The organism is Pseudoalteromonas sp. KG3 (genome assembly GCF_030436385.1).
Classification (GTDB): Bacteria; Pseudomonadota; Gammaproteobacteria; order Enterobacterales; family Alteromonadaceae; genus Pseudoalteromonas; species Pseudoalteromonas prydzensis.
In genome coordinates, this window is the sequence record NZ_CP098523.1 from 1407187 (window position 1) to 1637872 (window position 230686).

The 230686-nt window shown below is 41.6% G+C and carries 207 protein-coding genes, 5 tRNA genes, 3 rRNA genes, 4 pseudogenes and 1 riboswitch (2 of these 220 running past the window's edge); of the genes and pseudogenes, 81 read left to right on the forward strand and 138 right to left on the reverse strand.

Annotated elements, in window-relative coordinates; translation table 11 throughout:
- The 6 genes from csrA to NDQ71_RS06805 form a co-directional block, all read right to left on the reverse strand.
- Window positions 1-154 carry the 5' portion of a carbon storage regulator CsrA gene (gene csrA, locus NDQ71_RS06780; RefSeq protein WP_004587515.1) on the reverse strand. The gene continues 38 nt to the left of window position 1, outside the view, so 154 of the gene's 192 nt are visible here — the first part of the coding sequence; the start codon lies at window positions 152-154; the stop codon falls past the left edge of the window.
- A gap of 676 nt (window positions 155-830) precedes the next feature.
- On the reverse strand, window positions 831-3431 hold the full coding sequence (gene alaS, locus NDQ71_RS06785) for an alanine--tRNA ligase (protein ID WP_064666456.1): 2601 nt from the start codon (window positions 3429-3431) through the stop codon (window positions 831-833).
- A gap of 19 nt (window positions 3432-3450) precedes the next feature.
- Entirely contained in the window at window positions 3451-3903 is a 453-nt protein-coding gene (locus NDQ71_RS06790) for a regulatory protein RecX (RefSeq protein ID WP_301562658.1), read from the reverse strand.
- Between the two features lie 11 nt (window positions 3904-3914).
- On the reverse strand, window positions 3915-4703 hold the full coding sequence (locus NDQ71_RS06795) for a BPSS1780 family membrane protein (RefSeq protein WP_301562483.1): 789 nt from the start codon (window positions 4701-4703) through the stop codon (window positions 3915-3917).
- Window positions 4704-4781: 78 nt separating this feature from the next.
- Window positions 4782-5405, reverse strand: coding sequence for a GTP cyclohydrolase II (ribA, locus tag NDQ71_RS06800; RefSeq protein WP_064666454.1), 624 nt, complete (start codon window positions 5403-5405; stop codon window positions 4782-4784).
- Window positions 5406-5554: 149 nt separating this feature from the next.
- On the reverse strand, window positions 5555-5683 hold the full coding sequence (locus NDQ71_RS06805; protein WP_263973426.1) for a hypothetical protein: 129 nt from the start codon (window positions 5681-5683) through the stop codon (window positions 5555-5557).
- Window positions 5684-5808: 125 nt separating this feature from the next.
- Between NDQ71_RS06805 and yghU the strand changes: the two genes are divergently transcribed.
- The 3 genes from yghU to NDQ71_RS06820 all read left to right on the forward strand — a co-directional run bounded on the left by yghU (window position 5809) and on the right by NDQ71_RS06820 (window position 10636).
- Window positions 5809-6651 carry a glutathione-dependent disulfide-bond oxidoreductase gene (yghU, locus tag NDQ71_RS06810; RefSeq protein WP_301562484.1) on the forward strand — a complete coding sequence of 281 codons (843 nt, stop codon included), beginning with the start codon at window positions 5809-5811 and terminating at the stop codon, window positions 6649-6651.
- 210 nt (window positions 6652-6861) lie between these two features.
- On the forward strand, window positions 6862-9075 hold the full coding sequence (locus NDQ71_RS06815; protein WP_301562485.1) for a TonB-dependent siderophore receptor: 2214 nt from the start codon (window positions 6862-6864) through the stop codon (window positions 9073-9075).
- Window positions 9076-9256: 181 nt separating this feature from the next.
- Window positions 9257-10636: a VCBS repeat-containing protein gene (locus tag NDQ71_RS06820; protein ID WP_301562486.1), complete on the forward strand. Its 1380-nt coding sequence runs from the start codon at window positions 9257-9259 to the stop codon at window positions 10634-10636.
- A 61-nt stretch (window positions 10637-10697) separates the two neighbouring features.
- On the opposite strand, the gene NDQ71_RS06825 is transcribed toward NDQ71_RS06820, so the two are convergent.
- From NDQ71_RS06825 to NDQ71_RS06860, 8 genes are all read right to left on the reverse strand, one after another.
- A complete protein-coding gene (locus NDQ71_RS06825; protein ID WP_301562487.1) occupies window positions 10698-13331 on the reverse strand; it encodes a TonB-dependent receptor in 2634 nt (877 codons plus the stop codon).
- Between the two features lie 137 nt (window positions 13332-13468).
- Window positions 13469-13924 carry a hypothetical protein gene (locus tag NDQ71_RS06830; RefSeq protein WP_301562488.1) on the reverse strand — a complete coding sequence of 152 codons (456 nt, stop codon included), beginning with the start codon at window positions 13922-13924 and terminating at the stop codon, window positions 13469-13471.
- 9 nt (window positions 13925-13933) lie between these two features.
- Entirely contained in the window at window positions 13934-14215 is a 282-nt protein-coding gene (locus NDQ71_RS06835; RefSeq protein ID WP_301562489.1) for an EF-hand domain-containing protein, read from the reverse strand.
- A 91-nt stretch (window positions 14216-14306) separates the two neighbouring features.
- Window positions 14307-14984: a response regulator gene (locus NDQ71_RS06840; protein ID WP_301562490.1), complete on the reverse strand. Its 678-nt coding sequence runs from the start codon at window positions 14982-14984 to the stop codon at window positions 14307-14309.
- 1 nt (window position 14985) lies between these two features.
- Entirely contained in the window at window positions 14986-16434 is a 1449-nt protein-coding gene (locus NDQ71_RS06845) for an ATP-binding protein (protein WP_301562491.1), read from the reverse strand.
- Between the two features lie 43 nt (window positions 16435-16477).
- Complete coding sequence (locus NDQ71_RS06850; RefSeq protein WP_301562492.1) at window positions 16478-16987, reverse strand: hypothetical protein; 510 nt, start codon at window positions 16985-16987, stop codon at window positions 16478-16480.
- Window positions 16988-16995: 8 nt separating this feature from the next.
- The gene (locus NDQ71_RS06855; protein ID WP_301562493.1) at window positions 16996-18540 is read right to left on the reverse strand and encodes a YHYH protein; all 1545 of its coding nucleotides are present in this window, start codon (window positions 18538-18540) and stop codon (window positions 16996-16998) included.
- Window positions 18541-18618: 78 nt separating this feature from the next.
- Entirely contained in the window at window positions 18619-19236 is a 618-nt protein-coding gene (locus tag NDQ71_RS06860; protein WP_301562494.1) for a flavin reductase family protein, read from the reverse strand.
- A 115-nt stretch (window positions 19237-19351) separates the two neighbouring features.
- Here NDQ71_RS06860 and NDQ71_RS06865 point away from each other — a divergent pair, with 115 nt between their 5' ends.
- From NDQ71_RS06865 to NDQ71_RS06885, 5 genes are all read left to right on the forward strand, one after another.
- Complete coding sequence (locus NDQ71_RS06865; RefSeq protein ID WP_301562495.1) at window positions 19352-20668, forward strand: DASH family cryptochrome; 1317 nt, start codon at window positions 19352-19354, stop codon at window positions 20666-20668.
- Window positions 20668-22182, forward strand: coding sequence for a cryptochrome/deoxyribodipyrimidine photo-lyase family protein (locus NDQ71_RS06870; protein ID WP_192541583.1), 1515 nt, complete (start codon window positions 20668-20670; stop codon window positions 22180-22182). Before NDQ71_RS06865 ends, NDQ71_RS06870 begins: the two co-directional genes overlap by 1 nt.
- The gene (locus tag NDQ71_RS06875) at window positions 22172-22315 is read left to right on the forward strand and encodes a DUF2256 domain-containing protein (RefSeq protein WP_192541571.1); all 144 of its coding nucleotides are present in this window, start codon (window positions 22172-22174) and stop codon (window positions 22313-22315) included. Before NDQ71_RS06870 ends, NDQ71_RS06875 begins: the two co-directional genes overlap by 11 nt.
- Before the next feature lie 200 nt (window positions 22316-22515).
- Window positions 22516-23070, forward strand: coding sequence for a zf-TFIIB domain-containing protein (locus tag NDQ71_RS06880; RefSeq protein ID WP_192541572.1), 555 nt, complete (start codon window positions 22516-22518; stop codon window positions 23068-23070).
- Between the two features lie 376 nt (window positions 23071-23446).
- A complete protein-coding gene (locus NDQ71_RS06885; RefSeq protein ID WP_192541573.1) occupies window positions 23447-24589 on the forward strand; it encodes a N(5)-(carboxyethyl)ornithine synthase in 1143 nt (380 codons plus the stop codon).
- 80 nt (window positions 24590-24669) lie between these two features.
- On the opposite strand, the gene NDQ71_RS06890 is transcribed toward NDQ71_RS06885, so the two are convergent.
- The 4 genes from NDQ71_RS06890 to NDQ71_RS06905 form a co-directional block, all read right to left on the reverse strand.
- A complete protein-coding gene (locus tag NDQ71_RS06890) occupies window positions 24670-24882 on the reverse strand; it encodes a biotin/lipoyl-containing protein (RefSeq protein ID WP_301562496.1) in 213 nt (70 codons plus the stop codon).
- Between the two features lie 78 nt (window positions 24883-24960).
- Window positions 24961-30165, reverse strand: a complete 5205-nt coding sequence (locus tag NDQ71_RS06895) for a DNA repair ATPase (protein WP_301562497.1) — start codon at window positions 30163-30165, stop codon at window positions 24961-24963.
- Between the two features lie 69 nt (window positions 30166-30234).
- The gene (locus NDQ71_RS06900; protein WP_064666442.1) at window positions 30235-32337 is read right to left on the reverse strand and encodes an SPFH domain-containing protein; all 2103 of its coding nucleotides are present in this window, start codon (window positions 32335-32337) and stop codon (window positions 30235-30237) included.
- Window positions 32338-32399: 62 nt separating this feature from the next.
- Complete coding sequence (locus NDQ71_RS06905; RefSeq protein WP_225736576.1) at window positions 32400-33023, reverse strand: OB-fold-containig protein; 624 nt, start codon at window positions 33021-33023, stop codon at window positions 32400-32402.
- 276 nt (window positions 33024-33299) lie between these two features.
- Between NDQ71_RS06905 and NDQ71_RS06910 the strand changes: the two genes are divergently transcribed.
- Window positions 33300-34079 carry a putative porin gene (locus NDQ71_RS06910; RefSeq protein WP_301562498.1) on the forward strand — a complete coding sequence of 260 codons (780 nt, stop codon included), beginning with the start codon at window positions 33300-33302 and terminating at the stop codon, window positions 34077-34079.
- A gap of 63 nt (window positions 34080-34142) precedes the next feature.
- Here the strand turns inward: NDQ71_RS06910 and NDQ71_RS06915 are convergent, their stop codons facing one another.
- Window positions 34143-35633, reverse strand: a complete 1491-nt coding sequence (locus NDQ71_RS06915; RefSeq protein WP_301562499.1) for a dipeptidase — start codon at window positions 35631-35633, stop codon at window positions 34143-34145.
- Between the two features lie 192 nt (window positions 35634-35825).
- Between NDQ71_RS06915 and NDQ71_RS06920 the strand changes: the two genes are divergently transcribed.
- The gene (locus tag NDQ71_RS06920) at window positions 35826-35993 is read left to right on the forward strand and encodes a DUF2986 domain-containing protein (protein WP_192541578.1); all 168 of its coding nucleotides are present in this window, start codon (window positions 35826-35828) and stop codon (window positions 35991-35993) included.
- A gap of 27 nt (window positions 35994-36020) precedes the next feature.
- Here NDQ71_RS06920 and NDQ71_RS06925 read toward each other — a convergent pair whose 3' ends face one another.
- Both NDQ71_RS06925 and NDQ71_RS06930 read right to left on the reverse strand, forming a co-directional pair.
- Window positions 36021-36902, reverse strand: coding sequence for a DUF1444 family protein (locus tag NDQ71_RS06925; RefSeq protein WP_301562500.1), 882 nt, complete (start codon window positions 36900-36902; stop codon window positions 36021-36023).
- Window positions 36903-37038: 136 nt separating this feature from the next.
- Window positions 37039-39198: a TonB-dependent receptor gene (locus NDQ71_RS06930; protein WP_301562501.1), complete on the reverse strand. Its 2160-nt coding sequence runs from the start codon at window positions 39196-39198 to the stop codon at window positions 37039-37041.
- A 447-nt stretch (window positions 39199-39645) separates the two neighbouring features.
- On the opposite strand from NDQ71_RS06930, the gene NDQ71_RS06935 reads away from it, so the two are divergent.
- Entirely contained in the window at window positions 39646-40848 is a 1203-nt protein-coding gene (locus tag NDQ71_RS06935) for an MFS transporter (protein WP_064666436.1), read from the forward strand.
- 38 nt (window positions 40849-40886) lie between these two features.
- Here NDQ71_RS06935 and NDQ71_RS06940 read toward each other — a convergent pair whose 3' ends face one another.
- Window positions 40887-41084, reverse strand: a complete 198-nt coding sequence (locus NDQ71_RS06940) for a helix-turn-helix transcriptional regulator (protein ID WP_064666435.1) — start codon at window positions 41082-41084, stop codon at window positions 40887-40889.
- The gene (locus tag NDQ71_RS06945) at window positions 41081-41353 is read right to left on the reverse strand and encodes a hypothetical protein (RefSeq protein WP_225736791.1); all 273 of its coding nucleotides are present in this window, start codon (window positions 41351-41353) and stop codon (window positions 41081-41083) included. Before NDQ71_RS06945 ends, NDQ71_RS06940 begins: the two co-directional genes overlap by 4 nt.
- A gap of 206 nt (window positions 41354-41559) precedes the next feature.
- Between NDQ71_RS06945 and NDQ71_RS06950 the strand changes: the two genes are divergently transcribed.
- The 4 genes and pseudogenes from NDQ71_RS06950 (at window position 41560) to NDQ71_RS06965 (ending at window position 45783) form a co-directional block, all read left to right on the forward strand.
- Window positions 41560-42642 (forward strand): IS4 family transposase, encoded by a 1083-nt coding sequence (locus tag NDQ71_RS06950; RefSeq protein ID WP_301562502.1) that lies wholly within the window; start codon window positions 41560-41562, stop codon window positions 42640-42642.
- Window positions 42642-42794, forward strand: coding sequence for a hypothetical protein (locus NDQ71_RS06955; protein WP_301562503.1), 153 nt, complete (start codon window positions 42642-42644; stop codon window positions 42792-42794). The genes NDQ71_RS06950 and NDQ71_RS06955 overlap by 1 nt, the downstream gene beginning before the upstream one ends.
- Before the next feature lie 23 nt (window positions 42795-42817).
- Window positions 42818-43120: pseudogene (locus tag NDQ71_RS06960) on the forward strand (GGDEF domain-containing protein); the annotation flags it as partial.
- A gap of 144 nt (window positions 43121-43264) precedes the next feature.
- Window positions 43265-45783 (forward strand): annotated as a pseudogene (locus NDQ71_RS06965) (TonB-dependent receptor plug domain-containing protein).
- 38 nt (window positions 45784-45821) lie between these two features.
- Here the strand turns inward: NDQ71_RS06965 and NDQ71_RS06970 are convergent.
- From NDQ71_RS06970 to NDQ71_RS07045, 16 genes are all read right to left on the reverse strand, one after another.
- Window positions 45822-46736, reverse strand: a complete 915-nt coding sequence (locus NDQ71_RS06970; RefSeq protein WP_301562504.1) for a lipopolysaccharide assembly protein LapB — start codon at window positions 46734-46736, stop codon at window positions 45822-45824.
- 104 nt (window positions 46737-46840) lie between these two features.
- Window positions 46841-47113 (reverse strand): hypothetical protein, encoded by a 273-nt coding sequence (locus tag NDQ71_RS06975; protein WP_301562505.1) that lies wholly within the window; start codon window positions 47111-47113, stop codon window positions 46841-46843.
- 108 nt (window positions 47114-47221) lie between these two features.
- Complete coding sequence (locus tag NDQ71_RS06980; RefSeq protein WP_192542953.1) at window positions 47222-47428, reverse strand: hypothetical protein; 207 nt, start codon at window positions 47426-47428, stop codon at window positions 47222-47224.
- A 33-nt stretch (window positions 47429-47461) separates the two neighbouring features.
- Window positions 47462-48814: a magnesium transporter gene (locus NDQ71_RS06985; RefSeq protein WP_192542954.1), complete on the reverse strand. Its 1353-nt coding sequence runs from the start codon at window positions 48812-48814 to the stop codon at window positions 47462-47464.
- A 114-nt stretch (window positions 48815-48928) separates the two neighbouring features.
- Window positions 48929-52012 carry an efflux RND transporter permease subunit gene (locus NDQ71_RS06990; RefSeq protein ID WP_182761463.1) on the reverse strand — a complete coding sequence of 1028 codons (3084 nt, stop codon included), beginning with the start codon at window positions 52010-52012 and terminating at the stop codon, window positions 48929-48931.
- On the reverse strand, window positions 52009-53310 hold the full coding sequence (locus NDQ71_RS06995; RefSeq protein ID WP_301562506.1) for an efflux RND transporter periplasmic adaptor subunit: 1302 nt from the start codon (window positions 53308-53310) through the stop codon (window positions 52009-52011). Before NDQ71_RS06995 ends, NDQ71_RS06990 begins: the two co-directional genes overlap by 4 nt.
- Window positions 53311-53312: 2 nt before the next feature.
- Complete coding sequence (locus tag NDQ71_RS07000) at window positions 53313-54713, reverse strand: efflux transporter outer membrane subunit (protein WP_301562507.1); 1401 nt, start codon at window positions 54711-54713, stop codon at window positions 53313-53315.
- Between the two features lie 89 nt (window positions 54714-54802).
- The gene (locus NDQ71_RS07005) at window positions 54803-55204 is read right to left on the reverse strand and encodes a hypothetical protein (RefSeq protein ID WP_301562508.1); all 402 of its coding nucleotides are present in this window, start codon (window positions 55202-55204) and stop codon (window positions 54803-54805) included.
- A gap of 99 nt (window positions 55205-55303) precedes the next feature.
- Window positions 55304-55585, reverse strand: a complete 282-nt coding sequence (locus NDQ71_RS07010) for a hypothetical protein (protein ID WP_064666423.1) — start codon at window positions 55583-55585, stop codon at window positions 55304-55306.
- Between the two features lie 19 nt (window positions 55586-55604).
- A complete protein-coding gene (locus tag NDQ71_RS07015) occupies window positions 55605-55832 on the reverse strand; it encodes a hypothetical protein (protein WP_192542959.1) in 228 nt (75 codons plus the stop codon).
- A gap of 123 nt (window positions 55833-55955) precedes the next feature.
- Complete coding sequence (locus tag NDQ71_RS07020; protein ID WP_192542960.1) at window positions 55956-56141, reverse strand: hypothetical protein; 186 nt, start codon at window positions 56139-56141, stop codon at window positions 55956-55958.
- A gap of 334 nt (window positions 56142-56475) precedes the next feature.
- A tRNA-Phe gene (locus NDQ71_RS07025) sits at window positions 56476-56551 on the reverse strand.
- A 53-nt stretch (window positions 56552-56604) separates the two neighbouring features.
- Window positions 56605-56680, reverse strand: a tRNA-Thr gene (locus NDQ71_RS07030).
- A gap of 195 nt (window positions 56681-56875) precedes the next feature.
- Window positions 56876-56951: transfer RNA gene (locus tag NDQ71_RS07035), tRNA-Phe, on the reverse strand.
- A 49-nt stretch (window positions 56952-57000) separates the two neighbouring features.
- Window positions 57001-57076 (reverse strand) — tRNA-Thr (locus NDQ71_RS07040).
- A gap of 72 nt (window positions 57077-57148) precedes the next feature.
- Window positions 57149-57224: transfer RNA gene (locus NDQ71_RS07045), tRNA-Phe, on the reverse strand.
- 413 nt (window positions 57225-57637) lie between these two features.
- Between NDQ71_RS07045 and NDQ71_RS07050 the strand changes: the two genes are divergently transcribed.
- Window positions 57638-60406 carry an ATP-binding protein gene (locus NDQ71_RS07050; protein WP_301562509.1) on the forward strand — a complete coding sequence of 923 codons (2769 nt, stop codon included), beginning with the start codon at window positions 57638-57640 and terminating at the stop codon, window positions 60404-60406.
- A gap of 48 nt (window positions 60407-60454) precedes the next feature.
- On the opposite strand, the gene NDQ71_RS07055 is transcribed toward NDQ71_RS07050, so the two are convergent.
- Together NDQ71_RS07055 and mutY are read right to left on the reverse strand one after the other, a co-directional pair.
- Window positions 60455-60727, reverse strand: coding sequence for an oxidative damage protection protein (locus NDQ71_RS07055; protein WP_064666420.1), 273 nt, complete (start codon window positions 60725-60727; stop codon window positions 60455-60457).
- Between the two features lie 30 nt (window positions 60728-60757).
- Complete coding sequence (gene mutY, locus NDQ71_RS07060; protein WP_301562659.1) at window positions 60758-61828, reverse strand: A/G-specific adenine glycosylase; 1071 nt, start codon at window positions 61826-61828, stop codon at window positions 60758-60760.
- 139 nt (window positions 61829-61967) lie between these two features.
- Between mutY and trmB the strand changes: the two genes are divergently transcribed.
- From trmB to arcA, 5 genes are all read left to right on the forward strand, one after another.
- On the forward strand, window positions 61968-62693 hold the full coding sequence (trmB, locus tag NDQ71_RS07065; RefSeq protein WP_064666418.1) for a tRNA (guanosine(46)-N7)-methyltransferase TrmB: 726 nt from the start codon (window positions 61968-61970) through the stop codon (window positions 62691-62693).
- Between the two features lie 30 nt (window positions 62694-62723).
- On the forward strand, window positions 62724-63749 hold the full coding sequence (gene rsmC, locus NDQ71_RS07070; RefSeq protein WP_301562510.1) for a 16S rRNA (guanine(1207)-N(2))-methyltransferase RsmC: 1026 nt from the start codon (window positions 62724-62726) through the stop codon (window positions 63747-63749).
- Between the two features lie 161 nt (window positions 63750-63910).
- A complete protein-coding gene (locus NDQ71_RS07075; RefSeq protein ID WP_301562511.1) occupies window positions 63911-65536 on the forward strand; it encodes a sensor histidine kinase in 1626 nt (541 codons plus the stop codon).
- Window positions 65533-66057, forward strand: a complete 525-nt coding sequence (locus NDQ71_RS07080) for a YfiR family protein (RefSeq protein ID WP_192542829.1) — start codon at window positions 65533-65535, stop codon at window positions 66055-66057. Before NDQ71_RS07075 ends, NDQ71_RS07080 begins: the two co-directional genes overlap by 4 nt.
- Window positions 66058-66165: 108 nt before the next feature.
- Window positions 66166-66882 (forward strand): two-component system response regulator ArcA, encoded by a 717-nt coding sequence (arcA, locus tag NDQ71_RS07085; RefSeq protein WP_064666414.1) that lies wholly within the window; start codon window positions 66166-66168, stop codon window positions 66880-66882.
- Between the two features lie 27 nt (window positions 66883-66909).
- Here arcA and arcB read toward each other — a convergent pair whose 3' ends face one another.
- Window positions 66910-69234, reverse strand: coding sequence for an aerobic respiration two-component sensor histidine kinase ArcB (gene arcB, locus NDQ71_RS07090; RefSeq protein ID WP_301562512.1), 2325 nt, complete (start codon window positions 69232-69234; stop codon window positions 66910-66912).
- A 213-nt stretch (window positions 69235-69447) separates the two neighbouring features.
- On the opposite strand from arcB, the gene folE2 reads away from it, so the two are divergent.
- From folE2 to NDQ71_RS07110, 4 genes are all read left to right on the forward strand, one after another.
- On the forward strand, window positions 69448-70368 hold the full coding sequence (folE2, locus tag NDQ71_RS07095) for a GTP cyclohydrolase FolE2 (protein ID WP_301562513.1): 921 nt from the start codon (window positions 69448-69450) through the stop codon (window positions 70366-70368).
- A gap of 81 nt (window positions 70369-70449) precedes the next feature.
- The gene (locus NDQ71_RS07100) at window positions 70450-71043 is read left to right on the forward strand and encodes a DUF2726 domain-containing protein (RefSeq protein ID WP_301562514.1); all 594 of its coding nucleotides are present in this window, start codon (window positions 70450-70452) and stop codon (window positions 71041-71043) included.
- Window positions 71044-71147: 104 nt separating this feature from the next.
- Window positions 71148-71855, forward strand: coding sequence for a 5'-methylthioadenosine/S-adenosylhomocysteine nucleosidase (gene mtnN / locus NDQ71_RS07105; protein ID WP_301562515.1), 708 nt, complete (start codon window positions 71148-71150; stop codon window positions 71853-71855).
- A gap of 1 nt (window position 71856) precedes the next feature.
- A complete protein-coding gene (locus NDQ71_RS07110; RefSeq protein ID WP_301562516.1) occupies window positions 71857-72804 on the forward strand; it encodes a cobalamin biosynthesis protein in 948 nt (315 codons plus the stop codon).
- Window positions 72805-72880: 76 nt separating this feature from the next.
- On the opposite strand, the gene tyrS is transcribed toward NDQ71_RS07110, so the two are convergent.
- A complete protein-coding gene (gene tyrS, locus NDQ71_RS07115) occupies window positions 72881-74080 on the reverse strand; it encodes a tyrosine--tRNA ligase (protein WP_064666408.1) in 1200 nt (399 codons plus the stop codon).
- Between the two features lie 150 nt (window positions 74081-74230).
- Between tyrS and NDQ71_RS07120 the strand changes: the two genes are divergently transcribed.
- A complete protein-coding gene (locus NDQ71_RS07120; protein ID WP_192542835.1) occupies window positions 74231-75544 on the forward strand; it encodes a peptidoglycan DD-metalloendopeptidase family protein in 1314 nt (437 codons plus the stop codon).
- A 281-nt stretch (window positions 75545-75825) separates the two neighbouring features.
- On the opposite strand, the gene NDQ71_RS07125 is transcribed toward NDQ71_RS07120, so the two are convergent.
- From NDQ71_RS07125 to NDQ71_RS07150, 6 genes are all read right to left on the reverse strand, one after another.
- Complete coding sequence (locus tag NDQ71_RS07125; RefSeq protein ID WP_192541626.1) at window positions 75826-76095, reverse strand: Txe/YoeB family addiction module toxin; 270 nt, start codon at window positions 76093-76095, stop codon at window positions 75826-75828.
- The gene (locus tag NDQ71_RS07130; RefSeq protein ID WP_192541627.1) at window positions 76076-76348 is read right to left on the reverse strand and encodes a type II toxin-antitoxin system Phd/YefM family antitoxin; all 273 of its coding nucleotides are present in this window, start codon (window positions 76346-76348) and stop codon (window positions 76076-76078) included. Before NDQ71_RS07130 ends, NDQ71_RS07125 begins: the two co-directional genes overlap by 20 nt.
- 339 nt (window positions 76349-76687) lie before the next feature.
- Window positions 76688-76864 carry a hypothetical protein gene (locus NDQ71_RS07135; protein ID WP_167542971.1) on the reverse strand — a complete coding sequence of 59 codons (177 nt, stop codon included), beginning with the start codon at window positions 76862-76864 and terminating at the stop codon, window positions 76688-76690.
- A 142-nt stretch (window positions 76865-77006) separates the two neighbouring features.
- Window positions 77007-78137 carry a sodium ion-translocating decarboxylase subunit beta gene (locus tag NDQ71_RS07140; RefSeq protein ID WP_064666406.1) on the reverse strand — a complete coding sequence of 377 codons (1131 nt, stop codon included), beginning with the start codon at window positions 78135-78137 and terminating at the stop codon, window positions 77007-77009.
- An 11-nt stretch (window positions 78138-78148) separates the two neighbouring features.
- Window positions 78149-79933 carry a sodium-extruding oxaloacetate decarboxylase subunit alpha gene (gene oadA, locus NDQ71_RS07145; RefSeq protein WP_192541628.1) on the reverse strand — a complete coding sequence of 595 codons (1785 nt, stop codon included), beginning with the start codon at window positions 79931-79933 and terminating at the stop codon, window positions 78149-78151.
- A 10-nt stretch (window positions 79934-79943) separates the two neighbouring features.
- Entirely contained in the window at window positions 79944-80189 is a 246-nt protein-coding gene (locus NDQ71_RS07150) for an OadG family protein (RefSeq protein WP_064666404.1), read from the reverse strand.
- Between the two features lie 522 nt (window positions 80190-80711).
- On the opposite strand from NDQ71_RS07150, the gene NDQ71_RS07155 reads away from it, so the two are divergent.
- Both NDQ71_RS07155 and NDQ71_RS07160 read left to right on the forward strand, forming a co-directional pair.
- Window positions 80712-80885 carry a DUF1328 family protein gene (locus NDQ71_RS07155; RefSeq protein ID WP_016709848.1) on the forward strand — a complete coding sequence of 58 codons (174 nt, stop codon included), beginning with the start codon at window positions 80712-80714 and terminating at the stop codon, window positions 80883-80885.
- A 57-nt stretch (window positions 80886-80942) separates the two neighbouring features.
- Complete coding sequence (locus NDQ71_RS07160) at window positions 80943-81134, forward strand: hypothetical protein (protein ID WP_064666403.1); 192 nt, start codon at window positions 80943-80945, stop codon at window positions 81132-81134.
- Between the two features lie 62 nt (window positions 81135-81196).
- On the opposite strand, the gene pdxJ is transcribed toward NDQ71_RS07160, so the two are convergent.
- The 10 genes from pdxJ to rpoE form a co-directional block, all read right to left on the reverse strand.
- Complete coding sequence (gene pdxJ, locus NDQ71_RS07165) at window positions 81197-81928, reverse strand: pyridoxine 5'-phosphate synthase (RefSeq protein WP_064666402.1); 732 nt, start codon at window positions 81926-81928, stop codon at window positions 81197-81199.
- A gap of 58 nt (window positions 81929-81986) precedes the next feature.
- A complete protein-coding gene (gene recO / locus NDQ71_RS07170) occupies window positions 81987-82676 on the reverse strand; it encodes a DNA repair protein RecO (protein ID WP_192541629.1) in 690 nt (229 codons plus the stop codon).
- A gap of 17 nt (window positions 82677-82693) precedes the next feature.
- Window positions 82694-83626 (reverse strand): GTPase Era, encoded by a 933-nt coding sequence (gene era, locus NDQ71_RS07175; protein ID WP_064666400.1) that lies wholly within the window; start codon window positions 83624-83626, stop codon window positions 82694-82696.
- Window positions 83616-84293, reverse strand: a complete 678-nt coding sequence (gene rnc / locus NDQ71_RS07180; protein ID WP_064666399.1) for a ribonuclease III — start codon at window positions 84291-84293, stop codon at window positions 83616-83618. Before rnc ends, era begins: the two co-directional genes overlap by 11 nt.
- A gap of 2 nt (window positions 84294-84295) precedes the next feature.
- Window positions 84296-85231 carry a signal peptidase I gene (gene lepB / locus NDQ71_RS07185; RefSeq protein ID WP_064666398.1) on the reverse strand — a complete coding sequence of 312 codons (936 nt, stop codon included), beginning with the start codon at window positions 85229-85231 and terminating at the stop codon, window positions 84296-84298.
- Window positions 85232-85270: 39 nt separating this feature from the next.
- Window positions 85271-87058, reverse strand: a complete 1788-nt coding sequence (gene lepA, locus NDQ71_RS07190) for a translation elongation factor 4 (protein ID WP_064666397.1) — start codon at window positions 87056-87058, stop codon at window positions 85271-85273.
- Between the two features lie 69 nt (window positions 87059-87127).
- Complete coding sequence (locus NDQ71_RS07195) at window positions 87128-87577, reverse strand: SoxR reducing system RseC family protein (protein WP_192541630.1); 450 nt, start codon at window positions 87575-87577, stop codon at window positions 87128-87130.
- A 12-nt stretch (window positions 87578-87589) separates the two neighbouring features.
- The gene (locus NDQ71_RS07200; RefSeq protein WP_064666395.1) at window positions 87590-88546 is read right to left on the reverse strand and encodes a MucB/RseB C-terminal domain-containing protein; all 957 of its coding nucleotides are present in this window, start codon (window positions 88544-88546) and stop codon (window positions 87590-87592) included.
- A 4-nt stretch (window positions 88547-88550) separates the two neighbouring features.
- On the reverse strand, window positions 88551-89162 hold the full coding sequence (locus NDQ71_RS07205) for a sigma-E factor negative regulatory protein (RefSeq protein WP_192541631.1): 612 nt from the start codon (window positions 89160-89162) through the stop codon (window positions 88551-88553).
- Between the two features lies 1 nt (window position 89163).
- Window positions 89164-89745, reverse strand: a complete 582-nt coding sequence (rpoE, locus tag NDQ71_RS07210; protein WP_064666393.1) for an RNA polymerase sigma factor RpoE — start codon at window positions 89743-89745, stop codon at window positions 89164-89166.
- 259 nt (window positions 89746-90004) lie between these two features.
- Between rpoE and nadB the strand changes: the two genes are divergently transcribed.
- Entirely contained in the window at window positions 90005-91630 is a 1626-nt protein-coding gene (gene nadB / locus NDQ71_RS07215; RefSeq protein ID WP_064666392.1) for an L-aspartate oxidase, read from the forward strand.
- On the opposite strand, the gene NDQ71_RS07220 is transcribed toward nadB, so the two are convergent.
- Window positions 91590-92009 (reverse strand): hypothetical protein, encoded by a 420-nt coding sequence (locus NDQ71_RS07220; protein WP_301562517.1) that lies wholly within the window; start codon window positions 92007-92009, stop codon window positions 91590-91592. The genes nadB and NDQ71_RS07220 overlap by 41 nt on opposite strands.
- Window positions 92002-92253, reverse strand: a complete 252-nt coding sequence (locus NDQ71_RS07225; RefSeq protein WP_054205400.1) for a succinate dehydrogenase assembly factor 2 — start codon at window positions 92251-92253, stop codon at window positions 92002-92004. Before NDQ71_RS07225 ends, NDQ71_RS07220 begins: the two co-directional genes overlap by 8 nt.
- Before the next feature lie 130 nt (window positions 92254-92383).
- Between NDQ71_RS07225 and ygfZ the strand changes: the two genes are divergently transcribed.
- Window positions 92384-93295 carry a tRNA-modifying protein YgfZ gene (ygfZ, locus tag NDQ71_RS07230; RefSeq protein WP_192541632.1) on the forward strand — a complete coding sequence of 304 codons (912 nt, stop codon included), beginning with the start codon at window positions 92384-92386 and terminating at the stop codon, window positions 93293-93295.
- Between the two features lie 12 nt (window positions 93296-93307).
- Window positions 93308-93793 carry a peptidylprolyl isomerase gene (locus NDQ71_RS07235; RefSeq protein WP_064666390.1) on the forward strand — a complete coding sequence of 162 codons (486 nt, stop codon included), beginning with the start codon at window positions 93308-93310 and terminating at the stop codon, window positions 93791-93793.
- 55 nt (window positions 93794-93848) lie between these two features.
- Here NDQ71_RS07235 and NDQ71_RS07240 read toward each other — a convergent pair whose 3' ends face one another.
- From NDQ71_RS07240 to NDQ71_RS07270, 7 genes and pseudogenes are all read right to left on the reverse strand, one after another.
- A complete protein-coding gene (locus tag NDQ71_RS07240; RefSeq protein ID WP_064666389.1) occupies window positions 93849-94298 on the reverse strand; it encodes a hypothetical protein in 450 nt (149 codons plus the stop codon).
- A gap of 12 nt (window positions 94299-94310) precedes the next feature.
- On the reverse strand, window positions 94311-95126 hold the full coding sequence (locus tag NDQ71_RS07245) for a YdiY family protein (protein WP_064666388.1): 816 nt from the start codon (window positions 95124-95126) through the stop codon (window positions 94311-94313).
- A gap of 61 nt (window positions 95127-95187) precedes the next feature.
- Window positions 95188-95508, reverse strand: coding sequence for an HI1450 family dsDNA-mimic protein (locus NDQ71_RS07250; protein ID WP_064666387.1), 321 nt, complete (start codon window positions 95506-95508; stop codon window positions 95188-95190).
- Between the two features lie 107 nt (window positions 95509-95615).
- Window positions 95616-98718 (reverse strand): annotated as a pseudogene (locus tag NDQ71_RS07255) (efflux RND transporter permease subunit).
- Window positions 98719-98729: 11 nt separating this feature from the next.
- The gene (locus tag NDQ71_RS07260) at window positions 98730-99197 is read right to left on the reverse strand and encodes an efflux RND transporter periplasmic adaptor subunit (protein ID WP_301562518.1); all 468 of its coding nucleotides are present in this window, start codon (window positions 99195-99197) and stop codon (window positions 98730-98732) included.
- A 24-nt stretch (window positions 99198-99221) separates the two neighbouring features.
- A complete protein-coding gene (locus NDQ71_RS07265; RefSeq protein WP_225736582.1) occupies window positions 99222-99518 on the reverse strand; it encodes an efflux RND transporter periplasmic adaptor subunit in 297 nt (98 codons plus the stop codon).
- Window positions 99519-99532: 14 nt separating this feature from the next.
- Window positions 99533-99895 (reverse strand): biotin/lipoyl-binding protein, encoded by a 363-nt coding sequence (locus tag NDQ71_RS07270; protein WP_225736583.1) that lies wholly within the window; start codon window positions 99893-99895, stop codon window positions 99533-99535.
- 300 nt (window positions 99896-100195) lie between these two features.
- On the opposite strand from NDQ71_RS07270, the gene NDQ71_RS07275 reads away from it, so the two are divergent.
- The 4 genes from NDQ71_RS07275 to NDQ71_RS07290 all read left to right on the forward strand — a co-directional run bounded on the left by NDQ71_RS07275 (window position 100196) and on the right by NDQ71_RS07290 (window position 103057).
- Window positions 100196-100987, forward strand: coding sequence for a crotonase/enoyl-CoA hydratase family protein (locus NDQ71_RS07275; RefSeq protein ID WP_192541633.1), 792 nt, complete (start codon window positions 100196-100198; stop codon window positions 100985-100987).
- Between the two features lie 136 nt (window positions 100988-101123).
- The gene (locus tag NDQ71_RS07280; RefSeq protein WP_192541659.1) at window positions 101124-101480 is read left to right on the forward strand and encodes a CidA/LrgA family protein; all 357 of its coding nucleotides are present in this window, start codon (window positions 101124-101126) and stop codon (window positions 101478-101480) included.
- Window positions 101473-102180: an LrgB family protein gene (locus NDQ71_RS07285; protein ID WP_192541634.1), complete on the forward strand. Its 708-nt coding sequence runs from the start codon at window positions 101473-101475 to the stop codon at window positions 102178-102180. Before NDQ71_RS07280 ends, NDQ71_RS07285 begins: the two co-directional genes overlap by 8 nt.
- Window positions 102181-102220: 40 nt before the next feature.
- Complete coding sequence (locus NDQ71_RS07290; RefSeq protein WP_192541635.1) at window positions 102221-103057, forward strand: mechanosensitive ion channel family protein; 837 nt, start codon at window positions 102221-102223, stop codon at window positions 103055-103057.
- Window positions 103058-103119: 62 nt separating this feature from the next.
- Here NDQ71_RS07290 and NDQ71_RS07295 read toward each other — a convergent pair whose 3' ends face one another.
- Window positions 103120-105285, reverse strand: coding sequence for a TonB-dependent siderophore receptor (locus NDQ71_RS07295; RefSeq protein WP_192541636.1), 2166 nt, complete (start codon window positions 105283-105285; stop codon window positions 103120-103122).
- A gap of 101 nt (window positions 105286-105386) precedes the next feature.
- Between NDQ71_RS07295 and NDQ71_RS07300 the strand changes: the two genes are divergently transcribed.
- From NDQ71_RS07300 to NDQ71_RS07310, 3 genes are all read left to right on the forward strand, one after another.
- Entirely contained in the window at window positions 105387-106529 is a 1143-nt protein-coding gene (locus NDQ71_RS07300; RefSeq protein WP_192541637.1) for a PepSY domain-containing protein, read from the forward strand.
- Window positions 106529-106999 (forward strand): hypothetical protein, encoded by a 471-nt coding sequence (locus NDQ71_RS07305; RefSeq protein WP_064666380.1) that lies wholly within the window; start codon window positions 106529-106531, stop codon window positions 106997-106999. Before NDQ71_RS07300 ends, NDQ71_RS07305 begins: the two co-directional genes overlap by 1 nt.
- A 235-nt stretch (window positions 107000-107234) precedes the next feature.
- Entirely contained in the window at window positions 107235-108647 is a 1413-nt protein-coding gene (locus NDQ71_RS07310; RefSeq protein WP_192541638.1) for a family 43 glycosylhydrolase, read from the forward strand.
- 33 nt (window positions 108648-108680) lie between these two features.
- Here the strand turns inward: NDQ71_RS07310 and NDQ71_RS07315 are convergent, their stop codons facing one another.
- Both NDQ71_RS07315 and NDQ71_RS07320 read right to left on the reverse strand, forming a co-directional pair.
- Complete coding sequence (locus NDQ71_RS07315) at window positions 108681-109418, reverse strand: RIO1 family regulatory kinase/ATPase (protein ID WP_192541639.1); 738 nt, start codon at window positions 109416-109418, stop codon at window positions 108681-108683.
- 87 nt (window positions 109419-109505) lie between these two features.
- Entirely contained in the window at window positions 109506-109970 is a 465-nt protein-coding gene (locus tag NDQ71_RS07320; protein WP_192541640.1) for a MarR family winged helix-turn-helix transcriptional regulator, read from the reverse strand.
- A 130-nt stretch (window positions 109971-110100) separates the two neighbouring features.
- Here NDQ71_RS07320 and NDQ71_RS07325 point away from each other — a divergent pair, with 130 nt between their 5' ends.
- The 3 genes from NDQ71_RS07325 (at window position 110101) to NDQ71_RS07335 (ending at window position 113467) form a co-directional block, all read left to right on the forward strand.
- A complete protein-coding gene (locus NDQ71_RS07325) occupies window positions 110101-111267 on the forward strand; it encodes a hypothetical protein (protein ID WP_192541641.1) in 1167 nt (388 codons plus the stop codon).
- A gap of 229 nt (window positions 111268-111496) precedes the next feature.
- On the forward strand, window positions 111497-111670 hold the full coding sequence (locus NDQ71_RS07330) for a hypothetical protein (protein WP_225736584.1): 174 nt from the start codon (window positions 111497-111499) through the stop codon (window positions 111668-111670).
- Window positions 111671-111691: 21 nt separating this feature from the next.
- On the forward strand, window positions 111692-113467 hold the full coding sequence (locus tag NDQ71_RS07335) for a phytase (RefSeq protein WP_301562660.1): 1776 nt from the start codon (window positions 111692-111694) through the stop codon (window positions 113465-113467).
- 28 nt (window positions 113468-113495) lie between these two features.
- Here NDQ71_RS07335 and NDQ71_RS07340 read toward each other — a convergent pair whose 3' ends face one another.
- The 4 genes from NDQ71_RS07340 to NDQ71_RS07355 all read right to left on the reverse strand — a co-directional run bounded on the left by NDQ71_RS07340 (window position 113496) and on the right by NDQ71_RS07355 (window position 116626).
- Window positions 113496-114080 carry a YqaA family protein gene (locus tag NDQ71_RS07340; RefSeq protein WP_192541642.1) on the reverse strand — a complete coding sequence of 195 codons (585 nt, stop codon included), beginning with the start codon at window positions 114078-114080 and terminating at the stop codon, window positions 113496-113498.
- A gap of 192 nt (window positions 114081-114272) precedes the next feature.
- Window positions 114273-115166: a GGDEF domain-containing protein gene (locus tag NDQ71_RS07345; RefSeq protein WP_225736585.1), complete on the reverse strand. Its 894-nt coding sequence runs from the start codon at window positions 115164-115166 to the stop codon at window positions 114273-114275.
- A 145-nt stretch (window positions 115167-115311) separates the two neighbouring features.
- Entirely contained in the window at window positions 115312-115644 is a 333-nt protein-coding gene (locus NDQ71_RS07350) for a PBPRA1643 family SWIM/SEC-C metal-binding motif protein (protein WP_064666373.1), read from the reverse strand.
- Between the two features lie 118 nt (window positions 115645-115762).
- Window positions 115763-116626, reverse strand: coding sequence for a PA4780 family RIO1-like protein kinase (locus NDQ71_RS07355; RefSeq protein ID WP_064666372.1), 864 nt, complete (start codon window positions 116624-116626; stop codon window positions 115763-115765).
- Between the two features lie 211 nt (window positions 116627-116837).
- Here NDQ71_RS07355 and NDQ71_RS07360 point away from each other — a divergent pair, with 211 nt between their 5' ends.
- The 5 genes from NDQ71_RS07360 to NDQ71_RS07380 all read left to right on the forward strand — a co-directional run bounded on the left by NDQ71_RS07360 (window position 116838) and on the right by NDQ71_RS07380 (window position 119164).
- Window positions 116838-117056 (forward strand): hypothetical protein, encoded by a 219-nt coding sequence (locus NDQ71_RS07360; RefSeq protein ID WP_064666371.1) that lies wholly within the window; start codon window positions 116838-116840, stop codon window positions 117054-117056.
- A gap of 120 nt (window positions 117057-117176) precedes the next feature.
- Complete coding sequence (locus NDQ71_RS07365; RefSeq protein WP_192541643.1) at window positions 117177-118067, forward strand: dienelactone hydrolase family protein; 891 nt, start codon at window positions 117177-117179, stop codon at window positions 118065-118067.
- Between the two features lie 85 nt (window positions 118068-118152).
- Window positions 118153-118521: a hypothetical protein gene (locus NDQ71_RS07370; protein WP_192541644.1), complete on the forward strand. Its 369-nt coding sequence runs from the start codon at window positions 118153-118155 to the stop codon at window positions 118519-118521.
- Entirely contained in the window at window positions 118518-118898 is a 381-nt protein-coding gene (locus tag NDQ71_RS07375) for a hypothetical protein (RefSeq protein WP_283710236.1), read from the forward strand. Before NDQ71_RS07370 ends, NDQ71_RS07375 begins: the two co-directional genes overlap by 4 nt.
- A 14-nt stretch (window positions 118899-118912) precedes the next feature.
- Window positions 118913-119164, forward strand: coding sequence for a hypothetical protein (locus NDQ71_RS07380; RefSeq protein WP_301562519.1), 252 nt, complete (start codon window positions 118913-118915; stop codon window positions 119162-119164).
- Between the two features lie 134 nt (window positions 119165-119298).
- On the opposite strand, the gene NDQ71_RS07385 is transcribed toward NDQ71_RS07380, so the two are convergent.
- On the reverse strand, window positions 119299-120192 hold the full coding sequence (locus NDQ71_RS07385; protein WP_367318013.1) for a LysR family transcriptional regulator: 894 nt from the start codon (window positions 120190-120192) through the stop codon (window positions 119299-119301).
- A gap of 159 nt (window positions 120193-120351) precedes the next feature.
- Between NDQ71_RS07385 and NDQ71_RS07390 the strand changes: the two genes are divergently transcribed.
- The 6 genes and pseudogenes from NDQ71_RS07390 (at window position 120352) to NDQ71_RS07410 (ending at window position 124816) form a co-directional block, all read left to right on the forward strand.
- The gene (locus tag NDQ71_RS07390) at window positions 120352-121110 is read left to right on the forward strand and encodes an SDR family oxidoreductase (RefSeq protein ID WP_054489994.1); all 759 of its coding nucleotides are present in this window, start codon (window positions 120352-120354) and stop codon (window positions 121108-121110) included.
- 74 nt (window positions 121111-121184) lie between these two features.
- Window positions 121185-122192, forward strand: a complete 1008-nt coding sequence (locus tag NDQ71_RS07395; protein WP_367318008.1) for a zinc-dependent alcohol dehydrogenase family protein — start codon at window positions 121185-121187, stop codon at window positions 122190-122192.
- 22 nt (window positions 122193-122214) lie between these two features.
- Complete coding sequence (locus tag NDQ71_RS07400) at window positions 122215-123222, forward strand: zinc-dependent alcohol dehydrogenase family protein (protein ID WP_033102784.1); 1008 nt, start codon at window positions 122215-122217, stop codon at window positions 123220-123222.
- Between the two features lie 174 nt (window positions 123223-123396).
- A pseudogene (locus NDQ71_RS07405) lies at window positions 123397-123828 on the forward strand (IS5 family transposase); the annotation flags it as partial.
- Window positions 123829-124057: 229 nt separating this feature from the next.
- Window positions 124058-124333: a GNAT family N-acetyltransferase gene (locus tag NDQ71_RS24385; RefSeq protein WP_367318014.1), complete on the forward strand. Its 276-nt coding sequence runs from the start codon at window positions 124058-124060 to the stop codon at window positions 124331-124333.
- A gap of 27 nt (window positions 124334-124360) precedes the next feature.
- Entirely contained in the window at window positions 124361-124816 is a 456-nt protein-coding gene (locus NDQ71_RS07410) for a PaaI family thioesterase (protein WP_008464865.1), read from the forward strand.
- A gap of 187 nt (window positions 124817-125003) precedes the next feature.
- On the opposite strand, the gene ltrA is transcribed toward NDQ71_RS07410, so the two are convergent.
- Both ltrA and NDQ71_RS07420 read right to left on the reverse strand, forming a co-directional pair.
- Complete coding sequence (ltrA, locus tag NDQ71_RS07415) at window positions 125004-126359, reverse strand: group II intron reverse transcriptase/maturase (RefSeq protein WP_301561782.1); 1356 nt, start codon at window positions 126357-126359, stop codon at window positions 125004-125006.
- A 741-nt stretch (window positions 126360-127100) separates the two neighbouring features.
- Complete coding sequence (locus NDQ71_RS07420; RefSeq protein WP_283710231.1) at window positions 127101-127574, reverse strand: VOC family protein; 474 nt, start codon at window positions 127572-127574, stop codon at window positions 127101-127103.
- Between the two features lie 183 nt (window positions 127575-127757).
- Between NDQ71_RS07420 and NDQ71_RS07425 the strand changes: the two genes are divergently transcribed.
- A complete protein-coding gene (locus NDQ71_RS07425; protein ID WP_192542599.1) occupies window positions 127758-129638 on the forward strand; it encodes an AMP-binding protein in 1881 nt (626 codons plus the stop codon).
- 43 nt (window positions 129639-129681) lie between these two features.
- Here NDQ71_RS07425 and NDQ71_RS07430 read toward each other — a convergent pair whose 3' ends face one another.
- Window positions 129682-130380, reverse strand: coding sequence for a tRNA1(Val) (adenine(37)-N6)-methyltransferase (locus tag NDQ71_RS07430; RefSeq protein ID WP_283710230.1), 699 nt, complete (start codon window positions 130378-130380; stop codon window positions 129682-129684).
- A gap of 76 nt (window positions 130381-130456) precedes the next feature.
- On the opposite strand from NDQ71_RS07430, the gene srmB reads away from it, so the two are divergent.
- Both srmB and NDQ71_RS07440 read left to right on the forward strand, forming a co-directional pair.
- Complete coding sequence (gene srmB, locus NDQ71_RS07435; protein WP_064666361.1) at window positions 130457-131689, forward strand: ATP-dependent RNA helicase SrmB; 1233 nt, start codon at window positions 130457-130459, stop codon at window positions 131687-131689.
- A 355-nt stretch (window positions 131690-132044) separates the two neighbouring features.
- The gene (locus NDQ71_RS07440; protein WP_192542597.1) at window positions 132045-132368 is read left to right on the forward strand and encodes a BON domain-containing protein; all 324 of its coding nucleotides are present in this window, start codon (window positions 132045-132047) and stop codon (window positions 132366-132368) included.
- A 184-nt stretch (window positions 132369-132552) separates the two neighbouring features.
- Here the strand turns inward: NDQ71_RS07440 and NDQ71_RS07445 are convergent, their stop codons facing one another.
- The 5 genes from NDQ71_RS07445 to yaaA all read right to left on the reverse strand — a co-directional run bounded on the left by NDQ71_RS07445 (window position 132553) and on the right by yaaA (window position 137556).
- Window positions 132553-134562, reverse strand: a complete 2010-nt coding sequence (locus tag NDQ71_RS07445; RefSeq protein WP_301562521.1) for an alpha-amylase family protein — start codon at window positions 134560-134562, stop codon at window positions 132553-132555.
- Window positions 134563-134767: 205 nt separating this feature from the next.
- Entirely contained in the window at window positions 134768-134962 is a 195-nt protein-coding gene (locus NDQ71_RS07450; protein ID WP_192542595.1) for a DUF1289 domain-containing protein, read from the reverse strand.
- Window positions 134963-135063: 101 nt separating this feature from the next.
- Window positions 135064-135543, reverse strand: a complete 480-nt coding sequence (locus NDQ71_RS07455) for a DUF2059 domain-containing protein (protein WP_192542594.1) — start codon at window positions 135541-135543, stop codon at window positions 135064-135066.
- A 209-nt stretch (window positions 135544-135752) separates the two neighbouring features.
- Entirely contained in the window at window positions 135753-136667 is a 915-nt protein-coding gene (locus tag NDQ71_RS07460; protein ID WP_301562522.1) for a mechanosensitive ion channel family protein, read from the reverse strand.
- Window positions 136668-136776: 109 nt separating this feature from the next.
- On the reverse strand, window positions 136777-137556 hold the full coding sequence (gene yaaA / locus NDQ71_RS07465) for a peroxide stress protein YaaA (protein ID WP_192542592.1): 780 nt from the start codon (window positions 137554-137556) through the stop codon (window positions 136777-136779).
- A gap of 267 nt (window positions 137557-137823) precedes the next feature.
- Here yaaA and tal point away from each other — a divergent pair, with 267 nt between their 5' ends.
- Both tal and NDQ71_RS07475 read left to right on the forward strand, forming a co-directional pair.
- Window positions 137824-138774, forward strand: coding sequence for a transaldolase (tal, locus tag NDQ71_RS07470; protein ID WP_064666355.1), 951 nt, complete (start codon window positions 137824-137826; stop codon window positions 138772-138774).
- A gap of 176 nt (window positions 138775-138950) precedes the next feature.
- Window positions 138951-139139: a DUF3545 family protein gene (locus NDQ71_RS07475; RefSeq protein ID WP_064666354.1), complete on the forward strand. Its 189-nt coding sequence runs from the start codon at window positions 138951-138953 to the stop codon at window positions 139137-139139.
- A gap of 188 nt (window positions 139140-139327) precedes the next feature.
- On the opposite strand, the gene ung is transcribed toward NDQ71_RS07475, so the two are convergent.
- The 17 genes from ung to NDQ71_RS07560 all read right to left on the reverse strand — a co-directional run bounded on the left by ung (window position 139328) and on the right by NDQ71_RS07560 (window position 156946).
- On the reverse strand, window positions 139328-139990 hold the full coding sequence (ung, locus tag NDQ71_RS07480) for a uracil-DNA glycosylase (protein ID WP_064666353.1): 663 nt from the start codon (window positions 139988-139990) through the stop codon (window positions 139328-139330).
- Entirely contained in the window at window positions 139987-140844 is an 858-nt protein-coding gene (locus NDQ71_RS07485; protein WP_192542591.1) for a cobalamin-binding protein, read from the reverse strand. The genes ung and NDQ71_RS07485 overlap by 4 nt, the downstream gene beginning before the upstream one ends.
- A complete protein-coding gene (cobO, locus tag NDQ71_RS07490; protein WP_192542590.1) occupies window positions 140844-141443 on the reverse strand; it encodes a cob(I)yrinic acid a,c-diamide adenosyltransferase in 600 nt (199 codons plus the stop codon). Before cobO ends, NDQ71_RS07485 begins: the two co-directional genes overlap by 1 nt.
- The gene (locus tag NDQ71_RS07495; protein WP_192542605.1) at window positions 141433-142929 is read right to left on the reverse strand and encodes a cobyric acid synthase; all 1497 of its coding nucleotides are present in this window, start codon (window positions 142927-142929) and stop codon (window positions 141433-141435) included. The genes cobO and NDQ71_RS07495 overlap by 11 nt, the downstream gene beginning before the upstream one ends.
- Window positions 142929-143456 carry a bifunctional adenosylcobinamide kinase/adenosylcobinamide-phosphate guanylyltransferase gene (gene cobU, locus NDQ71_RS07500; RefSeq protein WP_192542589.1) on the reverse strand — a complete coding sequence of 176 codons (528 nt, stop codon included), beginning with the start codon at window positions 143454-143456 and terminating at the stop codon, window positions 142929-142931. Before cobU ends, NDQ71_RS07495 begins: the two co-directional genes overlap by 1 nt.
- Window positions 143453-144253: an adenosylcobinamide-GDP ribazoletransferase gene (locus tag NDQ71_RS07505; protein ID WP_301562523.1), complete on the reverse strand. Its 801-nt coding sequence runs from the start codon at window positions 144251-144253 to the stop codon at window positions 143453-143455. The genes cobU and NDQ71_RS07505 overlap by 4 nt, the downstream gene beginning before the upstream one ends.
- On the reverse strand, window positions 144253-145317 hold the full coding sequence (gene cobT, locus NDQ71_RS07510; protein WP_192542587.1) for a nicotinate-nucleotide--dimethylbenzimidazole phosphoribosyltransferase: 1065 nt from the start codon (window positions 145315-145317) through the stop codon (window positions 144253-144255). The genes NDQ71_RS07505 and cobT overlap by 1 nt, the downstream gene beginning before the upstream one ends.
- A 4-nt stretch (window positions 145318-145321) precedes the next feature.
- On the reverse strand, window positions 145322-146317 hold the full coding sequence (locus NDQ71_RS07515; protein WP_192542586.1) for an iron ABC transporter permease: 996 nt from the start codon (window positions 146315-146317) through the stop codon (window positions 145322-145324).
- Window positions 146307-147140 (reverse strand): ABC transporter ATP-binding protein, encoded by an 834-nt coding sequence (locus NDQ71_RS07520; RefSeq protein ID WP_192542585.1) that lies wholly within the window; start codon window positions 147138-147140, stop codon window positions 146307-146309. The genes NDQ71_RS07515 and NDQ71_RS07520 overlap by 11 nt, the downstream gene beginning before the upstream one ends.
- Before the next feature lie 83 nt (window positions 147141-147223).
- Window positions 147224-147349, reverse strand: a riboswitch (cobalamin riboswitch).
- 41 nt (window positions 147350-147390) lie between these two features.
- The gene (locus NDQ71_RS07525; protein ID WP_192542584.1) at window positions 147391-148005 is read right to left on the reverse strand and encodes a histidine phosphatase family protein; all 615 of its coding nucleotides are present in this window, start codon (window positions 148003-148005) and stop codon (window positions 147391-147393) included.
- Between the two features lie 105 nt (window positions 148006-148110).
- A complete protein-coding gene (locus tag NDQ71_RS07530; protein ID WP_301562524.1) occupies window positions 148111-148539 on the reverse strand; it encodes an FKBP-type peptidyl-prolyl cis-trans isomerase in 429 nt (142 codons plus the stop codon).
- Window positions 148540-148694: 155 nt separating this feature from the next.
- Window positions 148695-149228, reverse strand: coding sequence for an IS630 family transposase (locus tag NDQ71_RS07535; RefSeq protein WP_301561659.1), 534 nt, complete (start codon window positions 149226-149228; stop codon window positions 148695-148697).
- 25 nt (window positions 149229-149253) lie between these two features.
- Window positions 149254-149712 carry a winged helix-turn-helix domain-containing protein gene (locus tag NDQ71_RS07540; RefSeq protein WP_301561660.1) on the reverse strand — a complete coding sequence of 153 codons (459 nt, stop codon included), beginning with the start codon at window positions 149710-149712 and terminating at the stop codon, window positions 149254-149256.
- A gap of 415 nt (window positions 149713-150127) precedes the next feature.
- A 5S ribosomal RNA gene (gene rrf / locus NDQ71_RS07545) occupies window positions 150128-150242 on the reverse strand.
- Between the two features lie 204 nt (window positions 150243-150446).
- Window positions 150447-153435, reverse strand: a 23S ribosomal RNA gene (locus NDQ71_RS07550).
- Between the two features lie 442 nt (window positions 153436-153877).
- Window positions 153878-155419, reverse strand: a 16S ribosomal RNA gene (locus NDQ71_RS07555).
- The 16S, 23S and 5S rRNA genes sit together here, the layout of an rRNA operon.
- Before the next feature lie 669 nt (window positions 155420-156088).
- Window positions 156089-156946, reverse strand: a complete 858-nt coding sequence (locus NDQ71_RS07560) for a tetratricopeptide repeat protein (RefSeq protein WP_192542063.1) — start codon at window positions 156944-156946, stop codon at window positions 156089-156091.
- Between the two features lie 99 nt (window positions 156947-157045).
- Here NDQ71_RS07560 and NDQ71_RS07565 point away from each other — a divergent pair, with 99 nt between their 5' ends.
- Window positions 157046-158356 carry a M20 family metallopeptidase gene (locus NDQ71_RS07565; protein ID WP_192542062.1) on the forward strand — a complete coding sequence of 437 codons (1311 nt, stop codon included), beginning with the start codon at window positions 157046-157048 and terminating at the stop codon, window positions 158354-158356.
- An 18-nt stretch (window positions 158357-158374) separates the two neighbouring features.
- Here the strand turns inward: NDQ71_RS07565 and NDQ71_RS07570 are convergent, their stop codons facing one another.
- The 4 genes from NDQ71_RS07570 to pomA all read right to left on the reverse strand — a co-directional run bounded on the left by NDQ71_RS07570 (window position 158375) and on the right by pomA (window position 162670).
- On the reverse strand, window positions 158375-160279 hold the full coding sequence (locus NDQ71_RS07570) for a DNA topoisomerase III (RefSeq protein WP_192542061.1): 1905 nt from the start codon (window positions 160277-160279) through the stop codon (window positions 158375-158377).
- A gap of 63 nt (window positions 160280-160342) precedes the next feature.
- A complete protein-coding gene (locus NDQ71_RS07575) occupies window positions 160343-160828 on the reverse strand; it encodes a hypothetical protein (protein ID WP_192542060.1) in 486 nt (161 codons plus the stop codon).
- A gap of 151 nt (window positions 160829-160979) precedes the next feature.
- Window positions 160980-161900, reverse strand: coding sequence for a flagellar motor protein MotB (locus NDQ71_RS07580; RefSeq protein WP_192542059.1), 921 nt, complete (start codon window positions 161898-161900; stop codon window positions 160980-160982).
- 2 nt (window positions 161901-161902) lie between these two features.
- Window positions 161903-162670, reverse strand: a complete 768-nt coding sequence (gene pomA / locus NDQ71_RS07585) for a flagellar motor protein PomA (protein WP_064667296.1) — start codon at window positions 162668-162670, stop codon at window positions 161903-161905.
- A gap of 301 nt (window positions 162671-162971) precedes the next feature.
- On the opposite strand from pomA, the gene NDQ71_RS07590 reads away from it, so the two are divergent.
- From NDQ71_RS07590 to NDQ71_RS07605, 4 genes are all read left to right on the forward strand, one after another.
- Window positions 162972-163214, forward strand: coding sequence for an exodeoxyribonuclease VII small subunit (locus tag NDQ71_RS07590; RefSeq protein WP_064667295.1), 243 nt, complete (start codon window positions 162972-162974; stop codon window positions 163212-163214).
- 3 nt (window positions 163215-163217) lie between these two features.
- Window positions 163218-164105 carry a (2E,6E)-farnesyl diphosphate synthase gene (ispA, locus tag NDQ71_RS07595; RefSeq protein ID WP_301562525.1) on the forward strand — a complete coding sequence of 296 codons (888 nt, stop codon included), beginning with the start codon at window positions 163218-163220 and terminating at the stop codon, window positions 164103-164105.
- Between the two features lie 104 nt (window positions 164106-164209).
- Window positions 164210-166075 (forward strand): 1-deoxy-D-xylulose-5-phosphate synthase, encoded by a 1866-nt coding sequence (gene dxs / locus NDQ71_RS07600; RefSeq protein ID WP_192542058.1) that lies wholly within the window; start codon window positions 164210-164212, stop codon window positions 166073-166075.
- 480 nt (window positions 166076-166555) lie between these two features.
- Entirely contained in the window at window positions 166556-168667 is a 2112-nt protein-coding gene (locus tag NDQ71_RS07605; RefSeq protein WP_301562662.1) for a YncE family protein, read from the forward strand.
- Window positions 168668-168756: 89 nt separating this feature from the next.
- Here NDQ71_RS07605 and NDQ71_RS07610 read toward each other — a convergent pair whose 3' ends face one another.
- The 14 genes from NDQ71_RS07610 to NDQ71_RS07675 all read right to left on the reverse strand — a co-directional run bounded on the left by NDQ71_RS07610 (window position 168757) and on the right by NDQ71_RS07675 (window position 184701).
- Window positions 168757-171843, reverse strand: coding sequence for a ligand-binding sensor domain-containing diguanylate cyclase (locus NDQ71_RS07610; RefSeq protein WP_301562526.1), 3087 nt, complete (start codon window positions 171841-171843; stop codon window positions 168757-168759).
- A gap of 30 nt (window positions 171844-171873) precedes the next feature.
- Window positions 171874-172359 (reverse strand): phosphatidylglycerophosphatase A, encoded by a 486-nt coding sequence (locus NDQ71_RS07615; RefSeq protein WP_283710215.1) that lies wholly within the window; start codon window positions 172357-172359, stop codon window positions 171874-171876.
- Window positions 172356-173330, reverse strand: a complete 975-nt coding sequence (thiL, locus tag NDQ71_RS07620) for a thiamine-phosphate kinase (protein WP_301562527.1) — start codon at window positions 173328-173330, stop codon at window positions 172356-172358. Before thiL ends, NDQ71_RS07615 begins: the two co-directional genes overlap by 4 nt.
- Window positions 173331-173374: 44 nt before the next feature.
- Window positions 173375-173785 carry a transcription antitermination factor NusB gene (gene nusB, locus NDQ71_RS07625; protein ID WP_192542055.1) on the reverse strand — a complete coding sequence of 137 codons (411 nt, stop codon included), beginning with the start codon at window positions 173783-173785 and terminating at the stop codon, window positions 173375-173377.
- Window positions 173786-173800: 15 nt separating this feature from the next.
- Complete coding sequence (gene ribE, locus NDQ71_RS07630) at window positions 173801-174265, reverse strand: 6,7-dimethyl-8-ribityllumazine synthase (protein WP_064667290.1); 465 nt, start codon at window positions 174263-174265, stop codon at window positions 173801-173803.
- 101 nt (window positions 174266-174366) lie between these two features.
- Complete coding sequence (gene ribBA, locus NDQ71_RS07635; RefSeq protein WP_192542054.1) at window positions 174367-175479, reverse strand: bifunctional 3,4-dihydroxy-2-butanone-4-phosphate synthase/GTP cyclohydrolase II; 1113 nt, start codon at window positions 175477-175479, stop codon at window positions 174367-174369.
- A 29-nt stretch (window positions 175480-175508) separates the two neighbouring features.
- Window positions 175509-176162 (reverse strand): riboflavin synthase, encoded by a 654-nt coding sequence (locus NDQ71_RS07640; RefSeq protein WP_064667288.1) that lies wholly within the window; start codon window positions 176160-176162, stop codon window positions 175509-175511.
- A gap of 25 nt (window positions 176163-176187) precedes the next feature.
- Window positions 176188-177324: a bifunctional diaminohydroxyphosphoribosylaminopyrimidine deaminase/5-amino-6-(5-phosphoribosylamino)uracil reductase RibD gene (gene ribD, locus NDQ71_RS07645; protein ID WP_301562528.1), complete on the reverse strand. Its 1137-nt coding sequence runs from the start codon at window positions 177322-177324 to the stop codon at window positions 176188-176190.
- A 1-nt stretch (window position 177325) separates the two neighbouring features.
- Window positions 177326-177775 (reverse strand): transcriptional regulator NrdR, encoded by a 450-nt coding sequence (gene nrdR / locus NDQ71_RS07650; RefSeq protein ID WP_016708083.1) that lies wholly within the window; start codon window positions 177773-177775, stop codon window positions 177326-177328.
- Between the two features lie 103 nt (window positions 177776-177878).
- Entirely contained in the window at window positions 177879-179135 is a 1257-nt protein-coding gene (glyA, locus tag NDQ71_RS07655; RefSeq protein WP_064667286.1) for a serine hydroxymethyltransferase, read from the reverse strand.
- Between the two features lie 314 nt (window positions 179136-179449).
- A complete protein-coding gene (gene thrC / locus NDQ71_RS07660; protein ID WP_301562529.1) occupies window positions 179450-180733 on the reverse strand; it encodes a threonine synthase in 1284 nt (427 codons plus the stop codon).
- Between the two features lie 18 nt (window positions 180734-180751).
- The gene (gene thrB / locus NDQ71_RS07665) at window positions 180752-181678 is read right to left on the reverse strand and encodes a homoserine kinase (protein WP_064667284.1); all 927 of its coding nucleotides are present in this window, start codon (window positions 181676-181678) and stop codon (window positions 180752-180754) included.
- Between the two features lie 9 nt (window positions 181679-181687).
- Window positions 181688-184105: a bifunctional aspartate kinase/homoserine dehydrogenase I gene (gene thrA / locus NDQ71_RS07670; RefSeq protein WP_301562530.1), complete on the reverse strand. Its 2418-nt coding sequence runs from the start codon at window positions 184103-184105 to the stop codon at window positions 181688-181690.
- A gap of 230 nt (window positions 184106-184335) precedes the next feature.
- Window positions 184336-184701 (reverse strand): response regulator, encoded by a 366-nt coding sequence (locus NDQ71_RS07675; protein WP_192542050.1) that lies wholly within the window; start codon window positions 184699-184701, stop codon window positions 184336-184338.
- A gap of 279 nt (window positions 184702-184980) precedes the next feature.
- Between NDQ71_RS07675 and NDQ71_RS07680 the strand changes: the two genes are divergently transcribed.
- Complete coding sequence (locus NDQ71_RS07680) at window positions 184981-186744, forward strand: HAMP domain-containing sensor histidine kinase (RefSeq protein WP_192542049.1); 1764 nt, start codon at window positions 184981-184983, stop codon at window positions 186742-186744.
- A gap of 120 nt (window positions 186745-186864) precedes the next feature.
- Entirely contained in the window at window positions 186865-187776 is a 912-nt protein-coding gene (rdgC, locus tag NDQ71_RS07685) for a recombination-associated protein RdgC (RefSeq protein WP_192542048.1), read from the forward strand.
- A 65-nt stretch (window positions 187777-187841) separates the two neighbouring features.
- Here rdgC and NDQ71_RS07690 read toward each other — a convergent pair whose 3' ends face one another.
- Entirely contained in the window at window positions 187842-188681 is an 840-nt protein-coding gene (locus NDQ71_RS07690) for an HDOD domain-containing protein (protein WP_192542047.1), read from the reverse strand.
- 264 nt (window positions 188682-188945) lie between these two features.
- Between NDQ71_RS07690 and NDQ71_RS07695 the strand changes: the two genes are divergently transcribed.
- Complete coding sequence (locus NDQ71_RS07695; RefSeq protein WP_192542046.1) at window positions 188946-190646, forward strand: Zn-dependent hydrolase; 1701 nt, start codon at window positions 188946-188948, stop codon at window positions 190644-190646.
- 77 nt (window positions 190647-190723) lie between these two features.
- Here the strand turns inward: NDQ71_RS07695 and NDQ71_RS07700 are convergent, their stop codons facing one another.
- Window positions 190724-191254, reverse strand: coding sequence for a hypothetical protein (locus NDQ71_RS07700; RefSeq protein ID WP_192542045.1), 531 nt, complete (start codon window positions 191252-191254; stop codon window positions 190724-190726).
- A 31-nt stretch (window positions 191255-191285) separates the two neighbouring features.
- Window positions 191286-191681, reverse strand: coding sequence for an HIT domain-containing protein (locus NDQ71_RS07705; RefSeq protein ID WP_192542044.1), 396 nt, complete (start codon window positions 191679-191681; stop codon window positions 191286-191288).
- A 110-nt stretch (window positions 191682-191791) separates the two neighbouring features.
- On the opposite strand from NDQ71_RS07705, the gene NDQ71_RS07710 reads away from it, so the two are divergent.
- Both NDQ71_RS07710 and NDQ71_RS07715 read left to right on the forward strand, forming a co-directional pair.
- Window positions 191792-194017: a S9 family peptidase gene (locus tag NDQ71_RS07710; protein WP_192542043.1), complete on the forward strand. Its 2226-nt coding sequence runs from the start codon at window positions 191792-191794 to the stop codon at window positions 194015-194017.
- Window positions 194018-194201: 184 nt separating this feature from the next.
- Entirely contained in the window at window positions 194202-195839 is a 1638-nt protein-coding gene (locus NDQ71_RS07715) for a methyl-accepting chemotaxis protein (protein ID WP_192542042.1), read from the forward strand.
- A gap of 77 nt (window positions 195840-195916) precedes the next feature.
- Here the strand turns inward: NDQ71_RS07715 and NDQ71_RS07720 are convergent, their stop codons facing one another.
- The 4 genes from NDQ71_RS07720 to NDQ71_RS07735 all read right to left on the reverse strand — a co-directional run bounded on the left by NDQ71_RS07720 (window position 195917) and on the right by NDQ71_RS07735 (window position 200654).
- Window positions 195917-197440 (reverse strand): leucyl aminopeptidase family protein, encoded by a 1524-nt coding sequence (locus NDQ71_RS07720; RefSeq protein WP_064667273.1) that lies wholly within the window; start codon window positions 197438-197440, stop codon window positions 195917-195919.
- Window positions 197441-197565: 125 nt separating this feature from the next.
- On the reverse strand, window positions 197566-199248 hold the full coding sequence (locus tag NDQ71_RS07725; RefSeq protein ID WP_192542041.1) for a carbon starvation protein A: 1683 nt from the start codon (window positions 199246-199248) through the stop codon (window positions 197566-197568).
- 82 nt (window positions 199249-199330) lie between these two features.
- Window positions 199331-200383 carry a DNA polymerase IV gene (gene dinB / locus NDQ71_RS07730; RefSeq protein ID WP_192542040.1) on the reverse strand — a complete coding sequence of 351 codons (1053 nt, stop codon included), beginning with the start codon at window positions 200381-200383 and terminating at the stop codon, window positions 199331-199333.
- Between the two features lie 67 nt (window positions 200384-200450).
- Complete coding sequence (locus NDQ71_RS07735) at window positions 200451-200654, reverse strand: hypothetical protein (RefSeq protein WP_192542039.1); 204 nt, start codon at window positions 200652-200654, stop codon at window positions 200451-200453.
- A gap of 152 nt (window positions 200655-200806) precedes the next feature.
- On the opposite strand from NDQ71_RS07735, the gene NDQ71_RS07740 reads away from it, so the two are divergent.
- From NDQ71_RS07740 to NDQ71_RS07750, 3 genes are all read left to right on the forward strand, one after another.
- Window positions 200807-201235: a thioesterase family protein gene (locus NDQ71_RS07740; RefSeq protein ID WP_064667269.1), complete on the forward strand. Its 429-nt coding sequence runs from the start codon at window positions 200807-200809 to the stop codon at window positions 201233-201235.
- A gap of 13 nt (window positions 201236-201248) precedes the next feature.
- Complete coding sequence (locus tag NDQ71_RS07745; protein ID WP_301562531.1) at window positions 201249-202301, forward strand: aldo/keto reductase; 1053 nt, start codon at window positions 201249-201251, stop codon at window positions 202299-202301.
- 210 nt (window positions 202302-202511) lie between these two features.
- Window positions 202512-203453, forward strand: coding sequence for an ABC transporter substrate-binding protein (locus NDQ71_RS07750; RefSeq protein WP_192542035.1), 942 nt, complete (start codon window positions 202512-202514; stop codon window positions 203451-203453).
- On the opposite strand, the gene NDQ71_RS07755 is transcribed toward NDQ71_RS07750, so the two are convergent.
- The gene (locus NDQ71_RS07755; RefSeq protein ID WP_192542034.1) at window positions 203392-204006 is read right to left on the reverse strand and encodes a fumarylacetoacetate hydrolase family protein; all 615 of its coding nucleotides are present in this window, start codon (window positions 204004-204006) and stop codon (window positions 203392-203394) included. The two genes, NDQ71_RS07750 and NDQ71_RS07755, sit on opposite strands and share 62 nt — an antisense overlap.
- Before the next feature lie 340 nt (window positions 204007-204346).
- On the opposite strand from NDQ71_RS07755, the gene NDQ71_RS07760 reads away from it, so the two are divergent.
- The 4 genes from NDQ71_RS07760 to NDQ71_RS07775 all read left to right on the forward strand — a co-directional run bounded on the left by NDQ71_RS07760 (window position 204347) and on the right by NDQ71_RS07775 (window position 210753).
- Complete coding sequence (locus NDQ71_RS07760) at window positions 204347-207292, forward strand: TonB-dependent receptor (RefSeq protein ID WP_301562532.1); 2946 nt, start codon at window positions 204347-204349, stop codon at window positions 207290-207292.
- 100 nt (window positions 207293-207392) lie between these two features.
- Window positions 207393-208946 carry a tryptophan halogenase family protein gene (locus NDQ71_RS07765; RefSeq protein WP_301562533.1) on the forward strand — a complete coding sequence of 518 codons (1554 nt, stop codon included), beginning with the start codon at window positions 207393-207395 and terminating at the stop codon, window positions 208944-208946.
- Window positions 208947-209002: 56 nt separating this feature from the next.
- Window positions 209003-209728 (forward strand): SapC family protein, encoded by a 726-nt coding sequence (locus tag NDQ71_RS07770; protein WP_064667256.1) that lies wholly within the window; start codon window positions 209003-209005, stop codon window positions 209726-209728.
- A complete protein-coding gene (locus NDQ71_RS07775; protein WP_176359651.1) occupies window positions 209728-210753 on the forward strand; it encodes a cupin-like domain-containing protein in 1026 nt (341 codons plus the stop codon). Before NDQ71_RS07770 ends, NDQ71_RS07775 begins: the two co-directional genes overlap by 1 nt.
- A 79-nt stretch (window positions 210754-210832) precedes the next feature.
- Here NDQ71_RS07775 and NDQ71_RS07780 read toward each other — a convergent pair whose 3' ends face one another.
- From NDQ71_RS07780 to NDQ71_RS07790, 3 genes are read right to left on the reverse strand one after another with little or no spacing between them, the layout of a single operon-like run.
- Window positions 210833-211870 (reverse strand): family 16 glycosylhydrolase, encoded by a 1038-nt coding sequence (locus NDQ71_RS07780; RefSeq protein WP_086993212.1) that lies wholly within the window; start codon window positions 211868-211870, stop codon window positions 210833-210835.
- On the reverse strand, window positions 211861-214380 hold the full coding sequence (locus NDQ71_RS07785) for an exo 1,3/1,4-beta-D-glucan glucohydrolase (RefSeq protein WP_301562534.1): 2520 nt from the start codon (window positions 214378-214380) through the stop codon (window positions 211861-211863). The genes NDQ71_RS07780 and NDQ71_RS07785 overlap by 10 nt, the downstream gene beginning before the upstream one ends.
- Before the next feature lie 16 nt (window positions 214381-214396).
- On the reverse strand, window positions 214397-215659 hold the full coding sequence (locus NDQ71_RS07790) for a sugar MFS transporter (RefSeq protein ID WP_064667253.1): 1263 nt from the start codon (window positions 215657-215659) through the stop codon (window positions 214397-214399).
- Between the two features lie 281 nt (window positions 215660-215940).
- On the opposite strand from NDQ71_RS07790, the gene NDQ71_RS07795 reads away from it, so the two are divergent.
- The 3 genes from NDQ71_RS07795 to NDQ71_RS07805 are packed head-to-tail and all read left to right on the forward strand — an operon-like array spanning window position 215941 to window position 219608.
- Window positions 215941-217239, forward strand: a complete 1299-nt coding sequence (locus NDQ71_RS07795) for a GH1 family beta-glucosidase (protein WP_192542037.1) — start codon at window positions 215941-215943, stop codon at window positions 217237-217239.
- Window positions 217240-217260: 21 nt separating this feature from the next.
- Entirely contained in the window at window positions 217261-218592 is a 1332-nt protein-coding gene (locus NDQ71_RS07800; RefSeq protein ID WP_301562535.1) for a glycoside-pentoside-hexuronide (GPH):cation symporter, read from the forward strand.
- Between the two features lie 11 nt (window positions 218593-218603).
- Entirely contained in the window at window positions 218604-219608 is a 1005-nt protein-coding gene (locus NDQ71_RS07805; protein WP_064667251.1) for a LacI family DNA-binding transcriptional regulator, read from the forward strand.
- Here the strand turns inward: NDQ71_RS07805 and NDQ71_RS07810 are convergent.
- The 5 genes from NDQ71_RS07810 to NDQ71_RS07830 are packed head-to-tail and all read right to left on the reverse strand — an operon-like array spanning window position 219592 to window position 225119.
- Window positions 219592-221559: a response regulator gene (locus tag NDQ71_RS07810; protein ID WP_301562536.1), complete on the reverse strand. Its 1968-nt coding sequence runs from the start codon at window positions 221557-221559 to the stop codon at window positions 219592-219594. The genes NDQ71_RS07805 and NDQ71_RS07810 overlap by 17 nt on opposite strands.
- Before the next feature lie 21 nt (window positions 221560-221580).
- A complete protein-coding gene (locus NDQ71_RS07815; protein WP_192542028.1) occupies window positions 221581-222042 on the reverse strand; it encodes a response regulator in 462 nt (153 codons plus the stop codon).
- Window positions 222043-223527, reverse strand: coding sequence for an ATP-binding protein (locus NDQ71_RS07820; protein WP_192542027.1), 1485 nt, complete (start codon window positions 223525-223527; stop codon window positions 222043-222045).
- Window positions 223528-223548: 21 nt separating this feature from the next.
- Window positions 223549-223758 carry a hypothetical protein gene (locus NDQ71_RS07825; RefSeq protein ID WP_064667247.1) on the reverse strand — a complete coding sequence of 70 codons (210 nt, stop codon included), beginning with the start codon at window positions 223756-223758 and terminating at the stop codon, window positions 223549-223551.
- Between the two features lie 20 nt (window positions 223759-223778).
- Window positions 223779-225119, reverse strand: coding sequence for a sigma-54 dependent transcriptional regulator (locus NDQ71_RS07830; protein ID WP_301562537.1), 1341 nt, complete (start codon window positions 225117-225119; stop codon window positions 223779-223781).
- Between the two features lie 154 nt (window positions 225120-225273).
- On the opposite strand from NDQ71_RS07830, the gene NDQ71_RS07835 reads away from it, so the two are divergent.
- Window positions 225274-225786 carry an NUDIX hydrolase gene (locus NDQ71_RS07835; protein ID WP_064667245.1) on the forward strand — a complete coding sequence of 171 codons (513 nt, stop codon included), beginning with the start codon at window positions 225274-225276 and terminating at the stop codon, window positions 225784-225786.
- Window positions 225787-225815: 29 nt separating this feature from the next.
- Here the strand turns inward: NDQ71_RS07835 and NDQ71_RS07840 are convergent, their stop codons facing one another.
- Both NDQ71_RS07840 and NDQ71_RS07845 read right to left on the reverse strand, forming a co-directional pair.
- Window positions 225816-226055: a YgjV family protein gene (locus tag NDQ71_RS07840; RefSeq protein WP_283710189.1), complete on the reverse strand. Its 240-nt coding sequence runs from the start codon at window positions 226053-226055 to the stop codon at window positions 225816-225818.
- Window positions 226056-226087: 32 nt separating this feature from the next.
- Window positions 226088-227125 (reverse strand): nitronate monooxygenase family protein, encoded by a 1038-nt coding sequence (locus NDQ71_RS07845; protein WP_064667242.1) that lies wholly within the window; start codon window positions 227123-227125, stop codon window positions 226088-226090.
- 202 nt (window positions 227126-227327) lie between these two features.
- Between NDQ71_RS07845 and NDQ71_RS07850 the strand changes: the two genes are divergently transcribed.
- Window positions 227328-228704: an NAD-dependent succinate-semialdehyde dehydrogenase gene (locus NDQ71_RS07850; protein ID WP_064667241.1), complete on the forward strand. Its 1377-nt coding sequence runs from the start codon at window positions 227328-227330 to the stop codon at window positions 228702-228704.
- Here the strand turns inward: NDQ71_RS07850 and NDQ71_RS07855 are convergent.
- The gene (locus NDQ71_RS07855; RefSeq protein WP_192542025.1) at window positions 228701-229816 is read right to left on the reverse strand and encodes an endonuclease/exonuclease/phosphatase family protein; all 1116 of its coding nucleotides are present in this window, start codon (window positions 229814-229816) and stop codon (window positions 228701-228703) included. The genes NDQ71_RS07850 and NDQ71_RS07855 overlap by 4 nt on opposite strands.
- A 255-nt stretch (window positions 229817-230071) precedes the next feature.
- On the opposite strand from NDQ71_RS07855, the gene NDQ71_RS07860 reads away from it, so the two are divergent.
- Window positions 230072-230374 (forward strand): Tfp pilus assembly protein FimT/FimU, encoded by a 303-nt coding sequence (locus NDQ71_RS07860; RefSeq protein WP_192542024.1) that lies wholly within the window; start codon window positions 230072-230074, stop codon window positions 230372-230374.
- Window positions 230374-230686, forward strand: the 5' portion of a protein-coding gene (locus NDQ71_RS07865) for a PilX N-terminal domain-containing pilus assembly protein (RefSeq protein ID WP_301562538.1). Its footprint extends 926 nt past the window's final position; 313 of the gene's 1239 nt are visible here — the first part of the coding sequence; its start codon is at window positions 230374-230376; its stop codon lies off the right edge, out of view. The genes NDQ71_RS07860 and NDQ71_RS07865 overlap by 1 nt, the downstream gene beginning before the upstream one ends.

A 230686-nucleotide genomic window follows, 5' to 3' on the forward strand; every position in this document is an offset into this window, starting at 1 on the left:
GAATACGCATGTAAATTTCTTCACGGTGTACTGAAACGTCTTTAGGTGCGTTAACACCAATACGTACTTGATTTCCTTTAACACCTAGTACAGTGACAGTTACTTCGTCACCAATCATTAGGGTTTCACCTACTCGACGAGTTAGTATTAGCATTCTCTTGCTCCCGTATTCCAATAAATTAAAAGATTCCGCGTTTGTATCTTAAAGAAAATAAAGCTTAAAAGTAAGTAAAAACTCTAAATCGATTCATTTTCTGTTAAAAAAACTCTTTATAATGCGCCCATTGCCAATTTTAAGTCTGTTTCATCTATTCAAATGAACAATTTAATATCAAATATTAATTCAATAGCTGTTTACGTTAATCTATAAAACCTACTTGCAGCGCTAAGTTGTGATCTCGTACTCACTGCTATAATAAATTTTAGCCTGCTGAGTAACCACCAGAAATCTTTCTACACTTAATATAATGGTGATTTACCCTCAATACTTCAAGTCGCTGCTAAAAATCTTTATAGGTACTATAAAGCATAGTCTATTTTTCAAAGTTATGATTAATCTTAACTACTTGGACGCTATGATCAGCAAAAAGTTTCAATATAAATAGCAGTGATGCGCCCCTAAAGGATAATTCATAACCTAGGGCAAGTTTTTCGTATTGTAGGAAAGGTCAATTGGCAATAAAAGGTGCGGTAATGTGTATTTAGAAAGGTATGCCGTTTTAGCTATAAATTTAGGATGTGACTTAGCTGTTAAAGCAGATTTAGGATAAACCCCTTAGGGGCTCAATTGAGCCTCCCAAGGTGTTAAATCAACTTTACGTACTGAGCTCTTAAGTACGCTCAGTTAACCAAGCTGTTACACTATCAAGCGCAGCGCTTAAGTTTTGCGGCTCTGAGCCACCGGCTTGGGCCATATCTGGGCGACCACCGCCTTTACCGCCAACTTGCGATGCCATAAAGTTAACCAGCTCACCCGCTTTAACTTTACCAGTTAAGTCTTTAGTTACACCGGCAATTAGGCTTACTTTATCGCCATCGGCTACGCCTAGAGCAATCACACCTGAGCCAATCTTGTTTTTAAGATCATCAACCATACCACGTAAGGCTTTTGATTCTGTACCTTCAACATTAGCAACCAATAGTTTAACACCATTGATTTCAACCACTGAATCAAGCAATGAAGCGCCCGCAGCACTTGCTAGTTTATCGTTAAGTTGTGCGATTTGCTTTTCAAGTCCTTTAGACTTTTCAAGTAATGCAGTTACTTTTTCAAGTACTGATGCGCTGTCACCTTTAACAAGTGCTGCAACGTCATTTAGGTGTTGTTCTTGCTCGCTAACGTAGGCAATTGCATCTGCGCCTGTTACGGCTTCAATACGGCGTACACCGGCTGCAATACCGCTCTCTGATACGATTTTAAATAAACCAATATCACCAGCACGATTTACGTGAGTACCACCACATAACTCAATAGAGTAATCACCAATGGTCACTACGCGTACTTCGTCATCGTATTTCTCACCAAATAATGCCATAGCGCCTTTTTCTTTGGCGGCATCGATTGCCATCAGTTCAGTATTTAGTGCAAAGTTACGACGAATTTCGTCATTAACCACGCGCTCAATTTCACGTAGTTCAGCCTTAGTTACGGCTTCAAAGTGTGAAAAATCAAAACGTAAACGTTCAGGGTCTACGAGTGAACCTTTTTGCGACACATGCTCGCCCAATAATTGGCGCAGTGCTTCGTGAAGAATATGCGTTGCTGTGTGATTCTTTTTAACGCGGTCACGACGCGCGTCATCAATACTCGCTTCCACTTTATCATTTACACCAATGCGGCCCATTACTGTTCCGTGGTGCGCGAATGCATTACCAAGTTTAGTGGTGTTAGTAACTGTAAACTCACCACCTGCTACGGTTAATGTGCCAGTGTCGCCAACTTGACCACCTGATTCGGCATAAAATGGCGTACGGTCAAGTACAACAATACCTTGCTGGCCATCTTCTAGTACTGATACAGCTTCGCCTTGGGCAAACATTTCAATCACAGTGCCGCTATAATGTGTTGCGTCATAACCTTTAAAATCAGTGTGTTTCTCAGATTTTAATTGTTGATTGTAATCTGCACCGAATTTACCCGCTTGCTGTGCTGTTTTACGCTGCACAGCCATGCATTGTTGGAAACCCTCTTCATCAATGCTCATAAAGCGTTCACGCGCAACATCTGCGGTTAAATCAGCCGGGAAACCATAGGTGTCATAAAGCTTAAATACCAATTCCCCTGGGATCACATCGCCAGTTAAATCCGTTAAACTTTCTTCCAAGATAGCTAAGCCGCGTTCAAGAGTTTTGCCAAACTGCTCCTCTTCAATGCGAAGTACTTTTTCAATGATTTCTTGCTGTTTGGCAAGCTCTGGATACGCTTGACCCATTTGCTCTATTAATGCAGCCACTAACTTATAGAAGAACGAGCCTTTTGCGCCCAGTTTATTACCGTGGCGTACAGCACGACGAATAATACGACGTAGCACATAGCCACGACCTTCATTTGATGGCATTACCCCATCAGAGATTAAAAACGCACATGAACGAATATGATCCGCCACTACGCGCAATGACTTATCATCCATATCTTGAGCATGGGTAATTTCTGCTGCCGCTTTAATTAAGCCTTGGAATAAATCGATTTCGTAGTTTGAATGCACGCCTTGTAAAATAGCGGCAATACGCTCAAGACCCATTCCCGTATCAACGGACTGCTTAGGAAGCGGCTCCATTGTACCGTCGCTTTGACGGTTGTATTGCATAAATACCAGATTCCAGATTTCAATGAAACGGTCGCCATCTTCTTCCGGTGAGCCTGGAGGACCACCCCAAATATGTTCGCCATGGTCATAAAAGATTTCAGAACACGGGCCACACGGGCCAGTATCACCCATAGACCAAAAGTTATCAGAGGTAGCAATACGGATAATACGCTCTTCAGGCAAACCAATGTCGTTAGCCCAATAACCAAAGGCTTCTTCATCATCATGGTAAATCGTCACTAAAAGCTTTTCTTTAGGCAGCTTTACTACGTCAGTTAAGAACTCCCACGCAAACTTAATCGCATCTTGCTTAAAGTAATCACCAAAGCTGAAGTTACCTAACATTTCAAAAAATGTATGGTGACGCGCCGTATAGCCCACGTTTTCTAAATCGTTATGCTTACCACCGGCACGCACACAACGTTGTGAGCTAGTTGCGCGGTTATAAGGGCGACTTTCTGCGCCTAAAAATACATCTTTAAATTGCACCATGCCGGCGTTATTAAATAATAACGTCGCATCGTTACCCGGAATAAGCGAGCTTGATGGAACAATTTGGTGTTGTTTAGAGGCAAAAAAGTCTAAAAACTGTTGCCTGATCTGTGCGGTAGTCATGTGCTGCATGTGAACGTCTCACCCATTTTTACTGTGCTTGCATTGCAAAATCAATTTGTTCGTAACTGAACCCTCGATACATTAAGTAGCGCACGCGCTTAGCTTTTTCTTTGTGATCGAAGTCGTCCTGTGAATTTGAATATTTCTTTAAATACGCATCCTGCGCTAATTGAAACCAATCTATTGCAAATGATTCAATGACACTTTCTAATAGTGTTCGGTCAATCCTTTTCGCCATAGCTTCACTTTGTATACGTTTTAAGCCATGTTTTTTAGCAATATGACGACGTACAAACCCTTCAATATAGCGCTGCTCATTAATAAAATTGTGCTCTTCGCACCAATCTAATAGAACCTCTATAAATTCCGGCGTCGCCTCTTTTTGCTGTAATTTTTGCGTTAACTCTCGGCGCGAATACTCTTGTCGACCAAGTAACCAAAGCACATAATTTTTTAACTTTTTTTGTAATGCTTCATCCATTTCATCAGCCATTATGCGTCAAAACGACCGCTATCATCATTATGCTGCGGCGATACAGGCTTAGTATCAGCAGGCGGCACAACCGGCATAAAAATAGCTTGGTAAGAAACAAAAAAGCTAATGTAACAAATCGGCATTAAAACCAACAGTGGTAAGAATGATAAGAACATTGAAAACATCATCAATACAGCTGCAATAGCGCCATATACACTCAGTGGTGCCATATTATGATAAAACACCATGAATGAGCTTTTTAGCACCTCAAAAATACGTTTTTGTTGATTAAAGTAAACTAACGGCACAGCATAAGAGAAAGCGGTTAAATACAGCGATAATGCAATTAAAAACAGTGCCACGTTTGCCATTGAAATACTATCAACCACTCGCTGTAAAGCAATGTTAGGGTCAACATTTGGATTACTCATTATCTCAATCGCTTCGGAAAATAAGCCTCCGGCCAATAACGCCATTAACACACCTGCCGCCATTTGATACAGAGCTAAGCGCAACAACCCTAGGCGATTTCCCTTAGCCGTAAACGGCTTTAAGATATCCGCCAGCATAATTTTGCCACCTTGCTGCTTAGTGATCACCGCTTGATAAAACCCTGCGGTTAAAAACGGGGTGGCTAAGGCGGCTATAATTTGTAAAAAAGGTAGAAATAGCGACAGCAAACCAATTATGCCGATAAATAAATGCATAAAAATAAAGGTAAAAGGCTGAGTTTTAAAAATAAGCCACCCAGCTTTAAACCACTTCAGCCCAGCATCGGCCTTAAATACTCGTAATTCAATTGACATACTTGCTCTTAAATTAACAACAAAACACGCCGAGTATAACTCGGCGTTGGATCGGATTACATAGACGACCGCGTAAAATTAAGGTTTTTTAATCTTCTTTATATCTAACATATGCGCACCATGCTTAATTTTCGTCTCTAGGTACGCTTTATTACCCGCTAATCCGGCTTTGATATGTGCATGCGTGCCAATAACTGAATCAACTTCAATACCCGCATCTTTTAGGGCATTTAGTTTTTTAGGATTGTTAGTCATAAGTTTTACATGAGTGAGCCCCATCGCTTCTAGCATCAATACGGCGTCAGAAAAATCACGCAAGTCATCAGCAAAACCTAAATGATTATTTGCTTCGTAGGTATTCATACCTTGTGACTGCAATACATAGGCATCAATTTTGTTATACAAGCCAATACCACGCCCTTCTTGGCGTAAATAAAGTAAAATACCACCTTGTTCATGCATCATCTCAATGCATTCGTTAAGTTGTTCACCACAATCACACCGTGATGAGTGAAAAACATCGCCGGTTAAACACTCTGAATGCATGCGAATAAGCGGCACAGACTGCTCGCTATCCGCATTATTAAATACCAAAGCTACATGCTCTTGGCCATCTTTTAAACCGCTGAATGACACGATCTCTGCGGGTATATCACTGTTTTTGCCAACATTAAGCTGGACTCTAGCTCTTACTTGCGCCACGACAAATCCAAATTTTAAAAATAATGCGATACTGAAAATGTGATAATATCACAAAACAAACTTACATTGAAAATAATACAACACCGCAATGAGTAGTAACTATATTGAGGCAGTTGCTAGCAATTCAAGCATTATATACCCAAACCATCTCAAGATGCAGTGTTGATCAGCGGTAAACGTTGATAGTCTTGATGGGTGAATGTTCTTTGCATTTTAAGGGTTAGATAAATGTCGTTATCGCTTCGCTCTAAGCCAATTGCCAAGCCATGTTTATTCATTGTGCCAGCCTATGCGTGAATTGAAATTTAACTTTGCTTCCCTTGGCCTTAATGATCAATTAGGATGGATTATTCGTAATAACACCTATACCTTGATTTAAGTAACCAACGTTTGAGGAGTTTTGATGAGTAACAGCGAAAACTATACCCCACCAGCCGTGTGGCAGTGGGATGCAGAAAATGGCGGTGAATGGGCTAAAACAAACAGGCCTATTTCAGGTGCTACCCACCAACAAGATTTACCTGTTGGTAAACATCCTCTTCAGCTTTATTCTTTAGCGACCCCAAATGGCCAAAAAGTCACAATCATGCTGGAAGAGCTATTAGAGCTCGGCATTACCGAAGCTGAGTATGACGCATTTTTAATTAAAATTGCTGATGGCGACCAGTTTGGTTCAGGCTTTGTCGGCGTTAATCCTAATTCAAAAATTCCAGCATTAATGGATCACAGTACTAACCCAGTTACGCGCGTGTTTGAATCGGGTGCCATTTTACAGTACTTAGCTGAAAAGTTTGCAGCTCTGGTACCAAGCGATCACACCAGTAAAACTGAATGCCGTAACTGGTTATTTTGGCAAATGGGTTCTGCTCCGTATTTAGGCGGTGGCTTTGGTCATTTTTATGCTTACGCTCCTTATAAAATGCAATACCCTATTGACCGTTTCACCATGGAAGTGAAGCGTCAACTAGATGTATTAAATCGCCATTTAAGCGACCATGACTATATGGCAGGCAGTGAGTATTCAATAGCAGATATTGCGATTTGGCCTTGGTATGGCTCACTGGTACTTGGGGATATTTATGATGCAGCAGAATTTTTAGATGTTGAGTCTTATACCCATGTGGTTCGCTGGGCTAAACAAGTTGAACGCCGCCCTGCAGTAAAACGCGGCAAAAAGGTTAATCGCGTCTGGGGTCCTGAAGAGGAACAGTTGGCAGAACGCCATAGTAAAGCAGATTTAGATTAATTCAAATACAGCTCGTTGCGATTTTCACAACGAGCTTCAACCAAGGGTTAAAGCAAGCATTATATAAAAACCTTAATTAGGGACTTGAATGTTACAAAACATTAATTGATAATGACTTGCATTTTCAACAACTACAATTAAGGACGCTTTGTGTACACTCATAAAAAACTTCAATCCTGCCTCCACTTTAAACTATCAATATGTTTAGTAATGATTTTAGCCACATTTAATAGTGTTGCTGCTCAACAGAGTTTAAACAAATCTAATAACTCACCTCAAGAACTTGATAAACATCGCGTTCAAGAACTTGAACATATCTACGTTACTGGCACCAGTATCAATGATTACTCTGAATCAGCTAATAAAGCAGCCTTAAAGATGATTCTTTCACAACGAGAAACTCCACAAGCGGTTACCGTGATCACTAATCAAATGATGCAGGATTGGCAGACTGTAAACATAGACGAAATTCTTGAGCACGCAACAGGGTTTTACGCACGTCGATCAGCAAGCTTAGATAGACCGCGGCTTTCTGTGCGAGGTGGTAATGTAAATTTAATCCAAATTGATGGTGTACAGCAATTTCCTGGTGGCAGAAGGCCAAATGTAAGTGGTGATTCTGCGGCATACGAACGTGTTGAAATTGTCCGAGGTGCAAATGGTTTACTGACCGGAGCAGGTGATCCCACAGCAACAGTAAACTTAGTTCGCAAACGAGCTACAAACACTGATTTTAAAGCTAATTTGGGGTTTTCTGCAGGACGTTGGGATAATTACCGCGGTGATATTGACCTATCTGGTGCACTAGTAGATGACGGTACGATTCGAGCTCGGTTTATAGCAGCCCATTATGATAAAGACTCATATATTGAACGTTACGGGCAGCAGAAAAGCTCCATTTATACCACTGTTGAAACCGATTTAACCGATTACACTTTACTTCGTTTAGGTGTTGAGTATGCAGATACAGCATCGCAAGGGGCAATAAATTCACATTCTCAGCCTTATTTTTTCTCTGATGGGAGTCGCTACAATGGTAAGCGTGGTGATACTGGCATGACGGCTAAATGGAGTGGTTGGCCGTTAGAAGAATACACTTATTTTGTAGGCATAGATCACGCTTTTGACAATGATTGGCAGCTAAATGCAATTGCTACGTATAACACCATTGAAATGCAAGGTGGCGAGCTATTTTTCGTGTATCCACAAAGTCCCATAAACCCCGACGGAACGAGTGATTTGGGTTTTGATTATAGCGCTGTGATCAGCAGTTCAAAAGATCAACAAACAACATTTGATATTTCTTTACAAGGTCCAATATCATTATTTGACCGCACCCATGAAGTAATTGTGAGCTATAACCAGTTTAGTCGTGAACGAACTGCTTATGGCAAAGATGCCGACCAAACAACAATTTCATTACAAAACCTCAACTTTCACGAATGGACAGGCGATGTACCTCGTTACCCATTCAAAGATCTTGCTCAGCAGAATGTTAGTATCACTAAATCAAACGGCGGTTTTGCCGCAGTACGCATCAACCCACATGATTTAGTAAAAGTTATCGTGGGGGCTCGAATTAGCAGCTGGGATTACCATAGTGATCGTTATGATGCCATCACAGGTGAGTTTCAAAAATTGCAGTACCAAGAAAGTGTTACAGATGAAGTAACGCCTTATGCTGGGCTGGTTGTTGATATAAATGAACACTATAGCCTATATACCAGCTACACCGAGGCATTTAGACCTCAAGCCTATTTTGATGCCAATGATAAAATGCTGGATCCAAGCACTGGCGAAAGTTACGAAATAGGCGTAAAAGGTGAATTGCTCCAAGACACCCTTAATTTTGCTACTGCCATTTATAAAAATGTAGAAAATGGACTTGCTGAGCCTGATCCTAATTTTTCTGAAAAATACCTCACCCCTAATGGTAACCGTCCATACGTTCAAAGAGGCGAAGGCGACACAACAAAAGGCTTTGAAGTAGAATTTACCGGCTCTATAAGCCAGGACTGGAATTTGAGTGCGGGTTATTCTCAGCATAAAACCCAGTCTAAAGAAGGTGAGCAACTAGATACGGATGAACCGAACAAATTATTAAATATTTATACAACATACGACTTTAATAATTATTTAGCTGGCTTTACTGCTGGGGTTGGAGTTAATTGGCAAAATAGCTTCTACGCGACACCACAAAGACCATTACCAAATGGACAAAGTGAAGCACATAGAATTGAGCAATCATCTGTTACGCTTATTAATCTTATGGCTCGTTATGAAGTAAATGATAAAATCAGTATTTCCTTAAATATTAATAACTTACTAGATAAGCATTATTACAATAGCATTTCGTCTTGGGATGGCTACGTTTTACATGGAGAACCTGTAAGTTGGCAGCTAGGCCTACGTTACAGTTTGTAATTAAACATCTAATCGCTTCAATCAAAAGCGCGTTTAATACTTAACGCGCTATCACTTATTATTTATTTTTCAAATGATTTAAAATTACACTTGCTTACAAAACTAAGATTGTAAAACCATTCATTTTGTTAATAATGTATTTACAAATATTATCGACTATTAAGATTAAATGGAACTTATTATGCTTAAGTCACTGTTCGCCTCATCAGTATTACTTTTATCACCCCTTGCGATAGCAAGTCAGCAACTAGCTATAAAAACCACTAAAGAGTTGATCACCACAGACTCAGCTATAGTATTTGCTTATAATGATGAAATCCCTCAACTCGCTAGAATAGACTTAGCTAAAAACCAAAACCATATACTGACATTACCATCTAATTTAATTGGTTTTGATACCGCGACACTTGCAAATACTTTAAACCCTCAAGCGCTTATTTTAGCCACTGATGGCGTCTATCTGAGCGAGCAGAGTAAAAGTACACTGCTGTTTAGTTTTGAGTCTGTTTTAAATCAATTGGAGGTCGACAAATTTACTAAAGTTAACTTTGTCATTGACGCGAACAATGATGGCCTGAGCGATATATTATTGCCTGATATTGAAACAAACACGCTGTATCTTCAGGATCAACAAGGTAAGTTCCACCCTCACGTATTTACCAAGCAAGCGCAATTTCAAGGTGACTTTAGATCTAAACAATTTAAGTTAGATATCGATATTAGTATTGCCCCCCAAGTGATAGATATAAATCAAGATGGCCACACTGACTTAGTATTTAGCAATGATAAACAAGCCAACGTATTACTAACTAAAGGCGCAACCTTTGCAGATAAAGTGACTGACATTACCTTTCCTGTAAAGTTTGGTAAAACAGAAAACGACAATTATCACTATATAGACTTAATACGTGATATCAATAATGATGGTTTTGTAGATCTGATCAGCAAAATTATGCCTGATGCTGATGGCATGGATGCCATGAGTGCGACAGTGCATCGCAACCTTTATATGGGCCTTGCAGGCGGGGGATTTTCTACACAAGCGCGTACATTGCCACAAACAAGTATGATAGGTAACTTAAAGTTTGACGAAGACTTTAATAACGATGGCTTAATGGAGTTACAACGATTCAATATCGACTTTGGCTTTGGCACATTGGCTTCTATGGCCATGGGAGGCGGTGATACCGATGTTGATGTTGAATTTTCTGTTCATAAACAACTTGCAGATGGCACATTTAGCGAAGAACCTAATGCCGACTTTGAAGTTGAAATGCCACTTTCTATGTCAAATAACTCGTCATTAAAGCCTTTGCTTTTAGCTGATATTAATGGTGATGGTAAACTCGACGCTATTTATAAAAGCGGCAGTAAAACACTGTCGCTCTACTATGGTGATGATGATTTACTCAGCACTAAACGCAAAAAAATCAAGCATAAACTCCCTGATAACAATAGCGATATACTGTTAGTCGATATAAACAATGACGACAAGAAAGACTTTGTTTTTAAATTCACTGAAGAAGACGGCAGTAGTACCATAAAAACCGTTATCAATTAACAAAAAGCCAGATGCACACAACTGCATCTGGCTGTAATTGTTTAATGCTGTAGCACTTTTATTAAAAGTTAATATTGAGCTTTAAATAGCCACGACGACCTAGTAAGTCATAGGTCATGACATCGGTATTAGCGTCATTCCATGATGTTAAAAACGGCGCTTTTTTGTCGAATATATTATCAATCCCTAAAGATAACGACGTACTTTGCGTAATAAAATAGCTGCCTTGAATATCATTATAAATAATACTCGGTACTGAACGCCCAATTGGACCGCCACCATTGACATCATCAGCGGTGCCAATATAGCGCATTGCATAATAGGCTGACCATGACTGCGCTTTTACACTCAAGCCTAAATTTGCTCGCCATTTGGTATAACTGCCCTGATCTTCGGTGATATAACCTAATAGACTTTGCGTATCTTGCCCTGCAAACGGCGTATTTTCATGTTTAAGTAAGCGTGTCGCATCAAGTTCAAACTGGCTAGTTAAACCAAAAAGCTCTGTATTGTAGCGTGTATTAAAATCAATCCCACTGACTTTTTCAAATGCCGCATTGACAGGACGTTGACTCAATGAGTTAACTTGCCCTGTTACTGGGTGACGCGTAAATGTGTCGCAATATGCACTGTAAAGCTCAGGATCGGTATAACATAACTTTAAAGTATCTGAACCATTAACGGAGGTAATTGCGTCCTCCACTTCTATATCAAAGTAATCAACGGTTGTAGAGAACCCTTCAACAAAATTTGGCTGCCAAACCATGCCAAATGTAAAGGTATCTGCTGATTCAGGGTTTACATCGGGGTTGCCGCCAACTGAGGTGCGTATTGTGGTGCCATCTTGCACAAAATCAGCAGGTAGCCCTGCTGCTAAACAGTTTGCTGCAATAGTACCGGTGGCGCCTTCACAGGGGTCTATCGTACGCAGGTTTTCAGCATTTGTGCCGCCAAATAGCTCCGTGATCATCGGTGTTCTAAACGCCGTAGATTTAACCCCACGTAACATCAAACTATCAACCACTTGCCAAGTCAGTCCGAGTTTATAAGTCATCTTACTGCCAAACGTACTGTAATCTGAATAACGTGTAGCCACTTGTGCTTCTAAGCTTTCCAGTACTGGAATTGCTAATTCAATAAAACCTTCTGTAACGGAGTAACTGCCATCAATGGCATCTTCACCACCGTTTGCAAGTACAGTTGAATCCGGGTTACGCCAGCCTTTTTCATCACGCTTTTCAACCCCCGCAGCAAAAGCTAAAGCCCCTGCTGGTAATTCAATAATATCGCCTGATAGATTGAAAGTAAGCGACCTTAATTCATTGCCACCATTGCCTTCTCGGCGATATTTTACATAATCAATCACCTCTGGCGTTAGTTCGTCGACACCAAACCAATCACCACACGGAATTGCTGCGCCGTTTTCGTAGCTACAAACATTTTCATCTAACGTATTAGCAACTTTGGCTATGTCTTGATCGAAAGTCCAACCATCAGTGCCAGTATTGCGGCCATAGTTGTAAGCTAACTGCCAATTCCAATCATTACTTAATGTGCCATCGAGTCCAACAACAATGCGGGCTGTATTGGTTTCTTGAAAAAAATACGGCGCACCAAGCTCAACATTGCGACGTCGTGTTATTTCTAAGTCTTGCCCTGTTGGGTTATATAGAAAGTCTTTTGACACCATGATGCCGCTGATACTACGCGGCGTTACAATCTGTTCCGATTGACGATTGCTATATTGTGCTTCAGTAAATAGATTTATGTTACTAGTAAGCTGATAGGTAAAATTAGTCGATAAGTTAATACGTTCGCTTGGGTTAACGGCATTTAAGTAACCGATGTAATTAAAGCCGTGTTTAGCTGAGTCATATGCTTCATAACTATTGCCATCACCGTTTGGATCTTGATTAAACTGCACACTGCTACCATCAGCTAATAATGCCCGTCCACCAGCGGTTGTCGCACTACCAAAACACTCTAACTGGCTGCTGCCATCAGCATTTACAGTTTCGCTTTTAGCACAATCAATACGGTCAGATTGCCTTACCGCTTCGGTATTTATGTAACTTGCGCTAAAAACAAAGTGTCCTCGGTCAAACTCTCCACCGACATTAAAACTCAGCTCTTGGCTTTGCCCTTCACCATCATCGGCAGCGCCTATTTGAGCACTAAACTCGGCGCCATCTAGCTGTGTTTTGGTAATGATGTTAACCACCCCCGCAACGGCATCAGCGCCATAAATAGCCGATGCACCGTCTTTAAGTACTTCGACTCGTTCAATAATTGAAGTAGGTATCATATTTAAATCAACTGAACTATTTGCCCCTGTACCGCCATTAACTATACGTCGCCCATTGAGTAGCACTAAGGTACGTTTGATCCCCATGCCACGAAGGTTAACTTGAGCCGTGCCATAACCACCGCTGGTCCAATAGGCATTAGTAGCATTACCTGCAACCCCAGCAGAAAATGACATTCGCTGTAATAAGTCTTCAACATTAACGATACCTGTTTGCGCTATTTGCGCAGCATCTATTACGGTTACTGGGCTGGCATTTTCAAAATCAGTACGTTTAATGTGCGATCCAGTAACATTTATGCGTTCAATATTATCGTTTTGTTTATTAGCAAATACGTTAAAGTTTATCAGTGCAAGTGAAATGGCAGAAAGTGCCATGAGGTTATTCATAAATATGACCTATTAAAATTTTTATTTTAAAAATAGGCGCTTATGATAAAGATTTTAGGAATATTGAGAATGTGACAAATTGTCGCAGTATGAAGTGAACCTGTGAATGAAAGCCATCCACAGGTAATTTAAGATGCTTAAACTTTTAAAGAAAGCAGAGAGTCGCTTTGTGATAAGCCAAACTTTTCTTGTACAGATGCTAGGATAGATTCTTTATCTTCGTCATTTAGTTGCTCAGAATAGTTTTCAAGTAGTTCATCTAAATAACTAACAACATCTTCAGTATTAACTTGCTCTACACCACCTTGAGGCGGTGGACCAGGTGGCCGGCCGCCTTCAGGACGCCCCATTTCACCCACTTGAGCCGCATCAAACCCAGCATCAGCCATCAGCTCTTGCATTTCTTGACCTGGCTGGATCCCCGCTTCCTGAAAAGCTGTAACGATAGACTGTGCATCAGCTGAAGATAGGTTCTCAGGGTCAAACTGAGCTAACGTTTCGTTTAGTAACTTTGTTTGTTCACTTGTAAGTGGCTCAGCTTTTTGGCGTTGCATTGGCTCAAAATTAGCGCCTGATGAAATACTATTGATCATGGTTATTCCTTATCTTTGACGACGTGGTGGTTTATGGTTTTGAAGTTCTTGCTCTGAAATCTCACCATTTTTATCAGTGTCTATCTCATCAAAGATAAGTTGGATATCGTCAACACCGGGAGGTAATTCTTGTTCACTAAATTCGGCAAAACTAATCACGCCATCTGAGTCACTATCAATGCTTGAAAAGTCAGGACGTGGTGGCTTGTTCTCACGGCCTTTGGCATCTACATGTGCTGTAAACCCAACACATAATGCTGTTAGTAAAGCGATTGCTGTTAACGATTTCATATCTCAACCTCTTGTAAAATAGAGTTAGTGAAGTAACTAATTACAAGAGTATTCTTAAAAAGCGCAAACAATGTGCAAGAAATAAGGAAGTTTAGGGTTTTACAAAACGATAACCAACACCATAAACAGATTGAATAACGCTATCTTGCTCGCACACTTCATCCAATTTTTTACGTAATTTTTTAATATGGCTATCAATGGTGCGAAAGCTAACAATGCGCTGATCGTCGTACATATTATTCATTAAGCTCTCACGATTAAATATACGATTTGGCTTTTCAAATAACGGCTTAAAAAGCTGAAACTCAACACTGGTGAGTTCAACCGAACGCCCCTTAAAATGAACACTATAGGTCGTTTCATCTAAATGCATATCTGAATTTTGTTCCGGTTGAGCAAGTTCACTTCGCCTCAGTAAAGACTTAACTCGGGCAACCACTTCTGCATAACTAAATGGTTTACAAACATAATCATCAGCACCTAACTCTAATCCAAGTAACCGATCTATTTCTTCTACTTTGGCCGAGACTATCATAATAGGCACAGTTGAAAACTGTCTTATTGCTTTACAAAGCTCGATTCCACTTACACCAGGCAGCATGACATCAAGTAAAATTACACTCGGGTGGTTTTCTTTAAGCCAAGGGAGTACTTCATCCCCTCGGTGAATTTGGTGAGTCTCAAAGTGTTGGCTTAACAAAAAATCACTCATTAAATTAGCCAATTTCAGTTCATCTTCTACAATCAGGACTTTAGCGGGTGCTGACATTTTAATGCTCCACAGGTATGTTAATGAGTATTGCTAAACCACCTAATTTAGATTTCTGCGCGGTAATGTCACCTTTGTGCGCATGCACTATATGCTGACACAGTGATAAGCCTAACCCTGACCCGCCCTGTTGGCGGTTTCGCGCATCATCAACTCGGTATAAATATTCAAACAGGTGTGGCAAATGCGTGTCTTCAACGCCGATGCCATTATCTTCGATGCGAATATGTATAAAACTTTCTTCAGAAACAGTGAGTAACTTAACTAGTAACGCTAACCTTGAGCACTGAGCATAGTGAATCGCGTTCATTAAAATATTGCCAAATAGCTGCATCAAGCGAGTTTTATCTGCATTTAATTCAATCTCAGTCGATAATTGTAATACAGAAAACTCAATATTATGTTGTTCAAATACCGGCATATACTTTTGCTGCACGGCCGTTAATAACTCATTTATTATCAGTGGTTGCTTGGTAAAGTGCATACCTCCTAACTGAGCACTATTAAGCATATGTAAGTCATCAATCAATCGCTTTAAATGGTTTGCTTCATCATGGGCTGAGCGAATATTATCGATTGTAAGAGGTCTTACGCCTAATTGCATCGCTTCCAGCTCCCCCATCAAAATTGCAATCGGCGTACGCAGTTCGTGTGATGTATTAGCAAGCCAGCGCTTTCGGGCTTGTTCATTGTGAGCCAAGGTTAATGCTAATTTATTAAAGTCTTCACTTAATTGGCCCAACTCATCTTGGCGCTCGAGCTTTAACTTATACTCAAAGTTACCTTGGCTGAGTTGCTGCATCCCCTTGGCAATTTGTTTTACAGGGCCAACCAAATTGCGTGCTAAAAAGAACGAAGTAAGCAGCGTAAATAACACCGCTGCTATGCCAATCAGCCATAAATAGCTGGTTTGTTGCTCTAAAAAATCCAGTTCATAGCCATCTATTAAACCATGACGCTTTGATACTGCTAAATACCCTATAACGACTTTATTTAACTCAATAGGTATATTTGTATAATCAAGATCACCTTTGTAACGCCCTGCGACTAAAGCCTTTTTACTATCGAGCAGTGCGTAATCCGCTTCATGCCCAGGTGGAAGTCTATGCTCTGGTGGTTTGGGTTCGTGCATACGTTGATCTTGATCGTCAAATGCACGCGGCGCTCTTTCTCGCATAGGTCTGCTAGGTACAAATTGACTATCTCGTAGTTGCTTTTGTACTAGCCTAAAAAACTGCCGATTATCTCCTCGGATAGATTGCCATGATGCCTCAGCCTCATATTGTTGCGAAAAACTAGCTATAAGGGGCTGTAGTGCTTTAACTTCTTTTGCATTTACATAATTAATCATGCCTTGGCCAATACTCCATTGCATTAGCAGTATTAGGCCTGCGATCAGTACAAAGCTGAAACTAAATAAAATAAAGAATAACTTGTTATGTATTTTCATCGGTCACTTATAAAAGAAAAAAATATCCATACTTTTTTAATATTTAGCCATCAATTGGAAAACTTTCAAAACGGTAAGTCACTAATGTATCGACTTGGTCGTTAATATACAAAGTAGCCACTATTTTTTTATTATTTGCTGTCCAATACATGTGTCCATGGTTATTTAATGTGATAGAAATGGTATTCAAACCTGCACTAAACAAATCAGCAGGTAAATGTACGTACTTGCCGTACACTCGCTGAATTTTAACCCCATTGATGTATAAATGGGCATGCCCTTTTAACTGGTGGGTCGATTCGTCAAGGTCTGCGGACATTAACTGCATCATATTTAGCCCAGTTGGTGGTGGCATAAATATATAACCTTTAGTATTTATACTTAAGTTATAACCTGACATTACATCAGCCTCAAGTGTTAAACTAAGTGCAGGCACCGTGGCATTATCTGGCACAGCGATCGGCAAATGAGAATGATCCATTTGCATTTGTGCCATGCCTGTAGTTAGCTTAAATAGTAATACCAAGCAGATACTCAAAAGCGTTATTTTCATATTACCCCCTAAGAGCGCGGCGGCGGGCCCATAACATTACCTGTGCTGCAACTGCCGATTGAATTTTCAGGTAACTGACCTTTAAACCGTGGCCCTATTTGATAAGGGAATGAGGGCTGTAATTTACCATCACCGTCTTGCACTAACGTTATATGGTAATGGTAGCCTTTACCATCATTGGTATCATGGCCGTTATGCTCATCTAACTGTGCCCCAGTCACTTCTTTTTGCGCGTAATAGTAATCTTCAAAGTAATAGCCATCATCGGCAGCCAAAGTATTTCCTGATAAAGTAGAAACTGATTCGCCAATAGCAGGTCCAGCTTGCGTGGTTTCAACCCCTTTGCTGACATCATATTGATCCACTAAAATACAGCTGCGCTGACCTTCTGTTGCACACCCACCTTCACTTGTTGGTGCACTATAATCCCGCATTTCCCAGCCACTTAATGCGAGTTGTTCTTTACTTTCATAAGGTCCATACAGTGGATATCCATCTGCCGCGAAACCATAAATAGGTGAATGGTCCGAGCCGTCATCATTAAGCATAGTTGCTAAACAGCTTGTATAAAAATGATGATGATACTCACCATTAGCAGCATGACCACCGCAAACATCTACATCATATTGTTCTGCTATCGGGGCTAAGTTGTACCATACTCCTTGACCATAACTCATACCATCACCCCAGTTAAATATGCTGGTGCCATTAACCATTAAACCAATTGTGCCAAGCCCTGTTTCACACTCGGTTTCGTTCTCTGTCGGTTCAAGGGTGAAATATGCATCAACACTTTGTTCAGTTGGGCAACCTGGACCTGGCGGCCAATAGCCACTACCTCCAGTATCAGTACAATTTTCAGTACTACTGTTATAACCAATATCTTCGCCAAAAAGCACCGTTTGACCAGCCTCTGCGGTGGTTACGCCGTTTGCAAAATCAGTGGCTGCACGAGGGCGATTATTCAGCCAATCAACTTGCTCTTGGCTAAGTGTTACATCATAGCGAGGGACACCTGCGGTATTAACATGCATATACTCTACATCTAATAAACTAACAACTTCAGCAAGCTGTACATTTTCGGTGACCCCGGTACTGCCATTATTGATGTAGGTTGATGCGCTATTATTGTTAATTATCCAACTTGAGATTAAATCAGTATCACTGTTTTGAGACACCGTTATTGTAATTTCTACGCTATCACTAACAGCATCATTTACACCGTCATCAACCGTTAAAGTAAATACTAAGGTTTCAGTTTCTGACAACGTGGGAATTATTATTTGTGTAGCGATATCAATGGGCTCGTTAATTGTGACCGCAGTACCTGATTGCTGTGACCATAAAATAGTGACATAGGCATCATCATCGTCATAACTGCCTTGTAAATAAACGCTATCGCTATTGTTTACTAACTGATCAACACCAGCATTAACAATTGGCACTGCATTTATAGTTTCATCATCAACCTCGGAGCTACTATTGCATGCGGCTAAACTTGTGCATAACACGCTCAAAGCAAACATTTTCGAAATAGGTTTTAATAAAGACATAGCACACCTCTGTATTGATATTATCAACCAGAGTACACACACAAAGTGTAAACATTGTGCAAAATGCTGACAAAGTATTTACTTATTTATGAGTGGCCGCTTTAAACTAAAAAGTTCAGTTGTTTTGGTAAAGTGATCACCGCCCATTTTACCAATGGTATTTAAAGCATTCGGGTCGATATAGCCATCAATAAGCACGCTGTCATCAATAAAAACCCCTACGACATCAAGCAACATCATTTTACCACCAGCTGATTGTTCACTAATGGTAATCACCTCGCGAAGGGTGCACTCATAACGAACTTTTGATGACGCGACACTTAAAGGTTTTACTGTTTGGCTTGCTGTAGACTCGATATTTGCAGCTATAAATTCACTGACTTCAGGTGAGTAGTTTGCACAGCTTTGGTTCATTTTCTCAACTTGCTGCTCACTGACAATATTAACCACGCACTCTTTATTTGTGATTAAATTAGTTAGTGTATCTTTGTTTTGTTTATCTCGTGGGTTTACCTGAGTAACACTTAATACAGGAGGGTTAACACTGGCCACAGTAAAAAATGAATAAGGCGCAATATTTGCCACGCCACCAGCACTAAGCGTACTTACCCACGCAATTGGGCGAGGAGTAATACCGCCTACTAGTAGGTTATAAATACTTGGTTTTTCGTGATGCTGGGTTAAATCTAAAAACACGTATCGCTCGCTTTAGTAATGAAGAAATAAAAAGTCACACGTATTAAACGTGTTCAGTGTTTGTCACGTATTGAAACACAATGGATTAGTAAAACCCTAATGGCAAGTTTATTATATGACACACTCTGTATATTGGTTCACCAATGACTTACGGTTATCAGACAACAGGCTTTTAAGGCGTGCATGCGAACAAAGCTCATCAATCAGCTTTATTTATTGCATTAACCCTGAGTGGTTTAAAAGCAACCGTTTTAACTGTCAAACATTAGGCGCACAGCGATGGGCGTTTTTGGTTAAATCGCTGCACCAATTAAACAGCCAGCTGAACGCGCGTGGTCAACACTTGGTGGTTTATTTTAAAGCGCCGCTGGAAGTGATTGATCATTATTACTCTCATCATAATACCCGAGTAATTTACTGCAGCGACCAAATTGGCTTATACGAACGGCAATCTCTCACTGCTATCACCAATAAATACAGCGAGATTACACTTAAACAAAGTAATACATTTACCTTGTATGACATGCATCAACTGCCGTTTGTAGTTAATGAGCTACCGGCAACCTTCAGCCAATTCCGCAAAAAAATTGAATCTTCTAACCTACTTATAAAGCCAGCTACCGATTTACCACATAATTTTCCTGTGCCATTGATCGCACCGGTTTGTTGGTCTAAATTACTGCCTAAAGTTAACGCTGTCAGTACTGTATTTGATGCAGGCGAAGCTGCCGCTCACCGCCACTTAGAGCAGTACTTTTCAAGCACCGCACCAAGCAAATATAAGCTCACCCGCAATGCCCTTGATGGCATGATAAATTCAACCAAATTTTCGCCCTGGCTTGCCAATGGTAATTTATCAGTGCGGCAAATTATGACTGCCTTACAGCAATACGAACAAACACATGGAGCTAACGAATCCACTTATTGGATTTACTTTGAGCTACTTTGGCGCGAATATTTTCAACTTTATAGCTTGCGCTATGATAGTCAGTTATTTGCATTTCAAGGGATTACACACCGTAAACCTTTAACTAGTTTTTACCCTGAGCGTTTTGCAAATTGGTGCGAAGGCACAACCCCCTATCCAATTGTTAATGCCTGCATGAAGCAGCTTAATCAAACTGGTTATATGTCTAACCGTGGTCGTCAATTAGTCGCTAGCTGCTTTGTTAATGAATTAAACCTAGATTGGCGTTTTGGTGCAGCTTACTTTGAACAGCAACTGATTGACTATGATGTAGCCGCCAATTGGGGTAATTGGCAATATCTAGCGGGTGTTGGCGCCGATCCGCGTTCTGGTAGACGATTTAATTTATCAAAGCAAACGCAAATGTATGATCCAAATAATAGCTTTATTAATCACTGGCACGGCAATGCAGTTCGCCCGTTAGATACAAACGATGCCGCTGATTGGCCACTAAGCAAGCTATGATGCGTAAAAAAATAAATATTGTCTGGTTTAAGCGTGATTTGCGCCTATCAGATCATCAGCCACTGCAACACGCTTTTGCAAGCCCCTACCCAAGCTTGCTTATTTATAATTTTGAGCCGATATTACTCAATGATGCTCACTATAATGAGCGTCATTGGCGCTTTGTGTATCAGTCGCTGGTTGAAATGAATACCCAACTTGCCCGCTTTAATGCCAGCGTTTACCTGTTCAACAGCCCAATGGATGAGCTACTCAATTTATTACATAGCCAGTTTGAAATCGTCAACTTACTTAGCCATCAAGAAATTGGTCTTAATAATACCTTTGAGCGCGATAAAGTAATCAAAACATGGTGTAAAAGCCAGACCATAAACTGGCTTGAATTTCCAACTGGCGGGGTCATACGAGGGGCTAAAAATCGTAACGACTGGAACGAACATTGGCATCAATTTATGCACAGTCCTATCGCGATTCCAAACTGGAAAAACGTCAATGCAGTGACATTAAATAATTACCAAGCACCTGCTTTGCCTACTTCCTTCACCGAGCAAAACCCGCATTTTCAAATAGGCGGAGCATTGGCGGCGCAGCAAGTCATGCAAAGCTTTTTTGAAAGTAGAGGCAAAGGTTATCAAAAAGGCATATCCAGCCCAAGTTTAAGCCGCACGCATTGCTCTAGGCTATCGCCCTATTTAGCATGGGGTAATATAAGCCTTCGGCAAGTGTACCAAAAAGCAATAACCACGTATGACTCGAAGCTCCTAGATAGAAGAGGCTGGAAGCGACCACTCGCGGCGTTTATCTCCCGTTTGCATTGGCATTGTCATTTTATGCAAAAATTTGAAAGTCAGTGCACTATGGAATTTAAAGCGCTTAACCCAGGCTACCACACATTTCCTTATCGTGATGACGCACAGGTTACTAGCGATATTCAACGCTGGGCACAGGGTAAAACCGGTATTCCTATTATTGATGCCTGCATGCGCTGCTTAAAAGCCACCGGTTATATTAATTTTAGAATGCGCGCTATGTTAGTTAGTTTTGTTACGCATCATTTAAACATCAGCTGGCAACATGCAAGCCTGCCGTTGGCTAACTATTTTTTAGACTTTGAACCGGGGATCCACTACCCGCAAATACAAATGCAAGCATCGGTTACGGGCATTAATACTATTCGCCATTACAACCCAATTAAACAATCTGAGGAGCAAGACCCGAGCGGTGAATTTATAAAAAAATGGTGCCCAGAGCTTGAAAAGCTGCCTGTAGAATACTTGCATAAACCTTGGGAGCAAACGCCAATGGAAGCGCTGTTTAACGACTTTAAACTAGGTGACGATTACCCTGCACCGATGATTGATTTAACCAAAGCGTCTAAAGAAGCGAGAGAACGGCTTTGGGAATATCGCGAACGTATTGAGGTTAAGCGCGCTATTCCTGCGATTTTAAAAAAGCATGTAAGCATCGCCCCTAGATCAAAAAATACCAAGGCAAACCATCACAATGGCTCATAAAAAACTAACTTTACCGCAAAAAACCTGCCCCACTTGCAAACGTGATTTTGCTTGGCGTAAAAAATGGCAGCGCGACTGGGATAACGTTATTTACTGCTCAGAGCGCTGTAAAAACAATAAGCAGGCTATTTAAAATTCGACTAGTTGACTAAACAGAACAAAGCTTTGTTATTGATTCTAAAAATACGGTAACATTACAATTTCTTACTGCGGCCATTGTCGTAATCAAACTTGAACGCAAATAAAAACTAAATTATAAGATGCTTTTTTAGCGGCTTGTAATAACTTTAAGAATATAAGCTCTTCAAGTTACTATATAAATTAAGGGATACTATGAATTGTACAAGTTGTGGTAAAGGGTTACTTAAACCTAGTTTTATTGAAGGTCAATTTCGTTCACACACATGCACGCACTGTAATGGCCACTGGATACTAATCGAAGACTTTGCAGCTTGGAAAGAGCGTAACCCAAACTTTGCATTTGCTGACAATATCTCATTCGAAGCCGACGCTACAGACACTAAAAAAGCGTTAATTTGCCCAGTATCGGGGGTCATTATGCGTAAGTTTCGTATTTCTTCATCAACTGACCACCGTATAGATTACAGCGCACCAGTAGGTGGGATCTGGTTAGATGCAGGTGAATGGGAATTACTAAAAGAAGAAGGCCTAGCTGGTACATTGAATGCAGTAGTAACACAGCAATGGCAAAACCAAATTAGAGAGCAAAGTACCAAGCAAAACTTTAGTGACATATATGCTGATAAATTCGGCGCAGACACTTATACAAAAGTGAAAGAACTCAGAACATGGCTTAATGCACAACCGCAAAAAGCAGATTTGAGAGCCTACCTAATGGCTGAAGACCCATATTCTGCAGAAAAGTAAGCTGCTAAAAAAGTGGGACTCGCTGTATCGAGTCCTTTTATCACACAATACCCCTGTGTCTTTGTAGTTGTTTAATTTTCTTATTGCTGTGTTAAGCGCATACGCCACTGTTTTACTGTTATACTCAACCGCTAATACGCAAAAGCCAATCGCGGCTATGCCATATTTACTTTCAACTTGTCATTCTATGCAAGTTAACCACCTGATTTAAAACTGCTTTATATTAAAAACACTAATTTAGTAAATAACAAAACCCTTTACTGAGCACCATTGTTTACAGTCAAATGTTGCGCTTGCCTGTAAAACAGCCCACAGCTTGTTGGCGAAGTAGCATCATTCGTTTATGAACTCAGCATACTTTAAACAAGGCGATAGCATGAGTGAATTAACTATTGGCGTAATTGGTACGTCACGTAAGACAGATGAGCGACGTTACCCCATCCACCCAGACCACCTTAAGCGCATTCCAGAACAACTTAGAAAACAACTGACCTTTGAGCAAGGCTACGGCAAAGCTTTTAATGTGAGCGATGCGCAAATAGCCGCATTAACCGGTGGTGTTGCAAGTCGCAGTGATATTTTAACCAAAATAGGCAGCGTGATCATCGCCAAACCGGTGCTTGCTGATTTACAAGAACTACGTGAAGGTGGCACCCTTTGGGGCTACGTACATTGCGTACAACAACGCGAAATAACCCAAGCTGCAGTTGATAGAAAACTCACTCTCATTGCGTTTGAAGATATGTTTGTATGGTCGCCACAAGGCAATGTTGGCCGTCATACTTTTTATAAAAATAACGAAATGGCCGGCTACTGTGCGGTGTTACACGCACTGCAGCTCAAAGGTATTGATGGACATTATGGTGATCAGCGTAAAACCATCATCTTTAGTTTTGGTGCTGTTAGTCGCGGTGCAATTTATGCACTCAAAGCCCATGGTTTTAGAGATATTACGATTTGCATCCAGCGCCCCGATCACGAAGTACGCGAAGAGATCCTCGACTGCCATTACGTTAAAGTTCGCCAAGGTATTGAAGGCGAAGCCCGCATGATGGTGGTTGAACACGATGGTACACAACGGCCACTAACTGAGCTCATCAGCGAAGCCGATATTATCGTTAATGGTACTTTTCAAGAAACTGCAAACCCAGTTAATTTTGTTATTGGATCTGAAGCGGACTGCCTAAAAGCAAACAGTTTAATTATTGATGTAAGCTGTGACGAAGGTATGGGGTTCTTTTTTGCTAAACCCACTACATTTGCAAATCCGATGTTTCGCCATGCAACCACGGATTACTACGCGGTTGATCATACACCGAGTTATTTATGGGAAAGTGCAACACGTTCAATCTCTGCCGCCATGATTGTATACTTACCAACAGTATTAGCAGGCAAGGCACAATGGCAACAAGATGAAACCATCCGCCGCGCGATTAATATTGAAGACGGTATAATCAAAAATACTGCGATTCTAGCGTTTCAAAAACGCCAATTAAACCCGCCTTATAATGCACTTTAGTTATTAAAGGCGGTTGATTTTACAAACATCAATGATCAAGCCGAGCAGTTAATCCTGCTCGACGAATTCATCTGCAAGAGTCATTGCTCTGATGTTGTTTGCTCAGCAACGGCTATTTCTCTTAGTTGTATTACCACTTGCTCGGATATAGCTAAATCTCCTTGCTTGGCACTAAAGCTATGAACAACCCCGGCAGAGGCAGCAATCACTTCCAACACCACTTTGTCAAAATCAACATCAAATAAAGTTTGGTTTCGTACTACGGCATCCCCCTCATTAACATAAATTGCCAAATCGTAGCCTTACCCATCACTCCTTTTAGTTCAGGTACTTTGATATCCATATTGCTTCCTTGGTGATTAATTAAAATGCTACTTCGCGCCCCATGCAGCAATCAATTTTTCGAACTGAGCTTGCACATTGTTACTGTTGATACCTTGAGTTTGTTGATTAATTGCATTAACAAGCTGCGCAAATGATACTTGGTTATTATTACTAGTAACCGCTGCGGTTAACGCATTCATAGCCTCTTTATTATCAAGTGATTGCGCAATACTATTAATTGCTTGTTTATTATCTAAGCTTTGCAAATTCACACCAAGGCTTTGTAGTAGCTGGCTGTAATCGTGGCTTAGGTTGTTTTTACTGAGTTTACTGGCAATCTCCTCCAGTGACTGATGTAAATACCCCATTTGCTCCACCGCCATCATCACCGGACTGCCGGCACCATCAAGTTTATTTAAGCGTACAAAGTCAGCTTTAATTTGGCTAAAGCGCTGCTGTTGTTCTGTGCTTAATGTGTCACGTAGTTCACCGAGTTTAAGAAGGTTCTCTTCGGACCCTTTGCTGAGCGTTTGCGCTTCACCGCGATAATGGTCGCAAATCAGGTTTTCTAGTTCTTCATCGTTCATGGCAGCGACTACTTTTTCTGCCATTTTATTCATATTACGATAGCTGCCTTGCAGTTTAAATGGCGGCTCTGTACGGTAATTATTATCTTGCGCGGCTGAGGCAATATACTGGGCGTTCACTTTTAGCACGGTATTACGAATAGTGATTAATCGGCTGAGTACCGCTTTAATTTCGTTAACTTCCGCTTGTGAATAGCCGTGCTCAAGCTCATTTAATGAAATATCTTCGCCTTGGCACATCCGCACTAACTTATACAAATCTTCCATGTTGCGGTTAGCCAATGGCGCTAATACTGCATTAGAGGTTAGCGCATTTTCTATAAAGCTCATGGCGAACTCTTGCTCACACCCGGCTAAGGTATCGCCAAGATTATAAATATCGGCGCGGTTTGCCAACATATCAGGGATTTTAAAGCTCTCGCCAGATTCCGTGTACGGGTTACCTGCCATCACTACAGCAAACTTTTTACCGCGTAAATCATAGGTTTTACTTTTACCATTCCACACCCCATCAATCCGTCTTGAACCATCGCACAGGGAAATGAACTTTTGTAAAAACTCAGGATTAGTATGCTGAATATCATCTAAATACAGCATCACGTTATTGCCCATTTCAAAGCTCTGATTGATTTTTGCAATCTCTTTTTCAGCAGTGGCGTTAATGGCTTGAGCAGGATCGAGTGACACCTGATCGTGCCCTATCGACGGGCAATTTACTTTTACAAAAGTCAGCCCTAAACGGTTAGCAACGTATTCCACTAAGGTGGTTTTACCGTAACCTGGCGGCGAGATCAGTAATAGCATGCCCATTAAATCAGTGCGTTTGTTTTTACCTGCTGAGCCAATTTGCTTTGCTAAGTTATCGCCAATAATTGGGAAGTACACTTTATTGATCAGCTGATTACGTACAAACGAACTAAGCGGCCTGGCTTTAAATTCATCAAGCTGCAGGCGCTCTTTTTGCTCAGCTAAAATATCACTGCGCAATGCATGATATTGCTCAAAAGCCGGCACTTGCTCAGTAATATACTTACGCGTGCGGGCATAAAACTCAGCGTAATCTAAATTTAAAACTTGCTCTTGCACTCGCTTATGCTGCCCCATTAAGTGTTCAACTTGCGTGCTCGGCGTGGCATCCAGTACGGTATACTGCAATGCTGTAGTGGCACTGAGGTGTAAGTAGTTAGCCGCTTCCGCTTGCACCATTGCCGACACTTTAGGGCTTTGCAAGCAATACGCATTAAGCCAACTTAAAAATAATAATGCCCGCTCATCAGTTTGCTTGACGTTTTCACAAGCCTGAGCAAGCTCGTTACTATAACCTTTAGCTTTAGCATCACTACTAAACTGTTCAGCCAAATTTTTAGCTTGCTGAGAGACGATAAACAACTGTTGATCCGCGGTTTTTTGTTGCGCTAATTGCTGCACTAAATAAGCGGCGGCTAAGTCAGTGGATAAATCAGCAAAGCGTGCTGATAATTTGCTAACTTGAGTTAAAAAGTCGTTGATCTGTTCACTTAATTGCGCGGTTAAGGCGCCGATAAAACTAGTCGCGGTAAAGTGTTTATCCATCAAAATAGCATTGCTTGCTTGATGGAAATACTCACTCTGCTGTGCGGCAGATAATTGCGCACTAAACAGCTGCGCAACAATGCGGCAACTAGCCGGATAAATAAGTAAATCCAAACTATTTTTTTGCGTTAATAAGGTATCAATAATCGCAGATGCGTCGTGATCATGAATGCCTTTTTCGTAACCTTCTTGGTAACGCGGTTCGGCAAATTTTTGCACCAACTGCAATAACTGTTTATCTCTTTGTGCCTGCTCTAGCTGCGCAAAAGTCAGCGAGTGCTCACTGTTCTCACATGCCAATATAATTTGAGCTGCTAAGTACTCACCACGATAAACGCTATCGTTTTCTGATACCAAAGTTTGCTGCCACAAGTGACGGCTTTGTTGCAAGGTTTCAAGGCTTTGCTTGTCAGTTATTGGTTCAAAATAATCTGTGCCGGTTAAATGCAACATTAGCTGCTCGTCACGCGGCAATAAGGTTAAATCGAGTAATTGCTTATTGACGCTAAAAGCATGCTTACCAATACTGACGGTATTGCCGCCGTCAGTAAAAATATCTTGTTTATCACGTAATGAACGAATGCCCTGATCTTTACTGGCTTTGAGTTTTGATTGAATATCATCGGCACGAATTTCATCGCCTAATTCTTTAAGCTCACTAGTCAATGCACGAAGCTTGCTGATCATAGGATCGGCGGCAAAATAAGTGTTTAATACATCAAGCTCAGTAAAACTTTGCGCACGACGGTTTACGCCTTGCAATATACGCTCAGCAGCATTCGCTAAATTCAGAGCGCGGCGCTGGCGGGTATCAATTAAGCTTTGTTTATGTGCCTCAAAGCTTTCGTATACGTCATCACGTTTGGCAATGATCTCTGTCAGGTATTCGTCAAAATCACTAAATTGTGATTCCAGCTCTTCAAGTTGAATAAGCAAACGTGAAAGCTGGTCGTCACATGCTTCGGGGGTTTTTGCGTTATTTAGCGCATTAGTAATGCTTTGCGAAAACAGCTTAAACCGAGCAGCAAATTCAGCTTTCGCTTCAACACTGCCAAGGCTCTTTTGGCGAATTTCGATACTCGCTTTAGCACGATTAACCAACGCATAAACAGCGCTGATATCTTCAAGAATTTTTGTTCGTACACGGCTGTCGTCAATATCTAAATCAAGCATCGTGTGATTCAGTAAATCCAGCTCAACACTTTGCGCATCTAACTGGGCAATATAGGTTTTAAGCTCGCTGACACTTTCACTTTTACTGCTGAGCTCTTCAAGCTGTTTAAGTTTTTCGTGGTACGGCGCCAAGGCGCTGTCTTGTTGTAAAAACGCAGCGGTTGCTTGGCTTACTTCCACCAGCCGCTCATCAATTTCACTTTGTAAGCTATTAAGTGCTGCAATATCTATATATTTAATGTCTTCAAGGCTTATTACTTGGCCTTTGAGTACTTTTAAAGCATCAATACCTTGCACAAATTGTGGGGCGGTTTTAAAGTTATCTGGGCGCACTTCACGGGTTACGTCCGTGTAGCGCTTATTTATATCGACCAGAGCTTGCTTGGCTTTGTTTTGAATTTCGGTGACTTTTTCAAACTCATCAAGCACTTGCTCGGCAGTTTCAAAAATACTATGCAGATTTTTCGCGATTTCTGCAAATTCGCTTTCGTTAAGCCAATGATAACGGTCAAAAATATTTCGGCTTAAAGCAATCAAATCTTCATAATGAAATAAGGTCGGGCTTTGCTCGCTAATAGCTTTGCAGACACTGTATAAATCAGAAATACCGCGAACTAAATCTGGGTTGCCGATTTTGCCAAAAAAGCTAGTAAGTGGCGGCGCATTGGCTGCAAACTCGGCGGATACAAATGGGCTTTGCCAAATTTGAATTGGGTGTACTCTCTCCGCTTGGTCTTTATCAGCCTTAAAGGTGAGTGTTATACCATCGTTGTAAATAGCATAGCCGTGACAATAAATCGGATTTTGCAGGTTTTTATCAATAATATTATAGGCAAATAGCGCGTAACGGCCTTCACTTGGCTCGTAAAACACGTATAAAACATCTTCGCCATTGGGTGACTTTATATGTCGGTGAAACTCTAAATCTTCTATTTGCTCTTCAAACGAGCGTGCTTGTCCTGATTGTAAGTAGTAACCGCCTGGGAAAATAATGCCGTGATCTTCAGGTAAAGTAACGCATGCACTGCCGATTGCATCTTGGCGCATTACCTGCTGAGTACGGGTATTATAAATAAAATAGCGCCATATTTTTTCACGGTACGGCAGAATTTTTAGCAGCACTAAATCGCCTACCAACGCGTATTCTACTTCGCTATCAGCAAGGGATTGATTTTTATCATCAACAGGCTCTTGATAAATCCCTTCACCGGTGTCAGTGCTGTTTTCTATTTTAATCGTTAGTGAGCCGCCAATCGTTTCAACAAACACTTCATCGGCGATGTTGATATGAGCGTGGCGCCCTTCTATGTGGTTACTTCGGTCAGTTTTGAGCCATTCAAAATCATAGTCATGTGCGTGTTGAATATCACGCTCACCACGGTTATCGATATAATTAATGGTGTTGTCTGGATGAATTTCCCAGCGAAAAACTCGTACATCCGATAACTTGTCACCGATTTGGAATAGCGCAAACAGCTTGCCATTTTGCTGGTATAAATGCTGTAGGCTAGTTTGTTTGTAGTAGGTATACAGTTCTTCAAAATCACGAATAAAACGGCTATCGGTTAAAAAACGTGTCGTATCAGGGTAAGGTTCAATTTCGTAATGGTCGTCTTGCTGCACCAGTTTTTGTACACTAAATACGTCGCTGATTGAGGTTTCTTTTTTTAAGCCCAAAAATACGTTGTAAGCAAAAATAACTTTATCGCCAATAATCACGATATCGCGCGGAGTACAGTTTTGCTCAGTGCGAACGCGAACACGTCCTTTCACTTGTAGTTCTGTGCTGCCAAATTCGTTAATACGCTGTGTATTTACATCGTCTATTTGCGTTTTTAAATCAGCACCAAAATTATTTAAGCGGCGTTTAATTAAGTCGTACGAGCCTTGCTCTAGCGCGTGTTGAGTTGCGTCCGTCATGAAACCTATCCTGAAATTTAATAGAAGTTAGCCGTAACAACCGCTGTTACGGCTAATAAACTTAGCGCACTAGTCTTTTGGATCTAGCTTAATTTTGTCATCTAAGCCACCACCTAAATTACCGCCTAACATGCTTAGTAATTGGCTTTTTTCAGCCGCAGAGGTATTACTCAACTGCTTTAATAACTTACTCATGTTAAAGTTTTTCAGTGTTTCTGCTGAACCATTCGCCCCAGCTAACACCCCTTTTAGGTCTTCAATTAAATTACGATCACCGTTTAAGTGATCTTTAAATACGGTTTGTACGGTTTTACTTTCATCAACTAAGCCATCAATTGATTTACCCAAACTGATTGCACTCATAAATTGATTAAAGAACTGACCATCGCCGCCCATAATGTTGATATCAGCATCACCTAAGGCTTTAGCCATAATGTGTGCTTGATGCTCGGCAATGTCTTTACTGGCTGAAATTTTTGCCAATACCAGCTCTTTTTGCTGGTTAAGCTGCAGCGTAAAGCTTTCATAATCGCGAGCGTCTTGATCCATCGCGTTAAGGGCTTGTAGCTTCTCTTCTAGGCCTTTTGCTTCGGCGCGCATCTTGCGCTCAAGGTTAATCGCTTCCACTTCCCCCTGTTTCTCATTCGCATCAGCCATGGCTGTTTGTACTTGCGCCTGAGATAAACCAATTTCACGGTTACCTTGTGCTTCAGCTTCAAGTTTTTGACGCATTACTTTAGCATCAGTTTCACCTTGAATTGCATTTGCTTGTGCTTTAGCTTTAATAACATCCGCTTCAGCAAGGCCTTTGGCTGCGGTTTCAACTTGTTGCGCATGCGCCAGAATCTTTTTCGATTCAGCTTGTTGATTGGCAATTCTAAGCTCTGCATTGGCCATTGTTTCAAGCTCACGGGCTTTATATTCCGCCGCTTGCTCTTGCGCTTTTGCAGCTTCGATGTCTTTTACTAATGACTCTTCAGCTTCGGCTTTAGCACGAATGATAATTGCATTTTTCTCACGCTCAGCGCCTGCGAGTACTTTCACATCTTTAATGCGCTCTTCTTCTTCGGCTACTGACTTTTCAACAATCACGCGATCACGCACTACATCGGCAATTTCTTTACGTTCTACTTCCAGCGCTTTTTCTTTATTGATGCGCAGGATTTCAGTTTCTCTTTCGCGCTCGATCACTTCTATTTCACGTGAGCGGGCAACTTTCTCTTCTTCAATACCCAAAACGCGTAATCGGTTTTGCTCGGCAATATCAAGCTCACGTTGCTTATTTTGCTCGCTAATGCCAATGGCTTCTTCGGTTTGAATGCGGGCTTGCTCTGATTTTAAGCGCTCTTCTTGACGTACTTTTTCAGCTTCGGCGTATTCACGAGCTTTTACAGTTTCAATTTCGCGCACTTGACGTGACATGGCATCTTGTTTTTGACGCTCAATTTCCAGCGTTTTCTCGGTGGCTTCTTGATTTTGGATCTCAATCTTAGCCCGTTCATCACACTTTAATTGATTGGTAGATACATTTTGCACTGCAGTCATTTCAGTGATGCGGCGAATACCTTCAGCATCCAAAATATTTTGCGGATCGAGCTTATCAATTGACGTTTGTTCAAGGTAATCAATAGCCACATCTTCAAGTGTATAACCCGACAAATCTTGGCCAATCACTTCTTTGATGTTATCGCGAAATTCATTTCGGTGAGTAAATAACTCAACAAAATCCATACGCTTACCAACGGTTTTAAGCGCCTCTGAAAACTTCGCTTCAAACAGCTCTTGTAGTGTGTCGAGCTCTGATGCTCGGGCGCAACCAACTTGCTTAGCAACGCGCAGAATATCTTCTTTGTTTTCGTTAACACGAATATAAAAAGTAATGGCGATATCGGCGCGAATATTATCTTTACAGATCAAACCGCCCTTATCTTTACGTTCAAGCACCATGCGCTTGGTTGAAATGTCCATCACTTCCATTTTATGGATCACAGGGTATACAATGCCCCCCGTGGTGGTGACATCCGGCTCGTTTTTCATTTTATTAATGATCAGCGCTTGGCCTTGTTCTACCTTGCGATAAAACTTACCAATGATCAGCAAAATAGCAAAAATAACAGCGATTGCTATACCTACAAATGTCAATATAGGTATGAGGTTATCTAAAAATTCCATGTTATGTCCTAACGTGATTATCGATTTTATTATTTGTCACTTATCCCTAAAAAATTAAGGTATTACCAAGGCTTGGCGGTAATAATGTAACAATGTTGCTCTTTGAGGTGTTCAAGTAACACCGCAGTGTCGCCTGATGTAAATTGCTCGTCATTTTCAGCTCTAACTTCAATTAGCTGTTCAGTGCCTTGAAATTTAACCCGTGCTTGGCCAAATGTGTTGGTTACTTTGCCAGTGGCAATAACACACTCTAAACCGAGTAAATCAGAGCTTTTTGAGGTTTCTGCGCTGCTAAAAAAGCGCTGTAAGGGGCGTGAAATAATAGCCGCAATTGGTATAGCAATTAGCAAACAAACGCCCAGCATGAGCACGCCAGAAATATAAAACCAGATACCATCCCCTAACAAGTAAGCAAAAAACTTGTGGGCATAAATGCTGATCAACCAACTGCTCATCACTACGAGACTAATAGATACGGTAATTGGAATACCACCAAAACCCATGCTAAACCATGAGCTCAATCCTGAGCTTTGCGACGCGTCGGCTTCAATTTCCAGATCTGACTCAAACAGATCAATGTCAGCGAAGCCAATAAGGGTTATTAGCCAAAACAACATCACAACTAACAACAGGGCTGAAAAAATAACGGTGGGGAAAGTAAGCGCTAAGTTTAAAAATTCCATCATTACAACTATCCATTTATTTTAAACGCATTAGGCGATAAAACTTTTTATCATTTAGTCGCGTAAATGTTAAGTGTTTTATAACGAATTAACGCTTTTAATATAAATGAAAGTAAACAACTACTACTTTTTGATGTAAATCTAACTTAATTAACGACTTAGATATTACGCTGCTTATAAAATATGCTCGCAATTGATTACAAAAAAATATAGGATCCGCGCTCTCGTATTTGCATTCTATGCAAATAGCTTTATTTAAACCGTTAAGAAAGGACACTTATGCGTTATTTACTACCAATTTCATTACTTGCATTATCTTGCTCAGCTACTGTTAGTGCACAGCAATCAGAAACCCGTCAATGGTTTAATAGTATTGAATATAACACCTTAGAAAATACAGATTTAGATTACGATTCAACCCAACTTTCGAGCCATTATTATTTTGCACCACAACAAAATACCGGCGTGTGGGATGATTATGGCTACCTAGATACTGATTCTAACATTGCTCTTCATTACTACGAGAGTAATGGCCATGATAACTTTTCCTTTAACGGTGAAGGCTTTTATGGCAACTGGTTTGTTAGTGCTGAATTATCTGATTTAAGTAATTTAGACAACTACTCTGTTGGTGCAGGGTACTTATTTAACGATTCACTTAAAGCCTCAGTACGGATGCAAGAGTTTGAATATGGAGATGAAATATTCTGGTTTAAAGCACAGTATAATCATCAATTGAATGACACTGACTATATCGGTTTTACTATAGAAACTGATGATGACCTAGATAACTGGAATACATCTTCGCGTTACTTTAGCCACCTTGGTAACGACCGCTATTTTAGCCTAGATGTAGATTACCAAGACTCTACCAATGCTTTATCAGCAATGGCTAATTACTACTTTAATCGTAATGTCGCGATTGGTGCTGGCGCTACTGACTCAGACCTACAACTTGAAGCTAAATACTTTATTAATAGCCAATATTACTTTACCGCAAATTTCACTGATTATGACAGTGGTGATTTATACACTGTGAAATTTGTAGCTCAGTTTTAATGAGTGAAAAATCAAAACGCCGCTATTTAGCGGCGCTTTACTTTGTGGCTATGACAACCTAAGTTACATATTACCCAGCGTTATCATCATTGCTGTATACATTTTAAGGTTGAGCTTAAGTTGCTCAACTGTAATAAACTCATGCTCTGAGTGGCCGGTGTAGCGCTTACCTGGCATTGATGGCCCAAACGATACGGCATTATCAAATAACTTAGCATTAGTGCCGCCGCCAATAGACACGAAGCTCGCCTCTTGATCACCGGTAAAGTGTTTAAAAATATCGAGTAATGCTTGAGCATGAGGTGCGCTGTCGAGCAACATTGGCGTGCCAATAATCACTTGCGTATCTTTTAAAGTGACCTGATTACTCGCCTGCCAATTTGCCAGTGCTGCGTCGATTTGTTGTTTTAGCACAGCTCCATCTTTACCAACTGGACGGCGTAAATTCACAGATAAAGTGATCGCGTTACCATCACGTTTTAATACGGTTGGCGAGACTGTCATAGGTCCCATAAAGTCATGTTCATAAGCAATATCACCAAACTGTTTGCCATGTATATCAAGACCAATTAGCTGATTTATAAACTCAATTGCTTGACCATCACTGTTATTTTCAAGCTCAATACCTTTAAACGCTTCCGCTAAATGAGCAATTGCGTTGTGCCCTGACTCTGGTTCGGAAGAGTGTGCAGACATGCCTTTTACTGAAACTTTAATGCCCTGCTTAACCTCAGTAACGGCAACTTTCACATCCTTGAGTGTGGCAATATTAGTATTAAGCGTTTCAAGATTAGCATCTGTCGCATTATGTAACACAACGCTGGCGTCCTCAGGAATTTGGCTTACAAATGCCCCGCCTGTTAAATCGCTAACATAGGTCGTGGTTTGTGCTGATGTGCTTGCAAACGTCGGCGCTATTAAGCTCCAGCCCTTCTCAGCAACCACAACGGGGTACGAGGCATCAATCGTCACTGCATATTTGGGTTGTTGATAAGTTTTCATAAACTCTTCAAGCGGCCCCCAATCAGACTCTTCCGCTAAATAAATCATCAATTCGATGCGGTTATCAAGCGTAATGCCCTGATCTTTTATGGCTTTCATTGCATATAAAGCCGTCGCGATAGCGCCTTTATCGTCTTCGGTACCACGAGCTATTAATTTACCTGGCTCAGAGGTTTTATCCATCTCAAACGGGCTATTCTGCCATTTACTGGCATCCGCTGGTTGCACATCACCATGGGTCACTATGGTTACTTTATCTGTTTGCTGACCCATCCCTATAAGTACGGTATAACCTAAGTCTTGGAAATCAAAACCAAGCTCAGCAGCTTTCATTTTTAGCAAGGTTTTAAAGCCAATAAAATCCAGATTATCGGGCGTATTGATACCGTCTTTATTAACAGTCGGGTAAGAAACTAAGTTAGCTAAGGTATGAATTTGCGCATCTTGATATGTATTGACCGCATATTGCGCCGCAGCATCGCTGCGCGTATCAAGGTTAGCATGTGCATTGGCGGTCAAAAGTGCCAAACTGGCTAAAATAAACTGTTTCAAAACAAATTCCTATTTTTTAAAAGACCAAGAATTGGATAAACCAAACGACTCTACAATTGTAACGTTGTTAACCTTTATTAAGCCAGCACTGTACCTATAGCTACAGGATTTTATAGTTGAATATTTAAATAGCTAATAGCTTTAATAACACTGTATACTATGCCACCAATTTTAAGCGCGTGAAGATAAACCATGAACCGCAGAAAAAAGATCGTTACTAAATTTAATCAAAGAGATAAGCGCGCTAACGCTAAATTACACAAAAGTAATAAGCCAGCTTACGTTTCTAAAGCTGAACGTGAAAGATTGGCTTTGCTTGTTGAGGAACAACCAGTTCCTTTAGTAAATGATGAAGCGTGAAAGTGAACACGCTTCTCTCGTAAGCCTCTAAAGGTCAATTTGCTGCCAGCTATCGTCTTTGAGTGTATAAATAAAGGGTGATATTGAATAAGCAAGCTCAGGGTATTGACTGTAAGTGATCCCTGCTACAGACATTACTGCCTTACTGTCACTTTTACTGGCGATAAGTAAAATATTACGGCTAGGTATGCCAATAATAACCTCCCCAGGAATTTTTTGTTTAAGTAACTTTTTGAATGATGGCGTAAGAATAGCTGTTGCTTCATAATTTTCATCTGCAACTAACATATAAACATCGCCACTATCTTGGATATCCAATTTTTCTATTTTAATGTTAATAGCACTTAGATAATCATCTAAATTAGCGATTGCTTTACTTCTTAAATTACGACTTGATAACCCTAAGCTTTGAAAGTCTTGTTGAGTAAGAAAGCGTAAACTATCAGGTGAATCTATTGCATAAAACACCAATAGCTCACCTGTTAACTTTTCATAATAAGGCAGCTGTATTTCGTCCACTCCCGCAGCTGCTAGCTGACTTTTCACTCCATCTAAATAACTTTGTGATTTTATCACTGGCCGTAACTGGCTAATATTAAGTACATCTGATTCATCTAAATTTTGGTATTCAACTTGACTGGCGATAAAGTCTGCTAACGCTTCATCCATACTTGCTTGCCCTGAAATATAACGTGCATAGCTATTTGCTAGATAACTCGTTACTTTTAAACCATTTTCAAACTCGATTTCAATGACAAGATTATCTATATGATTGAAGGTTGCTTGCTTAAGTGCCAATTTCGCACGTTCAGTATACTGACGTGTAAATTCTTGTTCCGAAGTACTAACGGCAAATCCGGGGATGCTAAATATGCTTATTAACACAAATAAAAGAGGGTAAAACTTCATAGCTTAGGTCCTTTAACTATTCATTTTTTTTAATGAGCTAATAGTATGTTTTAAAAATAACATTAACAATGTTTCTTAAGTACGAAAAAGGCCAAATTATTTGGCCTTTAAAAGAACTTAACTAATTTTCTATTTATTAAAATGCGTAGCTGATACCGGCATTAAGTGAGCGACCTTGTCCTGCTAATTGGCTGAATCCTTGGCTTTGATCCACGTTAAACTGGGCAATACTGACCCCACCTAAAGGCTGCTGGTAGTATTCGTCAAGTAAGTTAGTAATTACCAACCTAACGGTTAACTTATCCCATGTCGCCTTAGTTGCTAAATTCACTAAGCTATAACTGTCGGTTTGGTTTTCTAAACGACGTGGATCAACGCGGGTTTTACTATCGACCCACTGCCAACTTAATGAGTTTTGCCATTTACCGAGTTGTTGCTCAAGAGCTACTTTGCTGTGCAGTGGCATTATTTGATATAACGGATCATCACTGTCATCACGCTCACCACGGGTGCTAATAAGCGCGGCTGTTAGATCCCATGTACCTGCATTTTTACTATCAACAACACGGATAATACCTTCAAGCTTAGCACCATAAAGTGTGGCGTCTAAATTGGTAAATTGTAAGGTGTTACGTTGTGTTGCTGGCATATCATCAGTGCGGTTAGTGCTGCCAACAACAGTAACATCAATATAATCATTGACTTGGGTATACCAAGCGTTAGCTGTTATCTGCCACTGACCATCTTTTGCCGATTTAGTGTAACTGGTGCTGATGGTATGCGCGGTTTCAGGGTCTAAATCAGGGTTACCGATATAACCATTACCATCACCAAACCAGCCGATCATACTGGTCGACATGCTGCTGACACCCCAGCTATAACGTTCATATAAATTAGGCGCGCGATTTTTACGTGCTAAGCCAAATTGTAGTTCATCTTCGTTACTAATTTGGTAGCGTAACAATAGGCTGGCATCCACCAGCGTGTTACTGCGCGCGCGATCCATGACATTAAATTCTTTTGCCGCATCTTGGTTTGGATCTGTCACATTCATTGCTGGCATATTACCCATACCTGACATGCCATTCATGCCATCGCCTATGGTCATGTCTGAATATGGCTGCACTTCGCCTGCATTAGTTTGCACATATTCAATACGCGTACCAGCAGAGACCCACCAGTTGTTATTTAGCTGCTTTTGCAGCTCAACAAAACCGGTGTAGCGGTCGCGTTCACCGTCATTAATATTTACATAGTCGTTAGGCCCCATCATCATTGAGCCTTCGATAGCCGGCCACCAGTCATCAATACGATAGCCATAGTATTCTTGGCCGAGCAGTAATGTCGTGTCAGCATCAAGGTTTAAACGCCAATTTAATTGATAACTGAAATCTTGTGCATCAGTATTCATTGGCATCATGCCGGTTTTTTCATCAGTGAAAAAACCCATTTCGTGCTTTACATCGTTATAGTTAACTTGGGCTTGAAACTCTCCACTGTCGACTGTGCGTTTATATTGGGCGATCAAACCGTAACTGGTGTTATCAGTCATATCCATATATTGATTAGGAAAGCCCTGAAACGGTATTTTTTGACGGGTTAATTTAACCACTAGCTGCTGTTTATCATCTCGCAGTGCAGCCGTTAGTGCATGATTTTGTAAGCGATAAAGTGTATCTAGCACTAAATCACCGTTACCATCTTCATAGCTATCCGCATCTTCAAATGAACCTTGATAATTTAAGCTAAACGTATCACTGGCTAAACGCGCCCCAACACCTACCGCTTGGGCATTATTGGTACTGCGATATTGTGCTGATAGGTAGCCTGAATGCCAGCTAAGCGTATCATTTTCACCATATTGCGGAGCAATAGTATTTACTTGAATGACGCCTGCAATGTTATCGCCACCAGCGCTTACTGGTGAAACTCCTGCAACCACTTGATAAGAGGATACCTGATTAGCTGAAATATACGACAAAGGCGGATTCATCTGATTGCCACAGGCCGCGGTAATATCTGCACCATCGACCAGTACTTTAACTCTATCGCCCATCATGCCATTTAATATAGGTAAACTAGAGACGCCACCTGCCGCAGAAAAATCGACCCCCAACTCAGTTAAAAGCTGTTCAGCAGAACCTAAATTTGCATGACTGTTAACGTTTTGGCCTTGAACTTCAATCACTTCAATTGAATCATCAGCAAGTACATAAGGAGAGACTAAACTCGCTATGCAAAGTGCTAACGGAGAAAGTGCATAACGTGAATTGATAACTGAATTGTGGTTGCTCATTTTATTCTTTAATTACAACAGGTTTAAGATGAGCAAAGTATATAACTTGACGACAGCACTGAACACGCGACAAATTGTCGCACCCCAAGCCCTTACTCGATGTTTATTGCCCTTATCTTAAATACGCTTATAACTTTTAAGAGGCTGTTAAAACACTAAAAACACAAAATAGCCACGACCACTGCAAATTTATTTTTCATCAGCATATCGCTTAATAACCAAAGTGTTCATATCAAGTCATTGAAAATTAGAACGTTCCTATTCAGCCAAAAACGCTGCAAGCTAAAATTGTATTTTCTGCCCTAAATACACTGCTTTTAGTGCAAGACGCTGACTTATTTTTATCATATAATTGCGGTTTAATTCATTCTTCAAAATTGCAGTTTCCTGCTTTTTATTAAATAAATCATTCATATTTTGTCGTCAGTCTTTTTACAAGGGTTATCTATGTCACCTGAACCTAGCGTCGTGAACAATACGCTAAGCACTACCGCTATTTTGTTAGTACTTGCACTGGGTACTTTTATTTTAGGATTATCGGAGTTTTCGATGATGCCAATGCTGCCATTGTTCAGCGAAACATTTGCCTCAACACCAGCACAAAGCGGTTATACCATTAGCGCCTATGCGATTGGCGTGGTGATCGGTGCACCGTTTTTTATGATCACCACAGCAAACATGCGCAAGCGTAATGCTTTGCTATTATTTGTGTCGATGATGTTTATATTTAACGGCTTAAGCGCCTTTGCTAATTCGTTAGAGCAGCTTATATTATTTCGCTTTTTAAGTGGTTTACCCCACGGCGCTTATTTTGCTGTTGCCATTTTATTAGCTGCAGATATAGCACCTGCCAATAAACGCGCCAGCTTTATGTCTAAAGTATTTATGGGACTTACCATAGCAACGATTGTTGGTGTGCCTATGGTCACCTTAATAGGACAAAACTTTAGTTGGCGTTATTGTTTAGCAGGCACCGCAGTGCTAGCACTGGTTGCACTAATTCTCATTGTGAAATATATCCCTAATACAAAAAATGCAGCTACCTCGTCGTTATTAAGTGAATTAAGCGTATTAAAAAATAAGCTGGTTTGGTCAATCTTAGGCATCATTATTGTTGGCTTTGGTGGCGTGTTTTGTATTTATACCTATATTGCCGATACCATTTTAGTGATCACCCACACACCGGCTTATACCATCTCAATTGCGATGGTTATGTTCGGCATTGGTTGTACGCTAGGAAACTACGTTTTAGGTAAAGCTGCCGATCATGCACCACTTAAAACCACGGGTATAGCACTTATTGGCGCAGTGATTTTTGCTGCAACTTATGTAATGGCAAGCCATAACATTTGGCTACTTTATGCGGTTATATTTTTTATCGGCTTTAGTGTCGGACTTGGCACCGTTATCCAAACTATGTTGATGGACGTATCTCCACATGGCCATGCAATGATTGGCGCACTTGTGCAATGCGCATTCAATACTGCAAATGCAATAGGCCCTTGGGTTGGTGGCTTAGCGATTGCACAAGGCGCGCAACCGAATCAAACCGGCTATGTCGCCGCAATCTTATTTGCTGGTGGATTTATTATGTGGTTACTGAGTGCATTGCAAATGGGTAAACAAAAAGCGCAACTAGTTGCCCCATAAACAGCACTATACTCTGCGTACTTTAAGCACGCAGAGTATTATAGCTCTTCATCTTGAAAGATATCTTCAATTTTTAATTTAAATAACCGAGCGGCTTTAAACGCTAAAGGTAAGCTAGGATCAAACTTGCCTTTTTCAATGGCATTCACCGTTTGCCTTGATACATCAAGTAGCTCCGCTAATTTTGCCTGAGTTAGGTTATGCTCCGCACGCAGTACTTTAAGGCGGTTTTTCATTCTTCGTCCTCAGCGCCAAGTTGTTTATTCATCACTACGACAGACACTAAATAAGTTATCCCCATAAACATCACTAAATGGGAAATCCCTTGTCGAAACGAAATGATGCCGCTGGTTTGCAATACTGAATAGGCTAAACCAAATACTAAACTCCCTCCTAAGGTAATTGCCATTGCATTTAAATGTAACCGTTGCTGCAATTCATCTAAGCCAGCTAAATGGCGTTTATTTGCCATAATCATCATAATACCTGCGCAAACATTGACCATAATTGCCACTATACTAAGTAGCGTATTCTGCTCGCCCCACAGCAATAATGGCCCGAATGACGCAAGCGCCAGAGTTAAAACCCATGCCAGAGTCCATTTTGCTAAATAAACTGTGTTTAGTTTGTTACCTAAAATATCCCCAAAATTAGCCTTTATATATCAATGAATTAATAGTCTTAAAAAATGTGGGAAGCGAGGGAACATTCATGGTGTTTTGTGATCTTATGAATCGCTTAAAAACAACAGAACTAAACACCATGAATGCGTCTACTATTTTGCACAATATGCTCCACGCTGTCACCCCTAACTCAATTCATAAAGCCAGATTTAATACTTTAGTCGCTGCCGTTAAATCTCTATTGCACTGTCAGCAATGTACCTTGACTTCTATCGGCCGCAACTTGAATTCAAAAACAACTGAAAAACATGATATTAAACGTATTGATCGACTACTCAGTAACCACGAGCTTTTGCGTGAGTCGACATCGGTTTATGTTCGCTTAAGCCGTTTTGTGGTCACTGAAAAGCATCCCGTCATTTTGGTTGATTGGAGTCATGCAGATACACAAACCAAATACTGTATTCTGCGTGCCAGCATTGCCAGTGAAGGTCGTTCTTTGACCCTGTATCAGGAAAGTGCATTCAGTTTTCAGTATCATTGCCCAAAAGTTCAAAAACGGTTCTTAAAGATGCTCAAACTGATTTTGCCGGGTGACTGCCGGCCCGTAATTGTGACGGATGCGGGCTTTAAAGTTCCTTGGCTCAAAGCCGTGCGAAACAATGGCTGGCATTATATTAGCCGTGTTCGAGGTACGGCACATTTGAAAACGCAGGGCAGCGATGAGTTTGTTCCATGCCAGTCACTATTCAAGAGCAATCAACGTAAGAGCCAGTATCTTGGCGCGACCGAGTTGACCAAAAGTGCAAAATATCAAACTCATGCAGTGCTGGTTGGCAAGGGACATAAGTTATTAAAAAGAGATAAAAAACGTGGTTATAAGGAGCCTTGGCTACTCGTTTCTTCTCTTCCAAAGAGGCACCACTTTCTCGAAAAAGTACTCAAATTATATGGTATGAGAATGCAGATAGAAGCAGGATTTCGAGATCAAAAAAGTGTTAGGTTCGGCTTAGGCTCAGATCTGCACAGGACAAACAAACTCTATCGATTAGACATACTGTTGCTGCTTGCCACACTGGCTCATTGGTTCTCAATGATGCTGGGGGCAGTGATAGACAAAGCAGGAAAGACAGGCGCTTTTCAAGCTAATTCAACCAAAAAAGACGAGTAGTGTCATGGGCATTTGTTGGGCTGCGATACTTCAAAAAACAGTCCATTAAACTGCGACGGCGAGATTATTTGGCAGGACTAGCCTATTTCGTACAGGTGGTAGTGCAACTCGATTGGAAAAATATGGATGTGAGTGATGTAATTGAAATTTAATAATTATTTTTGGGGATCCCTTAGAATGTATACCCTCAAGAGATTGTTTATCCGCTCGCTATGGCGGTGAAGAATTTGCGGTTATATTACCGCGTTGTAACCGTGACAGTGCCAGCGTTGTTGCTAAACATATTCAACAACAAATTAATGCCATGACATTTACAGATATTGGCTTACCGCCAGAAGTTAAGATTAGTGTTAGCCAAGGTATTGCCTGTGAATTTAATAATCAATATCGTACTTGTGAAGCACTTATATGCGCAGCCGATACGGCGCTATACAGAGCAAAAACTGATGGCAGAAATAAAATCAGTGTAAGCGCATAAGTACAAACAAACACTTTACTAACAAGGCTCCACCAATATTAACAAATACCTTTAATTACACATATACTATACTTTAATGTTATTTGTTTGTTCCCATTACGCTTTATACACTGTGCAGCGTATGACAACAACACGGGATCAACAATGAAACTATTTAACAAACTACCCTTGCAACTTGCTATCGCAAGTACATTGGCTACCTCAGTGACTGCAATCGCTGTTGAGAAAAATGCTGTAAATACAGCAAAAGACATCGAAGTAATTTCCGTTACCGGAACCAGACGCAGTTTACGTAGTATCGCCCAAAGCACAGTCCCTGTTGATTTATTAACAAGCGCGACTTAGCCACCACTGGCCAGCTTGAAATAAGCCAAGTGCTTGCGGCGCAATTACCCAGCTTTAACTACCCAAGTGCCACGCTTGCTGATGGAACAGATCATGCTAAGCCTGCGGTATTGAGAGGCCTAGCACCCGATCACACCTTAGTACTGGTAAACGGTAAGCGCCGTCACTCTGGTGCATTATTAAATTTAGGCGGCACAGTGGGCCGCGGCTCTACCGCCGTTGATTTAAATAATATTCCTACCTCTGCAATTAAACGTGTTGAAGTACTGCGTGACGGTGCAGCTGCACAATATGGCTCTGACGCTATTGCTGGAGTGATCAACATCATCCTTAAAGATGCCGATGACGGTGGTACAGTTAGCTACACCTATGGTGAGTACCAAACACAAATGGCCGGCTCGCCGCAATTACTCAGCACCACAGCTGATGACTCTGGTAATCTAAGCTTTGCTAAAGGCAGTGACCGTAAATTAAACGACGGTATTTCACGCACAGCCAGCGCGAATGCCGGCTTTTCGTTTGCTGATAACGGCTTTTTAAATATTTCGATTGAATCACGTAATAATGAACCAACCAATCGCTCAGGTATTGATGAACGCGAACAATATAACCGCGATGTGAATGGCGCGTTAGACTCACGCGAGTTTGACTTTGACCGTTACAATCACCGCTTTGGTAAAGCAGATATTGAAGACATTGCAGTGTTTTATAACCTAGGTTATGACTTTAATGACACGCTAGCACTTTACTCATTTGCCAGCTATTCAAATCGTAAAGGTAACTCTGGCGGCTTTTATCGTCGTGCTAAAGATTCGCGTAATTTAACCGAAGTTTACCCCGATGGCTTTTTGCCACAAATAGACACGGATGTAGATGACTACTCGTTTGCACTTGGCCTCAATGGCGAAACTAACGACTGGACATGGGATATCAGCACAAACTACGGGCTGAATGATTTTGGTCTAGGTGTTAGTAATAGCTTAAACACCTCTATGGGTATAGACAGCCCGACTGAGTTTGATAACGGTTCACTCGTTTACGAACAATACCTAGTAAACATGGATGCAAGCAATAGTTTTGACTTTGGCTTACCTGATGATGTGTTTGTGACTGTTGGCGCTGAATATCGCCATGAGAACTATCAAATCAAAGCCGGTGAAGAAGCTTCTTACATCACTGTACTTGATGAAAATGGTGTTCCTGTTGCAGCAGGCGGCGCACAAGTATTAGCGGGATTTTCACCGGACAGTGCGACCGATAAAAGCCGCCACAATGTAGCGTTATTTGCTGAGTTTGACACGTATTTAACTGAAGATTGGAATGTGGTTCTTGCTGGGCGTTTTGAAGATTACAGTGACTTTGGCAGCACTTTTACCGCAAAACTTGCGTCTCGCTTGAGTATTAACGAGTCATTATCGTTACGCGGCGCTATTAGCAGCGGTTTTAGAGCCCCTTCGCTTGCGCAAACTTCATATAAATCAGTCAGTACAGTATTTGAAAACGGCGTTCCGAGTGAAGTTGGCTTATTCCCTGTGGATGAACCTGCAGCACAAGCGTTGGGCGCTCGTGAGCTTGATGCGGAAGAGTCAGTAAATATGACGGCAGGCTTTATCTTTACTAAAGGTAACTTTAGCCTAACGCTTGATGCCTATCGTATTGAAATTGATGACCGCATTGTATTATCTGAAAACCTGCAAGGGCCCGAAGTTGAGGCTATTTTAGTTCAAGCTGGCGAGCTTAATACACAAAGTGTGCGTTACTTTACCAATGCCATTGATTCTCGTACTCAAGGTGTCGATATCGTTGCGACCTATTCATTAGGCTTACAAAGCTATGGTGATTTACGCTTAAGCGCTGCCGTTAATTTTAACGACACTAAAGTTACTAATGTCAAAGAAAACCCGCCAGAGCTTGAAGCGCTAGGTGGTGATTACCAGTATTTTGCGCGCCGTGAAATCACCCGTTTTGAAAAAGGCACACCAAATGATAAGTGGAATTTGTCAGCAACATGGGATATTGATAAATTTCAAACTACCCTACGTGCGACTCGCTATGGTGAAGTGGTTGATACCTCAAGCACACCTGAGGGTGATGAAGTTATTGCGGCTAAATGGATCACCGATTTAGAAGTGGCGTATCTCCCATCACAGCAGTGGAAGTTTGCTCTCGGTGCTAATAACTTGTTTGATCAATACCCACAAGATACCGTGAGTAACATAGGTTATAGCGATTTTAATCAGATATTTACCTACAGTTCCTTTACACCATATAGCCTAGATGGCCGTTTTATCTATGGCAATATAACCTATAATTTTTAATTAAATACGGCGGTGAGGGCAAGACTTTCACCGCTGATTTATAGCGCTGCTTTTAATTGCGTATAAAGCGCTTTATGACTGCTTGATAATAAATGCTTTTCATCTACTTTTTGCAACCATAGCCGGGCTTGTTGTAGATCTTTTGCTTGCCAGCTAATTTCTGCCAATCTTAATTTATAGGTTGCTTTGATTAAATCATCGCTAGGAGTGACCATATTACCTAATGCGGCAACGTAGTATTTATTAGCCTGTTTATACTCAGCGAGTAGCTGATAAGTGCGCGCTAAATTACCTTGCGCAATAATAATTTTGTTTTGATGTTGCGTCGGTATAATCCAGTCGAGTGCTTTCTTTCGGCTCGTTTTGGCATTTTCTAGATCACCAAGACCATGATAAACATTTGCTTTATTTGAATGTAATTCAAAGTTAAAAATGGGATCTTTACTTTTACCAAACTTTCGCTCTGCTTTTAAAAGCATTTGAAATGCGGTTTCTTTATTACCAAATACATACTGTAAATTTGCCAACTCTAGTATCCGCATTGGATCAGAAAATGACTCATACATTTGCTGTATATTATCAAATGCCTTCGTTGCGTATATTTTTGCCTGCTTGTCATTGTTGTAATAACGTAACGCTTTGGCGTAATAAAAGTAAGTTTGCACTTTAAATACTTTAGGTAAATCATCACGATCTGCAAAAGGCTCAACAATCGCTTTCAAGGTTTCAAAGTCATTCTTATCATAGTAATAATCAAATAAATAAGACTGCCCCTTATACCATTGTGTTGAATTTAGCTCCGAATCCGCTATATGTTCATTAATATAGGCTAAGCATTGCTTATCTGGTTGTTGCAGGCAAAACTGTTCGTGATCACTAAAGTGCTCAGATGCAAATACACTAGCGGGACAAGCCCATGTAAAAATAGTGAGTATACAAAAAGTTTTTATCATAGAGTCTAAGAAAGCGCTTAATGCAGCTAAATATAAACATAGATTAAAACATATTTGCATAAAAAAATTAACAAATATTACTAAATCAAATAGCTTAAACGTTTTTATTTATAACAATAGCAGTATTTGAGAATGAAATAGGCAGCTGCGGTGATCAGTGTCCAATCCCCAGCCAGTGGCTTTAAGGCAAACGCGCCTAAATAGCCGCCATTAGTTGCATTTGGTACCAGCACCCAGCCATCGGTTGATGGCATATCAATAATTGGACATGCGTTACTATCAAGCTCACAGGCTATATCACCCTCGGTATGGCTGTAACCACCCATAGCAAAAATTTGCCAGCCCATAGGAGCAATATCAAAATAGCTCAACGGCATAAATGTGCCTACGCTATAACTGGTTTTTTCTGCTCCACGATCGAACGATTGTTTACCAAAATTAAAATTAACGATACCGATATCAAACAGCCAAGAACCACCAAATCGTCACTCTTCACTTTCAAGGCTAATGCTTGCATTTAATTTTCTGACTGCATCTAAGCTCAGTGAACCACTGACTTTAATTTCATCGGAATAACTTGCCCCAAGCTGAGTAACTACTTTGGTGGGATCTTCAGAAAGTTTATTATCCTTTGCTACAGCGCTGTAACTTGCTATTACTACTATCAGTCCTGCCGTTAATTTTATAGTCATCCTGTTTCCCTTTATTTAAAATAAACCAATTGATTAAAGTAATAATAGACTACCTAATCCTAAGAAAGTCACAAAGCCAATAATATCAGTCACTGTGGTTAAAATTACTGAGCCAGATAACGCAGGATCGATTTTCATTTTATCTAAAATCGATGGGATCACCACCCCCGATAAAGACGCTGCTATCAAATTAAGTAAAATAGCCACGGTGATAGTTATACTGAGCATCACATCACTAAACCACACATAAGTGAGCACACCTATAACCATAGCCCATACACAACCATTTACAGCACCAACTCTAAGCTCTTTTTTGAGTAGTGCTTTGCGGTTTGAATCTGTTACCTGACCAAGTGCTAACCCCCGCACGATAACGGTAAGTGTTTGACTACCGGCAATCCCGCCCATGGAAGCCACCACTGGCATCAATACCGCCAATGCCACAACTTGTTCAATGGTGGCGCCAAACAAACCAATAAACCATGACGCTAAAAAAGCGGTCGCTAAATTAATTCCTAGCCAAATTCCACGGTTCTTAGCACTTTTACGAACGCTGGCAAATAGGTCTTCGTCTTCTCGTAAACCACCCGCTTTAGCTGCGGCTTCATCGGTTACTTCTTGGCGCAACTCGTAGGCTGAAGTGACTTTTAAACGCCCTAGCAGCTTGTTATCTGCATTGACCACTGGCATCGCCATTCTTTCACTGTGGATCACCACTTCTGCCGCTTCATATAAGTCATCATCGGCATGTAAAGAGGCAACATCATGCACTGCAAAGCTCAGCAAAGTATCAGAGTCATTAGCTTTAAATAATGCATTAACTGGCACTTCACCAATTAAAGTGCCTTTACGGCTGACTAAATAAATTACTTCAGTGTACTGAGGTAAACCTTTTTGCAATATTTTGCGAGCACCCGCAACGGTTAGCTTTTCAGATACTTTAATAGCGTCAAAATCCAACCAGTGACCTAATTGCTCCTGATTATATTGCTGTGCGAGTTCATACTGCTTAGTTTGTACTTCATCTAACTGGCGCCGTGCATATTCAACAAAACGCTCAGGGATGATCTCTTCGAGCTCAAGTAACTCTTCAACACTCACTTCATCAAGTAGCTTAAAGCCATCCGCTTCATCAAGTGATTGTAATAACCAACGACAGCTATCCGCGCCTAAATTAATAAATATTTCGTGTTGGGTGTCTTCATCTAACAGCTGCCAAATATCTAAACGTTGCTCTTTTGGCAATGCTTCAAATAATAGCGACAAATGCTCAGTTGAGAGAGTTTCTTTAGCGTCGGCTAACAGCTTGTTTTTACGTTCTGTGGTATCGCATTGCAGAAGCTCATCGATAAGCTGTGGGAGTTGATCAATCGGGTATTCAATCATGTTGAAGCCTTTGAATTTAACTACTTTGTGATTAGTTTACCTCAGCTTGAAAAAATAGTTTGAGAAATTTTGCCTGTATTCCCCACAACCTAATAGATTGTGGGGAATAACTTTTTATTTAAACCAGCCTTGCAGGCGCTCCATCAACAAGTAGTTAACTGGCACTAGCAACAAGGTAATAAAGGTCGCAAAAATAATTCCAAAACCAAGACTCACCGCCATCGGGATCAAAAATTGCGCTTGTGTTGCCTTCTCAAACAGTAGCGGCATTAAGCCTATAAAGGTCGTTAAGCTGGTTAACATCACAGGACGAAAACGTGATGCGCCCGCCATTTTTACCGCCTCCAGTAAATCCCCCCCTTCACTGCGTTTTTTATTAATAAAATCAACCAAAACGAGTGAATCGTTCACCACTACACCAATTAAGGCTAGCATGCCGAGTAAGCTCATAATGGTCAGTTCCATGCCCATGATCCAATGCCCTATTACCGCGCCTATCATGCCAAATGGGATCACACTCATAACGATCAATGGCTGCAAGTAGGATTTAAATGGGATTGCTAATAAGCCGTAGATAATAAAAAACACAAAAACCAATGCCCATGCAAGTGAACCAAATGACTCTCGCTGCTCTTTAGCTTCGCCTTCGAGTGAGTGACTTACACCAGGGTATTGCTGTACAAGCTCATCTAGGTAAATTTTTAAGTCAGCTTGGAGCACCGTCATATTGGTGTTTTCTTTTTCAATATCAGCGGTAACATTCAAAGTACGGTAGCGATCAATGCGATTTATCGACGAAGGACTTTGCCCTGGCACCAGCTTAGCTACATGCGATAAAGGCACAGTGCCGCCATCGGGTAGATTGATTAAAATATCTTTTAGATCCGCCACTGAGCGGCGCTCTTCGATTGGTAAACGCACCATTACTCGCACATCATCGCGGCCACGTTGAATACGCTGAGCTTGCGCTCCAAAAAATGAATTACGCACTTGTTGCGATACATCAACACGATTCAACCCCAGTGCTAGGCCTTGCTCTGTTAGCTCTATTTGTAGCTCTTCTTTGCCATCAGACATACTATCAGCAATATCAAATACCGTTGGGTATGTCGCTAACCGCGCTTTGACATGATCAGCCACTTCTTGCAATGTTGTCAGTGAGGTTGCCGTTAACTGTACGTCAATCGGATCGGAACTACGGCCAATTTCGGCTCTAAAAGTTAAGCTTTCAGCGCCAGGTATAATACCAATTAAATCGCGCCATTCGCTGGCAAGCTCGCGCGAGCCAATATCTGAGTCGCGGCTTTCAGCGGGTGTTATTTCAAAACGAACACTGCCAGAGTTAGACGCGCCACCGCGCCCGCCGGTAGTAGCAAGTATATTTAAAATAACACTTTCACCCGTCTCTTCATCGCGGTACTTATCTTGTAATTGGCGAGCTTTATCCGACATATCAATGACATATTTATTAGTCACTTCAAACGGCGTACCCGTTGGTAAGGTTAAGTTAACCCGCACTGTTTCACTTGGAATACGTGGGAAGAAAATAAACTTAGTCCAGCCACTGGTGATCATAGTTAAAATGATCAAGAAAATACCAACAAACAAACTCACCGTTGCAAGTTTATGGCGTAAAGCGAGGTTTAAAATGGGCTGATAGTATTTTAAGATTGCATGCTCAAAACCATCGGCAAAACGTTGTTGGAACTTATCAAATTTTGAGGGCTCGCCTTTTTGATGACGTAATTTTATGTATTTTAAATGCGCGGGTAACACGAACTTAGACTCAATTAACGAGAATAATAGCACGGGGATCACCACCACTGGAATTTGCGCAAATAACGCGCCACGGCCACCTTCAATAAACGCCAAAGGTAAAAAGGCCGCAACTGTCGTTAATACGCCAAACGTTACCGGCGTTGCCACTTCTTGAGTACCGCGAATAGCCGCTTGTTCACCTGATTCCGCCGTTTTTAAATGGGTATAAACATTTTCACCAGTAACAATGGCATCATCAACAACAATTCCCAGAACTAAAATAAAACCAAATAAACTCATAATGTTCAGTGTTACACCAAACAATGGCATGGCTAAAAAAGCGCCCATAAACGATACTGGAATACCAATGAACACCCAGAATGCGATGGCCGGTCGTAAAAATAACGTCAGTAAAGCCAACACTAAAATGCCGCCTTGTAAGGCATTAGTGGTAAGCGTGGCAATACGACTTTTAACCAGTTCTGAATCATCATCCCAGTAACTCAGCTCAAACCCCATCGGCAGATTTGTTTGCTGGTTTTCAATGAACTCTTTAACTTCATCTGCCACAGTAATAGCGCTTTGCGGGCCAATTCGGTATACGTCAATAAACGCAGCTTGCTTACCGTTAAAGCGGGTACGCACTGGCGTTTCTTCAAAGTCATCGCTGATTTTAGCAATATCGCCTAAACGAATAATAGTGCCATCGCTTTGATGCTTTACCACTACTTGGGCAAATTCGTCTTTGCGATAAGCTTGCCCTTTAGAGCGAATGAGTACGTCGCCGCCTTCGGTTTTTAAATTCCCTGCGGAGATGTCAGAGCTAGAATTGCTAATGGCCCGCGAAATATCACTTAAACTTAAACTATATTGGCGTAACGTATCTTGGCTGACTTCAATGGCTAATTCGTAATCGCGCACGCCACTTAACTCAACCTGCGTAACACTTGGTAAACGCAGTAATTGGTCTCGAACTTGTTCGGCGTATTCACGGGTTTCTTTTTCACCATAATCACTAGCAACGGTGACCGCGATGACTTCACGTTTGCGCTCTGCAAGGGCTACAACGGGCTTTTCGGCATCAACTGGAAAAGTATTGATAGCATCGACCCGGCTTTTTATATCAGCTAATAACTCTCGCGGATCATAGCCACTTTCAACTTCAATACTAACCGAGGCGGAGCCTTCAGAGGAGCGACTTGAGATCTGTTTGATCCCTTCTAAATCTTGCACTGATTCTTCAATACGGATGGTCACCCCTTGCTCCACATCTTCAGGTGTTGAGCCACGTAATGATACGCTAACGCTAATGCGATCGGTTTCAAATGAAGGAAATACTTCAAGCGGTATTTGCGTGGTTAAACTAAATAAACCCGCAAATACAATGCTGATCAGCAATAAATTAGCTGCAACATGATTTTTGGTAAACCAAGCTATCATGGTTTATCTCCTTGCGATCTTGCTGCACGGCGTTTTTCAACTAACTGCTCAACAGTAATACCTTGTTTTTTAGCCATCTCTTCGAGCTGCTCACGACTTGGGCGCTGTTTTTTCACAGGTTCTGTCGAGGTTGCAGGTTCACCCATTACTTTAACTCGCGTACCTGAGCTCACCTGACCAAGCGGTGTGAGTACCAACTGTTCACCAGCCGTTAAACCACTGGCAATAATTCCTTGCGTCGCGTTTTGCCATGCTAAGCGAATCTCTTTACGCTTAAGTACGCCTTGCTCAACAACATACACATAGCTGCCTTGATAAATGGTGCTGTTAGGAATAACCAATACATCGTTTACCTGTTTGCCGCTGATCTGCGCTTTAATATATTGCCCTATCTTAATTGGATATTGGTTTTGCGCCGTTGCTTTGTATGGATCATTAATTTGTGCCACCACGTACAGTTGTTGGGCGCTTTCATCAATAGCTCCTTCGGTACGCGAAATTTGCCCAAGCCAACTTTGCTTGCCGACTAAGTCTGAAGTGAAATGCACCGCAGATCCGAGTGCATTTTTTTGCCCATCACGATATTGCTCTGGTAAGTTTATAAATGGCAAATCTTTATTTTTGATTGGCAGACGAATTTCCACACTATCAATGGCATAAATCGTTGCAAGCTGAGTATTATTAGACACTACTTGGCCTAGATCAACACTGCGACTGAGTACACGACCGGCATAAGGAGCTATAATTTTAGTACGCTCTAAATCAAGTTCAGCTTTTTCAAGTTGCGCTTGAGCTGACAACACTTGTGCTTGCGCTGCAGCTAATTGTGGTTCGCGCAACACTAAGTTACTCGCTTGTGCACCATTACCTAAACGCTGCCAGTCAACCAAAGCTTGACGTCCACGCGCTTGCTCTTCTTGTAAGCCCTGTTGCGCAGTTAATAAGTTTGCTTGTGCGGCTTTTACTTCAGCGCGGTGATCCCTATCATCAAGTTGCAGTAACACATCCCCTTTTTCAAAAAAGCCCCCTTCGCGAAACTGCTCACTAACCGCAATGATTTGCCCCGATGCTTGAGCAACTAAGCCACTTTGCGTGCGTGGTTTTACGGTGCCAAAACTATCAATCATCACTTGGTATGATTGCGGTGTTAGTAACTGCACTGCCACACTAATTTGTGCTTTAGTTGGCGCTGCAAAACGATTAGCTTGCGGCGGGTTACCTTGAATAAACATAACGATTGCTGCGGTTGCTGCAATCACTACGGCTGGGATCAATATTTTTCTGGTTTTTAAGTTCATAGTTATTGCTCTGTTGATGCGTTGGTTGGCTGTGAAAAATCGCCACCAAGGGCAATATGAAGATTTATACGGTTAATAATAAGTTGGTTTTTAATTTCGATGACAGAGCTTTGTGCATCAAAAGAGCGGTCTTGTGCATCTAATACGGTGGTGTAAGTGACTAAACCACTTTGATATTGCTCAAATGATAATTGCTCTGCTGCAATAGCATTTTCTTGCGCTTTAAGCGTAGCCTGGTAGCGCTGTTGTAATGACTGCTCTTGCGAAATAGCTTGTTCAACATCATTAAATGCATCATACAAACTCGCTAAATAATTTTGCTCTTGGCTTAGCACTGCTAACCGCGCAGCTTCCTCGTTTGCTTTTAGTCTACCGGCATCAAACAGCGGCATAGAAATGCTACCAACCAACGACCATGCCAGGCTCGACGGAGAAAACAAGTCGCTTACTCGATCCGTGCTATCACCTAACGTTGCTGATAAATCTAAGCTGGGAAAACGTTGTTTATGGGCATAGGCCAAATTAGCATCGGTACTTAACAGTTGATACCAACTGGCCATTAAACTTGGTTTACGGGTGATCAATTCTGACGGTAAACCTAATGGAATAGGTTTATCTAATAATGGTAGCTCGGCCTCGACAGTTAAGGCGCCTTTTGGATAATCTCCAGTTAGCCGTTCAAGTGTTCGAATAGCTTGATTTAATGTCGCTTTTTGTCCTGCAATGCGCGAACGTTCAGTATTTAGTTCATTACGCGTTAAATACACATCTAACGCAGCATTTAAACCTTGGCGATAACCCGATTCAATAATTGCCAAATTTTGCTCAGCGTTTTTTTCACGCTGTTGATACAGTGCCAATAGCTTTTGCGCACTGATGACATTAAACCAGCCGCTGACTACATCGCCTACTAAGCGCTGTTTACTTTGCTCAAAATTGGCTTGCTCTGCTAAAAATTCAAGGTTAGCTTGACGCTCTGCATCAGATAGCTTACCCCATAGGTCAATTTCGTAGCTGAGGGTTAAATTTGCCGAACTGGCATTATTGTAACTAACTGGGCGATTATCTTTGCTGCGATTCGTCCGTGCAGATAAATCCAAGCTCGGCCACAACGCCGCGCCAGTGGCAATTAGCTGCTGCTGTTTAATAGCAACATCATAACCGGACTGCAAAATTTGCTGGTTATTTGCTAATGCCTGTTCAACAAGAAAAAAAACTTGTGGGTTTTCTAGCTGCTGCAGCCAATTATCTTCAACCTTTAATGCTGACGTAGTCGCTTGTTGCCAAAGCTCTGGGGTATTTGCGATATCTTGCGCACGTTCAGTAGGATTGAGCTGATTGCTGCATGCACTGAGCAGCAACACACTCACCGCCACTAAACTCGGCTTAAGTTGCCAAATCATATAAAAACCTGAATTACTGCTATTTATGAGTGTAATTCAAGCACCAGCACAGCAATAGCTCAACTGACTTTACATAACATTACACATGCTTAAGGGAAACAGCGATGAAGCGTAGGTTTTGTGGGATTAAAGGTAAAAGGTAAAAGGTAAAAGGTAAAAGGTGAAAGGTGAAAGGTGAAAGGTGAAAGGTGAAAGGTGAAAGGTGAAAGGTGAAAGGTGAAAGGTGAATTAGAAAACTCAACCGAGTACATGGCAAGCTTTACTTGTGCTAATTTTCTCTTAAAACAAAAAAGCCCCGCATTTTCATGCAGGGCTTTAATATAAATGGTGTACTGAGGCGGCAAAAAATTGTCTGGAACAATTTTTAACATCCGAAGGATGGCCCGAAGGGCAAAATACAGGGACGTATTTTGTAATCGAACCACGGACACGAGGATTTTCAACCCACACGCCAAAACAGTACCAAAGCGCTCGAAGTCAATTTCACTCACACAACAAAATACATGCTCACTCACCATTAAAGGTGATTTCAAAAATTATAGGTTTTATCTCTAATTTAAGACTTTTCATTTACTGGTATAACTAAGTCGCTACTTAATTACTTTTAAGTTTTCACGTTTACGTAATTCTTCAGCTTTTTCCATTGCCTCATTCTCAGCATCTATTTCATCATCTGTTTGAGACAAAAAATCCCAAGAACCACATAGAAACTGAGTATTTTCAGCTAAATCTGGTACATCTCTGCTTTCATCAAAATAAAACTTCGCACGCGCTTTTGACCTTGCCTCTATCCAGGCATCAAACTCAGGAGTCCCCTCTGGAGGTCTAACTTTAGATTTATTTACGTAAACTAATTTAGCTTTAGAAGTCATAATAAACACCTCCTGTCAGTTAAAGATATTTCCACAGATGTTCTGGTTCACTACCCTTACTTTTTTGATAAATAAATCCGTAAGAACGATAAAAATTGATTAACCTGTCATTTAAAGGACGCATTATTTTAATTTTATCTGCTCCAATCAAGTCTGCGAACTCTTCAAAAGCAACTATGTTTATCGCAAAAATACTTTTATCTAAAGGATAATTACAAGGGTTTTTCTCGATAACATCCAGTCTCATAGACTTCCCTGTTTTTGTGGGAAAGCCAATTGATAAACTACATAAATTATTTTCATACCAAACAGCTAGATCCAAGCGATTTGGGTGTCTAAACGCCCATTTTTTAAAGCCCTGTGCAAATGACTAGGGAAGCTCTTTTCTTAATGGTGAAGATTCCCATACCTTAGCTATTAGCAGTGCTTCATTGTCAATATTTCTGAATTTAACCTTATCCCTTATCTGTATTGGTAAATTCCTACGTGCCTGCTCTAAGGCTCTATCTCTGTATTGTTGATATTTATTTTCAGCAACATCATGCTTTAAATTCATGCAATTTTTCTTCCTTGATTTCTGTAGCTTTATGTTCCCATTTTTACTTTAAGACTGCAAATATTTATATTTATTTAACCTATTATTTAAAGCCACCATCAATTTAACTGCCAAATACACTACTTTAAATAACTATAGCACTGATAAAGTAACTGACCATAAAAGTCACTTCTGATTTAAATCTTGCCTTTAACTCATAGGTGTTTCTTTATCGCGGTTTCTGGCGTTCACAAAGTCGCCTCCGTCTGTTATGACGAAAACTAGGTGTTTTTGTAGGGGAACTATGATTTAGTAGGAAAAGGCATTTCAGATATTAGCGCTAGGCTAGAATAAATGGTGCCTCGACGCGGAATCGAACCACGGACACGAGGATTTTCAATCCTCTGCTCTACCGACTGAGCTATCGAGGCACATCAACTGTGCTGTAAAACGTACTATAAACTCGACATTTTACTTTAATAAATGGTGCCGACTAACCGAGTCGAACGGTTGACCTACTGATTACAAGTCAGTTGCTCTACCAGCTGAGCTAAGTCGGCACACTAAACTGTGTGCTAAGGCACGTTTCAATTTTAAAGATTGATAACTTTTAATAAATGGTGCACTGAGGCGGTAAAAAATTGTCAGGAACAATTTTTAACATCCGAAGGATGGCCCGCAGGGCAAAATACATGGATGTATTTTGTAATCGAACGTAGTTCGATGACGCATACAACTTAGTATCAAACAATAAATGGTGCCTCGACGCGGAATCGAACCACGGACACGAGGATTTTCAATCCTCTGCTCTACCGACTGAGCTATCGAGGCACTTAAACAGTGCTAATTAAATGTTTTTAAAACATTTAATCTAAATAAATGGTGCCGACTAACCGAGTCGAACGGTTGACCTACTGATTACAAGTCAGTTGCTCTACCAGCTGAGCTAAGTCGGCACACTAAACTGTGTGCTAAGGCACGCATAATAATGTTTTAATCATTTGATTTAAACATCATTACTTTAATAATGGTGCCCAGACGCGGAATCGAACCACGGACACGAGGATTTTCAATCCTCTGCTCTACCGACTGAGCTATCTGGGCATTTCAGTTTTAATTAAAAATCACAAAGGATTTTCAATACAATTCCCACTTAGCTCTACTAACTGAGCTATCTGGGCATTTCAGTTTTAATCTATACACTTCCCACTTAGCTCTACTGACTTAGCTATCTGGGCGTGCGGCGTATTAAACTGGTTTTGCCCTTTCAAGTCAACTTTTTTTTTATTCTTTATAACTGTTTGCACAGTTTTTCAACAAAGAGATTAATAAATGTAAAGTACGCTGTTTTTTACAGCAAGTACTCTTTAATTTATCTATCGGATAGGTATTTTAACTGTTTTGTGTACAACAGTCCTAAAAACGTAGTGAATTATTTCTGGTAAATGATAGGATTGATTCCCAGTACACAAGCGACTGTTTAGATTGCGGTTGATAATAGATAAGTTGGATAATAAATGCAGAGTAAATTTTCTTCTCCTGTAAAAGGCCTATTGCCCCTTTTTATAATTATAAACCTAGCCATAACAGCACTCGTTGTAGTTGCATATTCTTTTTACCCTACGCAAAACTCTAAAGTAAAACAAAACTCACTAAGTTTAACGCAATTAGCAGAGCAATTAGATCTGCCATTAGTAAATGCATTAACTCGCTCAGGACAAGATAATGCCAACAAATTACTCGATTTAAGTGTCGCACTGAATAATCAGTTTGATTACTACTTATATAGGTATCCAACAACTGCTCCGGCACAGTTAGTCTTTGCCAGCAATAAGCCTGTAATTGAAGCTAATAAACTTGACCAGCATTTAGCCGAGCAAGGTGTTATTCATCATCAGTTAAAATTAAATGATCAACCCGTTGGTGAATTGATCATCAAACAAAAATTCAATTCTGCAGCCTTGTTACCACAACATTCACTAGTACTTGCAATAGCCATGGCTGGATTTGCTGTTGTATGCTTATTTTTGCTGGCAATGTTTTTTAACGTCTACCTAAATACTCGATTACGTAAAAGCAGTGACATTCTTGCCCACGAGCTAGAAAGCATCACTAAATCGAACAGTTATAATACTCAAGTTAATGAGAACCTCGATATTGGTCTTGGCGTTGTTGCTAAAAATATCAACCAACTATTGCTGCAAATACAAAATGCAATCAGCAATAATGCTATCGCCCAACAAGACTTACAGAACCTACAAAGTAGCCTTGAAACAGAAGTACAAAACCGTACTTTAGCGCTTGAAAAAGCGAGCCAAAGAGCTGAACAAGCAAGCGAAGCAAAAACAACTTTTTTAGCGACTATGAGTCATGAAATACGCACGCCAATGAATGGCGTTATTGGCACGATAGATTTATTGAGACAAACCGAGCTCAATGGCGCCCAGCATCGCTTAAGTACTATTATTCGTGAATCAGCCTTTTCATTATTGGGGATTTTGGATGATATTTTGGATTTCTCAAAAATTGAAGCCGGTAAACTCAATATAGATACAATTCCTTTTTCAGTTTCAGATACCATAGAGGAAGTTGCCAGAGTCTTGTCATCGGTAGCTAAAAAACGCCAATTAGAGTTAGAACTTGCCATAGCTCCTGATATCCCGATTAACTTAATTGGTGATACTGTTCGTGTACGCCAAGTGTTGTATAACTTATGTAGTAACGCGATTAAATTTACCAGCAGTAATGACGACCGTGTAGGCTATGTGAGAATTTCGGTAGAAGTGGCACAAAACACCACTGATCATTTCACTTTGCGCTTTACCGTAAGTGATAACGGTAAAGGCATGAACCCAGCCCAGCTTCGAGAAATATTTAATCCATTTATCCAAGCCGAGGGCTCTATTACCCGAGAATACGGCGGAACCGGTTTAGGTTTATCAATTTGTAAAAGTTTAACTGAGCTAATGCTGGGCTCAATTAATGTCACTAGTAATGTAGGAATTGGTAGTGACTTTGTCGTGGAGCTGCCATTTAGCACCGAAAACAGTATTAAGTACGCGCATAAAAATGCATTAAAAGATCACCGTGTTGTGCTTGTTACAGAGCACCCAACCAGAAAGCAAACCCTAAATCGTTACCTATCATTTATGGGTGCTAAAACAATTACGGTACAAACCGTTGAAGAAGTTGAACAACATCAAGATACGCCCGGTATTATCTGGGTACTTGATGGTGTTGATGCAATGGATAATATTAATTATTTATTACGCCGTTTATTGTACACCCTTGAAGATAATAACCAGCAAGTCGTGGTACTGAGTAAATTAGACGAAACGGCAATCAATCATCAGAACATTTTTTACCTAAATGCAGCGCCGTTGTGTAAGTCAAACTTTATGATGTCGTTATTAGTTGCAGCTGGGCTGCACACACCAAAGCAAGTTAAGCCGGTTAAAACCCTTAATAATTATTTAAGTGTTGAGCAAGCTCGCGATGAGAACAAATTGGTATTACTCGTTGAGGACAATATTTTGAATCAGCAAGTGCTCACCGATCAATTGCACTTATTAGGCTTTGGTGTAGAGGTTGCTGAAAACGGTGAAGAAGGTTTAAAAATGTGGCAAAGCGGTCATTACCCATTAATTTTAACCGATTTGCACATGCCTAAAATGTCTGGTTATGACATGGTTGAAAAAATCCGTGACGAAGCCTCACAGCTTGAGGATATTAACGCCCAACCTTATATTATCGCAGTAACCGCAAATGCGCTTAAAGGTGAAAAAGAGCGCTGTTTAAACGCGGGTATTAATGACTTCATTACTAAACCGGTTGAATTAAACACGCTAGAGGCAACCCTCAATAGATGGAGTGATATAAGCAAGCAAGGGCCTATCGCCGCTAAACCAACTAAACCTACAACGCCCATAAACTTGGAGATGCTTGCCAAGTACATCAATAATGATGAAGCAAAGCAATTGCGCTTCTTTAAAATGTATTTAGAGCAAAGTCATACTTTAACTAAAGAAATAAATACCGGCGTAATGACCGCAGATAAGGAAATAATCATCTCGGCGTGTCATCAATTAAAATCAATATCAAAAACTATCGGTGCAGAGAAAGTAGCAGAGCTTGCCGCTGATTTTGAAAGTCAGTGCAAAGAGCAAGATTTAACCAGTGATCAGTTGATTGAACTGCGTGATAATTTAGAAATTGAATATTCACGTGTTGCGCAATATTTAAAAGAGCAAGTACGTAATGCTCAAGTGCAAGATGATACGATTTAATTTAAGCAATAAAAAAGGGCTTTAACAGCCCTTTTTTACTATAGAAAATCATTTTTCTGGTGGACGATAGCCTTCGATTTCTACCTCTTTACCTTCAAATAGAAATCCGACCATCTGCTGCTCTAAAAAAGTGCGATGCTCAGGATCCATCATATTTAAATGCTTTTCATTAATTAGCATAGTCTGCTTGTGTTGCCACTGACCCCACGCTTCTTTAGAAATATTATTGAAGATCTTTTCACCAAGCTCACCTGGGTAAAGTTGAAATCCTAACCCTTCTGCTTCTTTTTGTAACTTTTGACAAAATACTGTACGTGCCATGATAGACCTCTTATTCACTTAAAATCGATATTAGCTAGTGTAAACTATTGAAGCGATTTGTTTAACTAGCTTTTTAGTTGGTGCGGCTAAACCGACTTCTATTGACTGATCTAGTGGGTACCAAACCAGCTGCCGCTCATTAACTACATCTGGTATTTTAGCTAGCTTTAACACATGAGGATTAATCGTTAATTCAAAATGCGAAAATACATGAGTGAAAGGCTCCAGAGCATCAGTTGTCAGTGCAAGACCTTGTTGAGCCAAAAATGTATCTAACTGGGCTTTTTGCTCAAACTCAAAAAAGCTAAATAATCCACCCCAAATACCTGAGTTAGGCCTTTTTTCCATCAAAACTTGCTCATCACATCGCACTATCAATTGATGGCACACCTTTTTGGGTACTGTTTTTTTAGGTTTCGAGTGAGGAAACTGTTTCACCAGATCGCTATTAAATGCCTCGCAACGCGCGTTTAATGGGCAAGCTTGGCAGTCAAATTTACTTCGTGAACACAGGCTTGCGCCTAAATCCATCATCGCTTGATTAAACTCAGTAACATTCTCTTTTGGGGTGAGTTGCTCAGTTAATTGCCACAGTTGGTTTTCAACTTTTTTAACCCCATACCAACCCTCAACCATAAAATAGCGTGCCAATACCCGCTTTACATTACCGTCTAAGATTGGGTGATGTTGCCCAAGTGATAACGATAATACAGCGCCAGCAGTTGAGCGCCCTATTCCAGGTAACGCAACAACTTCATCGAGTGTTGTGGGAAAGACCCCGTTGTATTTATCACGAATAATTTTTGCTGTTTTATGTAAATTTCGTGCACGCGCGTAATAACCCAGCCCAGTCCAATGATGCAGTACCTGATCTTCATCTGCATTTGCTAAAGCAATAATATCTGGAAAACTTGCCATAAACTTTTCAAAATATGGAATAACAGTCACAACTTGAGTTTGTTGCAACATGACTTCTGATACCCAGACTTTGTATGGTGTTTTATTTAGCTGCCAAGGTAACGTTTTACGTCCATGTAGGTGATACCAATCGACAACTTGCTGAGAAAACCAGTTTGCTTCACTGTTATTTAACTTCAAAATTACTACTTTTATGACTCGACCCTTGATGGCGCTCAGTCTATTGCAGTTAATAAAAAGGTCAAGTACTTGTGATCAACGCCTTGGTCAGGGATAATACGCCACCATTTTAAGACATGTTGTTTTCATCAGGCCAAAATATATGAGTGATTCAAGTAACGATAACCTTGAGCAAGCAAAGCAAGAAGGTAAATATATTCGTACAATTCGCAGCTTTGTTAAACGCGAAGGTCGTTTAACCAAAGGACAAGCTGCAGCAATTGAAAAATGCTGGCCAACAATGGGCCTTGAGCACAAAAATGGCATGCTTGATTTAGCGCAAGTATTTGGCAATGACAACGATGTTGTATTAGAAATTGGTTTTGGTATGGGTAAGTCATTAGTTGAAATGGCTAAAAACGCTCCACACCTAAACTTTATTGGTATTGAAGTTCACCGCCCAGGTGTTGGCGCATGTTTAATGGATGCCGACGAAGCAGGCATCACCAATTTACGTATTTTTGAACATGACGCTGTTGAGGTATTTGCTGACTGTATAGCCGAAGGTAGCATTACCACGGTGCAATTATTCTTCCCTGATCCGTGGCATAAAAAGCGTCATCATAAACGCCGTATTGTGCAACCAGCATTTGTTGAAAGTCTACGCAGTAAGTTAAAAATTGGTGGTGTGTTTCATATGGCCACTGATTGGGAAAACTACGCAGAGCATATGCTTGAAGTAATGCAAACTGCCAAGCATTTTACTAACCAATCACAAACGAACGATTATGTTCCACGCCCTGACTTACGTCCGTTGACTAAATTTGAACAACGCGGCCATCGTTTAGGTCACGGTGTTTGGGATTTAATGTTTGAACGCATTAGCTAATTAAATTAATTAATCAAAGGCAAGCCATTTATGAGCGCATTAACCAATCCTAGTTCGTTGTTACTTCGTAATAGCGAAAACCTCAAGGCAGACTCTATTTTGGTGGTTAATTTTGTCCAAGATGGCTTTTTGTCACAGTTGCAACAGCTAAATCCAAACAGCAAAATTAGCGCTTTTAGCTACAACCATGCTAATGGTGAATTTGCAAAAAACATCAAAGGCATTGATGTTTGCGTAAGCCACGAAATAACTGCAAAACATTTTGATTTAGTTATCTATTATTATCCTAAAGCCAAGCCCGAAGCACTAATGACGCTGGATAACATCCGTGCTGTTATTAATCCTGATGCCGAGTTACTGGTGGTTGGCGAAAATAAAAGTGGCGTAAAATCAATTGAAAAGCAATTTAGTAGCCACTGCGAATACAGTAATAAAATAGACAGTGCCCGCCATTGTGCTCTGTATTTATTTACAGAAATAGCTAAACTCTCTGAGTTTGTTATCACTCGCTACCACAAACAATTTAGTGTAGATGTAGCAGGTATGAGTTTTAGCGCGATCAGCATACCTGGGGTCTTTAATCATGGTGAACTTGATGGCGGTACTAAAATACTGCTTGAGAATGCGCCTACTATAAAATCTGGTAATGTGTTGGATTTTGGTTGTGGTGCTGGTTTAATTGCAACTTTTTTAGGCTTAAAAAACCCTGCACTGAACTTTACTTGCACAGATGTAAGTGCCCTTGCCGCCTATGCAACCGAGCAAACTTTAGCGCTTAACAATGTCAGCGGTAAAGCCTTATTAAGTGATGGATTAGCAAATGTAACAGGTAAATTTGAATTAATTATTTCAAATCCACCGTTTCATACTGGTATTGCTACTGATTACACTGTTGCCGAACAATTTTTAAGTGGCGCTAAACAGCACTTAACCAAGCAAGGTAAATTAACCATTGTTGCAAACTGTTTCTTAAAATACCCACCTATTTTAGAGGCCCAGTTTGGCACTTACCAAACAGTTCATAAAACCAATAAGTTTTCGGTATATAGCAGCTAACTGCGACCCCAATTCGATACTGTAACACTTCAATAAAGCTGCCAAAAAATAAAATAGGCAGCTTTTCAACAAACTTAGGATATTTTTTAGTTACTTTGATAGCTCTTTGCTAGACTTACGGTAATTCTATCAAAATTATATATTCGGCCTTCATCACAATAATGCCTAAATCAACGTCGCAAACAAGTATTCGTAAAGCTCTGATCAGCGCAGTAATGTTTGTTACGGCCTTGTGTTTATCATTATCTATTTCTATATCTACATACCTTGATGTTAAAGAGCAAAAGCATCTAATAGTCGATAAACTCAATATTCTCGCAGAAATCATAGCGTTTAATGCACAGGTAACTGTACTGTTTGATGATAGAAAAACCGAAGAGCAACGACTTAAATCGTTCGAGGGTATTCCGCTAGTTAAAAACATCCATATTTACGCCATTGATGAAATATCTAATAAGCCCGTATTTTTTACCAGTTTTAATGCAAAAAAAACCCCACCAGTGCCACTGCGCGTGGATAGTATAGAGCAACTAAAACAACCTAGGATCACTGAAGATTACATAGAATTAATCAAGCCAATCATGTATGAAGGTAATGTGAAAGGCTATGTCTATATTCGTGGCGGATTAGAGCGCCTAAACGCTTATATAAACAAAAAAATTCTTATCGATATTCTTTTAACGTTATTCGTTTTAGTACTGGTTTATTTTGTGGCAAAGCGCATTCAAAAACGTATTGCCGATCCAATCGACCAATTAAGTACTTTACTGCAAGATGTCTCAAAAAATCACAATTACAACGCCCGAGCCGAAAAAACAAGTATCACCGAAATAAATATGCTTGCCAATAGTTTAAACATCATGCTGACACGCACGCAAAATCAAATCGAGCGACATAAAAATGATAAGCAAGAAATTAAACAGCTAAACCAAAGTTTAGAAGAAAAAGTAAATCAACGTACTATCGCACTTAGAGAAGCCAACCAAGAATTACTAACAACACTGGAACGAATGCATCAATACCAAAACCAAATTGTTGAAAGTGAAAAAATGGCCTCGTTAGGGCAAATGGTTGCAGGTGTTGCGCATGAGGTAAATACACCGATAGGTTTAGGGATCACCGGCTCTACCCTACTGCGCGATAAACTGGCAGAAATAAGCCAAGGATTTGAGCAAAAAACCTTGACCTCAAGTCAACTGAAACGCTTTATCGATAATGGCATAGAAAATTTAGACCTTATCTATCGAAATTTAAATCGCGCTGCTGAGCTGGTTTCCAGTTTTAAGAGAGTAGCAGTTAACCAAGATGGTGAACTAAACTCACTGGTTAATATGCATGAACTGATCACCAATGTAATGTTATCAATGCGTGCTGATTTACTTGTCAAAGCTCCTAACGTTGTTATTCATTGTTCACCTCAATTGATGTTTGAAACTAAAGTTGGTCCGCTACAGCAAGTATTGCAGCAATTATTGAGTAACTCTGTAATTCATGGCTTTCGAGATAATCAAAATAATGAAATCGAAATCACTGTTGAACGTAACGAGAGTAGTCTGATCATTGACTACTATGATAATGGTATTGGCGTTGATAAAAGTATTAAGAAACGTATTTTTGATCCCTTTGTTACCACTAAACGTGGCGAAGGAGGCAGTGGCTTAGGTATGCATTTAGTTTACAATTTAGTTACACAAGCCTTAGGCGGCAGTGTTTATTTTGATGATCAAAGCTCAAAAGGAACCCGTTTTATTATTACCTTGCCGTTGACTCAGGCTAGTAAACCATGAAACTAAGCAGTTTATTATTTACTCTGATAATCATTTTTCCTGGGATTTTACAGGCTAAGTCACCGGAACAAGTTAAGTCAGCATTTTTATTTCAGATTGCAAAGTTCATCGAATTCCCGCAAGTTAACAATAATCAGGCCGTGACTTTTTGTTTTTATGACACTAAACATGGCATTGGTAAGTTATTGAATGATAATTCTAGCCTTAAAATTAACAATATGCCGATTGAAACTGTGTTAATTGATAAAAATCAGCAAATTTCTGAACTTTCTCGCATTTGTGATATCACATACATTGATGAAACAATGGAAGATGATATAATTCCACTTTGGATCGATACCATTTCATTAAATACCTTAACAGTTGGTGAGAGTATTAATTTTTTAGAAAAAGGTGGCGTTATTTCTTTGGTCCAAGAAGGGAATAAAATCCGACTGTATATCAATAGACAGCAGTTGTTGCGCTGTAGTTTTAAAGTGCAATCTCGGTTATTAGCTGTTTCTAAATTTCATCCGAATTGATTTTACTTGTTAACAATTGGATATACTCCTATAATCACTAGTATTCGGTTTTATAATACAATACCGAATTAATTGTAAATAAAATATTCCGAAAAAGGTTAATTAATAATGCAAACGCCAGTCATTCTGATTGTAGAGGATGAAGACGTAACTCGACTAAACCTCGTTAGTTTATTTGAAGCTGAAGGTTACAAAGTTATTGAAGCCATTGATGGCGATGACATGCATGACAAGCTTACAAATAATGATGATGTGAACCTTGTAGTTATGGACATCAACCTACCAGGCAAAAACGGGCTAATTTTAGCGCGTGAATTACGTCAAAAGCGTAACGTTGGACTTATTTTCCTAACCGGTCGTGATAACGATGTAGACCGTATTTTAGGCCTAGAAATTGGTGCGGACGATTATATTACTAAACCGTTCAACCCTCGTGAATTAACTATTCGTGCTCGTAACTTGCTTTCTCGTACTGCTCTCGGCGGTGAAGAAACAAGCCTTGAAACAAATGGTGTGATCACATTCAATGGCTGGGAACTTGACGAAAATAGCCGCTGTTTAACTTCACCAAATGGTGATGCTAAACGTTTACCGAAAGGTGAATACAGAGCACTACGTTTAATGCTTGACTCTCCGGGCCGTATTTTCAGCCGTGAGCAACTGATCAAGCATATGACTGGTCGTGAACTTCGTGCAAATGACCGTACTGTTGACGTAACGATCCGTCGTATTAGAAAGCATTTTGAAAGTGATAACAGTACATCTGAGCTTATCAGCACCATCCATGGTGAAGGTTATCGTTTCATTGGTAAGATTGATAGTTAATATCTTTTTTATCAAACACCTGCAGCATTAACGTGCTAATTGCTGTAAGAATAAATGAAGGGCCTGTTGCCCTTCATTTATTTTATCTGCCAATATTGTTAACCAGTTCTGTAGTTCCTCATCACTTTCTTCAAGCGCGCCATGCTCCATCTTTTTCGCATGTAACTGCACATCATTTAAACCAACAGATCCTGCTGCCCCTTTAAGCTTGTGCGCCACTGATTTATATTCTTCACGATCGCCATCCGCTAATGAAATCGCCAATTCTTGTTGGTATTGCGGGTTAAGTTTTTCAAATAAACTGCTACTGCGTTTAAATATTACGATACCCATCGAGTTGACAAAATCTTCTATGGTTTCAACATCCAATAACCCTACATTGATATTTTCACTGGCTTCTTTACTAACTGTCAAACGAGTTTCATCGCATTGTTGTTGCTGCTTAATATCAAACAGTTCTGCCAACATTTTATCAAGCTTAGTGGTATTAATTGGCTTAGCTAACGCTCCTTGAATTGAGATCCCTTGCAGTTCTTCTTCAGCGCTACGCACATTGGCCGTCAGTGCAACAATAGGTAACTTGTCGAAATGACTATCTGCACGGATCTGACGCGCAACTTCATCACCATTAATATCTGGCAATTGCATATCAAGTAATACAAGGTCTAGATCATCTTCAGTTTCAACAAACGACAACGCATCTTCTCCGGTTTCAGCCCAGATAACTTCGTGACCACGCTGTTCAAGTAAGTTTGTCGCGATTTCAGCATTTAGCGGCACATCTTCAACCAGCAAAATATTTAAACTACGGCCAACATAGCTGTGCTCAGCTGGTGCAATACAAAGCGCCAGCGGTATTTCCACCACAAAACAACTGCCTTCACCTTCTGTACTACTGACATGTAATTGCCCTTTCATGGCAGTGACCAACGCTTTTGTAACGGCTAAACCAATACCAGAGCCAATAGCGTTAGTACCGTTTAAATCGGGGGCTTTATAATACATGTCAAAAATACGGTGTAATTGCTCTTGTGGAATGCCCTGACCGGTATCGGTAACTTTCATAACTAACCACGCACCATCCGCCCGGTTTTCGCGACGACATGCTAATTGCACTTTGCCTTGTTGGGTAAATTTAACGGCATTGTTAATTAAATTCCATACCACTTGACGTAATCGTGTTGGATCTAATTGTGCGTAAATATCCAACATACCTTTGCGTTTAATTTCAAACTCTAAGCCTTTTTGTTCAGCAATCAATCCGGCGAAGTTAACCACATCATTTATAAAGTCAGATACATTGATTGAGTCAGTGACTATATCAAGTTGTTCACGGTCAATTTTATCTAAGTCGATTATATCGTTAAATATATTGCCTAATGTCTCGGCACTGGAGAACACGGTGTTACACCAGCTTCGTTGCTGCTTATCAAGATCGGTATCAAGTAGCATTCGGGTTAAACCAACGATACCGTTTAGTGGAGTGCGTAATTCATGACTCAAGGTGGCAATAAATTTCCCTTTATCTTTATAAGCGGTTTCAAGTGCTTGGGCTGCTTCTTTACGACTGGTGATATCACGGCCAAACGCCAGTAAACCAATGTATTCGCCATCATCATTAATAAACGGCAGTTTACGCATTTCAAACCAACGGTTTTCATTACCCACCGGGTATTCAACATCAAGTGTTAATGCTGCATGAGTTTTTTCGACCTTGTTATCCGTTAACAACACTTCTGGTAAGTATTGCGTTGGATAAATTTCTTCTGCAGTTTTACCGATTAACTCACTACTTGGCTTACCAATGACTTCTTCAAACATTTTATTACAACCGGCAAATACGCCGTTATTATCACGGTAATAAAATAAATCTGGTGATGAATCGACAATCGAGCGCAGTAACATACCTTGCTGTGCGAGTTCTTGTTGGGTTTTCTTACGCTCAACAATTTCTCGTCTGAGTTCTTCAATTGCACGATGTTTGGCATGAAAAGCCATTTTACGTTCATCAATTTCAACATTTAATCGATTGATATTATCTTTTAATGTTTGGTTTAATAGCTTTTCTTGCTTGGTGGCGCTGTCTAAATAGGCGTAGGAAGCATCTAGTTGACGTATTGAGTTGATCAGTACGCTGATAATGATAGGTGACACAACCGCAGTAAAAAACATCACGGCAAGCACATCTACAAGCGTCACTGTGCCCACAGCAACATAATAAAACATGCATGATAATATCAATGCCAGCACTAATAGTAATGCATAACAAATAGTTGCGGTTTTAAATTCACCGAATCGAGTAATTAAACTAGAAAGTATTCGAGCCCACGGACTCAAAGAGGAATCGACCATATATAAATCTGTCTCTTAACGATACATTTAAGTATATAAAAAATCAGCTGATGTCACAGCTACAAAAAAACGACTAGTGCTATGATTTTAGCATTTTTGTATTAACTATTTTCATGTTCCGCGACGAAAACAGAAAATTTTCATCTACCACGTATTTTTAAATTATTTCGTGTAAAATACCGCGCTTTACAATTGCCAATTACGAGATTTTTCATGCAAAGCAACATGCCCGATATAGCAGATACAGCTCCCGCCTTACAAACAGGTAAATTAGACTGGGTTGGTATGGCTGATATTGAACTGCCTTTTATATTCGAATCTCGTGATCTTGCACCTATTCATGTCAATGCTAAAGCCCGTGCTTTTGTGAACTTACATAAAGAAGACGCCAAGGGCATTCATATGTCACGGTTGTTTTTAGCCCTTGATACTTTATCAACCGAGCAGCAAGTTAACCCGCAAACGATTGCCCAAGCGCTAGACACTTTTATTTCAAGTCATGAAGGATTATCTGATCAAGCTAAAATAGAGTTCAAATTTGAGTTACCACTGCGTAGGAAGTCACTTTTAAGCGGCAAAGCAGGATGGAAAAGCTATCCGTTAACGATAGAGGCAAAAATTGACCGCGGTGTACTGAGTTTTGAATTAAGCCTTGATGTGACTTATTCATCGACTTGCCCTTGTTCAGCGGCTTTAGCCCGTCAGCTTATTCAACAAGCCTTTGTTGAAAAGTTTAATGAGCAAGTACTTAATCATGAACAAGTACTCAACTGGCTTGGCAGCACTGATGGTATTGTTGCGACTCCTCACTCACAACGCTCTATCGCTAATGTAAAAGTTAAGCTCGATAGTAATATCACCGAATTTGATATTTTAAGTTTGATCGACACATTGGAAAACGAGCTTAAAACCCCAGTTCAAGCTGCGGTTAAGCGCGAAGATGAGCAAGAGTTTGCGCGTTTAAATGGCCAAAACTTAATGTTCTGCGAAGACGCGGCGCGTAAAATCAAAGCCATCTTAGAAAAAGCTCAATACGCTGATTACTGGTTGCAAATAAACCATTATGAATCACTGCATGCCCATGATGCCGTGGCGATTGCCGTTAAAGGAATTGACGACGGATACCAGCCTTAAATAAAGTGTAACTCCACAAAAACTGGGCACGTAAATTGCTATCTAATTTAAAGTGTCAATTTGTTGTTGTGGAGTTACCGTATGGAATTCGCTTTATTATCAATTTTAGTATTAGTAGTTGGGGCATCTGTTGTTGCGTCAAAGTTTACCGACGATGGCGGAAATCCTTACCCATTCACGCGTAAAAGCAGTGTTTTTACGCAAGTTGAAAGTTCTTTCCTTAATCTTTTAGAGCGTGCTGTAGGCGACCAGTATAAAATTGTTAGCCGCGTGAAGTTAATCGATGTCATTGATTGCAAAAAAGGTTTATCTCCTAAAGCGAAACGCGCAGCAATCGCAAAAGCCAAAAACAAACAGCTTGATTATGTATTAATCGACAAAGAAAAAATGACCATTGTCGCAGCCGTTGATTTAGTTAATAACGCCAACAAAGATGGCCATAAAGCACAACGTGATTGGTTTGTTAATGGCGCATTAGAAGCTGCTGGCATCCCGCATATCCGTATGAAAGTGAAGTCAGGTTATCGTCCATCAGAAGTACGTGATGCGATTATGTTTAAACTTGGTAAACCTGCGGCGGCAAGTATGCGCCCTACCCGCAACCGAGTTACAAAACCGGCAGTACTGTCACCTTCTCAAGCTAAAGCACATTCCACAGCCTTAGCTGAAATATAAGTTTTCTTAAACGATAAAATGCGAGCTTTATAGGCTCGCATTTTTTGTTTTTTATCGCTAACTTCACGTATAATCTAAACATCTAATTCGAGGAATTTAAAATTATGAATGTTGGTATTATTGGCGCTATGGAGCCAGAAGTTAAAATTTTGCGTGAAGCAATGCAAAATCCACAAGTTCTAACTAAAGCTGGTTTCACTTTTTATACCGGTGAGTTAGCTGGTAACACAGTGACTTTAGTGCAATCAGGTATCGGTAAAGTAGCCTCGAGTATTGCCACAACCTTATTGATTGATAATTTTCAGCCAGATTGCGTGATCAACACAGGCTCTGCCGGTGGTTTTGCTCCATCACTGAGCGTAGGCGACGTGGTAATTTCATCAGAAGTACGTCATCACGATGTTGATGTAACCGCATTTGGTTATGAGATTGGTCAGGTGCCACAAATGCCAGCTGGTTTTGCCGCGCACCCTAAATTAATTGACGCCGCAGAACAAAGTATTGCCCAAATCGGCGATGTTAAAACCTTAGTCGGTTTAATTTGTACCGGTGATTCATTTATGTGTGACCCAGTGCGTATTGATAAAGCCCGTTCTGACTTTCCCACTATGTTAGCTGTAGAAATGGAAGGCGCAGCTATTGCACAAGCTTGCTTTACTTTAGAGACACCGTTTGTAGTGATCCGCTCAATGTCTGATATTGCAGGTAAAGAATCACCACAGTCGTTTGAAGAATACCTAGAAACCGCCTCAGTTAATTCATCAAAAATGGTGGTCGCATTACTAGAAAAGCTGACAACGGTAACGCTATAAGGTGTTACCCAATTTAGTTCAGCAACATGTGGACTTTATTGTATTTATATTAGCGCTCCTTGCTGAGCGCTTTTTGCCTTTGGTAAGCTGGTATCACCCAAATACATTTTTAACTGCAGTATTTAGAGCACTTGGCAAACGCGTTTTTCGCAAGAGTGAACATGCCAGTTACCAGTATTTATCCTCTTCGCTGTGTTTCAGCTTAGTCATTTTAGTGATCATGACCTTAGTGATTTTACTGCTTGAATTTGCCTATTACCCAGAACTGTTAGCCGGATTAATCCTTTATTTAAGCCTTGAATGGCGAAGTGTAGAAAGCAAAGCACTGCGCATTGCACGACTCGTTAAACAAAATCAAAAGTCTACAGCCCGAGAGTTATTAAAACCGCTACTTGCTCGCCAAGTCGATAAATTATCAAGCCCTGGGATTTGTAAAGCCATTATGGAAACGCTGATCTTAAGAGTTGCCCGTCATTACTTTAGCGTGATTTTCTTTTATCTACTCTTTGGTCCTATGGCTGCACTGGCTTATCGCTTACTGACTTTGATCCACCAAGCTTGGCGCAAAGATATGTTGCCTAATAGCCCATTTTTAAAATCACTTAGTTGGCTATTATATATTCTTGAATGGTTCCCTACGCGGATATTGGCGCTAACTGTTGCAGCAAGTAAAGCCAGTAAATTGAGCATTCATTATATCAAGCATTATGGACGGCACTTTTATCAAACAAATAGCGGCTGGTTATTAAGTTGTTGTTCCGCCTCTGTTGGTGTGCAATTAGGCGGCCCTGCGATATACCAAGGTACTCGATTTGATAAAATGCGTATTGGTACTGAGCGTTTACCACAGGCTGATGATATTGCTGTATTGATAAATCGGCTCAATCAAGCGCGTGGTTTTTGGTTATTAGTGATCTTGGGGGTTGAGCTGGTTAAAATAATTGTCTGAATCACAGATAGAAAAAAACCAGCCGAAGCTGGTTTTTATTACTTAACTACCTAACTGAATTTTCATTCTTTACCTATTAAGCACAGGTAATATTTGCAAACTTACGCTTACCGACTTGATAAATAGCCGTCGTGCCCTTTGCAATTTCAAGCTTAGTATCAGTGACCTTTTCTTCGCCATTGATTTTAACTGCGCCTTGTTTGATCATTCGCATCGCTTCTGAAGTACTTGCCACTAACCCTGCTTCTTTAAGCAAGTTAGTAATAAATACGGTATCTTCATCAATCGTTACTGTCATATCTGGAATATCATCAGGTAAGGCATTTTTTTGAAAACGTTTAATAAAATCTTCATGCGCACCCGCCGCCGCTTCATCGCTGTGAAAACGAGCAATCATTTCTTTTGCTAAATCGATTTTAATATCACGCGGATTAGTACCTTGTGCTACTTTATCTTTCAGCGCAGCAATTTCGTCAATTGATAAGCTGCTTAATAAATCATAATAACGCCACATTAATTCATCACTAATAGACATGATTTTGCCAAACATATCGTTCGGTGCATCAGTAATACCAATGTAGTTACCTAATGACTTAGACATTTTTTGCACACCGTCTGTACCTTCTAATAAAGGCATCATTAATACGGTTTGTGGTTTTTGTCCTTCGTCTTTTTGCAGCTCACGACCCATTAATAGGTTAAAACGTTGATCAGTACCACCGAGCTCAACATCAGCTTCAAGCGCCACTGAGTCCCAGCCTTGCACTAATGGATACAAAAACTCATGAATCGCTATTGATTGCCCGCCAGCATAACGCTTTTTAAAATCATCACGTTCTAGCATACGAGCAACAGTTTGTCGTGCTGCTAACTTGATCATACCTGCAGCGCCTAAATTCTCCATCCATGTGGAATTAAAGGCAACTGTGGTCTTAGCCGGATCAAGAATTTTAAATACTTGTTCTTTATATGTTTCAGCGTTAGCTAATACATCATCACGGGTAAGTGGTTTACGGGTTACATTTTTGCCCGTTGGGTCACCTATCATGCCGGTGAAATCACCAATTAAGAAAATCACTTCATGACCTAAGTCTTGGAAGGTTTTCATTTTATTAATTAACACTGTATGGCCTAAGTGCAAATCTGGCGCAGTTGGATCAAAACCCGCCTTGATCTTTAGCTTTTTACCAGACTTTAGTTTCTCAACTAGCTCGTCTTCAATTAGTATTTCTTCGGCACCGCGTTTTATCTCTGCTAGAGCGGTTTGTAAATCCACTGTGTATTACTCCAAAAAATTCAGTCAATCTGGTGATTCTAGCGTAAATCAGCGCCAGTTTAAATCTACAAAACACTGGTATTAACGCTTTATTAAGTATATCCTGCAATATTAGTGATTAATTATCTTGACAGCAGGAAAAGGCACGTTATGGTTCGCGTTGTGCATAAACTCCCAAAAAAACACAAATTGCTTATTCTAGGCTTAGTTTCTGCGATTGCTGCTTTAACACTCATCCCTTCAGAAAAAGCAACGGCCTCTAGAGACAATAGTGCAGATGCGCTAGAAATTGGCAAACGTTACGAATTACAAATTAAAGTTGATGACGTTGAGAAATTAACTGAATTAAATTCGCAACAAGACGCAGCAAAATTACCAGAATATGATCTAGTCGATTTTGAAGTAAAGAACGGTGACAATTTAGCACTTATCTTCAAGCGCGCTGGTTTTGACGCGCAAACCGTTCATAAATTACTTAACACCAATGCAGAAACCCGCAAACTAACTAAAATTCACCCTGGTGAAATACTTAGTTTTGCCACAGCTGAAGATGGCTCTTTGGCGCAGTTACGTTATGTAATTTCAAAAACAGATACCTTGTTTGTAACCTTAAATGACGAAGGTAACTACGATACATCAATCGATAGCAAAGAAATCGAAACCCTCACTAAATCCACAGGTGGCGAAATCAGCAACAGCTTTTGGACCTCAGGTATTGCTGCAGGCTTAACCGAGCGGCAAATAATGAACTTTGCTGATATTTTTGGTTGGGATGTGGATTTTGCTAACGATATTCGTAAAGGCGATCAGTTTGGCTTAATTTACGAATCTCATTATGTTGATGGTGAATTTATTGGCACGGGTAAAATTATTGCCGCCGAGTTTATAAATCAGGGCCAACGTTATGCGGCAATACGCCACAGCGATGATACCTTTTATACACCTGAAGGGCGCAGCATGAAAAAAGCATTCTTACGTGCTCCGGTTAACTTTAAGTATATTAGCTCAAGCTTTAACCCACGTCGCTTGCACCCAGTAACTAAAACCGTAAAACCACATAACGGTATTGATTACGCGGCGCGCACAGGAACGCCCGTTGTTGCATCGGGGAATGGTAAAGTAATTAAATCAGGTTACAGTAAGTATAACGGTAACTACGTATTTATTAGCCATGGCACTCAGTACGTAACTAAGTACCTACACTTAAATAAACGTGCGGTTAAAACTGGTCAAAAAGTTAAACAAGGCCAAAAGATTGGTACTGTAGGCGCTACAGGCCGAGTAACTGGTGCTCACTTACACTATGAGTTTTTGGTTAACGGCGTGCATCGTAATCCTAAAACAGTTCAGTTACCAAAGTCAGAGCCGTTACCACGTGACGAACTTGCTAAGTTTAAACCAATCGCAGATAACTTCTTAGCCCAGCTAGAGCGTAATCGAGAACTACAGCTAGCGCTTAAATAAAGCGGTCAGCGGTCAGCGGTCAGCGGTCAGAAAATATAAAACCGTTGCTATGCAAATAGCAACGGTTTTTGTTAAGCCATCAGCCATTAGGTTGTGACCGAATTTACAGAACTTTCTCACCCAATAATACATGCCAGAGCAGGCTTCCAGACCAATAATACACAGCGATAATTTAGCTATATCTGCTAACAGATTGTTTAAATGAGAGAAAACACGATTAGCTTTACTCCTTCGTCGCTGATTTTGGCTAGCAATTTTTGCCTCTTAATAAGATTATTTTTCTAATGGTCGTCGTAATGCCCACCAATGGCAAAAATATATATGCACTGATCATCAAACTTATAAATTAACCGATCTTTTTGCGATATACGCTTTGACCATAATCCTGATAAATTGTGCTTTAAAGGCTCTGGTTTACCTAAGCCTTTACTTGGATCTGAGCGCATCATTTCTTTTAGTATTTTGCATAATGCTGTATGCAACTTTTTATCTTTCTCTCGTAGTTGCTCATAGGTGAACCAAGTTTGACCCTCAAAGGTTAATGATCTCATCTAGCTGCTCTTGTGTGGGTTTATAACCTGACCTAGTTGTGTGAGTTTTCATGGAGTCAGCGATTTGTTGCATTAAACTACTACTCTGTAAAACATGTAAAGTTTCCTGCTCTCGTTCCCAGTCATCGGCACTCATAACTATAAATGCATCTCCTGAACGCCGTGTAACCTTTATTGGCTCATGGTCACTAACAGTTTGCTCTACGTATGTTTTTAAGTTTTCTCTAAATTGATTTACGCTGATGCTATCCATAATTAAACCTCAATAATGTACGGTAATGTCGTACATTATAATTAAAAAAATATATCAAGTCACTTTAAAGGACAAATAACAGTCAATAAAGAACGAGTAAATTGACTTTATTAATAATCCATTTAAAAGGCTTTGCCCAAAGTGCAGAAATAAAAATATCCGATAATGCTGTGCCTTGATGTTGTCTGAAAGGGTATTTTTCGTTGGATTTCTCGGTGTTCAACCACTACCCATGTAGCCAATTTTAACGCCGGGCAGCTTAACACTTACAACTTACCGCTCCTAGCTGCCCTTAACCTTAAAACTGACGGCTGACGGCTGACGGCTGACGGCTATGCTCTACCGCACCAACACATAAATCAACTGTACAACCAATGAAATCATCACCAACGGCCAGATGTATTTGGCGTATTTAGTCGCGCCATCTAGGCCCATTTTAGACTGGTACTTTTCAAGTAATGGCACCAGAATTATAAGTGCGACAAACAATGAAATTAAAATCACGAAGATATTCATACCATTCCTTATTTGTTGAATATCTACTGAGTATACCTAAAAAGCGGGCAAAAAAAAGCGCAGTAAATACTGCGCCAATCGGTTGGAAGTAAAAAGTTACCTCGCCATACCCAAGCTCGTTGATTATGGTTTTATGCTTTGCTTACCCTACTAGTGCTAACAAAATACCCGCAGCAACAGCGCTACCAAGTACACCTGCAACGTTTGGTCCCATTGCATGCATTAACAAGAAGTTATGCGGGTTACTTTCAAGACCCACTTTGTTAACTACTCGTGCAGCCATTGGTACAGCTGATACACCTGCAGCACCTACTAACGGGTTGATAGGGGATTTAGAGAACTTGTTCATACCTTTTGCCATAAATACGCCTGAAGCCGTACCGATTGCAAAAGCCAAAGCCCCGAGTACCAAAATACCAAGCGTCTCTACCGTTAAGAACTTATCAGCAGCCAGCTTTGAGCCAACAGCAAGTCCTAAAAAGATAGTAGTGATATTAATGATCTCGTTTTGCGCACTGTTACTTAAGCGATCAACCACTCCCGATTCACGCATTAAGTTGCCTAAGCAAAACATGCCTACTAACGGTGTCGCTGCGGGTAAAAATAGCATCGTTAATGTAAGTACCATTAGCGGGAAAATGATTTTTTCCTTTTTAGATACTGTACGTAACTGTGGCATTTGAATTTTACGTTCTTCTGGTGTGGTTAACGCACGCATGATCGGTGGTTGAATAATTGGCACCAACGCCATGTATGAGTATGCAGCTACGGCGATGGCACCCAATAAATCAGGGGCTAGTTTAGATGCTAAGAATATTGCTGTTGGGCCATCTGCACCACCTATAATCGCAATTGCTGACGCGTCTTGCAGGGTAAATTCAAACCCAGGTACATAGTTGAGTAAAATTGCGCCAAACAAGGTTGCAAAAATACCAAATTGCGCCGCCGCACCCAATAATAACATCCGAGGGTTTGCTATTAAGGCGCTAAAATCTGTGAGTGCACCAACGCCCATAAATATCAGCAGCGGAAACACTCCAGTATCGATACCGATATGATAAACGTAATACAGCAAACCACCAGGGTCTGATAAGCCCGCTACGGGGATATTAGTTAAGATTGCACCAAAGCCAATCGGTAATAATAATAATGGCTCAAAGCTACGCGCAATTGCGAGATATAACAATAAACAGCCCACTGCGATCATAATGAGCGCAGGAAATGTAAAATTAGCAATACCCGTTGCTTGCCAGAGGTTTAATAATGCATCCATCCTCTGCTCTCCTAAGCTATTGCAATCATAGCGTCACCCGTTGCCACTGAATCACCTTCAGCAACCAGGATTTCAGCGATGGAACCTGTGTGAGTGGCGCGGATTTCAGTTTCCATTTTCATCGCTTCCATGATGATCACAACATCGCCTTCATTGACAGTTTGCCCTGCTTTGACCTTAATTTTAAAGATGTTACCTGCAAGTGGGGCGTTGAGGGTTTCACCCGATGCAACCGACGCAGATTGCGGAATAAGTTCGCTATCTTTAAGTGTTACTTCTTTAAGCTCTCCCCCTTGTGCTACAACAACGTCATAAACTTTACCGTCAACTTTTACGCTGTATTGCTCTGCTTTAACAGTTTTGTTGTTACTTGGCTTATTGCTAACAGGCTGCTCTTTCTTAGCTGACTCGGTACTTGGTGCAGCTTCGAAAGCATCCGGATTATTACGGTTTTTAATGAACTTCAAACCTATTTGTGGGAATAGCGCATAGGTTAAAACATCATCAATTTGTTCGTCAGCAAGCTCTAGACCTTGCTCTTGCGCTTCTTTTAACAACTCAGCTTGTAACGATTCAAGTTCTGGTTTTAATAGATCTGCAGGACGACAAGTGATCACCTCTGCGCCGTCAAGTACTCGTTCTTGCAATTCTTTGTTCATTGGCGCTGGTGTTAGGCCATATTCGCCTTTTAGTACGCCAGCTGTTTCTTTAGTTATTGTTTTATAGCGTTCTCCAGTTAATACATTAAGTACAGCCTGAGTGCCGACAATTTGTGATGTTGGTGTAACTAAAGGTAGAAAGCCTAGGTCTTCACGAACACGTGGGATCTCAAGCAGTACTTCATTCAACTTATCCGCAGCGCCTTGCTCTTTTAGCTGGTTTTCCATATTTGTTAGCATGCCACCTGGCACTTGCGCTAATAAAATACGGCCATCAACACCTTTTAGGCTGCCTTCAAAAGCGGCATATTTTTTACGAACATCACGAAAATATGCAGCAATTTCTTCAAGCTGATTTAAATCAAGTTCGGTATCACGCTCTGTACCTTCAACAATCGAGACAATTGTTTCCGTGGCACTGTGCCCATACGTCATACTCATTGATGAAATTGCGGTATCAAGCATATCAATGCCCGCGTCAATTGCTTTTTGATATGTCGCGGTGCTTAAACCTGTAGTTGCATGGCACTGCATCGCAATTGGAATAGAGACAGTTTCTTTTAATGCCTTGATCAATTCTTCTGCATCATAGGGTTTTAATAAACCGGCCATGTCCTTGATACAAATGGAGTGGCAACCTAGTTGTTCAAGTTGTTTAGCAAGCGTTAACCACATATCAAGTGTATGCACTGGGCTTACTGTATATGAAATTGTTCCTTGGGCGTGTGCGCCCACTTTAATTGCCGCTTTAATGGCAGTTTCAAGATTGCGAACATCATTCATCGCATCAAAAATACGAAATACATCAACACCGTTTTTATGGGCACGCTCAACAAATTTTTCCACCACGTCATCAGCATAATGACGATAGCCTAGTAAGTTTTGACCACGCAGTAGCATTTGTTGTTTAGTATTTGGCATGGCTTTTTTAAGAGCGCGAATACGCTCCCAAGGATCTTCGCCTAAATAACGAATACATGAATCAAATGTCGCTCCACCCCATGACTCAATAGACCAGTAGCCCGCATCATCTAGTTTTTCTGCAATTGGCAGCATGTCATCTAAACGCATACGCGTTGCTAATAATGATTGATGCGCGTCTCTAAGTACTAATTCGGTTAATTTTAATTTAGCCACAAGTCACCCCTTATAGTTTTTGTTTATTTTTGTACTGAGCGATAGCTGCACTGATCGCCGCAATGTGCGCACTTGGCACACCTGGTGCTTTGATTGACGGTGTGCGCGCAGGCGCTATAACCGGCTGTTCAAAACGGCTCGCTAATTTAGACATGATGGTAATTGCTGATATCAACAACGAAAGAAAAACGAAAACGCCTACCATACCGGTGATCATTAAGTTTGCTGCTGTAGCGAGTAACTGACCTATATCCATGCTGCTCCCCTTGATTCTCTTTACCCAACCTCATTGCTAGGTAAAAAACCACTTTATTTAAATAATTATGCACCAATCATAACAAAGAAACAGACCAAGTCCAACACCTTGTAAATTGGTAAAACCAATTAATATAAATCTAACATACCCTCAGCAAAGTTAACACACTACATTTTGCTATAATTTTACGAGACATAGACGATAAAAATAGTGAATATAGCTATAGATTATAAGTACAGGTTTACTAAACTAGGTAATAGCTACTTATTATAAGCAGCTATCCATCATTTTGCTGGCCTTCGAACGACAAAGGTTAAAATGGTCTTACCAAGAATTTAATTGCTCAATGTTGATTTTTATAGTGGCAGGAATAACTTACATGTAAAGCAGTAAAAAATTCCCACACCTAAAAAAGAGAAACACTCACAAAAAACCTAACACACTGATATTAATGAAATTAATATTCTGGCACGCAACTGGCATTACTTACTTCGAACAATTTGAAAAACCAAGGAGACGACAATGTTACGCTGGACAATTACATTTTTAGTTATTGCACTTATTGCTGCAGTGTTAGGTTTTGGTGGCATCGCAGGTGCCGCAGCAGGAATTGCTAAGATTATCTTTTTTATCTTTATAGTATTGTTAGTTATTTCACTTATTTCAGGCGCATTGCGTGGCAACGTCCCTAAGTGATCCTAATTAAGGTCTAACAAAATTAATAAAACATTACATTTTACAAGGAATTACATTATGAAATCGACTACAGTAAAAACAGCCGTTATCGCCCTTTTCGCTAGTTTTTTTATCATGGGTTGTGAAGACAATCACGCAGAAGAAGCAGGCGAACGCATTGATGAAGCAGTGACTGATGTGCAAAACAAAGTAGAAGACGCCTGTGAAGAAGTTAAAGAAGGCGTGAACGCTGAAGAAACTAACTGTTAATATTTATATTTCCAGTAATAAAAAACGACTCGATTGAGTCGTTTTTCTATTACTACTACGGCCTATGCTCTGGCTTCAAGCATTAAGCGCTTCATGTCACGTACGGCTTTATCTAAACCATCAATCGCAGCGCGCGCTATAATTGCGTGGCCAATATTAAGTTCATAAATCTCTTCCATCGCCGCAATCGGTTTAACATTATGATAATGCAGACCGTGCCCTGCGTTTACTATTAAACCTAAGCTGGCTGCATACTTTACACCTTGACGGATATGCTCAAGTTGTTTTTCAAGTTCGGCATCGGTTTCTGCGTCAGCATACGCGCCAGTGTGTATTTCAACATAAGGGGCATTACAGGCTTTTGCGGCATCGAGTTGTGCTTTGTCTGCATCGATAAATAACGACACTTTAATCCCGGCGTCAGTTAATTTTGCTGTCGCGGCTTTTATCTTATCTAGATTACCTACCACATCTAAACCGCCCTCGGTAGTCAACTCTTCACGTTTCTCAGGTACTAAACAAACGTAAGCAGGCTTTACATCTAATGCAATATCGATCATTTCATCAGTAACCGCTATTTCTAGGTTCATCCGTGTTTGGATTGTTTTCGCCATCACATATACATCACGATCTTGAATATGACGACGATCTTCGCGTAAATGAATGGTGATGCCATCCGCACCAGCATGCTCGGCAACGCTTGCTGCATGTGCTGGATCTGGGTAGCTGGTGCCACGAGCTTGGCGTAACGTGGCAATATGGTCAACATTTATACCCAAAAGAATATCTTTCATTTTTTTACCTATAAAATAACGGTTTGAAACCGCACTAAAGTTAGGGTGAATATCCAAACTATTTGGATATAAAAAGCTCGCGACTTTTTAATGCTTTTTTGCCTAGTAAAGGCTTCATTAAATGACGACTTAATTGTTTTGCCATATATAACACATCCGGCGCGCTAAAGTCATGGGCTGCAATTGCATTTAACTGGGCACCAGAAAAACCACTACCGATTTGCTCCTGAGCAACAAAACCATATTCAGCAAAATAGCTGTAGGTTTGCTGTTGGACAATTGGATCGCCTGCGGCATCAAAACTAAAATCAACGCCGTAACCTAATAGTTCCAATAATTGAAATTCATATGAGCGTAATACAGCTTGTAAATTAGGGTGCTGGTTAAGTTGTTGCAGATGAGTTTTATACAATTGATAAGCATGATCAATCGGCTCATTGATTGGCACGATACGATTGGTTAGCTCATTGAGATAAAAGCCACAATAAAGCTGATCTCCCACTAAAGGCGATTGTGTACCATGCAGTTCAAAACGCTGAATGTATTTAAGATCATGCTTACCGGTGTAATTAACCAGTAGCTTTTGGAAAGGTTGTAACTGGGCTTTATGCTTGGTTGCTTGACGGCCACTAATGCGGGCTAACATACGTAACTGGCCAACGCCCTCTACTAGCATATCAAGCATTACTTGTGAGTCACTAAAAGGACGTCGGTGTAATAAATATGCTGTGTAGAAGTCGCTATCCATAAATATTGCTTAAGCTATTAATCTTCACCATAGCCTAAGCTGCGTAGTGCTCGCTCGTCGTCAGCCCAACCAGATTTAACCTTCACCCAAAGCTCTAAGAATACTTTGTTATCAAGCATTTCTTCGAGATCTTTACGGGCTTCTCGGCCTATCACTTTAAGCTTTTCGCCTTTGTTACCAATCACCATGCGTTTTTGCGTTTCGCGCTCAACTAAAATCAGGCCATTGATATGCCAAATCCCATTGTCTTGCCATTTGAACTGCTCAATTTCAACAGTTACAGAATATGGTAGCTCTTCACCCATAAAGCGCATTAGCTTTTCACGAATAACTTCAGCCGCCATAAAGCGCATTGAACGGTCAGTAACATAGTCTTCAGGGAAGTAAAACTCACACGGTGGTAAGCGTTTTGTCACTTCATCTTTGATAAGATCGATATTTTTACCTTGTGTAGCCGAGACTGGCATAATACCCACAAAGTCAAACTTCTCGCCTAACCACTTCATATGTGGCAATACTAAATCACGGTCTTTTACTTGATCAATTTTATTGATCACTAATAAAACGGGCTTACCATTTTGCTTTACTTTATTGAGCACCATTTCATCATCGGCATTCCAGTGAGTGCCTTCAACGACAAAAATAACCAGCTCAACATCACCCAATGAACTAGACGCTGCACGGTTCATTAAACGGTTAATGGCGCGCTTTTCTTCAACATGCAAACCAGGAGTATCCACATATACTGCTTGGTGTTTGCCGACCGTATGAATACCCATAATACGGTGCCGCGTTGTTTGTGGCTTACGTGAAGTAATACTAACTTTCTGCTCAATAATTTCATTAAGCAGAGTAGATTTACCAACATTTGGGCGGCCAACAATAGCGATCATGCCGCAAAAGGTATCAACATCACCGTTGTGAGGTTGGATCAATGTATCAAGATTCATTTTTAAGTATCTTTAATGCTTTTTCAGCAGCTTTTTGTTCAGCTTTACGACGAGAGCTGCCCACTGAGATAATGCTATCCATACCTTCAACAATACATTCTACCGTGAACGTTTGATTGTGCGCCTGACCTTTGGTATCTACTACAGTATAACCTGGCAAAGGTAATTTGCGGGCTTGTAGGTACTCTTGCAATAGTGTTTTAGGATCTTTTTGATTCAGCCCAGGTGAAATGGCGTCTAAACGCGTTTCATACCAAGCTAAAATTAACTCTCCACACACATCGATACCTGCATCTAAAAATACGGCACCTATGATTGCTTCAACTGCATCAGCTAAAGTTGACTCACGTCTGAAACCACCACTTTTAAGCTCACCTGGCCCTAAGCGCAAGTAATCACCTAAACCAAATTCCAAGCCAAACTCAGCTAAGGTCTGCCCACGCACAAGTGTAGAGCGCATCCGGCTCAAATCACCTTCACGCGCTTTAGGGAATTTGCTGTATAAAGCATTCGCTATCACGAAACTTAAAATTGAATCACCTAAAAACTCTAAGCGCTCATTGTGTTGGCCTTTATGACTGCGATGCGTCATCGCCTGCTCAAGCAATACTTGATCAGTAAAGGTATACCCTATTTTGCTATATAACTCTGTTACATTCTTTTTCATTGTTACTGAATATTACCTAGGCGTTCAAAACGAACACCAGTTGGAACCCAGCCTGGTAAAATGTCATCTGGGCCATTCTCAAATTCAAAACTCATCCATATAAAGACAGCTTTACCCACCAAGTTTTCTTTTGGCACAAAGCCCCATACGCGACTATCTTGGCTGTTATCGCGGTTGTCACCCATCATAAAATAATGATCAGCCGGTACTACCCATTCATCAGAACGTGTACCCGGTTGTTGATAGTAACGCCCTTTCATTTCCAGCGCTTCTGGGTTTATTAAAATATCATGCTTTAGCGTAGTTAAATTTTCATTTAAACGCACTAAATCCATAGAGCCTTGTTTAAATTCATCACGATTGATGATCTCCATATCAATTTTATTAAATTCATTACATAGTAAATCACCTTGTTGTGCTTCTCCTTCTGCACAATTTGGTTGGATATATAAACGCTTGTCACGGTAAACAATTTTATCACCAGGTAAACCGATAGCACGCTTAATGTAATCTACTCGCTCGTCTAAAGGGTATTTAAATACCACAATATCGCCACGCTCAGGCTCTGCAACATCGATTAATTGTGAGCGCCAAACGGGGTCTTTGACACCGTATGAATATTTTTGTACTAAGATAAAGTCACCGACTAATAGGGTCGGCATCATTGAACCTGACGGGATCTGAAACGGTTCAAATAAAAATGATCTAAAAATAGTAATCGCCGCTATCATCGGAAAAATAGATTTAGCCGTTTCCGTGATAGCCGGCTCAGGTGCGATCAATGCAGCAGTTTCTTCATCTAGCTCACCGCCTGCAGAACTCTGCGCCAGTGCTAAGCGTTGCTGCCTTTTTGGCGCAAACATAAAATGGTCAATTAACCAAATTAAGCCTGAGCCAAGCGTTAGCAACACTAAAAATATTGAAAAATAACCTGCCATGCATTACATCCTTTATCTTACGTAATTGGATTACGAAATTTATTTACCAACTTTAAGAATTGCTAAAAATGCTTCTTGAGGCACTTCAACGTTTCCGAGTTGTTTCATTCGTTTTTTACCATCTTTTTGCTTTTGAAGAAGCTTTTTCTTACGACTCACATCACCACCGTAACACTTAGCGATTACATTTTTACGTAGCTGTTTTACTGTCGTACGGGCAATAACATGCTGGCCAATTGCAGCTTGAATCGCAATATCGAACATTTGACGAGGAATTAATTCCTTCAATGCATCGGCTAATTGACGACCACGTGATTGCGCACTGTCTCTGTGAACAATAATCGCAAGTGCATCAACACGTTCACCATTAATTAAAATGTCTACGCGAACCATGTCAGATGTTTGGAAGTGCTTAAAGTTATAATCAAGTGATGCAAAACCACGACTAGTTGATTTTAACTTATCAAAGAAATCCATTACCACTTCAGCCATCGGTAGTTCGTAAGTCACTGCGACTTGCTTACCGTGGTAACTCATTTTGGTTTGCATGCCACGTTTTTCAATGCACAAGGTAATAACACTGCCCAAATACTCTTGTGGCACAAGAATATTAGCTTCTACAACAGGCTCACGAATTTCTAGAATATCGTTTACTGGCGGTAAATCAGACGGGTTATCAATTTGTGTCGTGCCCGCTTTAGTCACTACTTCGTAAATTACCGTTGGTGCGGTGGTAATTAAGTCAATATCGTATTCACGCTCTAAACGTTCTTGAATGATTTCCATGTGTAGCATGCCTAAGAAACCACAACGGAAACCAAAACCTAGCGCTGTTGAATTCTCTGGCTCAAAGAATAACGACGCATCGTTTAGGCTTAATTTATTCAGTGCATCACGGAATGATTCATACTCATCCGAGGCGATTGGGAACATACCCGCATAAACCTGTGGCTTAATTTTTTGAAAGCCTGGTAAGCGCTCTGGTGCTGAGTTTTTCTGATGGGTGATAGTGTCTCCTACTGGAGCACCATGGATTTCTTTAATACCCGCAATCACAAACCCTACTTCACCGGTTCTTAAGATACCAGTGTTGGTTTGTTTTGGCGTGAAAATACCCACCTGATCAGCAGTGTGAATATGCTCGTTCGACATAATTTTTATTTTATCGCCAGAGCGAAGTTCACCATGCTTAATACGCACAAGTGATACAACGCCTTGATACGGGTCAAACCAAGAGTCAATGATCAGTGCTTGTAAAGGTTGATCTTTCTCACCTACCGGTGGTGGCACGTCCTTAACAATCATTTCCAGCACTTCTGCAATACCGACACCAGTTTTAGCACTACATTGCACTGCATCTAAGGCATCAATACCAATAATGTCTTCGATTTCTTCGGCTACACGAAGTGGATCTGCTTGCGGTAAATCGATTTTATTCAGTACCGGGATAACTTCTAAATCCATTTCAATTGCGGTGTAGCAGTTTGCTAATGTCTGCGCTTCAACACCTTGGCCTGCATCAACTACTAATAAAGCACCTTCACAAGCTGCTAATGAACGCGAAACTTCATAGGTAAAGTCAACGTGTCCTGGTGTGTCGATAAAGTTTAGTTGGTAGGTTTCACCATCGTTAGCTTTATAATTTAGGGTTACACTTTGCGCTTTAATGGTGATACCACGCTCACGCTCAATATCCATTGAATCCAATACTTGCTTTTGCATTTCGCGGTCGGTTAAACCACCACAAACTTGGATCAAACGATCTGAAAGGGTCGATTTACCGTGGTCAATATGGGCGATGATCGAAAAATTACGGATATGCTTCATAAACTGGATTCTAAACTTCTATTTTAATGGACTAAGTGTATAAAGCCGCAATTTTACATTTAATTGGCTTCAATCACCATCTATTTGAGTTAAAGGAAGGCTAATTGGGTGAATTTTTATTACTTTTACATCATGCCGAAGGCTTTTTACTCGGCTCTTAGCAATCGCGAAGCCAGCAAAACCACCGCCTATAGCGACAATGATTTGCAACCACTCGGGCGCAGAAAAAACCTCCGCAGCCGTTAACGCAAAGGCTAAACTTAACACCAGAGGCAACATATACACAGCAAAAGCATGCTTAACCATATGACTGTCATCAAGCGATAAGGTCACTTTTTGCCCTACAACCACAGGAACTTCAAATCGATAGGGGAAAGTTTTTTTAGCCGTGCCGAATAGCTTGCTAAAAACTTGTGAACCACAACGACCATTACAACCTGCACAAGCTTGTTTTTGTTGGGCTTCTAAATGCGCAGTGGCGCCTTCAATTGACACCACTGTAAGAGTTTGTTCTATCATTATTAGCTTATATTACAAAGGTCTTGCAACCGATTCAGCAATCGCTTTCGCTGTCGTTGCAGGGATATTCCCGACTACAGACACATCAAAACTACCACTATTATGCACATACACTGTCGTTGCACCTGATGACAAAGCACCACTAGGTCTACGACCTGGCAATGGACGTTGTACAAAAATAGAGACTTCTACAAAGCCGTCTGAATAAAGGTAATAATCAGTAAGCTCATTGTTCAAATCTAGTTTATGTCGGTCTGATTTTAACAGGCTAAAACCACTCGGTAACCAGCCGATTTGCCAATTATTGCTACTTGTATTTGCTTCACTTTGAGAAGTCGCCGCTGCCGGTAATGGCGTTGGAAATTCACGATTAAGCATTTCAAGTAACAATGCGGCAGGCTCTTCAGTAACACTAATATGAGTAAGTTGTAACTGCTCTAGCATCTCACCGGCTTGATTAACATATGCGGATTTAAGTAATAGTGATGATTCCGCATCTAGCCATAGCCAGTAATTAAATTTATATTCGTCTTTTGATTCGATACGAACAAGTTGTGCAGCTCGCCCTGCGATACGACCTTTGCCACCTAAGACAAAATCATAATGCTGGCTTAACCTTTCAATATCTTTAAACAATACTTCTGGGATTGGGCCTGCAATAGAATCAGTATCAATTGAATAAGGCTCAGACTGAGGTTCAAAATAGGTGACTTGGCTATCGATACGTACCATTTCAAGACCTGCACCATTGAGTAAACTCAAATGTTCAAGTTCGGTATTACCTTGTTTGGCATGCAACCAACGGTATGGTTCCATTGATTTTCCTTTGACGACCACAAAGGATGCGTCAAAGTTACGGTTATGTACGGCGTCAGCCATTTTAAGTAATAGCTGTTTTGCAGGGTTTTCGTCGTTAGCAAAGGCAGGAGCCATTAATACCAACGACAAAATAAAAGTAATTACTTTCATTTAATTAGTTTTTTTCCTCTTCGGCTTGCGCCTTAGTGTGAGCTTTTTCTAATGAATATGCAACACGTGCTTGACGTTGATGCTCTAAAACTAATGCGCCAATACGCTGTTGCTGTAATTCACGCAAACCTTGCTCTGCATTTTGTAAAGCAGGTTCTGATGAGTAACTAACCGGTGAAGCCATGCCTGTTACAGGTGTTGTTTGTAACATTGGAATTTCATTATTCGGCGAATTTTCACCTTGTGGCAAGGTCTGAATACCAACGATGGCAAACATTGCTACACTTGCTGCAATTGCTAGTTGCGCCACTGGTTTACGCCAATTAAATGCTACGACGTTGTCGGTTCCAGTTGCCGCGATGGCTGCAGTCTGTGACTCTTTTTGCGTAAAATCAGCGTAAACAGGCTCACTTTCGAGTGCTTTTGCTACGCTATCACTAATATCAAAGACGAAGGCATCTTCAGACTCAGCACGCATTACATCACCGATTAGCGCATAACGTCCTAAGGTTGCTGCATCTTGCTGCGCAATAACCTCGTCAGTTAATGATTGTTCGCCGTCAAGTAATGCGGATAGATGCTGATTATCCAACTTGTTAACGTGTGCTTTTGTCATATTAAGACTCGCCTATTAATGGGTTTAATTTGTTATCAATTGCTTCACGGGCACGGAAAATACGCGAACGCACCGTCCCGACTGGGCAATCCATCACCACGGCTATTTCTTCATAGCTCATCCCTTCGATTTCTCGCAGGGTGATCGCAGTTTTAAGATCTTCAGGCAAACTATCAATGGTGTTAAAAATCACTGCGCGAACTTCTTCGCTTAATAACAGGTTCTCAGGTGATGCATTTGAACGCATTGCATCCGCGCCATCATAAAACTCGGCGTCGTCAGCATCTATATCATTTGCTGGCGGTTTGCGGCCCTGAGCCACTAAGTAATTTTTAGCACAATTAACGGCGATACGGTATAACCAAGTATAAAAGGCACTGTCCCCTCTAAAGTTTGGAAGTGCGCGGTACGCTTTAATAAAAGCTTCTTGTGCAACATCAGCAATATCGCCTTGATTTGAAACATAACGTGAAATCAAACCGGCTATTTTATTCTGATACTTCTTTACTAAAAGATTAAAGGCATTTTTATCGCCTTGCTGGACCCTTTTTACTAGCGCTAAATCCAAATCCTGCTCGCTCATTCGAGCCGGTACTCCTCTGTCTGATTATTGCTTGTCATTCATATCCTGCCATTGTTTACAAATACTCTGACTGCTGTATGAGTGAAAAGTTCTGTTTAATATTATTTTTTTATAGAATAGACCATAAATAAGCGCGTGAACGACGAAAATCACTAATAGTGTCGCGCCAAATATGATACATATACGCCTAACATAATATTATTTGCTCATTACTATTTATAAACGAGTAGTGGGCATTGTAACCGCAAAGACCACGGACATGAACCAAAATAAACACCACATCGCGGATGTCGCTATAATTGGTAGCGGCGCTGCCGGCCTCTCATTAGCACTTTCTTTAGCTAATCACTGCAACGTTACCGTGATAAGTAAAGGTGAATTAACGGAAGGTTCCACATTGTATGCACAAGGTGGTATTGCTGCCGTTTTCGATAAAAAGAATGACAGCATTGAATCACATGTGCAAGACACCTTAGATGCAGGCGGTGGTTTATGTGATCGCGATGCCGTTCATTATACCGCAAGTAATGCCCCAGATTGCCTACAATGGCTAATCGAGCAAGGCGTGCCTTTTGATATGGAGTTTGATAGTAAAGGTAAAGAGCGCTTTCATTTGACCCGTGAAGGTGGTCATAGTCATCGTCGTATTTTGCATGCAGCTGATGCTACCGGCCGTGCGGTACAAACAACCTTGATCAGCCAAGTACAAGCGCATGCCAATATCACCTTACTTGAGCAATATAATGCCATTGATTTAATTGGTGATAAAAAATTAGCGCAAACAGGTAAACATATTCATGGTATCTACATGTGGAACCGCTGTGCTAAACGGGTTGAAACTATTTCGGCCAAGTTTTTCGCATTGGCCACCGGTGGTGCCAGTAAAGTTTATTTATATACTTCAAACCCAGATGTATCCAGTGGTGATGGCATTGCTATGGCTTGGCGTGCGGGCTGTCGCGTGGCGAATATGGAATTTAATCAATTTCATCCAACCAGTTTATACCACCCTGAATTACAGAACTTCTTAATTACGGAAGCAATGCGTGGCGAAGGTGCGTATTTAAAGCGCCCAGATGGCACACGCTTTATGAAAGACTTTGATGAGCGTGAAGAACTCGCCCCACGAGATATTGTTGCACGCGCAATCGATTTTGAAATGAAGCGCTTAGGTGCAAATTGTGTGTATTTAGACATAAGCCACAAAGATAAAGACTTTATAATTGAGCACTTTCCTACCATTTATGCAAAATGCTTAAGTGTCGGCCTTGATATAACAAAAGATCCCATTCCAGTGGTTCCTGCTGCGCACTATACCTGTGGCGGAGTAATGACTGACTTTAATGGTAAAACCGATTTAGATAACTTATATGCCATTGGTGAAGTTGCCTACACAGGCCTACATGGCGCAAACCGTATGGCCAGTAATTCCTTGCTTGAATGCATCGTATTTGCACATGCAGCGGCAAAAGATATTTTAGCTAAAATACAACACAGCCCAGCATTAAAAGAGTTACCAGTATGGGATGAAAGCCGCGTGACTAACTCAGATGAGGAAGTGGTGATCACCCATAACTGGCACGAGCTACGGCTGTTTATGTGGGATTATGTTGGTATTGTCCGTTCAACTAAACGCTTAGAGCGCGCACTACACCGAGTGGAATTACTGCAGCAAGAAATTCGCGACTATTATGCTAATTTCCGAGTTAGCAATAATTTACTTGAGCTACGCAATTTAGTGCAAGTCGCTGAACTTATCATTCGCAGTGCAATGGAGCGTAAAGAAAGCCGAGGTTTACATTACACCATTGATTACCCGCAGCTAAATGACAACCCAACGCCCACTATTTTGACTCCTTTTGCTCACGACGAGCAGCCAAAGTAGCACGTTTTAACCTAATAAAGCTTTGTTCATCAACCCCGCTGGCGTTAATTATCAGCCAGTGGGAGTTTGTAAACCCCTCAATATAAAGCCAAACACTGCGCTGATAAACGCGGCTTCGATTGCTAATATGACCATTTATTTTTAAGGTATTGTTTTCAAAACGACATTGCGGGGGCGCTAATATAAATACGCCTTGCTGAGGGTGGGATTTTTTATACCATTGCCAACTTATAAAACCGCAAATTGCACAACTAAACAAACAAATAATTTGCGCAGTAAGGGTCGTTAAAAAGAGGCTGTAACACACCGCAAACAAGCTAAAGTAGACCACAAAAGGCTTGTGGTCTGCAATATTATTGTCAATGGTAAACCTATACACGAACTCGATCTAAAATAAGCTGCACCATTTGCTTAAGCTCTGGATCTTTACACTCTTGGTGACCCATAAACCATGCAAATAGATCGGGATCATCAGCTTCTAACAAACGTTGTAGTACCGCTTGCTGCTGTACAGATAACGAATCAAATGCCTCATCTACAAATGGCATAAATAACACATCTAGTTCTAACATGCCGCGACGACAAGCCCAGCGAATACGCGCTTTATTGTGAATTTCAGTCATTTTCTACCTCGAACTTAGTTGCTTTGCAGTTTAACAAATTGCACCTGAATAAACAGCTATTTATGCACCTATACCAGCAGCGCTAACTACGGTATTATATGCGCCTACATTTCTTGTCACGCAGGTTTTTATGTCAACAGTACACGCATGCCCTTTATCACATCAGCTGATCCGCATAAGCGGTGTTGATAAACTCGCCTACCTTCATGGCCAAATTACCCAAGATATTAATAAGCTCAGTCAAACAAATTTTTTGTGGGCGGGACACTGTAATGCCAAAGGTAAACTATGGAGCGTTGCCAAGCTATTTGCTTATCAAGATAGTTACTATTTAGTCGCATCAGCCGTTGAAGTGGCACAGTCTCTCACTGAATTAAAAAAATATGCTGTGTTTTCAAAAGTTGAAATTGACACTGATAGCAGCAAGTTAATCGGCCTAATTGGTGATGATTTAACATCAACATTATCTGCATTAAATATTCAATTTAATGAGCAAGATAACGCATGTAATTTTAATGGTGGCAAAGCGCTTAAGTTAGCAGATAACCGCATTTTATTAATGGTGAATGCTGACTTCTCTCTGCCGGATGATGTTATTGTCCTTGAAAATGATGCACTGTGGCACCAACATAGTATTTTAGCCGGTGAGCCTGAGCTCAATCAAGCCGCGCTAGGTGAATATGTACCACAAATGGTTAATCTGCAAGCAATTGGCGGAATAAGCTTCCGCAAAGGCTGTTACACAGGCCAAGAAACAGTTGCTCGCATGAAGTACCTTGGTAAAAACAAACGCGCCATGTATATCGTATCAGGACACAGTGATGGAGAGCTTGCAGAGCCAGAGCTTGAAACCCAAATGGGTGAAAACTGGCGTCGCGCTGGAAAATTAATCAGCCAAGCCTACAATCAACAAAGTAAAACCTTATTTGGCCTTGTTGTGTTGCCAAACGACAGTGAACCTAGTCAGTTGCTGCGTGCAAAACATGCCCCAACGGTAGAGCTATCAATTCTTCCTCTACCCTACTCTCTCGAAGACGAATAAACAGGAGTGACAATGATCATTGCAGCAAATAAAGTGGTAAAAATGCATTATTCAGTAATGGATAATGACAAAAACTCTATCGATAACTCATTTGATGGTGAGCCACTCATCTTTATCGTTGGTACCGGTTACTTAATTCAAGGCCTAGAAGATGCTCTACAAGGCAAAGAAGCTGGCGACACATTAAGTGTAACTGTGCCACCAGAGCAAGGTTATGGCGAACGTCATGATGAGTTAATGCAAGCAGTGCCAAAATCTATGTTTGAAGGAATGGAAATTGAAGTCGGCATGCAATTTCGAGCTTCAACCGATGACGGTGACCAATCAGTTATGATCATTGATATTCAAGAAGATGAAGTAATTGTTGATGGTAATAACCCACTTGCAGGTATAACCTTAAACTTTGATGTAGAAATACTTGAAGTGCGTGATGCAACGCCTGACGAATTAGCGCACGGCCATGTTCATGGTGCTGGCGGTTGTGGTCACGATCATTAATTGCGACTTACATTGAAAATAAAAAAAGCGCTATTGCGCTTTTTTTATGTCCAAATTATAGCGTTTCTGTTGCCTTGGGCTGACTAATCTTATCAGCTAACGCTGCGAGTAAACCAGCTTGATCATTAGTTCCTAAACGATATTGGCTGCCATCTTTTAAAGTTAGCTGCACAGCACTAAACCCTGACACTGTGTAAATCCAGCCATCATGGGTAATGCGCAGCCCTATACCATGGCGAAAAGAGTTTTCTACGGCTTTCGCTTCAATAATATCCGCTAGTTGTAACTTATCGCCAAATACCCCTGGTCCAAAACCCCAACTGATCTGGCTGTTATCCACTTTAATTGTTAAACCATGGAATAAAAAGCCCACCAGCAGTAAAATCGCAGCAAACACCATTAATGGCATATCTGCACCAATCAAGTACCAGGCTAAACCAACAAAGCTGGCAATCCAGCTTAAAATAACAAAAATGAACAGTGCAAATTGCTTGTGTTGATACATAACACTCTCTTATTAAAAACTATAAACTAATGTCGCACTTAGTTCTGAATCAAACTTTAACTTGTCGTCTTCCGGCTTGGAATTATAGCGATACAAATAGGCAAATTTTAGTGATACTGAGCCCATAACTTGGCTTATCAATGAAGTTTCTGACTTTAACCGAGAGTTTAACCCTGATAAAGATTGCTCAATACTTACATCTTGATTAAAGCGAGTGCGTGTCGATACCGTGCGCTCCCATTGTAGCGCTAACCGTAACAAATAACCGGTTTTAGTTTTATCTTCATCCTCTTCAAGCTCGACATCATGTTCGGCCACTGAGCGATATAAACCAGGTCCGATATCAAAATCGACTTGGTTTTTCACTCCTTGATATAAACGGTTACCATAACCTGCTGCGAGTGTACTTTTGAAATCAAGGCCACTGAACTCATCTTCTTCGTAATCGCCATACATAAAAAACGACGCATTTTTTACCCCAACCTTATAATTGCCCTGCGCTGAGAGAAAAATACGGTTAGCTGATACTTCATCATTACCTGTGGTTTCATTTCGGTCACGTTTATATAAGCTATCGATTTTGAATTGATTGCGCCACTTCTCGAGATCTTGATATAAATTACCTTTGAACTTCAAACTGGTCGAGTTAGTATTACCGCGGCTCACAATAAAACCAAATTCCGTATCACCGTATAAAAGTTCACCCTGATGGATTTTATGGATCTCTTCATCGGAGAGTTGTCCATACTCATGAAAATCTTCAAAAGGGTCAACAGCCCAAACGTTTAAACTCAGCAAACAGCTCAATAACAGTAATATTCTGATCACTGTACGCTCACTTTACTGAGGTTAAAAATACGGCGACTTTCACACAAGTACGACATCGATATTATTCGCTATCTTTCCACAGAATATGGCAAAACGGGGCATCTTTATCACGGCTAATCAAAATCTTAGCAAATAAAATATCTTGATTATCGAATTCAAGACCCACCAAAACCTGAATAAATAATTCCGGTTCTATTTCCAAGGCAACAAAGTCATGCCATTGCTCATCCGGTTCACCTTCTTCAATGAAACCAAGTTCTTCACGGTGTTGATTAAAGTCTGCAACATCTTGCTCACTGAGGTTGTCTGGGGCTAACTCTAAAAAGATATCGTAAGCTTGATGTGTTACTTCTTCTTCGCTGTATAAACGGGGTCCTGTCATCGCCATAAACCTTTCATGATGCTAATGCGGGATATAGTATCAAACCTCAGCAAATTTTTGCCAAAAAAAAGCCAGGTTTCCCTGACTTTTTTTATACGCGCCTTATTTTACTGTTGCGTCGTCGCTGTGCCTTTTACTTTTTCACGCATTGCTTGCACCAAACTATAAAATAGCGGTACCAGTAAGGTGCCAAATATCGTCGCAGCTAACATCCCCGCAAGTACTGTGACACCCAGTGATACACGGCTTCCAGCTCCAGCGCCAGTTGCAAATACTAATGGCAAAACACCAAGTACAAATGACAGTGCCGTCATTAACACTGCACGAAACCTCATTTTAGCTGCACTCAATGCCGCATCGAATATGCTTTTTCCCGCAAGGCGTTCTTCCATAGCAAATTCAACAATCAAAATAGCGGTCTTGGTCGACATACCAATTAGCAGTACTAAACCAACCTGCGCATAAATATTATTTTCCATACCTAACACGTAAAGCGCTAACATAGCACCAAACATTGCCAGTGGAATTGCCGCAATGACAGAAAACGGAATAGTCCAACTTTCATATTGCGCCACTAAGAATAAGTAAACAAAGATAACAGCTAAAGCAAATAAGATTGGTGCCATATTCCCCGCTTCAATCTCTTGCTTAGATTGCCCTGCCCACTCAAAGATATAACCACTGGGCAATTGTTCGGCAAGCTGTTGCATTGCTGCAATTGCATCACCACTTGAAAAACCAGCGGTAGCTTGACCGCTGATACTAGCACTGCGGTACAAGTTAAAGTGATTTAAAGTTGTAGGACCCAGAATTGGCTCCAGTTTAGCAAGCGTGGTCAGTGGTACCATGTCACCTTCGTCATTACGAACAAAATAATGCTGTAAATCGGCTGGGTTTTTACGGAACTCGCTCTCTGCTTGCATGATGACTTTATAAGTTCGGCTAAACTGATTGAAGTCATTAATATACAGTGAACCTAACTGAGCTTGCAGGGTTAAAAATATATCACTTAACGCAACCCCTTGAGCTTTTGCTTTATTTCGGTCTATCTCTAAAAAGTACTGCGGCACATTCGCCCTAAAGGTACTGTATACATTACTTAAGCTTGGGTGTTGGTTCGCTTCATATACTAAGCCATTAAGTACTTGTGCCAGCTCAGTCGGATCGCGACCTTCGCTGTCTTGTAAGCGAAATTCAAACCCTGCACTTGCAATAGGCTGTGGGTTGAACACCATAATCTGTGCATCAGGCATCGCCCACAATTGCCCCATCAAACGCCCTATTACTGACTTTAAGCCAAGCTCTGGTGCGGTTCGTTCTTCCCAATCTTTTAAAATAACGATTCCGAGCGCATTATTCGAACCTGCACCACCTAATAATGAAAACCCCGATACCGCAATAAAATCAGTTGCCGCTGGCTCTTGTTTTACAATTTCACCTATTTTATTCATCACATCCTGCGTACGCCCTGCAGCCGCAGCATCAGGTAATTGTACATCTACAAATACAAAGGCTTGGTCTTCTGCTGGTACAAAGCCCGTTGGCACGCTTTTAGCGAGCCAACCAGCCGCAACAAAAATAACTAATGCAAATATGGCCATCCGTGCTGAACGCTTTAAAATAAAGTGAATTATTTTACTGTAAATTGACGTTGATTTAGTGATACCACTTTCAATAGGTGCCAACCACTTAATTGGTTTCATGGCTTTTTCATTTAGCAATAACGCACATAAAGCAGGGCTTAAAGTTAATGCATTAACCGACGAGATAAGTACCGCAAACGAGATAGTTACCGAAAACTGCTTATAAAGCTCTCCGGTTATGCCGGGCATAAAACCGACCGGTACAAATACAGCCAACAACACTAGTGTGGTTGCAATAATGGGTCCTGTCACTTGCTCCATCGCTTTCGTTACCGCTTCTTTAATTGGCAACTTTTCTTCTTTGAGGATCCGTTCAACATTCTCTATGACAATAATCGCGTCATCAACCACGATACCAATCGCCAGCACTAGACCAAATAAGGTGATTAAGTTAATGGAATAACCCATTGCCATCATAAACGCAAACGTACCGACAAGTGATACAGGGATTGCAATGGTTGGAATAAGGGTCGCTCGCCAGTTTTGTAAGAACAAAAATACCACTAACACAACCAAACCAACCGCTTGAAATAGCGTTATAACAACCTCTTCAATAGAGCGATTGATAAACTCTGTCGTATCGTAAGGAATTGAATACTCGACACCATCGGGAAGCTGTTTTGCAAGCTCAGCCATGGTTGCTTTAACGTCAGTTGCGACTTGCGTTGCATTAGCATCAGTTAATTGATAAATAACGATAAAGGCCGTGTCTTGTTGATTTAACTTGGCAGTAGTACTGTAATCGGCAGAGCCAAGTTCAATCCGGGCAATATCATTTAAACGTACAAAGTTACCGTCTTTATTCGCGCGAATAATGGTTTCACCAAACTCTTCAGGAGTTTTTAAGCGCCCTTTTGCTTGAATTGAATACTCAAACTGCTGGCTAGGTAAACTTGGTGCGGCACCGAGTTTACCCGCAGCCACTATCGTATTTTGCTCTTGTAACGCAGCTTGGACTTCGCCTACAGTCAGCCCTAGCAGCCATTTTGTCTGGCCGTAACCATAACCGCATGGAATAGGTTTTCTCACCCATTACTTCAGCAGAAGCAACACCGGCTATGCGCCCAAGCGGCTCCGTAAGATAGTTGGTTGCGTAGTTGCTTAAAAATATTGCATCGATATTCTCTTGATTCGAGTACAAGTTGATACCGAGTAACATTGAGCTGGACTTTTTCTTAACCGAAACGCCTTGACGTGTTACCTCATTAGGTAACCCTGGCTCAGCAAGGGCGACTCGATTTTATACATTCACTTGTGCAATGTCAGTATCAGTACCGACTTTAAAATAGACAGTGATATTCGCAGTGCCATTATTGGTAGAGCTGGATTCGATATACATCATATCTTCAACGCCATTAACTTGCTCTTCAATGGGTCGAATCACTGATTCTTCTACAATTTGTGCACTAGCACCAGGGTAACTGGCAGTAATTTGTACTTGTGGGGGCGTTATTTCCGGGTACATATTCACCGGAAGTAGTGCCATTGAGATCAGGCCCGCAAGGGTGATCACAATGGAAATCACCAAGGCAAACTTTGGCCGCGCGATAAACGTTTTGCTGATCATGTGCGTTCCCTTTAGCTCGCTGCGTCTGTTTTGTTAGAGATTGTTCCAGTGCTGTGATCAACCTGTTTTTCGACAGGTTTGACTTCAGCGCCCTGACGCACTTTTTGCAGGCCTTCAACAATCACTTGCTCATCTTGCTCAAGGCCTGATTCAACGACCCACATTGCGTTGATCCGGCGCCCTAGCTTAACAATACGTGTTGCAACTTTATTATCTGCACCTACAACTAAGACAAATTTACCTTGCTGGTTTTCTTGTACGGCTGCTTGTGGGATCAGTGCTTGTAATTGTTTGTCTTTGCTTTCAACAATTAAGGTCACAAACAAACCAGGCATAATGATATTTTTTGGATTTGCAAATGTCGCTCTTAGTTCGACTGTCCCCGTACTGCGATCAATCTTAGTATCCGCAAAATCTAATCGCCCTTTAGAGTCAAAAGCTGAGTTATTTGGTAAACGTAGTGATAAATCGATTGGCACATTTTGTGGATTATTAGCATTACCTTAATGTTTCTGACGATAATTAATGAAGTCTGCTTCTTCAACTTGGAAGCTCACATAAATTGGATCTACATCTGTTAATTCAGCAAGCTCATTTGATGACGGGCTCACTATATTACCCACATCATAGTTCACTTTACCTATGCGCCCTGCAAACGGCGCTTTTATTTCGGTATAGCTCAAATTCAGTTTGGCTTTTTCAAGGCTTGCTCTTGCTGATGTCACCGCTGCTGCAGCTTGATCATACTTAGTGGTTAATTTATCTAAATCAGATTGTGAAATAAAACCTTGTGAGGCCACTTCTTTACCACGTTTTAAATCCCGGGATGCACCATCTTGTCCAGCAAGTTTACTTTTAAGTCCGCTTCGATTTCTGCGACAGTCGATTGGTACTCACTTGGATCAATTTTTAGTAACAACTGGCCTTTTTCAACAAATGAACCTTCATTAAAATGGCGCTCTATTAGCTCGCCCTCAACACGGGCACGAATTTTAACCTCCTGATGAGCTTCTGTTCGTGCAACAAACTCACGGTAATTACCGACTTCCTGAGTCACCACATTAAATACAGAAACCGCCGGAGCAGGAACTACTTGTTTCGTCGCGTTGTCATCTGAACAACCAGCTAACGATGCAATCAATGTTGTACCCACAACGCCTTTAATCGCGAGTGACATGTAAGATCCTAAAATGCTAGGCGTGAACGTTTTAGCATGGTTTTTCTCCTTGGTAGATTGCGCATACTACCTTTATGGTTATTTGCAAAATGTGCTTTAAACGCAACGTTGCGCTCAGTGGCTATATTGATCGATAAGATAACAATTAGTTCAGCTAAAAATATACACCACTTTGTAATCATTTGTGCGCCAAATTAACAATAATCAGCACTTATACAGCTTATTTTTCAACTAAAAGCCATGCTTTACATCAATTCAATTAACTCGTAAGCTGAACTGAAACAGGTCAGAGGAGTTGACATGATAAACTTTGAAAAACAACAATCTATAGCCTTCGTGACATTATCCCGAAAAGATAAACAAAACGCGTTAAACTTTGTCATGTTCAAACAACTAACAACAATTATTAAGCAAATAAAAAAAGATGCCAGTATCCGTGCCGTTATTATTCAAGGTGAGGGGGAGCACTTTTGTGCTGGGTTAGATGTTACTGCGGTGATGAAAAACCCGATTAATATAATAAAACTACTATTTAAATGGTTGCCTGGAAACTGTAATTTAGCTCAGCAAGTTGTGCTTGGCTGGCAATCTTTAAGTGTGCCAGTGTTTGCGGTGATCCAAGGTAATTGCTTTGGTGGCGGGCTACAAATAGCCCTTGGCGCTGATTACCGTATTGTTCATCCTGATGCCAAACTCGCTATTATGGAAGCACGCTGGGGACTGTGTCCGGATATGGGGGCGAACGTTATTTTGCCTAGCTTAATAAAACGTGATGATGCAATGTGGCTTGCCAGTCATGCCGAGCCCATCAGTGCCGATAAAGCGTTGCAATTGGGATTAATAACGCAAGTAAGTGACGATCCTAAACAGCACTGTTTAGCTATGATAGACACTTTGTTAGCTCGTTCGCCAGATACATTGGCGGCAATTAAGCGTGTGACGCAACAAAGTTTTAACTCTCCAAGAAGACAAATTTTAGCCAAGGAAACAATCAGCCAAATTCGTCTACTTGTTAATAGTAATACCAAAAAAGCCATCGCTAGAGCCAAGGGCGCCGATAACATTGAGTATCAAAACAGTAAACGCTGGTAACATAATTGCGCAGTCACTTTGTGCAGTGACTGGTTAGCAATAAGTCGCATAGCGTAAAATCACGATACATGATAAAGTTTAGTACGACCCAGTAAGTAAATTATCAATGGATACGTAAACCACTGTGCTAAAAAAACTGTTCCCCTATTTGCTTAGTAGCTCGTTAATTTTGGGCTGTTTAGCAGTAGCAAAAATAATTATGCATTGGCTACAAGGCAGTTTTCCTGCCCCTTTATTAGCCATGCTGATACTGCTTATTTTATTGTTAACTAAGGTTGTTAAAGAACATCATTTGGCACCTTGTGCTAGACCTTTATTAAATTTTATGCCGTTATTTTTCATTCCCGCAGGGGTCGGCTTTATTGAGCATCTTGGCATCATTGCTCAACAATGGCAGTTTTTAGCTGCCGTGATCATTTTAGTGCCATTGACCAGCTTGTTACTGATTGCCACACTGATCTGTGCTTTTAAAGGTCGGGTTGAACATGATTGAGCTTTGGTGGTTAAGTGTTCCTGTGATTATTTCGCTATTTCTAGGACTAAAAAAACTCAATTCATCGCTCACTAATCCTTTATATAAAGCATTAACTAACCCTGTTTTTATTACCATTACACTGATTGGCATTTTATTAGTCAGTTTAAAACTGCCCTACACACAGTTTGCTTCGCATAGTCAGTTGTTAAGTAGCTTGTTAGAGCCTGCGATTGTTGCTTTGGCGCTGCCGTTGTATCAACAGTTTGTGCATGTACGAAAAAACTTTTTACTCATCGTCAGCAGTTGCACTTTAGGCATTATCAATGCCACTTTTATTGCCACACTACTTAGCTGGGCATTTTCAGTAGAGTCACAATTAGCCGCTTCGGTTGCTGCGTTATCAGTCACCACGCCTATTACACTACTCGTTACAGATTCGCTTGGTGGTATTGCTTCATTAGCAGCAGCGATGGTGATTTTTATCGGCTTACTCGGCGCTTTATTCGCCTTACTAATTTTACGCTTGCTGGGAGTTCATAATCATCAGGCACAAGGCGTCGCAATTGGCACGGCGTTTCATGCTATTGGCACTGCTGCTGCACTTATCGAGCACCCACGCATTGGCGCATTTGCGTCTGTGGCGATGGCATTAAGCGCATTACTAACCGCGTTAATCGTGCCGTTACTTTATCCATTTTTAAGTCAAGCTCTGCTATGATACGCAGTAATACTTCAAGCAAATTATTTATGGCCATGTGATGATCAGTTCAGAAATACAGCAAGTCGAAAAATACTACACCATGATCAGCGAGTATCTTGTTAAATACAGTATGCAGCTAGTTGGTGCATTACTCATTTTGATTTTTGGTTTATGGGTAGCACAAAAAATATCGAAGATGGTCGCCGTATTAATGGCACGCAATAATATCGATATCACTCTCACTAATTTTGTCAGTAATGTAGTCAAAGTATTATTGATCATCATGTTTGTTATTATCGCGTTGGGTAAAATAGGTATTAGTGTCACCCCATTTGTTGCTGCAATTGGCGCAGCATCTTTAGGCGCAGGTTTAGCATTACAAGGCATGTTATCAAATTATGGTGCGGGCTTAGCGATTATCGCGACACGTCCCTTTGTTGTTGGTGACACGATTGAAGTTAAAAATGTCAGCGGTCAAGTAAAAACCATTGAGTTAGGTTACACCATTTTGATCAACGAAGAAAAAGTCGAAATTACTATTCCTAACAAACACATCGTTGGCGAAATACTGCATAACTCCTTTAATTATTCATTAGTAAAAGGTGAAATTGATATTGCCTATAATGCCAGTGCTGAGCATGCTATAGAGCTTATAGAAAACGTATTAAAAGACCATGAGTTAGTCGCAAGTGAACCGCTTTCACAAGTTGGTATTGAACGTTTTGCTGACAGCGGCGTAACTATTAGCTATCGCTACTGGGTGCCAACGACGAAAATAATTGAAACCAAGCTGGCCGTAAACGGTGGCGTATATAGTGCGATTCAAGGTGCCGATATTGAAATTCCATTCCCACAACGCATTGTTACTATTAATAAACACGATCTTGATAGTTAAATGCAGTATATAAAAAGGGAGCCGCTGACGGCTCCCTTTTTACGGCTAGTTATAGTACAGCTTTAAAACTTATAGCGCACATTCGCAGTTACAGTTCTGCGTTGACCATAGAAGCAATCTCCACGCGCTAAACATGATGTAATCACTGTTTTATCCGTTAAGTTTTGCGCTTGTAAACTAAAACTATAGTCATCAAAATCATAACCAACCATAGCATCAAATAAAGTATAGTTATCTGTTTTAATGGGGTCATTTAAAACCATATTATTCATTTCAACATAGGCACTTCCATCTGATGTTTCACCAACGTAACGTGCTCCAAAGCCCATTTTAAAGCCGTTCAGTGACTCTGGTCGCCAAGTACTCCAAATAGACGCTTGCTGATCTGGTAATGCACTTAACTCTGCACCATCTTCACCAAGAGTATTACTTTGACTTACATAGCCGTCGGTATATGCATAAGATGTGTAAACATCGACTGTATCCCACGCTAATTGTGCTTCTAATTCAATACCTTTAACTGTTACCTCTCCTTGCTGAATTTTTCCATTAGGGTCAATAAGATTTGCATTACCCACCTGGTCAGCTGGTAAGCTGGTAGTGCGGTTTTGCTCAACAATGTGATACACCGCAGCCGTTAATAAATGCTCTGTGCCTGCGGGTTGATATTTTAAGCCCGCTTCAACTTGCTCACCCGTTTTTGGTTCGAATGCATTACCGTAAGCATCTTGACCTATTAATGGTTCAAATGATTCACTATAACTTGCATACGGTGAAACCCCTGAGTCAAATAAATACATCAAGCCTAAACGACCGGTGGTCGCATACTGTGACTCACTTTTGCCGTTTTCAGGGTTTGTTGTTGCTTTATCGCGACGTAATGCTGTTGAGACTATCCACTTATCAGCAATTTTCATACTGTCTTGAATATATAAGCCAGTTTGATAAACCTTTGACGAGTCATAATCAACGATATCATCTACCGTTGGTAAATTAGCGACTTGGCCATATTGCGGATCAAATAAGTCTAACGTGCCAGCAAGCCCTGAGTATGAATCGTTATCGGTATACGCATTTTGATAATCAAACCCCATCACTATTGTGTGCTCAATATTACCGGTTATTATATTGCCATGAAACTGGGCATCACTGGCAATAGCCCGCGAATCAGCGGAGCTAAGATAAGACACTCGCTTGACGCTGCGCCCATCTTCTAAAAATTTAGGTGGCCAACCATAAATCGTATGATAATCAGCATGACTATCGGTGTAACGCGCAGCAAGTTTAAACTGCCAATCAGCATTAATATTTTGCTCTAAAATCGCAGTGATTGACGCTTGCTCAGTATCATAACGATCAAAACTCGGCTCAGAAACAAAACGGTTTGATGGAATTTTGCCGTTTTCGTTTTCTAAAATAGTGCCTGAGTGAGGTAAGAACGAGGTACTCGTGCCTGATTCATTCTTTTGCCAATTAGTTAATAGCGTTATTTTTGTATCATCAGTGGCATACCAGGTTAATGATGGAGAAAGCACAATACTGTTATCTGGCACATAATCAGTTTGCGTGTCACTTTCACGCCATAAACCAACAACACGGCCAAGTACTGACTCATCGTCATTTAAAGCACCAGTAATATCTCCCGCAACTTGTTTACGCGAATAATTACCAACTTGCCCCCAAAGCTGCCCTGATGTTTCAGCTTCTGGTTTTTTACTGACTAAGTTAACAATTCCGCCAATTGACCCCTGTCCATAAAGTACTGAGCTCGGCCCTTTTAATATTTCAATTTGCGACAATCCATAAGGGTTAGTACGAACATTATTATAACTACCATACAACGATTTTAAGCCATCTAAGTATTGTACGGGCGACACACCACGAATAACCGACCAATCGCCACGGGTATCAACACCGTATGGACCGTTATATAAACCAGACACATAACCAATTGCATCTTGAATAGTTAATGCGCCTAAATCTTCAATTCGCTCTTGCGTTAAAACAGAAACAGATAATGGAGTTTCAATAATTGGCACATCTGATTTAGCCCCAGATGCACTCATGTATGAAATCAAACCTCGTTGACTTTTGATGGTGATAACTTCTAAATCTTGATCTTTTTTTATTTCGTTCACGTCATTTGCAAACACTACAGAAGAATTAAAAAGTGTATACAAAGCCAATGAAACCGCACTGAATCGTGTATTTATCCCGCTTAACTGCATTTTTATCCCTACCGATAAATTGAAATTTGCCATAGTTTAATAGTACAATTACTCAAACACAACACAAACAATAATAAATATCATTTAGATAAAGGTTGATAATGGCAAAACTAAGTAAGCGATTTTGGTTTCAATTACATGGCTGGTTCTCGCTACCAGTGTGGGTTTTATTCTGTTTTATTTGTGTAACAGGCACTATTTCGGTGATCAGCCACGAATTAACCTGGTTAACAAATTCACAAGCACGTGCGAGTAACCCTGATAACTTACCTGAACAATCCAAGCAAGCGCTTATTGACAGCTTAATAAAAGAGCACCCAACAGCTGATGTTATGAGTGTGCTTAGTTACGAGCCTTATTTGGTCAATGCAATTATTTTTACTGATACCGATAAGCCATACGCCACAGCCTATGTAAATCAATACACTGGTGAAGTACAAGCGGTCTATCAAACAACTTCATTCATCGAGTTTATGCGCACTTTACACAGCTGGTTATATTTTCCATGGCAAGAAGGCTATAGCGTTGGCTACTACCTTGTCAGTGCCATGGCATTTGTGACTTTGGGTGCTTTAGTAACTGGCTTAATAATTTATAAAAGCTTTTGGCGTGCTTTCATTCAACCTAAAATCCGCTTTAATCAAGGCAGTAAAACGTTATTAAAAGATTTACACACAATGGGCGGTGTTTGGTCTATTTGGTTTATGGCGATTATGAGTTTAACTGGGCTGTGGTATTTAGCTCAAGCTATTATGTGGCATAACGAAATTGATATTGAAGAGCATGCACCGATTGTAAGCGAAGCTCAATTACCAAGTGCAAGTACTGCAAAAGCAATTGATTTAGACAGTGCAATTTCGATTACTAAAAACCAGTTTAGTGAGTTTACTCCTACATACATCATGCTTCCTGAGCATAACCGCGGTATGTATAGCATCATGGGTGCCGGTGATACTATTTTTTATGATGGCTATGCATATTCTACAGCAATCAATCCGTGGACTGGTGAAATCGCTTCAAGTAAAAGCCCGGAAACCATGAGTACATTGCAAACCCTGTCACACATAGCAGATCCATTACATTACGGCACAATTGGTGGTATCTGGACCAAAATAATTTGGTTCCTATTTGGCGTAATTTTAAGTGGTATGTCAATTACCGGCTTTATGATGTATTCAAAAAAACTTGTTAAAGCGAAGCTGCCGAGCCCTGTAACTATTAACGATACTGCGGAGGCTAACTAATGGCACGCTTACAAACAACCTGGTGGCAACGTAACAAGTATTTATTTAATGCACTGATTTTAGTGCTGCCTTGCATCTATATTTATCAGGCTTTGAACCCAACCTTTCCTGATCTATGGCAAGAACAAACAGTAGGTGAATTTAAAATAGCGCCGATGCCGCTAAATATGAAGCAACCGTATTCACACCATAACGAATATGTAAAAGATTTCTTTTTAGCGTTTAACCAAGGCGACATCAGTAACATTCGCCAAGCTTATTTAAATATAGGCCCACAACCTTTGCCACTGAGTGAGTTTGCAAAGGGAGATGAAGGCATTATGCACGGTACCAATCACGGGCAACACGCCCATGCAATTGCATCTGCAACTATTAGTAAAGGTGACAAACTGTGGGTAACTATTCAAACTTGGCAAGGTAAAGAACTCGTTCAACACTGGACAATCCCAAGTCAGTTAATACAACAGTAATCAGCTAGCTTAGGGTGCCTTGCCCTAAGCTGCCCCCCTCTTCCCCTTAACGTTACTCGTAGTCAATTCTCGTCTATAAAAATCAGCCTAAATCACTATTTTTTTAACCTTTATTAAACATTGCAAAAACAAACCCCTTACAAATGCATTAATATAATAAAGTATTATAAATAGCGAGGTGGTAATTATATCCTTCGCTAACACTACAATTCACACACAATAATTTGGAGACACAATGATATTTTCCAATAAAGGAATAGCCGCCGCATGTATAGCCGTTGGTTTTTGTGCTAATGGTGCTTATGCAATTGATAACGGTGTTTACACTATTCAATCAAAATACAGCGCCAAACTTGTCGAAGTTAGTAGCGCGCAAAGCAATGATGGCGCAAATATAAGCCAATGGGCTGCAAATCAACATAATACTCAACGCTGGATCATTACCAACGTTGGCGGCAATAACTACTCGGTGATCAACCTAAACAGTGGTAAAGCCATGGAAGTATATGACTGGTCAACGGCTGATGGCGCGAATGTCGCACAATATGAGTACTCAGGTGTTGCCACTCAGCATTGGCAAATCAATGACAATGGCAGTGGTTATGTTAGCTTTATCAATGCCAATAGTGGCAAAGCGCTCGATTTATTTGAATTTAACGGCAACGATGGCGCTAATATCAGCCAATGGGCCTATAACGGTAGTGATGCACAGCTTTGGCAGCTTAACAAGCTCGCTAACGTCGAGTCTGCGCCTTTCGATCCTTCAACTACCAATGGCGCAGCAGATCATTGGCCATTAACAGGCAGTTTAGTGACCCACGATCCAACTATAAGTTACGAAAATGGCACGTGGTGGGTATTTCAAACTGGCCCTGGCATCGCCGGAAAGTGGTCAAATGATGGAGTTGCCTGGAATGACGCAGCAGCAATTTTCCCCAATGGTTTAAACTGGTGGGCTAACTATGTGCCAGAGCATGACGGTATTGATGTTTGGGCTCCGGAGCTTAAAAGCTACAATGGTCGTAGTTGGCTTTATTATTCAATATCAACTTTCGGCTCTCGGGAGTCAGCAATAGGCTTAACCTCTGCCACTAGCGTGTCAGCAGGTAGCTGGCGAGATGATGGTTTAGTGATTAATACCACTAACAGCAATAACTACAATGCCATTGACCCTGACTTAGTCGTCGCAAAAGATGGTGCACCATGGTTAGTTTTCGGCTCATGGAATTCAGGCATCAAATTAATGCGTATAAACCCGATGACCATGAAACCATTTGGCCAGCTCTACTCATTAGCAAGTCGTTCTGGTGGTATTGAGGCGCCGACTATTGTATATCGCCAAGGTTATTACTATTTATTTGTCTCTGTGGGCAAATGTTGTGCGGGCACCGATAGTACATACCGTATCGCATATGGCCGTGCCAGCGATATTCGTGGCCCTTATTTAGACAAAAACGGCAACAATATGCTCTCAGGTGGTGGCAGTATTTTAGATGCAGACAACAGTCAGTGGGTAGGCCCAGGTGGTCAAGATATCTTGAATACTGATGTGATGGTTCGCCATGCCTATGACGCAGGTGACAACGGTGTGCCAAAGCTGCTGATCAGTACATTAAATTGGGACTCAAACGGTTGGCCAAGATTTTAAAGCAACCAAGTTTATAAAGCGCGTTTACGCGCTTTATAAAAAACGCTCCATAATAGCAGAGGCAATTTGCGTAGCCACCCCACAGCCCCACATATACGCGCGATGAAGCGGATAACCTCTGAAAATCCAACGTTTCCTAACATGATTAAAATTACTTAAATAATTTGCTTTAGCATCCGGTAGCGGTTGCTCAGATAGTTTAGCCCATGCTTTATAAACACCAGTCATATCAGCACCGCGCATAAATCGCTGCAGCCAACGGGGAAAGCGTCCATATCGTATCGCTGACTGAAAATCGATAATATACGGTTTACCATCACAGCTACACAATACATTGCCTAAATTACGTAAATCCAGATGCACCACCCCGCGACGATGCATTAACGCAACCAGTCGTTCAAAGTCTTTAAAAAAGCTTACAGGTAAGACTTTATTTTGCTGTACTAACTGCTTAAGTGGCGTGCCTTCTATATAATCATAGGCAACAGCAATCGGCGATAATCGCAAAAATCGACCGCTCACTCCAGTTATACCCGCTAAACGAGCCAGCCCTTTATACTCTTGATTCACCGACAAAGGTGCAAAGGTTTTTCTCACCCACCAAGGACTGTGTTGAAAATCTTTGATCACTAAATCAAGTTGCAAGTCGGTATAACGGTACACAATGGCATTAGCAAAACGACCCCTGTGCATTACTTTTAAGTTATTAACTGTAAATTGATGATCAGGAAATTGCTGTTGTAGCTGATGTAATAAAGTCGCTTCGATCATAACGTCCTGAGATTTGTTAAATATAAATGCCTAGGCAACTATATTATCAAACCTCAGAATTCACAGCAATCTAACCGTTAGATCAATTTACGATTTTAAATTATGAATTGCTCTAAACAACAAACTTGCTAACTGTGCCTTTTCATCGTCAGAAAAGTCGCTTAAAGCTGTGCGGTAAATATTATTTACGATAGGCAAAATTTCAGGGTAAAGCTGTTGACCTTTTTCGGTCAAACAGAGTAACGTAGAGCGGCGATCTTCCGCAGATTGTTGCTTTGCAACTAAGCCCTTTTCCTCTAAACGTGACAGCAAACGGCTCATTGCACCACGGTCATACACCATGTGTTCGCACAACTGAGCTAAGGTATTCACCTTACCGCGAGCAAGTAATACCACCACAATGTACTGCGCTGACGTTAAATCCATTGGCATCAACTCGGTATCCAGGTGCGTCACTAAATTCGATCGTAAATAAGACACTAATCGACCAAGATCTTGAACAGGATCAAGATCATCTATACAACATTGTCCAAGTGAAGCGGGTTCTTTCATACATTCTCAACAGAGCATTTAAAGTCATTGATAGACAGTAAATTACTAAAATAATTCAATCTTACACAATTGCTTAATTGCACTTAACTAGTGTAGCGTAAGCAAGCGGACCGACGTTAACGAGGAATACATGCAACGCAAACAACGAGATATTATCAAGTATATTGCCATACTTATACTACTAGTGCTTTGCTGGTTAGAGCAATTTAACGGCTACATAATGGCGTTTCTTGATCAAGCCTTAGTACAATCTTCACTCGTGTACGCCTCTGCTCGCAGCGTGAATGGGATTATTTCATTATTGCAATCTGCTGAAGTTGGCATCGGCATAGCCAGTATTGCACCTGCACAACTACTTGACCCCGTTAACGATTTAGCGGAATACATTGCCGATGCCATGCGCATGTCATTAGGCTCACTCTTTATCCAACGAATATTATTTACGATTTCATCAGGCGTCTTTTTTAGTAGTTTGTTTACCGCCAGCGCTATTGGCTATGTGATTTGCAATCATTTTGGCTATTTCAAACAGCTAACGGGTAAATTACTGGCCAGTCTTATTTTAGTCCGCTTTTTAATTCCACTGGTCGTGCTTGCAACCGGTCTTGCCAGTCAAGCTTTTTTAGATGAAGAGATTAATTCTCAAAATCAATATGTTGAAAACACCGTCGACACTCTCAGCGCGAAAGCAAACACAACCTCTACGCTATCAGCGCAATTAAGCGCAAAAATAAATAGTCAAAAACAAACTAGTCTAGATGAGCTTGAGCTCATTGCTGTCCAACAACAGCAATTAAAAGCTGTTATTACAGATAATAAGCAACAGCTTGATGAATTAGATAAGCAAATTGAGGCAATTCAAACAACCCGCAGTTTAACCGAAAAACTTACCTTAACAGAGCTGCCACAAGCCAAGCCTCTACTCAAAAAGCAGCGAGATTTAAGGCAACAACAAACGTCTATCAACAATCAGCTGGCCGCACTACATCAACAAAAAAATCAGCAACAGCAATTACTGCGTGATTATAATGACCAACTCACCGGTAATTCAGGTAACTTAATTAGCAAAGTTGTGGATACCGTTAGCAGCGGTATAGCTGAGATGGCCGATTCTTTGGAAGGATTATTTATTGAGTTTTTAAACTTAGTATCGCTACTGATCATCAAACTATTTTTAATGCCTTTACTGTTTTTATATTTATTTTGTAAAGCGTTTAAAGTTATTTGGCAACGCTCTGTACAGCAAGCTTTCACACAACTTAAATCACAAATAAGCACCACGATCACAGAGCAATAATAGCTTAGGGTCAAATCAGCTCAGCCTGTAGCCTCGTAATAAAAGAGCGCTTATCGCGTTAACAATTTAAATATAAAAACAATTAAAACAAAGCGTTACTAAAAAACCGAACACAATAAGGCAAAATTAAACCCCTTAATGTCCATGGTAGCAGTCTTTATTTTGTCACGGCGTTGTCATAAAAGTTATTTAGCTTGCATCGCATACCAAGTTAACTAGGACTTTATTCATGCCAACACTCAAACCACTTGCTTATGCATTAAGCATACTTACATTCACAGCAACATTAGGCGCTTGCAGCAGCCAAGATGCTCACTCCTCACTCGCAGAGCAAACTACGCTCAAGCTTAGCAGCACGCCATTTTGGCAACAAAATAATATTCAAGGTTCACAAGCCGCTTAGCTTGTTGACAATACCTGGTTACTGGCAAGTGAAAGCCAAGGCCTTATTGTCGTTTCAAAAAATGGCCAACACAGTGAGGTTGTTAAAGCGGGTAATTTTGAAACCTTGTCAGTACGCTCTATTGCCGAGAATACTTTTTTAGTAGCTAGTATTGATAACGAGCATGATCAGGTTGCGATGTTTACGCTTGCTAAAAATAACGGCCATTGGCAACTAACAGAGCACCCCGCCATTGTCGTCCCACAAGCAAAACCAGACGCAGTGTGCCTATTTAACAACCTCGATACTGGCAGTATTTCAGCTTTTGTTGCTGATGTGCGTGGCTTAATGACAGAAACCATAGTGTATAATCTTGCCAGCGGAAAAACCGCTAACATTGCAGTAAGAGAGTTTGCAGCGGTCAATGAAGCATCTGGCTGTGCGGTTAATGATGTAAGCCAACAACTCTTTATCAGTGAAGAAGAGCTGGGCATTTGGCAAATGAATGCCAATGCAGAGTCAACCGCAGCTAAACACCCTGTCGCCATGGTTACGCCATTTGGCGAGCTTGCCAGTGGTATTGGCGCATTAACCACCAGCACAGATGGCAGTTTATGGTTTACCACTAGCAGCGATAATAGCCTTTACAGATACAATACCGAGCACAACTTACAGCAAAAATGGCAGTTAGCTGGCGAACAGAGCATAGCTGCTGTAGCCGTGACGGATAACCCAGCCGATACGCAAGCCATTATCTATGATGATGAAACTGGCGCGTACTTCAGTAGTCAACTTAGCCTAGCTCCACTGAGTAGCCACACAACTAACACTGTGGCAAAAACAGCACACGTATATGCAAATATGCAAACTACACCGGTTGCTGCCTTTGGCGATGCCGCAGATGACCCAGCCATCTGGGTGCACCCAACAGATGCCAGCAAGAGCTTAGTGTTAGGCACCGATAAACGCCGCGGTCTGATGGTATACAACTTAGCTGGAGAGCAGACTCAAGCGCTGGAAGTTGGCAGAGTTAACAATGTTGATGTTCGCCAAAATAGTAACATAGATAACCCCACTCAGACCTTGATAGCAGCCAGTAATCGCAGTGAAAATAGCATTAGCTTATTCACCGTCGATCTGCAAAATAACGTACAACTGCTAGGCAGCGTGGCGACAAATCTAAGTGAAATTTATGGCTTATGTATGTACTCATCGCACTCCGGTAATTATGTCTTTGTAAATGATAAGTCAGGGCTATATCAGCAATACAAAATTACCAACCAACAGCAAAAAGTCGCAGCTGAACTGGTACGCGAATTTAAGCTACCGAGCCAACCTGAAGGCTGTAGTAGTGACGATAATAACGGCGAGCTTTTCGCCGGTGAAGAAGATGCGGGTATTTGGTTTATCGATGCCGAGCCCGACGCAAAACAAGCGCCGATTTTATTGCAGTCAATTAATGAGCTGTTGATTGATGATGTAGAAGGCATGGAAATTTATCAAGGTGAAAATGAGCGCTTCTTAGTGGTATCAAGCCAAGGTGATAATAGCTATGTAGTGTATCGGATAAACAAGGGGGAAAATCACCCTACCCTTGAATTTACCAGCAAATTTAATATTATCGCCAATTTAGCGCAAGGCATTGATGGTGTATCAGAAACCGATGGCTTAACAGTGACCGCCAAATCGCTGCCGGGTTACCCGCTTGGCGTATTAATAGTGCAAGACGGATACAACCGCATGCCACAACAACCACAAAACTTTAAACTGGTTGATTGGCGCCAAGTGCATGATCTCATACATGGCTCAAGCCAATAAACTGACTGCTTTAGCCGCTACTTAGCGGCTAAAGCAGAGTTGTTAACCACCAAATGAGTAATACTAATATTGTTAAGCCAAGCATCGCTTTGGTTTTATGTTTTTTAATAATTCGCTCAGCTTGATTACCCGCAAAATACACCACCAGCGCTAAACCAAAATAGCGGATTGAACGGGCAATTGTGGTGGCAATTAAAAACATCAGTAGCGAATATTTAGTCGCACCGGCAGCTAGCATCGCAATTTGAAATGGAATGGGCACAATGCCAAGGGTTATTACAAACCAAAAGCCCTGTTGCTGCATTTGCTCTGTTACTTGTTCAAACTGCGCTGGTGATGAAAAACTATTGATCACCCAATCACCTACCGCATCAAACAAATAGTACCCTAACGCATAACCAAATAACGCACCAATTACACAGCCTATGGTAGCCATTAGGGCTATCAGCCAAAGCTTATCACGACGAGCTTGCATCAAAGGCACTAGCACAGCCTCAAGAGGGATAGGAACGATTGTTGATTCTAAAAATGAGGCCGCAGTTATGCTGGTTAGCATGTGTTTTGAATCTATCAATTGTCGCGTTTTTTGCTTTAAACGTTGCATAACAGCCATCGTATTACCTTGGGGAAAAGTTGATCTTATCGATACTTTGCAAACTCAGTACCAGTTCTACCTGTTAGATTAACGCATTGTTTCATAAAGCTTATTCTTTATAAAAGACAATTAACAGCAGAGCTAATATGGCTGAGGCTGTAAAAACCCCAGTCAAAATTGTAAATTTTACTATAATCAATCACTTAGATATTAAGCTAGGCTATATTGGTTGCGCCCGTTGTTTTTAGCTTTATACAACGCTAGGTCGGCACGCTTAAGTACTGCAGCAAGTGATTCATCAGCAGCCTTAAAGGACACCCCAATACTCACAGTAACATTGCGCTGTTTAGTCAATTCAATGGTCCGCGCAATTGATAATAATTGCTGACTGAGGTCGATAGCATATTGCTGATTATCATCAGGCACATACACGGCAAATTCTTCACCGCCAAGGCGCGCAAATACGCAGTCTTGACTCAGTGTTTTTGCATATAACGCTGCCAACTCAGTTAGCACTTTGTCGCCAACGTCATGACCAAATTCATCATTGATCGATTTAAAAAAGTCGATATCTATAATAATCAGAGTAAACCGCTGGTCTGTTAGCTGTTGTATATGTTGATAAAAAAAGCGTCGATTTGCTATTTTCGTTAAGTAATCAGTGGTCAACTCTTTTGATAAACATTGCTGAATGCGCTTTAAATCAGCCATTGTTAACTTTAGCCCGTAGCAGGTAAGTAGCATTCCCGCAGTACGTAGAATATCTTCAACATAAATACCGATAAATAACGGCTGAGTTAAAATTTCATCAAGTAGGTCAAACGTTAATCCTGCAGTCCAAAACGTCAAGCCGATGCTTAAGTAGGCATAAGCTGTCGTCGACAGATTGGCTTTTTGCACGATCACAAAAATAGCGACAACAATTAAAAAGTTTATAGCATCGGTGAGTACGCCGTTTAAAAATATATGCTCATCAAGATCAGGTAAAAAAGTGTAATACAAAACAACAATCAGCAGTAATGACAGTATAAACACCGACGAAAATGCCCGTTGTATCCACTTTCTTTCTACTTGTTGATTAAACTCATTTTCACAGTATGCCATATGCAATTATCAGTGCTTAAATTATCATCTTTAATGGCAAACCTTAGCACAAATATATGAACATATGCTGCAAGGCGGGATAAATAGTAAACACTATTGTTGCGAGAAAAATACATAATGGGGTGCAGTCATAGCGTTAAATTAGTTAACCACAACATTTTTTGTATTTTTTATTGCTACCACATAGACAAGGATCGTTACGTTGTGGCGTTTTTGCAAAAACTTGGGTAACGGGTTTATTCAACACTATCTCTAATGGCGCGATGTTTTCAGCAAGCTCACTATCAATAGTGATCTCTGCGAACAGCTCATTGGCAGTTAAGATAGCGATAATTTCACTTTCACGCTCATGGCTTGGTACGCACAATTGCAGTGGGTTTTCTTCACTGCCTGGCTTTACTTTTGGTTTAGGTTGATACGTACCTTGATTGTGCTTGCCCATGATATCGGGCTTACCACGATAGAAAAATTTTGACACCGGCGTTCCTAACTGTCGTTTAAAGCAACTCACTGCGAGTCGCTAAAGGCTGCGCAGTCTAACAGAGTTTTAAGCTGTTAGCGCGCCCACTTTAATATCTCACGACTACAGTGTAGGTCTAATCTTCGTCAGGCGCTTGTGCGGCCTTTATTCGCTCTTGATTCTCCTGCATTTGTTCAAACGCAGCTTTAATTTCATCAAGTACTGAATCTACATCAGCTGCAGCATGATCATCGGCAATCTCACCGTAAAGCACCGTTTCAGGCGTTAATTCACCCGCTTGGTACAAAGCCCACATCTCTTCACCAAAACGGGTGTCGAGTATTTCTGGAGCATACTGCCCGTAATACAAGCGCATATTGCGTACGTCGCGTAAAAACATTTCTTGGGCATTATTATTCGCCGCAGCGTTCACCGCTTGAGGTAAATCAATAACAACAGGGCCGTAGCTGTCAACTAACACATTAAATTCAGATAAATCGCCATGCACAATCCCCGCACATAACATTAAACGAATGTAATGCACCATAGTGGCGTGATCTTCAATCGCCTGCTCAGCGGTTAAACTAACATCGTTTAAACGCGGCGCAACATCGCCGTCATTATCAGTGACTAAATCCATGATCAGCACACCATCGTAACAACCATGAGGCTGTGGTACTTTTACACCAACCCGAGACAGCGTAAAAAGTGCGTCAACTTCTGCATTTTGCCACACGTTTTCTTGTTCTTTACGGCCAAACTTCGACCCTTTCTCCATCGCGCGACCACGACGACTATTACGTACTTTGCGTCCTTCTTGGTATTTTACAGCTTGTTTAAAACTTCGGTGTTGCACATCTTTATAGACTTTCGCACAACGAATATCATTGCCACAACGAACAACATAAACCGAAGCTTCTTTTCCACTCATTAACTGGCTGATGACTTCATCAACGATACCGTCTTCGATCAACGGTAAAATCTGTTTTGGCGTTTTCATAACACGTTTATACCGTACTTAGGCATACCTTTTAATCTTCTCGCAAACTATTTTATTTGACAGGCCCTTACGTTAAAGCAAAAGCACACGAAAACCAATGCTAATAACCGCACAATCGAGTTATTCAAACAGCAAAACGCACAAAAAACTTGACTAAATCAGCTAAATCCACAAACTGCGAGGTTAATTATCTAAATTATACTTACTTTATATGAATTCAGAAATACGCTATCACTTTCAATCCGCTCAAATAGCGAATCGTTTTTTAAACGAATTAAAGCATTGGCCTATCGCTCGCGTAAAAACAAAACTGCTCAATGGTGGTTTTGATGTAAAAGTAAGTTATCAATTTGATGGTGAAGGATTTGACTACACTTGTGCCGAACTTGATGAACTAGCCGCAAAGCATCAAGGCCAAGAAGTGAGCTAATTATTTTTTGCAAAATAAATTGTCCGCGCTCATTATTGGTTACTAAGCAGACAATAATATACATTTTAAATTCTCTCAGCTATGTTATGAACAGTTTCTCATAAACATATAGGCGCTGGCATGCAAAACCCACACTCAGATCACATTCCTCAAGAAGCGTTTGATTGGTACGACGAATACGCTCATGGCAAAATGGACCGACGTACCTTTATGAAAAAACTCGGTGGCTTAGTCGCGCTTGGTTATTCAATGGCTTTTTTAACATCAGCATTATTACCAAATTATGCCCTCGCCGAGCAAGTTTCGTTTAATGACGAAGCAATCAAAGCCACTTACCAAACCTTTGATTCACCCGATGGCCACAGTAAAGGCCAAGGTTATTTGGTCGTTCCAACAGGGTTAACTGGCACAGGCCCAGTGGTCTTAGTGATCCATGAAAACCGTGGCTTAAATCCATATATTAAAGATGTTGCCCGTCGCTTAGCAAAAGCTGGTTTTATTGCTTTTGCACCCGATGCGCTATTTCCACTTGGCGGCTACCCAGGCAATGATGACGAGGGACGAGCAATGCAGCGCTCTATGGATCAAGAAAAAATCCAAAACGATTTTGTCGCTGCGGCTAGATTCTTAAAATCGCACCCGCAAAGTAACGGTAAACTTGGCGCTGTCGGCTTTTGTTTTGGCGGCTACATTGTTAATTATTTAGCAGCTGTTGACTCAACATTGTTAAATGCTGGCGTACCCTTTTACGGCACTCCTGCCAGCGAAGCACTGCGTAAAAATATTAAAGCCCCCTTAGTTATCCAACTTGCCGAGCTTGATGAGCGCGTCAATGCAACATGGCCCGATTATGAGCGTGACTTAAAAAGCCTCGATGTTGACTATAAAATGCATATGTATCCGAAAACCAATCATGGCTTTCATAACGATTCAACCGGACGCTATGATAAAGAAAATGCTGAGCTTGCTTGGCAACGCACGGTCGCATTTTTTAACGAAAAACTCGTATAACTTCAGCGCAGTGTTTAGTAACATAACATAGCTAAGCACTGCCACACCCTCAATTACTAAACTCATTAAAGAAACCGTTGCCCTCATGAGCAAATTTTTTCTCCTAAAGTACGTCACATTTTTTATCGGTTGTATGAGTTGTTTTATTTTGCATACTCAATTTGCCATTCCCGCTGTTATCGCGTCATGTATCACCGGACTGGTGGGTAGTTTTATTCCTTTTCCAAAGCAGTATGAAAACCATCCTTACGCTGCTATTTATGCTGGCAGTTTTGCCGGTATGTGCTCACAAGGTTTGATCACTAGTTATTGGGAACTTGCCATTATTTCTTTAATTGGCGCTATGTTATATGTGCTGACTGCGAAGATGTTTACTGGTTTTGGCGGGAAATTAGGCAGTATTGCCTTCATCAGCGTGGCTTTATTTGTCTTAGCGAAAGGGATCGTATTATGAATTTAGCAGCAATCCTATTAGCATTACTTGGCGCATTCTCGACCTTTTATTTGGCTAAGCACCATCGTCTTGATGCGATTCGGGCCTCTGCCATTTTATCTATCGTCGCTTACCTTATTCTACTCCCCACTGAATTTAACGCAGAGCTATACAGCAGCATTTTTTTTGGTGGCTCCTTTATTGGCATGAGTGCGCCAAAACGCTTTGGTATCTATACGCTATTTTCATCCAGTATTATATTTGCAGTCATGTTTGAAAATTTAATCCCTTACTTTAATAATTTTGGGGGCGCCTTGGGCGTGAGTGCATTCTTATCGGTATGTATTTGCCAAGTGGCGATTATACTTGGCGCTCCGCGCAGTACAAAGCACCACTAGTTAAGATGCGCTCTGTGGCAATTAAACTTAATGAAGGACAAATCCAACAACGTCGCATAGCAGTTGATAACCGTTTAACCGAGCTAAAACAACAACTCTCTGAAATTAATCAGCAGTTAAACAGCAATAACATCACGCAAACGCAGCGCAAAGAGTTAAATACACAGCAACGCCAATTAGAACGTGAGTTAAAAGACTTAAGACGCGAAAAATCCTTATTACCACTATTGAATAAAGCCTCAACAGTTGAAATTACCTTTCCTTAATTATCTTCTGCCCAGCCTGTAATCATAGGGCTGGGTTAATGCAAAAAGCTAAAGCAAAATTCATGTGAATAAGTCTTAACTTGAACTATCAAATTAGTAGGATTCAATCAAATCTGACCGTCGCATATGTGCCATTAGCGGACACTCAATCTTGACACCAAGTGATCAAAAACCAATCGAATACGTTGTGGTACTGGACCACGTTGAGGGCGATAAATATATAAATCCCAAGGCACAGGCTCGACCTCTTCTAACACTCTAACAAGTTTCTCTTGGCGTAATAAGTCTTGGGCCAAAAAGTCAGGAATTTGAGCAAACCCCAGTCCATTTTGTACACCCATTAATTCAGCTTCGGCGTCGGCACTTCGAAAACGTGTTATGGATGGCGTCCACTGTCTGTCCATGGAAAAAACCCATGGCCAAAGCTTTCCCGTATTGCGATCTACTAACCCTGTAACCGGCAAGTGGTTTAGTTCTTCAATAGACGCAGGCCTTCCCACTCTATCTATTAAGTCAGGCGAAGCCACGACATACAGATTAATTTTGGCGAGCTGGCGGGCAATAAATCGACTATCCCTCATGAAGCCGATACGAATCCCAATATCTATTTTTTCGTCAACTACATCCACGCGCTCGTCACTGAGTGTCAGGTCTATATCAAGTTGAGGATGTACTGTTGAGAGTTCCATTAATGCTGGCATCAAGCATTTATGACCAAAACCAACAGGCGCTGCGATACGAACCCGCCCTTGTAATTCATTACCCGAGTCAGGGGCGCTTGTTTGAAACAATTCATCTACAGCGCGCAGGCGTTCTTTTGCTATCACAGCAAATTTTTCTCCAACTAGGGTCACTTGTATGTGTCGAGTATTTCGATGAAATAAAAGCTCCCCTTGCAATCGCTCTAACTCCTTCACTGCTCGCGTCACTGCCTGAGGAGAAATTCCCAGACGGTTAGCCGCTTCTTTAAAGCTGCGAGACTCAGCAGCAGTACAAAATATCCGGAGCATTTCCAATCTGTTAAGCATCACAGTCACACTCAGGTTTGATATGAATACACAAATATTATTCCAAATTCTGGAATTGTCAAATAAAAACGTTTCCATTTATTGGTTTTTGAAGGTAAGGGATAATTTGCTTGTTAGTTAGACATAGTCGTTCATTCAACTGATTTGAGGATATTAACTATGAGTAGTGTTTTAGCAAACAACATCAGCGGTAAGGTCGTTGTGATCACTGGTGGTAGCAGCGGTTTAGGCGAGACCACGGCAAGACATTTAGCCAGCCTTGGCGCATCTGTTGTTTTAGGTGCCCGACGCATCGACAAGCTTGAAGCTATTGCTGCTGACATACGCGCAGCGGGCGGAGAAGTTGCGGTTCAAGCGACAGATGTGACTAGCCCGGACGAAGTGAAGGCCCTTGTAAATCTTGCACAAGAGCGCTTCGGTAAAGTTGATGTGGTTATCAATAATGCAGGGTTAATGGCGATTGCACCGTTAGCTGAGACTCGAGTTGACGAATGGGATCGCATGATTGACATCAACGTTAAAGGTCTGCTGTATGGAGTAGCCGCAGCGCTTCCGATCTTTCAGGCTCAGGGAACAGGCCACTTTATCAATATTTCTTCCGTAGCGGGTATCAAAGTATTCAGTCCCGGCGGCACGGTTTATAGCGGAACCAAATTCGCTGTTCGCGCTATTGCCGAAGGCTTACGCCATGAAGTTGGGGGTAAAATTCGTTCAACAATCATTTCACCGGGGGCAATCGAATCTGATTTAAAACATGGAAGTTCAGATACTCAGGGTGCAGCCTTTGTAAAAGATTTTTATCAGCAAAATGAAATTCCATCTGACTCTGTTGCTCGTGCTATCGCATACGCAATTGAGCAGCCTGCGGATGTGGATATCAACGAGATTGTTCTGCGCCCAACTGTTCAAGAATTTTAATTCGTTTAATAAAAGACCTATTAACCAGCGGGTGATTTAACCACCCGCTGAATATTCATTTTGTGAGGTTATTGATGACAACGTTAAACAGACAAATGCGTGCTTTGGTATTAGATAGCTATGAAGAGGGTACAGTATTCCGGGATGCCCTGATTAACTTACCCTCTCCATCAGCAGGTCAGGTGCAAGTAAAAATATTTGCAAGTGGAGTCAATCCTATTGATTACAAGATCCGCCAAGGTATCGCTCCTTATGCCATGCCGGAATTACCCGCAGTACTTGGCACCGATTTAGCTGGAGAAATTGTTGCTATCGGCGACGGCGTCTCCGACTTTGCAATAGGCGATGCCGTTTATGGTCTGACTGGCGGAGTGCGAGGATTGCAAGGCTCATTGGCTGAATATGCCAACGTAGATGCTGAGTTACTTGCTCCCAAACCGAAAAATTTGTCCATGCGTGAAGCTGCGGCTTTACCTCTGGTTGCACTTACTGCTTGGGAAGGTTTGGTTGACAAGGCGAATGTTAAAGCGGGCCAGAAAATCCTTATCCAAGGTGGAGCTGGCGGAGTTGGGCATTTAGCCGTGCAAATTGCTAAGGCTTTAGGTGCCGACGTTTATGCCACTGCATCGACTGGAAAACAACAACTGCTCAAGGCGCTTGGTGCCACGCCAATTGATTATCACACTGCAAGCCCTGCTGACTACATGGACGCATACACCCAAGGCAAAGGATTCGATATCATTTACGACACTGTCGGTGGCTCTGCACTCGATGCCTCATTAGGTATCATTGCACATTACGGCCATATTTTAAGCTGTGCTGCATTCAGCTCACATAACCTCGCACCGTCGTCAATACGTTCTGCAACATTGTCAGGAATTTTTGTGTTACACCCACAGCTCAGCGGAGAGGGACGCAAACATCATGGTGACATTCTGCGGCAAATTACGGCTCTTGTTGAAGCTGGACAAATTAAGCCACTACTCGATCCGTTACGCTTTTCCCTAGACACGGCAATGGATGCACATAATGCCGTAGAGTTGGGGTCCATGGGTAAAGTCGTTATTGATGTAATTGCTTAAAAAGTCATTGTTGAGGATGCATATGAGCCCAAGAAAACTAATTCGAACTGTTCGTTTCCATGAATTAGGTGGCCCCGAGGTATTAACTATTGACTCGCTGGCGAGTCCAAGTTTGCAGGCCACTGATGTACGTATTGCGGTCAAAGTTGTTGGGCTCAATCGTGCTGATGCCATGTTTAGGCGAGGCCGCTATATAGAAAAGGCTGACTTCCCTTCGCGAATCGGCTATGAAGCATCCGGGATAGTCATTGAAGTCGGGGAAGAGGTAAATCATTTACGCCTTGGAGAAGAGGTTTGTATTGTCCCTCAGATGGGGCTTTCTCAGAATGGCTGCTACGCAGAAGAGATTGTCGTACCAAGTGAATATGTGGCACTCAAACCAGCAGGGCTAACCTTTGCTGAAGGCGCAGCAGCTTGGATGCAGTACCTGACAGCTTATGGCGCTTTGGTCGAAATTGCTAACGTGCAAAAAGGCGATGCAGTACTGATAACAGCCGCATCGAGCAGTGTTGGATTGGCTGCGATTCAAATTGTGAATTCTCTAGGGGGTATCCCTATCGCTACAACTCAAACACGAGCTAAAAAGGCTGCTGTGCTCATGGCAGGCGCGGCCCATGTGATTGCAACTCAAGAAGAGCCGCTGCTGGATAGCTTGAGAAGCATCTTGGGAGAAAACAATTTAAAAATCGCATTTGATGCTGTCTGTGGGCCGCAGATAGCTGAAATTGCTGAAGCAATGAGCCCTGAAGGAACAATAATAGTACACGGAGCATTAAGTCCCGAAACAACTCCTTTTCCCTTAAAAATAGCACTTCGTAAAAGTCTGACAGTTAGGGGGTATGTGTTTACTGAAGTTGTAAAAGACATCGAGCGCTTTCGCAGAGCAAAGCAATTTATCCACTCGGGTTTATCCGAAGGAACACTCAAGCCTGTCATTGATCGAAGCTTTAAATTTGAAGAGATAGTGGCAGCGCACCACTATCTGGAGTCAAATCAGCAGATTGGTAAAATAGTGGTCGAACTTGATTAACAGTTCGTGGCTTCCGCTAGTCTCTCAACTCAGTCAGTGACTGATAATAATTAGCGTGGGCTTTGTTGCGGAAATCGAATGAACTAAATCAGAATCTTACGATCAGATCAGGGACATTCATTCACTGACTTTGATTACATGCCGAAGCCTCGCTACAAAACCACTAACTGGCGCAAGTACAATATTTCAGGCGTGACAGATGCGGAAGTACTCCCAAATTTACTCAAACAAACACGCCGATCCATCAAGGAAATTTCGAGAGATGGCGCATACGATACAAGGGAGTGCCACAGGGCGATTAGGGTTAAGAAAGCGATACCTCTAATCCCTCCACGTGAAGGAGCCGCCTTCTGGGAAAAAGGTCATCCACGTAATCTGGCGGTTGGTTGCCAAAAGCTCTATGGTTCGAACAAAAAGTGGAAACGAAAATATGGTTACCACAGGCGTTCATTGTCGGAGACCGCTAAGTATCGCGCAAAACAACTACTAGGCGCTTCACTCACGCTTCGAAATTACAATGCACAAGTTGGGGAGACATACGCCATGATCAAAGCACTCAACAAGCTAACAGGGATAGGTATGCCCGAAACTCAGTATATCGTTTAAAATGCAAACGATTTTGCTAGTATTCGCTCTCAAGTTGAATTCCGCAACAAAGCCGGTTGATTGCACGTGTTACGGAGATGCATGCCCATTATTACACGACAGTGGCTGATTTTGGTCGGGAATTTGCATGTTCAGTGGCGAGTAGCATGGCGGAATTTATTGGAAGGCTAGATAACCCAAGCAATGAGATTTGGACGATCAAACGGGACGATAAAATCCATCTGTTGCCATTGATGGTGAAGATCTTGGGCATAATCGAGCACATTTACGATGGTTCATTGCGGACGACTCTTTGAGAGGTTTCGGACTAGGTAAACAGCTTCTCAATTCTGCATTAGCTTTTGCCGATGCTCAGGGTTTCGTCCAAATCAACTTATGGACTTTCTCAGGGCTTAATGCAGCTCGATATCTTTACGAAAGTCAGGGCTTTGCATTGGTGGAAGAGAAACTAGGCTCAAAATGGGGTATAGAAGTCTTGGAGCAACGCTTCACCAGGTGCATATAAACGTGAATAAATATTTAAGGAGTCTCAATGACAGCTACAAAAGAAGAAGTTATCGCTTTCATGAAATCGGAGTTTCCACAAAGTAAATGCGTTGTGGAAGCAGTGAGCAACGGTAGAGCGACTGTATCTCATCATGTAGGTCAGGATGAATTACGTCCTGGCGGAACGGTTTCGGGGCCTGTTTTAATGAGTGTGGCTGATGTGGCACTTTATGTGGCGATACTTGGTAAAATTGGCATCGTGCCATTGGCAGTAACAACTAGCCTTAACATCAACTTCTTACGTAAGCCATCGGCAAATGAGCGAATCATTGCGGAATGTTCTCTGATAAAAGTCGGCCGTACTCTCGTGGTTGGGGAGGTTTCTCTGTACTCTGAGGGGGTGAGTGATTTAGTAGCACATGTTGTGGGTACATACTCTATACCGCCCTATACATCGAAACGAAGTGAGAATATTAAAACAATTAACTCTCTGAAAGCTTGACTCCGTTTAAAAGAAAAAAGGCAGTTATTTGAGGGGAAGATTAGTGGTTACCAATTGCAATCTTATATAAACGCCTACTTCAGGCCTGCAGCGGAGGCATTGAAGCAATTCGAGGCTAATCGGGTAGCCGGAGGTCTCTAACCTCCAGCCCCCACACCACCCATCATGCGGGTCCGCAATGGGCGGTTCATCTCCCGTAATGAATGTTGATCCAAATATCCCTCAATGACACTAAACCTTGTGAAGCTAAGTAGTTATTGCCTAGCGCAATGTTAATACCTTTTGTTTTTGAGCTTCTACAAGGGCCTTTACTGGTGATACCACAGGCTATGGCGAGTCGTTCGCTAACACCCAATTTCATTAAACTGCGTACTTTGGTGCGAGGTTTACGCCATTGCCGCCAGTAGCACATTCTTATCCTACGTCGGATCCAATGATCTAAATCCACCGTTAGCTGATAAGCGTTGGCTATCAGGTAGTAGTGTCCCCAGCCGCGCAAATACTGCGTGAGTTTATGAATTTGTAGGGTCATTGAGATCCCCCAGTTGCGGTTAGTGAGTTCCCTGACATTTGCTTTGAATTTCTTTAGCGCCTGTTCGTGGATCTGCACTTGACCGTAACGGAATGTGAACCCGAGAAATTTTGAGCCTGATACTGGACCCACTCGACTTTTCGATTCGTTCACTTTGAGCTTTAATCGCTTAGTGATGAACGCAGTAATTTCCCGCTGGATTATTAATCCTTCGCTTTTCGTTTTTACTAAAATGATTATGTCATCAGCGTAACGTGCAAACTTAAGGTGTTTGTAGGTTAGCTTCTTATCTAATTCATCGAGTAAGATGTTGGAAAGCAAAGGGGATAATGGCCCACCTTGAGGGACTCCTTTGGTTGACTCAAACCACAGACCTGTTTCGCGCTCTGCGATCCCCGCTCGTAAGTATTTACCGAGTAGGCGCATGAGTGCTTTGTCTTTGATTTTACGGCTAACACGATTCATCAGCATGTCATGATCTACTTCATCAAAGAACTTAGACAAGTCGATATCAACCGCTGTTTTATAACCTTGTTTAACACAAGACTGAACATGGTTCACTGCTTGACTGGCTCTTTTATGAGGGCGATAACCATAACTATGTGGTGAAAATTGAGGCTCAAAGTAAGGGCTGATCACTTGAGCAATGGCTTGTTGGATCACTCTGTCGATAACAGCAGGGATCCCAAGCATTCGCTCACCGCCATCAGGTTTGGGTATCATCACGCGTTTGACTGGCAAGGGTTGATAAGTGCCGTTAAGTAATTGTTGTTTAATACCCAGCCAATGTAACTTAGCGAAGTCATTAAATTCCTCAATACTCATATTATCAATACCCGCAGCCCCTTTATTGCGCTTAACATGTTGCCATGCTGCGCTAATATTGTGGTTGCTTAGTACCTTTGCCATAAGGTCATGATCTATTTGGTTATATTCATTCGAGGTATTATTCACAGTCGAACGCTGTTCATCACTATCACAACACGGTGATCTATGTGAATTCAAGTTCATTTGTAGTGTCTCCTCTGGTTAAGATGTTCAGGCCTTCACCGTGTCCCCTCCATTACGATGGGCGTTTGGCTACTATGCCGTCTGCTGACTTCTGATAAATCACTCTAGCGATTACTCGATAAAGCGCGTCTAAAACTAACGCTTGTTTACTGCTATTTCGCTCGCTGTAGGTCGCAGCAACCAAAGCGCCAAGGGTTGAACAACCAGTCCCTAACTGGTAATCTCCAAGCGTTAGCGCGGATGCGTGTTTATCAGATCTCCCCGAATAAGATGCATCGACTTTCTCTGCACAACTGCATCATTTACGGTGGCCGTTAGATCACATGACTTCGCTATCTTGTGCTAGCTCGTCTCCAGCCTACGCCTCATATGATGTTTTTGTTCATCAGCTCACAGATTTGCTAGCGGCTTCCTTCAGACTATCTCTCGCGATTTAGCCCTTGCCATTCGCTAGTAGTTATCGTTTAATAACAGTATGTTATTTAAACGGTGATCTTCCTACAGAGGACTTTCACCTCATAAGTCAATGCCCATGTCGGGCGTACACAAACAAAGTCAGTCGGACAGCTAACGCTGTCGCTGCTTTGGGCGTAGAACGTTCGCCCCTTGTCTGAAGCGGACTTGCGCAAAAGTTATGTCCAACGTCCGCTAATCGCTCATAGCTGTCTGTCAGATGAAATATAAACCTATTTTAAACTGTAAGATCAGATATGAGCCCCATAATTTATGCGTGTTAATAATTTATGCGTCTTCTTCTTTGCTTATTAAATCGGCCATACGTTGACTAATTTCATCATCGTTGAGATCTTCCTTATGAGTGCCGATTGTCCAAACATGGCCGAATGGGTCTTGTAAAGTACCTGCTCGATCACCGTAAAATTGGTCGTGCACTGGGCGAACTTCTGTTGCACCTTCTGCAATTGCTTGAGCAAATACAGCATCCACATCCGCAACGTACAGCATTAAACTAACCGGTGTGCCGCCCAGCTCATCGGGGCTTTTAAAATGCACTTCGGGGCACATATCTGAAAGTATAATATGCGAATCACCAATTTTAATCTCCGCATGGGCAATACCACCATCAGGTAAAGGCATTTGCATAATAAGCTGCGCGTTAAATACCTTGCAGTAATAGTCTATTGCTTTTGCTGCACCGTTAATTATCAAGTAAGGAGTAATTGCATGATACCCCTTTGGAATTGCTGAAACTGTCATTATTGTTCTCCTAATATATAGCTGCTTTAAAAGCGTAGTATAAAGCCTGAGAATGTCAGCTAACGGCAGTAGTATTTAACCCTGTGAATATTACAGCTAACAGACTATGGTCGCATATCGGGTTTATAGAAAAGGGCTTACATTTTATAGGGTCTCTCACACATTTATACACAGGATCCTGCTATGCAAGGCAACTATCAACAACAATATCAGTCGTTTATTCACGATCCAGGCGAATTTTGGTTAACACAAGCAAAACGCATCCCTTGGTTCAAAGCCCCGCAACACGCTTACACACAAGATAATGACGGCCTTTATCATTGGTATGCAGATAGCCAGCTCAATAGCTGTTATCTGGCATTAGACCAACATGTTGCAGCTGGGTTTGGTGAGCAAACAGCGCTAATTTATGACTCCCCTGTCACAGACAGTAAGTGCACATATAGCTATTTACAACTCCAACAAGAAGTCGCTAAATTTGCCGGTGTAATGCAATCATTAGGTGTTGTAAAAGGGGATCGTGTCGTCATTTATATGCCAATGATCCCGCAGGCTGTTATTGGTATGTTGGCATGCGCTCGCTTAGGAGCGATTCATTCTGTGGTATTTGGTGGATTTGCCGCCCATGAATTAGCGGTACGCATTGATGATGCTAAACCCAAATTAATCCTCAGTGCCTCATGTGGGGTTGAGGTGAATTCAGTCATTGCTTACAAACCACTTATTGATAATGCAAAAAAGCTTGCCGAGCATAAAGTTGCGCACAGTATTATTTATCAACGCAAACATAGTACAGCAAAGCTCAATGCTACGGACATCGATTGGGAGCAGGCTATGCAAACAGCTGAACCCGCCGATGTAGTTCCCGTTGCAGGTGATCACCCGCTTTATATTCTATATACATCAGGCACAACCGGCACGCCAAAAGGCGTAATACGCGAAAACGCAGGCCATGCTGTTGCTATGCATTACAGTATGGAAACAGTCTATGGCATGCAACCTGGAGAAGTATTTTGGGCTGCGTCTGATATTGGCTGGGTGGTGGGCCATTCTTATATTGTCTATGCGCCATTAATGTTTCGATGCACCACAGTACTTTATGAAGGAAAACCCGTACGCACACCTGATGCCAGCGCATTTTGGCGAGTAGTTGAAGAGTATCAAGTAAACGCTTTATTCAGTGCGCCAACCGCTTTTAGAGCGATCAAAAAAGAAGATCCCACCGCTGAGGGCTTTAAAAAGTACGATACCACGAGTTTAAAACGATTATTTTTAGCTGGTGAGCGGTTAGATCCCGCAACCTATGCATGGTTAACCGAACACACTCAGTTACCTGTTCTTGACCATTGGTGGCAAACAGAAACAGGCTGGGCAATTGCATGCAACCCTATCGGCATTGAGCAACTAAATACAAAGCCCGGTAGTGCAACTGTCCCCACTCCAGGTTTTGATGTACAAATTCTAAATGTCGATGGCAGCCAATGTGCAGCAAACGAACAAGGCGCGGTAGTGATCAAATTGCCATTACCACCTGGGTGTTTACCAACTATTTGGCAAAACACAAAACGCTATAAAGCAGGCTATTTAAGCGAGTATCCTGGGTATTATTTAACGGGTGACGGCGGTTACTTAGATGACGACGGTTACCTGTTTATTATGGGTAGAACCGACGATGTGATCAATGTGGCAGGTCATCGGCTTTCAACCGGTGAAATGGAAGAGATTGTGGCCGCCCATCCCGCAGTAGCAGAGTGTGCTGTATTTGGCGTAAATGACTCACTCAAAGGGCAATTGCCAATGGCGATGATCGTATTAAAAAACGATTTTATTGGTAACCCCACTGACGTTGAGCAACAATTGATCCTCGCCGTTCGTAATCAAATTGGTGCTATCGCCTGTTTAAAAAATATCGTCAGTGTTGAACGTTTACCAAAAACACGCTCAGGTAAGATTTTACGTAAAAACCTCCGTCAGCTCATTGATGGGGATGAACTGCAGATCCCATCAACCATTGATGATGCCAGTATTTTTAACGAAATAAGCCAACAGTTAAACGATCGTTAATCGCATCAAAACAAGGCTGTAACCCAACGTTATAGCCTAGTAACTACATCTTTAAATAAAAATCCTTACATAGGGCAATATACTCATCGCTATATTGCCCACCTTCAGCATGAATCGTTAAACTAGTTTGCTCGCATGACTCTGCCTGATAGGCAAAACACATTAAGCTGCGACTCGGCACTTTTGCTTTCGTCGTGTTCACCAAACAATGGCGCACTAAATACAGCCCTTGTCGTTGTGCTTGAGCGATAAATAACTGCGCCTCAGGACACGGCAAAATAACGTTCAAAAAACTATTTCGATGACTCAAATTTTTAAATGCGCTGAGTAACTCACTAAAACTTAAGCTATCTGTATGACGTGCGGTATTACGGGCTAAGTCCTCCCCTTTTAAACTGGCGTTAAAATACGGTGGGTTGCTGATCAGCACATCAAATTTAATCTCACTGGTTACTTGCTGAATAGCTTTTTGCATCAACCTAATATCTGGCCATGGGCTATTAGCAAAATTTTGCTGTGCATCAGCACATGCATTGGCATCAATTTCAACGGCGCTAACGGCCATACTGGACTTACGTTGCTTGCACATTAGTGCCAACAAGCCAGTTCCCGTACCAATATCAAGCAACCGCTGTGCGGTGGCTAAGTCAGCCCATGCCCCCAGTAAAATCCCATCCGTTGAGACTTTCATCGCGCTGCGGGTTTGCGCTACTTTAAATTGTTTAAACACAAAGCCTGACATTTTTTCACCTTTTCATTCACCAACTGGCGGATAGCGCGTATAATTAACGGCAATTGTCCTCTATTTTTGACACTCTATGCAATTTTCTGATTTTGATATTGATAACAAGCTACTACAAGCCGTCGCTAAAATGGGTTATGAAACCCCTACCAGCATTCAACAACAAGCAATTCCTGAAGCGCTACAAGGGCGTGACATTTTAGCCTCTGCACCAACAGGTACTGGTAAAACAGCGGCATTTTTGATCCCAGCGATTCAATACTTACTTGATTTTCCGCGTCGTGAACCTGGTTTTGCCCGCGTGTTAATAATGACACCAACGCGCGAGTTAGCTTATCAAATTCATGAACAGTGTGAACTACTTGCCAAAGGCACTCACCTTAAAATAGGCGTAGTAACTGGCGGTATTAACTACGGTACGCACAAAGAAATTTTTGAAAAAAATAACGACATTTTAATTGCCACGCCAGGGCGATTAATGGAATACCTAGAAACCGAAAACTTCCACGCTGAAAATGTCGAAATGCTTATTTTAGACGAAGCCGACCGCATGCTAGACATGGGCTTTCGTAAAGAGATGATGCGCATTTGTGAAGAAGCTAAAAACCGTCGTCAGTGCTTTTTGTTCTCAGCCACTCTTGAAGGCGACAGTGTTGAACGTTTTGCAGAGCAAATATTAAATGACCCTGCACTGCTTGAAGCGGAGTCATCACGTAAAGAAAAAGCCAAAATTCACCAGTGGATCCATTTAGCCGATGACTATCATCATAAACTGGAGTTACTCGTTAATACCCTGAATGGCCCAGATGTTAGCAAAGCGATTGTGTTTGTAAAAACCCGTGAGCGCCTTGAAACCTTAATTGGTGAGTTAACTAACAACGGTGTTAAAGCGGCATGGCTGCGTGGTGAAATGCCGCAAGACAAGCGCATGAAAGCGATGGAAAACTTCCATTCTGGTCGTACTAAAATTTTAGTCGCAACCGATGTTGCCGCCCGTGGTATTGATGTTGCAGACATCAGCCATGTAATTAACTTTGATATGCCGCGCACCGCAGATGTGTATGTGCATCGTATTGGCCGTACTGGCCGCGCCGGTAAAAAAGGCATCGCGATTTCATTAGTGGAAGCCCACGATATTGCAATTGTTGCCAAAGTTGAGCGTTACACTGAGCAAAAGCTGAAACGTCGTGTTATCAAAGGTCTTGAGCCACAACATAAAGAAGCTAAATTACCGATCAAAAAGCTTAAAGATCCGGCTAAAATAAAAGCCCGTAAAAAAGCAAAAACGAAAGTCAAAAAGAAAAAATAACAGTAATTAACCTAAATTTTGGATAATTAACAAAGCCGAGCAACTACCTAAGCTCGGCTTTTTAGTTTTTGTGCTGCCTTATACTAATAACTTTTAAACCTTTCATACCAGCCAATTCATTGAGATACCTCTGATAAGCTTCACAACAGCCCCAATCTTAGTAATCGACTGTGACTCCGAAGCAGCAGATTACATAGCACCTTACTTTTTTACCCAGTGGAATGTAAAAAATTCTCAGCTGCATGTTTTTATAAAATTAATAACTTTTAATTTCAATAAGTTGTTATTGGAACAGTTTTTGAGAGAGTAGGATTACTATTTACTAAGCAAATACAATAAACGTTGTGAGGGAAACATGAACCGCTTTAAATTAACCATATCTTTGGTATCACTTTGCTGTGTATTTTTACTCGCCTGTGCAACACAAGTCAGTGCAGCCACCAGCACAATTATGATCAGTAGCGTTTCCCCTCAACCAACGCTACAGCAAACACTTGTTAATAAACTGCGCAGCAATCCAAACCTCAACTTATCACAACTGCAAGTCCACGTTGATGGCAACAAAGTAGCCTTATACGGCCAAGCAGAAACCGGCTTTGAACGCGCGTTGGCACAAAAGTTTTTAGAAAATACTCAAGGTGTGGCAATTATTGAAAATAAAATGCAGATAAGGGATTAGGAAATTAGGTTAGAGGCGCTAGGCTAAAGATTGTAGAATTAAAGCACTAAAGCAACTGATTTACTAATAGTTCAACTAAGGTGTATTAAAACACAAAAAAAGCTAATCTCCAGAACATGACTTACAAAGTGAAACCCAGCTAAACACATGATTATGATTTAGCTGGGGTGTTCCTGTAATAAAATTAGAAGTTGCGTATTTCTACAGTTGAATTACTAAACTCGAACTTATTAATTTTGCCGCATTGCGCCAGATGATTAGTAGTGGCGTAAGGAGCGTTTTCTTGAGTTATATCCCCTTCCCAACCTTGGCCATTTTTAATAAAGGCTTTTACTTCAAACCAGCCATTAACCGCTTTGCTGCAATCCATATCAACATCGAGCAGCCAATAATGCTCTCCCCAAATATTTAGCGGTGTAACACCAAAGCCATCGTTAGCAACGGTTTTTTCTGCTCCCCAAGCTGCGGGCCAAATATTAGTGGTCCAATCGGTTGCCGTGCCTTGCGCTTCACTACTTTGGCCACTTTCAACACCGTACCAATCTAGGTAGTTGTCGTTTGCTTTCCAAGGACTGGTAGTGGCATTTTTTAAATTATTGTGGCGAATTGGCATCGCACATTCAAAATTACTTGTTTGGCAGTTACGCCCAAGGTTTGTGTTTGCATAAACATGGTCAATCCCGCCGCGGATAAACATATCTTGGCCACTTTGCGTTTGTGCGCTAATGAATACCACAGTGCGCTGCCAATCACTCTTAGGATTGGGGGGGGTGATTGTGGTTAACTTGGCATTTTTATGAATAGCCATTGCATCCCACGCTGCTACATTTAAGTTAATAGTGCCATTTGCATTAACCGTTATAACTTCACCAGTACAACTTGTTGCATCATTCGCTAATTCTCCCTTTAACACATTGCAGTACTGCCCTGGAGCCATATCTGTTTGTACTGTAGCATTAAGTGTTGAATCTTCTTTATTAATTGCAACATGGCCTGAACTTCCTCGACCAAACGCAATTTGGTTATGTGTATTATCCCACCAATTGGTTGTTGCCCAGTTATCTGTCGTGTTATTTCTAAAATCTACGCCACCGGCAATGTATGACCAACGATGTTCACATTGCCAATTACTTGCAAAGCATTCTAAGTTCCCATTGTTATGCACTGGCACGCTAGGGCCACCGGCATCTGTATCACCATGAAAGTCATAACTAGACATTACTTTTGGATAACCATACGGGTAAGCCAACATAAATACATTTGCTAAGTCGTACAAACGGCCATCGGCAAAGGTAACTACATTGCCAGCGCCACCATGACCACGTTGATTATCGTGATTATCTACAAATACCACAGCTGATGCACTTGGCATAAATCCCCAGCCTTCACCAAAATTACTTAACCATGCAAGCGAGCCATTTCTAAAGGTATTGCCAAGCTCTGTGCTGTATTTAAACTCAGTGACTAAACCAGTGGCTAAGTATTCTGAAGCTGTTACTGCTTCGCCACCTTGATCTATCACTTCTTGAAACACTACTGGCGAACCATTTATTTTCGCCATTAAACTTTGAATATCGCTGGCAGCAACGTGTTTAGCTGCATCAAACCGAAATCCCTTAACACCAATGGCTTGTAATTCATTAATGTAAGCCGCTAATGTGTTTTGAACATACGTTGCAGCTGTGTCTAAGTCGGCCAAGCCGACTAGCTCACAGTTTTGTACTCGGTAACGATCGTTTCCATAATCAGAGTCATTAATAGTGCAACTAGCATGAAAGTCTTGTGGGCTATAAATTGGGTATTGTTTATTACCATAGGTATTACCAGCGGTGCCTGTTCCACTGCCTGCCGCCATATGATTGATCAAGGTATCTACATAAATATCAACGCCAGCGGCATCACAACGATTAACCATATCAATAAACTGCTCACGGCTACCGCCTCGGCTTTGTAACAGGTAACTGACAGGTTGATAACGCGTCCACCATTGACTGCCAATGATATGCTCATTGGGTGGTGAGACCTGAACCGCGGCATAGCCTTTAGGTCCTAGGTATTGTTCACATTCTAGGGCGACATCTTGCCAATTCCATTCAAATAAATGGACGAATGTGGTGGGTGCTGCATTTGCAATCGATGCAGTACTTAGGCCAACGCTTAGCCCTATCGTGGTTGCTATTTTTTTAATTTTCATTGTGTTTCCTTATGTTATCATTTAGGTGCTTTTACATTTACAAGCGATTAACAATAGAATAGTTCTAACAGAATAAAAATTGAATACGTATGCAATCAAAATACAATTGATTACGTTATGAGAGTAAGTGGTGCTGCTTAAATCGTGCTAATTAGATTGAAGTTTGGAATCGCTTTTTCAGACTCAAAGATGTTCTACGCAGTGGTTATTTTTGCTTAGCGCTTTTGCGAATTTGGCATTCATTAAGGATCTGCTGTTTTTGCTCTAAAGTAGCACTATGCCACGCTAAAATGTCAGCGAGTGTTCTAAAGCAACCAAGACATATATCATTATTATCTAAACAGCAGTGGCGAATACATGGATTTTCGGGCTGTTCAGTACCCTGTGTTTGACTAGCCATTACTAAAGCCTGCTTTATTATCACTTACTAGACACTAGCGTGTGTTTGAAGCTGTGTCTAATAAGTGCTTAAAAAGCAGCCGCAATCACGACGGTAGTTTCTTACTTACCTTGATGCTTTGCTAAGAAAGGTTGTAGCCTTTCAAGCAGTAGAGCTTGTTTTAACTGACCTTCTTGCATACCAAGTTGTGCACCGATCTGCATTAGTTGCGGTGATTTAGCGAGAAATTTTTGCCCTGTAGGTGTTTCATAAAATGCGATTAACTCATTAATTTCTTTATCAGTAAAACTTTCTGAGTACACTGCAACCAATTTAGTTAAAATTGCTTGTTGGTCAAAGTCGTATTTAAACCAATCTCGATAAATATTTTTCAGCTCCTCTTTCGCCGCATCATCCAATTGTAACTGTGATGCCATTTGCTCAATGACTGGCAACATGGCTTCAAAACCGCCAGTCATCTGCTTATCCATGCCCATTACTGCAAACATTCTTTCAACTGAGCTTATTTGCTGCTCTTTTGCATAACTGGTGTTGGTTAATATTAATAATGATAGCGTGCACGTTGCGATGAGCTTTTTCATCGTAATTTCCTTATAGATTAATAAACGAGAATTTAGCAATCTTACCCTATTAGTGCTAACTGTCTTTAAAAAGTTGCAGTTAATTATCCATAAAGTTATTAAAGCCTTCATGATTATCTAACACCGTTATGTAAATCAGACCTATCAGCAGGTAACTTTTACCTGCTGATAGTTCACCACAGTTCAGGTTAGTTATTAAATAAAGCAGTCTATTGCTCTGTCTGCTGTTGTTTATCACTGATCATCGCATCGAGTTTTTCACCGCCTTTAATAGCAAAGTCAAGCGTGCGAATTGGGAATGGAATGCTAATATCAGCGTCATTAAGCGCCTGCTTAACGGCCACGATTGCTTTATGGCGGACCGTCATATAATCCGCCTCACCGGGGTATTTGATCCAAAACCACACCAGCAAATTGACACTGCTGTCGCCAAAACTGTCGGCATAAACGGCCGTTTCCTCTTGTTTAATGACAAAATCAAATTCATTAATTTTTTTAACGATCACTTCGGCTGCCTGCTCTGGATCATCTGCGTATGAAATTCCTACTGGCACTTCAATACGGCGCACACCTAAGGTGCTGTAATTACGTAATACATTGCGAAACAGTATTTTGTTAGGCACTAAAATTAATTGTCCATAGAAGTTCTCAACCAGCGTATTACGCAAATTTATTGACTTAACAGTACCAAATACATCATCGGTTTTAATCACATCGCCGGTTTTAAAAGGCTTGCGAATACCCATGGCAATACCTGCTATAAGGTTTTCGGTCATATCCTGAAAGGCAAAACCAATCGCTAGCCCCACAATACCGGCACCTGCAAGCAGTGAGGTTACTGTGCCTTTTAGCCCCATAAAATCGAGTGCGATAAATAAACCCACACACAGTATCAGCACCTTAAATATTGAGGCCATTAAATCAGCGATTTGTTTGGAATCCAAAGAGCGGCGCAATAAATTACGCATCATCGAACCTAAAAAACACGCTAGGATGGAAAATACAATGGCAATCATCACTGCCACAATGAAGTTAGGGATATGGCTTATGACAACATCAAACCAACCACCGAGTTTTTCTTCTATTAATTTTTCAGCTTCACTGATAGAAGGTATTTTTAACATTATTAAACCCTGATTGTTCTACATATAGGATCAGGTTCGTGCAAAATCAGCGCCAAAACTAAAAAGCCATGCAATGCATGGCTTTTTAAGCGTTTAATGCTGGTAGAAATTAGTTTTGCTCATCACGCAAAAATACCGGCTCAAGCTCTTTTTGGCTTGCTTCACTGCTATAGTAGTAACCATCAACAGTAAACTTTTTTAAATCGCTTAATTGGGTAACTTTATTCTCAATAATGTAGCGAGCCATCAAGCCGCGGGCTTTTTTCGCGTAAAAGCTGATAATTTTATATTGACCATTTTTGCAGTCTTTAAAGTGCGGAGTAATGATTTGCGCGTTTAAGGTTTTTTTATCAACCGCTTTAAAATATTCGTTTGACGCTAGGTTAACTAAATATTTGCTATCTTGCTCTGCAAGTACAGTATTAAGTTTGTCTGCAATAATACTGCCCCAAAACTCATACAGGTTTTTACCACGACTATTATCGAGCTTTGTGCCCATTTCTAAGCGATACGCTTGCATTAAATCTAGTGGTTTTAATAACCCATACAAACCTGACAAAATACGTAAGTGGCTTTGTGCATAATCAAGTTGCCCAGCAGTTAAGCTGTTGGCATCTAAACCGCCATATACATCGCCATTAAAGGCCATCACAGCTTGTTTAGCGTTATCTGTTGTAAACGGCTGCGACCATTCACTAAAGCGCGCAGCATTAAGGCCTGCAAGCTTATCGCTAATTTTCATTAAACTGCTAATTTGTGCTGGTGTTAACTCGCGACATACAGCCATTAACTCTTCGCTGTGTTCAAGTAACTCAGGTTGCGTGAATTTATCGGTACTTGCTTGGCTCTCGTAATCTAAATTTTTTGCAGGTGAAATAACAGTGATCATAGTTAGCTATTGACTTGGAAATTATTTAATGTCAATTTCAACATTAAATGGAACGAAAAGCACGTTTTGTTTATATCAATCTGCCAGCATTGATTGGTATGATACCTACCTTATTCGCATCGCAGATTAAGCAATGCACCTTCGTTCTTTACTGATACGGACATAAGACCTATAAAGCACTGTCACAGTGCTGCAGTATAAGGTAGTTACAGTATAAGGTAGTTACAGTAGATTTTTCTTTTAACTTGCTTGGAATGAGGAAAGCAAATGACTTCAGCTCTACAAAGGCTCAAACAACATTCATCTATCGTGGCTGACACTGGTGATATTGAAGCGATTAAAAAACACCAACCGGAAGATGCAACAACTAACCCTTCATTGCTCTTAAAAGCCAGCGAAATTGAAGCCTACAAGCCATATTTAGATAAAGCGTGGAGTTACGCTAAAGAAACCGAGCAAGACCCTGCTAAGCAATTAGAATTGGCCTGTGATTACTTTGCGGTATTACTAGGTAAAGAGATAAGCGAGATTGTACCTGGCTATATTTCTACCGAAGTTGATGCACGTTTATCGTTTGATACACAAGCAACAATCAATAAAGCCCATACCTTGTTAAGCCTGTACGAGAAAGAAGGCGTAAGCAAAGATAAAATCTTAATCAAGGTTGCTTCAACATGGGAAGGTATTAAAGCTGCTGAGCAACTAGAAAAAGAAGGCACTAAATGTAACTTAACCTTGCTATTTAGTGATGCCCAAGCCCGTGCTTGTGCCGATGCTAACGTATTTTTAATCTCACCATTTGTTGGCCGTATTTTAGATTGGCACGTAGCCAACGGTATGGAAAAACCAACCGATCCATTACAAGATCCTGGTGTGCAATCTGTACGCAGTATTTTTGAATTTTACAAACGCCATGATTATAAAACCGTGGTTATGGGCGCAAGCTTCCGAAATACCGGTGAAATCATTGCCTTAACTGGTTGTGACAAGCTAACGATCAGCCCTAACCTTTTAGAAGACTTAGGCAACCTTGAAGGTGCGCAAGAATACTTACTTGAAAGTGATATTGCTAAAGAGCCAAAACCAGCTCCTTTAACTGAAGCACAGTTCCGCTGGTTGCACAATCAAGACGCTATGGCGACTGAAAAACTAGCCGAAGGTATTCGCTCATTTGCTGATGCCCAAGAACAACTAGAAGCACGCTTTAAAGCAATGTAATCGCTTTCATTGATTAAATTAAACGCCGTTTTTACGGCGTTTTTTTATGCCAAAAAATAATCCCAATTCATTAATTTATCACTTATCTGTAACATAACCGTCACTTTTTTATTCTATTTTAGTTTGGCCTGTGGTATAGGTATTTCCGAGGTTCAAAAATTCAATAGGAGAAGTTCATGGATAGCCTAGACGATATTTTAGAAATATTAGAAGGTCCTGATACAACAAGAAAGACCTCTCAAAAGAATAAAAAGAGAAAATGGCGCGAAATCGAAGCTTTAAAAGATAAGCATCGTTTACGTAAAGAACTACAGGAATTAGATTTTTTTGCAGACAATATTGCGATTGATGAATTAGATTTTTAATTTACACAGCGCAGTAAAACTAACCAACTAAAAGGCCCTTACTTAGCTGTAAGGGCCTTTGTTTTTTATTAAATGAGCTACATTTTTCGCAGGCTCACCTACATGCATTGAATTACAATTTGTGTAGCAGCGATTTTACATCGCGACAAAGCCTCAAATCTGCGCGGGATAAACCCCGCCTACGATTGTTAAACTTGCCAATCAATCGCACTCTTACCTTGCTGCGTTAGTAGCTGATTAGTTTTGGAAAAGTGCTGACAACCAAAAAAGCCACGATGCGCAGACAGCGGCGACGGGTGTGGGCCATTTAAAACATGATGCCTTGAGCTATCAATACCTTTACCTTTCTTTTGTGCGTGCGCCCCCCATAAAATAAACACCACACCTTCACAGTGTTGATTAATATGGGCAATCACCTGATCAGTAAACTGCTCCCAACCTAAGTGCTTGTGTGAATGTGCTTGGCCTTGCTCAACAGTCAGCACTGTATTGAGTAAGAATACGCCCTGCTCTGCCCAGCGTTGTAAGTAACCATGCTCAGGGATACTAAAGCCTGCAATATCTGTAGCCAGCTCTTTATAAATATTCTTTAATGACGGCGGTAGTTTAGCGACTTCTGGCAATACTGAAAAACACAAACCATGCGCTTGCCCTTCGCCGTGATAAGGGTCTTGCCCGAGGATCACTACTTTTATGTTCTCCAGCGGTGTTGCTTCAAATGCGCTAAACACCTGCGATTGTGCTGGATATACAGCAATACCCTGACTACGCTTTTGCGTAACTGTATCAAGCGTCTGCTGCATATAAGGTTTTGCACATTCGATGTTTAAAAAGTCTTGCCAATTGCTCATTGTGGCTCCTTAATTACGGCGCGCGAAGCATCAATTTTCATGCACATATCATCAAGCCCATCCAGCATTCGCATAGTAAAACGATGTAATAAATCGGCATTTACATGCAAAAATTGGCTATTTTTTACCGCTGGCACTTCAGGCCATGGCGACCAATCAATCACCGCTTGTTGCTGCTGTGATTTTTCATCTGGTAATATTATTACTTCTGGCTTGGCTACTACCACATTTTCAATGCTGATCTGCGGGTAATCCGTGCGGCTGTTTGCAAATACATTACGCCCTTGGCAAATATCAATTAATTGATTGATCCAAGTATTTTTCCCTACCGTCATCATCGGCTCTGGCCACAATTGATAAAACACCGCAACAGTGCTCTTGTCGCTATATTTGGCTTTAATGACTGCAATTTTATTTTCAAATTTAATCGCCGCTTGCTCAGCCGCTTGCTCTCGCCCTGTGAGTGTACCTAAACGGCGCAGTTCAGTTGGCACTTTATTTACATCACTGGCATCACTGTATGAAATCTCAATACCAAAGTCTTCTATACGGGCTAAATCTTCCGCTTTGCTGCCAGTTTTCCAAGCTAACACTAAGTCTGGTTTAAGTGCTAATAGCTTCTCAAGCTGGATACCTTGATGACCACCAATACGGACAATATCGTTTGCAGCATCAGGAAAATCAGCATATTCAACAGTGCCAACGATTTGCTCCCCTGCACCGATGGTATAGAGGTTTTCAACAATATGTGGAGCAAGTGCAACGATCCTTAATTGCTGTTTTTTAGGATCAGCCACGAGCTTAAAGCAGCACAAAGCCAGCGATAAAACGAGTATAAACCTAAACTTAACCATTAGTAGTCAAACCCTATTTGCGCTTTAACGCCCGCATCAAACGCATGCTTAACATTACGTACTTCACTTACGGTATCAGCTAAATCAGTTAACTTACGGTGTGCACCGCGCCCTGTTACAATCACAGACTGCATTGGCGGACGATTAGCAATAACATCTAGCGCTTCGTCTAAATCTATATACCCGTAGGTGATCATGTAAGTTATTTCATCTAGTAATACTAAGTTAATTGATTCATCAGCTAGCATGCGTTTCGCTTCTTGCCACGTCGTTTGAGCAGCGGCAGTATCTGATTCTTTATTTTGTGTCTCCCAGGTAAAACCTGTGTTCATAATTGCAAATTCAACGCCTGCGCCTTGCAAGATGTTGCGCTCCCCACAAGGCCAAGTTCCTTTAATAAACTGGCATACAGCGGCTTTCATACCATGGCCTACACAGCGAGTTACCGTACCAAAGCCAGAGGTTGATTTACCTTTACCATTACCGGTGATAACCTGAAAAACCCCCTTTTCAGTTTGTGCAGCAACGATACGTTCATCCACTTTATCTTTTACTTTTTGTTGGCGTTGTTGGTGTTTATCGTTATTTTTATCGCTCATGTTTAACTCCTTCCCAGTTCTGGTAAATTTGTGTGATTTTGTCTAGATCTAAATGTTCTTTACACATTGTTGCTAGCCGTGTTAATTGCTGTTCGCGGTGCGTGTCGATATCGATTAATTGACTAATCCCACTATTTGGCAATACCCAATCGAGTATCAATTGCGTGGCTGCGCTGCTATCAAACAAGCCATGTAAGTAAGTACCTGCTATACAATTATCTTTTGATATAAAACCGTCTTGCGCAACATTATTAGGATGTTGCGTAAATTTTAAAAATGGCTGTTCCAATGCGGGGCCTTGGCTGCTACCGGCATGAATTTCATAACCGCTCACTTTGGCTTGCTGGCCCTGTAAAGTGATCACTCCCTCGGCTTGGGTTAGTACTTTTTGCTGCCCGAGATGAGTAACAAGATCAGCAAAACCTAAGCCTTTACATTGAGTTTGCTTGGATTCAACTCCATCAGGGTCAAAAATATCGGTTCCCAGCATTTGCAACCCACCACAAATACCGAGTAGTTTACCGCCGTAACGTAGGTGGCGCTTAATTTGTTCACCCCAGCCTTCATTGTTTAAAAAGGTCAAATCACTGATCACATTTTTGCTACCAGGGATAATAATAAGATCAACATCTGGAATTGCTTGGGTATGGCGTACGTAATTAGTATCAATGTGTGGGTTTAATCGCAGTGCATCAAAATCAGTATGATTACTAATATGTGGCAACAGTAAAATGGCTATTTTAATTTTCGCTTGGCTGACTTGGTTATCTATCGCGACCGCATCTTCGGCATCTAGGGCGAGATCATGCAAATAAGGTAATACACCTAATACAGGTTTACCGGTGTACTCTTCAAGCCAATCAAGGCCACCTTGCAATAAGCCTATATCGCCACGAAAACGATTGATCACAAAGCCTTTTACTAGTGCTTGTTCTGACTCGCTTAACAATGCAAGAGTACCGACCAAATGCGCAAACACGCCACCTTTGTCGATATCGGCAATAATAATAACAGGGCAATCAACCGCTTCAGCGTAACCCATGTTGGCAATATCACCGGCACGCAGATTGATTTCAGCGGGACTGCCCGCCCCTTCAACCACTAACAACTCAAACTCTTCACTTAAACGCTGCTGTGAAGTAAGCACCGCATCCATCGCAACTTTTTTATAATCGTGATAGGCCTGCGCTTCCATATTGCTAATTGCTTTACCATGAATAATTACTTGCGCGCCAGTATCACTGTTTGGTTTGAGTAAAATAGGGTTAAAATCAACCCGTGACGCTACTTTAGCGGCAATTGCTTGTAATGCTTGCGCACGACCAATCTCGCCGCCATCTTCGGTTACAGCGCTATTTAAAGCCATATTTTGTGGTTTGAATGGCGCAACTTTAATGCCTTGCTCGACAAACACCCGACATAGCGCCGCCACTAAGGTGCTTTTACCGGCGTCTGATGTTGTGCCCTGCACCATTAATGTTTTCATCATGATTGCTCTTTTAATGTTAAGGCAAGACCTGCCATTATAAATTCAACACGCTCTGCGTTAGCTGCAATGGCTTGATGCAACCAACCCGATTCATCCACAAACTCACGACTTAATTCACCAAGCGGCACAATACCGTGCCCGACTTCATTGCTGACAAAAATAACTTGCCCAGGTAAGTGTTCAAGGGCCGCTAACAGCGCTGCTTTTTGCTCATTCCAGCAGTCAGCTCTGGCATGGCATAAACAGTTACTGAGCCACAAGGTTAAGCAATCAACTAAAATACAGTTGTCTTTAGTACTGTATGTTTGTAGCGCATCGGCTAATGTTATTGGCTCTTCAACCAACGGCCAATCGGTGGGGCGCTGTTGTTGATGATGGGCAATACGTGCTTGCATTTCACTATCATGGGCTTGCCCTGTGGCGAGGTAAATAACCGCTTTATTACTATTTAGCGCTAACTGCTCGGCAAAACGGCTTTTACCACTGCGCGCGCCGCCTAAAATAAGTGTGTGGTTAAGGCTCATAATAGACTCACTAAGGTAAGGTAAATAATCACTTCACTGAGCTGTTGCGCCGCACCTAAACAATCGCCAGTGTAGCCAGCTAACTGCTGCTTAAACCAGCGGATCATGATTACTCTGAGGATCAGTAATACTGCGATAAGAATGAATGCGGTTTGCCATAACAATACGCCAACGGCAATCAGGCTAACCAGCAAAGTAGCGGCGGTTAAAAGTAACGTGGCCAAACTGGTGACCGATAAATGCATCGCTAGCGGTTTTACTTTTGCGCTAGCATCCGCACTTACATAATCCATACTGAATATTAAGCTGGTCGCGACGGCACGGCTTAGGCATTGCCCAATCACAATTGCACTCAGCACACTTAACAATGACTCACTTAGCAATAGTAAGCTCTGAAATTTCACTAGCAGTATGATAAATAATGCTGCCGCACCATAGGTGCCAAGACGACTGTCTTTCATAATGGCAAGCTTCTGCTCTACCTGCCAACCACCGCCGAAACCATCCCATACATCCGCCCAACCATCTTCGTGGAAAGCACCGGTTAATAATAACCCCACAGCCATCATTAATAATACACTAATTGAAGGAGGTAATAACAGCTGAAAAATACTATATAGCAGTGCTAATAGTACGCCAAGTAATAACCCTACTAAGGCAAAGTAGCGGCTTGCTTGATTTAAATGAGCGCCCGTTACTGTAAAGTTTAGTGGCACTGGTACACGGGTTAAAAAACTAATTGCTAGTAACAGCAGCTGCCCTTGCGTTACCGTGTTTTGCACAGAGCTTGGCTGCATCAACTTACAACCTGCTCAACACCGGCATCAGCAAAGCTGGCCATCTGATTATAAAAACCAAGTGCTGCTTGCAATAATGGCAGGCTCAACGCAGCGCCAGTACCTTCACCTAAGCGTAAATCAAGTTGTAGCAGTGGCGTAACATTTAGCGCGTCTAACATCAGTCGATGCCCCTGCTCGTTTGAGCAATGCGCAAAAATTAAATAATCTTTCACGGCTGGGTTAATCGCGATAGCAACCATAGCGGCGGCGCTACAAATAAAGCCATCAACGACTACAGCCATGCCCTGCTCAGCGGCAGCAAGCATAGCACCGGTAATATGTACAATTTCAAAACCACCTAACGCTGCAAGTAAAGTGATAGCATCGGCAAATTGTGATTTATGTAATGCCAGCGCCAGCTCTACGACCGTTATTTTGCGCTTAACAATATCATCGCTCACACCAGTACCTTTGCCTACACACTGCTGTGCTGGTAAATTAAGCATGGCTGCCATAAGTGCTGCAGCACTGGTGGTGTTACCTATGCCCATTTCGCCAAAGGCAATGGTATTACAGCCATTATGGCTAAGCTGCTGTATAAGCTGCTTAGCGTTATCAAAACCTTGCTGAACCTGCATAGTATTCATCGCCATCTCAGTATTTAATGGCTTAGTGATGCTACCTAAACGGCAGTTGTGCACACTCGGTGCTGTGACTGGATGCAAAATGCCACAATCAACCACTTCTAATTGCCAGCCAAGTTGTTGGCAAAATACATTAATAGCGGCACCACCGCTGACAAAATTAGCAACCATTTGTGAAGTTACATCACTTGGCGCTATCGATACACCTTGTGCTGCCACACCATGATCCCCTGCAAAAACCAACAAAGTAGGCTTAGTGATACTAGGAGTAAATGTTTTAAAGGCGTCTTCGTCAGCCACGTTTTGGCTAAATAAAGTAACCAATTGTTTGGCACATTGCTCCAATTTCCCTAGTGCGCCAAGGGGTTTGGTTTTATGATTAATCTTATCCACAATTAGGTTGCTATATTGATTGGTGACTGTAGGTATATTAAACATCTGACTAACTCTCTCGCTTGCGAAAATAAAGTAACGATAAAAAGAACACGCTGCCGATTGCAGAAGTGATCACCCCAATAGGTAACTCTTGATTCGCTAACAAAATACGCGATAACACATCGACCCATACCATAAATGTGCCGCCAACGAGTGCAGTCATCATTAAGCCACTAGGCGTACCTTGAGAGACAAAAAAGCGCACAATATGCGGGATCATCAAACCAACAAAGCCAATGCCGCCACACATGGCTACCAATACTGCGGTGATCAATGAGCTGAGTATCAGCATTAACAGTCGAAACCGTTGCACTGGGATACCGAGCGTCACGGCACTTTCATCACCTAGTAACATGGCATTGAGTTGACGGCGAAAGCCCATCATTACAGCTGTACAACTTAAAATCACTAAAGCAGGTAGCCAGAGCGTTGCCCACTGAGCGCGAGCAAAGCTGCCGAGCGTCCAAAATAAAATAGCCGTGATCGCTTGTGGATCACTAAAATACAACAGCAAACTGGTAAACGCGCTAAATAAAAAGGATAAAGCGACCCCTGCCAAGAGCATGGTTTCAACTTGCCCGCGCCCAGTACGTCCGGCAATAAAAACCAGTAATAGCATAGTAACTAAGCTGCCAACAAAAGCGGCCGCAGACATAGTAATCCCAGCACTTACGCCTGTGATTGTAATAAAACACACCACCCCAAATGATGCACCTGATGAGATGCCGAATAAATAAGGGTCAGCTAAGGGGTTGCGGGTGACGGTTTGCAAAATTAACCCCGCAATTGCTAAACCCGAACCAGCTAAAAAAGCGAGTAACGTGCGTGGCATGCGTAATTGCCAGATGATCCGTTCAATAAACGAGTCATGTCCTTGGCCACTAATACTGTGGTATACATCAATAAACTTACTCGGCGCAGCCCCAAAGCTCAACGCCACAAAAATACTCACAACAGCTATTATCAGCGCCGCAATAACTGCTAAAGTGTGCTTACTTGCCATTATTCACTCCCGCCTGATAACCATAAAAATAGGTAATACGCGGAATCGCTTTCTGTAATTGCTGGCTTTGCGGGTGCTGCGATACTTCAGCGCAGACACCAAATACATCGCTGAGCATTTTTTCTGTGATCACTTGCTCTGGCGTACCTGATGCTACTAACTGGCCTTGTTTGAGTACCAACAGTTGATCACACATACTTGCGGCAAGGTTAAGATCATGAAACGACGCCAAAATGGTCAGATTAAGTGACTTGGCAAGTTCCATTAATTGGATTTGATACTTGATATCTAAATGGCTGGTTGGCTCATCCATTATTAATAACTTAGGGCCTTGAACAATTGACCGTGCAATTAATGCCCGCTGTTTTTCGCCCCCTGAGAGTGAATCAAAATTTTGTGTTAAGTGATGGCTTAAACCCACTTGCTCTATCGCTTGTAAAACAACTTGCTGATCTGCTTTTGTGGTAGCACTAAATAAACTTTTGTGTGGCGTAAGGCCAAGACTGACAACATCATACACTGACAAATTAAATTGCGAAGGTGTCTCTTGCAGTACAACGGCAACTTGCTTGGCATAATCATCTGCGCTCAATTGCCAAATATTACGCCCAGCAAATTGCACCTCACCACTTTGTGGTTTGCTATAACGATATAGGCAACGCAACAAACTTGATTTTCCAGCACCATTAGGGCCAAGCAGACCTATAAATTGTCCTGCTTTTATCGCAAAATCGATATCTTGCAAAATGGCAGTACTGTCTACAGACCAGGATAAGTTAGTGACTTTTAGTAAAGGAGGCGCTGTTGCGTCAGGTGTATGCAATGTGTTGTTCTCTCTCGCGATAGCAAACCCACAGCACTACAAACCATGATGTTCATGGTGATAATAGAAGAGTTAACCCGCTCATTGATTCAAATTAACGTATTTTGTATCTGACTTATCACTCATGTGACTTACAGTTGCGGGTACAGTTGAGGACTTTCACCTCATTCCAAAATACATAAGGCCCTATTATGGGCAGGTGAGTAAATATTTCAATGAATATCTTTCTAGACGGCTACAATAGGGGTGATTAGAATACAATTTTTGGCCACGAGACAGCATTTTCATCAATAAAAATATCAATACAAACCAGTTTGCCATAGCCGATAGAAAATATATCTTGCTGCTGAGACTGTTTAGGCAACTGGCAAATTATAGCCAGCAGCTGCTTGATCACTCCTGCATGTGTTATCACCAACTGCGCTTGAGTCTCAGTTTTAGCAATATCAACTAATAGGGTTTGCCACCATGTCGCAACACGTTCATGGAAATCAGCCATAGACTCTCCACTGGGTGGAGTTACATGCCATGGGTCTTGCCAAAAATCACCAATACTTGGGCTATGTGTTTGTTGCCATAAATATTCATATTTACAACCATCCCAGTCGCCAAAGTTAAACTCTCTGATTTGCTCCGTTAGGATAAGTGGAATTTGTTGGCGATTGGCAAGCTCTGTAGCAAATACGCTGCAACGCTTCAGTGTAGAGCTAATAATGCGCTCAATATTCACAAGTTCAGCACAGGCAATATTTAGCTGCTCGACTCCAATATCGCTTAAAGCAAAGTCGGTATGTCCAGCCAACACTCCCTGCTCGGCAAGCTCTCCATGGCGCAATAAATAAACACGGCTAGAGAATGGTTTCATAATATCCTTTACATGAGTAGTAATTATCCGGGGATGTAATTAACCTGAACGCTTGATAATCAATCGATGAGTAAATGCTCAATCACAGATCTAATTAAGTAATTATTAGGCTAAACGTATCAAACGAACATCAAAATGCAGCACCGCATTAGCCCCAATTTTACCACCATTACCTTTACGGCCCCAGGCCAGTTCAGCTGGAATAACAAATTCATAACGAGATCCTACCGACATAAGTAGAATGCCTTGTCGTAACCCTTCAATTGCCTCAGCTAATGCAAACACTTCAGGCATGCCTGCTTTATAACTGTCTGCAATCACACTTCCATCTGCCAGCATAATACGTTGATTGATAACAACTGTATCTAGGTCAGTTACCCGTTCGCCTGACACTTCATCAATAACCTTATACATTAAACCTGAATCACATAGTTGAGTATCAGGGTGAGCACTAAACTTAGCAATAAAACTTTCACTGTTTTTACGATTGAGCCCTGAAGAGCCTTTTGATTTGGTTGTTTTTTTACGTGTCACGAAACACCTTTTATTTGTATGATAAATATAGAGACTTTATCGCATATATTCGGCTCACAAGGCAAGTATACAGAAGGGTAAAGTTATACCATTTTGATTTAATTCATGATCTATTTAAACTAGGAGAGTTTCTTTCATAATACCAATACTATTTATTAAGTGATCAAATTTGTCCATGCTCTAAAGCACATATGCTTAACGTTAGTAATATTTGAACGAAACACATTCCACGCTCTACTTACTTGCTCCACAATGTCGTCATAATCTGAAAAAGTACGATTAGATAACTCTCTGTTTCGCATCCATGCCCATACTTGCTCAACCGGATTAAGTTCTGGTGAATAAGGAGGCAACGGTATCACCGACACATTTTTAATCCCTTCACCAACATTACCCATATGCCAGCTTGCGCGATCAACAATAACCACTGCGTGCCGTCCACATGGCGTAGCATCTGAAATGAGTTGTAAGTGTTGTTTCATTATATCCTTACTCAAATAAGGGGCTATAATCGCCTCTGTTTGCCCTGTTGCGGGGCATACTGCACCAAAAATATGAGTGGATAGAAATTGCTGTTGCTTCACAACACGTGGCCTAGTGCCTTTTTTAGCCCAAATTTTTGAGGTGGTATTTTGTTGCCCAAATCGCGCTTCATCTTGAAACCACACATCCACTCTATCAAGCGCCACGTGGCCTGGAATTGTGATGATCGTATTATAATGGAAATTTTTTAAAGTCTTTTTGTGCCTCAATTGACTGTTTAGGATGTTTAGAACGAGACGTTATCCATGAAAGATTAAGCTCACACATCAAACGGTAGACATTATTGAGTTTGTATTGGACACCAAATGTATCGTAAATGTATTTGCGTATATCTTCACCTATCAACCTCCCACCTTCTTCTTTCACTGCGTGCGCACAGATATAATCTTTAAGCTGGCACTTTTGTTTTAATGTTAAGCCACAAGGGCGACCTGATTGTTTTTTAATATCAAGCGCTTTAAGTCCATCGGATAAGTATGCAGTAACCCACTCATTGACCAGTCTACGGCTAACGCGTGTGGTTTTGGCGACAACAGTACGATTTTTTACTTCGAGAAAGAGGCGAATAACTTCATAACGCGTTTTTAATCGGGCATCTCTGGTATACGGGAAGTTAGGAATAGTAGACAAGCTAAACTCAATGATAATGACAAATGTATGGGTATTAGATCATAAAAAGAAGGTAATTAAAATAGATCATAAATTAAATATGTTTGGTATAAAAATAGCTTGAAACGATTCTATATCGTTCTTGTAGGAAACTAAGTCATTTTTATAAGAAGATGCATTTGATCACTTGATCACTTATTAAATAGTATTGGTATTATCTAATCGTACTTTTTCAGATTATGACGACATTGTGGAGCAAGTAAGTAGAGCGTGGAATGTGTTTCGTTCAAATATTACTAACGTTAAGCATATATGCTTTAGAGCATGGACAAATTTGATCACTTAATAAATAGTATTGGTATCAGTTTACCCTCGCTAACTAAGCATAAAATGAAAAAAGCCCGACTCTTTCGAATCGGGCTTTCTTTAATTTGGAGCCTGGCGATGACCTACTTTCACATAACAAATGCTACACTATCATCGGCGCTGTTTCGTTTCACTACTGAGTTCGGCATGGGGTCAGGTGGGTCCAAAACGCTATTGTCACCAAGCAAATTTGGTGTAAGTTCGATTTAATCAAACTTACTAAAATTTGGAATTTCTGATAATAAAAAGTCTTCAGTAATCTACTTTAGTTCTATTAACTTCTGCGCTTAAACTATCACATAAAAATCTGTCTGGAACAGATTTTAACGCACGTAGTGCGGCTTTAGTAATTTACATGGACGTAAATTATAAAACGCGTTTGGCGTTGTATGGTTAAGCCTCACGGGTAATTAGTACAAGTTAGCTTAACATATCACTATGCTTCCACATCTTGCCTATCAACGTTGTAGTCTTCAACGGCCCTTCAGAGACTTTAAAAGTCTAGTGAGAACTCATCTCGAGGCCTGCTTCGCGCTTAGATGCTTTCAGCGCTTATCAGTTCCGAACGTAGCTACCGGGCAATGCCATTGGCATGACAACCCGAACACCAGCGGTTCGTTCACTCCGGTCCTCTCGTACTAGGAGCAACCCCTCTCAATTCTCAAACGCCCACGGCAGATAGGGACCGAACTGTCTCACGACGTTCTAAACCCAGCTCGCGTACCACTTTAAATGGCGAACAGCCATACCCTTGGGACCGACTTCAGCCCCAGGATGTGATGAGCCGACATCGAGGTGCCAAACACCGCCGTCGATATGAACTCTTGGGCGGTATCAGCCTGTTATCCCCGGAGTACCTTTTATCCGTTGAGCGATGGCCCTTCCATTCAGAACCACCGGATCACTATGACCTACTTTCGTACCTGCTCGACGTGTCTGTCTCGCAGTTAAGCTGGCTTCTACCATTACACTAACCGTACGATGTCCGACCGTACTTAGCCAACCTTCGTGCTCCTCCGTTACTCTTTGGGAGGAGACCGCCCCAGTCAAACTACCCACCAGGCACTGTCCGTAACCCCGATTCAGGGGCCAACGTTAGAACATCAAAACTACAAGGGTGGTATTTCAAGGACGACTCCACAAAAACTAGCGTCTCTGCTTCTTAGTCTCCCACCTATCCTACACATGTAGGTTCAATGTTCAGTGCCAAGCTGTAGTAAAGGTTCACGGGGTCTTTCCGTCTAGCCGCGGGTACACAGCATCTTCACTGCGATTTCAATTTCACTGAGTCTCGGGTGGAGACAGCGTGGCCATGGTTACACCATTCGTGCAGGTCGGAACTTACCCGACAAGGAATTTCGCTACCTTAGGACCGTTATAGTTACGGCCGCCGTTTACCGGGGCTTCGATCAAGAGCTTCGTCCGAAAACTAACCCCATCAATTAACCTTCCGGCACCGGGCAGGTGTCACACCGTATACGTCATCTTGCGATTTTGCACAGTGCTGTGTTTTTAATAAACAGTCCCAGCCACCTGGTCACTGCGGCTCCCGTCCGCTTAGAGAGCAAGTCTCATCACAGATAGGAGCGTACCTTCTCCCGAAGTTACGGTACGATTTTGCCTAGTTCCTTCACCCGAGTTCTCTCAAGCGCCTTAGTATTCTCTACCTGACCACCTGTGTCGGTTTGGGGTACGATTCGGTATAATCTGAAGCTTAGAGGCTTTTCCTGGAAGTATGGCATCAGCAACTTCATCACCTTAGTGACTCGTCTCGTGTCTCAGCCTAACAGCAACCCGGATTTACCTAAGTCGCTAGCCTACTCACTTTCACATGGACTACCAACGCCATGCTTGCTTAGCCTGCTCCGTCCCCCCATCGCAATTATACCAAGTACGGAAATATTAATCCGTTTCCCATCGACTACGCCTTTCGGCCTCGCCTTAGGGGTCGACTTACCCTACCCTGATTAACATGGGATAGGAACCCTTGGTCTTCCGGCGTGCGGGTTTTTCACCCGCATTATCGTTACTCATGTCAGCATTCGCACTTCTGATACGTCCAGCATACCTCCCGGTACACCTTCAACCGCTTACAGAACGCTCCCCTACCACTTGAGCATACCCCGAAACTATCTTTTATCATCACCGACTCACGTTCGGGTGACGCTTGAACGTTGTGCGCTTCGCGCTGTCAACGTTAATCAAAATAGCTTGGGTGGTATGCTCAAATCCGCAGCTTCGGTGCATAGTTTAGCCCCGTTACATCTTCCGCGCAGACCGACTCGACCAGTGAGCTATTACGCTTTCTTTAAAGGATGGCTGCTTCTAAGCCAACCTCCTGGCTGTCTGGGCCTTTCCACATCGTTTCCCACTTAACTATGACTTTGGGACCTTAGCTGGCGGTCTGGGTTGTTTCCCTCTTCACGACGGACGTTAGCACCCGCCGTGTGTCTCCCGGATAGTACTTTACGGTATTCGGAGTTTGCAAAGGGTTGGTAAGTCGGGATGACCCCCTAGCCTTAACAGTGCTCTACCCCCGTAAGTATTCGTCCGAGGCTCTACCTAAATAGATTTCGGGGAGAACCAGCTATCTCCCGGTTTGATTAGCCTTTCACTCCTAGCCACAGGTCATCCCCTAACTTTTCAACGTTAGTGGGTTCGGTCCTCCAGTTGATGTTACTCAACCTTCAACCTGCCCATGGCTAGATCACCGGGTTTCGGGTCTATACCTTGCAACTATTCGCCCAGTTAAGACTCGGTTTCCCTACGGCTACCCTAATCGGTTAACCTCGCTACAAAATATAAGTCGCTGACCCATTATACAAAAGGTACGCAGTCACAGAACAAGTCTGCTCCTACTGCTTGTACGTACACGGTTTCAGGTTCTATTTCACTCCCCTCACAGGGGTTCTTTTCGCCTTTCCCTCACGGTACTGGTTCACTATCGGTCAGTTGGGAGTATTTAGCCTTAGATGATGGTCCACCTATATTCAGTCAAAGTTTCACGTGCTCCGACCTACTCGATTTCACTTAAAATGTCTTTTCATGTACGGGACTATCACCCTGTATCGTGGCACTTTCCAGAGCCTTCCATTAACACATAATAAGCTTAAGGGCTGTTCCGGTTTCGCTCGCCGCTACTTCCGGAATCTCGGTTGATTTCTTTTCCTACGGGTACTTAGATGTTTCAGTTCTCCGCGTTCGCCTCGTTAACCTATGTATTCAGTTAACGATACCTGCAAGCAGGTGGGTTTCCCCATTCGGAAATCCTAGTCTCAAGTGCTTTTTACTAGCTTGACTAGGCTTATCGCAAGTTAATACGTCCTTCATCGCCTCCAACTGCCAAGGCATCCACCGTGTACGCTTAGTCACTTAACCATACAACCCAAACGGGTCTTGCTTGGTCTTTGCTACTTATGCTGCCTTGCTTTCTATTTTTGCTTGGTTACATAACACGTTATGCGCCCAGCGACAAAAATATTAGCGGCGTTGCCTAAGCATCAAATCCACGTCGCAATACTAAACAATAAAGTTTAGTCATACGTTAGTGACAGTTTAACTTCGCCAGAAGTTAATATTGAATACTAAAGTAGATACCAATCAATCAACTCATAAGAGTTAACTAAATGGCACTGAATGATACTGCTATCATTCTTTTTTACTTTTGAAAACTCTGTACAAATAACACTGTTATTTATACGAATTTTATTATCAGCTTTTCCAAATTTTTAAAGAGCATATTAATTAGTTAAACCCAATGGGCAAAACTAACTAACAATCATCTGTGTGGACACTACGAACAAATAAGTTCTAAATCGTATAAGGAGGTGATCCAGCCCCAGGTTCCCCTAGGGCTACCTTGTTACGACTTCACCCCAGTCATGAATCACTCCGTGGTAAACGTCCTCCCGAGGGTTAGACTATCTACTTCTGGAGCAACCCACTCCCATGGTGTGACGGGCGGTGTGTACAAGGCCCGGGAACGTATTCACCGCGTCATTCTGATACGCGATTACTAGCGATTCCGACTTCATGGAGTCGAGTTGCAGACTCCAATCCGGACTACGACGCACTTTAAGTGATTCGCTTACTCTCGCGAGTTCGCAGCACTCTGTATGCGCCATTGTAGCACGTGTGTAGCCCTACACGTAAGGGCCATGATGACTTGACGTCGTCCCCACCTTCCTCCGGTTTATCACCGGCAGTCTCCTTAGAGTTCTCAGCATTACCTGCTAGCAACTAAGGATAGGGGTTGCGCTCGTTGCGGGACTTAACCCAACATCTCACAACACGAGCTGACGACAGCCATGCAGCACCTGTATCAGAGTTCCCGAAGGCACCAAACTATCTCTAGTAAGTTCTCTGTATGTCAAGTGTAGGTAAGGTTCTTCGCGTTGCATCGAATTAAACCACATGCTCCACCGCTTGTGCGGGCCCCCGTCAATTCATTTGAGTTTTAACCTTGCGGCCGTACTCCCCAGGCGGTCTACTTAATGCGTTAGCTTTGAAAAACAAGTCCGAGGACCCGAGCTTCTAGTAGACATCGTTTACGGCGTGGACTACCAGGGTATCTAATCCTGTTTGCTCCCCACGCTTTCGTACATGAGCGTCAGTGTTGACCCAGGTGGCTGCCTTCGCCATCGGTATTCCTTCAGATCTCTACGCATTTCACCGCTACACCTGAAATTCTACCACCCTCTATCACACTCTAGTTTGCCAGTTCGAAATGCAGTTCCCAGGTTGAGCCCGGGGCTTTCACATCTCGCTTAACAAACCGCCTGCGTACGCTTTACGCCCAGTAATTCCGATTAACGCTCGCACCCTCCGTATTACCGCGGCTGCTGGCACGGAGTTAGCCGGTGCTTCTTCTGTAAGTAACGTCACAGCTAAGCTCTATTAAAACTTAACCTTTCCTCCTTACTGAAAGTGCTTTACAACCCGAAGGCCTTCTTCACACACGCGGCATGGCTGCATCAGGCTTGCGCCCATTGTGCAATATTCCCCACTGCTGCCTCCCGTAGGAGTCTGGGCCGTGTCTCAGTCCCAGTGTGGCTGATCATCCTCTCAAACCAGCTAGGGATCGTCGCCTTGGTAAGCCATTACCTTACCAACTAGCTAATCCCACTTGGGCTAATCTCTTGGCGTGAGGCCCGAAGGTCCCCCACTTTGGTCCGTAGACATCATGCGGTATTAGCAGTCGTTTCCAACTGTTGTCCCCCACCAAAAGGCATATTCCCAAGCATTACTCACCCGTCCGCCGCTCGTCAGCAAAGGTGCAAGCACCTCTCTGTTACCGCTCGACTTGCATGTGTTAGGCCTGCCGCCAGCGTTCAATCTGAGCCATGATCAAACTCTTCAATTAAAAGTTTTTTCTGTTCCCATCCAATAAAGAATGAAGAACCTGCTCAATGAATTCTGAATTTATTTAATATCTTTCGATATTGAATTGACTGTGCTGAATAATTATTAAAATAACTATTCTGTTGGTCACTCAGTTTCTCTTTCGAGAAAACACATTGAGACTCTAAATTTTTTGCCTCGCTTAGCGAACTAAGCTTGGCTGTTAGAACTCAATCTGTACGAGTGCCCACACAGATGATTGCTTTATATTGTTAAAGAACGTTGCGATTAAAGCGCATTGCTTTATCTCGCTAGGGCTGCGCATGTTACGCTTTCCTATTTTTTTGTCAACACTTAATTTTAAACTTTCTAAAAAATCTAAACTCAAGTTTTACTCGACTTACTAAGTAGCTCATGCCCCGCTATGCGTTGCGCTCTGCCGTCTCAGTGGGGTCGCATTATAGGGCACGACTGATTTTACGCAAGCGTTTTTTAAAGAAAACTTCAAATAAAGTACAACTCGCACAAAAAACACACTAAAACACATAAAACACATGGTTTTCTGGACAAAAAACAAACAAACTTTTCTCGAGAGGATTTTGAGTATTACTTAAATTTAGTATTTAGCAAGTTTTTAGTATAAAAAAGCACCATTTCGCTGTGGTGCTTTCAATATCTGCTATAAACCTGTTTAATATAATATGCTGTAGAGCTTTCTACGATATTTAGCTGCTAAGCTATCGCCATCAGGTAAAGACGCTATAACCTCTAAAAAGGTTGGTTTTGCTTGAGCAAAATTTAAGTCCTTTTTCAAAATGTTAAAAAGTAGCTCTAACGCCTCTTCTTTGCGACCTGCTTGATTTAATGCATCAGCAAGTTCAGCTTGGATCTCTAAATCATTCGGGTATTTTTCAACTTGGCTTTGTAGTGCTTTTATTTCTGGAGATTCTTGTGCTAAAAGTGCTTGCTCGCACTTTGCTTGAATATTAGTGAAATAGGCATCACGTTCATTCTCTGCAACAGATGCCAACAATGCTTGTGCATCATCAAGCTTATGGATTTGAATACAGATATCTGCCAATACCAATTTAATGCGAGCATTTGTAGTATCTAACTCATAAGCTTGCTTTGCATAATTAAACGCACTGTTCAGATCTTGTGCTATTAAAGCTTGTTTAGCCTGCTCTAATAAAAGTTCATGTTGTGCTGGTAAATGTTTTGCTAATACATCACGCACTTGTTGCTCGGTCTGCGCACCAGCTAACATATCAACAGGCGCAGAGTCTTTTAAGAACACCAGTGTTGGCAGTGTTTGCAAACCAATTTGTTGTGCTAGTTGCGCCGCTAATTGCTGTTCAATATCACAATCCAACGTCGCAACAAGTAAATGTTCTCCGTATTGGCTGGAAATTTTTTCTAAAATGGCTGCTTGTGATTGACACTCAGGGCTCTGGGCAGAGAAGAAACTAAGTAATACAAGTTTTTGTTGTGAAGTTTCACCTAATACTTGCTGAAGGTTTTGCGGATTAACATTTACCATATTATTCATTACGATTGATTGCCATATCAGACTATTTAGGGTTTTATATGGTGGCAGATACAATAATTACAAGCCCAGATCACAAGCCATAAATCAAAAAGGTCTTTTATGAAATTTCACAAAATTTACGCCGCCCTACTGTTTATAAGTCCATTGCTCAGTGCAACGACGTTAGATCTCAAGCTAGATAAAACCATGCCTGCGATTGAACAGCTTTATTTAGATTTACATCAATCCCCAGAGCTTTCCTACCACGAGCAACAAACAGGACAGAAAATAGCAAAACAACTCAAACAACTTGGTTTTGATGTCACTGATAATGTTGGCGGGTTTGGCGTAGTTGGAATTTATAAAAATGGGAATGGCCCAACAATTATGATCCGCACTGACACCGATGGCTTACCAATTATTGAACAAACTGGCAAACCCTATGCATCGAAAGTAACCGTTACTAATGACGAAGGTGCAACTGTTGGTGTTATGCATGGCTGCGGTCATGATATTCATATGAGTTCTTTTATTGGCACAGCCCAGCAACTCGTTATGCACAAAGATGCATGGCAGGGTACTTTAATGATGGTGGCACAACCTGCCGAAGAAGTAGGTGGTGGTGCAAAAGCAATGCTTAAAGAAGGGTTATTCTCTAAATACCCAACTCCTGATCATGTCATTGCCCTGCATGTTAGTGCCAGTGTACCTGCAGGCAAAGTAAGTATGAAAAACGAATACACTATGGCAAGTGTTGATTCAGTTGATATTACTGTAAAAGGTAAAGGTGGCCATGGTGCCTACCCACATACAACGATTGATCCTGTTGTGATCGCTTCACGCATTGTTTTAGCACTGCAAACAATAACGAGTCGCGAACTCTCGCCACTTGAACCTTCGGTGATCACCGTTGGCTCAATTCATGGTGGTTCTAAACACAATGTTATTTCCGATCAAGTAAAACTACAGCTAACACTAAGAAGCTACAATCCCGCAGTACGTTTACAACAAATTGCTGCAATTAAGCGTATTAGTAAAGGCATTGCGATTAGTGCAGGGCTTGATGAGAGCTTAACCCCTGAAGTCTATGTGCATGAAGATGAATCAATCCCCTCAACTTACAATAACCCAGCACAAACAAATATTGTACGTAGTGCAATTAGCGCCGCAATTGGTGAAGGTAATGTACTTGAAACAGAAGCGGTTATGGCTGGTGAGGATTTTGGTTTATATGGCCGAACTGACAAAAATATTCCAATTACCTTGTTTTGGCTAGGTGGTGTTGAGCAAACTCAATACGCTGCTGCACAAAAATCGGGGGATACTCTACCATCGTTGCATTCAAGTAAGTTCGCCCCCGATTATAAGGTTGCACTGCCAACAGGGATAAAAGCGATGAGTAATGCCGCCGTTGCGTTATTTAACCAATAAATCGCCTACCCATAACAACTAAGCCGATTTGGGTTTTGCCTTGCTTTTAAAACGTCGCTTTTGCGGCGTTTTTGGTAATTGCGCAAATACTTGACTATTACACTGCCCTGCTTGATCGATAAAATGTGATAAGTCGCTTAATAACGGTGTTAAAAACTGCTGATAGCTCATACGCTGCTCAGCAATGTCCCCCAGTGAAGCTTCCCATTTTGCAGTTAAATCGGGGCTAGCTAACCCTTCGGGTAATACACCTATTAACGCTTTACCTGTCTGGGTTGCCAAAATTGATTTACCTTGGCGTTGTAAAAAGCGCCGCCTAAACAACAGCTCTAAAATACCTGCCCGAGTTGCTTCAGTCCCTAAGCCATCCGTTTCTTTAAGAATTTTTTTGATATCTGGATTTTTAACATAACGACTTATCCCCGTCATGGCACTTAACAGCGTTGCATCAGTGAAATGTGCCGGTGGCGTGGTCATTTTATCGATGATTTCGCCATGGCTACAATGAAGTTGTTCGCCTTTTACCAATGGTGGTAATGTTTGCTGATCTTTAAGCTCCGATCGACCCATCAGCACTTTAAAGCCTAGTTCAACATCTTGTTTAGCATTAGCCTTAAATAAACCACCCGCTATGGTAACCGCAACTTTCGTTTCATTAAAAACATAATCAGGGTAAAACTGAATAAGATAATGACGACAAATCAAGCCATACACTTTGCCTTCATCGCTATTTAAAGTTGCGGACTTTAACTGCTTAGCCGTAGGTATGATTGCATGGTGCGCAGCAACTTTTGCATCATTAAAACATTTGCTGCGTCTTGACGACTCTGCCGCATTACAATTGGCTTCACTTTGCCCACCATTCGTCGCGATTGCTTTTATAATACTGGCGGCTTCTTGATGATGGTCTTTTGGTAAATAGCGATTATCTGAGCGTGGGTAGGTGATAAGTTTATGGCGTTCATATAAAACTTGGCAAATATCTAACACCTTTTGTGCTGGCATCGTAAACGCTTTTGCAGCATCGATTTGTAGAGCTGATAAATTATACGGTAAAGGCGCTTGCTGTTTTTTCTGCTTTTGCTCAAGTGCCGTCACTTCACCGGGTTGATCCGTGACACGTGCTGCAACATTTTCCGCAAGCCCTCGGTGCAATATCCGCCCCTCTTCGTCTTGATAAGGTTCGCACGCTTTGCTTGGTTGCCATTTAGCAGTAAAACTCTGTTGCTCTTGGGTATGTAAATGGGCAAACACTTCATAGAATGGTTTTGCTATAAAGTTAGCAATTTCATTATCACGATTTACCACTAGGCCTAAAATAGGTGTTTGTACTCGCCCAACAGAGAGTACATTACCAAACCCTGCTTTTTGCCCTGCCAGGGTATAAGCACGTGTCAGGTTCATGCCAAACAACCAATCAGCACGAGAGCGCGCAAGAGCTGAAACACTTAGGGGAATAAAGTCACGATTAGTACGCATACTCGCTAATGCTTTTTTAACTGCACTGACGTTTAAATCACTGATCAATAACCGTTGGATACTGTGCTTTTTAGCTTGTGATAACTTGACTTGCTCAATCACTTCATCAACCAGCAACTGACCCTCGCGGTCGGGATCGCCAGCATGAACAAGCTGTTCAGCTTGCTTGATTAACTTTTTAAGAACAGTAAGTTGCTTACGGGTTTTAGATTTAGCCTTTAACTGCCATTGCTCAGGCACTATAGGTAAGTCATCAAAACGCCATTTTTTGTATTGTTCGCTGTAGTCATCCGGTTCAGCTTGCTCTAATAAATGACCTATACACCAAGAAACACAATCGCCATTAGCCACTTCAATATAGCCATCATGTTTTTTATGAGGCTTTGGTAAGGCATCGGCAATGGCACGACCTAAAGATGGTTTTTCAGCAATGTATAGTTTCATAACAAGCCACGACAACTGTTTATATAAACAGTAGTCTAGCATAGAGCTGCTCGTTACGAAATATTAAAGTGACTGGGCTGATTTGCGCTTGCGTATAAATAGGTATATTAGCGGTAAATAACACACAACGACTGTGCCTATATTAATCAGTGGTATCAGTGTTTGATACATATACGTACTATAAGATAAATCCCATAAATGGCGGTCAACCACCCGAAATAACTGTAATAAAGGTGCGGCTATCACTACAAGTTGACCAAGCACACTTTGCCAAAGGTAAACCTTATCTTTTATGCCCAAATAAGCAATTAAAGCCATCCATGCCAAATCGTTAAATGCCCAGACAACATAACGCCAAATATACGGCTCATCAAGCTCTCTAAGACTGGAAAAAATTAAAGTGCCATATAAAAAGAAAGCAGCGGTTATAACTGCAAAGCGAAACGCTAACCAATCCTTACGCAGGTAGAAAATAAAAATAGCTGGGCTTAACATGAAGACCCAGCTTTTACTTAACAGACTAACGCAATATAAAAACCATTCAGGCAAGCTGATAAACCTTATTTAGTTTTTGTATCGTCGTCTGTGCCATCACCATTACCCGGCATATAGCTATATTTATCAACGTTTTTCATCGTACACTCCGTTACACTTGTTAAAAAGTCACTTTAAGCTAAATTAGGTACTTTGCCAAGTACCTTTATTTTACATCTATCGGATCTGATTCTTTTGCCTTACCTTGCATGATCGATATTTCTACGCGTCGATTGCGGCGTCTGTCCACGTCTGTATCATTAGGGACTAATGGACGAGTTTCTGCATGACCGACTACAACCATACGGGTTTTATCAAAGCCTTGTGCTTTTTGCATTTCTGTTGCCACTGCAACAGCACGCTTCGATGATAAATCCCAGTTATTGGTATATAACTCGTTGGATACTTGAAAATCATCAGTATGCCCAGAGACAGTAATTTCGCCAGGTACATCTTTTAAAAGCGTGGCTATATCACGAATAATGGGTTTGAATTTGGGTTGTAAAAAAGCACTGCCCGAGGGAAATGAGCCGTTTTCACGAATGCGGATAATAATTTGCTGACCTAACGATTCCAGCTCAATCGCCCCGTCCATGATTTGCTGCTCTAACTGTTGCGCTATTTTTTTCACCAACTCATTTACTTGCTCTTGATCGGCCGCAGCGGTTGACTGCTCAGAAGCTTGTTGCTGCGCTGTACTTTGTGATTCACCACCGCGCTTGTTACCACGTTGTTCTTGGCGGCCACCGGCAGAGCTTTCATCACCAGCCTGAAACTCCAACATTTGCTGAGTCATTTCCACGGTTTGCTGTTGAATTGTTTCTATTGGTGTCGGTTCTGGTTTACCTGGTGTGAACTCCATCGCAATAACCGATGTGCCCTTAGGAATATCTTTAACTTCAATTTTATTTTGCACACCAAAAGCAAATTTCATCGAGCCCGCGATTTGTTTAAATTTCAGCACATCCATTTCTGAAAACGCGAGCAAAAGCACAAAAAAGCACATCAATAGTGACATCAAATCCGCAAACGTGCCCATCCAAGCGGGAAGTCCTGGTGGTGGGCATTTGCACTCTTGATCAGACATGCTTACTCCTCAGTATCCACTTTTCGTTTTGATTCAGCGAGGTAGTTTTTCAAAATACCTTCGATAACTTTTGGATTTTGACCATCCTGAATACCTAGTACAGCATCTAAGATCAAACGCTGGTTCATGGCTTCTTCGTCTTTACGCAGCTCTAACTTGACCTGAATTGGTATTGCAACCACGTTGGCCAAAAATGCTCCGTATAAAGTGGTTAAAAGCGCGACCGCCATGGCAGGTCCAATCGCTTTCGGGTCATCCATATTGGATAGCATGGCCACAAGGCCGATGAGAGTACCAATCATCCCCATCGCCGGTGCAATATCGGCAAGCGCTTTAAATAAGCCAGCTCCCGATTCATGACGAGTAGAAGTAAGGGCAATATCTTTTTGCAGCGTCGCTCTAACTACATCCGCGTCATGGCCATCGACAAGCATATCGACACCTTTACGCATAAATGCATTTGGTATTTCTGCTTCTTCGAGTGCTAAAAATCCCCCTTTACGTGCTGAATCAGCAAGTTCAACTGCTTTTTCGATAAGTTCTTCTGGGGATTCAATTTTAAACATAAACGCTTTGGCAGCCACTTTACCAATGCCAAAGAACTGGCCCATTGTATAGTTTGATAACACGATAAAAATCGAACCACCAAATACAATCACCACAGACGGAGTATTGTAAAACATCGCTACTTCGCCGCTGCTACTCAAAAACATGGACATGACAATCAAGCCAATAGCGCCGAGAATACCTATAATGGTTGCTAAATCCACTTACCCCTCCAAAGGAACTCATGCTTTACTGCCCTGGCAGCAAATTTTTATTATTAACTGCTTATCGGCAATGTATTGAATTACTTAAACCATTTACTGAAAAAAATGAAATGAAACGTTTAGCGCTAATTGGCATTTTAATCTACCATGCTTAACCTGCAAGGCATAAATCTGAGTAAAAGCATTTAATCTGTGACAAGAATATAGTTTATTATGCAAAAAAAATGCATCAGCCTTTGACCTAGTTTAGCATTCCCCCTAAAATTGGCCTCACATTTCTATCATCTAAGTTGAATCCACTATGGCGACTAAAAAACCAGAGAACCTAAGCTTTGAGCAAGCGCTTGAAGAATTATCCTTAATCGTCACAGAAATGGAGCAAGGTGAACTTTCGCTTGAACAATCGTTAAAACAATTTGAACGCGGCATCGCTTTGGCTGGTGCATCATCTAGCAAGTTGCAACAAGCAGAACAAAAAGTCGCTATTTTGATGGGTAATGATAGTCAGTCACCGCTTACTAACTTTGAAAATGATTTGGAATAACGAGTGCTAATAACAGAACAAATTAAATGCGCTCAACGTGATGTTGAAGCCACTCTCAATCGGTATTTTGAGCAACCTCTGGATACCGAGCAAAGTATCAAACTGGCGACTCATTATAGTGTTTTAAACGGCGGGAAACGCCTACGACCATTTTTGGTGTACGCTACAGGCAGAATGCTAGGGGCAAAGCATCAGGATTTAGATGTATTGGCCGCCGCAATAGAATGTATTCATAGTTATTCGTTAGTCCATGATGACTTACCTGCTATGGATGATGATGATTTGCGCCGTGGTAGACCGACTTGCCACATTGTTTATGGTGAAGCTCATGCAATTTTAGCGGGCGATGCGCTGCAAACACTGGCGTTCGATTTAATTGCCAATCATGCATTTAACGTCCCTGCGCAGCAGCAGCTAAAAATGATCGCAACACTCAGTAAAGCATCTGGCATTGAAGGTATGGTGGGTGGCCAAGCTTTGGATATTGCCGCAACAAACACCGAGGTGACGCTTGTTGAGCTTGAGCGTATTCATAAGCTAAAAACCGGTGCTTTACTAAACTGCGCAATTACCTTAGGGGCATTATGTGCAACAGATATCGATCAACATACATTATTACAATTAAAGCGCTTTGGTGATGCAATTGGACTGGCTTTTCAAGTACAAGACGATATCTTAGATGTCGAAGGCGATACACAAGTACTAGGAAAACCACAAGGTTCCGATGTTGCAGCCAATAAAGCAACCTACCCGGCGTTACTTGGACTCCCTGGTGCAAAACAAAAAGCACAACACTTACTTGAACAAGCACTGCATGCTTTAGCTGCAATAAATGCCGATACCACAGAACTTGAAAATTTAGCAAAATATATTGTAGAACGCGATTATTAATTGCAGCTTCAGATTGAGCTGATAATGATGTACAAAATAACTAAAAAACCAGAGTAACATTGCGTTATAATAACGTCTGGTTAGCGAAGGATGTATTAAAAATCATGACACTTGATAGTAGCAAGTATCCATTATTAGGTTTGGTTGACGAACCAGCCCAACTGCGTGATTTAGCGCAACAAAAATTACCTGCATTTAGCAATGAGCTGCGTGATTATTTACTTAACTCAGTGTCGCAAAGCAGTGGTCACCTTGCATCAGGCTTAGGCACTGTAGAGCTGACTGTTGCATTGCATTATGTTTACAATACTCCTGAAGACCGTTTAGTGTGGGATGTAGGCCATCAAGCTTACCCGCATAAAATTTTAACGGGTCGTCGCGATCAAATGCACACTATTCGCCAAAAAGATGGCCTGCACCCTTTCCCATTTCGTGAAGAAAGCCAATACGATACCTTTAGTGTCGGTCACTCAAGCACCTCGATTTCTGCGGCATTGGGCATGTCTATTGCGGCGCAAAAAGAAGGCAAGGGACGCAAAACAGTCGCGGTTATTGGCGATGGTGCGATCACCGCAGGTATGGCATTTGAAGCAATGAATCACTTAGGTGATGTAAAATCAGACATGTTAATCATTTTAAATGATAACGAAATGTCGATTTCAGAAAACGTGGGGGCACTCACTAACCACTTTGCGCGTATTTTATCAGGCAGTTTTTACACAAACATTCGCGAAGGCAGTAAAAAGCTACTTTCTGGTGTTCCCCCTGTAAAAGAATTAGCAAGTCGCATGGAAGAACACTTAAAAGGTATGGTTATTCCAGGCACTTTTTTTGAAGAGTTAGGCTTGAACTATATCGGCCCAATCGACGGCCATGATGTGAACATGTTGGTAGATACATTACGTAATATGCGTAATTTAAAAGGCCCGCAGTTACTGCATATCAAAACCCAAAAAGGCAAAGGCTACAAACCTGCAGAAGCCGATCCGATTGGTTATCACGGCGTTCCAAAGTTCGATCCTGCGATTTCAAGTTTGCCAAAATCAACACCGGGAGCTGCGACTTTTTCTAAAGTATTTGGTGACTGGCTGTGTGATATGGCAAGCCAGGATGACAAACTGATGGCCATTACCCCAGCCATGCGTGAAGGCTCTGGCATGGTACGTTTTTCAAAAGAGTATCCTGAACAGTACTTTGATGTTGCCATTGCCGAGCAACATGCAGTTACTCTAGCAGCAGGTTTTGCTTGTGAAGGCTTAAAACCTGTTGTGGCGATTTATTCCAGCTTTTTACAACGCGCTTATGATCAGCTCATTCACGATGTTGCACTGCAAAACTTACCGGTATTATTTGCTATTGACCGTGCAGGTATTGTTGGTGCGGATGGTGAAACCCATCAAGGCGCTTACGATTTAAGTTTTATGCGCTGCATTCCAAATATGATCATCATGGCGCCAAGTGATACTAATGAATGCCGCCAAATGCTTTACACAGGCTACCAGTGTAACCAACCTGTCGCTGTACGCTACCCTCGCGGTAGTGCTGGCACAACTGAGATCTGCGAGCAAATGACCAAGCTTGAAATCGGCAAAGGCCGTGTAATTAAGCAAGGTGTTAAAATCGCTATATTATCGTTTGGTACCTTGCTTGATAATGCGCAACTGGCTGCAAAAGAGCTCAACGCTACACTCGTCGATATGCGTTTTGTGAAGCCACTAGATAGCGCGTTAATCGACAACTTATTAGTTGATCATGATGTTATTATCACACTTGAAGATAATGCTATTGTTGGTGGCGCAGGCTCTGCCGTTAATGAGTATCTAGCAGCTATAAAAGCAAATGTCAGCATCCTAAATTTAGGTATACCAGATGAATTCATCAAGCATGGTACACAAGAGCAAATGCACAATGAGATGGGCTTAGGCTCGCAAGGCATACTCGATAGTATTAAAAACTTTATAGCAGACTAAACTACGCTGTAGCGAGTAAACACTTGAGCAACGTCAGTTGAAATAATATAAAAGGAGCATACGCTCCTTTTTTATTATTACTTTAAAATCAAATCACTATAAAAAACTTTAATTGTTTTTCATTTTCTTGCATCCAATTATTCCCCTGTCACGTTTATTCACTGAGGTTAACTCGTGAGCAAAGCGTTCACGCTTTTATGTAATACCAATCGACTTAAATATTTAGCCTTTCTAGCGTGCTAAATAAAGCGCTAACGGCGTTATAAATTTTTCATGTAGAACAACTACATATTAAAATTTATGCCTTGTTATCACTCTATTTATCCGTCGCTATAAATGACTAATAACTTAACACGATTGGTATAGGCTGTTTTAAGCAAAACTCTTTGTATGTTCACATTTGATGGAATATTTAAAAAGGTACAAATTATGAAAACGTTCAAATCAGGCGCAACAACACAATCTATTCACGCTCAATCGATGACAAGTAAACTTTGCTTATCAGCACTTACTTTAGCAATTTTGTTTAGTTTAAGCGGCTGTGATGGTGACGATGGTAGCGATGGTACAGCGGGTATACAAGGCACTGCGGGGGTTGCTGGCTCTAACGGAACAGACGGTGCTGATGGTTCAGACGGCAGCGACGGTACTGATGGAGTTGATGGCGCTACGGGTTTTGCAGCTGCCACTTTTATCTTAGCAAATAATGGTGCTGATAATGCTGGCACTATCGATCTAATTGACCAAAATGCTGCGAAATTAAAAACATTTAATAGTGGTGCCAATGAAGGGGTCGCATTTGATAGCTTAGGCAATTTGATCCAAGCCAGTGATTCCGGCAATGGTGCTCTTAGTACTGTTTGCCAAGTATTGAGTCGCGAAGATGGCACAATGTTCGATAGCAACCGTGACCGCACTATTACTGGCAGTAACACCACTTTAGCCAATCCTAAAGGTATTCATGTATCTACTAAACGTGGACTTATTTTTGCCGCTGACTTTAACGCTATGCAGATCACTGTTTTTGGCGCCACGGCCGCTGGTGATGCAGCACCTTTGGCAAGTACAGTAACAGATGCAAAGCCATGGGATGTTACTTATGATGATACCAATGACCGCTTATATGTGGCGTTAACCAATGGTGACGTTACTGTCTATGACAACTATGTTGATGGCGGCTTTATGGCCATGCCGACACGCACCATTACCCCTAGCAATGCAGCTGGCGAGAAAATATCAGTAAACATTCATGGTATTGTTTATGATGCTAACACCAATAAATTAGTGCTTTCTGATGTCGGTAGTGCCAGTGATGCAACCGATGGTGCATTATTTGTGATCAACAATGCATCACTTGCAGATGGCAACACCACAGTAGCACGCAGTATTGCAGGCCCAGCAAGTATGCTTGGTAACCCTGTAGATATTAGCTTAACTGGCAGCGACTTACGTGTCGCAGAAAAATCAAATGATGCAGTACTGGTATTCAGTAATATTTTTTCAGGTGCCAGCGGCGATATCAGCCCAGATAGCGTTACTGCGACGATTAAGCCAGAATCAATCACTGAAACAGTCATGCATAATGACATGGCAGACGTATCAGACAGTTACCTAGCTAATATGCCATTAATGGGTATTGCAGTCAGTAGCAATCCAGGTGCTGCAGGTCCAACAACTGGGCAAATATCACGTCTCAATGCACCACTTACCAGCGAATTGGGCAGCTACAACGCCAGTCAAACAATCGAAAGCGTGACCTTTGATAAGGCAGGTAATAGCTATACCACCTTTGACAACAGCACAACTTCAACAGGTGGTATTGTCATTTCCAACAAAGTTGCTATGCATCGCGATGGGGAAGTATTTACACTAAGCCAAGACTCTATTATTAGTGGTGCAAATACAGGTTTAATTTCACCAAAAGGCCTGGATGTAGCCTCTGACAGTGGCTTAATTTTTGTTGCTGAGAATAATGCGACTACACCGAGTATTGTGGTATTTTCAACCTGTACGACAGGAGATGCAAGCCCTCTCATCACACTCACAGCAAGTAATAGCGCGCGCCCTTGGGATGTTGATTACGATGTCGCCACTGACCGAGCATTTGTTGCATTAACCAATGGCACCATTGCCGTGTTTGATGAAGTAAAAAGTAAACTCATGGCCCGTATGAGCACAATTACAGGCGAAGATCGCCTGATCACACCAGCAACCGCAGGCGCTGCGTTCCCAGCTCCAAGCAATATTCATGGTATCGATTATGATCCGCTAAGTGATTCGTTAATTGTCTCAGATGTAGGCAGTGCAGCAGACGCCACTGATGGTAAAATCTTTGTCTTAAATAATGCCGGTACTAGCTCAGGCTTGAGTAATGTCAGTGTCAATATCGCAGGCCCGGCAACCATGCTTGGTAACCCAGTCGATATTATGTTTACTGGTAATCACCTTTATGTTGCCGAGAAATCAAATGGCTTAGTAATGCGGTTTGACAATATTTTAAACAGCCCCGGTGGTGATATTGCCGCCAACTTAAGCTACTCGTTCACAGCCCCGGAATCAGTGGCTATCTTACCAACTTGGCTAAACCGCTAACCATCAAGGACAGTTAATTTAACTGCCTTTAGTTGGCCTCCCAATGCCTTAACGTCAAGCGTTAAGGCATTTCTTATTATCGGGTTTAATTAGCGCATCCAAACTTTAATATCGGCTAAACCATTAGCTTGCAATACACTCAGCTGCTGCTCAACATTATTAGTTTGTTCAAATTCAAAGGCATCTAGCTGTTCATCAAAGGTGATATTGGCTACACCATCGCCGCCGCGTTTTTTCACTTGATGCAGTGCGATATCGGCTAAGTTCACCGATGTTTCCCAACCTATCACTTGACCGCCTAATAACGGTAATGGATAAAATGAAAAACCAATTGATGCGGTTAAATTAATATTATCGCCACTAGGTAGTTTGAATGTGTGCTGCGCTATGACTTTACAAAGCTCAGCAACATAGCTATCGATAGCACTGCGTTTAAAGTCGCGTAATAGTAATAAAAACTCATCACCACTCCAACGCGCTACATAATCTGAGCCCTGAGTACGTGAGTTAAGTAATGCGGCCATTTGCTGCAAACAACTATCCCCTCCAATCGGCCCATGGGCATCATTAATACGGCTAAAATTATCAAAATTAATAATTAACAGTATTAAGGATTTACCCTGCGCTTGTAATGATTGCGAGTTACGCTGGAAATGCTCGATATCTTTTGGTAATTGATCAAATAAGAAACGCCGACTACGAAGTCCTGTCAGCTCATCAGAGTGACTCATTAATTTAAGCTGCGAGTTAACTTGGTTAAGTTTATCATTCGCTTGACGTAGCTCACCGGTACGCTCTGTGATCAGGCTTTCTAGTGCGGTTTGTTTACGACGCTCTTGCTTTCTAAATGCCCAGAACACCAAATAAAATAACAAAATAAAGCTGCTGGTAATAAGCAGTCTAAAGTAAATTGTCTCATCGAAACGTCTTGGTACCACAAATGAATATTCTGTACGTTGCGCCTTTTGCCAACCTTCACCTTGGCGTTTAGCTTCAAGCTGGAATAAAAATGCACCCGGCGGTAAATTAGTATAAATAGCTTCGCGACGAGTATTAGCATAACGCCAATCACTGTCGAGGCCACTTAAGCGATAACGAAATTCAATACTGGTTGGCGCATAATAGTCAATTGCCGTGTATTTTAGGGTGATATCACGCTCATCAATTTCTAACTCTGGGTTACGTCCTAGCGCCGCTGTAGCAAGTTTACGTAGCCCTGTATTTAAACTCTCAACTTTGGGTTTTAATGGTTTAATACCAAATAACTCAATGTCTTTGGGGATTTCTACCACACCTTGTAAGCTTGGGTACCAGATTGAGTTACCCGACTCAGCCACAGCATCATGACCTAAACCAGTACAACATTGGCTCGCTTTACCATCCAGCTGGCGATCATAAGATGAAATTACTTGCTCTACTTTTAAACTTTCAATATCGCCACTAAATTGCTCAACTGGCATGCGGTAAACACCTTTCATGGTACTCACCCAAATTCGCTTTAGCTTTTCATCGTAGCGTAAACTGAAAATTGATCCATAAGGTAACCCATTGGTTGCATCTAACTGACGCCAATATCCTTGCCCACTGCGATAAAACAAACCGTCATTTAATGAGCCGATCAAGATACCAACGCCTTCAATGTTTAGAATGCTGGTAACATAAGCACTTTCAAGACTAGTTTGATCGCCAATTTTTTCTATGCCACGATCAGTAAAATAGTAAGCCCCTTTACTGGTACCAATTAGGCCAAAATTTGCTTCATCAACAACGTAGGTAATAAACTTACTACCTAAAAATGCGTTATATGCAAACGGGGTTAAACCTCCATAGCTCAGTCGATACATTCCCCTTCCTGTACCAAGCCAGAACCCGCCTTTGCTAGAGCGGCTAATTGCGAACACCGGATTATCTTTTAAGGCACGCCCTGGGACTGCGAATAAGGTGTTATTTTCATAAAAAAACACTCCACGACCGGTAGCGATATATAAGCGCGAGCCATCAAACTGGAGATCATGCACAGCAGCACGGCCATATTGATTACTTGGTATCTGATTAATGAAGTTTTTATTGAGATCAAAATAGCCCACCCCACTGCGGTTTGCCACCCACAATCGCCCATCTGGAGCTTGGCTAATTGCCATTACCGCCTCGGTCATTTGCGATATAGCTGAGTGGCGCTCAATACGCCCTTCGTGGGCAAGCCATAAGCCTTCACTAAAACTGGCTAGCCAAATGTTATTATCATTATCGCGAAATAAATCGGCAAACCAAATACTTTGGTCAAGCTGGCTAGGTTCAACCCATTGCCAATCACCTGAGTTATCACGAAATAATAAACGCCCATAGGTCGAAATCCACAATGCTCCGTTGGAGTCACTCATAAATTTATAGACCGCAGAGTTATTGCCATTGGGCAGCGGGAAAGGTCTTAGCTCATCATCTAAATCTAAAAAGTAAGCACCGAGTTCTGACGCTAAATATAAATTACCTTCAAGCCAGGCTAAATCATGAATAATGGTTTGTGCTAAGCGTTCTGGGAGCGATATTTTTGCAGTCAGCTCTAAGCGTAACTTGGCAAAATCAGAAGAAGAATTAGTTAAGCGCAGCAAGTAGCGTTCGTTTACCAGCCAAATGCCTTCTGGCGATAATGCCAGCTGACTGACAGTACCAACAATTTGCTTTACTGAACTGGCTGTTACCACAGGTACATATGAGCCATTATTTATACTGAGGTTGATTTGATTGCGAGATACAAAATATAAGCCGTTGGCAGCAACCCAAAGACTGCCTTTAGCATCTTCTATAATATCCCGTACAGGGCCTTTCACCGTGAATTCTTGCGCTGCCATTGTGGTTGGATCTATCACCACAAGGCCATCTTTAGTACCAACCCATAAATAGCCTTGGCTATCAATCAACAACTTATTGATGCCATTACTGGGCAAAAAGTCACTATTTAAGGTGTTGTAATTGGTGAATGTATTACCATCAAAACGGCTGAGGCCAAACTGAGTGCCCAGCCACATATAACCTTGCTCATCCTGTACAACACTTTTCAGTGATTGCGAAGGTAAGCCATTTTGCATATTCCATTGCTGTACAACATAGTCGGTAATTGACGCCTTACTTGGCATACTGCATAACAGCACAATAATAACCAATAAAAACCGCATCATAACGTCAATACCTCGTTGCAAAAACTAAGGTTAAAAGGGCAAATAACCCATTTTAAACAATGCCTGAACACAAATTAATGAAAATATACCCGCTAAAACATCATCTGCCATAATACCGAAGCCACCGTGTAGGCGTTTATCAAGTATTCGAATAGGCCCAGGTTTAACGATATCAAAAAAGCGAAACAGTACAAAGCCAACCAATAAAGATTGCCAACTGATCGCTGCACCTATCATGGTAATGTAAAATCCGGCCACTTCATCCCACACGATAGCAGGGTGATCATGAACGCCAAGATCATCGGCGGTTTTTCCACATGCCCAAAGGCCAAAAACACTGATCACCACAGCAAACACTATTTGTAACCACAGCGGAAAATACATAGTAGTAAAAATAAAAGGCAGTGCTGCAAAGGTACCAAATGTACCGGGTGCTTTCGGCGCCAGCCCTAAACCAAAACCCAAACCAAAAAATTGATGAGGGCGTTTTAAATTAAATAACGCGGGTTTATTCAAACCGACTCCTTGGTGAAGTGCTCAAAACCTGTATGTTCATACGCTAGCTTTTCGCCATCAAGCATTAACTCGATTTGCCCTTCACCACTTTTTATTTGACCAATACAGGCGGCATCAACCCCGTATTGCTGTAATTTCACTTCCAACATACTTTTATTACTATCAGGCACAGTAAAGAGTAACTCATAGTCATCCCCATAATTGAGGATAAAAGGCAGTTGCTGATTTGGATCTAAAGTAGCACGCATTGCATCTGAGGTTGGTATTTTATTCACATCAATACAGGCACTCACTTGAGACATAGCCAGTACATGGCCTAAGTCTGCGACCAGTCCATCAGAGATATCAATAGCGGCCGATGCTAGACCACGCAACATTTGCCCTGCAGCAACCCGCGGTGTCGGATAATCAAATCGCTGATTAACATAACTTAAATACTCGGGAGCAATTTTAATCCCTTGTTTACGCGCTTCAATGGCAAGACCTGCATCGCCTAGTGGCCCAGTGACATAAACCCAGTCGCCTACTTTAGCACCGCTACGGCGTAGAGCTTTGCCTTGCGGCACAGTGCCTTTTGCACAAATAGTAATAGTCAACGGGCCTTGCGTGGTATCACCACCAATAATTTGCACATTAAAGTATTCGGCAATTTCATGCATGCCCTCGGTAAACTCTTCAAGCCACTCAACGTCAATACTCGGTAAGGTTAACGCTACCGAAATCCATGTAGGCTCAGCCCCCATTGCCGCTAAATCACTTAAATTTACCGCCAATGCACGATGACCTAAAGCGCGCGGTGCAATATCATCAAAAAAGTGCACGCCAGCGACAAGTGTGTCTGTCGTAACGGCTAATTGGCAGTTCTCTGGCACAGTCACCAAAGCACAATCATCACCAATCCCTACATTAACATCGCGGCGACTAATACCGCGACCTTTAAAGTAGCGATTGATTAATTCAAATTCCTTCATACACAAAAAAGCCGGCCTATGCCGGCTCTCCTTTTACGGTTACATTACTTGCGTAAATGCTTTACCGCTTTATCAAGTACACCATTAACAAATTTATGGCTATCTTCTGCGCCAAAAATTTTAGCAAGCTCAATACCTTCATTGATAGCCACTTTATATGGTACATCTTCACGGAATTTCAGCTCATAGCTGCTTAAACGTAAAATAGCGCGTTCAACTTGGTCTAACTCATCAAATGGACGAGTTAAATGTGGCGATACGGCTTCGTCTAGTTGCTTATGATTTACCGCAACACCACGCGAAAGATCTTTAAAGTATTCAACATCAATTTTAGTTACATCGTTTTCGATCAACATTTGTTGTTCAATATCGGCAATTGCATTGCCGCTTAATTGCCAAGAATAAACGGCTTGAAGTGCTAAGATACGTGCTTTACGTCTTGCTGCTGGTTTCACAAAAATTCCTTAAACTTAAATTTTATCTAACACATTAACCATTTCAAGTGCACCTAAAGCAGCTTCGCCGCCTTTGTTGCCCATTTTAGTGCCCGCGCGTTCAATCGCTTGCTCAATGCTTTCTGTGGTTAATACGCCAAATGCAACTGGGATATCGTACTCAAGCGACACTTGCGCTAAGCCTTTATTCGATTCGCCCGCGACCAGATCAAAGTGTGGCGTACCACCTCTGATCACTACGCCTAAAGCGATAATTGCATCATACTGTTTTTTTGCTGCAACGCGTTTCGCTGCTAAAGGTAATTCAACCGCACCAGGTACATAAACTACAGTAATATCATCATCTGATACACCACCAGTACGTTTCAATTCATCAACAGCACCGGCTAAAAGGCTACTACCAATAAAGTCGTTAAAGCGAGAGATTACGATAGCGAATTTCTTGCCCGGAGCGTATTTATTACCTTCAATAATTTTCATTCGATAACCCTAAAAAATAAGTTCAAGCGGTTGCGATTGCGCAAAAATTGCTGCGCATCATACCATATAAATAAAATAATAGCCTAGTTTAAGCGTCGTGCTTATTGTGGTTCTACGTAGTCAACCACTTCTAGGTGGAAGCCTGATAATGCATGGTACTTTTTAGGCAGGCTCATTAAGCGCATTTTTTCTATGCCTAAGTCAGCCAAAATTTGTGAGCCAACACCAACAGTGCGCGATGTACCTTGGAATTTACGGTGTGCTACTGTCTCACCAGCATCTTCGGCGGCAAAGGCTTTCACCGTTGCTTCTAACTCATCCGTGCACTCTTGTTTGCCAAGGATCACTAACACCCCTTGGTGTTTTGCGATATAAGCCATCGCATCTGATAAACCCCAGCTTCTGTCGGCACTGCGATCTGATAATAAAATATCGTTAAAGGTACTTTGTAAGTGAACGCGCACTAAAGTTGGCTCATTCGCTTTTACTTCACCATTTAATAGCGCGTAGTGCAGTTGACCATCGATGGTATCTTTATAAGTTACTAAATCAAACTCACCATGCACAGTTGGCAACTTACACTTGGCCACTTGTTCAATAGTCGTTTCATTTATATTGCGGTATTCAATAAGATCAGCAATGGTGCCGATTTTAATATTATGTTGCTCAGCAAACACTTCTAAATCAGGACGACGCGCCATTGTGCCATCGGCATTGAGAATTTCTACGATCACTGATGATGGCTCTAATCCTGCTAAACGCGCTAAATCACAACCCGCTTCTGTATGCCCTGCACGAGTTAACACGCCACCGGGTTGTGCCATAATTGGAAAAATATGCCCAGGTTGCACGATATCGCTAGGTACTGCACCTTTGGCAATAGCCGCTTGCACTGTACGCGCACGATCGGCTGCAGAAATACCGGTAGTCACCCCTTTAGAAGCTTCAATGGACATAGTGAAGTTAGTTGAAAAAGCAGCGCCGTTATTTTTCACCATCAGTGGTAAGTCTAGTTGCTCACAACGCTCTTGGGTCATCGTTAAGCAGATCAGACCACGGCCGTGCGTTGCCATAAAATTGATTGCTTCAGCACTAATATGTTCCGCGGCAATAATTAAATCGCCTTCATTTTCTCTGTCTTCATCGTCCATCAAAATAACCATTTTACCGGCTTTAATGTCATCAATAATTTCTTGTGCGCTGTGTAAATTCATAATCTGCTCGTATAAGTTGTGGAGTATTTTTACTTTATAAAGCCAGCTTGAGCTAATAAGCTCATTGAAATATCTGAACTTGCTGGTTGCTCTGCGCCTTTGATCAAGCGCTCTAAATAGCGGGCTATTTGATCGACTTCTAAGTTTACTTGTGTGCCAACTTTAAAATCGGCTATAGTCGTTTGCTCACTGGTGTGCGGCACAATGGTCAGTTTAAAGGTATTAGCGTCTACCGCGTTTACCGTTAAGCTAATGCCATCAATACACACTGAACCTTTATAAGGAATGTATTTCATCAATTGTGCATCGGTGCTGAGCCAATATTCAACGGCGCGGGCATTAGGTGTGATTGCGGTGATTGTCGCAATACCATCAACATGACCAGACACTAAATGCCCACCGAGGCGAGACACCGGTTGCATGGCTTTTTCAAGGTTTACTTTTTGCCCTTGTTTATAATGTGCGAAGCCTGTCAAACCAATCGTTTCATTAGATAAGTCAGCGCTAAAACCATCGCTGTGCTTTGCTACTACGGTTAAACACACACCGTTGGTTGCAATGCTGTCACCTAAATTGACATCCGCCATATCAAGGTTATTACTTTGAATGCGAATAGCTAAGTCGCCTTGTTTTTGCTGTAATTCGCTGATCGTGCCAGTCGCTTCAATGATCCCAGTAAACATAGTCGTTACTCTTTAAATAATTTGGTTAAGGCAATGCAACTAAACGTGGTATTGCAGTAATACGAATATCATCACCAATCGGTACACATTCGTTTATAGTTAAATCAATCGCCTCTTGCATAGAGGTCAGTTCCGCAAAGTTTAGTAAGCTTTTACCATCATTTCCTAACAATTTCGGCGCAAGGTAGACAATATACTCATCGATTAAATTATATTCCGCCATTTTACCTGCTAAGGTTGCCCCTGCTTCTAGCCAAATATGATTAAACTGCTGCTGTTGTGCCAACTGTTGTAATGCGGCCTTTAAATCAACTTTATTATCTTTTTCGGGCACTACAAGATGAGTTACGTAATGCGGCCATGACACTGATTTATCAAGCTCAGTGGTGATAATTATTATCTCGCTTGCGATACTAAATAAGGCAAAATCTGGCGTTAAACGATTTTGTGAATCGATAATAATACGCACAGGCTGGCGAACCGGTAATTGAGTCGGCAACGGTTCAGGCAGTTCATCAACACGCACATTGAGTTTTGCATCATCAATTAATACTGTGTCTGCCCCCGTTAAAATCGCGCAGCTTTGCGCACGCTGTAATTGCACATCTTGACGAGCTGCAGTGCCCGTAATCCACTTACTCTGCCCGTTTTTAAGCGCGGTTTTACCATCTAGACTTGCCGCCATTTTACAGGTAACAAACGGCATTCCCTGTTCCATACGCTTTAAAAAACCACGGTTTAACAAGCGAGCTTGAGGCTCTAGTAAACCGGATGCAACCTCAATCCCTGCATCGGCTAAAATGGCTAAGCCTTTACCTGCTACTTGTGGATTGGGATCAACCATGGCCGCAATCACTTTTGCTACCCCTGCGGCTTTTAAGCCTTCTGCACAAGGGGGGGTGCGACCAAAATGGCTGCATGGCTCCAAGGTAACGTAAGCGGTTGCGCCTTTTGCTTGTGTGCCAGCCATCATTAGTGCATTAACTTCAGCATGACCTTGGCCAGCAACTTGATGAAAACCTTCGCCAACAATAATATTATCTTTTACCAGCACACAGCCCACATTAGGGTTAGGTGTCGTGGTAAAACGCCCTTGTTTGGCAAGCTCAATCGCGCGCGCCATATAAATTTTATCGTATTCAGTAAATTGCGTTGGGTGCATATTATTCTCCCAAACGGGCGATTTCCTCACCAAATTCGCGGATATCTTCAAATGAGCGATACACTGAAGCAAAACGGACATACGCTACTTTATCGAGTTTTTTCAGCGCTTCCATGATGCATTCGCCAATCAGGTGACTGGAAATTTCCCGCTCACCTGTGGCACGTAATTGCGATTTGATGATATTAACTACTTCATCAACTTGTTCTGTACTGACGGGGCGCTTTTCTAATGCGCGATGAAGACCATTAAGCAGTTTGTCTTCATTAAACGGTTCACGGCTGCCATCTTGTTTGATCACTCTTGGCATTACAAGCTCTGCCCCTTCAAAGGTAGTAAAGCGTTCATGGCATTCATTACATTCACGACGACGTCTTACTTGGTGACCACCGCCAACAAGGCGCGAGTCAATCACTTTGGTATCTTTTGCGGTGCAAAATGGACAATGCATAAGTATTAGCTTCCGTTAAAAAACAAAAAAGGCCGCTTTTAAGCGGCCTTTATAATAGCAAAAAACAACGCTATTGTGATCTAAATTACTGTCAGCTTAACAATTAAGCGTAAACTGGTAATTTTTTACAGATTGCTTTAACTTTCTCTTTTACTTGTGCCTGTACAGACTCATCATTGATGTTGTCTAGTACGTCACAGATCCAGCCAGCAAGCTCTTTTGATTCTGCTTCTTTAAAACCACGACGCGTGATTGCAGGAGAACCAATACGTAAGCCAGACGTCACAAACGGTGAACGCGGATCATTTGGCACTGAGTTTTTGTTAACAGTGATATTAGCATTACCTAATGCTGCATCAGCGTCTTTACCAGTGATGTCTTTATCGATTAAATCAAGTAAGAACAAGTGGTTTTCTGTTTTGTCAGAAACAATTTTGTAGCCGCGCTCTTGCATTACAGCAACCATAGCCTGGGCATTTTTAACAACTTGTGTTTGGTATACTTTAAACTCTGGTTGTAGTGCTTCTTTAAATGCCACTGCTTTTGCTGCAATGATATGGCATAAAGGACCACCTTGGCCGCCAGGGAATACAGCGCTGTTTAGCTTTTTGTAAATCGCTTCGTCGCCACATGCAGAGATGATTAAACCACCACGAGGACCCGCTAATGTTTTATGCGTTGTTGTAGTAACAACATGTGCATGAGGTACTGGGCTTGGGTATACGCCAGCAGCAATAAGACCCGCAACGTGAGCCATATCAACAAACAGGTAAGCACCTACTTTATCAGCGATTTCACGGAATTTAGCCCAATCAACAATACCTGAGTATGCTGAAAAACCACCGATGATCATTTTTGGTTTGTGCTCAAGAGCAAGCGCTTCAACTTGTGCGTAATCAATTTCGCCTGTCGCTTCGTCAAGCCCATATTGGATTGCATTGTAAAGCTTACCAGAGAAGCTTACATGTGAACCGTGCGTTAAGTGACCACCATGCGCTAAGCTCATGCCTAGTACAGTGTCGCCCGCATCTAAAAGTGCTAAGAAAACAGCTGCATTCGCTTGCGAACCCGCATGTGGCTGAACGTTTGCGTAATCTGATCCAAATAATTCATTGGCACGGTCAATCGCTAATTGTTCAACAACGTCAACGTGCTCACAACCACCGTAGTAACGCTTGCCTGGGTAACCTTCAGCATATTTATTAGTTAACTGTGATCCCTGCGCTTCAAGTACGCGTGGGCTACAGTAGTTTTCAGATGCAATTAGCTCAATGTGTTCTTCTTGACGAGCAGTCTCTTTGTTGATTGCGTCAAATAACTCTGGATCAAAATCCGAAATATTCATGCTACGTTCTAACATGGGGGCTCCTAGGGCAACGTGTATGGTATTTTTTAAAGGCTGAATTATACGCTGAAAACGTCAATTTGCCTATGGTGTAAAGATGAACATATTTAAACAGGGATTGAATTTAATTCACAGTGCTTTTGTAATGATATTTTTTTATTGAAACATAAAAATATTTAATGTTAAAACCAAGCTTACATTTAATTTTTTAATGCGAACTAATCGTCCTTAAAACTCTCGGGAACCACTGTAGTAATAGCTTTAATGCAATAAAAAAGCGCTATAAATAAGGCTCATAGCGCTTTTATTGTACTATTTTAATGTCTTGATTAACCTAACTTCGCTAATAGCTCTTCACGCAATGTATGGTAATCATCTTTAATATCTTGTGCTAAACATGGCTTTGCTAAGGCATCCGCTAATGGTTTTGGCATTTCAAGTTCAATATCAAGTATCTCTTCGACACTCTCTTTGAACTTCGCAGGGTGTGCTGTAGCTAAGAAAATACCTGCTGAATCAGTAGCTAAGTTAGCTTTAAGGCCCTGATAAGCAATCGCTGTATGCGGTTCAGCCACATAACCGGTTTGTTGAATTTTTTTCATCACTGCTTGCGTGTCATTTTCATTGACGCTAGTTGAATAAAAATCATCATAATTAAACCAATTGTTATCGAGCATGGTTTGTACACGGGGCCAATTATTAGGTTTACTCACATCCATCGCATTTGACAGTGACTCAATTGTGGCATTTGGCGCCCAGTTTTTATCCAGCATAAAACGCGGTACTGTGTCATTTTGATTGGTTGTCGCGCTTAATTTGCCCACCGGTAGACCAATGACCGCACCAATCATCGCCGCACACACATTACCAAAGTTACCACTTGGTACTGAGATATGTGCATTAGCACGCTGCTCTTTTAGCAATTGCGCGATGGCTTCAAAGTAATAACACACTTGTGCAACCAGACGGCTGATATTAATAGAGTTTGCTGAATTTAACCCTAACCGCGATTTAACTTCATCGTCTAAAAAGGCGTTTTTAACCATCGCTTGGCAATCATCAAAGCTGCCATCAACCGCATAACAGTGGATGTTATTACCCAGTGTTGTGAACAGTTTTTGCTGCGCTAGTGAGATTTTGCCTTTTGGATACAAGATGACTACATCGATGTTTGGTTTATTATAAAATGCATGGGCAACCGCTGCACCAGTGTCGCCTGAAGTTGCGGTTAGGATTGTGGTTTTTTCACCTTGGCTAAATTGCGCCAAGCACTCAGCCATAAAGCGCCCACCAAAGTCTTTAAACGCCAGCGTTGGACCATGAAACAACTCTAAACAATAAATGTTCTTTTCAACTTCAACTAGTTTTACAGGGAAGTTAAACGCATTTTGCACCATCTGTGCAACAGTATCCGCTGGCAGCTCATCACCAATTAAGTGCGATAATATCTTGCTGCTACGAGTAACAAAGTCCATTTCCAGCAATGCGTCAATATCAGCAATAGGTACAAGTGACTCGGGAAAGAATACCCCTTGATTGCGCCCTAACCCTGTTTTAACCGCTTCAACGAACGACACTTTTTGTGAATCATCTTTTAGATTATGTAATTGCATTATTAATTCCTTAAATTCTTATAACTGACGCGTGCCGGCGTTATCGAGCTTGCAAATATGGCAAAAGCCCTGCTCATTAATATAGTTTTGTTCAAGCCACTGCGCGCATTGCTGCGCTGCTGCAAGGGTTTTACACACGGTAAATAAAGTAGGCCCAGCACCTGAGATACTGACAATTTCAGCGCCAAGCTCTGGTAATGCCGCTTTTGCTTCACTAAAACCATTGATCAAGGGAGCACGATGCGGCTCTGCGATTTCATCACTCATAATGGAGAGTGCTTCATCAAAGCGACTAGTTAACAATAAAGTACTAAACGCTGATAAGCGCTGCGCAAATTCAACACTGGCATGCATGCTGAGTTGTTTTGGTAACACAGAACGTGCTTTAGCTGTGTTCAGTGAGAAACCAGGGAAAGCCGCCACATAGTACCAACTTTCATCAACCGGTAAGGCAATTGATTTATTTGGAATTAAGTCACCCGTTAACTGTAAGCCACCTAAATAACACGGCGTGATGTTATCGTAATGACGACCACCACTGACAATCGCTTCAAAATCTGCCATCAACTCAATCAGTTGCACTTGACTTAACTGTGTACCAGCAAATTTATCCAAGGCTGCAAATGTTGCTACTACAGAGCAAGCACTTGACCCCAAACCAGAACCAATTGGTAAATTCTTTTTCAGTTCCAATTTTACGCTTGGCATGGTTGGCGCAACCTGTTCACGAAAATGCACAAGGCACTGATAAGCGAGATTTTCACTAGCATCACTAGGCAATTTATGTGCATAGTCGCCTGAGCAAACAAACTCATCAGTCGCCGCGGCAGTTACCGCCACAACGTCACCTAATAATGTGCCGTCAATTGGCGCAAGTGCTGCGCCAAGTGCATCAAAGCCTACTGCAAAGTTACCAATAGAAGCCGGAGCATATACTTCAATCATAGCTCTCTCCTAGCGCGATAGTGTTTTTAAAATATCAGCAAATACACCTGCTGCTGTAACCGCAGAGCCTGCACCATAACCACGAATAACGAATGGACGTGGCTGGTAGTATTCACTCAATATTGCCAATGCGTTCTCGCCATCACGAATAACTGAAAGTGCGTGTGTCGCATCAACTGCTTCAATGCCAACTTTACAGTGACCAGCTTTGATTGTACCTACATAACGAAGTACTTTCCCTTCACTAGCAGCACTTTGAATGCGGTCGTTAAAGGCGGCATCTAAACTTGGTAGTTTCGCCATAAATTCAGCAACATCATCACCTTCAGCAAAACCCGCAGGCAGTACTGATTCAACTTCGATATCGCTAAGCTCTAATTTCAACCCGGCTTCACGGGCAATAATTAATAGCTTACGAGCCACGTCGGTGCCCGATAAATCATCACGGGGATCCGGCTCTGTAAAGCCACTTTCTTTGGCTTTAATAGTGGCTTCTGATAATGACAAGCCATCTTGTAGTGCACCAAACATATACGACAGTGAACCGGATAAAATACCGCTGAATTCAAGTAACTCATCGCCTGCACCAAATAGTGACTGTAAGTTATCAATAACAGGCAGACCGGCACCAACGTTAGTTTCATATAAAAACTTACGGTTGTTCTTTTGCGTTGCGGCAATTAGTTCTTGGTAATATGGATACGAGCTAGTATTGGCTTTTTTATTTGCTGCAACAACATGAAAGCCTGCATTCAAAAAGTCAACATATTGCGCGGCTAAAGCATCTGAAGACGTACAATCAACTAACACAGGGTTGATCAAATGGTTTTGTTTAACAAATTGCTCAACCAGTTTTAAATCAAAAGCTTGCTCTGATAATGCTAACTTTTGTTGCCAATCATCAAAGGCAATGCCTTCACTATCCAAGTGTAACTGACGAGAATTAGCCACACCGTACAAGTTTAGTTTGATGTTACGCTTTTCAAGCCATGCTTGTTGACGCTCTAATTGTTGAATTAGTTCTTGGCCAACTAAACCGCAGCCTAATAAAAACACATCAATTGACGGAATATGAGTAAAGAAGTTTTCGTGACACACTTTAACCGCATCGTTGCACAACTCGCCATCAATCACTGCTGAAATTGCACTTTCTGTTGAATCTTGCGCGATTGCAACAATGTTAACTTGTGCTTGTGCAAGGGATGCAAAAAACTTAGCCGCTAAGCCTTTGTGAGCACGCATATTATCACCAACTAGGGTTACAATTGCTAAGTTGCGTTGCACATGCACCGGCTCAATTAAACCAGCTTGCGATTCAAGTTCAAAAGCACTTTGCAATGCTTCAAGAGCTAGCGGTAAATCTGATTCATGAACACAAAAGCTAATACTAAATTCGCATGACGATTGAGTAATTAAAACGATAGATACATTATCGTGAGCAAGGGCATTAAATACCTTCGATGCCATCCCAACTTTGCCTTTCATACCTGGGCCAGACACCGTTAGCATGGCAAGGTTTTGCAGGCTAGATAAGGCTTTTACCGGCTCCGATGACACATTTTCATTACTGATCAATGAGCCTTGTGCATCTGGGTTATGGGTATTTTTAATTTCACATGGCACACCCGCTTTAGCGCAGGGTAGAATTGTTTTAGGGTGCAACACTTTCGCGCCAAAGTAAGACAGCTCCATTGCTTCTTTATATGATAAGAAATCTACTTTAGTGGCTTTTTTAATATAACGCGGATCGGCACTGTACACACCGTCAACATCCGTCCAAATTTGGCACACTTGCGCTTCTAAACACGCTGCCGCGATTGCAGCTGAATAGTCAGAACCATTACGACCTAAAGTAGTTAGTTGCCCTTGTTCGTTGCTGGCTGTAAAACCTGGCATGATATAAATAGTAGCTGGGTTGGCTTTTAAGGCAGCTTGAAAACGAATTTTACTTGCTGCTAAATCAGCTTCAGCATCACTATAACCACCTGTTGATGCGATGCAATCTGTGGCTTCAAGGTAACGGGCGTTGTGTGAACTTAATAAGCATTGCATTAGTGATACGCTAACACGTTCACCAAAGCTAATCACATAAGCGCGTACTTGATCTGGACAACATTGGATTAACTTAACCCCCGCTAATTTATTTTGCAGTTCATTTAGATCAGGCCAGTTCTGTACTTCTCCAAAGTCAGCGGCAACAGCCGCTTTTAAACTTTCGCAACGGGTAACGAGTGCATCCCATTGTTCGCTATAATCAAGTCCCAGCTCTGCCGCACTTGCTAAAGCGACCAGTGAATCGGTCATGCCACCGGGCGCTGATAACACCAATAACATTTCATCTTTTAATTGTGCTTTAACTAACTGAGCTACCTGTTGTAAACATGCAAAGTCGGCAAGCGACGACCCGCCAAATTTTAATACGCGCATTTTTTATGTTTCCTCATCCCATAAAACGAAAAAAGGCCTGTGTTCTTAGTGAACACAGGCCTTTAAATTTGTTGCACCGACCTATGCCACTATCCAGTTAGAATGGTGGTTGTAATAATAATGGTCAATACGTGATTATTTGTTTTCATAGCCCTTAGACTGCCTTAAACATGGCTATTCTGTCAACCCTTAATAAAAAGATAAATTATGCTTTTTGGTTATAAACAAATCTAATGAATGCCAAATTTATGCAGGGTTTCATTTAATCTGGTTTTATCTATTGGCTTATCAATAAAATCAATAGCGCCTAACTTTGCGACACGCTGTTTCATTGCATGTTGAATATCAGCAGAAATTACCAGCACAAAACATTCAATTTTCTGCGCTTTAATACTTTCAAGCACCTGCACACCATCAATTTCAGGCATTGTTAGATCAAGACACAATAAGTCAAAATTATGCGTTTTCATTAACTCTAAGGCTTCGCGGCCATTTTTTGCTTGCATAATATCTGCTGTAATACATTCATTTAAACAACGCACAACTTGTTTGCGTGCTACTGTAGAATCATCACACACCAATACGGAAAAATTCATAATATTGACAACTAAAATACCGATAATAGATCACTGAGTGAGGCTAATTGTCACTCAAAAAATCATAATGTTACAAAGTGATTGTGATTTTATAACACAAAAATTTAACAGCGATAAGCTTAAGTTTCTGCTAAAAAAAGAAAAATAGGCAATATACGGCTAAATAAGATTATTTTATTTATTTTTAAACATTTATTAGCTAACTTTAGTATTTAATGTACTCGTTGCTAGGGTATAAATTAAGCTTTGTGTAAAAAATAAAGGAGCTATGGGACCCCCATGCTACAAAAAAGCCTGTCGAAGAAGCTACTTACCAGCGTGTTATCCGTCTACTTTTTATTAACTTTTGTAGTGACGTGCGGGCAAGTTATAGCAGAGTATGTGAACACGAAAGATTATATCCGTGATGAATTAACGACTCTACAAAAAACCTTTAGCCGTAGTTTAACTCGCGCTATTTGGGAACTAAACACCAAACAAACCATCACCACTACTGAAGGTTTATTAGCGATTCCTATGATCGAAGGCATCATTGTCCGTGATGATAGCGGCGAAATAATCTCACAGCTAGGTCGCTCGTTAGATATTCGCGAACTGTACAGTCAGCAATTAGTGCAAGAAGAAGCCATTATTGAAGATACCCCATCGGGCTTATTTGGTTATACCTTTCCATTGATCTTTGAATTTTCAGGACGCGCCACCCAAGTCGGTGATGTCACACTGTTCTCAAGTCGAGAAGTGGTATTTAGCCGTATTATGATCTCAATTTACTTTTTAATTGGTAATGCGATGATCAAAACTACTTTTTTGATCATCTTATTTTTAATGGCATTTAGAAAGTTACTCACCGAACCCCTAGCGCAATTGACAGAGCAAATAGAAGACCTTGAGTTAAACGACCTCGAAGGACAACATATCGAGATAGAAACGAGTGAACACAACGAATTAAAAGTGATGGAGCAATCATTCAATAAATTAATCGATAAAGTTGTGCAATACCGTAAAGAGCTTGAACAAACACAAAAGAAATTAATGATCAGTAACGAAAAACTTGATCAACAAAACCTGCAACTGGAGCAGGAAGTAGCTCGTAAAACATCAAACTTAAGTCAGGCGATGATGGATTTACAGCAGCAAAAATACGAACTAGAAAAACAAAAACTAACACTCACTGAAGAAATTGATTTACGCCGTCATACTGAACAAGAATTACTGACTAAACAAACCGAAATGCAGCGTTATGTTGATGAGCTCAATATGGCACAAGAGCGCCTAGTAGGCTCAGAAAAAATGGCTGCTTTAGGTGGACTCGTTGCCGGTATTACTCATGATATTAATACACCAGTAGGCATTGGTGTTACTGCCACCTCTTTTTTACAAGAGCGGCTATTACAAATAGAAGCGGCCTACAAAGATAAAACCCTCTCTCCTAAAGCGCTGGAAGAGTTTATTAATGATGCCAAGCAAAGTACCAACCTATTAACCACCAATTTAGACCGCGCTTCTGAACTGGTTGCCAGCTTTAAGCAAATCGCCGTCGATCAAGCCAGTGAAGCGGTACGCACCATTAACTTTAAAGAGTATTTAGGTGAAGTCATTCGTTCATTGCACCCTAAAATTAAACATACCAGCCATCAAATTAATTTAGATTGCCCAGACGATTTAATCCTCAACCTGCCAGCGGGGGCGATCAGTCAAATATTTACTAATTTAATTATGAACTCATTGATCCACGGTTTTGATGGCATCAATAACGGTATTATTGATATTGCAATTAAAGATGAAGACGACCAAGTGATTATCGACTTTAAAGACAATGGCAATGGGGTCACTGAACAACAACTAGAGAAACTATTTGACCCGTTCTTTACCACCAAACGCGATCAAGGTGGCAGCGGCCTTGGCACCCACATCACCTTTAACTTGGTCAAGCAAACTCTCAGCGGTGAAATTGAGGTAACCAGCTCACCTGGAAAAGGCTTGCACTACCATATTAGTTTCCCCAAAGACATGCCAAAACCTTTATCTATATTTAATAACTAGGTCGCGATACTGATTGCCTAAGACATTGCTTAATTGCTAAACGTTTGGCCAATCAGTCATTTGCGCATCAGCTTTTTATTGCTATGATTGGGCAAATTTACCGAATGGATCAATTTCCCTATGTGGTTTAGTAACCTTATTTGTTACCGCTTTAAACAAGACGTTTCATACACTCAAGAAGACTTTGATAAAGCCTTAGAACAAGATTTATTTCGCCCTTGTGGCAGCCAAGATTTAAGTACCTTTGGCTGGACAAAAGCCTTTGGTAAACACGGTGATACCCTTGCCCATTTTTCGCAAAAATGTATTTTAGTATGCGCAAAACGTGAAGAAAAAGTACTGCCAGCGTCAGTGATCAATGACATGGTTGCTGAAAAAATTGAACAGATCGAAGCTGAAGAAAATCGCCCAGTTAAGAAAAAAGAAAAAGATGAGCTAAAAGAAAATATTCTCCATAGCTTATTACCACAAGCATTTAAAAAATCGAGCTTGCAGTTTGCTTTTATCGACCAAGAAAACGGCTGGGTTGTCGTCAATAGCGGCAGTTTTAACAAAGCCGAAGAGTTATTGGCGTTACTTCGTAAATCATTAGGCACGTTACCTGTTGTTCCTGCGTTTGCTAACTATGATTTAGACGTATTCTTAACAGACTGGTTAACCAACTTTAGCACCCCAGAAGGCTTTGCGATTGGCTCAGATGCTGAACTTGAAGAAGCCGATGACAGTGGCGCGCAAGTAAAACTTAAAGGCCATGACCTTGCCTGTGATGAAGTGAAATCACACCTTGAAAGTGGTAAACGCGTAACTAAACTAGCCCTTGATTGGCAAGAGCGGCTTAAGTTTATGCTGCAAAACGACGGTTCAATTAAACGCCTTAGTTACTCAGAAACATTAAAAGAAGAAAACGCAGATATCCCTAAAGAAGACATGCTAGTTAAACTTGATGCTGACTTTATTCTTGCATCAGAAGAAATAAAACAACTGCTTGAGGAATTAACAGCGGGCTTAGGTGACATTGAAGACTTAGCCTAAATACTGACTGAGTTTTAAATACTAAAAAAGCGCCCTTTTGGCGCTTTTTTAACTAACGACTTAGCTCAACTAAAGACCGATTTCACATCATCGAGCATATCATTGTATTCATCAGTCGAGAAAATATCTAACGATGGGATCACGCCTTTATCAATATAAGTTTGCAGTGCCGCAGACTTATCAGAGACTTGTAAAATACCTTCCATGATGGCACCTATACGAATGAAATCAACATAGCTAATATGCTCAGGGCGATAATTTGGGTTTGCCCAGCTTTCGGCCACCTCAACAAACTCATCTGTAAATTCCCATGCTCGCATAATTGCACCGCCTACTTTACCACTGAGCTTTTGTATCGCATGTGCTAAAAAGCTTGGGTTTGCAAACACTTCAGGATGGCGTTCGGCTTCAGTTAAGATAGGTAATACACCAATATTATAAACTAGCGATGCTAAGGTAATGGTGTCGCGATTGAGTGATGTGTTTTTGTTTTCTTTTAAATAAAATTCCAGCAGTGTAATTGAATGGCACGCTACTGTTAGCGTTTTTTGCCATGCTTTGTCCATATACCCTTTGATCAATTCATTATTTGAAACAAATAACTGCTCCATCGCCATTGCCGTCGCAATGTTCTTAATTTGACGCAAACCAATGCGGGTTACCGCCTGATTAAGATTAGAAACTTTAACCGAGCGTCCCAGAAACGCACTATTTGCGACTTTAATCATCCGTGCTGCTAATGCTGGATCATGGGAAATAACATCAGCCATTTGCGCCAAATTTACATCTGGATTATCAGCAGCTTGGCGTACACGTACCGCAACCTCTGGTAGGGTTGGTAAAACTAACGTGTCATTATTAATACGATCAACCAAAATGGTCAGTAGTGCGTTTTCTGTTGACATAAATGTGTCATCCTTTTGTATGATTTGTTTAAATACTCAAATCATGGATTCTTTTAGATACAGTATTGCCTAAGTTACCGCTAAAGTTAAGAAAATTACAGAAAATAGTTTAGTTTATTTTCTACTAAAATTTATAACCCAAAGCCTAGAGTCAAGGAAGCTTGCTATTTACGCATAACATTTGCTTTAATGCTGACACAACAAGGAAGCGCAGTCCTTTGTACCTAGGGCATATATTAAATCCACTTTTTAACAGGCAACATAATGACTCTTAATAAAATAAGCCAAGCACTCATCCTTAGCGGTGCCGTTTTTCTTAGCGCATGTTCTGAACAAGCCAGCACCTCGAAAACCTCTGCTGACGTTGCAACCCCGGTCACACAAACACAAGTTGGCGGCCCACAACTTATTAATGCAGATGCTAGTCGCTTAGATATCTATACTGACTTTAGTTTAACCACTGATTTATCACATTTAAGTGACAACCAAAAAGCACTAGTTGCTAAGCTTATTGATGCGTCAAAAATAATGGATGACCTATTCTGGCGCCAAGCATTTGGTGAAAATAAAGCATCATTTTTAGCTAAAATAAATGATCCTAAAATCCAAAAATTTGCCGATATAAACTACGGCCCATGGGATCGGTTAAATGGCGATGAAGCGTTTTTATCTGGCTATGAAGAAAAAACGGCAGGCGCACAGTTTTATCCTGCTGACATGACTAAAGAAGAACTAAACAAATCAGATGTAACCGATAAAAACGGCCTTTACTCTGTAATTAAGCGCGATGAAAGTGGCAAACTTTATAGCGTAGCGTATTCAATTGAATACGCACAAGCTCTTGAAAAAGCAGCTAACCTGTTACGTGAAGCAAGTAAACTAGCTGATGACAAAGAATTTGCTAACTACTTAAACTTACGTGCCGATGCACTACAAAATGATGATTATCAAGCATCTGATTTTGCATGGATGGACATGAAGAATAACCCTATTGACGTGGTTATTGGTCCAATCGAGACCTATGAAGATCAATTATTTGGCTCACGTGCTGCCTTTGAATCTTATGTTTTAGTAAAAGATTTAGCTTGGTCTGAACGCCTTGCAAAGTTTGCTGCATTTTTACCTGAGCTACAAAAAGGCTTGCCTGTTGATGCCAAATATAAACAAGAAGTACCAGGCTCTGACGCAGACTTAAACGCATACGATGTTGTTTACTATGCAGGCCATTCAAATGCGGGTAGTAAAACTATAGCTATCAACTTACCTAATGACGAACAAGTGCAACTTGAAAAAGGCACTCGTCGCTTACAACTTAAAAATGCGATGCGCGCTAAGTTTGATAAAATTTTAGTGCCGATCTCTGAGCAACTAATCGTTCCTGAACAGCGCAAACACATCACCTTTGATGCGTTTTTTGCCAATACTATGTTCCACGAAGTGGCTCATGGTTTAGGCATTAAAAACACCATTACAAATAAAGGCACAGTGCGCCAATCACTACAAGAACACGCTAGTGCGCTTGAAGAAGGCAAAGCCGATATATTAGGTTTGTACATGGTTGAGCAGTTACTTAACAAAGGTGAAATCACCGAAGGTACATTAGAAGATTACTATATTACCTTTATGGCGGGTATCTTCCGCTCAGTGCGCTTTGGTGCATCGAGTGCTCATGGTAAAGCAAATATGATCCGTTTTAACTTTTTCGCACAAGAAGGGGCGTTTTCTAAAAACGAGCAAGGCCTTTACAGTGTTAATATGGAAAAAATGGGCCAAGCTATGGCGAAATTATCACGCTTGATTTTAACCCTACAAGGTGATGGCGATTACCAAAAAGTTGACCAGCTAATTGCTACGCATGGTGATATTAAAGCAGAGCTTGCTAAAGACTTAGAAAAGCTAAGCCAAGCAAATATCCCGGTAGATGTAACTTTCAAGCAAGGTAAAGATGTACTCGGCCTTAATTAATATGAGCTAAATTAGTTCACAGAAAAAGCGTTACACTGTAACGCTTTTTTTCTTACTCTGATTATTTATCTGTCCAATTATTTATCACTCATGACTTCACGAACAATCGGCTCTAGACTTGCCATTCCCCACTGCTTACCGGTTTCAATTGCAGACTCTATATCAGCGCCTTGCTGATGGGCTGAAATAGCCATTAATGCACCAACGCGATTACTGCTTGCACAATGAACAACCACTGACTCACCTTTGAGTTGCTTTAAAAGACTGGCTAATCGTTTTGCATTATCAATGTTTACATCTTGTACACCCGCAATCTCAATTGCGTGATAGTTCATCCCTAAAGAGTTTACTAACGCCCCTTCATCCCAATCTTGCTCATTGGCTGCTCGTAAATTAATTACGTGCTTCACCTTAGCGTGCGATAGTTGCTTAAACTGCTCATCAGTTGGTTGCGCTGCTGAAAAAACCAAGTTGTTATGTGCTGCCAAGTTTTTAATATTGGCGTTATTTACCAATTCTATAGCTACGGGCTTCTCGCTCGCTACCACTGTTGAAGCAGCAATGGCTGCAATAAATACACTGGCACAAAGTTGCTTTATTAATTTCATACTATCCCCTAAAAGTAACTCATTCTGATTTTCAAAAATGCGTTTTTAATTGTTCTACCTGCTCATTAGTATAAGGGATGCTCGGAAACTTGCCCCAAACAGGCGCAGGCCATGCGGCGTCGCTTTTAAAACGTGCAATATGATGAATGTGTAACTGGGGCACCATATTACCAAGCGCGGCAACATTGAGTTTATCTGGGTTAAACACTTCTTTAAGTAACAGACTTAATTTCGCTGACTCTTTCATTAATAGCAATTGTTCAGCGTCATCTAAATCAATGCTCTCTTTTAAACCCGCCTTACGAGGTACCAAAATAAACCAAGGATATTGGCTGTCATTCATCAGTAATACTTTACATAAAGGCCAATCTGCCACTTCAATACAATCACGAGCAAGCTCTGGGGCGAGAGAAAATTCAACCGTCATTTTTTATTCCTTACCAAAAGTACTTTTTCGCTACTTTATAGCATTTAGTTGCAGTTGCCCACGCTTGGCTTTACCATCATGGCAGTTTTTATTCGAGCGAAGGTAAACACGTGTTAAAAAAAATTAAACACCTCTCATGGGTGCTTCCTTTGGTGGTAACGACCATTACAGTGCAAGCACAGCCACTTACGTTAGAACGTATCTTTGATGATCCTAGTTTAGCGGGTAAAGCCCCCGTACAACTTAAGTTTTCACCTGATGGTAGCCGTGTTACCTATTTGCAAGGTAAAAGCGATGATTACAACCGCTATGATTTATGGGAATACAATTTAAAAGACAACAAAAATAGTATGTTAGTGGATTCAGCTAAGCTATTTTCTGGCCCAGAAAATCTCTCAGACGAAGAAAAAGCACGCCGCGAACGTCAACGTATTTTTGGTAAAGGTATTTTAGAATACAAGTGGTCTAAGGATGGCAAAGCGCTGTTATTTCCACTTAATGGCGACCTTTATTACTACGAGCTTGCCTCAGCAAAAAGCCGCAAACTAACCGATACCGAAGCATTTGAAACAGATGCCCGTTTTTCACCAAAAGGTAATTTTGTCTCGTTTGTGCGTGAACAAAACCTGTACGCGCTTAACTTAAAATCAGGTAAAGAAATTCAACTGAGCAAAGATGGCGGTGGCGTGATCAAAAACGGCATGGCTGAATTTGTTGCGCAAGAAGAAATGGGCCGAATGACGGGTTACTGGTGGTCAGGCGATGAATCAAAAATCGCTTTCACCCGTATTGACGAAAGCCCGGTTGAAGAAGCGATCCGCAACGAAATTTACGCTGAAGAAGTGAAACTCTTCAACCAACGCTACCCATTTACTGGCACCAACAATGTAAAAATCCAACTTGGTGTTGTCGCTATTAACGATCAAAGTGTTGATTGGGTTGACCTTGGTAAAGACGACGATATTTATATCGCCCGTGCCAAATGGTTAGAAGACGATAAAACGCTTTCATACCAATGGCAAGACCGCTCTCAACACACGCTAGAATTGCGCTTTTATAACAGCGACACAAAAGAGCAAAAAGTGGCCTTAACTGAAACCAGCGATACTTGGATCAACCTACATTTTGACCTACAGTTTTTAAAAGACAAAAAACACTTTGTATGGGCCTCTGAGCGCAATGGTTACAAGCATTTATACCTTTATCGTAGTAACGGTAAATTAGTACGCCAAATCACAAACGGTGACTGGGTGGTTGATAGTTTAAAAGGTATTGATGAGAAAAAAGGCATCGTCTATTTTGCAGGTCGTAAAGACACGCCTCTAGAAAGCCACTTATACAGTGTGCCGTTATTTAAAAAGGGCGATATCAAGCGTATTACCGAACAAGGTCAATATCATAATGTCGTCATTGCCAAAGACAGTAAAACATTTATTGATAACAGCTCATCGGTAAATAAACCTGGCTCCGCTGCCCTTCGTAAAATAAACGGTGAGTTCATTACTTGGCTTGAGGAAAACAAACTAGATAAAACACACCCTCTTACACCTTATTTAGCTGACTTAGCTGAGCCAGAATACGGCACAATAAAAGCGGATGATGGCCAAGTAATGCATTACCGTTTATTTAAACCCGCCACTATTAACGATGGCAAAAAGCACCCTGTACTGGTGAATGTTTATGGCGGCCCACATGCACAACGTGTAACTAATAGCTGGCGCAGCAAAAACTTGTACTTCCAATATATGGCACAACAAGGTTACGCGGTTTTCCAACTTGATAACCGTGGTTCATATAATCGCGGTAAAAAGTTCGAAGATGCCATATACAAGCATTTAGGTGTGGTGGAAGTAGCCGACCAAATCAAGGGCGTGGAATTTTTACGTACTCTTGATTACGTTGACCCGCAGCGTATTGGTATTTATGGCCACAGCTATGGCGGTTATATGGCATTAATGACCATGTTTAAAGCCGGTGATTACTTCCAAGCGGGCGTATCTGGTGCACCCGTAACTGATTGGGCATTGTATGATACGCATTACACAGAGCGCTATTTAGGCCATCCTGAAACAAACGCTAAAGGTTACACCGACAGTGCTGTATTCCCATACGCAGATGGCTTAAAAGGGCCATTAATGATCTACCATGGTATGGCTGATGACAACGTATTGTTCACGCATGCCACTAAGTTATTTAAACAACTGCAAGATAACGAAAAGCAGTTTGAGATGATGACCTACCCAGGTTCAAAGCACAGCTTACGTGGTAAAAGTGTACAAACGCATTTACATCAAACAATTACCAGTTTCTTTAACCGCCATTTTGACGTTAAATAACATGCTTCAATTGTTTTATAATTAAGCTAAAGGCTGATTGTGTGATCAGCCTTTTTTTTGCATTAATAAAAATTGCAGCGTTATTTATTATTAATAATAACCGCTAATTACCTAGATTTTTATACCTTTTTAACTACGCTTAATGATATTCGCGAACAATGCGAGCACACACAAAGGATCTTCTATGTCGTATCTACGCCGTTTTACAATTTTCCAGCGTTTAGCAATGCTGGTTAGTGTGGTGGTAATTGGCTTACTTTTCTTAAGTATTACCAGCCTTACGCAACAATATAGTTCATTAAAAACAGAACAATATACTAAAACAAAAAACTTAGTGGAAGCAGCTCATAGCCTTATTAGCCATGCTTACTCTTTAGAACAGGCTGGCACATTAAACAAACAGCAAGCACAACAACATGCCTTAGATACCATTGCAGCCATGCGTTATGACGAAAGCAACTATTACTGGATCAACGACTATCAGCCAAATATGGTGATGCATCCAATTAAGCCAGACCTCAATGGTAAATCTTTAGCCAACAACAAGGATCCCGATGGCACTCTATTATTTATTGAAATGGTGAATATAGTAAAACAACAAGGCAGCGGCTTCGTGCCCTATAAATGGCCTAAACCAGGTAAAGATCAACCAGTAGATAAAATTGCATTTGTGAAAGGCTTTACGCCTTGGCAGTGGATCATTGGCTCAGGTGTATATTTAGATACGATTGATGAAGCATTCTCTGAACTGCGAACCCTAATGATCATCAATGCCAGTATTATTCTTATACTATTTATTAGCTTAAGTTACTTAATTGCACGAAGTATTTTACTGCCAACCCAACTTGCTGCCGATATGATGAAAGATATTTCACAAGGTGAAGGCGATTTAACGCAGGTATTAGATGAGAGCGGCAATGATGAAGTATCGCGTTTATCTCGATACTTTAATTTATATACCACAAAAATTCGCGAATCACTTAAACAAGTCGCGACCAATGCTTATGATGTAAACCATCATGCACAGACTGTTGATGATGCAAGTAAAACCAATCATTCTTTCATCGAGCTGCAAAATGACAGCTCAACCCAAGTAGCTGCAGCAATGGAACAGATGACCCATCAAATACATGATGTAAGTCGTAATGCTGAGGCTGCCGAACATGCTGCTGTTGATGCGGCAAGTAATGCCTCACAAGGTAAAGAAGTGGTGGCAAAAACAATTAAAGCCATTGAAACCCTATCACAGAATATTGAAACAGTGAGTCAAGTGACTGCCGATTTAGCCAACGAAAGTAATAATATTGGCTCAGTGCTTGATGTAATTAGAGGGATCGCTGAACAAACCAATTTACTCGCGCTCAATGCTGCAATTGAGGCGGCACGCGCTGGTGAACAAGGCCGTGGCTTTGCCGTTGTTGCCGATGAAGTACGTACACTAGCTAGTCGCACAGGTAAAAGTACCGACGAAATTCAAGCCATGATAGCCAAACTACAAAAAGGCGCGCAGGCGGCGGTGGAAGCTGTCACGGCGAGCCAACAACTATCAACTAGCACCGTAGAGCAAGCGGGCACTGCCAATAACTCGTTAACTGAAATTGAGAGACTGGTCTCTGTGATCACCGATATGAACGGCCAAATTGCCCGTGCAACCGAGCAACAATCAAGTGCCGCTGACGAAGTGAATTTACGTATTAATGAATTATCGCAATCAACGGAGCATTCATTAGCGAATACAGCGCAACTTTCTAGCGCCAGTGATAACTTAAAACACAGCAGTCAAGGACTAAGCGATGTTGTGGGCCGCTTTAAGTTAGATTGATACTTACCATGATGAGGGAATAAAAAAGCCCCGTTATGGTTAATAACGGGGCTTTTGTCTATAAATTAACGATAAGATTATAAACAGTAACGAGCAAACAGGCTGCTTAAACCTGCGGCTGTAGGCTTGCCATGTTGCCAATCGCCACCTTCAACACCACTACCGGCAATATCCATATGCACATAGGGAATTGGCTGGGCAGAGTCAGTGCCATGTTTATCAAGGCCACCCACAATCGCTAAAAACGCCATTGGGAACTGGTGTCCGCGCGCAGTGACAGCCGATGCCGCGTTGTTACTTGATAGCACATCATCCGCTAGTGTGCGCGGTTTAATAAAGTCATAGTCTTCACGGCGGCTGCGAGAAACTTCTGCGCCATCTGCCCATAAATCACCACAATCAGCCAATTTACGAGAGATATTCGCAGCTCGTGCTGGGCCGTTTTCAACATACGCACTGTATGGACCCATGGCACGGGCAGCGTGGCCGGTTAATGTCGCAACAGTAAAGAGCTCTGGGTTCACTTGGGTTTTAGCAAGCTCTTTCATTTCGCTTAGTAAATCCCCCATCGCTAAGCGACCTTCCGCATCGGTGTTACCAATACGTACACGAACACCTTCACGGCTGGTGATAATTTCATCTGGCACAAAACAATCAGAGCCAATCGAGTTACGTACCACCGCTAAAAAGGCAATTACTTTTACACCCTTAGGTGCAAAATCAGCAACTGATTTCATGAACCCAGCAACAGACGCAGCGCCGCCTTTATCGCGGCTCATACCCGCCATAAAGCCGCCTACTTTTAAGTCTGCACCACCAGTGTCGTACACTAAGCCTTTACCAACAAACATCAAAGTACGAGTAACGTCACCTTCTGGCACATATTCAAGTTTAACAACACGCGGGTGATGACGTTCTACCGCGTATGAAGCGCGAGCCACTGTGCTCATCATCGGGTATTCTTTATCGATAGTGGCAATATCGGCAATCACTTCAACGCTTACTTTAGAGCCTTTAAATAAATCTACGCAGTAATCTGCAAAGCGCGGTGGCGCCATACGCTCAGGTTCAGTACCACATAAATCACGCGCTGCGTATTGCCCAGCAGCAATCGCATTAACCGCTTTAATGGTTTGCTCATTGGCACCAAATAGTGCAATTTGGGTAATTGGCTCAATGCTTTCACCATGATGCTCACGTGCTTCTAGTGGCTGCCAAAGAGCTTGGCATGCACCTAAGTAGGCCACTTCTAAAGCATATTGATAACGGCTGTCTTGGCTTGCTTGTGGTAAGTAAATAGCAGGCTTAGTGCTGCCCGATGCTTTCGCCTCAATAATAGCGAGTTTAGCAGCATCAAAGTAACGTCGGACATCATCATAATCACGATTTAACGGACCTGTTGGTGCTAAAATCACGCGTTTTGAATCAACCACGAGGAAAGTAACTTGCTTACCGATACGTGCATCAACCGCCATTTGCGCTTTAATCGCTTGACTTAGATTAGGATCGTCTAATTGTGAAAAATTATCGGCAATAATAATAAGCGCGTCATGTTTTGCGTTATCTAATTGCGGGGCTGCAACTGCGTGAGGATATGCCATAAAAAAGGTCCTGTTGTCGAAAAACTGAGGACCTCATTATCATTGATTTAACTAGCTATTGCCAGCAAAGCACGACAAGCTTATGTGCCGCTGGCAACTTGCAGTTACAGTGTAAAATAAATCAGTTACTCACTGCTTACAGGGTTATTCTCTGCGCGATGCTTAGCAATGACAGACCAGGCTTCAAGCATTACCAACACACTGATGATCAATACAATAATATCCAATGTCACTAATAACCAGTTACCTTGTTGGTAATACTCGCCAAGCTTGATCACCCCTGCAAAAAACGCCATCACTAGCACAAAACTCATCGGAATAAGCGTGTACTTAGCTGGGCGATTTGCTTTGATCAACATCACTGAAATAACTAACAAGGTTAAGCTCGCTAAAATTTGATTCGTTGAGCCAAACAACGGCCAAATGATCATGCCACCACTACCATCAGCGCCACCAGCACCAAAGGCCAATAATAAACAACTTAGCACTGCAATCAATGTGGCTATTACGCCATTTTTTATCACTTTAATATTATAAATATCACCCCACTCTTGAATGATATAACGCTGCAAGCGCACTCCAGAGTCCATCGTCGTGCCAGCAAATAGCACCACCATAACGGCAAGCAATGTCGATGCAACTTCGTTAGAAATGCCCCAACCAGTTTCAATTAGGTTCGCGCCACCGCTAACAAACGCACCGACACTACCGGCACCTAAATGGCTGTATATTTCATGCCACTCTTCAGGAGACACCGCAAGTGCAACGCCACTGACAGCAACCAAAGTGATCAGGGCTAACATACCCTCGCCCACAGCACCTAAGTAACCGACAAAACGGCCATCGGTTTCTTTATTGAGCTGCTTAGAACTAGTACCCGATGACACAATACCGTGAAAGCCCGATACCGCGCCACAGGCTATGGTCACAAACAGTAAAGGAATTATACTCGGAGTATCTATCGCTGTTTGAGTATTAAACGCAGGTGCAGTGATATCTGGCATAGAGACAAACACAGCGCCATATAACAGCACTAAGCCTACCAATAATTGCATACCATTGATGAAATCTCGTGGTTGTAACAACATCCACACTGGTAACAGTGACGCGATAGCTGCATATATAAATAAAATAATGATCCAGTTAGCATTGGCGCTTAAACCAAATAGCTCATCTGGTAGCGTAATAGGCATGCTGCTGCCTAAGTAGATGGTGTAATATAAAATCCCGACACCAATAAAGCACAATGGTATAAGAGAGACTTTTTTTCGCAACAATTGGCCAATCACGAGCGCTACCACAATAGCAGCCCACGCAGGGAAAACCGCATTTGGGCTGCTGATAAATGATTTTGCAATCACCACCCCAAACACCGCATTCACCATTAATAACACCAGAAAAACCACAATCATAAATAACGCGCGGGTACGCTTACCAATCACAGTTTCTGAGAGCGCGCCCATGGATTTGCCTTTATTACGGGCACTAGCCCAAAGCGCGCCCATATCGTGCACACCGGCAAAAAATATAGTACCTAATACGACCCACAATACGGCTGGCACCCAGCCCCAGTAAACAGCAATCGCAGGGCCAACAATTGGCGCCGCCCCAGCGACAGAGGTAAAGTGATGCCCCCATAGCACCACCTTATTGGTAGGCACAAAGTCCTTACCATCTTCTAGCTCATGTGCTGGGGTGACAAAACTGTCATCCATTTTGAAAATCTTTTCGGCGATAAATTTAGAATAAACAAACCAACCAAAAAGCATTCCAACCATACCCAGCAGTACAATAACAACTGATTGCATAGTACTCTCTCTTATAGTTATAAAAATGTGTGTTGTTCACTTTCTACACTAGCAAGACTTGAGTAAAAAACACTCTAAACCTTTAGTCTAATATACTTAACTGAAGATGCTGTTGCGGCTCATTTTTTACGCCAATCCCGATGCCAAGTAATCGTACCGGTTGCTGCTGACCACGTTGATACGCTTTGCTCAATAGTTCAGTAAATATAGCTGTGTCAATTTGATGATAGGACTGATCTGCCGATGTCACCACAAAATTGGCGAATTTTACTTTAACACTGAGTTTATTGATGCGTTGTTGTAATTGCTGTTTTGCTAATCGCCGAGTGAGCTCTTCTAACAAAATAGGTAACTGATCAAGGCATTCTTGTAAGCTGGTTTTATTGTATTCGTAGGTATGTTCAACGCTTAACGATTTGCGCACACGCTCAGTGGATACTTTACCAATATGTAAGCCTGCACATTTTTGATACAAGGACACGCCAAAATTGCCAACATGCTGCTGCATCCAGTTTACGCCTTTTTCGCACACATCAGCACCTGTGTATAAGCCCTTTAAATTAAGCTTTTCCAAAGTGACCTTACCAACGCCGGGTATTTTACCCAAAGGCAATTGCGCCAAAAACTCATCAACTTGCTCAGGTAACACCACAAACTGACCATTTGGTTTGTTTTCGTCACTGGCAATTTTGGCAATAAATTTGATTGGTGCCACTCCTGCTGATGCCGTTAAGCCAGTGGCAGCAAAAATATCAGCACGGATTTGCTGCGCCATTAATGTCGCACTGCCTTTACACGCTGTGCTGTCGGTGACATCAAGGTAAGCTTCATCTAAGGAAAGGGGTTCGATTAAATCGGTATAACGCTGAAAAATAGCGCGAATTTGTAGAGAAATTGCTTTGTATACCTGCATACGGCCAGGCACAATCACTAAATCAGGGCAGCGTTGTTTAGCATGATAGTTGGACATAGCCGAGCGCACACCGTATTCACGAGCAATATAGTTTGCCGTCGACAGTACGCCTCTTCTACTATTACCACCAATAGCCAACGGCACATTAGCTAACGCTGGATTGTCGCGCATTTCAACCGCGGCATAAAAGCAATCCATGTCAATATGAATAAACTTTTTCATTCCCAAAACCAAACAACTGTATATATGAACAGTTATTATTAATTAACTTTACCCTATAAGCAAGTTATCAGCTGGGAGATTCACTTTCTATATTTTTCTTGCGTGAAAATAATCTATGCCCAAACAACCAAAAAGCACCTTCGAATACAAAGCCAAGGATCACTAATGCTATAGCACCTGATGCGTTGCCCATTGCATAACACAAAAATGCTAAACCCAGCAGGCCAAGCAGGGCCAACCATTTGGTAATTTTTGCTGCAACTAAGTTCATAATTTGCTCCTTTAAATCATCAAACTGAAAGTTATCATTTACGTAAGCGTGAACTACTAAAGCTAGCATGTTTTGATGATTTTTCTAATTTTCTTGAGCTAAAAGCAGCATATTGCTAACCTGAGTATTCATTACAGTAATCGAGTTTGTTTATGCAATCGTTTATAGAACAACACCCTATTCATACCAAAATTAATGTTGCTTGGGGTGAAATGGATGCCTTACAGCACGTTAATAATGTCGTTTATTTTCGTTATTTTGAAACTGCCCGAATTGATTTTTTTAACCAAATTAATTTGCTTGAAGACTTACAAAAAACCGGTGTCGGTCCTGTGATCAGTGAAAATAACGCCCGTTATAAGCGCCCTGTTACGTTCCCTGATACAGTACTTGTTGGCGTTACAATCAGTGACATTCAAGCTGATCGTTTTATGATGCATTACAATGTATTTAGCCAAGCACAAAACGCGTTAACAACTATTGGCTCATCACAAGTGGTGATGTTCAACTTTAAAACCGGCAAAAAAGCCAACTTAAGCGAGCCTCTTTTAGCCGCTCTTAAAACCTACTCGCAAGATTAAGTAAGGAATCATTATGCGTTATAACCCTCTTGGTAGTAGTGGCATTAATGTGTCACGCGTGTGCTTAGGCAGTATGACGTGGGGCGTACAAAATAATCAAGCTGATGCAGATGAGCAAATAGCTTACGCCCTAGACCAAGGTGTTAATTTTATTGATACCGCTGAAATGTATGCCATTCCACCCACCCCTGATACTTACGGAAAGACAGAGCAAATTATCGGAAACTGGCTATCACGCAATCCAAGTAAGCGTAATGATATTGTACTAGCAACTAAAATTGCAGGTAATGGTCTATCTTGGGTGCGTGATGGTGGTGATATTACACGTCAAACGGTGGTCAGCGCCGTTGATGAATCATTGAAACGCCTGCAAACCGATGTCATCGATTTATATCAATTGCATTGGCCAAACCGCCAGTCGCCTCACTTTAGCAAACAGTGGCCTGGCATGATCCGTTTTAGTGATGCCAACACACAGCAGCATACCGCTGGTATGCTAGACATCCTGGAAGGGTTAAATGACTGTGTTAAAGCCGGTAAAATTAAACATTGTGGCTTATCTGATGACACTCCTTGGGGGATTAGCCAATTTTTAAGTTTAAGTGAACAACACAATTTACCCCGCATGGTATCAATTCAAAATGAGTTTAGTTTATTACACGCAAAAGATTGGCCTTATCTGATCGAACAATGTATCCACGAAGATATTGCCTACCTGCCATGGTCACCACTTGCAGGCGGTATGTTAACGGGTAAATACTTAAATGGGGCTCGCCCGCAAGGAAGCCGCTGGACCTTAGTACAACGCAATGGTTTGTTCCGTGATACGGCGCAATCACAGCAAGCAGTTAGTCACTATGTTGAGATTGCCCAGCAATACAAACTAACTCCAGCTCAATTAGCACTAGCATGGTGCAACCAAGTCGATGGTGTAACATCATCAATTATAGGTGCGACAAGCTTAGCGCAATTAAAAGAAGACATAAATGCGTTTAATATCGAATTAAGTGAGCAAGCACTCACTGATATTGGCGATATATTTAGACAATACCCTATGCCATTTTGATCAAAGTAAATTAATTCTAAAGTGGGTTCCTAGCTATTTTTTAGATCGACAAAAGCCCAAGCTGGTTTTTCTGCTGGGCTTTACATAAAACAGAGTCTCTTTACGATACAACTTATTGAAAAAAAATAAGCAATCAGTCCCTCTTTACTCGCACTAAATAGCTGTTGTTGTATACTCGACATAAGCTATTAACGGATAAGGTATTTAATCATGCGTAATGTGTATTACATTGTTACTTTATTCACTGTCTTTTTGAGTACCAACATACAGGCTAATAATACAGACGAAGTTACCCACATCACTTGGCTCCAAAGTGATACTCCCCCCTTTCATCTTCCTAAAACAGAGGACGCACCTACAGGTGGATTATGTGATTATTTAGTTGAACAGCTTATTAATGAACTACCCAACATAACGCATACTCGCTTGATAGTGCCGCAAAAACGTATTGGAAAATATCTTGATGAGGGACAAACCGCGTGCTTTCCATGTATGATCCACCGCCAGAAAAAAACAACCAGAGCGACTTATTCAATCCCTACAACGGTTTACCCACCATTTGCGATTATCACTACAGAGCAAAATGCCACTCTAATAAGCCAACGGCATAGCTCTCCCGTCAACCTAGTGAAACTGCTAACTGATGATAACTTTGTGTTTGGACAAAGCGCTGCGCGTAAATTTACCCCAGCATTAAACACTATCACCCGCAACACTAAAAGCTATGAAAATGCGTCATTAAGCTGGAATAGTGACAATGAAAGCAGTGCAGTAATCAATAGGATCAATCATGGCTACATTGACTACACCATTGATTATCCTTTTTTAGCTGACTATTTTAACCGCTTTACTCCCCTTACTAATGTAGTCACCCTGCCGATTACTAATCATCAAGATAATCTGGTTTTAGGAGCTGTGGGTTGCTCTTCGCATGCAGCAAACAACTTTGCTGATAATGCTCTTCGACAGATAAATCAAGTATTACAACAAAGTATTTTATCATCAGAGCAATATCAAATATCACAGCGACAATGGTTAGCAGCCACTTTTCCTGATTTTAATATGCACTATCAACAACTGATACTAAATTTTAATTCGCCAACCAGTGTTGTTCCAGCAATAGTTCAGAACCCAGATAAAGCTGAGCGTTAAATGTCTTCCCTTTGCTGACCTCACCAACCCCTGCGGGCGTGCCAGTCATGATGATATCGCCATCTTGTAAGCTCATAAATTGACTAATTTCAGCTAGAATATCCTCTGCCTTGTGGATCATTAATTTACTATCACCTTGTTGCTGTATACAGCCATCAATCGTTAACGTGAAACTAAATAACTGCTGCTCATCTGTAATTGCTACAAACTCACTAAACAATGCCGAGCCATCAAACGCTTTAGCACGCTCCCATGGTAAACCTTTGGTTTTTAAATGTGTTTGCACTGCTCTTTTTGTTAAATCTAACCCTAAGCCCACAGCACTAAGCTGATTATTTTTAACGATAAAACACAGTTCAGTCTCAAAGTGTAAAGTGTCTTGATTATGCTGACTATTTAGCTGTTCACTAATAGCGCTGTTTGGTTTTGTAAATAACAACATTTCACTGGGGGTTTCATTGCCCAACTCAGCAATGTGCGCCGCATAATTACGGCCAATACAAATAATTTTATTCGGTGTAACCAACTGCCCTGCAACTTTAACAGTATTCATTGCAAACCTTCCTCCTACGTATGTGTTGTTGCTAATAATGGTAATAAGTTAAAAGTTTTAACAAGCATTATCATACATTTATTCCTATATTTGACACTAAAAATGGTGACAAACAACAGCTTAGCAAATAATTATGATTAAATATTTCCTATAATAACATAAACATACCGATTAGCCGCAGGTACATAAACTAATAACTATTGACGATTGTTTTACTTTCTACTAACTTAATGTAAGCGGTTACATAAATAAAATCGGGTTCGGCGGTTTTTTTCTAACTGAATGTAAGCGCTTACATTAGACGACAAACATAACAATAAAACCAAATCTGGAGATTTGCATGAACCACACACATTTCAAGAAAAAGCAGCTTGCTATTAGTCTATCCATGGCTATGGGCTTAAGCGTGCTAATTCCTCATACCGCTGCCGCCGAAGAAGAGTCCGCTGCAAAAACAGATATGGAAGTTATTCAAGTTTCCGGTATTCGCGGCAGCTTAGTGAAGTCTATGGATATCAAACGCCAATCCGCTGGCGTTGTGGATGCCATTACTTCTGAAGATATTGGTAAATTCCCAGATACTAACCTTGCTGAGTCGCTGCAACGGATCACAGGTGTATCAATCGACCGTAGTAACGGTGAAGGCAGTAAAATCACCGTGCGTGGTTTTGGCCCTGAATTTAACTTAGTAACATTGAATGGCCGCCAAATGCCAACATCTGGTGGCCGTTCTTTCGACTTTGCAAACATTGCCACCGAGAGTGTTAGCGGTGTTGAGGTCTATAAAACAGCCCGCGCAGACATTCCAAGTGGTGGTATTGGTGCAACGGTTAATATCAGTACCGCAAAACCTTTATCGAACCCAGGTTTACATGCTTCGGTAGGTGCAAAGGCCGTACACGACACCTCAAATGTAAATGGTAAAGACATTACTCCAGAGTATTCAGGTATTTACAGCAACACATTTAATGACGACAAATTCGGTATTTTAATTTCAGGCTCAGTGCAAGAACGTGATAACCGCGAACAATCAATGGCGGTTGATAACTGGATCCCAAATGTTGATATTTCAGCATCACCGGGTTTATCAGTGACTGATAACAACCAACGTGCAGACGGCAACACCTGGTATCCGCAAAATGCCGGTTATGCATTTTCAGATAACACCCGTAAACGTACCAATGGTCAATTAGTGCTGCAATATGCTCCATCTGAAAAACTAACAGCTACGCTTGATTACACCTATTCAAAACTTGAGTTTGAAAAAGATGGCCGTAGTTTTGGTGTATGGTTTAACAACGGTGGTAACGTAAATTCAGCTAACATCAATGAAAATGGTACGTACACACAAGTAAGCGAATTTGGTGGCGACTACTCTACCAACTTAAACCGTGGTGCAACAACCAACGAGAATAAATCACTGGGTTTAAACCTTGATTGGCAAGTGACTGATAACTTCAACATTGAATTTGACGCTCATAATTCATCAGCAGAAAGCGCCGGTGTAGGTCTTGGTCATGATGCGTTTATGATCATCGGTAACACCTCATGTGATTGGTGCGAAAACCCAACCGTTAATATCGATGAAAAAATGGCTGATTTTAGCCAAGGCGAAATCCCGCTGATCGGTATGACCTTAACTAATGGCCAAGCAGAATTACTACCAAGCGATATGGGTAGTTTGTTTGCCGGTGTAAATAAAGATACAAATACCAACGACCTTGATCAATACCAGCTAAAAAGTACTTGGTATAACGAAAACAGTGGCGCCCTATCAAGTATCAACTTTGGCGTATCACATACTAAAATTGAATTTAGAACGACTCAAGCCTACTCAGAGCAGCTAGCTGCAGGTTGGTGGTTAAACTCAGCAGATTGGTACGACGATAGCTTGTTTACTCGTGTTGACAGCTCAGGCTTACTCGATGGTTTTTCAGGTGGTGGTAACGACAAACTACTTAACTACTATTACGATGCTGATTTTGATGAAATTGTGGCAATCGCAGAAAGCATTGATTGTGATCACCCTGATGGTGGTATTGGTGCCTGTAGTTGGCCAGCCGAGTTAAATGGCAAAGTGCAAGCAGGCCCTATCGACAACGATCAACGTGTTAGCGAGAAAACGCTCTCATTCTACACGCAAGCAAACTTTGAAACCGAATTTAACAACATGTACGTCACCATGGCGGTTGGCTTACGTTATGAAAAAACAGATGTTAGCTCTGATAGCTCAGAGCAGCCTGCTAATAGTATGGTCTGGATAAACGGTAACGAATGGTCATATGACTTTGGTGATACAATTTTCTCTGAAGGTACAGGTAGCACCAGTGAGTTTTTACCAAACTTAGATATTAATGTAGAAGTTGCCCAAGATGTTATGGCGCGCTTCTCTTATAGCCGTACCTTGGCTCGTCCACCTGTGGATAAACTACGTTCAACTACCTCATTTTTAGGTAACCCTAAGGTTGGTCAACGTAAAGTGGCTGTAGGTAACCCAAATTTAAAACCATTTGTATCTGATAATATTGATTTATCACTTGAATATTACTACGGCGAAGGCAGCTATGTGTCAGCGGGTTATTACCGTAAACAAGTGGAAAACTTTATTGTTAATCTTACTACACAAGAAACCATGGGCGATATTCGCGACCCATTTGTCGGTGATCGCGCCAATCAAGCACGTGAAGACTTAGCAGCCGAAGGGGTTACACCTTCAGATCAAGCGATTCACGACAAGATCAATGAAAACCAAGGTACGGAACAAGGTACCGGCATCACAGGCACAGCTACTGATCCACTCGCTATCTTTGACGTGTCTCGTGATAACAATGTTGAGACAGGTAATTTATGGGGCTGGGAGCTTGCTGCACAGCACATGTTTGGTGACACTGGATTTGGTGTCGTAGCAAACGCTACTTTCGTATTTGGTGATGTAGAAGCAGACCGTGATGCAATTGGTTACCAATTTGCACTACCAGGGTTAAGTGACTCAGCTAATTTCTCAGCAATTTATGATTTAAACGGTTTATCTGCGCGTCTATCGTATAACTGGCGTGATGAGTTCTTAAATGGCTTTGATCAACATTCATCGCCTATCTTTACTGAATCTTATGGTCAGTGGGATATTAACGTGAATTACGCAGTAAACGAGCAGCTAACTGTGTTTGTTGAAGGCTTAAACTTAACAGACGAAACGCAACGTACTTATGTTCGTTATTCTGAACAGTTATTACGTGCTAATCAGTACGGTGCCCGTTACAACATCGGTTTCCGCTACGCTTTCTAACATTTTGTTGTCAAAAAGCCGCTGCAAAGCGGCTTTTTTTTGCTACGATATTTATACCCTCCCTATTGCAAGGGTATATGACTTAATTTGGTAATTATTAATGGCGACATCCGCGATAAATCATATCATTATAATTGGCGGCGGCAGCGCAGGCTGGCTCAGCGCAGGGCTTATTGCTGCTCAAGGACACCTGACTCACAACGCTAAAGTTACCCTTATTGAATCGCCCGAAGTGGCCACTTTAGGTGTGGGTGAAGGCACATGGCCAACCATGCGTAAAACCTTAAAAACCATTGGTATAAGTGAAACACAATTCATTCGTGAATGTGATGCATCGTTTAAACAAGGTTCTCGTTTTGATGGCTGGTGCGATGATAAAAGCAATGACGACAGTAACGACTACTACTATCACCCGTTTAGTTTACCTGTTGCCTATCAAAGCCTAAATATAGCACCTTATTGGTTTGCCCAACAGCAAGCAGTTAGCTTTAGCCATGCCGTTGCAAGCCAAAGCTATTTTTGCGATCACCACAAAGCGCCAAAAACACATTTACACAGCGACTACCAAGCACAGGCAAACTACGGCTATCATTTAGATGCGGGGAAGTTTGCGCAACTATTAATGCGTCACTGCGTTACTAAGCTCAATGTCAATCATTTACTCAGTCATGTTGATGAAGTTATCAACGATGAAGAGGGTTATATAAGTGGGGTAAAAACCCGTGATCACGGCCTGATCACTGGCGACTTATTTATTGATTGCTCAGGCCACCATGGTCGCTTAATTGATAAGCACTATCAGGTACCACTCGAATCACAACAACATATTCTGTTTAATAACCGCGCAGTTGCTGTGCAAGTCCCCTATGCGAACAGTAAACAAGCGATCCTTTCATACACTAAAGCAACAGCCCAAGATAGCGGCTGGATTTGGGATATCGGCTTACAAACTCGCCGTGGTGTTGGTATGGTTTACTCGAGTGAATATGAAACTAATCAAGGCGCAAAAGATAAGCTACTGAGTTATTTAAAAACCACACAAAGTGAGCTTGATGTAAGCCAGTTAACCATCCGCGAATTGAGCTTTCAACCAGGCTATCGAACACAGTTTTGGCATAAAAACTGTATCGCAATTGGTATGTCAGCAGGCTTTATCGAACCACTGGAAGCCTCAGCTTTGGTGATGGTGGAACTGGGCTTAAACACGCTACTGGCAAACTTTCCAACTCACCGCAATGCCATGCCTCAGCTCAGTAAACGCTTTGATCAACAATGCCACTATCGTTGGCAGCGTATCATTGAGTTTTTAAAACTGCACTATGTGTTATCAAAGCGTAGTAGCGACTATTGGCAAGCACATAGAGATACCAGCACAATACCGCAAACCCTGCTTGATAACCTTGCGCTATGGCAATATCAAAGTCCTTGGCTCAATGATTTTGACCGTGCCCAAGAAGTGTTTTCAGCGGCGAGTTATCAGTTTATTTTATACGGTATGAAGCACTTACCGGCATTCCCTAAAATGAACATGCCCGCGAGTATCATTGAGCATTTTACCAATAATCAGCAAGCTGCAAAGCAAGGGTTAGCCAACTTACCCACTAACCGCCAGTTACTGGAACATATTCAAAAGTTTGGTTTACAGCCTATTTAACTTAACAGGTTTAAGTTAACCAATTGAATTAACTTTATTTAAAATCAGGAGGCCACATGGCCAACCATGTTTTACTTGATAATATTAGTCATAAAGAATTAAAAGTGATCACCGAGCGTGGCGCAAAATGGGGCGATAACATCAGCTGCACAGCTATTTACCCGAGTGAATTCACTAAAGTACAAGCTAATCAACCCATTGTATTTCGTAAGCACCCACAGTCAGGGCAGTTTGAAGCATTAGCCTTATTTGGCTTTGAAAATGGCGAAAACCTACTACTCGATACACAAGGCAATTTAGCACTGAATTATTTACCACTGAGTATGCAACGCCAACCTTTTTTAATCGGCCAGCAAACGCAGTACAACCAAGGCATACCTGAGCAATCATTAGTGGTGCATGTAGATTTAGACAGCCCACGTATTAATACAACAGAAGGGGAAGCTGTGTTTTTAGAACACGGCGGCAATAGCGACTACTTAAGCCATATTGCTCAAGTATTGAATACCCTACATCTTGAAAACCAAGCCCTTCCGGCTTTTTTTTCACAACTCCTTGAGCTTGATTTACTCGAAGCATTTGCAATTGAATACCAGCAAAAAAATGCTGATAAAGTCACTGTCGGCGGTTTTTATACTATCAATCAACAAAGCTTAAATACCCTTACCAGCGAGCAACTGCAAACCTTACAGCACAGTGGTTATTTGCAGGCTATTTATATGGCAATTGCATCGCTTGAACAGATCCCTACCTTACTTAATAAAAAATGGGCGCAGCAGTAATGCCAAGCGCAGCTCAACAAATAAAGCAGCAAGTCAGGCAATGCCATATTGATGACATCGACGATTTGCCGAGCTTTTTAGCCGAGCAAACAATCCCTATTGTGATCAAAGACGTATGCACGCACTGGCCTATGGTTGAGCAAGCCAAACAAAGCGATCAACAGGCGCTGAGTTATTTAAAAAGCCTTGCGAGCGACTCACCGGTGCGGGCATTTTCAGCCCCAGCCAAAGAGCGTGGCCGTTATTTTTACAATGCGCAAATGAGCGGCTTTAATTTTAGCCAATATGCCAGCAATTTAGTTGCATTACTTGGCCAATTAGAACAAGCGAAGACGATAGCCGAACCAGACTCTTATTATATGGGCTCAACGGCGTGTGATTATTGTGCGCCGCAGTTTATTGCCAACAACCCGTTACAGGTCACGCCTCATAAGTGCTTAAAGAGCTTGTGGGTGGGTAATCACAGCCAAATTGCCGCCCATTATGATAATGCCGACAACCTTGCCTGTGTGGCAGCCGGCAGCCGTGAATTCATATTATTCCCGCCAGAACAAGTAGATAACTTATATATTGGCCCGCTGGAATTTACCCCAGCTGGACAAGCCGTCAGCTTAGTGGATTTTGCGGAGCCTGACTTGGAGCGTTTCCCCCGCTTTGCACAGGCGCTACAAAACGCACTCAGCGCAAAGTTAGCACCGGGGGATGGCATCTTCATTCCTGCACTTTGGTGGCATCAGGTAAGCGCACAAGGGGAATTTAATGTACTGGTCAACTATTGGTGGCGCCAAGCGGCTGTTCATTTAGCCAATCCATTTGATGCGCTATTGCATAGCATGCTGGCAATTAAAGATTTACCCGCAAGCCATAAAGCTAACTGGCAGACCTTCTTTAATCATTATGTATTTAATGACAATTCAAGGCTTGGCGAACACACACCTGATGATGTAAAAGGCATTCTTGGAGAAGTGGATGAACTGACGGCACGAAAAATTCGCCAGTTATTACTACAAAAATTAAATCGTTAATACTAGAACTGAGATGAGTCTTAAGCCTGCGATTACAACGAGTTCGGCGATGTAACGCCAGGCTAAAGACCCAAATAACTTAAAGTCGTTTACCAATTATCTGCTTAGCAGAATCTTGATAAGTTGCGCAGCCTTTGCCCGTTTGTGGGTTAACACTACACTCAAATACTCGCACGTAATCCACCAGCATCTGCTTTGGAAAACCACTTTCATCCACGCCTTTTTCGTTCACGTTGGCAGGCCAATTACCGCCGACGGCAAAGTTTAACAGCATATGAAAGCGTTTATCAAAAGGTGCAAAACCTGAGTTTTCCACTAACGTACCATCAGCTTGCTCACTAACTGAATACCACTGCTCACTTTTAAAGGTAGCAAAATGAATATCATCTACATACCAGCGCATTTCATCTTGCTGCCACTCAAGAGCATAAACATGAAAGGTATCGGCAGGGTTTTGATCGCCAGCAAAAGTATACGCTGTACCACTGTAAACATTGCTCGGTGCTGGACCGCCATAATGCAAAGTACCATGCACACGACTCTCTAAAGTGCCTACGGGCGCGGTTTTATCATCGGTTGGCACTTTAAGATTAACCGCTTCCATAATATCGATTTCGCCAGAAGAAGCCCAACGGCCATACTCCCAATCAGTAGGTAGCATCCAAATCGCCGGCCATGCACCTTGCCCCGCAGGCAACTTAGCACGAATTTCAAAGCGACCATATCGCCAATCCCCTAAGCCCTTGCTGCGTAACCGTGCAGAGGTAAACGGTTGGGTTTGGGTGAGTGAGCGCTCTGCATCGCTATTAACCTCATCACGATTAAATTTAGGACCCGTGTACTGCTCTTTAATGGCAACGAGATGTAACAACCCTTGCTCAACAAAACTGTTTTCTGCTCGGGCGGTATAACACTGCTTCTCGTCATTTCCGCCACCACGACAATTGACTTCATGCTGCCACTTTTGTGAGTCAATTTGTGAGCCATTAAATTCATCTTGCCAAACGAGTTGCCAGCCTTCCCCCAAACTGGCAGTGACAGGTTCTGTTTGTTCTACCTGTTGGCAGGCGCTAAGTGCGCCCGCCAACAAGATAATTGCAGGAGTTTTTATTGACATAAAATAGCTGACTCCTGTGCATGTTCAGTGCTTACTGCTAATTTAGCAATTGATAGCTGCCAATCACCTTGAGTGCTTAATTGCCATGGTGAGAACACTTGACCTAGGTTTACATTTTGCTCAGCAAAACACGCTAAATCAATATTCAGTGTTTGCCACTGTGAATCATTATTTAGTTGTTCGGTAATATCTAATTTACCTTGGCAATCATCACCACATTGCATACCTAACCACAATGGGCTGGTGCCTGCTTTGTCGACTTTGATCTGCATCTGTAGCTGCCCTTGTTTTTCAACAAACGAACGTAAGTCAGATGGGAACGGCGCCATTAATCGTACTGCAGCCAGCTCTTCACCGGTAAAAGTGATAGCACGCGCATCTTCTTGCACGTCTTTATCAAAGGTTTTAACGCTGATTGCACCAACAGACTCTCGGCTGCTTGCCATGGTTTTTTGTTGCTCACCACTTTGCAACTGTAGGCTCCACGGCGCTTTTACCGCACGTTCAAATAACACTAAGTCCTCAAGCTGCTGTGTTCCTTGGCTTTGCTCTGGAAGGTCATCATTTAAGGTGTTTTTATCTGTATAGGTTAAACCAAAACCATACGGCAACAACGGCGAGTAATCAGCGTCTCCTCGATTGGCATTGTCGATTGGGTTATTCGGCCACGAGAATGATAACTTACCTTTGAAGTCATGGTTCACAGAACCATCAGCATTGGCAAATAACACATCGCTCAAGGCATCCCCTTCACTACCTGGCAGCCAAGTAGCAACAAAGGCATCACTGGCATTTAATTCTGCATTTACCCACATCGGGCGACCACTAATAAATAGCGATACGACTGGAATACCTGCTTTTTTAAACTTACGCAACAAGGCTAAATCTGTTTTATTACCACGTTGATATTCAAGGTTGTCTAAGTCGCCGTTGCCTTCTGCATAAGGTTGCTCACCAAACACCACGATTGCAACATCTGGACGAGTATTGAACTCACCATTTAAGTCATACTGAACTTGCCCGCCTGCTTGCTTAACGGTGTGTTCAATACCATCCAAAATCGACGTACCACCTGGGAAATCGCTATTTTCGTTACCAGTCCCTTGCCATGTAATACTCCAGCCACCTGATTGCATACCAATATTATCAGCACCTAAACCTGCCACAAGCACATTTGCTTTAGGTGAAAGTGGTAATAGCTGTTGTTTATTTTTAAGTAAAACTAATGACTCACGTACCGCTTGCTTTGCCACAGCGCGGTGCTCTGCGCTACCGATTACTTCTGTTTTACCTGATAACGGACGCTGCGCTGGGCTTGGTTTATCAAATAAACCTGCGCGCATTTTCACGCGTAAAATACGAGTCACGGCATCGTCAATTCGGCTTTGCGCAATATCGCCACTTTTTACTTGAGCAATTAAATTTTCATAAAGCGGTTTCCAGGCATCGGTTGGCACCATGTACACATCCAAACCAGCATTCGCTGCTTGTGCACAGTTACCGTTTGTACAACCGTCAATTTGCCCGTGACCGTTCCAGTCACCTACAACAAAACCATCAAAACCCATTTTGCCTTTGAGCACATCGGTCAATAAGTATTTGCTGCCATGAATTTTTTCACCATGCCAACTATTAAATGACGCCATCACTGTTTGTGCACCCGCACCTAAACCGCCAACATAGCCTTGTGCATGAATGTCGAATAGTTCTTGCTCTGATGCAATGTTATCACCTTGGTCATCACCGCCTTGCGTTCCACCATCGCCTAAAAAGTGCTTCACGGTACTAATTACACGCTCATCAGATAAGAAATCTTTATCAACCGCGCCTTGCAGACCTTTTACGATTGCCGCTGAATAATCACGTACAATTTCAGGATCTTCTGAATACCCTTCGTAAGTACGACCCCAACGATCGTCACGCACGACGGCTACAGTTGGTGCAAATACCCAATCAATGCCTGTTACCATTACTTCTTGCGCAGTGGCTGCGGCTATTTTTTCAATTAATGCAGGATTATTAGTAGCACCTAAACCTATGTTATGTGGGAACAAGGTTGCGCCAATCACGTTGTTATGGCCATGTACTGCATCGGTTCCCCACATTGTCGGAATATTAATGCCATCAAGGGAATCATCCACTGATGCTTGATACATTTTCTCAGCAAGCTCTATCCAATCAGCCGCGGTTGCGTGTTTATTGTTATTAGGAAACGCCCCGCCACCATTTAAATACGAACCAAAGCCATATTTGCGCATATCTTCGACTGTTATATCGCGAATTTCAGGTTGGATCATTTGCGCAATTTTTTGCTCCAAGGTCATGCTATTTAACAGTTTCGCAATTGCCGCTTCCATGTCGGCATCATCTTTAATGCCTGTGGTAATTTTTGGCCAAATTTCGTTATCGACTACTTTACTCGTTTGCATTTTTTCAGGCCCTGAGCAGCCGTTCATCGCTATGGCCGCCATCATTAGCGCAGTAAGAGTGAATGGTTTTTTTAATGTCATGTTTTTCACCTAAATATTAATGACGAGTTGAAGATACTTTTGAGCCAAACAGCGCAAAGTAAGTGATATATAAATAACAACCTATTGGTAACATCAGTGCTAACTGCACACCAATATTATCAGCGAGCACACCTTGTAGTAATGGAATAATCGCACCACCAACAATTGCTAAACAAAGAATACCTGAGCCTTGTGAAGTGTATTTACCAAGCCCTTGCAACGCTAAGCTGAAAATAGTTGGGAACATAATTGAGTTACACAAACCAACCAGTAAAAGCGCCCACATAGCGAATCCACCTTGTCCGGTCATTGCCATAATAATCAGCACAATGGCAAGCAAGCCATGGCAGGCAAGCACTTTACCGGCATCAAACTTTTGCATCACAACCGCACCAATAAATCGACCTATCATCGCACCGGCAAAGTAATAACTAATATAATGAGCGGCTTGTTGCTCCGTTAAGCTGCTAATATGATCAAGCGTTAAAAAACCAACCAAAAAGCTACCAATGGCAACTTCAGCCCCAACGTAGACAAAGATACCGAGTGCCCCAAAAAGTAAATGACGGTATTGCCATACACTGCCTAAATCAACAAACCCTTCAACCTGCTGACTTTGTGCTGCTGAGTCACTCTCTTTGCCTAGTTTAGGCAACTTTAAAAATGCAAAGATAACCGCAAGGACTAATAAACTGGCTGACAACATTAAATAAGGGAATTTAACTTGCTCAGCTGTTGCTTGGCTCACTTCAGTTAAAATTAACCAACCGCCAAAAATAGGCGCTATGGTAGTGCCTAATGAATTGAATGCTTGGGTCATCGTTAAGCGTGATGAGGCTGTTTTAGGCGAGCCAAGTACACTCACATACGGATTTGCTGATACTTGTAGAATAGTGATACCAGACGCTAATACAAACAACGCCAGTAAAAATAACTCATAAACATGTGCGACTGCTGCTGGATAGAAAAGCGCACAACCAATAGCGGCGACCACAAGCCCGACAACAATACCAAACTGATAACCTATCTTACTGACCAACTTCCCTGCAGGAATCGACATCACAAAATAAGCACCAAAAAAGCAAAACTGGATTAGCATAGCCTGCGTGTAATTAAGCGAAAACATGCCTTTTAAATACGGGATCAAAATATCATTTAAGCAGGTAATAAATCCCCACATAAAAAACAGTGTGGTCAACGACGTTAAAGCAAACGTTTGCTTGCTCATAGGTTGCTGGCTATGTTCGTTCTCTGCCAAAGTGTGTGTGACATGTGCCATATTAAATCTCTAATTGTTTTTAATTATCAGTTTATTACAACTACATAGGTGCTTTTTTATTAAAATTATAAAAGCAAATAATAGTTGCAACATTAAATGTAAGCGCTTACATTTATAACATATAAATCGAATTTAGCAATTTATTTACAAAAAACTTGTAAGCGCTTACATTGAACAGCTATGCTGTCTACAAAATAAATATAAAGCGATTGCTACTACTGAAAGTTAAAAGGTGCACCTTGAGCGAATTTAAAACTATATCACTGCCATCTAATTCACCAATGCTAACGCCGCAATTTGTATTTGGCGTAGCAACCGCTTCATTTCAAATTGAAGGATCACGTGATACCCGCCTACCGTGTATTTGGGATACCTTTTGCGCGCAACCAGACACAATTGCTGATAATAGCCATGGCGACATTGCTTGTGATCATGTCAATTTATGGCAACAAGATATTGAAATGATTGCAAACTTAGCCGTAGACGCATACCGGCTATCAATTTCATGGCCACGCGTACTGCATCAAGATGGCACAGTGAATAAACAAGGAATTGGTTTCTATCGTGATCTATTAATTGCATTAAAAGCACGTAATATTAAAACCTATGTCACCCTATATCACTGGGATCTTCCGCAACATTTAGAAGATCATGGTGGCTGGCAAAATCGTAACACCGCTTATGCTTTTGCAGCTTATGCTGATGTGGTAAGTAAAGAGCTTACTGGGCTGGTTGATTCCTATGCCACCTTAAATGAACCATTTTGCAGCGCTTACTTAGGGTACGAAATAGGCGTTCATGCCCCAGGTATAAAAAGTCAGCAAGCTGGCCGTCAAGCGGCCCATCATTTGCTGCTCGCCCATGGCCTTGCGATGCAAGTATTACGTAAAAATTGCCCTACAGTAGAAGCTGGCATTGTACTTAACTTTAGCCCCAGCTACCCGCTTACTGCTGCGGATAAAACGGCTGCAATGCTTGCCGATCAATATCATAATCAGTGGTATATCAAAGCCGTATTAGAAGGGCAATACCCTGACTTACTCAGCCAACTAAACGAAAATGCACAGCCTGTGATTGCTGCAGGAGATATGGCAATAATTAGCCAAAATATTGATTTTATTGGTGTTAATTACTATACCCGCATTCACTATCGTAGCACTGAGGATAACTGGTTTGCCGAAGCGAGTATTGCTAATGTACCAGTCACTGATATGGGCTGGGAAGTATACCCACAAGGTTTAACAGAGTTACTAGTTTCATTAAATGAACAATATCAATTACCTAAAGTATATGTAACTGAAAATGGCGCGGCCATGGCTGATCATTTGTACGAAGGGCAAGTAACTGACTTAGAAAGAGTGAGTTATTATCATACGCACCTCAATGCTGTTCATGACGCAATACAACAAGGAGTTGATATACAGGGTTATTTTGCATGGAGCTTAATGGACAACTTTGAGTGGGCGTACGGCTATGAAAAACGCTTTGGACTCGTTTATATTGACTATTCAAATCAACAACGGATACTAAAAGAAAGCGCTAAACAATATCGCAACTTACTGCAACAACGTAAAAAATAATAATAATATTGAGTGCCAATTATGCTAACTAAAAAAGAAAAAATAGCCTATGGCTTAGGTGATACTGCCAGTAACATCATTTTTCAAACCGTAATGCTATTTTTGACTTTTTTCTATACTGATATTTTTGGCATCTCGCCTGCAATCGTCGGCACTTTGTTTTTAGTAGTGCGTGTCATTGATGCGATCACTGATCCGCTAATGGGCTCGTTGACCGACTCAACCCGCACTAAATACGGCAGTTACCGCCCCTATCTATTATGGTTAGCATTACCATTTGGGGTGATCAGCATTATTACTTTCACCACTCCAGATCTTAGCGACACCGGTAAAGTGATCTACGCATTTGTAACGTATACGCTATTAATGCTGGTATACACCGCTATTAACATTCCTTATTCAGCGCTCGGTGGCGTGCTTAGTAAAGATCCTACAGAGCGGGTATCCATCCAATCTTATCGCTTTGTATTTGGTATGCTGGGTGGGTTGATTATTAGTAGCTGTACTATGCCCTTAGTAAACTGGCTTGGTAAAGGCGATAATGCACTAGGCTATCAGCTAACTATGGTGATCATGAGTTGCTTAGGTGTGGCGTTATTTTTGATCTGTTTTCGCTTTACCAAAGAGCGTGTCGTCGCTCAGCAATATAAGCAACTAAACCTCAAACAGCAAATGCATACGCTCTGGCAAAATGGCCCGTTTAAAGTTCTGTGTGCAGCCTCTTTGATGCTATTAACCAGCATGGTTTTACGTACCACCTTAGCAATTTACTATGTTAAGTATGTACTAGGTGAGGCTGATCTGGTCACCGCATTTGTTACCATAGGTATGATTGGCAACATTTTGGGCTGTGCCTGCGCGCAACCTTTGAGTAAGCGCGTTGACAAAAAAACCGCCTATATCTACTTACAATACTTATCCGCCATAATCAGTTGCGTTGCTTTTTGGCTCCCTGGTGAACAACTTATCTGGGCTTTTGTAATTTATTTCCTATGGTGCTTTGTTACACAAATGGCCACCCCATTATTATGGGCAAAGATGGCTGACACTATCGATTACGGACAGTGGCAAAATGGTCACCGTTTAACCGGCCTAGTGTATGCCAGCGTGGTATTTTTCATTAAACTTGGCCTTGCTTTAGGCGGCGCTATCGCGGGCTGGTTACTGGCTTATTATGGCTACCAAGCAAATACCGCGTTAAGCGAGCCAACTCGCGATGGTATTTTAATTTCATTTACCTTATTTCCAGCAATTGGCAGCATACTTGTCGCATTAATTATGAAAAGGTATATTCTTGATAATCAAACTGTTCAGCAAATATCGGCTGAGCTCGCAGTTAAAAGTCGTATTTAACAAGGAATTGCATGGCCACCATTTATGAGGTGTCAAAACTTGCGGGCGTATCGTTAGCAACCGTCTCAAGAGTGATGAATAATAATGCTAATGTCAGCGATGCAACGCGTGAAAAAGTAACTCGCGCAATGACTGAACTCGGCTATAGGCCAAACTCTATTGCTCAATCGTTAGCGTCAAATTGCTCAAATAGCGTAGGATTGCTTGTTTCTGAGTTGCACGGTCCTTTTTATGGCCCGATGATGAGTGGCATCGAGACCGCCTTTCGCAAGCAGGGTAAGCATGTGATCATTGCAGCAGGTCACAGTAATGAAGAGCGAGAGCAACAGGCTATTGAGTTTTTAATTAGCCGTAATTGCGATGCTTTGATTTTGCATGTTGAAGCGATCAGTGATGACTACTTGATAGAGCTTAGTAAAGGGAAAACCCCTTTTGTGCTCATCAACCGCTATATTGCAGAATTATCATCACGCTGTATTATTTTAGACAATGTCAAAGGGGGCTACTTAGCCGCTAAATATGTTTTAGAGCAAGGCCATACCGATATTGCCTATATCAGTGGTCCACTGTGGAAAAAAGATGCCCAAGATCGCTTAACCGGCCATAAACAAGCCCTTGCAGAGTATAACTTGAGCTTTAATGAACAATTACTGTATCAAGGTGACTTTATGGAAGATGGCGGTGCAGCTGGATTCCAATACTTGCATAATAATGGGCCACAATTTACTGCTCTGATCTGTGCCAATGATGAGATGGCCACCGGCGCGATGGCAACAGCAAGAGAATGTAAGCTTAAATTACCCGAACAATTATCGATTATGGGTTATGATAATGTGTTTTTTACCCGCCATGTTTACCCGCCACTGAGTACCATAAATTACCCCATAAATGAAATGGGTCGTATGGCTGCGGACTGGGTTTTGAGTAACGTTTATCAAAAAAACACACCGCCATTACAAACGTTATTTGAACCTGAATTAATCATTCGCCAATCAGTACTTACTCACCCTCAATAAGCTGGGTTAGTAATGCAAGATTAATTGGTTTTAATAAAACGTGTTCGATATTAAGCTGCTCTAGTTGTAGCGGCTCAGGCTGCATACCACTGACAATAACTCGAGATATCTCGGGGTAATGCTCCTTGGTATAAGCTGCTAACTCTAAACCACTGCCATCTGGTAAATGCATATCTAGCAAAACCTTATCAAAGTTGCTATCGACTTTTAAAATAGCAACGCAGTGCTCATAGCTGGTAGCTATACTGGTTTGCACACCTAAGCTTTCAAGTAACAATTGAGTTATTTGCGCTGCATCAGCGTCATCTTCAACGAGTAAAAAGCGCATTTTGCTCTGTACAGAATCTACAGGAGGCAGAACCTCTGGGGAGTTTTGGCTATTATCAGCTAAATAGGTTTGTAAGCACAAATACAGCAGAGTGGCATCGACAGGCTTACCTATCACATCATTAAAACCCAGCGCCGTCAGCTCACTATGGATCCCCTTCATTGTTGCGGCGGTAAGCGCAATAATGGCGCCTGTAAACCCAGCTTTTCTCAGCTCAATGGCGGTTTCTTTACCGCCCATCACCGGCATATGGATATCTAAATAAACTATATCGTATGGTTCACCTTGCTGCTGCGCTTTGGCTACTTTATCAAGTGCTTGCTTACCGTGTTCGGCGTAATCAACTTTCGCCCCCGCAGAGGCAATCATATGCCCTACCAGCACCCGTAAATCACGTAAATCATCAACCACTAACACTCGGCCGCTAACCTTACACGAGGCTGTTTTTTGCTGCATATTAGGGGTTAAATCAAGCTTTAATAAGCCCCTTTCTACCGCTTGAATATTGCCCGGATACAGGGAAATAGTAAACTCAGAGCCCTTGCCTATTGCAGATTCTAAGGAAATACCGCCTTGCATACGGCTCAATAACTCTGAACAAATCGCCAGTCCTAATCCAGCACCACCAACAGATCGCGATTCAACATCGGCTATTTGTTCAAACGGCTTAAATATCAGCGCTTGTTTTTCAGGAGCAATGCCCATCCCCGAATCTTTAATGCTAAAAAACAGCATTTCTGTGCCATCAATTACCTTTGTCCACGCGCGAACGATGATCTCACCTTGCTCGGTAAATTTAATCGCGTTATTGATTATATTAATTAAAATTTGTCGAAGCCGCGTCGCATCAATATTCACTACTAACGGCAAGGGTTGTAATGATTCAAAGCGAAGTGAGAGGCCTTTATCAAGTGTAGAAACTCGCATCAGGGTAAACACATCAGCCATCAGGCTATCAAGATTGACGTCACTGCGACTGAGCTCTAATTTATCGGCGGCTATTCTCGACAGGTCGAGCACGTCATTTAATAAGCTTAACAAGTGCTTACCGTTACGGTAAATAACGCCGAGCTCGTTATTGGCATGTTCACTGAATTCACTTTGCATAAGCAATTCGGTATAACCTAAGATCGATGATAAAGGTGTGCGTAATTCATGACTCAAATGGGCTAAAAATCGGTCTTTAGAGCGGTTTTCTGCTTCCGCTTTTAAACGCTCGATGCGTTCATCTTCTATATCTCTGCGGGCTAATGCATAACGAATTGAGCGCGCAAAACGACTACTGCTCATTTCATTTTTAACTAAATAATCAACCGCACCAGCATCTAGGGCAGCCGAGTCAAGTTCATCATTTGACTGCCCAGTAAGCATAATAATTGGCCCAGTAAAGCCATTATCGACCGCTTGCTTTAATACCGCAAGGCCGTCAGATGCTCCTAAACGGTAGTCAAGCAGGCAGATATCATGCAGATTTTGACTCAATAACTGCACTGCCTGCTTGGGATCACTGATCCACTCTATATCAAATGTATGGGAACTGAGCTGTTCAAGATAATCACAAGTAAGAATGTAATCGTCTTCATCGTCTTCAACAAGTAGCAGCTTAGTTGCCTTATCTAACATAGTGTCTCCAGTCGTTGTTTTCTAATCGTTATACGAGCTCGGTAGTTCAACAAATTCAACCCAGTATTTACCGAGTGTTTTCATCAAATCAACTAAACCATCAAAAGTCACTGGTTTAGTGATATACGAGGCTGCGCCTAAGTCGTAACCTTTAACCATGTCTTCTTCTTGCTTTGACGTGGTTAAAATCACCACAGGAATACCTTTTAAGTTCGGGTTCGATTTGATCGCTTGCAGCGCTTCTCGACCATCCATTCGCGGCATGTTTAAGTCTAATAAAATTAAACTCGGTCGCGGCGATGAATCACGGTCTTCAAACTTACCTTTACGCTCAAGGTACTCCAACAACTCCACACCATCTTCAACAAAATGCAACTCATTAAGTACGCGACTCTCTGTCAATGCATCTTGGGTTAACAAACGATCATCTTCGTCATCATCAGCCATTAAAATGGTGATTGGCTTTACTTTAGTGAACGGCATTTAAGCCTCTCCTTGCAAGGTGAAAAGATCACTTTCCACAGGTAGTTTAATGATGAAGGTTGCCCCTTCACCCGTTTCGCTTTGAGCAGTTATAGTGCCGCCATGACGCTCTACAATACGTCGGCATACTGATAAACCAATGCCAGTACCTTTGTATTCTGAGCGTCCGTGTAAGCGCTGAAACGGCACAAAAATTTTGTCTGTATACTCGGGTGAAAAACCAATACCATTGTCTTTCACAGTAATGATTTGCCACTCTATATCGGTATTATGATCTTCACTGAATTCTGTTTCATGTTCGTAATCAATATTAATTATCGGTGCTATTTCTGGGCGCCTAAACTTCACCGCATTGGAAATTAAGTTTAAAAATAACTGTTCCATCTGACTCGGATCCGCTTGTATTACCGGCATTTGGCCAACATGTACTTGCGCGTTTGACTCTTTTATCGCAATTTCCAAATCATTCAATATTTCATCAAGTACTTTTTGCAAGTCGGTATCAACAAAGTCTTTGCCGCGAGTAGTGACTCGCGAGAACTCCAGTAGATCATTGATTAAGTTAGACATACGTTGCGCTGCATTTTTCATGCGCGCAATATAATCGATGCCTTTTTCACCTAGCTCATCTTTAAACATGGTTTCTAAGCGATCACTAAATGCTTGAATTTTACGTAGTGGCTCTTGTAAATCATGGCTGGCTACAAATGCAAACTCTTCAAGCTCACGATTAGAGCGACTCAATTCTTCAGAATATAAGGTCAGCTCCAAAGTCCGTTCCGTTACTTTTGCAGCTAGAGTTTCATTTTGATACTCCAGTTCTTCCCGATATTTTGCTGCCGTACGTAAGTTGATCCGCGTTAATATAAACATACCAATAATCAATAAACCACTCGTCACAGCAGTAATTGCAAAAGTGACTTTTGCCTCTTTTTTGATTTGTCCGAGCTTTCTAAATTGAACAAGCTTAAAGGCTGATTCAGCGTCTTGAATTTCGTTAGCGAGTAGGCGAATTTCCTCGTAAATCTTACGCCCTTGGTGTGTTTCTAGTAGATAATGAGCACGCCGCTCGTTGTCAGCCAATGCTAAATCAGCGGTTCTAGTTAGTATTGCCACTTTATCATCCACTAAATAGAGTAAACGAGCGACTTTATCAGCCTGACCATCGATCTCAGTTCGTAAACCTTTTACCAACTTAGCTTGTGAATTAAGCTGTAAAATAGCATCGTAATACGGTGCTAAATACGCTTCATCACCGGTCAGTAAAAAACCGCGTTGACCTGATTCAGCCTGTACAATAGAAAGATGAAGCTTTTCAATTGCGGTATTTAGCATCCCTGTGTCATCTAAACGCTGCTGAGTTTGCGTAAGGCTCTGAATAGTATTCATCGCTAAAATAGCATTACCCACCACAATACATAGCACTACAGCAATAAAACTAGCCCAGACGACATTAGTTTTGCCGAGTTGTTTTTTTTGCTTCATTTACTTTCCCTTAAATACTGTTTATGCGGTGGCATCTGAATCAGCAATTTTTTGCAAACTGTCACTACATTGTTGGCAATTACTAATTATTTTATCTAATGCTGCTAAGGCTTTATCTTTAGGCATATCATTTTCAAGTACCAACTTGATTAGCTCAGCATTCATCGAGATACGATTAAGCGGTGCTCGTGCATCGTGAACGAGTTTATTTAACGGTTCGTTATTACTCATGTTTCTCCTGTCGTAATTATCTAACTATATTCGCCAATCCCGCCGTATGCATTTAAACGGTTGTATAAGGTTTTTGTACTTATTCCCAGCATTTGTGCCGCAAGGGTTTTATTACCTTGTACTTTATCTAAAGTCGCGTGGATCAGTTCTTTTTCAACTTCTTCAATAGTTTGCCCAGCACTGACTTGATTTACTTGAGTTTGCTTATTTACTCGTGAAAAGGGTGATTCTAAGTTATCAGGTAAGGTAATTGCCTTACCTTTTGGATCGCTCATTATAAAGGCGCGATGAATCGCATGGCGAAGCTCTCGCACATTGCCTGGCCAATCATAACTTTCAAGCAGTTTTAACTGACTGGCTTGCCACTGAAAATCAGTATTATTTTCGTCATTTAACTGCTCCAAAAATGCGCTAGCGAGTAAACTAATGTCTTCTTTACGCTCACGAAGTGGCGGAATATCAATAGGAAATACCGCTAACCGAAAGTAAATATCTTCACGAATAATATTATTTTGCGCGAGGTCTTCCAGCGAACGGTTGGTCGCAGAAATTACTCGACAATCAACCGCGCTTTCTTTACTACCACCGACTCGAGTGACTTTTTTAGTTTCCAGCACACGCAGTAAATTAGGCTGCATATCAATTGGCATTTCGGTTACTTCATCTAAAAATAACGTGCCACCCGTTGCCTGTTCAAAAACGCCATCTTTACGCGCAATAGCGCCTGTAAACGCGCCTTTTTCATGGCCAAACAACTCGCTGCCAATCAACTCTTTTGAAAGTGCACCACAGTTAGTTGCCACTAATGGGCCACTGCAGGCGCTGGCGTTATGAATCGCTTGCGCCACCACTTCTTTACCGGCACCACTTTCACCCACTAACATCACGTTAACACTGGTGTTTGCCACTCGTTCAATCATGGTATACAGCTGTTGCATTTGCGGTGATTCGCCTATTAATGTTCCAAAATGCTTTTTAATACTAGGTGTTGTTTTTTTCTTAGCCGCTGCTTTTTTTGGATTTAAAACGCGTTCAATGTCTTCGCGTTGTAAAGGCTTAACCAAATGACCGACATTTGGTTCACACATTTCAGCTAATTTACCTTTAACTGAAGGGTGGCCTGAAATAAGGGTTATTTTAGGTGTTTGACCTATGCTTTTGAGGTGTTCAACTAAATGCAAGCCACTGCCGTCTGGTAACATGAAATCAAGGAAAACGTGGTCAAAATGATTATTAACAAACCACTGCTCTGCTTCGGCTAGATTTGCCGCAGTATTGATGTTATGTCCTAAAAACTCAACGATATGACAAACAACCTCACTAAACTCATTATCATCATCAACTAAAAGTATGTTTAACATGAAAAAATCCCTATGTTTTTATCACTATTGAGCCTAACACATTAATCCTTTCATACTACAGGATTTATTCTTAACCGACAGTTTACGTAGTAAATAAAACTATTGATCACTTTTTGCGATATAATTCTTTAAAATATTTATAGTTAGGAAAGCTATGCGATTACTTAAAACAGCAACTCATCCTAGTGTTAATGCTAAAGACCCTCACCAATTTACTCGCCTAACGAGCCGTGCTATTGCCTTAAAAGGCACTGATATTTTATTAATGTACACTGCCCGCTATGAAGATTTCAGCTTGCCTGGCGGCGGCATTGATGAAGGTGAAAGCATAGAGCAAGGATTAATCCGCGAGCTACAAGAAGAAACTGGCGCACAAAACATCAAAGTACTCGGTGAATTTGGGCTTTATGAAGAATACCGCCCTTGGTATAAAGACGATTTTACTGTGATCCATATAAAATCTTACTGCTATTTTTGCAGCATCGATGAACAATTAGGCCAAGCGCAACTAGAGCATTATGAGCAACAAAATGGCATGACTGCAAAGTGGGTCAATATATTTGATGCCATTGCTCATAATGAGCGGACGTTGGCAAACAGTGATAAGCAAGGCTTGTCGATTATTCGCGAGACTTTTTTGTTAAAAGAAATAGCGAAACAACTTTAGTGTTAACAGCTAACAGCCCTGTAAAGAAGCTAATCTGCTATGTTAGCTTCTTTCGACCAGAAATAAAAACGCCATAGCCCAACCAGATTACTGAGCAAAAACAAGCATTCCATCAACACTGCCATCGGTGACCCCACCAGTATATTGTGGCTTATCCACAATGCAGTACCGAACACCATAAATAGTCGCAACAACATATCTCGCGGTTGGAAAGAAGCAAACGTTTGTATTAATGTTGCAAGCAATGCCAAGCCGCTTAGCCAATGCATGATAACTATCTCCTAACGGCAACATCGCTAAGTTATGCATCGACTGGTACTAACAGTTCAGTGATTTCAGCAGCACTAATCCCCTCTCTTGCAATGTATTTTTGTCCGCACCATAACGGCGAAAAATCACTTTTGCCTTGTGCTTCGGATTTAGCTCGCAATGCACTAAGTGCAATACTGGCGAATGGAAAGGCTGGGGCTTGCTGTGGCATAGTGCCAAGTTCGCGCATAACGCGGTTTTCAATCCCTCGGGCAGCGCGCCCAGAAAATAATGTAGTTAATGCGGTACTATCTGGCGCTTGTTGTAAAATAGCGTCGCGGTGCAGCGCTGACGTTGTTGCCTCTTGGCACAACAAATACGCACTTCCTACTTGGACTAACGCAGCGCCCAGTGAGTACATTTGCTTTACATCATCAACGGTTGCAATGCCGCCTGCTGCGATTACAGCAATATTTAGCTCCCGCACACATTGCTCAACCAATACCGCCGTTGGCTGCTGTAAACTTAAGTCCATTGATAAAAAGTGCCCTCTATGGCCGCCTGCTTCTAAACCTTGTGCAATTACAGCATCGGCCCCATTCGCTTCTAGCCACTTAGCTTCATCAACAGTGGTCGCCGTAGAAATCACTTTGCCACCCCAGCTTTTAATTTGCTGCATAATATCACTAGCTGGTAAGCCAAAATGAAAACTGACAACTGGTGGTTTGAAGGGCGCAATAAGCGCGACAGTGTCTGCATCAATTGGCTGACGGGAAGCCGTCATGCCTAAAGTCGTGTCGTCAATATTCAGTTCATCAAAGTAAGGCGACAATAATTTGTGCCACTGCTGTTTTTGCGGCGGTGTGTAGCTGGCTGGCGTATGACAAAAAAAGTTAAGGTTGTAGGGCTTATCAGTGGCTTTAGTCAAGCTGCTGAGCTCACTCAACAACTGCTCTTTAGAGAGCATGGCACAAGGTAATGACCCTAAGCCACCGGCGTTACTCACAGCAGCAGCTAAACGAAAGTCTTGTACACCCGCCATCGGCGCTTGAATAAGCGCTAAATGCGTATTAAAAAAAGATACCGCCATAACTTTCTCCTTGTAACTTTTTCAGCTACCTGAACTTTTTACCGACATAAAACTAAATGCTAACTGAAAATAATAAAAAAATGAACCAATAAAAATAAAAAAGCCAATAATTACAGTGCATTAAGAATATAAAACAAATTAATACAGAGTTGGTGTTAGCTTTGCACCCTGCTTAGTTAATATAATTTGTAAGGAGATAAAGATGACTAACACAGTAACCACCATTAATCCTGCGACCGAGCAAACAATTGCAGACTATACCCTGCTCAACCTAGAGCAAGCAAAAAATGAGATAGACAAAAGTCATACTGCTTTCTTAGAGTGGCGCCTCACTTCATTAACCGAACGCGCTAAACACTTAAACCAATTAGCCCATGTATTTGAGCAACAAAAAGAGTCACTAGCAACACTGATGACTCAAGAGATGGGAAAGCTTTATGCACAAGGATTACAAGAAGTTGAGCTTTGCGCAGCAATCTGTCGCTACAGTGCCGAACACGGTCAAACTCAGCTGGCGGATGAAGAGCGCTCAATGGAAAATGGCCACGCGATAATTACTTATCAACCAACGGGCGTTTTACTTGGCATACAGCCTTGGAACTTTCCGCTATACCAAGTTGTACGCTATGCCGTTACTAACATTATGGCGGGTAATACAACTGTTCTTAAACACGCCGGTAATGTGTTTGGTATGGCTGAAAAAATAGAACTGATGTTTGCTGATGCAGGTTTCCCTAGCCATGTATTTAAAAACTTACTGATTGATGGCAAAACAGCTAGTGAACTGATCAGCCACCAAGCAATTCGCGGTGTAACCTTTACCGGCAGTGATGGCACAGGTAAAAAAGTGGCTGAACAAGCGGGTAAACACGTGAAAAAAACTGTTTTAGAACTTGGTAGTAACGACGCTTACATGGTGCTTGATGATGCTGATTTAGAGCTGGCAATTAAAGCATGCCTGCAAGGTCGCATGATCAATAACGGCCAGACATGTGTATCAGCAAAGCGTTTCGTAGTCGTTGATGCTCTATATGATGAATTTAAAGCAGGCATTGTTGAGCAATTTAACGCGCTTAAACTTGGCGATCCAATGGACGAAGATACAGATCTTGGACCAATGGCACGTGAAGATTTAAGAGATAAAATTCATGACCAAGTACAAGAGTCGGTTAAGGCTGGCGCTAAAGTAGTTGTGGGTGGCGAAATTCCTAAGCAAACAGGTTTTTACTATCCAGCTACCTTGCTTGAGAATTTATCGTCGGGCATGCCCGCATACGATGATGAATTATTTGGTCCTGTGGCTTCACTTATCAAGGCTAAAGATAACGAAGATGCGATGCGAATTGCCAACGACTCCCGTTATGGCTTAGGTGGCGGTATTTTTTCTAAAGATGAAAAGAAAGCCATTGAACTGGCGAAAAAGCACTTTGATACCGGCATGGTTAACATCAATGGCTATGGCCTCGCTCAACCAAATCTACCATTTGGCGGGGTTAAAGACAGCGGTTATGGCCGTGAGCATGGCGGCTTTGGTATTCGTGAATTTGTGAATATAAAAACCATTATGGTCAATAGCTAATAGTGTAAATAGGCGCAAGGGCCATTAAAGGCCCTTGTTACTTTAAAGGTCGGCACTTGATGCTTATTTACCCCATTCATTTTTAAATCCTGCGCAATTTCATCGGTATCCTCATCTTTTTCGGTCAGTGATTGCTGCTGCGCATCTTCATAAACAAGCTCCGTTAATAAAGCAAAATGATCAGAACCATATTTAGCTAAGCGTTTAATGCACTTAACACTAAAACCTGGGCTGTGGAATAAATGATCCAATGGCCAGCGCATAAAAAAGTAATCAGCATGAAAGGTGTTAAAGAACCCCCTGCCTTTACGTGGATCTAAAAAACCGCTGAGCTTCATAAACAACTGAGTACTCCTAGACCATGCAACATCATTTAAATCCCCTGCCACAATGACCGGCCTAATAGGATTTTTAACCGCTTTAGCAACTATAATTAATTCACTATCACGCTCTCGCGAGCTGTCTTTTTCGGTTGGGCTTGGCGGCTCTGGGTGGATAAAGTGACCTTGCATCTGCAAGCCAGCATTGTTTTCAAACAACATATGAATCGAGGGAATATCGTCTGAAACAAGTTCACATATCTGCGATTGAATAATTTTATACTTGCTGAATACATGCATGCCGTAGCGGTTATCTTTAGGGCAAGCAATACGATACGGGTAATCGTTATGTAGCGCTGTGAGCTGGTTTTGCCACCAAAGATCACTTTCTAGGGTGATCAATAAATCAGGCTTATGTTGCTTGACCAAGGAAATCAATGCATCACTGTGATGATTCGACATCAATACATTAGCACTCATAATACGAATACTGTGCTCAGCTTGAGGGCCGCTATTTTTGACTTCATGACGAGCAAACCAACAATAGGGATAAATCCAATAGCCTTGCAAAATAAGTACGAATAGGTTTATGCCTATCATCACAATAAGTGGGATTGAACTCGTTACAAAAATGGCATAACTGAAAATTAGCAACAAGTTAATAAGCGCGCCGTAACATATTTGCAAGCGAATAAAGTCACCACCTCTAACCATATAATGCTGACTATAAGAAAGTGGCAACACGCTGGCGATAAGTAAGATAGTCGAGATTATGGCAAATAAAATAAGCACACTGCATTCCTGGTTATTGTTTATCAACCTAAATTCAGGTTATGAGATTTACTCATTTAATTACTACTAGCATACCAGCTATGTATGAATCAGTAATGAAAACAAAAAAACCACATATGTAACCTACATTTACAAACTTACCATGCCTGATTGCACATTTAATACGCAAAACGGCATAAAATATGAGCATCTAAAAAGGATTTATAAACTCGCCACGGAGCCGCTTTATTCGACTTTTTAGGTGTTCCTCCATTAATGCGTTGTCATCGTAACTTCCAACAAGCCGGTTTTACTTTAGTTGAGCTAATGATAGTCGTCGCTATTATCAGTATTATGGCTGTGCTTGCAGCGCCAAGTTATATGGCGTTTATCAAACATGACCGCCTCGTCACTCATGCTAATCTGTTACAAAGCGTCTTTAAATATTCGCGCAGTGAAGCCGTTAAGCGCAATCAAATCACTATAGCTGATCATGATAGCAGCACCACTGATATGCAATTGTGTATTTTACCAAGCGGCCAAAGCTGGCTAAGCGAACAACCGCAGGGCTGTGCTTAATGAAAAATTCAAAAGGCTTTACCCTTATTAAGGTGTTAATACTCACTTCAATGGCAACTTTGGTGGTACTAAGTTCACTGCGTGACACGATTATTCAAGAACGCTTAAGTGGTAATTATCAAAAGCAGATCAATGCCCGCTTAATGGCTGAAAAAGGTGTATACGCAAGTATGCAGCAACTCAACCAACAACTGCTTGATGAACCTACACAAAGTTTAGAAGACTTAGTCAATCAAAGCACCCATATCAATGGTACTGGAGGACTTGATAACACTGCCTTTAATGCCGATTTAACCATTAATAAAGATGGCG

What these genes read in the sequence shown, in the direction of transcription:
- NDQ71_RS07150 (WP_064666404.1), bottom strand. Translation starts at nt 80,189, where the DNA reads ATGGATATAGGTCAGTTACTCGCTACAGCAGCAAACTTAATGATCACC.
- NDQ71_RS07205 (WP_192541631.1), bottom strand. Translation starts at nt 89,162, where the DNA reads ATGACAAAAGCACACGTTAACAAGTTGGATAATCAGCATCTATCCGCA.
- NDQ71_RS06870 (WP_192541583.1), top strand. Translation starts at nt 20,668, where the DNA reads ATGCGTAAAAAAATAAATATTGTCTGGTTTAAGCGTGATTTGCGCCTA.
- alaS (WP_064666456.1), bottom strand. Translation starts at nt 3,431, where the DNA reads ATGCAGCACATGACTACCGCACAGATCAGGCAACAGTTTTTAGACTTT.
- NDQ71_RS07515 (WP_192542586.1), bottom strand. Translation starts at nt 146,317, where the DNA reads ATGGCAAGTAAGCACACTTTAGCAGTTATTGCGGCGCTGATAATAGCT.
- NDQ71_RS07135 (WP_167542971.1), bottom strand. Translation starts at nt 76,864, where the DNA reads ATGAATATCTTCGTGATTTTAATTTCATTGTTTGTCGCACTTATAATT.
- NDQ71_RS06815 (WP_301562485.1), top strand. Translation starts at nt 6,862, where the DNA reads ATGATTTTAGCCACATTTAATAGTGTTGCTGCTCAACAGAGTTTAAAC.
- NDQ71_RS06905 (WP_225736576.1), bottom strand. Translation starts at nt 33,023, where the DNA reads ATGATGGAATTTTTAAACTTAGCGCTTACTTTCCCCACCGTTATTTTT.
- NDQ71_RS07695 (WP_192542046.1), top strand. Translation starts at nt 188,946, where the DNA reads ATGACTCTTAATAAAATAAGCCAAGCACTCATCCTTAGCGGTGCCGTT.
- ribE (WP_064667290.1), bottom strand. Translation starts at nt 174,265, where the DNA reads ATGAAAATTATTGAAGGTAATAAATACGCTCCGGGCAAGAAATTCGCT.
- NDQ71_RS07735 (WP_192542039.1), bottom strand. Translation starts at nt 200,654, where the DNA reads ATGAACTTAGTTGCAGCAAAAATTACCAAATGGTTGGCCCTGCTTGGC.
- NDQ71_RS07850 (WP_064667241.1), top strand. Translation starts at nt 227,328, where the DNA reads ATGACTAACACAGTAACCACCATTAATCCTGCGACCGAGCAAACAATT.
- NDQ71_RS07795 (WP_192542037.1), top strand. Translation starts at nt 215,941, where the DNA reads ATGCTAACGCCGCAATTTGTATTTGGCGTAGCAACCGCTTCATTTCAA.
- NDQ71_RS07840 (WP_283710189.1), bottom strand. Translation starts at nt 226,055, where the DNA reads ATGCATTGGCTAAGCGGCTTGGCATTGCTTGCAACATTAATACAAACG.
- tal (WP_064666355.1), top strand. Translation starts at nt 137,824, where the DNA reads ATGACTTCAGCTCTACAAAGGCTCAAACAACATTCATCTATCGTGGCT.
- NDQ71_RS06935 (WP_064666436.1), top strand. Translation starts at nt 39,646, where the DNA reads ATGTCACCTGAACCTAGCGTCGTGAACAATACGCTAAGCACTACCGCT.
- NDQ71_RS07790 (WP_064667253.1), bottom strand. Translation starts at nt 215,659, where the DNA reads ATGGCACATGTCACACACACTTTGGCAGAGAACGAACATAGCCAGCAA.
- NDQ71_RS07130 (WP_192541627.1), bottom strand. Translation starts at nt 76,348, where the DNA reads ATGGATAGCATCAGCGTAAATCAATTTAGAGAAAACTTAAAAACATAC.
- NDQ71_RS06900 (WP_064666442.1), bottom strand. Translation starts at nt 32,337, where the DNA reads ATGGAATTTTTAGATAACCTCATACCTATATTGACATTTGTAGGTATA.
- NDQ71_RS07700 (WP_192542045.1), bottom strand. Translation starts at nt 191,254, where the DNA reads ATGAAATTAATAAAGCAACTTTGTGCCAGTGTATTTATTGCAGCCATT.
- NDQ71_RS07830 (WP_301562537.1), bottom strand. Translation starts at nt 225,119, where the DNA reads ATGTTAAACATACTTTTAGTTGATGATGATAATGAGTTTAGTGAGGTT.
- NDQ71_RS06925 (WP_301562500.1), bottom strand. Translation starts at nt 36,902, where the DNA reads ATGAAGTTTTACCCTCTTTTATTTGTGTTAATAAGCATATTTAGCATC.
- NDQ71_RS07315 (WP_192541639.1), bottom strand. Translation starts at nt 109,418, where the DNA reads ATGATCGAAGCGACTTTATTACATCAGCTACAACAGCAATTTCCTGAT.
- NDQ71_RS07050 (WP_301562509.1), top strand. Translation starts at nt 57,638, where the DNA reads ATGCAGAGTAAATTTTCTTCTCCTGTAAAAGGCCTATTGCCCCTTTTT.
- arcB (WP_301562512.1), bottom strand. Translation starts at nt 69,234, where the DNA reads ATGGTCGATTCCTCTTTGAGTCCGTGGGCTCGAATACTTTCTAGTTTA.
- NDQ71_RS06930 (WP_301562501.1), bottom strand. Translation starts at nt 39,198, where the DNA reads ATGAGCAACCACAATTCAGTTATCAATTCACGTTATGCACTTTCTCCG.
- ltrA (WP_301561782.1), bottom strand. Translation starts at nt 126,359, where the DNA reads ATGAACTTGAATTCACATAGATCACCGTGTTGTGATAGTGATGAACAG.
- NDQ71_RS07020 (WP_192542960.1), bottom strand. Translation starts at nt 56,141, where the DNA reads ATGAATTTAAAGCATGATGTTGCTGAAAATAAATATCAACAATACAGA.
- NDQ71_RS07355 (WP_064666372.1), bottom strand. Translation starts at nt 116,626, where the DNA reads ATGAAAACGCCAAAACAGATTTTACCGTTGATCGAAGACGGTATCGTT.
- NDQ71_RS07690 (WP_192542047.1), bottom strand. Translation starts at nt 188,681, where the DNA reads ATGTCAACAGAAAACGCACTACTGACCATTTTGGTTGATCGTATTAAT.
- NDQ71_RS07675 (WP_192542050.1), bottom strand. Translation starts at nt 184,701, where the DNA reads ATGAATTTTTCCGTATTGGTGTGTGATGATTCTACAGTAGCACGCAAA.
- dxs (WP_192542058.1), top strand. Translation starts at nt 164,210, where the DNA reads ATGACACTTGATAGTAGCAAGTATCCATTATTAGGTTTGGTTGACGAA.
- thiL (WP_301562527.1), bottom strand. Translation starts at nt 173,330, where the DNA reads ATGAAGGAATTTGAATTAATCAATCGCTACTTTAAAGGTCGCGGTATT.
- NDQ71_RS07800 (WP_301562535.1), top strand. Translation starts at nt 217,261, where the DNA reads ATGCTAACTAAAAAAGAAAAAATAGCCTATGGCTTAGGTGATACTGCC.
- NDQ71_RS06950 (WP_301562502.1), top strand. Translation starts at nt 41,560, where the DNA reads ATGGTGTTTTGTGATCTTATGAATCGCTTAAAAACAACAGAACTAAAC.
- NDQ71_RS07160 (WP_064666403.1), top strand. Translation starts at nt 80,943, where the DNA reads ATGAAATCGACTACAGTAAAAACAGCCGTTATCGCCCTTTTCGCTAGT.
- thrC (WP_301562529.1), bottom strand. Translation starts at nt 180,733, where the DNA reads ATGCAATTACATAATCTAAAAGATGATTCACAAAAAGTGTCGTTCGTT.
- NDQ71_RS07765 (WP_301562533.1), top strand. Translation starts at nt 207,393, where the DNA reads ATGGCGACATCCGCGATAAATCATATCATTATAATTGGCGGCGGCAGC.
- NDQ71_RS07640 (WP_064667288.1), bottom strand. Translation starts at nt 176,162, where the DNA reads ATGTTTACTGGGATCATTGAAGCGACTGGCACGATCAGCGAATTACAG.
- yghU (WP_301562484.1), top strand. Translation starts at nt 5,809, where the DNA reads ATGAGTAACAGCGAAAACTATACCCCACCAGCCGTGTGGCAGTGGGAT.
- NDQ71_RS07200 (WP_064666395.1), bottom strand. Translation starts at nt 88,546, where the DNA reads ATGAAAGTAATTACTTTTATTTTGTCGTTGGTATTAATGGCTCCTGCC.
- NDQ71_RS07740 (WP_064667269.1), top strand. Translation starts at nt 200,807, where the DNA reads ATGCAATCGTTTATAGAACAACACCCTATTCATACCAAAATTAATGTT.
- NDQ71_RS06865 (WP_301562495.1), top strand. Translation starts at nt 19,352, where the DNA reads ATGACACACTCTGTATATTGGTTCACCAATGACTTACGGTTATCAGAC.
- NDQ71_RS07345 (WP_225736585.1), bottom strand. Translation starts at nt 115,166, where the DNA reads ATGGCATACTGTGAAAATGAGTTTAATCAACAAGTAGAAAGAAAGTGG.
- NDQ71_RS07440 (WP_192542597.1), top strand. Translation starts at nt 132,045, where the DNA reads ATGAACCGCTTTAAATTAACCATATCTTTGGTATCACTTTGCTGTGTA.
- NDQ71_RS07845 (WP_064667242.1), bottom strand. Translation starts at nt 227,125, where the DNA reads ATGGCGGTATCTTTTTTTAATACGCATTTAGCGCTTATTCAAGCGCCG.
- NDQ71_RS07100 (WP_301562514.1), top strand. Translation starts at nt 70,450, where the DNA reads ATGGAATTCGCTTTATTATCAATTTTAGTATTAGTAGTTGGGGCATCT.
- ribD (WP_301562528.1), bottom strand. Translation starts at nt 177,324, where the DNA reads ATGCACCCAACGCAATTTACTGAATACGATAAAATTTATATGGCGCGC.
- NDQ71_RS07680 (WP_192542049.1), top strand. Translation starts at nt 184,981, where the DNA reads ATGCTACAAAAAAGCCTGTCGAAGAAGCTACTTACCAGCGTGTTATCC.
- NDQ71_RS06895 (WP_301562497.1), bottom strand. Translation starts at nt 30,165, where the DNA reads ATGACGGACGCAACTCAACACGCGCTAGAGCAAGGCTCGTACGACTTA.
- nadB (WP_064666392.1), top strand. Translation starts at nt 90,005, where the DNA reads ATGAACCAAAATAAACACCACATCGCGGATGTCGCTATAATTGGTAGC.
- NDQ71_RS07310 (WP_192541638.1), top strand. Translation starts at nt 107,235, where the DNA reads ATGATATTTTCCAATAAAGGAATAGCCGCCGCATGTATAGCCGTTGGT.
- NDQ71_RS07785 (WP_301562534.1), bottom strand. Translation starts at nt 214,380, where the DNA reads ATGACATTAAAAAAACCATTCACTCTTACTGCGCTAATGATGGCGGCC.
- NDQ71_RS07285 (WP_192541634.1), top strand. Translation starts at nt 101,473, where the DNA reads ATGATTGAGCTTTGGTGGTTAAGTGTTCCTGTGATTATTTCGCTATTT.
- NDQ71_RS06820 (WP_301562486.1), top strand. Translation starts at nt 9,257, where the DNA reads ATGCTTAAGTCACTGTTCGCCTCATCAGTATTACTTTTATCACCCCTT.
- NDQ71_RS07410 (WP_008464865.1), top strand. Translation starts at nt 124,361, where the DNA reads ATGACAGCTACAAAAGAAGAAGTTATCGCTTTCATGAAATCGGAGTTT.
- NDQ71_RS07120 (WP_192542835.1), top strand. Translation starts at nt 74,231, where the DNA reads ATGGTTCGCGTTGTGCATAAACTCCCAAAAAAACACAAATTGCTTATT.
- NDQ71_RS07125 (WP_192541626.1), bottom strand. Translation starts at nt 76,095, where the DNA reads ATGAGATCATTAACCTTTGAGGGTCAAACTTGGTTCACCTATGAGCAA.
- NDQ71_RS07475 (WP_064666354.1), top strand. Translation starts at nt 138,951, where the DNA reads ATGGATAGCCTAGACGATATTTTAGAAATATTAGAAGGTCCTGATACA.
- NDQ71_RS06990 (WP_182761463.1), bottom strand. Translation starts at nt 52,012, where the DNA reads ATGATAGCTTGGTTTACCAAAAATCATGTTGCAGCTAATTTATTGCTG.
- NDQ71_RS07605 (WP_301562662.1), top strand. Translation starts at nt 166,556, where the DNA reads ATGACAAGTAAACTTTGCTTATCAGCACTTACTTTAGCAATTTTGTTT.
- NDQ71_RS07375 (WP_283710236.1), top strand. Translation starts at nt 118,518, where the DNA reads ATGAATTTAGCAGCAATCCTATTAGCATTACTTGGCGCATTCTCGACC.
- NDQ71_RS07815 (WP_192542028.1), bottom strand. Translation starts at nt 222,042, where the DNA reads ATGCCGTTCACTAAAGTAAAGCCAATCACCATTTTAATGGCTGATGAT.
- NDQ71_RS07565 (WP_192542062.1), top strand. Translation starts at nt 157,046, where the DNA reads ATGAAATTTCACAAAATTTACGCCGCCCTACTGTTTATAAGTCCATTG.
- NDQ71_RS07755 (WP_192542034.1), bottom strand. Translation starts at nt 204,006, where the DNA reads ATGAATACTGTTAAAGTTGCAGGGCAGTTGGTTACACCGAATAAAATT.
- NDQ71_RS06850 (WP_301562492.1), bottom strand. Translation starts at nt 16,987, where the DNA reads ATGAAAATAACGCTTTTGAGTATCTGCTTGGTATTACTATTTAAGCTA.
- NDQ71_RS06840 (WP_301562490.1), bottom strand. Translation starts at nt 14,984, where the DNA reads ATGTCAGCACCCGCTAAAGTCCTGATTGTAGAAGATGAACTGAAATTG.
- srmB (WP_064666361.1), top strand. Translation starts at nt 130,457, where the DNA reads ATGCAATTTTCTGATTTTGATATTGATAACAAGCTACTACAAGCCGTC.
- NDQ71_RS07770 (WP_064667256.1), top strand. Translation starts at nt 209,003, where the DNA reads ATGGCCAACCATGTTTTACTTGATAATATTAGTCATAAAGAATTAAAA.
- NDQ71_RS07325 (WP_192541641.1), top strand. Translation starts at nt 110,101, where the DNA reads ATGCAACGCAAACAACGAGATATTATCAAGTATATTGCCATACTTATA.
- NDQ71_RS07400 (WP_033102784.1), top strand. Translation starts at nt 122,215, where the DNA reads ATGAGCCCAAGAAAACTAATTCGAACTGTTCGTTTCCATGAATTAGGT.
- NDQ71_RS06795 (WP_301562483.1), bottom strand. Translation starts at nt 4,703, where the DNA reads ATGTCAATTGAATTACGAGTATTTAAGGCCGATGCTGGGCTGAAGTGG.
- NDQ71_RS07385 (WP_367318013.1), bottom strand. Translation starts at nt 120,192, where the DNA reads ATGCTTAACAGATTGGAAATGCTCCGGATATTTTGTACTGCTGCTGAG.
- ung (WP_064666353.1), bottom strand. Translation starts at nt 139,990, where the DNA reads ATGAGCAATTGGCAAGACTTTTTAAACATCGAATGTGCAAAACCTTAT.
- nrdR (WP_016708083.1), bottom strand. Translation starts at nt 177,775, where the DNA reads ATGCATTGTCCATTTTGCACCGCAAAAGATACCAAAGTGATTGACTCG.
- arcA (WP_064666414.1), top strand. Translation starts at nt 66,166, where the DNA reads ATGCAAACGCCAGTCATTCTGATTGTAGAGGATGAAGACGTAACTCGA.
- NDQ71_RS07720 (WP_064667273.1), bottom strand. Translation starts at nt 197,440, where the DNA reads ATGGCATATCCTCACGCAGTTGCAGCCCCGCAATTAGATAACGCAAAA.
- NDQ71_RS06940 (WP_064666435.1), bottom strand. Translation starts at nt 41,084, where the DNA reads ATGAAAAACCGCCTTAAAGTACTGCGTGCGGAGCATAACCTAACTCAG.
- NDQ71_RS07820 (WP_192542027.1), bottom strand. Translation starts at nt 223,527, where the DNA reads ATGAAGCAAAAAAAACAACTCGGCAAAACTAATGTCGTCTGGGCTAGT.
- rsmC (WP_301562510.1), top strand. Translation starts at nt 62,724, where the DNA reads ATGAGCGCATTAACCAATCCTAGTTCGTTGTTACTTCGTAATAGCGAA.
- NDQ71_RS07825 (WP_064667247.1), bottom strand. Translation starts at nt 223,758, where the DNA reads ATGAGTAATAACGAACCGTTAAATAAACTCGTTCACGATGCACGAGCA.
- NDQ71_RS07250 (WP_064666387.1), bottom strand. Translation starts at nt 95,508, where the DNA reads ATGACAGGACCCCGTTTATACAGCGAAGAAGAAGTAACACATCAAGCT.
- lepA (WP_064666397.1), bottom strand. Translation starts at nt 87,058, where the DNA reads ATGAAGCATATCCGTAATTTTTCGATCATCGCCCATATTGACCACGGT.
- ribBA (WP_192542054.1), bottom strand. Translation starts at nt 175,479, where the DNA reads ATGAATTTACACAGCGCACAAGAAATTATTGATGACATTAAAGCCGGT.
- NDQ71_RS07370 (WP_192541644.1), top strand. Translation starts at nt 118,153, where the DNA reads ATGAGCAAATTTTTTCTCCTAAAGTACGTCACATTTTTTATCGGTTGT.
- thrB (WP_064667284.1), bottom strand. Translation starts at nt 181,678, where the DNA reads ATGATTGAAGTATATGCTCCGGCTTCTATTGGTAACTTTGCAGTAGGC.
- NDQ71_RS07525 (WP_192542584.1), bottom strand. Translation starts at nt 148,005, where the DNA reads ATGAAACCATTCTCTAGCCGTGTTTATTTATTGCGCCATGGAGAGCTT.
- rdgC (WP_192542048.1), top strand. Translation starts at nt 186,865, where the DNA reads ATGTGGTTTAGTAACCTTATTTGTTACCGCTTTAAACAAGACGTTTCA.
- NDQ71_RS07445 (WP_301562521.1), bottom strand. Translation starts at nt 134,562, where the DNA reads ATGAAAATTAAAAAAATAGCAACCACGATAGGGCTAAGCGTTGGCCTA.
- NDQ71_RS06885 (WP_192541573.1), top strand. Translation starts at nt 23,447, where the DNA reads ATGAGTGAATTAACTATTGGCGTAATTGGTACGTCACGTAAGACAGAT.
- NDQ71_RS07455 (WP_192542594.1), bottom strand. Translation starts at nt 135,543, where the DNA reads ATGAAAAAGCTCATCGCAACGTGCACGCTATCATTATTAATATTAACC.
- NDQ71_RS06855 (WP_301562493.1), bottom strand. Translation starts at nt 18,540, where the DNA reads ATGTCTTTATTAAAACCTATTTCGAAAATGTTTGCTTTGAGCGTGTTA.
- NDQ71_RS07140 (WP_064666406.1), bottom strand. Translation starts at nt 78,137, where the DNA reads ATGGATGCATTATTAAACCTCTGGCAAGCAACGGGTATTGCTAATTTT.
- cobT (WP_192542587.1), bottom strand. Translation starts at nt 145,317, where the DNA reads ATGTTTAATATACCTACAGTCACCAATCAATATAGCAACCTAATTGTG.
- NDQ71_RS07010 (WP_064666423.1), bottom strand. Translation starts at nt 55,585, where the DNA reads ATGACTTCTAAAGCTAAATTAGTTTACGTAAATAAATCTAAAGTTAGA.
- dinB (WP_192542040.1), bottom strand. Translation starts at nt 200,383, where the DNA reads ATGAAAAAGTTTATTCATATTGACATGGATTGCTTTTATGCCGCGGTT.
- NDQ71_RS06985 (WP_192542954.1), bottom strand. Translation starts at nt 48,814, where the DNA reads ATGATTGAATACCCGATTGATCAACTCCCACAGCTTATCGATGAGCTT.
- NDQ71_RS07505 (WP_301562523.1), bottom strand. Translation starts at nt 144,253, where the DNA reads ATGCAGCCAAGCTCTGTGCAAAACACGGTAACGCAAGGGCAGCTGCTG.
- NDQ71_RS07705 (WP_192542044.1), bottom strand. Translation starts at nt 191,681, where the DNA reads ATGACGGTTGAATTTTCTCTCGCCCCAGAGCTTGCTCGTGATTGTATT.
- thrA (WP_301562530.1), bottom strand. Translation starts at nt 184,105, where the DNA reads ATGCGCGTATTAAAATTTGGCGGGTCGTCGCTTGCCGACTTTGCATGT.
- NDQ71_RS07295 (WP_192541636.1), bottom strand. Translation starts at nt 105,285, where the DNA reads ATGCAGTTAAGCGGGATAAATACACGATTCAGTGCGGTTTCATTGGCT.
- folE2 (WP_301562513.1), top strand. Translation starts at nt 69,448, where the DNA reads ATGCAAAGCAACATGCCCGATATAGCAGATACAGCTCCCGCCTTACAA.
- NDQ71_RS07360 (WP_064666371.1), top strand. Translation starts at nt 116,838, where the DNA reads ATGAATTCAGAAATACGCTATCACTTTCAATCCGCTCAAATAGCGAAT.
- NDQ71_RS06830 (WP_301562488.1), bottom strand. Translation starts at nt 13,924, where the DNA reads ATGATCAATAGTATTTCATCAGGCGCTAATTTTGAGCCAATGCAACGC.
- NDQ71_RS06975 (WP_301562505.1), bottom strand. Translation starts at nt 47,113, where the DNA reads ATGCCGTTGAGCTATTTTGATATTGCTCCTATGGGCTGGCAAATTTTT.
- NDQ71_RS07240 (WP_064666389.1), bottom strand. Translation starts at nt 94,298, where the DNA reads ATGTATCAACACAAGCAATTTGCACTGTTCATTTTTGTTATTTTAAGC.
- cobO (WP_192542590.1), bottom strand. Translation starts at nt 141,443, where the DNA reads ATGAGCGATAAAAATAACGATAAACACCAACAACGCCAACAAAAAGTA.
- cobU (WP_192542589.1), bottom strand. Translation starts at nt 143,456, where the DNA reads ATGAGCCTTAACCACACACTTATTTTAGGCGGCGCGCGCAGTGGTAAA.
- NDQ71_RS06835 (WP_301562489.1), bottom strand. Translation starts at nt 14,215, where the DNA reads ATGAAATCGTTAACAGCAATCGCTTTACTAACAGCATTATGTGTTGGG.
- NDQ71_RS06945 (WP_225736791.1), bottom strand. Translation starts at nt 41,353, where the DNA reads ATGGTCAATGTTTGCGCAGGTATTATGATGATTATGGCAAATAAACGC.
- yaaA (WP_192542592.1), bottom strand. Translation starts at nt 137,556, where the DNA reads ATGATCACTGTTATTTCACCTGCAAAAAATTTAGATTACGAGAGCCAA.
- NDQ71_RS07425 (WP_192542599.1), top strand. Translation starts at nt 127,758, where the DNA reads ATGCAAGGCAACTATCAACAACAATATCAGTCGTTTATTCACGATCCA.
- mtnN (WP_301562515.1), top strand. Translation starts at nt 71,148, where the DNA reads ATGAATGTTGGTATTATTGGCGCTATGGAGCCAGAAGTTAAAATTTTG.
- NDQ71_RS07195 (WP_192541630.1), bottom strand. Translation starts at nt 87,577, where the DNA reads ATGATAGAACAAACTCTTACAGTGGTGTCAATTGAAGGCGCCACTGCG.
- NDQ71_RS07780 (WP_086993212.1), bottom strand. Translation starts at nt 211,870, where the DNA reads ATGTCAATAAAAACTCCTGCAATTATCTTGTTGGCGGGCGCACTTAGC.
- NDQ71_RS07810 (WP_301562536.1), bottom strand. Translation starts at nt 221,559, where the DNA reads ATGTTAGATAAGGCAACTAAGCTGCTACTTGTTGAAGACGATGAAGAC.
- NDQ71_RS07430 (WP_283710230.1), bottom strand. Translation starts at nt 130,380, where the DNA reads ATGTCAGGCTTTGTGTTTAAACAATTTAAAGTAGCGCAAACCCGCAGC.
- NDQ71_RS06845 (WP_301562491.1), bottom strand. Translation starts at nt 16,434, where the DNA reads ATGAAAATACATAACAAGTTATTCTTTATTTTATTTAGTTTCAGCTTT.
- NDQ71_RS07330 (WP_225736584.1), top strand. Translation starts at nt 111,497, where the DNA reads ATGCCAACACTCAAACCACTTGCTTATGCATTAAGCATACTTACATTC.
- NDQ71_RS07000 (WP_301562507.1), bottom strand. Translation starts at nt 54,713, where the DNA reads ATGATTTGGCAACTTAAGCCGAGTTTAGTGGCGGTGAGTGTGTTGCTG.
- NDQ71_RS07750 (WP_192542035.1), top strand. Translation starts at nt 202,512, where the DNA reads ATGCGTAATGTGTATTACATTGTTACTTTATTCACTGTCTTTTTGAGT.
- NDQ71_RS06880 (WP_192541572.1), top strand. Translation starts at nt 22,516, where the DNA reads ATGAATTGTACAAGTTGTGGTAAAGGGTTACTTAAACCTAGTTTTATT.
- NDQ71_RS07365 (WP_192541643.1), top strand. Translation starts at nt 117,177, where the DNA reads ATGCAAAACCCACACTCAGATCACATTCCTCAAGAAGCGTTTGATTGG.
- pdxJ (WP_064666402.1), bottom strand. Translation starts at nt 81,928, where the DNA reads ATGAAAGATATTCTTTTGGGTATAAATGTTGACCATATTGCCACGTTA.
- NDQ71_RS07390 (WP_054489994.1), top strand. Translation starts at nt 120,352, where the DNA reads ATGAGTAGTGTTTTAGCAAACAACATCAGCGGTAAGGTCGTTGTGATC.
- NDQ71_RS06910 (WP_301562498.1), top strand. Translation starts at nt 33,300, where the DNA reads ATGCGTTATTTACTACCAATTTCATTACTTGCATTATCTTGCTCAGCT.
- NDQ71_RS06970 (WP_301562504.1), bottom strand. Translation starts at nt 46,736, where the DNA reads ATGATAAAAACTTTTTGTATACTCACTATTTTTACATGGGCTTGTCCC.
- NDQ71_RS07590 (WP_064667295.1), top strand. Translation starts at nt 162,972, where the DNA reads ATGGCGACTAAAAAACCAGAGAACCTAAGCTTTGAGCAAGCGCTTGAA.
- NDQ71_RS07610 (WP_301562526.1), bottom strand. Translation starts at nt 171,843, where the DNA reads ATGATGCGGTTTTTATTGGTTATTATTGTGCTGTTATGCAGTATGCCA.
- glyA (WP_064667286.1), bottom strand. Translation starts at nt 179,135, where the DNA reads ATGTTAGAACGTAGCATGAATATTTCGGATTTTGATCCAGAGTTATTT.
- NDQ71_RS07300 (WP_192541637.1), top strand. Translation starts at nt 105,387, where the DNA reads ATGGCAAAACTAAGTAAGCGATTTTGGTTTCAATTACATGGCTGGTTC.
- NDQ71_RS07485 (WP_192542591.1), bottom strand. Translation starts at nt 140,844, where the DNA reads ATGGTTAAGTTTAGGTTTATACTCGTTTTATCGCTGGCTTTGTGCTGC.
- NDQ71_RS07080 (WP_192542829.1), top strand. Translation starts at nt 65,533, where the DNA reads ATGAAACTAAGCAGTTTATTATTTACTCTGATAATCATTTTTCCTGGG.
- NDQ71_RS07580 (WP_192542059.1), bottom strand. Translation starts at nt 161,900, where the DNA reads ATGTCTGATCAAGAGTGCAAATGCCCACCACCAGGACTTCCCGCTTGG.
- trmB (WP_064666418.1), top strand. Translation starts at nt 61,968, where the DNA reads ATGAGTGATTCAAGTAACGATAACCTTGAGCAAGCAAAGCAAGAAGGT.
- NDQ71_RS07495 (WP_192542605.1), bottom strand. Translation starts at nt 142,929, where the DNA reads ATGAAAACATTAATGGTGCAGGGCACAACATCAGACGCCGGTAAAAGC.
- ygfZ (WP_192541632.1), top strand. Translation starts at nt 92,384, where the DNA reads ATGTCAACAGTACACGCATGCCCTTTATCACATCAGCTGATCCGCATA.
- NDQ71_RS07560 (WP_192542063.1), bottom strand. Translation starts at nt 156,946, where the DNA reads ATGAATAATATGGTAAATGTTAATCCGCAAAACCTTCAGCAAGTATTA.
- NDQ71_RS07570 (WP_192542061.1), bottom strand. Translation starts at nt 160,279, where the DNA reads ATGAAACTATACATTGCTGAAAAACCATCTTTAGGTCGTGCCATTGCC.
- recO (WP_192541629.1), bottom strand. Translation starts at nt 82,676, where the DNA reads ATGGATAGCGACTTCTACACAGCATATTTATTACACCGACGTCCTTTT.
- NDQ71_RS07450 (WP_192542595.1), bottom strand. Translation starts at nt 134,962, where the DNA reads ATGGCTAGTCAAACACAGGGTACTGAACAGCCCGAAAATCCATGTATT.
- NDQ71_RS07745 (WP_301562531.1), top strand. Translation starts at nt 201,249, where the DNA reads ATGCGTTATAACCCTCTTGGTAGTAGTGGCATTAATGTGTCACGCGTG.
- NDQ71_RS07715 (WP_192542042.1), top strand. Translation starts at nt 194,202, where the DNA reads ATGTCGTATCTACGCCGTTTTACAATTTTCCAGCGTTTAGCAATGCTG.
- NDQ71_RS07320 (WP_192541640.1), bottom strand. Translation starts at nt 109,970, where the DNA reads ATGAAAGAACCCGCTTCACTTGGACAATGTTGTATAGATGATCTTGAT.
- NDQ71_RS07460 (WP_301562522.1), bottom strand. Translation starts at nt 136,667, where the DNA reads ATGTTAAAAATACCTTCTATCAGTGAAGCTGAAAAATTAATAGAAGAA.
- NDQ71_RS07420 (WP_283710231.1), bottom strand. Translation starts at nt 127,574, where the DNA reads ATGACAGTTTCAGCAATTCCAAAGGGGTATCATGCAATTACTCCTTAC.
- NDQ71_RS07760 (WP_301562532.1), top strand. Translation starts at nt 204,347, where the DNA reads ATGAACCACACACATTTCAAGAAAAAGCAGCTTGCTATTAGTCTATCC.
- NDQ71_RS07055 (WP_064666420.1), bottom strand. Translation starts at nt 60,727, where the DNA reads ATGGCACGTACAGTATTTTGTCAAAAGTTACAAAAAGAAGCAGAAGGG.
- NDQ71_RS06920 (WP_192541578.1), top strand. Translation starts at nt 35,826, where the DNA reads ATGAACCGCAGAAAAAAGATCGTTACTAAATTTAATCAAAGAGATAAG.
- NDQ71_RS06875 (WP_192541571.1), top strand. Translation starts at nt 22,172, where the DNA reads ATGGCTCATAAAAAACTAACTTTACCGCAAAAAACCTGCCCCACTTGC.
- NDQ71_RS07860 (WP_192542024.1), top strand. Translation starts at nt 230,072, where the DNA reads ATGCGTTGTCATCGTAACTTCCAACAAGCCGGTTTTACTTTAGTTGAG.
- NDQ71_RS06825 (WP_301562487.1), bottom strand. Translation starts at nt 13,331, where the DNA reads ATGAATAACCTCATGGCACTTTCTGCCATTTCACTTGCACTGATAAAC.
- NDQ71_RS07305 (WP_064666380.1), top strand. Translation starts at nt 106,529, where the DNA reads ATGGCACGCTTACAAACAACCTGGTGGCAACGTAACAAGTATTTATTT.
- NDQ71_RS07395 (WP_367318008.1), top strand. Translation starts at nt 121,185, where the DNA reads ATGACAACGTTAAACAGACAAATGCGTGCTTTGGTATTAGATAGCTAT.
- rnc (WP_064666399.1), bottom strand. Translation starts at nt 84,293, where the DNA reads ATGAAAAAGAATGTAACAGAGTTATATAGCAAAATAGGGTATACCTTT.
- NDQ71_RS06805 (WP_263973426.1), bottom strand. Translation starts at nt 5,683, where the DNA reads ATGAATAAACATGGCTTGGCAATTGGCTTAGAGCGAAGCGATAACGAC.
- NDQ71_RS06790 (WP_301562658.1), bottom strand. Translation starts at nt 3,903, where the DNA reads ATGGATGAAGCATTACAAAAAAAGTTAAAAAATTATGTGCTTTGGTTA.
- NDQ71_RS06995 (WP_301562506.1), bottom strand. Translation starts at nt 53,310, where the DNA reads ATGAACTTAAAAACCAGAAAAATATTGATCCCAGCCGTAGTGATTGCA.
- NDQ71_RS07725 (WP_192542041.1), bottom strand. Translation starts at nt 199,248, where the DNA reads ATGCAATCAGTTGTTATTGTACTGCTGGGTATGGTTGGAATGCTTTTT.
- NDQ71_RS07225 (WP_054205400.1), bottom strand. Translation starts at nt 92,253, where the DNA reads ATGACTGAAATTCACAATAAAGCGCGTATTCGCTGGGCTTGTCGTCGC.
- NDQ71_RS06980 (WP_192542953.1), bottom strand. Translation starts at nt 47,428, where the DNA reads ATGACTATAAAATTAACGGCAGGACTGATAGTAGTAATAGCAAGTTAC.
- NDQ71_RS07235 (WP_064666390.1), top strand. Translation starts at nt 93,308, where the DNA reads ATGATCATTGCAGCAAATAAAGTGGTAAAAATGCATTATTCAGTAATG.
- NDQ71_RS07075 (WP_301562511.1), top strand. Translation starts at nt 63,911, where the DNA reads ATGCCTAAATCAACGTCGCAAACAAGTATTCGTAAAGCTCTGATCAGC.
- NDQ71_RS07155 (WP_016709848.1), top strand. Translation starts at nt 80,712, where the DNA reads ATGTTACGCTGGACAATTACATTTTTAGTTATTGCACTTATTGCTGCA.
- NDQ71_RS07340 (WP_192541642.1), bottom strand. Translation starts at nt 114,080, where the DNA reads ATGGCTGTTATGCAACGTTTAAAGCAAAAAACGCGACAATTGATAGAT.
- era (WP_064666400.1), bottom strand. Translation starts at nt 83,626, where the DNA reads ATGAATCTTGATACATTGATCCAACCTCACAACGGTGATGTTGATACC.
- NDQ71_RS07275 (WP_192541633.1), top strand. Translation starts at nt 100,196, where the DNA reads ATGATAAACTTTGAAAAACAACAATCTATAGCCTTCGTGACATTATCC.
- NDQ71_RS07775 (WP_176359651.1), top strand. Translation starts at nt 209,728, where the DNA reads ATGCCAAGCGCAGCTCAACAAATAAAGCAGCAAGTCAGGCAATGCCAT.
- lepB (WP_064666398.1), bottom strand. Translation starts at nt 85,231, where the DNA reads ATGGCAGGTTATTTTTCAATATTTTTAGTGTTGCTAACGCTTGGCTCA.
- NDQ71_RS07270 (WP_225736583.1), bottom strand. Translation starts at nt 99,895, where the DNA reads ATGTCACTCGCGATTAAAGGCGTTGTGGGTACAACATTGATTGCATCG.
- rpoE (WP_064666393.1), bottom strand. Translation starts at nt 89,745, where the DNA reads ATGAGCGAGCAGGATTTGGATTTAGCGCTAGTAAAAAGGGTCCAGCAA.
- NDQ71_RS07290 (WP_192541635.1), top strand. Translation starts at nt 102,221, where the DNA reads ATGATCAGTTCAGAAATACAGCAAGTCGAAAAATACTACACCATGATC.
- NDQ71_RS07805 (WP_064667251.1), top strand. Translation starts at nt 218,604, where the DNA reads ATGGCCACCATTTATGAGGTGTCAAAACTTGCGGGCGTATCGTTAGCA.
- NDQ71_RS07835 (WP_064667245.1), top strand. Translation starts at nt 225,274, where the DNA reads ATGCGATTACTTAAAACAGCAACTCATCCTAGTGTTAATGCTAAAGAC.
- NDQ71_RS07015 (WP_192542959.1), bottom strand. Translation starts at nt 55,832, where the DNA reads ATGAGACTGGATGTTATCGAGAAAAACCCTTGTAATTATCCTTTAGAT.